At 53.9% G+C, this 218,010-nt stretch carries 250 protein-coding genes, 3 tRNA genes, 2 rRNA genes, 3 pseudogenes and 1 CRISPR repeat array (2 of these 259 running past the window's edge); of the genes and pseudogenes, 118 read left to right on the top strand and 140 right to left on the bottom strand.

The features are described from left to right. Positions 1 to 522: the 3' portion of a DUF488 domain-containing protein gene (locus GAH_RS03485; RefSeq protein ID WP_048094710.1), read on the top strand. It extends 3 nt beyond the left edge of the window; 522 of the gene's 525 nt are visible here — the last part of the coding sequence; its start codon lies beyond the left edge, outside the window; its stop codon occupies positions 520 to 522. A gap of 42 nt (positions 523 to 564) precedes the next feature. Here the strand turns inward: GAH_RS03485 and GAH_RS03480 are convergent, their stop codons facing one another. Then, positions 565 to 1,497, bottom strand: a complete 933-nt coding sequence (locus GAH_RS03480; protein WP_156967379.1) for a hypothetical protein — start codon at positions 1,495 to 1,497, stop codon at positions 565 to 567. Positions 1,498 to 1,587: 90 nt separating this feature from the next. On the opposite strand from GAH_RS03480, the gene GAH_RS03475 reads away from it, so the two are divergent. Beyond that, entirely contained in the window at positions 1,588 to 1,815 is a 228-nt protein-coding gene (locus GAH_RS03475; RefSeq protein WP_048094708.1) for a PadR family transcriptional regulator, read from the top strand. 1 nt (position 1,816) lies between these two features. On the opposite strand, the pseudogene GAH_RS03470 reads toward GAH_RS03475, so the two are convergent. Both GAH_RS03470 and GAH_RS03465 read right to left on the bottom strand, forming a co-directional pair. After that, a pseudogene (locus GAH_RS03470) lies at positions 1,817 to 2,116 on the bottom strand (HEPN domain-containing protein); the annotation flags it as partial. Between the two features lie 91 nt (positions 2,117 to 2,207). Continuing rightward, entirely contained in the window at positions 2,208 to 2,549 is a 342-nt protein-coding gene (locus GAH_RS03465; RefSeq protein WP_048094706.1) for a nucleotidyltransferase domain-containing protein, read from the bottom strand. Positions 2,550 to 2,634: 85 nt separating this feature from the next. On the opposite strand from GAH_RS03465, the gene GAH_RS03460 reads away from it, so the two are divergent. After that, complete coding sequence (locus GAH_RS03460; protein WP_048094705.1) at positions 2,635 to 2,874, top strand: zinc ribbon domain-containing protein; 240 nt, start codon at positions 2,635 to 2,637, stop codon at positions 2,872 to 2,874. Position 2,875: 1 nt separating this feature from the next. On the opposite strand, the gene GAH_RS03455 is transcribed toward GAH_RS03460, so the two are convergent. From GAH_RS03455 to GAH_RS10870, 12 genes are all read right to left on the bottom strand, one after another. Beyond that, positions 2,876 to 3,130, bottom strand: coding sequence for an SHOCT domain-containing protein (locus GAH_RS03455; RefSeq protein ID WP_048094704.1), 255 nt, complete (start codon positions 3,128 to 3,130; stop codon positions 2,876 to 2,878). A gap of 34 nt (positions 3,131 to 3,164) precedes the next feature. Continuing rightward, a complete protein-coding gene (locus GAH_RS03450) occupies positions 3,165 to 3,662 on the bottom strand; it encodes a hypothetical protein (protein WP_048094703.1) in 498 nt (165 codons plus the stop codon). Positions 3,663 to 3,783: 121 nt separating this feature from the next. Continuing rightward, positions 3,784 to 4,722: a thiamine-phosphate kinase gene (locus tag GAH_RS03445; RefSeq protein ID WP_048094702.1), complete on the bottom strand. Its 939-nt coding sequence runs from the start codon at positions 4,720 to 4,722 to the stop codon at positions 3,784 to 3,786. Continuing rightward, positions 4,707 to 5,330: an RNA 2'-phosphotransferase gene (locus tag GAH_RS03440; RefSeq protein ID WP_245604083.1), complete on the bottom strand. Its 624-nt coding sequence runs from the start codon at positions 5,328 to 5,330 to the stop codon at positions 4,707 to 4,709. The genes GAH_RS03445 and GAH_RS03440 overlap by 16 nt, the downstream gene beginning before the upstream one ends. Before the next feature lie 37 nt (positions 5,331 to 5,367). Then, the gene (locus tag GAH_RS03435) at positions 5,368 to 5,754 is read right to left on the bottom strand and encodes a toprim domain-containing protein (protein WP_048094701.1); all 387 of its coding nucleotides are present in this window, start codon (positions 5,752 to 5,754) and stop codon (positions 5,368 to 5,370) included. Then, positions 5,732 to 5,995, bottom strand: coding sequence for a DUF167 domain-containing protein (locus GAH_RS03430; protein ID WP_048094700.1), 264 nt, complete (start codon positions 5,993 to 5,995; stop codon positions 5,732 to 5,734). The genes GAH_RS03435 and GAH_RS03430 overlap by 23 nt, the downstream gene beginning before the upstream one ends. Positions 5,996 to 6,029: 34 nt before the next feature. Further along, entirely contained in the window at positions 6,030 to 6,776 is a 747-nt protein-coding gene (locus GAH_RS03425; RefSeq protein WP_048094699.1) for an ABC transporter ATP-binding protein, read from the bottom strand. Beyond that, complete coding sequence (locus GAH_RS03420) at positions 6,773 to 7,786, bottom strand: FecCD family ABC transporter permease (RefSeq protein WP_048094698.1); 1,014 nt, start codon at positions 7,784 to 7,786, stop codon at positions 6,773 to 6,775. Before GAH_RS03420 ends, GAH_RS03425 begins: the two co-directional genes overlap by 4 nt. Continuing rightward, on the bottom strand, positions 7,783 to 8,874 hold the full coding sequence (locus GAH_RS03415) for an iron ABC transporter substrate-binding protein (protein ID WP_048094697.1): 1,092 nt from the start codon (positions 8,872 to 8,874) through the stop codon (positions 7,783 to 7,785). Before GAH_RS03415 ends, GAH_RS03420 begins: the two co-directional genes overlap by 4 nt. Next, positions 8,871 to 9,311: a tRNA (N6-threonylcarbamoyladenosine(37)-N6)-methyltransferase TrmO gene (tsaA, locus tag GAH_RS03410; RefSeq protein WP_048094696.1), complete on the bottom strand. Its 441-nt coding sequence runs from the start codon at positions 9,309 to 9,311 to the stop codon at positions 8,871 to 8,873. Before tsaA ends, GAH_RS03415 begins: the two co-directional genes overlap by 4 nt. An 8-nt stretch (positions 9,312 to 9,319) precedes the next feature. Continuing rightward, complete coding sequence (locus GAH_RS10875; protein ID WP_218915477.1) at positions 9,320 to 9,691, bottom strand: hypothetical protein; 372 nt, start codon at positions 9,689 to 9,691, stop codon at positions 9,320 to 9,322. Next, positions 9,688 to 9,987: an FmdE family protein gene (locus tag GAH_RS10870; RefSeq protein ID WP_218915476.1), complete on the bottom strand. Its 300-nt coding sequence runs from the start codon at positions 9,985 to 9,987 to the stop codon at positions 9,688 to 9,690. Before GAH_RS10870 ends, GAH_RS10875 begins: the two co-directional genes overlap by 4 nt. Positions 9,988 to 10,378: 391 nt before the next feature. On the opposite strand from GAH_RS10870, the gene GAH_RS03400 reads away from it, so the two are divergent. Both GAH_RS03400 and GAH_RS03395 read left to right on the top strand, forming a co-directional pair. Then, positions 10,379 to 10,783: a hypothetical protein gene (locus GAH_RS03400; protein WP_048094695.1), complete on the top strand. Its 405-nt coding sequence runs from the start codon at positions 10,379 to 10,381 to the stop codon at positions 10,781 to 10,783. Next, positions 10,784 to 11,086 carry an ATP-binding protein gene (locus tag GAH_RS03395; RefSeq protein WP_048094694.1) on the top strand — a complete coding sequence of 101 codons (303 nt, stop codon included), beginning with the start codon at positions 10,784 to 10,786 and terminating at the stop codon, positions 11,084 to 11,086. Here the strand turns inward: GAH_RS03395 and GAH_RS03390 are convergent, their stop codons facing one another. Beyond that, positions 11,087 to 11,623 carry a TIGR00267 family protein gene (locus tag GAH_RS03390; RefSeq protein ID WP_084632261.1) on the bottom strand — a complete coding sequence of 179 codons (537 nt, stop codon included), beginning with the start codon at positions 11,621 to 11,623 and terminating at the stop codon, positions 11,087 to 11,089. Between the two features lie 64 nt (positions 11,624 to 11,687). After that, entirely contained in the window at positions 11,688 to 11,939 is a 252-nt protein-coding gene (locus GAH_RS03385; protein ID WP_342667804.1) for a UPF0147 family protein, read from the bottom strand. A gap of 51 nt (positions 11,940 to 11,990) precedes the next feature. Here GAH_RS03385 and GAH_RS03380 point away from each other — a divergent pair, with 51 nt between their 5' ends. Continuing rightward, positions 11,991 to 12,404 (top strand): Sjogren's syndrome/scleroderma autoantigen 1 family protein, encoded by a 414-nt coding sequence (locus tag GAH_RS03380; RefSeq protein WP_048094691.1) that lies wholly within the window; start codon positions 11,991 to 11,993, stop codon positions 12,402 to 12,404. Positions 12,405 to 12,871: 467 nt separating this feature from the next. Here GAH_RS03380 and glyS read toward each other — a convergent pair whose 3' ends face one another. Further along, a complete protein-coding gene (gene glyS / locus GAH_RS03375; RefSeq protein WP_048094690.1) occupies positions 12,872 to 14,569 on the bottom strand; it encodes a glycine--tRNA ligase in 1,698 nt (565 codons plus the stop codon). A 67-nt stretch (positions 14,570 to 14,636) separates the two neighbouring features. Continuing rightward, a complete protein-coding gene (locus GAH_RS03370; RefSeq protein ID WP_048094689.1) occupies positions 14,637 to 14,828 on the bottom strand; it encodes a hypothetical protein in 192 nt (63 codons plus the stop codon). A gap of 577 nt (positions 14,829 to 15,405) precedes the next feature. On the opposite strand from GAH_RS03370, the gene GAH_RS10290 reads away from it, so the two are divergent. Further along, positions 15,406 to 15,969 carry a hypothetical protein gene (locus GAH_RS10290; protein WP_156967378.1) on the top strand — a complete coding sequence of 188 codons (564 nt, stop codon included), beginning with the start codon at positions 15,406 to 15,408 and terminating at the stop codon, positions 15,967 to 15,969. 323 nt (positions 15,970 to 16,292) lie between these two features. Here GAH_RS10290 and GAH_RS03360 read toward each other — a convergent pair whose 3' ends face one another. Continuing rightward, positions 16,293 to 16,685: a YkgJ family cysteine cluster protein gene (locus GAH_RS03360; protein WP_048094688.1), complete on the bottom strand. Its 393-nt coding sequence runs from the start codon at positions 16,683 to 16,685 to the stop codon at positions 16,293 to 16,295. Between the two features lie 51 nt (positions 16,686 to 16,736). On the opposite strand from GAH_RS03360, the gene GAH_RS03355 reads away from it, so the two are divergent. From GAH_RS03355 to fae, 5 genes are all read left to right on the top strand, one after another. Then, positions 16,737 to 18,005 (top strand): 3-isopropylmalate dehydratase large subunit, encoded by a 1,269-nt coding sequence (locus tag GAH_RS03355; protein WP_048094687.1) that lies wholly within the window; start codon positions 16,737 to 16,739, stop codon positions 18,003 to 18,005. An 86-nt stretch (positions 18,006 to 18,091) separates the two neighbouring features. Then, on the top strand, positions 18,092 to 18,403 hold the full coding sequence (locus tag GAH_RS03350; protein ID WP_048094686.1) for a helix-turn-helix domain-containing protein: 312 nt from the start codon (positions 18,092 to 18,094) through the stop codon (positions 18,401 to 18,403). After that, a complete protein-coding gene (locus GAH_RS03345; protein WP_048094685.1) occupies positions 18,393 to 19,436 on the top strand; it encodes an MFS transporter in 1,044 nt (347 codons plus the stop codon). The genes GAH_RS03350 and GAH_RS03345 overlap by 11 nt, the downstream gene beginning before the upstream one ends. 4 nt (positions 19,437 to 19,440) lie before the next feature. Next, on the top strand, positions 19,441 to 20,133 hold the full coding sequence (locus tag GAH_RS03340; protein WP_048094684.1) for a MinD/ParA family ATP-binding protein: 693 nt from the start codon (positions 19,441 to 19,443) through the stop codon (positions 20,131 to 20,133). 127 nt (positions 20,134 to 20,260) lie between these two features. Next, complete coding sequence (fae, locus tag GAH_RS03335) at positions 20,261 to 20,764, top strand: formaldehyde-activating enzyme (protein ID WP_048094683.1); 504 nt, start codon at positions 20,261 to 20,263, stop codon at positions 20,762 to 20,764. A gap of 34 nt (positions 20,765 to 20,798) precedes the next feature. On the opposite strand, the gene GAH_RS03330 is transcribed toward fae, so the two are convergent. From GAH_RS03330 to GAH_RS03315, 4 genes are read right to left on the bottom strand one after another with little or no spacing between them, the layout of a single operon-like run. After that, positions 20,799 to 21,113 carry a hypothetical protein gene (locus tag GAH_RS03330; protein WP_048094682.1) on the bottom strand — a complete coding sequence of 105 codons (315 nt, stop codon included), beginning with the start codon at positions 21,111 to 21,113 and terminating at the stop codon, positions 20,799 to 20,801. 40 nt (positions 21,114 to 21,153) lie between these two features. Beyond that, positions 21,154 to 21,738 carry a dockerin type I repeat-containing protein gene (locus GAH_RS03325; RefSeq protein WP_048094681.1) on the bottom strand — a complete coding sequence of 195 codons (585 nt, stop codon included), beginning with the start codon at positions 21,736 to 21,738 and terminating at the stop codon, positions 21,154 to 21,156. After that, positions 21,735 to 22,271: a cohesin domain-containing protein gene (locus GAH_RS03320; protein WP_048094680.1), complete on the bottom strand. Its 537-nt coding sequence runs from the start codon at positions 22,269 to 22,271 to the stop codon at positions 21,735 to 21,737. Before GAH_RS03320 ends, GAH_RS03325 begins: the two co-directional genes overlap by 4 nt. 10 nt (positions 22,272 to 22,281) lie before the next feature. Continuing rightward, the gene (locus tag GAH_RS03315; protein WP_048094679.1) at positions 22,282 to 24,102 is read right to left on the bottom strand and encodes a cohesin domain-containing protein; all 1,821 of its coding nucleotides are present in this window, start codon (positions 24,100 to 24,102) and stop codon (positions 22,282 to 22,284) included. A gap of 241 nt (positions 24,103 to 24,343) precedes the next feature. Here GAH_RS03315 and GAH_RS03310 point away from each other — a divergent pair, with 241 nt between their 5' ends. The 4 genes from GAH_RS03310 to GAH_RS03295 are packed head-to-tail and all read left to right on the top strand — an operon-like array spanning position 24,344 to position 27,807. Next, positions 24,344 to 24,733, top strand: a complete 390-nt coding sequence (locus GAH_RS03310) for a PspC domain-containing protein (RefSeq protein WP_048094678.1) — start codon at positions 24,344 to 24,346, stop codon at positions 24,731 to 24,733. Positions 24,734 to 24,771: 38 nt separating this feature from the next. Beyond that, a complete protein-coding gene (locus tag GAH_RS03305; RefSeq protein WP_156967376.1) occupies positions 24,772 to 26,031 on the top strand; it encodes a COG1361 family protein in 1,260 nt (419 codons plus the stop codon). Beyond that, entirely contained in the window at positions 26,028 to 26,714 is a 687-nt protein-coding gene (locus GAH_RS03300) for an ABC transporter ATP-binding protein (protein ID WP_048094676.1), read from the top strand. The genes GAH_RS03305 and GAH_RS03300 overlap by 4 nt, the downstream gene beginning before the upstream one ends. Further along, the gene (locus tag GAH_RS03295) at positions 26,692 to 27,807 is read left to right on the top strand and encodes an ABC transporter permease (protein WP_048094675.1); all 1,116 of its coding nucleotides are present in this window, start codon (positions 26,692 to 26,694) and stop codon (positions 27,805 to 27,807) included. The genes GAH_RS03300 and GAH_RS03295 overlap by 23 nt, the downstream gene beginning before the upstream one ends. On the opposite strand, the gene GAH_RS03290 is transcribed toward GAH_RS03295, so the two are convergent. From GAH_RS03290 to GAH_RS03240, 11 genes are all read right to left on the bottom strand, one after another. Further along, a complete protein-coding gene (locus tag GAH_RS03290; RefSeq protein WP_048094674.1) occupies positions 27,808 to 28,659 on the bottom strand; it encodes a shikimate kinase in 852 nt (283 codons plus the stop codon). Further along, on the bottom strand, positions 28,643 to 29,671 hold the full coding sequence (cofH, locus tag GAH_RS03285) for a 5-amino-6-(D-ribitylamino)uracil--L-tyrosine 4-hydroxyphenyl transferase CofH (RefSeq protein ID WP_048094673.1): 1,029 nt from the start codon (positions 29,669 to 29,671) through the stop codon (positions 28,643 to 28,645). Before cofH ends, GAH_RS03290 begins: the two co-directional genes overlap by 17 nt. After that, the gene (gene cofG, locus GAH_RS03280; protein ID WP_048094672.1) at positions 29,665 to 30,630 is read right to left on the bottom strand and encodes a 7,8-didemethyl-8-hydroxy-5-deazariboflavin synthase subunit CofG; all 966 of its coding nucleotides are present in this window, start codon (positions 30,628 to 30,630) and stop codon (positions 29,665 to 29,667) included. Before cofG ends, cofH begins: the two co-directional genes overlap by 7 nt. A gap of 25 nt (positions 30,631 to 30,655) precedes the next feature. Continuing rightward, positions 30,656 to 31,624, bottom strand: a complete 969-nt coding sequence (locus tag GAH_RS03275) for a DUF1464 family protein (protein WP_048094671.1) — start codon at positions 31,622 to 31,624, stop codon at positions 30,656 to 30,658. Continuing rightward, positions 31,618 to 32,760: an RNA ligase gene (locus GAH_RS03270; protein ID WP_048094670.1), complete on the bottom strand. Its 1,143-nt coding sequence runs from the start codon at positions 32,758 to 32,760 to the stop codon at positions 31,618 to 31,620. The genes GAH_RS03275 and GAH_RS03270 overlap by 7 nt, the downstream gene beginning before the upstream one ends. 1 nt (position 32,761) lies before the next feature. Beyond that, positions 32,762 to 33,640 carry a CBS domain-containing protein gene (locus GAH_RS03265; protein WP_245604081.1) on the bottom strand — a complete coding sequence of 293 codons (879 nt, stop codon included), beginning with the start codon at positions 33,638 to 33,640 and terminating at the stop codon, positions 32,762 to 32,764. 10 nt (positions 33,641 to 33,650) lie between these two features. Next, a complete protein-coding gene (locus GAH_RS03260) occupies positions 33,651 to 34,178 on the bottom strand; it encodes a CBS domain-containing protein (protein ID WP_048096702.1) in 528 nt (175 codons plus the stop codon). A gap of 113 nt (positions 34,179 to 34,291) precedes the next feature. Further along, positions 34,292 to 34,744: a COG2426 family protein gene (locus GAH_RS03255; RefSeq protein WP_048094668.1), complete on the bottom strand. Its 453-nt coding sequence runs from the start codon at positions 34,742 to 34,744 to the stop codon at positions 34,292 to 34,294. Beyond that, the gene (locus tag GAH_RS03250; RefSeq protein ID WP_048094667.1) at positions 34,731 to 35,603 is read right to left on the bottom strand and encodes a ketopantoate reductase family protein; all 873 of its coding nucleotides are present in this window, start codon (positions 35,601 to 35,603) and stop codon (positions 34,731 to 34,733) included. The genes GAH_RS03255 and GAH_RS03250 overlap by 14 nt, the downstream gene beginning before the upstream one ends. A gap of 2 nt (positions 35,604 to 35,605) precedes the next feature. After that, complete coding sequence (gene polC / locus GAH_RS03245) at positions 35,606 to 39,073, bottom strand: DNA polymerase II large subunit (RefSeq protein WP_048094666.1); 3,468 nt, start codon at positions 39,071 to 39,073, stop codon at positions 35,606 to 35,608. 73 nt (positions 39,074 to 39,146) lie between these two features. Then, positions 39,147 to 39,932: an alpha/beta fold hydrolase gene (locus tag GAH_RS03240; protein WP_048094665.1), complete on the bottom strand. Its 786-nt coding sequence runs from the start codon at positions 39,930 to 39,932 to the stop codon at positions 39,147 to 39,149. A 75-nt stretch (positions 39,933 to 40,007) separates the two neighbouring features. Here GAH_RS03240 and cobB point away from each other — a divergent pair, with 75 nt between their 5' ends. Further along, entirely contained in the window at positions 40,008 to 40,742 is a 735-nt protein-coding gene (gene cobB / locus GAH_RS03235) for an NAD-dependent protein deacetylase (RefSeq protein ID WP_048094664.1), read from the top strand. On the opposite strand, the gene pth2 is transcribed toward cobB, so the two are convergent. Together pth2 and GAH_RS03225 are read right to left on the bottom strand one after the other, a co-directional pair. After that, entirely contained in the window at positions 40,714 to 41,073 is a 360-nt protein-coding gene (pth2, locus tag GAH_RS03230; RefSeq protein WP_048094663.1) for a peptidyl-tRNA hydrolase Pth2, read from the bottom strand. The two genes, cobB and pth2, sit on opposite strands and share 29 nt — an antisense overlap. Next, positions 41,057 to 41,317, bottom strand: a complete 261-nt coding sequence (locus GAH_RS03225) for a DUF5749 family beta-barrel protein (RefSeq protein WP_048094662.1) — start codon at positions 41,315 to 41,317, stop codon at positions 41,057 to 41,059. The genes pth2 and GAH_RS03225 overlap by 17 nt, the downstream gene beginning before the upstream one ends. A 72-nt stretch (positions 41,318 to 41,389) precedes the next feature. Between GAH_RS03225 and cofC the strand changes: the two genes are divergently transcribed. Further along, positions 41,390 to 41,992: a 2-phospho-L-lactate guanylyltransferase gene (gene cofC, locus GAH_RS03220; protein ID WP_048094661.1), complete on the top strand. Its 603-nt coding sequence runs from the start codon at positions 41,390 to 41,392 to the stop codon at positions 41,990 to 41,992. On the opposite strand, the gene GAH_RS03215 is transcribed toward cofC, so the two are convergent. Beyond that, positions 41,989 to 43,059 carry a formate--phosphoribosylaminoimidazolecarboxamide ligase gene (locus GAH_RS03215; RefSeq protein ID WP_048094660.1) on the bottom strand — a complete coding sequence of 357 codons (1,071 nt, stop codon included), beginning with the start codon at positions 43,057 to 43,059 and terminating at the stop codon, positions 41,989 to 41,991. The two genes, cofC and GAH_RS03215, sit on opposite strands and share 4 nt — an antisense overlap. A 34-nt stretch (positions 43,060 to 43,093) precedes the next feature. Beyond that, positions 43,094 to 43,408 (bottom strand): nucleotide pyrophosphohydrolase, encoded by a 315-nt coding sequence (locus GAH_RS03210; RefSeq protein WP_048094659.1) that lies wholly within the window; start codon positions 43,406 to 43,408, stop codon positions 43,094 to 43,096. A gap of 241 nt (positions 43,409 to 43,649) precedes the next feature. Here GAH_RS03210 and GAH_RS03205 point away from each other — a divergent pair, with 241 nt between their 5' ends. Then, positions 43,650 to 43,904: an AbrB/MazE/SpoVT family DNA-binding domain-containing protein gene (locus tag GAH_RS03205; RefSeq protein WP_048094658.1), complete on the top strand. Its 255-nt coding sequence runs from the start codon at positions 43,650 to 43,652 to the stop codon at positions 43,902 to 43,904. Next, complete coding sequence (locus GAH_RS03200) at positions 43,876 to 44,286, top strand: type II toxin-antitoxin system VapC family toxin (protein WP_048094657.1); 411 nt, start codon at positions 43,876 to 43,878, stop codon at positions 44,284 to 44,286. The genes GAH_RS03205 and GAH_RS03200 overlap by 29 nt, the downstream gene beginning before the upstream one ends. Positions 44,287 to 44,343: 57 nt before the next feature. Here the strand turns inward: GAH_RS03200 and GAH_RS03195 are convergent, their stop codons facing one another. Beyond that, the gene (locus GAH_RS03195; protein ID WP_048094656.1) at positions 44,344 to 45,390 is read right to left on the bottom strand and encodes an SPOUT family RNA methylase; all 1,047 of its coding nucleotides are present in this window, start codon (positions 45,388 to 45,390) and stop codon (positions 44,344 to 44,346) included. Positions 45,391 to 45,442: 52 nt separating this feature from the next. Between GAH_RS03195 and GAH_RS03190 the strand changes: the two genes are divergently transcribed. Beyond that, complete coding sequence (locus GAH_RS03190; protein WP_052747736.1) at positions 45,443 to 45,853, top strand: hypothetical protein; 411 nt, start codon at positions 45,443 to 45,445, stop codon at positions 45,851 to 45,853. On the opposite strand, the gene GAH_RS03185 is transcribed toward GAH_RS03190, so the two are convergent. Beyond that, positions 45,850 to 46,563 carry a hypothetical protein gene (locus tag GAH_RS03185; protein WP_048094655.1) on the bottom strand — a complete coding sequence of 238 codons (714 nt, stop codon included), beginning with the start codon at positions 46,561 to 46,563 and terminating at the stop codon, positions 45,850 to 45,852. The genes GAH_RS03190 and GAH_RS03185 overlap by 4 nt on opposite strands. A gap of 106 nt (positions 46,564 to 46,669) precedes the next feature. On the opposite strand from GAH_RS03185, the gene GAH_RS03180 reads away from it, so the two are divergent. The 3 genes from GAH_RS03180 to GAH_RS03170 are packed head-to-tail and all read left to right on the top strand — an operon-like array spanning position 46,670 to position 49,094. Further along, entirely contained in the window at positions 46,670 to 47,662 is a 993-nt protein-coding gene (locus GAH_RS03180) for a substrate-binding domain-containing protein (protein WP_048094654.1), read from the top strand. 6 nt (positions 47,663 to 47,668) lie between these two features. Further along, a complete protein-coding gene (locus tag GAH_RS03175; protein ID WP_048094653.1) occupies positions 47,669 to 48,388 on the top strand; it encodes an ABC transporter permease in 720 nt (239 codons plus the stop codon). Next, positions 48,381 to 49,094 carry an amino acid ABC transporter ATP-binding protein gene (locus GAH_RS03170; RefSeq protein ID WP_048094652.1) on the top strand — a complete coding sequence of 238 codons (714 nt, stop codon included), beginning with the start codon at positions 48,381 to 48,383 and terminating at the stop codon, positions 49,092 to 49,094. Before GAH_RS03175 ends, GAH_RS03170 begins: the two co-directional genes overlap by 8 nt. Here the strand turns inward: GAH_RS03170 and GAH_RS03165 are convergent. The 6 genes from GAH_RS03165 to GAH_RS03140 all read right to left on the bottom strand — a co-directional run bounded on the left by GAH_RS03165 (position 49,091) and on the right by GAH_RS03140 (position 55,905). After that, entirely contained in the window at positions 49,091 to 49,666 is a 576-nt protein-coding gene (locus tag GAH_RS03165; protein ID WP_048094651.1) for a class I SAM-dependent methyltransferase, read from the bottom strand. The genes GAH_RS03170 and GAH_RS03165 overlap by 4 nt on opposite strands. Positions 49,667 to 49,704: 38 nt before the next feature. Next, entirely contained in the window at positions 49,705 to 50,982 is a 1,278-nt protein-coding gene (locus GAH_RS03160) for an aspartate aminotransferase family protein (RefSeq protein WP_218915474.1), read from the bottom strand. Further along, entirely contained in the window at positions 50,969 to 53,269 is a 2,301-nt protein-coding gene (locus GAH_RS03155; protein ID WP_048096699.1) for a TRAP transporter fused permease subunit, read from the bottom strand. Before GAH_RS03155 ends, GAH_RS03160 begins: the two co-directional genes overlap by 14 nt. A gap of 13 nt (positions 53,270 to 53,282) precedes the next feature. Continuing rightward, complete coding sequence (locus GAH_RS03150; protein ID WP_048094649.1) at positions 53,283 to 53,699, bottom strand: DUF1850 domain-containing protein; 417 nt, start codon at positions 53,697 to 53,699, stop codon at positions 53,283 to 53,285. Positions 53,700 to 53,752: 53 nt separating this feature from the next. After that, positions 53,753 to 54,808: a TAXI family TRAP transporter solute-binding subunit gene (locus GAH_RS03145; protein WP_048094648.1), complete on the bottom strand. Its 1,056-nt coding sequence runs from the start codon at positions 54,806 to 54,808 to the stop codon at positions 53,753 to 53,755. A gap of 113 nt (positions 54,809 to 54,921) precedes the next feature. Further along, positions 54,922 to 55,905 (bottom strand): DUF128 domain-containing protein, encoded by a 984-nt coding sequence (locus GAH_RS03140; RefSeq protein ID WP_048094647.1) that lies wholly within the window; start codon positions 55,903 to 55,905, stop codon positions 54,922 to 54,924. Positions 55,906 to 56,044: 139 nt separating this feature from the next. On the opposite strand from GAH_RS03140, the gene fhcD reads away from it, so the two are divergent. Next, entirely contained in the window at positions 56,045 to 56,938 is an 894-nt protein-coding gene (gene fhcD / locus GAH_RS03135) for a formylmethanofuran--tetrahydromethanopterin N-formyltransferase (protein ID WP_048094646.1), read from the top strand. A 57-nt stretch (positions 56,939 to 56,995) separates the two neighbouring features. On the opposite strand, the pseudogene GAH_RS10285 reads toward fhcD, so the two are convergent. Continuing rightward, a pseudogene (locus tag GAH_RS10285) lies at positions 56,996 to 57,865 on the bottom strand (CoA transferase); the annotation flags it as partial. Positions 57,866 to 57,938: 73 nt separating this feature from the next. After that, positions 57,939 to 58,220: pseudogene (locus GAH_RS11090) on the bottom strand (CoA transferase); the annotation flags it as partial. On the opposite strand from GAH_RS11090, the gene GAH_RS10770 reads away from it, so the two are divergent. Continuing rightward, the gene (locus tag GAH_RS10770; RefSeq protein ID WP_169745325.1) at positions 58,144 to 58,317 is read left to right on the top strand and encodes a hypothetical protein; all 174 of its coding nucleotides are present in this window, start codon (positions 58,144 to 58,146) and stop codon (positions 58,315 to 58,317) included. The pseudogene GAH_RS11090 and the gene GAH_RS10770 sit on opposite strands and share 77 nt — an antisense overlap. Here the strand turns inward: GAH_RS10770 and GAH_RS03125 are convergent. From GAH_RS03125 to GAH_RS03090, 8 genes are all read right to left on the bottom strand, one after another. Continuing rightward, entirely contained in the window at positions 58,307 to 59,641 is a 1,335-nt protein-coding gene (locus tag GAH_RS03125; protein WP_048094645.1) for a CaiB/BaiF CoA transferase family protein, read from the bottom strand. The genes GAH_RS10770 and GAH_RS03125 overlap by 11 nt on opposite strands. Positions 59,642 to 59,767: 126 nt before the next feature. After that, positions 59,768 to 60,565: a hypothetical protein gene (locus tag GAH_RS03120; RefSeq protein ID WP_048094644.1), complete on the bottom strand. Its 798-nt coding sequence runs from the start codon at positions 60,563 to 60,565 to the stop codon at positions 59,768 to 59,770. 121 nt (positions 60,566 to 60,686) lie between these two features. Beyond that, complete coding sequence (locus GAH_RS03115; protein WP_048094643.1) at positions 60,687 to 61,871, bottom strand: acyl-CoA dehydrogenase family protein; 1,185 nt, start codon at positions 61,869 to 61,871, stop codon at positions 60,687 to 60,689. A gap of 2 nt (positions 61,872 to 61,873) precedes the next feature. After that, entirely contained in the window at positions 61,874 to 62,338 is a 465-nt protein-coding gene (locus GAH_RS03110; protein WP_245604073.1) for a MaoC/PaaZ C-terminal domain-containing protein, read from the bottom strand. Then, positions 62,335 to 62,790: a Zn-ribbon domain-containing OB-fold protein gene (locus GAH_RS03105; protein ID WP_084632254.1), complete on the bottom strand. Its 456-nt coding sequence runs from the start codon at positions 62,788 to 62,790 to the stop codon at positions 62,335 to 62,337. Before GAH_RS03105 ends, GAH_RS03110 begins: the two co-directional genes overlap by 4 nt. A gap of 39 nt (positions 62,791 to 62,829) precedes the next feature. Continuing rightward, positions 62,830 to 63,957, bottom strand: a complete 1,128-nt coding sequence (locus tag GAH_RS03100; RefSeq protein WP_052747733.1) for a thiolase family protein — start codon at positions 63,955 to 63,957, stop codon at positions 62,830 to 62,832. Between the two features lie 4 nt (positions 63,958 to 63,961). Beyond that, positions 63,962 to 65,044 carry a thiolase C-terminal domain-containing protein gene (locus GAH_RS03095; RefSeq protein ID WP_048094641.1) on the bottom strand — a complete coding sequence of 361 codons (1,083 nt, stop codon included), beginning with the start codon at positions 65,042 to 65,044 and terminating at the stop codon, positions 63,962 to 63,964. A 148-nt stretch (positions 65,045 to 65,192) separates the two neighbouring features. Next, the gene (locus GAH_RS03090) at positions 65,193 to 65,750 is read right to left on the bottom strand and encodes a hypothetical protein (RefSeq protein WP_048094640.1); all 558 of its coding nucleotides are present in this window, start codon (positions 65,748 to 65,750) and stop codon (positions 65,193 to 65,195) included. A 236-nt stretch (positions 65,751 to 65,986) separates the two neighbouring features. Here GAH_RS03090 and GAH_RS03085 point away from each other — a divergent pair, with 236 nt between their 5' ends. The 9 genes from GAH_RS03085 to GAH_RS03045 all read left to right on the top strand — a co-directional run bounded on the left by GAH_RS03085 (position 65,987) and on the right by GAH_RS03045 (position 77,805). Beyond that, positions 65,987 to 67,621, top strand: a complete 1,635-nt coding sequence (locus tag GAH_RS03085) for an AMP-binding protein (RefSeq protein WP_052747732.1) — start codon at positions 65,987 to 65,989, stop codon at positions 67,619 to 67,621. A gap of 69 nt (positions 67,622 to 67,690) precedes the next feature. Then, entirely contained in the window at positions 67,691 to 69,262 is a 1,572-nt protein-coding gene (locus GAH_RS03080) for a tRNA uridine(34) 5-carboxymethylaminomethyl modification radical SAM/GNAT enzyme Elp3 (RefSeq protein WP_048094639.1), read from the top strand. Positions 69,263 to 69,272: 10 nt separating this feature from the next. Then, on the top strand, positions 69,273 to 70,481 hold the full coding sequence (ilvA, locus tag GAH_RS03075; RefSeq protein WP_048094638.1) for a threonine ammonia-lyase: 1,209 nt from the start codon (positions 69,273 to 69,275) through the stop codon (positions 70,479 to 70,481). Positions 70,482 to 70,545: 64 nt separating this feature from the next. Then, complete coding sequence (locus tag GAH_RS03070; RefSeq protein ID WP_048094637.1) at positions 70,546 to 71,184, top strand: cytochrome c biogenesis protein; 639 nt, start codon at positions 70,546 to 70,548, stop codon at positions 71,182 to 71,184. A gap of 134 nt (positions 71,185 to 71,318) precedes the next feature. Next, positions 71,319 to 72,746, top strand: coding sequence for a tRNA guanosine(15) transglycosylase TgtA (tgtA, locus tag GAH_RS03065; RefSeq protein ID WP_048094636.1), 1,428 nt, complete (start codon positions 71,319 to 71,321; stop codon positions 72,744 to 72,746). After that, a complete protein-coding gene (arcS, locus tag GAH_RS03060; protein WP_048094635.1) occupies positions 72,733 to 74,289 on the top strand; it encodes an archaeosine synthase subunit alpha in 1,557 nt (518 codons plus the stop codon). The genes tgtA and arcS overlap by 14 nt, the downstream gene beginning before the upstream one ends. Positions 74,290 to 74,291: 2 nt before the next feature. Further along, on the top strand, positions 74,292 to 75,569 hold the full coding sequence (locus GAH_RS03055) for a TldD/PmbA family protein (RefSeq protein ID WP_084632406.1): 1,278 nt from the start codon (positions 74,292 to 74,294) through the stop codon (positions 75,567 to 75,569). Then, positions 75,569 to 76,762, top strand: coding sequence for a TldD/PmbA family protein (locus GAH_RS03050; RefSeq protein ID WP_048094633.1), 1,194 nt, complete (start codon positions 75,569 to 75,571; stop codon positions 76,760 to 76,762). The genes GAH_RS03055 and GAH_RS03050 overlap by 1 nt, the downstream gene beginning before the upstream one ends. A gap of 41 nt (positions 76,763 to 76,803) precedes the next feature. Then, positions 76,804 to 77,805 (top strand): radical SAM protein, encoded by a 1,002-nt coding sequence (locus tag GAH_RS03045; protein ID WP_048094632.1) that lies wholly within the window; start codon positions 76,804 to 76,806, stop codon positions 77,803 to 77,805. Here the strand turns inward: GAH_RS03045 and GAH_RS03040 are convergent. Further along, positions 77,779 to 78,963, bottom strand: a complete 1,185-nt coding sequence (locus tag GAH_RS03040) for an MFS transporter (RefSeq protein WP_052747730.1) — start codon at positions 78,961 to 78,963, stop codon at positions 77,779 to 77,781. The genes GAH_RS03045 and GAH_RS03040 overlap by 27 nt on opposite strands. A gap of 86 nt (positions 78,964 to 79,049) precedes the next feature. Here GAH_RS03040 and dnaG point away from each other — a divergent pair, with 86 nt between their 5' ends. Further along, positions 79,050 to 80,276 carry a DNA primase DnaG gene (dnaG, locus tag GAH_RS03035; RefSeq protein WP_052747862.1) on the top strand — a complete coding sequence of 409 codons (1,227 nt, stop codon included), beginning with the start codon at positions 79,050 to 79,052 and terminating at the stop codon, positions 80,274 to 80,276. Between the two features lie 38 nt (positions 80,277 to 80,314). Here the strand turns inward: dnaG and GAH_RS03030 are convergent, their stop codons facing one another. Beyond that, positions 80,315 to 81,073: a class I SAM-dependent methyltransferase gene (locus GAH_RS03030; RefSeq protein ID WP_048094630.1), complete on the bottom strand. Its 759-nt coding sequence runs from the start codon at positions 81,071 to 81,073 to the stop codon at positions 80,315 to 80,317. 168 nt (positions 81,074 to 81,241) lie between these two features. Here GAH_RS03030 and rbr point away from each other — a divergent pair, with 168 nt between their 5' ends. Together rbr and GAH_RS03020 are read left to right on the top strand one after the other, a co-directional pair. Next, complete coding sequence (gene rbr / locus GAH_RS03025) at positions 81,242 to 81,817, top strand: rubrerythrin (RefSeq protein WP_048096694.1); 576 nt, start codon at positions 81,242 to 81,244, stop codon at positions 81,815 to 81,817. Positions 81,818 to 81,835: 18 nt separating this feature from the next. Further along, entirely contained in the window at positions 81,836 to 82,264 is a 429-nt protein-coding gene (locus tag GAH_RS03020; RefSeq protein ID WP_048094629.1) for a hypothetical protein, read from the top strand. A gap of 7 nt (positions 82,265 to 82,271) precedes the next feature. Here the strand turns inward: GAH_RS03020 and GAH_RS03015 are convergent, their stop codons facing one another. From GAH_RS03015 to GAH_RS02965, 11 genes are read right to left on the bottom strand one after another with little or no spacing between them, the layout of a single operon-like run. Further along, the gene (locus GAH_RS03015) at positions 82,272 to 82,415 is read right to left on the bottom strand and encodes a DNA-directed RNA polymerase subunit P (RefSeq protein ID WP_048094628.1); all 144 of its coding nucleotides are present in this window, start codon (positions 82,413 to 82,415) and stop codon (positions 82,272 to 82,274) included. After that, the gene (gene rpl37A, locus GAH_RS03010; RefSeq protein ID WP_048094627.1) at positions 82,412 to 82,678 is read right to left on the bottom strand and encodes a 50S ribosomal protein L37Ae; all 267 of its coding nucleotides are present in this window, start codon (positions 82,676 to 82,678) and stop codon (positions 82,412 to 82,414) included. Before rpl37A ends, GAH_RS03015 begins: the two co-directional genes overlap by 4 nt. 3 nt (positions 82,679 to 82,681) lie before the next feature. Next, entirely contained in the window at positions 82,682 to 83,461 is a 780-nt protein-coding gene (gene rrp42 / locus GAH_RS03005) for an exosome complex protein Rrp42 (protein ID WP_048094626.1), read from the bottom strand. Further along, positions 83,454 to 84,227 carry an exosome complex exonuclease Rrp41 gene (gene rrp41, locus GAH_RS03000; RefSeq protein ID WP_048094625.1) on the bottom strand — a complete coding sequence of 258 codons (774 nt, stop codon included), beginning with the start codon at positions 84,225 to 84,227 and terminating at the stop codon, positions 83,454 to 83,456. The genes rrp42 and rrp41 overlap by 8 nt, the downstream gene beginning before the upstream one ends. Beyond that, entirely contained in the window at positions 84,217 to 84,891 is a 675-nt protein-coding gene (gene rrp4, locus GAH_RS02995; protein WP_048094624.1) for an exosome complex RNA-binding protein Rrp4, read from the bottom strand. Before rrp4 ends, rrp41 begins: the two co-directional genes overlap by 11 nt. Before the next feature lie 3 nt (positions 84,892 to 84,894). Beyond that, positions 84,895 to 85,596 carry a ribosome assembly factor SBDS gene (locus tag GAH_RS02990; protein ID WP_048094623.1) on the bottom strand — a complete coding sequence of 234 codons (702 nt, stop codon included), beginning with the start codon at positions 85,594 to 85,596 and terminating at the stop codon, positions 84,895 to 84,897. A 13-nt stretch (positions 85,597 to 85,609) separates the two neighbouring features. After that, positions 85,610 to 86,350 carry an archaeal proteasome endopeptidase complex subunit alpha gene (gene psmA, locus GAH_RS02985; RefSeq protein WP_048094622.1) on the bottom strand — a complete coding sequence of 247 codons (741 nt, stop codon included), beginning with the start codon at positions 86,348 to 86,350 and terminating at the stop codon, positions 85,610 to 85,612. Then, on the bottom strand, positions 86,298 to 86,681 hold the full coding sequence (locus GAH_RS02980) for an Rpp14/Pop5 family protein (protein ID WP_048094621.1): 384 nt from the start codon (positions 86,679 to 86,681) through the stop codon (positions 86,298 to 86,300). The genes psmA and GAH_RS02980 overlap by 53 nt, the downstream gene beginning before the upstream one ends. After that, positions 86,678 to 87,256, bottom strand: a complete 579-nt coding sequence (locus GAH_RS02975) for an RNase P subunit p30 family protein (RefSeq protein ID WP_048094620.1) — start codon at positions 87,254 to 87,256, stop codon at positions 86,678 to 86,680. The genes GAH_RS02980 and GAH_RS02975 overlap by 4 nt, the downstream gene beginning before the upstream one ends. Beyond that, a complete protein-coding gene (locus GAH_RS02970) occupies positions 87,249 to 87,686 on the bottom strand; it encodes an RNA-binding domain-containing protein (RefSeq protein ID WP_048094619.1) in 438 nt (145 codons plus the stop codon). The genes GAH_RS02975 and GAH_RS02970 overlap by 8 nt, the downstream gene beginning before the upstream one ends. A 14-nt stretch (positions 87,687 to 87,700) precedes the next feature. Further along, complete coding sequence (locus GAH_RS02965; RefSeq protein ID WP_048094618.1) at positions 87,701 to 88,282, bottom strand: 50S ribosomal protein L15e; 582 nt, start codon at positions 88,280 to 88,282, stop codon at positions 87,701 to 87,703. Between the two features lie 144 nt (positions 88,283 to 88,426). Here GAH_RS02965 and GAH_RS02960 point away from each other — a divergent pair, with 144 nt between their 5' ends. From GAH_RS02960 to GAH_RS02950, 3 genes are all read left to right on the top strand, one after another. Then, positions 88,427 to 88,780 (top strand): YlbF family regulator, encoded by a 354-nt coding sequence (locus GAH_RS02960; protein ID WP_048096692.1) that lies wholly within the window; start codon positions 88,427 to 88,429, stop codon positions 88,778 to 88,780. Positions 88,781 to 88,833: 53 nt separating this feature from the next. Further along, entirely contained in the window at positions 88,834 to 89,559 is a 726-nt protein-coding gene (tatC, locus tag GAH_RS02955) for a twin-arginine translocase subunit TatC (protein WP_048094617.1), read from the top strand. A 34-nt stretch (positions 89,560 to 89,593) separates the two neighbouring features. Then, positions 89,594 to 89,665, top strand: a tRNA-Ala gene (locus GAH_RS02950). A gap of 206 nt (positions 89,666 to 89,871) precedes the next feature. Here the strand turns inward: GAH_RS02950 and GAH_RS02940 are convergent. Genes GAH_RS02940 through GAH_RS02925 form a run of 4 tightly spaced genes read right to left on the bottom strand, consistent with a single transcriptional unit; the run spans position 89,872 to position 93,240 of the window. Then, positions 89,872 to 90,210, bottom strand: coding sequence for a DUF555 domain-containing protein (locus GAH_RS02940; RefSeq protein ID WP_048094615.1), 339 nt, complete (start codon positions 90,208 to 90,210; stop codon positions 89,872 to 89,874). Between the two features lies 1 nt (position 90,211). Next, entirely contained in the window at positions 90,212 to 91,738 is a 1,527-nt protein-coding gene (locus GAH_RS02935) for a helicase HerA domain-containing protein (RefSeq protein WP_048094614.1), read from the bottom strand. Beyond that, positions 91,728 to 91,934: a hypothetical protein gene (locus GAH_RS02930; RefSeq protein WP_048094613.1), complete on the bottom strand. Its 207-nt coding sequence runs from the start codon at positions 91,932 to 91,934 to the stop codon at positions 91,728 to 91,730. The genes GAH_RS02935 and GAH_RS02930 overlap by 11 nt, the downstream gene beginning before the upstream one ends. Further along, positions 91,915 to 93,240 carry a mannose-1-phosphate guanylyltransferase/mannose-6-phosphate isomerase gene (locus GAH_RS02925; RefSeq protein WP_048094612.1) on the bottom strand — a complete coding sequence of 442 codons (1,326 nt, stop codon included), beginning with the start codon at positions 93,238 to 93,240 and terminating at the stop codon, positions 91,915 to 91,917. The genes GAH_RS02930 and GAH_RS02925 overlap by 20 nt, the downstream gene beginning before the upstream one ends. A 144-nt stretch (positions 93,241 to 93,384) precedes the next feature. Between GAH_RS02925 and GAH_RS02920 the strand changes: the two genes are divergently transcribed. From GAH_RS02920 to GAH_RS02880, 9 genes are all read left to right on the top strand, one after another. Beyond that, positions 93,385 to 94,536: an acyl-CoA dehydrogenase family protein gene (locus tag GAH_RS02920; RefSeq protein WP_048094611.1), complete on the top strand. Its 1,152-nt coding sequence runs from the start codon at positions 93,385 to 93,387 to the stop codon at positions 94,534 to 94,536. 30 nt (positions 94,537 to 94,566) lie between these two features. Continuing rightward, complete coding sequence (locus GAH_RS02915; RefSeq protein WP_048094610.1) at positions 94,567 to 96,264, top strand: acyl-CoA mutase large subunit family protein; 1,698 nt, start codon at positions 94,567 to 94,569, stop codon at positions 96,262 to 96,264. Further along, on the top strand, positions 96,233 to 96,715 hold the full coding sequence (locus GAH_RS02910) for a cobalamin-dependent protein (protein ID WP_048094609.1): 483 nt from the start codon (positions 96,233 to 96,235) through the stop codon (positions 96,713 to 96,715). The genes GAH_RS02915 and GAH_RS02910 overlap by 32 nt, the downstream gene beginning before the upstream one ends. Next, positions 96,712 to 97,764 (top strand): methylmalonyl Co-A mutase-associated GTPase MeaB, encoded by a 1,053-nt coding sequence (gene meaB, locus GAH_RS02905; protein WP_048094608.1) that lies wholly within the window; start codon positions 96,712 to 96,714, stop codon positions 97,762 to 97,764. Before GAH_RS02910 ends, meaB begins: the two co-directional genes overlap by 4 nt. Then, positions 97,755 to 98,255: a cob(I)yrinic acid a,c-diamide adenosyltransferase gene (locus GAH_RS02900; protein ID WP_245604065.1), complete on the top strand. Its 501-nt coding sequence runs from the start codon at positions 97,755 to 97,757 to the stop codon at positions 98,253 to 98,255. The genes meaB and GAH_RS02900 overlap by 10 nt, the downstream gene beginning before the upstream one ends. After that, a complete protein-coding gene (locus GAH_RS02895; protein ID WP_048094607.1) occupies positions 98,252 to 98,527 on the top strand; it encodes a winged helix-turn-helix domain-containing protein in 276 nt (91 codons plus the stop codon). Before GAH_RS02900 ends, GAH_RS02895 begins: the two co-directional genes overlap by 4 nt. 1 nt (position 98,528) lies before the next feature. Next, the gene (locus tag GAH_RS02890) at positions 98,529 to 99,323 is read left to right on the top strand and encodes a nitrilase-related carbon-nitrogen hydrolase (protein WP_048094606.1); all 795 of its coding nucleotides are present in this window, start codon (positions 98,529 to 98,531) and stop codon (positions 99,321 to 99,323) included. Between the two features lie 70 nt (positions 99,324 to 99,393). Beyond that, positions 99,394 to 100,773 (top strand): CaiB/BaiF CoA transferase family protein, encoded by a 1,380-nt coding sequence (locus GAH_RS02885; protein ID WP_048094605.1) that lies wholly within the window; start codon positions 99,394 to 99,396, stop codon positions 100,771 to 100,773. Next, positions 100,766 to 102,064, top strand: a complete 1,299-nt coding sequence (locus GAH_RS02880) for a CaiB/BaiF CoA transferase family protein (RefSeq protein ID WP_048094604.1) — start codon at positions 100,766 to 100,768, stop codon at positions 102,062 to 102,064. Before GAH_RS02885 ends, GAH_RS02880 begins: the two co-directional genes overlap by 8 nt. An 11-nt stretch (positions 102,065 to 102,075) precedes the next feature. Here GAH_RS02880 and GAH_RS02875 read toward each other — a convergent pair whose 3' ends face one another. Then, a complete protein-coding gene (locus GAH_RS02875; RefSeq protein ID WP_048094603.1) occupies positions 102,076 to 103,425 on the bottom strand; it encodes a sodium:solute symporter family protein in 1,350 nt (449 codons plus the stop codon). Beyond that, a complete protein-coding gene (locus GAH_RS10765) occupies positions 103,418 to 103,570 on the bottom strand; it encodes a hypothetical protein (protein ID WP_169745335.1) in 153 nt (50 codons plus the stop codon). The genes GAH_RS02875 and GAH_RS10765 overlap by 8 nt, the downstream gene beginning before the upstream one ends. Before the next feature lie 116 nt (positions 103,571 to 103,686). Here GAH_RS10765 and GAH_RS02870 point away from each other — a divergent pair, with 116 nt between their 5' ends. Further along, positions 103,687 to 104,460, top strand: a complete 774-nt coding sequence (locus tag GAH_RS02870; RefSeq protein WP_048094602.1) for a DUF166 domain-containing protein — start codon at positions 103,687 to 103,689, stop codon at positions 104,458 to 104,460. Between the two features lie 194 nt (positions 104,461 to 104,654). On the opposite strand, the gene GAH_RS02865 is transcribed toward GAH_RS02870, so the two are convergent. The 11 genes from GAH_RS02865 to GAH_RS02820 all read right to left on the bottom strand — a co-directional run bounded on the left by GAH_RS02865 (position 104,655) and on the right by GAH_RS02820 (position 113,677). Next, a complete protein-coding gene (locus GAH_RS02865; protein ID WP_048094601.1) occupies positions 104,655 to 105,005 on the bottom strand; it encodes a HepT-like ribonuclease domain-containing protein in 351 nt (116 codons plus the stop codon). Beyond that, a complete protein-coding gene (locus GAH_RS02860; RefSeq protein ID WP_048094600.1) occupies positions 104,992 to 105,294 on the bottom strand; it encodes a nucleotidyltransferase family protein in 303 nt (100 codons plus the stop codon). The genes GAH_RS02865 and GAH_RS02860 overlap by 14 nt, the downstream gene beginning before the upstream one ends. Positions 105,295 to 105,462: 168 nt before the next feature. After that, the gene (locus GAH_RS10655) at positions 105,463 to 105,624 is read right to left on the bottom strand and encodes a hypothetical protein (RefSeq protein ID WP_156967374.1); all 162 of its coding nucleotides are present in this window, start codon (positions 105,622 to 105,624) and stop codon (positions 105,463 to 105,465) included. Between the two features lie 41 nt (positions 105,625 to 105,665). Next, entirely contained in the window at positions 105,666 to 106,328 is a 663-nt protein-coding gene (tpiA, locus tag GAH_RS02855; RefSeq protein ID WP_048094599.1) for a triose-phosphate isomerase, read from the bottom strand. A gap of 10 nt (positions 106,329 to 106,338) precedes the next feature. Next, positions 106,339 to 107,523, bottom strand: coding sequence for a bifunctional 5,6,7,8-tetrahydromethanopterin hydro-lyase/3-hexulose-6-phosphate synthase (locus GAH_RS02850; RefSeq protein ID WP_048094598.1), 1,185 nt, complete (start codon positions 107,521 to 107,523; stop codon positions 106,339 to 106,341). 18 nt (positions 107,524 to 107,541) lie between these two features. Beyond that, entirely contained in the window at positions 107,542 to 108,717 is a 1,176-nt protein-coding gene (locus GAH_RS02845) for a CBS domain-containing protein (RefSeq protein WP_048096689.1), read from the bottom strand. 121 nt (positions 108,718 to 108,838) lie between these two features. After that, positions 108,839 to 109,936, bottom strand: a complete 1,098-nt coding sequence (locus tag GAH_RS02840; protein ID WP_048096688.1) for a Glu/Leu/Phe/Val family dehydrogenase — start codon at positions 109,934 to 109,936, stop codon at positions 108,839 to 108,841. After that, positions 109,908 to 110,828 (bottom strand): 3-methyl-2-oxobutanoate dehydrogenase subunit beta, encoded by a 921-nt coding sequence (locus tag GAH_RS02835; RefSeq protein ID WP_048094597.1) that lies wholly within the window; start codon positions 110,826 to 110,828, stop codon positions 109,908 to 109,910. The genes GAH_RS02840 and GAH_RS02835 overlap by 29 nt, the downstream gene beginning before the upstream one ends. Then, positions 110,825 to 111,958: a hypothetical protein gene (porA, locus tag GAH_RS02830; RefSeq protein WP_048094596.1), complete on the bottom strand. Its 1,134-nt coding sequence runs from the start codon at positions 111,956 to 111,958 to the stop codon at positions 110,825 to 110,827. The genes GAH_RS02835 and porA overlap by 4 nt, the downstream gene beginning before the upstream one ends. Continuing rightward, the gene (locus GAH_RS02825) at positions 111,955 to 112,845 is read right to left on the bottom strand and encodes a 2-oxoacid:acceptor oxidoreductase family protein (protein WP_052747729.1); all 891 of its coding nucleotides are present in this window, start codon (positions 112,843 to 112,845) and stop codon (positions 111,955 to 111,957) included. The genes porA and GAH_RS02825 overlap by 4 nt, the downstream gene beginning before the upstream one ends. Before the next feature lie 94 nt (positions 112,846 to 112,939). Next, a complete protein-coding gene (locus GAH_RS02820) occupies positions 112,940 to 113,677 on the bottom strand; it encodes a helix-turn-helix domain-containing protein (protein WP_048094595.1) in 738 nt (245 codons plus the stop codon). 162 nt (positions 113,678 to 113,839) lie between these two features. Between GAH_RS02820 and GAH_RS02815 the strand changes: the two genes are divergently transcribed. Further along, positions 113,840 to 113,910, top strand: a tRNA-Gly gene (locus GAH_RS02815). A 102-nt stretch (positions 113,911 to 114,012) separates the two neighbouring features. Here the strand turns inward: GAH_RS02815 and GAH_RS02810 are convergent. The 5 genes from GAH_RS02810 to GAH_RS02795 form a co-directional block, all read right to left on the bottom strand. Then, entirely contained in the window at positions 114,013 to 114,537 is a 525-nt protein-coding gene (locus GAH_RS02810; protein WP_245604060.1) for a stage II sporulation protein M, read from the bottom strand. After that, the gene (locus GAH_RS02805; protein ID WP_048094593.1) at positions 114,534 to 114,803 is read right to left on the bottom strand and encodes a hypothetical protein; all 270 of its coding nucleotides are present in this window, start codon (positions 114,801 to 114,803) and stop codon (positions 114,534 to 114,536) included. The genes GAH_RS02810 and GAH_RS02805 overlap by 4 nt, the downstream gene beginning before the upstream one ends. A gap of 53 nt (positions 114,804 to 114,856) precedes the next feature. Further along, a complete protein-coding gene (locus GAH_RS02800) occupies positions 114,857 to 115,183 on the bottom strand; it encodes a hypothetical protein (protein WP_048094592.1) in 327 nt (108 codons plus the stop codon). Between the two features lie 125 nt (positions 115,184 to 115,308). Beyond that, on the bottom strand, positions 115,309 to 115,491 hold the full coding sequence (locus GAH_RS11085; RefSeq protein WP_084632250.1) for a transcriptional regulator FilR1 domain-containing protein: 183 nt from the start codon (positions 115,489 to 115,491) through the stop codon (positions 115,309 to 115,311). A 13-nt stretch (positions 115,492 to 115,504) separates the two neighbouring features. Next, complete coding sequence (locus GAH_RS02795; RefSeq protein WP_048094591.1) at positions 115,505 to 116,071, bottom strand: helix-turn-helix transcriptional regulator; 567 nt, start codon at positions 116,069 to 116,071, stop codon at positions 115,505 to 115,507. Between the two features lie 125 nt (positions 116,072 to 116,196). On the opposite strand from GAH_RS02795, the gene GAH_RS02790 reads away from it, so the two are divergent. Both GAH_RS02790 and GAH_RS10535 read left to right on the top strand, forming a co-directional pair. Beyond that, the gene (locus tag GAH_RS02790) at positions 116,197 to 116,844 is read left to right on the top strand and encodes a Yip1 family protein (RefSeq protein WP_048094590.1); all 648 of its coding nucleotides are present in this window, start codon (positions 116,197 to 116,199) and stop codon (positions 116,842 to 116,844) included. Positions 116,845 to 117,064: 220 nt separating this feature from the next. Next, a complete protein-coding gene (locus GAH_RS10535; protein WP_245604059.1) occupies positions 117,065 to 117,700 on the top strand; it encodes a molybdenum-dependent transcriptional regulator in 636 nt (211 codons plus the stop codon). Here GAH_RS10535 and GAH_RS02780 read toward each other — a convergent pair. Both GAH_RS02780 and GAH_RS02775 read right to left on the bottom strand, forming a co-directional pair. After that, entirely contained in the window at positions 117,629 to 118,360 is a 732-nt protein-coding gene (locus GAH_RS02780; protein WP_048094589.1) for a ZIP family metal transporter, read from the bottom strand. The two genes, GAH_RS10535 and GAH_RS02780, sit on opposite strands and share 72 nt — an antisense overlap. A 58-nt stretch (positions 118,361 to 118,418) precedes the next feature. Next, entirely contained in the window at positions 118,419 to 118,919 is a 501-nt protein-coding gene (locus GAH_RS02775; RefSeq protein WP_048094588.1) for a rubrerythrin family protein, read from the bottom strand. Positions 118,920 to 119,021: 102 nt separating this feature from the next. Between GAH_RS02775 and GAH_RS02770 the strand changes: the two genes are divergently transcribed. After that, positions 119,022 to 119,444 carry an Lrp/AsnC family transcriptional regulator gene (locus GAH_RS02770; protein WP_048094587.1) on the top strand — a complete coding sequence of 141 codons (423 nt, stop codon included), beginning with the start codon at positions 119,022 to 119,024 and terminating at the stop codon, positions 119,442 to 119,444. Positions 119,445 to 119,509: 65 nt separating this feature from the next. Here the strand turns inward: GAH_RS02770 and prs are convergent, their stop codons facing one another. The 5 genes from prs to GAH_RS02745 all read right to left on the bottom strand — a co-directional run bounded on the left by prs (position 119,510) and on the right by GAH_RS02745 (position 122,103). Next, entirely contained in the window at positions 119,510 to 120,346 is an 837-nt protein-coding gene (gene prs, locus GAH_RS02765; protein ID WP_048094586.1) for a ribose-phosphate diphosphokinase, read from the bottom strand. A gap of 42 nt (positions 120,347 to 120,388) precedes the next feature. Continuing rightward, complete coding sequence (locus GAH_RS02760) at positions 120,389 to 121,093, bottom strand: ATP/GTP-binding protein (protein ID WP_048094585.1); 705 nt, start codon at positions 121,091 to 121,093, stop codon at positions 120,389 to 120,391. Between the two features lie 7 nt (positions 121,094 to 121,100). Further along, positions 121,101 to 121,310: a hypothetical protein gene (locus tag GAH_RS02755; protein WP_218915472.1), complete on the bottom strand. Its 210-nt coding sequence runs from the start codon at positions 121,308 to 121,310 to the stop codon at positions 121,101 to 121,103. Then, a complete protein-coding gene (locus GAH_RS02750) occupies positions 121,307 to 121,609 on the bottom strand; it encodes an ArsR/SmtB family transcription factor (RefSeq protein ID WP_156967373.1) in 303 nt (100 codons plus the stop codon). Before GAH_RS02750 ends, GAH_RS02755 begins: the two co-directional genes overlap by 4 nt. A gap of 62 nt (positions 121,610 to 121,671) precedes the next feature. Further along, a complete protein-coding gene (locus tag GAH_RS02745; RefSeq protein WP_048094583.1) occupies positions 121,672 to 122,103 on the bottom strand; it encodes a hypothetical protein in 432 nt (143 codons plus the stop codon). Between the two features lie 124 nt (positions 122,104 to 122,227). Here GAH_RS02745 and GAH_RS02740 point away from each other — a divergent pair, with 124 nt between their 5' ends. Beyond that, positions 122,228 to 122,860 carry a PD-(D/E)XK nuclease family protein gene (locus GAH_RS02740; RefSeq protein WP_048094582.1) on the top strand — a complete coding sequence of 211 codons (633 nt, stop codon included), beginning with the start codon at positions 122,228 to 122,230 and terminating at the stop codon, positions 122,858 to 122,860. Here the strand turns inward: GAH_RS02740 and GAH_RS02735 are convergent. The 3 genes from GAH_RS02735 to GAH_RS02720 form a co-directional block, all read right to left on the bottom strand. Beyond that, on the bottom strand, positions 122,857 to 123,465 hold the full coding sequence (locus GAH_RS02735; RefSeq protein WP_048094581.1) for a TIGR00296 family protein: 609 nt from the start codon (positions 123,463 to 123,465) through the stop codon (positions 122,857 to 122,859). The two genes, GAH_RS02740 and GAH_RS02735, sit on opposite strands and share 4 nt — an antisense overlap. Positions 123,466 to 124,070: 605 nt before the next feature. Continuing rightward, positions 124,071 to 124,634, bottom strand: coding sequence for a stage II sporulation protein M (locus tag GAH_RS02730; protein ID WP_048094580.1), 564 nt, complete (start codon positions 124,632 to 124,634; stop codon positions 124,071 to 124,073). A gap of 375 nt (positions 124,635 to 125,009) precedes the next feature. Next, positions 125,010 to 125,273: a hypothetical protein gene (locus GAH_RS02720; protein ID WP_048094578.1), complete on the bottom strand. Its 264-nt coding sequence runs from the start codon at positions 125,271 to 125,273 to the stop codon at positions 125,010 to 125,012. A gap of 126 nt (positions 125,274 to 125,399) precedes the next feature. Between GAH_RS02720 and GAH_RS02715 the strand changes: the two genes are divergently transcribed. The 4 genes from GAH_RS02715 (at position 125,400) to tfe (ending at position 128,846) form a co-directional block, all read left to right on the top strand. After that, positions 125,400 to 126,050 carry a Yip1 family protein gene (locus GAH_RS02715; protein ID WP_048094577.1) on the top strand — a complete coding sequence of 217 codons (651 nt, stop codon included), beginning with the start codon at positions 125,400 to 125,402 and terminating at the stop codon, positions 126,048 to 126,050. Positions 126,051 to 126,212: 162 nt separating this feature from the next. Next, positions 126,213 to 126,950: an ROK family protein gene (locus tag GAH_RS02710; RefSeq protein WP_245604058.1), complete on the top strand. Its 738-nt coding sequence runs from the start codon at positions 126,213 to 126,215 to the stop codon at positions 126,948 to 126,950. Then, complete coding sequence (locus tag GAH_RS02705) at positions 126,947 to 127,888, top strand: ribose 1,5-bisphosphate isomerase (protein ID WP_048094575.1); 942 nt, start codon at positions 126,947 to 126,949, stop codon at positions 127,886 to 127,888. Before GAH_RS02710 ends, GAH_RS02705 begins: the two co-directional genes overlap by 4 nt. Before the next feature lie 481 nt (positions 127,889 to 128,369). After that, positions 128,370 to 128,846 (top strand): transcription factor E, encoded by a 477-nt coding sequence (gene tfe / locus GAH_RS02700; RefSeq protein WP_394298886.1) that lies wholly within the window; start codon positions 128,370 to 128,372, stop codon positions 128,844 to 128,846. Here the strand turns inward: tfe and GAH_RS02695 are convergent. From GAH_RS02695 to hdrA2, 7 genes are read right to left on the bottom strand one after another with little or no spacing between them, the layout of a single operon-like run. Next, on the bottom strand, positions 128,839 to 130,182 hold the full coding sequence (locus GAH_RS02695; RefSeq protein ID WP_048094573.1) for an FAD-dependent oxidoreductase: 1,344 nt from the start codon (positions 130,180 to 130,182) through the stop codon (positions 128,839 to 128,841). The two genes, tfe and GAH_RS02695, sit on opposite strands and share 8 nt — an antisense overlap. A gap of 50 nt (positions 130,183 to 130,232) precedes the next feature. Beyond that, positions 130,233 to 130,661, bottom strand: a complete 429-nt coding sequence (locus GAH_RS02690) for an ACT domain-containing protein (protein ID WP_048094572.1) — start codon at positions 130,659 to 130,661, stop codon at positions 130,233 to 130,235. Between the two features lie 34 nt (positions 130,662 to 130,695). Further along, the gene (locus GAH_RS02685; RefSeq protein ID WP_048094571.1) at positions 130,696 to 131,379 is read right to left on the bottom strand and encodes an RAD55 family ATPase; all 684 of its coding nucleotides are present in this window, start codon (positions 131,377 to 131,379) and stop codon (positions 130,696 to 130,698) included. Positions 131,380 to 131,420: 41 nt separating this feature from the next. Continuing rightward, on the bottom strand, positions 131,421 to 132,233 hold the full coding sequence (locus GAH_RS02680; RefSeq protein ID WP_048094570.1) for a pantoate kinase: 813 nt from the start codon (positions 132,231 to 132,233) through the stop codon (positions 131,421 to 131,423). Then, positions 132,230 to 133,432, bottom strand: a complete 1,203-nt coding sequence (gene coaBC / locus GAH_RS02675) for a bifunctional phosphopantothenoylcysteine decarboxylase/phosphopantothenate--cysteine ligase CoaBC (RefSeq protein WP_048094569.1) — start codon at positions 133,430 to 133,432, stop codon at positions 132,230 to 132,232. Before coaBC ends, GAH_RS02680 begins: the two co-directional genes overlap by 4 nt. A gap of 4 nt (positions 133,433 to 133,436) precedes the next feature. Continuing rightward, positions 133,437 to 134,738: a 4Fe-4S binding protein gene (locus GAH_RS02670; protein WP_048094568.1), complete on the bottom strand. Its 1,302-nt coding sequence runs from the start codon at positions 134,736 to 134,738 to the stop codon at positions 133,437 to 133,439. Then, complete coding sequence (hdrA2, locus tag GAH_RS02665) at positions 134,731 to 137,070, bottom strand: CoB-CoM heterodisulfide reductase HdrA2 (protein WP_048094567.1); 2,340 nt, start codon at positions 137,068 to 137,070, stop codon at positions 134,731 to 134,733. The genes GAH_RS02670 and hdrA2 overlap by 8 nt, the downstream gene beginning before the upstream one ends. Positions 137,071 to 137,199: 129 nt before the next feature. Between hdrA2 and serB the strand changes: the two genes are divergently transcribed. The 9 genes from serB (at position 137,200) to GAH_RS02620 (ending at position 146,031) form a co-directional block, all read left to right on the top strand. Further along, positions 137,200 to 138,369: a phosphoserine phosphatase SerB gene (serB, locus tag GAH_RS02660; RefSeq protein ID WP_048094566.1), complete on the top strand. Its 1,170-nt coding sequence runs from the start codon at positions 137,200 to 137,202 to the stop codon at positions 138,367 to 138,369. Between the two features lie 124 nt (positions 138,370 to 138,493). Continuing rightward, a complete protein-coding gene (locus tag GAH_RS02655) occupies positions 138,494 to 140,104 on the top strand; it encodes an ABC transporter substrate-binding protein (protein WP_048094565.1) in 1,611 nt (536 codons plus the stop codon). A 58-nt stretch (positions 140,105 to 140,162) separates the two neighbouring features. Next, complete coding sequence (locus tag GAH_RS02650; RefSeq protein ID WP_048094564.1) at positions 140,163 to 141,173, top strand: ABC transporter permease; 1,011 nt, start codon at positions 140,163 to 140,165, stop codon at positions 141,171 to 141,173. Between the two features lie 9 nt (positions 141,174 to 141,182). Then, positions 141,183 to 142,040, top strand: a complete 858-nt coding sequence (locus GAH_RS02645) for an ABC transporter permease (RefSeq protein WP_048094563.1) — start codon at positions 141,183 to 141,185, stop codon at positions 142,038 to 142,040. Next, a complete protein-coding gene (locus GAH_RS02640; protein ID WP_048094562.1) occupies positions 142,040 to 142,987 on the top strand; it encodes an oligopeptide/dipeptide ABC transporter ATP-binding protein in 948 nt (315 codons plus the stop codon). The genes GAH_RS02645 and GAH_RS02640 overlap by 1 nt, the downstream gene beginning before the upstream one ends. After that, positions 142,984 to 143,955 carry an ABC transporter ATP-binding protein gene (locus tag GAH_RS02635; protein WP_048094561.1) on the top strand — a complete coding sequence of 324 codons (972 nt, stop codon included), beginning with the start codon at positions 142,984 to 142,986 and terminating at the stop codon, positions 143,953 to 143,955. The genes GAH_RS02640 and GAH_RS02635 overlap by 4 nt, the downstream gene beginning before the upstream one ends. Positions 143,956 to 143,977: 22 nt before the next feature. Further along, on the top strand, positions 143,978 to 144,562 hold the full coding sequence (locus GAH_RS02630; RefSeq protein WP_052747728.1) for an HAD family hydrolase: 585 nt from the start codon (positions 143,978 to 143,980) through the stop codon (positions 144,560 to 144,562). Next, positions 144,549 to 145,193 carry an endonuclease III domain-containing protein gene (locus GAH_RS02625; RefSeq protein ID WP_048094560.1) on the top strand — a complete coding sequence of 215 codons (645 nt, stop codon included), beginning with the start codon at positions 144,549 to 144,551 and terminating at the stop codon, positions 145,191 to 145,193. The genes GAH_RS02630 and GAH_RS02625 overlap by 14 nt, the downstream gene beginning before the upstream one ends. Before the next feature lie 25 nt (positions 145,194 to 145,218). Then, positions 145,219 to 146,031 carry a helix-turn-helix domain-containing protein gene (locus tag GAH_RS02620; RefSeq protein ID WP_048094559.1) on the top strand — a complete coding sequence of 271 codons (813 nt, stop codon included), beginning with the start codon at positions 145,219 to 145,221 and terminating at the stop codon, positions 146,029 to 146,031. On the opposite strand, the gene GAH_RS02615 is transcribed toward GAH_RS02620, so the two are convergent. Genes GAH_RS02615 through dapB form a run of 3 tightly spaced genes read right to left on the bottom strand, consistent with a single transcriptional unit; the run spans position 146,006 to position 148,247 of the window. Further along, positions 146,006 to 146,596, bottom strand: a complete 591-nt coding sequence (locus GAH_RS02615; protein ID WP_048094558.1) for a FumA C-terminus/TtdB family hydratase beta subunit — start codon at positions 146,594 to 146,596, stop codon at positions 146,006 to 146,008. The two genes, GAH_RS02620 and GAH_RS02615, sit on opposite strands and share 26 nt — an antisense overlap. Positions 146,597 to 146,601: 5 nt before the next feature. Continuing rightward, positions 146,602 to 147,423, bottom strand: coding sequence for a fumarate hydratase (locus GAH_RS02610; protein WP_048094557.1), 822 nt, complete (start codon positions 147,421 to 147,423; stop codon positions 146,602 to 146,604). A gap of 50 nt (positions 147,424 to 147,473) precedes the next feature. Beyond that, positions 147,474 to 148,247 (bottom strand): 4-hydroxy-tetrahydrodipicolinate reductase, encoded by a 774-nt coding sequence (gene dapB, locus GAH_RS02605; protein WP_048094556.1) that lies wholly within the window; start codon positions 148,245 to 148,247, stop codon positions 147,474 to 147,476. A 146-nt stretch (positions 148,248 to 148,393) separates the two neighbouring features. Between dapB and GAH_RS02600 the strand changes: the two genes are divergently transcribed. After that, positions 148,394 to 148,588: an antitoxin family protein gene (locus GAH_RS02600; RefSeq protein WP_048094555.1), complete on the top strand. Its 195-nt coding sequence runs from the start codon at positions 148,394 to 148,396 to the stop codon at positions 148,586 to 148,588. Beyond that, on the top strand, positions 148,585 to 149,028 hold the full coding sequence (locus tag GAH_RS02595; RefSeq protein WP_048094554.1) for a type II toxin-antitoxin system VapC family toxin: 444 nt from the start codon (positions 148,585 to 148,587) through the stop codon (positions 149,026 to 149,028). Before GAH_RS02600 ends, GAH_RS02595 begins: the two co-directional genes overlap by 4 nt. Positions 149,029 to 149,042: 14 nt before the next feature. On the opposite strand, the gene dapA is transcribed toward GAH_RS02595, so the two are convergent. Both dapA and GAH_RS02585 read right to left on the bottom strand, forming a co-directional pair. Continuing rightward, complete coding sequence (gene dapA, locus GAH_RS02590) at positions 149,043 to 149,909, bottom strand: 4-hydroxy-tetrahydrodipicolinate synthase (RefSeq protein ID WP_048094553.1); 867 nt, start codon at positions 149,907 to 149,909, stop codon at positions 149,043 to 149,045. After that, entirely contained in the window at positions 149,902 to 150,099 is a 198-nt protein-coding gene (locus GAH_RS02585) for a 30S ribosomal protein S17e (protein ID WP_048094552.1), read from the bottom strand. Before GAH_RS02585 ends, dapA begins: the two co-directional genes overlap by 8 nt. 157 nt (positions 150,100 to 150,256) lie before the next feature. Here GAH_RS02585 and GAH_RS02580 point away from each other — a divergent pair, with 157 nt between their 5' ends. Further along, on the top strand, positions 150,257 to 150,907 hold the full coding sequence (locus GAH_RS02580) for a hypothetical protein (protein WP_048094551.1): 651 nt from the start codon (positions 150,257 to 150,259) through the stop codon (positions 150,905 to 150,907). Here GAH_RS02580 and trm14 read toward each other — a convergent pair. Further along, complete coding sequence (gene trm14 / locus GAH_RS02575; protein WP_048094550.1) at positions 150,879 to 151,982, bottom strand: tRNA (guanine(6)-N2)-methyltransferase; 1,104 nt, start codon at positions 151,980 to 151,982, stop codon at positions 150,879 to 150,881. The genes GAH_RS02580 and trm14 overlap by 29 nt on opposite strands. A gap of 41 nt (positions 151,983 to 152,023) precedes the next feature. Then, positions 152,024 to 153,286, bottom strand: a complete 1,263-nt coding sequence (locus GAH_RS02570; RefSeq protein WP_048094549.1) for a hydroxymethylglutaryl-CoA reductase, degradative — start codon at positions 153,284 to 153,286, stop codon at positions 152,024 to 152,026. A gap of 50 nt (positions 153,287 to 153,336) precedes the next feature. Here GAH_RS02570 and GAH_RS02565 point away from each other — a divergent pair, with 50 nt between their 5' ends. Further along, complete coding sequence (locus tag GAH_RS02565) at positions 153,337 to 154,563, top strand: UbiD family decarboxylase (protein ID WP_052747727.1); 1,227 nt, start codon at positions 153,337 to 153,339, stop codon at positions 154,561 to 154,563. On the opposite strand, the gene pheS is transcribed toward GAH_RS02565, so the two are convergent. Both pheS and GAH_RS02555 read right to left on the bottom strand, forming a co-directional pair. Further along, positions 154,564 to 155,997, bottom strand: coding sequence for a phenylalanine--tRNA ligase subunit alpha (gene pheS / locus GAH_RS02560; RefSeq protein ID WP_048094548.1), 1,434 nt, complete (start codon positions 155,995 to 155,997; stop codon positions 154,564 to 154,566). A gap of 41 nt (positions 155,998 to 156,038) precedes the next feature. Then, entirely contained in the window at positions 156,039 to 156,683 is a 645-nt protein-coding gene (locus GAH_RS02555; RefSeq protein WP_048094547.1) for a cytochrome c3 family protein, read from the bottom strand. 52 nt (positions 156,684 to 156,735) lie between these two features. Between GAH_RS02555 and GAH_RS02550 the strand changes: the two genes are divergently transcribed. Genes GAH_RS02550 through GAH_RS02540 form a run of 3 tightly spaced genes read left to right on the top strand, consistent with a single transcriptional unit; the run spans position 156,736 to position 159,487 of the window. Beyond that, on the top strand, positions 156,736 to 158,556 hold the full coding sequence (locus GAH_RS02550; RefSeq protein WP_169745334.1) for a CARDB domain-containing protein: 1,821 nt from the start codon (positions 156,736 to 156,738) through the stop codon (positions 158,554 to 158,556). Beyond that, positions 158,553 to 158,816, top strand: coding sequence for a hypothetical protein (locus GAH_RS02545; protein WP_156967370.1), 264 nt, complete (start codon positions 158,553 to 158,555; stop codon positions 158,814 to 158,816). The genes GAH_RS02550 and GAH_RS02545 overlap by 4 nt, the downstream gene beginning before the upstream one ends. Continuing rightward, positions 158,804 to 159,487, top strand: a complete 684-nt coding sequence (locus tag GAH_RS02540; RefSeq protein WP_048094544.1) for a signal peptidase I — start codon at positions 158,804 to 158,806, stop codon at positions 159,485 to 159,487. Before GAH_RS02545 ends, GAH_RS02540 begins: the two co-directional genes overlap by 13 nt. On the opposite strand, the gene GAH_RS02535 is transcribed toward GAH_RS02540, so the two are convergent. Continuing rightward, positions 159,477 to 160,241 (bottom strand): hypothetical protein, encoded by a 765-nt coding sequence (locus tag GAH_RS02535; protein WP_048094543.1) that lies wholly within the window; start codon positions 160,239 to 160,241, stop codon positions 159,477 to 159,479. The genes GAH_RS02540 and GAH_RS02535 overlap by 11 nt on opposite strands. Before the next feature lie 579 nt (positions 160,242 to 160,820). Between GAH_RS02535 and GAH_RS10925 the strand changes: the two genes are divergently transcribed. From GAH_RS10925 to GAH_RS02490, 9 genes are all read left to right on the top strand, one after another. Continuing rightward, positions 160,821 to 161,264, top strand: coding sequence for a hypothetical protein (locus GAH_RS10925; protein WP_245604056.1), 444 nt, complete (start codon positions 160,821 to 160,823; stop codon positions 161,262 to 161,264). Between the two features lie 113 nt (positions 161,265 to 161,377). Continuing rightward, positions 161,378 to 161,791 carry a hypothetical protein gene (locus GAH_RS02525; protein WP_156967369.1) on the top strand — a complete coding sequence of 138 codons (414 nt, stop codon included), beginning with the start codon at positions 161,378 to 161,380 and terminating at the stop codon, positions 161,789 to 161,791. A gap of 48 nt (positions 161,792 to 161,839) precedes the next feature. Then, a complete protein-coding gene (locus GAH_RS02520) occupies positions 161,840 to 162,634 on the top strand; it encodes a hypothetical protein (RefSeq protein WP_084632242.1) in 795 nt (264 codons plus the stop codon). A gap of 91 nt (positions 162,635 to 162,725) precedes the next feature. Continuing rightward, a complete protein-coding gene (locus GAH_RS02515) occupies positions 162,726 to 163,418 on the top strand; it encodes a hypothetical protein (RefSeq protein WP_048094539.1) in 693 nt (230 codons plus the stop codon). Continuing rightward, positions 163,415 to 164,611: a cytochrome c3 family protein gene (locus GAH_RS02510; protein WP_048094538.1), complete on the top strand. Its 1,197-nt coding sequence runs from the start codon at positions 163,415 to 163,417 to the stop codon at positions 164,609 to 164,611. Before GAH_RS02515 ends, GAH_RS02510 begins: the two co-directional genes overlap by 4 nt. Before the next feature lie 91 nt (positions 164,612 to 164,702). Then, entirely contained in the window at positions 164,703 to 165,449 is a 747-nt protein-coding gene (locus GAH_RS02505) for a hypothetical protein (protein ID WP_048094537.1), read from the top strand. Next, positions 165,446 to 166,819 (top strand): cytochrome c3 family protein, encoded by a 1,374-nt coding sequence (locus GAH_RS02500; RefSeq protein WP_048094536.1) that lies wholly within the window; start codon positions 165,446 to 165,448, stop codon positions 166,817 to 166,819. Before GAH_RS02505 ends, GAH_RS02500 begins: the two co-directional genes overlap by 4 nt. 220 nt (positions 166,820 to 167,039) lie before the next feature. Beyond that, positions 167,040 to 167,333, top strand: a complete 294-nt coding sequence (locus GAH_RS02495; protein WP_048094535.1) for a nucleotidyltransferase family protein — start codon at positions 167,040 to 167,042, stop codon at positions 167,331 to 167,333. After that, a complete protein-coding gene (locus tag GAH_RS02490) occupies positions 167,330 to 167,674 on the top strand; it encodes a HepT-like ribonuclease domain-containing protein (RefSeq protein ID WP_048094534.1) in 345 nt (114 codons plus the stop codon). The genes GAH_RS02495 and GAH_RS02490 overlap by 4 nt, the downstream gene beginning before the upstream one ends. Positions 167,675 to 167,720: 46 nt before the next feature. Here GAH_RS02490 and GAH_RS02485 read toward each other — a convergent pair whose 3' ends face one another. Continuing rightward, positions 167,721 to 168,890, bottom strand: a complete 1,170-nt coding sequence (locus GAH_RS02485; RefSeq protein WP_048094533.1) for an MFS transporter — start codon at positions 168,888 to 168,890, stop codon at positions 167,721 to 167,723. Positions 168,891 to 168,928: 38 nt separating this feature from the next. Then, positions 168,929 to 169,477 carry a hypothetical protein gene (locus GAH_RS02480; RefSeq protein WP_048094532.1) on the bottom strand — a complete coding sequence of 183 codons (549 nt, stop codon included), beginning with the start codon at positions 169,475 to 169,477 and terminating at the stop codon, positions 168,929 to 168,931. Positions 169,478 to 169,682: 205 nt separating this feature from the next. Continuing rightward, a CRISPR array of direct repeats spans positions 169,683 to 170,793; the repeat unit is 30 nt; unit sequence GTTAAAATCAGACTAAGATAGGATTGAAAG. A gap of 174 nt (positions 170,794 to 170,967) precedes the next feature. On the opposite strand from GAH_RS02480, the gene GAH_RS02475 reads away from it, so the two are divergent. The 3 genes from GAH_RS02475 (at position 170,968) to GAH_RS02465 (ending at position 173,079) form a co-directional block, all read left to right on the top strand. Continuing rightward, positions 170,968 to 171,156 (top strand): hypothetical protein, encoded by a 189-nt coding sequence (locus GAH_RS02475; RefSeq protein ID WP_048094531.1) that lies wholly within the window; start codon positions 170,968 to 170,970, stop codon positions 171,154 to 171,156. 214 nt (positions 171,157 to 171,370) lie between these two features. After that, positions 171,371 to 171,580: a PIN domain-containing protein gene (locus GAH_RS10865; RefSeq protein ID WP_156967368.1), complete on the top strand. Its 210-nt coding sequence runs from the start codon at positions 171,371 to 171,373 to the stop codon at positions 171,578 to 171,580. Positions 171,581 to 171,675: 95 nt separating this feature from the next. Next, entirely contained in the window at positions 171,676 to 173,079 is a 1,404-nt protein-coding gene (locus GAH_RS02465) for an FAD-binding oxidoreductase (RefSeq protein WP_048094529.1), read from the top strand. Here the strand turns inward: GAH_RS02465 and GAH_RS02460 are convergent. From GAH_RS02460 to GAH_RS02445, 4 genes are all read right to left on the bottom strand, one after another. Further along, positions 173,076 to 173,438, bottom strand: a complete 363-nt coding sequence (locus GAH_RS02460; RefSeq protein ID WP_052747726.1) for a thioredoxin family protein — start codon at positions 173,436 to 173,438, stop codon at positions 173,076 to 173,078. The genes GAH_RS02465 and GAH_RS02460 overlap by 4 nt on opposite strands. Before the next feature lie 101 nt (positions 173,439 to 173,539). After that, positions 173,540 to 175,807, bottom strand: coding sequence for a vitamin B12-dependent ribonucleotide reductase (locus tag GAH_RS02455; RefSeq protein ID WP_048094528.1), 2,268 nt, complete (start codon positions 175,805 to 175,807; stop codon positions 173,540 to 173,542). A 191-nt stretch (positions 175,808 to 175,998) separates the two neighbouring features. Continuing rightward, positions 175,999 to 176,622, bottom strand: a complete 624-nt coding sequence (locus GAH_RS02450; protein WP_048094527.1) for a metallophosphoesterase family protein — start codon at positions 176,620 to 176,622, stop codon at positions 175,999 to 176,001. Then, positions 176,619 to 177,842 carry an MBL fold metallo-hydrolase gene (locus GAH_RS02445; RefSeq protein ID WP_048094526.1) on the bottom strand — a complete coding sequence of 408 codons (1,224 nt, stop codon included), beginning with the start codon at positions 177,840 to 177,842 and terminating at the stop codon, positions 176,619 to 176,621. Before GAH_RS02445 ends, GAH_RS02450 begins: the two co-directional genes overlap by 4 nt. A 101-nt stretch (positions 177,843 to 177,943) precedes the next feature. On the opposite strand from GAH_RS02445, the gene GAH_RS02440 reads away from it, so the two are divergent. Both GAH_RS02440 and GAH_RS02435 read left to right on the top strand, forming a co-directional pair. Beyond that, positions 177,944 to 178,708, top strand: coding sequence for a nucleotide-binding protein (locus GAH_RS02440; RefSeq protein ID WP_048094525.1), 765 nt, complete (start codon positions 177,944 to 177,946; stop codon positions 178,706 to 178,708). Further along, positions 178,702 to 178,938, top strand: a complete 237-nt coding sequence (locus GAH_RS02435; RefSeq protein WP_048094524.1) for a hypothetical protein — start codon at positions 178,702 to 178,704, stop codon at positions 178,936 to 178,938. Before GAH_RS02440 ends, GAH_RS02435 begins: the two co-directional genes overlap by 7 nt. 1 nt (position 178,939) lies before the next feature. Here GAH_RS02435 and GAH_RS02430 read toward each other — a convergent pair whose 3' ends face one another. From GAH_RS02430 to GAH_RS02405, 6 genes are all read right to left on the bottom strand, one after another. Continuing rightward, positions 178,940 to 179,359: a DUF1641 domain-containing protein gene (locus tag GAH_RS02430; protein ID WP_048094523.1), complete on the bottom strand. Its 420-nt coding sequence runs from the start codon at positions 179,357 to 179,359 to the stop codon at positions 178,940 to 178,942. 29 nt (positions 179,360 to 179,388) lie between these two features. Next, positions 179,389 to 180,345 (bottom strand): electron transfer flavoprotein subunit alpha/FixB family protein, encoded by a 957-nt coding sequence (locus GAH_RS02425; protein ID WP_048094522.1) that lies wholly within the window; start codon positions 180,343 to 180,345, stop codon positions 179,389 to 179,391. Between the two features lies 1 nt (position 180,346). Beyond that, complete coding sequence (locus GAH_RS02420) at positions 180,347 to 181,087, bottom strand: electron transfer flavoprotein subunit beta/FixA family protein (protein ID WP_048094521.1); 741 nt, start codon at positions 181,085 to 181,087, stop codon at positions 180,347 to 180,349. An 81-nt stretch (positions 181,088 to 181,168) separates the two neighbouring features. Continuing rightward, on the bottom strand, positions 181,169 to 183,127 hold the full coding sequence (locus tag GAH_RS02415) for a 3-hydroxyacyl-CoA dehydrogenase/enoyl-CoA hydratase family protein (RefSeq protein WP_052747724.1): 1,959 nt from the start codon (positions 183,125 to 183,127) through the stop codon (positions 181,169 to 181,171). Between the two features lie 4 nt (positions 183,128 to 183,131). Continuing rightward, on the bottom strand, positions 183,132 to 183,635 hold the full coding sequence (locus GAH_RS02410) for a Zn-ribbon domain-containing OB-fold protein (RefSeq protein WP_048094520.1): 504 nt from the start codon (positions 183,633 to 183,635) through the stop codon (positions 183,132 to 183,134). A gap of 6 nt (positions 183,636 to 183,641) precedes the next feature. After that, the gene (locus GAH_RS02405; protein WP_048094519.1) at positions 183,642 to 184,823 is read right to left on the bottom strand and encodes a thiolase domain-containing protein; all 1,182 of its coding nucleotides are present in this window, start codon (positions 184,821 to 184,823) and stop codon (positions 183,642 to 183,644) included. A 241-nt stretch (positions 184,824 to 185,064) separates the two neighbouring features. Between GAH_RS02405 and GAH_RS02395 the strand changes: the two genes are divergently transcribed. Further along, entirely contained in the window at positions 185,065 to 186,237 is a 1,173-nt protein-coding gene (locus GAH_RS02395; protein ID WP_048094517.1) for an acyl-CoA dehydrogenase family protein, read from the top strand. Here the strand turns inward: GAH_RS02395 and GAH_RS02390 are convergent. Further along, the gene (locus GAH_RS02390) at positions 186,224 to 186,715 is read right to left on the bottom strand and encodes an HIT family protein (protein WP_048094516.1); all 492 of its coding nucleotides are present in this window, start codon (positions 186,713 to 186,715) and stop codon (positions 186,224 to 186,226) included. The two genes, GAH_RS02395 and GAH_RS02390, sit on opposite strands and share 14 nt — an antisense overlap. 195 nt (positions 186,716 to 186,910) lie before the next feature. Between GAH_RS02390 and GAH_RS02385 the strand changes: the two genes are divergently transcribed. Next, positions 186,911 to 187,117 carry a histone gene (locus GAH_RS02385; RefSeq protein WP_048094515.1) on the top strand — a complete coding sequence of 69 codons (207 nt, stop codon included), beginning with the start codon at positions 186,911 to 186,913 and terminating at the stop codon, positions 187,115 to 187,117. A 21-nt stretch (positions 187,118 to 187,138) separates the two neighbouring features. Here GAH_RS02385 and GAH_RS02380 read toward each other — a convergent pair whose 3' ends face one another. Beyond that, a complete protein-coding gene (locus tag GAH_RS02380) occupies positions 187,139 to 187,627 on the bottom strand; it encodes a hypothetical protein (protein WP_156967366.1) in 489 nt (162 codons plus the stop codon). 260 nt (positions 187,628 to 187,887) lie between these two features. On the opposite strand from GAH_RS02380, the gene GAH_RS02375 reads away from it, so the two are divergent. After that, the gene (locus GAH_RS02375) at positions 187,888 to 189,201 is read left to right on the top strand and encodes a phenylacetate--CoA ligase family protein (RefSeq protein WP_048094513.1); all 1,314 of its coding nucleotides are present in this window, start codon (positions 187,888 to 187,890) and stop codon (positions 189,199 to 189,201) included. A gap of 22 nt (positions 189,202 to 189,223) precedes the next feature. On the opposite strand, the gene GAH_RS02370 is transcribed toward GAH_RS02375, so the two are convergent. Beyond that, the gene (locus GAH_RS02370; protein ID WP_048096678.1) at positions 189,224 to 189,973 is read right to left on the bottom strand and encodes a peptidylprolyl isomerase; all 750 of its coding nucleotides are present in this window, start codon (positions 189,971 to 189,973) and stop codon (positions 189,224 to 189,226) included. 76 nt (positions 189,974 to 190,049) lie between these two features. Between GAH_RS02370 and cyaB the strand changes: the two genes are divergently transcribed. Genes cyaB through speD form a run of 3 tightly spaced genes read left to right on the top strand, consistent with a single transcriptional unit; the run spans position 190,050 to position 193,019 of the window. Next, complete coding sequence (cyaB, locus tag GAH_RS02365; RefSeq protein ID WP_048094512.1) at positions 190,050 to 190,586, top strand: class IV adenylate cyclase; 537 nt, start codon at positions 190,050 to 190,052, stop codon at positions 190,584 to 190,586. Beyond that, positions 190,558 to 192,555 carry a DNA topoisomerase I gene (locus GAH_RS02360; protein WP_048094511.1) on the top strand — a complete coding sequence of 666 codons (1,998 nt, stop codon included), beginning with the start codon at positions 190,558 to 190,560 and terminating at the stop codon, positions 192,553 to 192,555. The genes cyaB and GAH_RS02360 overlap by 29 nt, the downstream gene beginning before the upstream one ends. A 56-nt stretch (positions 192,556 to 192,611) precedes the next feature. Further along, positions 192,612 to 193,019, top strand: a complete 408-nt coding sequence (gene speD / locus GAH_RS02355; protein ID WP_048094510.1) for an adenosylmethionine decarboxylase — start codon at positions 192,612 to 192,614, stop codon at positions 193,017 to 193,019. Here speD and ribA read toward each other — a convergent pair whose 3' ends face one another. Together ribA and GAH_RS02345 are read right to left on the bottom strand one after the other, a co-directional pair. Further along, positions 193,020 to 194,123 (bottom strand): GTP cyclohydrolase II, encoded by a 1,104-nt coding sequence (gene ribA, locus GAH_RS02350; RefSeq protein WP_048094509.1) that lies wholly within the window; start codon positions 194,121 to 194,123, stop codon positions 193,020 to 193,022. It abuts the gene before it with no gap. 43 nt (positions 194,124 to 194,166) lie between these two features. After that, positions 194,167 to 194,361, bottom strand: coding sequence for a hypothetical protein (locus GAH_RS02345; protein ID WP_048094508.1), 195 nt, complete (start codon positions 194,359 to 194,361; stop codon positions 194,167 to 194,169). 124 nt (positions 194,362 to 194,485) lie between these two features. On the opposite strand from GAH_RS02345, the gene GAH_RS02340 reads away from it, so the two are divergent. The 3 genes from GAH_RS02340 to GAH_RS02330 are packed head-to-tail and all read left to right on the top strand — an operon-like array spanning position 194,486 to position 196,720. Then, the gene (locus GAH_RS02340; RefSeq protein WP_245604097.1) at positions 194,486 to 195,295 is read left to right on the top strand and encodes a basic amino acid ABC transporter substrate-binding protein; all 810 of its coding nucleotides are present in this window, start codon (positions 194,486 to 194,488) and stop codon (positions 195,293 to 195,295) included. 38 nt (positions 195,296 to 195,333) lie between these two features. Continuing rightward, positions 195,334 to 196,011: an amino acid ABC transporter permease gene (locus tag GAH_RS02335; protein WP_048094507.1), complete on the top strand. Its 678-nt coding sequence runs from the start codon at positions 195,334 to 195,336 to the stop codon at positions 196,009 to 196,011. Beyond that, positions 195,995 to 196,720 carry an amino acid ABC transporter ATP-binding protein gene (locus GAH_RS02330; RefSeq protein ID WP_281173933.1) on the top strand — a complete coding sequence of 242 codons (726 nt, stop codon included), beginning with the start codon at positions 195,995 to 195,997 and terminating at the stop codon, positions 196,718 to 196,720. Before GAH_RS02335 ends, GAH_RS02330 begins: the two co-directional genes overlap by 17 nt. Here GAH_RS02330 and GAH_RS02325 read toward each other — a convergent pair. Together GAH_RS02325 and mfnA are read right to left on the bottom strand one after the other, a co-directional pair. After that, a complete protein-coding gene (locus GAH_RS02325; protein WP_048094506.1) occupies positions 196,704 to 197,303 on the bottom strand; it encodes a flavodoxin family protein in 600 nt (199 codons plus the stop codon). The two genes, GAH_RS02330 and GAH_RS02325, sit on opposite strands and share 17 nt — an antisense overlap. Before the next feature lie 35 nt (positions 197,304 to 197,338). Continuing rightward, complete coding sequence (gene mfnA / locus GAH_RS02320) at positions 197,339 to 198,445, bottom strand: tyrosine decarboxylase MfnA (RefSeq protein WP_048094505.1); 1,107 nt, start codon at positions 198,443 to 198,445, stop codon at positions 197,339 to 197,341. A gap of 46 nt (positions 198,446 to 198,491) precedes the next feature. On the opposite strand from mfnA, the gene mobA reads away from it, so the two are divergent. The 5 genes from mobA to GAH_RS02300 are packed head-to-tail and all read left to right on the top strand — an operon-like array spanning position 198,492 to position 201,659. Beyond that, positions 198,492 to 199,100, top strand: a complete 609-nt coding sequence (gene mobA, locus GAH_RS02315) for a molybdenum cofactor guanylyltransferase (protein WP_048094504.1) — start codon at positions 198,492 to 198,494, stop codon at positions 199,098 to 199,100. Next, positions 199,070 to 199,951, top strand: a complete 882-nt coding sequence (gene moaA, locus GAH_RS02310) for a GTP 3',8-cyclase MoaA (RefSeq protein ID WP_048094503.1) — start codon at positions 199,070 to 199,072, stop codon at positions 199,949 to 199,951. Before mobA ends, moaA begins: the two co-directional genes overlap by 31 nt. Positions 199,952 to 199,955: 4 nt before the next feature. Then, a complete protein-coding gene (locus GAH_RS10645) occupies positions 199,956 to 200,111 on the top strand; it encodes a hypothetical protein (protein WP_156967365.1) in 156 nt (51 codons plus the stop codon). Continuing rightward, positions 200,101 to 201,147, top strand: coding sequence for a histidinol-phosphate transaminase (hisC, locus tag GAH_RS02305; protein ID WP_048094502.1), 1,047 nt, complete (start codon positions 200,101 to 200,103; stop codon positions 201,145 to 201,147). Before GAH_RS10645 ends, hisC begins: the two co-directional genes overlap by 11 nt. Then, a complete protein-coding gene (locus GAH_RS02300) occupies positions 201,135 to 201,659 on the top strand; it encodes an adenylate kinase family protein (protein WP_048094501.1) in 525 nt (174 codons plus the stop codon). The genes hisC and GAH_RS02300 overlap by 13 nt, the downstream gene beginning before the upstream one ends. Here the strand turns inward: GAH_RS02300 and GAH_RS02295 are convergent, their stop codons facing one another. After that, positions 201,660 to 202,244, bottom strand: coding sequence for a nitroreductase family protein (locus GAH_RS02295; RefSeq protein WP_048094500.1), 585 nt, complete (start codon positions 202,242 to 202,244; stop codon positions 201,660 to 201,662). Between the two features lie 424 nt (positions 202,245 to 202,668). Here GAH_RS02295 and GAH_RS02290 point away from each other — a divergent pair. The 14 genes from GAH_RS02290 (at position 202,669) to GAH_RS02230 (ending at position 217,354) form a co-directional block, all read left to right on the top strand. Beyond that, positions 202,669 to 204,160: ribosomal RNA gene (locus GAH_RS02290) — 16S ribosomal RNA — on the top strand. Positions 204,161 to 204,209: 49 nt separating this feature from the next. Continuing rightward, positions 204,210 to 204,282 (top strand) — tRNA-Ala (locus GAH_RS02285). 126 nt (positions 204,283 to 204,408) lie between these two features. After that, positions 204,409 to 207,368: ribosomal RNA gene (locus GAH_RS02280) — 23S ribosomal RNA — on the top strand. Together the 16S and 23S rRNA genes with 1 tRNA gene alongside form the textbook arrangement of a ribosomal RNA operon. A gap of 81 nt (positions 207,369 to 207,449) precedes the next feature. After that, on the top strand, positions 207,450 to 208,454 hold the full coding sequence (locus GAH_RS02275) for a radical SAM protein (RefSeq protein WP_048096675.1): 1,005 nt from the start codon (positions 207,450 to 207,452) through the stop codon (positions 208,452 to 208,454). Positions 208,455 to 208,492: 38 nt separating this feature from the next. Then, complete coding sequence (locus GAH_RS02270; RefSeq protein WP_048094499.1) at positions 208,493 to 209,542, top strand: DUF1786 domain-containing protein; 1,050 nt, start codon at positions 208,493 to 208,495, stop codon at positions 209,540 to 209,542. Next, positions 209,514 to 209,912: a restriction endonuclease gene (locus GAH_RS02265; RefSeq protein ID WP_048094498.1), complete on the top strand. Its 399-nt coding sequence runs from the start codon at positions 209,514 to 209,516 to the stop codon at positions 209,910 to 209,912. The genes GAH_RS02270 and GAH_RS02265 overlap by 29 nt, the downstream gene beginning before the upstream one ends. A gap of 144 nt (positions 209,913 to 210,056) precedes the next feature. Further along, a complete protein-coding gene (locus tag GAH_RS02260; RefSeq protein WP_048094497.1) occupies positions 210,057 to 210,287 on the top strand; it encodes an Lrp/AsnC family transcriptional regulator in 231 nt (76 codons plus the stop codon). Positions 210,288 to 210,292: 5 nt separating this feature from the next. Beyond that, positions 210,293 to 212,065, top strand: a complete 1,773-nt coding sequence (locus GAH_RS02255; RefSeq protein ID WP_048094496.1) for a DNA topoisomerase VI subunit B — start codon at positions 210,293 to 210,295, stop codon at positions 212,063 to 212,065. Next, on the top strand, positions 212,055 to 213,140 hold the full coding sequence (locus GAH_RS02250) for a DNA topoisomerase IV subunit A (protein ID WP_048094495.1): 1,086 nt from the start codon (positions 212,055 to 212,057) through the stop codon (positions 213,138 to 213,140). Before GAH_RS02255 ends, GAH_RS02250 begins: the two co-directional genes overlap by 11 nt. Beyond that, positions 213,137 to 214,693 carry a sensor histidine kinase gene (locus GAH_RS10280; protein WP_052747722.1) on the top strand — a complete coding sequence of 519 codons (1,557 nt, stop codon included), beginning with the start codon at positions 213,137 to 213,139 and terminating at the stop codon, positions 214,691 to 214,693. The genes GAH_RS02250 and GAH_RS10280 overlap by 4 nt, the downstream gene beginning before the upstream one ends. 42 nt (positions 214,694 to 214,735) lie before the next feature. Then, positions 214,736 to 214,903 (top strand): DUF362 domain-containing protein, encoded by a 168-nt coding sequence (locus tag GAH_RS10525; protein WP_084632238.1) that lies wholly within the window; start codon positions 214,736 to 214,738, stop codon positions 214,901 to 214,903. Next, positions 214,900 to 216,057 (top strand): NAD(P)-binding protein, encoded by a 1,158-nt coding sequence (locus GAH_RS02240; RefSeq protein ID WP_048094494.1) that lies wholly within the window; start codon positions 214,900 to 214,902, stop codon positions 216,055 to 216,057. Before GAH_RS10525 ends, GAH_RS02240 begins: the two co-directional genes overlap by 4 nt. Further along, on the top strand, positions 216,054 to 216,719 hold the full coding sequence (locus GAH_RS02235) for an ABC transporter ATP-binding protein (protein ID WP_048094493.1): 666 nt from the start codon (positions 216,054 to 216,056) through the stop codon (positions 216,717 to 216,719). The genes GAH_RS02240 and GAH_RS02235 overlap by 4 nt, the downstream gene beginning before the upstream one ends. Continuing rightward, positions 216,716 to 217,354, top strand: coding sequence for a heme exporter protein CcmB (locus GAH_RS02230; protein WP_048094492.1), 639 nt, complete (start codon positions 216,716 to 216,718; stop codon positions 217,352 to 217,354). The genes GAH_RS02235 and GAH_RS02230 overlap by 4 nt, the downstream gene beginning before the upstream one ends. Here the strand turns inward: GAH_RS02230 and GAH_RS02225 are convergent. Further along, positions 217,325 to 218,010 carry the 3' portion of an NAD-dependent epimerase/dehydratase family protein gene (locus tag GAH_RS02225; protein WP_048094491.1) on the bottom strand. The gene runs 241 nt beyond the window's last position, so only the last 686 of its 927 coding nucleotides appear in the window; its start codon lies beyond the right edge, outside the window — the gene reads right to left on this strand; it ends in the stop codon at positions 217,325 to 217,327. The genes GAH_RS02230 and GAH_RS02225 overlap by 30 nt on opposite strands.

Below are 218,010 nucleotides of genomic sequence, written 5' to 3'. Positions count from 1 at the left end.
GCAGGAAAATGCACTATCTACACTCTCGGCCACTCCAGCAGGAGCTTCGAGGAATTTCTCAGAATTTTGAAAAGGTTCGAAATAGCTGTTCCCGCAGACGTCAGGAGGTTCCCAAGCTCAAAGTTCGAGCACTTCAGAAAAGAGTATCTCGAAAGGGCATTGCCAGAGAACGGAATCGAATACGCGTGGTTCGAAGAGCTTGGAGGTTACAGAAGGAAAGTCCTCGAAAACTCCCCAAACAGGGCCATAGAAAGCGAGGGCTTCAGAAACTACGCCGACCACATGCTAACCGAAGAGTTCAGGCGTGCTGCTGAAAAGCTTGCGGAGCTGGCTTTGAAGAAAAAGGTCGCGATTATGTGCGCCGAGAAGCTCTACTGGAGATGCCACAGGATGCTTCTCTCCGATTACCTTCACGCTGTTCTCGGCTTTGAGGTTCTGCACATAATTGACGCGAGCAGCGTGCGAAGGCACAGGCTGAGCAGACACGCGAGGGTTAGCAACGGAATGCTGATTTATATCTGATAAAACGAATAAAAAGTTTGGTCTAAAAATCTGAAAATTGCCTCATTCATACCAACTCTCGATGATTTCTACATCAATTGTTTCCCTCTCCACAACGTCAACAAAGGCATACAACGAATATTCAACAGTCTTTTTTGTGAGAATCGAATAGGAATTGTCCAGCACTAAAACGTATTCTTCATTCACTCTCGGGAGCTCAGTAGGAACAATATAGTAATCTCCACTTTCACCACGCTTAACGAAATAAAGCGGCGTTGCCGTACCACCATTCGCCCATACATCGAATTCAGATTTGTCGAACAACAGGATATTTATGTCCAAATCCTCTCGTATTTTGAGGTTTAATTCCAGTCTATAGTACTCCTTCCCAATAACCTTCCCCGCTATTTCGGGTGTGTTCTCGCTAATTTTGAAGGGCAATGCTAAATAATGTCCAGCTTTTATGACCTCTACTCCACTGTGTAAAAGGATGGTCTGCTCTTCTGCATTTTCAGATGCTCCGTATGCGAGCAATAAATAATATTTGCCACGATTTAGTTTTAAGTTGAGCGTATAGTCACCATTAAACATAACTACTTGATTCACCGACGGTTGTTCTCCTGCCCTAAACTTGTAATAATCTTCTTCATTTAATACGACAGCATATGCCCCATAAGGTCTCGAACTCAGCACTATTGTTATATCGGAGTTATCTCTATCCACAATGAATGGTATGACTGCCATTGTCTGCCTACTATCCCTCACTATGTTTGTATCCTTGGGCAATATTACCGAACCAGAATATAGTGTTTTTTGTACGTATTGCGGCGTGTAAGTGGGCGTATAACTCGGCGTAGCAGTTGTTTTCACTTCTGTTTGGCCAGATGTTCCTCTGTTAGATTCATCTACATCAGTATTTTTTGATTCTTCACCCAAGCAACCAGCCAAGATTACTGCCAGTATCATCAATGCAACAACCCACACCCTCCTCCTCAAAGCCCATCACCTCAATTATATCTGATTTTTCAGATATAACTGATTTTCCTGTTATATAATTTTTACCAAATATACTGAACTTCAACCACAATGGCAATTATCAGCAAAGCTAAATTTGAGATCCTAAAAGAGTTGTCAAAAAGTCCCCAGCACGGTTATGCACTTGCAAAAAAGCTGAACATTACTATCTCCTCCGTTTACACACACCTTTCCGAGCTTGAGGAGGGTGGCTTTATTGAGCATGAAGTCAGCAAGAGACGAAAGATCTACCGTTTAACAGAGAAGGGAGAACAGCTTCTCAAACTTCTCATAGAGTGATCTACTCCATTTCTAAACCAAATTCTCTAACCAAAAACTCTTCAAGCTTTAAAACAAAAGTTTTTGCCATTTCAAAAAATTTTTCGGCATCTTCAGAGGAATATGCGCGCAACAGATCCCAAACACCGCGAGAATAGTCTATTGGATACCTGCTTTTTAGCCAGTGTTTTTCAAGCTCTACAGCGATGCCGTAAATTTCCTCAAGCTCGGGGAACAAGACAACGAATTCGTCATAAAATAATCCAGAAACTCTGTGCTCCTTAACCTCTATTCCCTTAACCGAAAGTGCCGCCTTGATGGCCTTTTCAACAGCTTACTGGCTGTGGTATACACTATCTGCAGGGACTACTCCGATCAGCACCTCCGCTGACTTCAAATCCGCCTTTGCTCTTTCAAGCCATATTTTTGCTTTTTCCAACATTTTCCGCTACCTCTCTCAGGAATGATAAATAAAAATGGCCGTAAAGCGGGATTGCCTCGCTCAAAATCTTTTTGAAAAACGGATCGTTCCTGTGAACAAGTTCGAGAGCTCTTCTCATTGAGAGGGCATGAAACTCGACATTATCCTTTCGTATTGTGTTCAGCCTCTCAGCAACCACATCGCTATCCGTCACAACGAGCACATCAATATCCGAGAATTTACCGGCATCCCCCCTTGCCTGTGAACCAAAAATTGCAACAAGCTTTGGTTTTGCAACTGCAACAACCTCGTCAACCAAGGTTTTGAAATCCATCAGATAGGTTATCCCCTCCAGATTATAAAAATCAATCGCAAGTAAGGGTGGAAAAAATTTTTAGAATCAAAACCCATTTTTGACCATGTCTCTCGAAAGGGAGTTTGAGTCGCGATTCAGGTGCCCAAAATGCGGAAACACCAAGGCTCAGGCCAAAAAGCTCGCAATGACAGGCACGGGGCTGAGCAAGATTCTCGACATTCAGATGAACAAGTATCTCGAGGTTTCATGCCTCTACTGCGGCTACACCGAGTTCTACAGGCTTGACGTTGTGGAGGGGAAGAAGGGAGTCATTGGAGACGTGCTTGACGTTATATTCGGGTAAATCACCTCAAAAGCTCCTCCCTCATCCTCCTGTACTCCTCAGCGTCAATCTCTCCCCTCGCAAACCTCTCGTCCAGAATCCTGAGCGCCCTACTACCTGTCGAGGTTTGAGCCTGTCCCCTGCTGGAGCTGAGCGAGTTCACGACGAAGTAAATCACGGCTATTATCAGCACCAGCCACACCATCTGCCAGAGGAAACCAAGGCCATAGCCCATGCCGTCAAATCCGTAGCCCATCATTCCACCATAGCCCATCATGTCGCATCCACCTCCTTCAAAAAATTGGGAAATGCTACCACCCCATCATGGGGCAGTGGTAGCCGTAACCATACTCGTATCCATACCCGTAGCCGTACTGCTGGACTCCCTGCATCCACACTGGAGTGTTAGAGTTCTCGTCTCCAAAACTCTCTCCGTTCACCTCAATGTAGACTGGAATTACCGAGTTTCCGTACTCAAAGCCCTTGGCCTTCACGTCATCCCCCTGCTTTATTCCAAGGTTCGCTGCAAACCACCACGGAAGTGTCACGTACTTCCCGCTGTCAAGCAGTATTCCCATTGGATAGAGTGCTGAAACTTTCCCGCTCACCTCGGTGACCTCAACCTTTACCTGATTTGCGGGCACGTCATCTGCATCATAGCCATACCCCATCATCGGGTAGCCAAACCCGTAGCCCATCATCCCGGGCATGCCGTATCCAAACCCGAACCCGCCCATGTGGGCTGATGCTGTGTATATCGCAAGGGCTGCAAGCCCGATCACCACACCCAGCATCACGTTCTTCTTCATCTCACATCACCTCTGAGCGAGAGTATGCGCTCAGAGGCAATAGGGATATGGGGTGAAAACGAGGCATTGAAGGGGAAGGAGATGGTTCAGGATGGTTTAAGTGGGGAGGGGGTGGTTCATTTTATCCAGCAAACCAATCAGAAAAGTGTCTCCACGATAAGTCCCTCGCCTCCACCCTCTTTCCACCTTCCTCAACCCAGACGCCCTCTCCCTCCACAACCCTGCCGATGACAGCAAAGTCAAAGTCCAGCTCACCGAGCTTTTCCCTATCAATCGTGAACACGAGCTCATACTCCTCCCCAGAGTTCATTGCCACCTCGCTGACGTCAAGCCCGTTCTCCTCGCAGAATTCCCTGACCTCGTCACACACCGGAACGCGTGCCGGGTCAATCACGATCCCAACCCCGCTCGCGCTCGCTATGGCCTTCAGCTCCTTCACCAGACCGTCGCTCACGTCTATGGCGCAGCCCACAACCTCAGACAGCCTCAAACCCTCCTCGACCCTCGCCACGGGCCTTAAGAGCTTCTCCATCAGCCTCTCCCTCACCGACTTCGCGGCACTGAACCCCTTCAGCTCGACGAGCAGGGCTGAAAGGGGTCTTCCAAGCTCCCCGGTTACGCATACAAGCTGTCCGGGCTTTGCCTTACTCCTCCTCAGAAGGTTTTTTGCAAAGCCTATGGCCACTCCGTCAACCACCAGCTCCTTCGCGTTGTTGGTGTCCGCTGAAATTAGATTCATCCCGTAGCGCTCCAGCCCCTCGTTTATGCCGCGGAACAGCCTCTTCGCAAACTCAGCATCTCCCTCACGAAAACCAGCGGAGAACGCGAAAAACCCTGGCTTAGCCCCCATGGCCGCGAGGTCGCTTGCGTTCATGGTCACAACCTTGAAGCCCACGTCCTCCGGGGACATTGAGGGAACGACATCAGTCGACTCGACCAGCATGTCGTTGGTAACGACTACCCACACATCTCCAAGCCTGAACGCACCTCCGTCGTCCCCAAACTCCTCAGACTTCCTCATTATCGCAGCCATCCCTGCAAGGATCAGCTCCTCTTCCATCCGACCACCCTTATGTACCGTGGAGGCACGGAGTCGGCTGTGAAAACCCTTCCCTTCTTCCTGATCTCCAGCCCATCCCTGATCATGTTTTCAGCGTCGATCTCAAGCAGCACCGGAGTCTTGGAGTGTCTCAGTCCAACCTCCAGAGCCTCCTCCGGAGTCTCTGTCATGTGCACCTCCCTTCTCCTCATCGGTAAAAGGCCATACCTCATTATCGAGCCGATGTTTTCCGGGGCGGTTGCGTGGTAGAGCTTTCGCGGCGCGTTTCCCTCGCTCCACCTCACGTCCACGTCTATGCTGTGGCCGTACCTCGCTCTAATCTTCCCGTCGCAGATTTCGAACCTCCTCTTCCCGTCAAGGGCCACTATAGCCCTGAGATGCTCCTCCCCAACTCCGTACCTCTCTTCAAGCACCCTCAGCACGTCATTCAGGTTTGCGAACCCGCTCCTGTCCACCTCGACTCCAAATCTGTCTGGGTAGTGCCTGAGAAGGCCGCTCAGAAACTTACTGACTCTCTTCCTCTCCTCTGAGGTCATCAGCAGACGCCCCTTTCCGCAGGGGCACATTCCCTCAAAGTACCCGCAGTTGTCGCAGTAGCCAACGGCCACAGATAACTGGTTTACGCGGAGGGATAAATACGTGTCGTCACATCCTCTTCCTGTGAAGCCCGTAAAGAGTCTCGATGAGCCCGGGGAGCTCCTCAACCGAGTGGATGTACCTGCCCGTTATGGAGGAGAGCTCGTTCCATATCTCGAGGTTCGCGTTTCTGATGAGGGAGGACAGCCTGTCCTTCATCACCCTGCCCCTCGAGTCCCAGTCTGTGAGGATTATCACCTCCCTGCCCCCGATGGCATCCACGACGGCGCTAATCGGCGTGGCAGAGGCTTCGATTATCTCCCCCTCGACCCCGAGGCTCCTTAGAGCTGCAACGTCCCTCCTGCCCTCCACAACCACAACTGCCCCGCAGCTCGACCTCGTCTTAAGCTCTTCCACCACCCTCAGGAGCCTCTCAAACTCCCTTAACCCAAGCATAAACCTCCTCTTCAGACATGCCCTTGATCTCAACAACCTTGTCCCTCGACCTGTGTCCGGAGACTATCTCTACGCTCGTCCCAAAAAACTCAGACAGCAGCTGCTCGACCTCCCTGTTCGCCTTCCCGCCTTCCGGCGGAGCTCTCACTCTGACAATTATCGCCTTCTTCCACTCGTCGTAGCCAGCAACCTCACTCCTTTTGGACTTTGGCGTGACGTGAACCCTCACCCTCGCCCCCACAGGTCTGCTTAGCTTTCAGGATTTTAAAGGTATCCTACCTCGGAAACACCACAACCCTCCCGTTCACCTCGTGCACCTCAACCTCCATTCCGTAGACCTCGCCGATTGTCTCGGCCGTAAGCAATTCCCTGCCACCAACCCCGTGGATTCTCCCGTCCTTGACCATCACTATCCTGTCCGCGTACATTCCGGCGATCGAGAGGTCGTGGGTCGTGATTACCGCCGAAATCTCCCTCTCTCTCACGAGTCTGAGAACGGCCTTCATCACCTCGTGCTGGCTCCTTATGTCCAGATTGTTCGTCGGCTCGTCCAGCAGCAGCACCCTCGGCTCCTGAGCCATCGCTCTGGCTATTGCCACCTTCTGCAGCTCTCCCCCGCTGAGCTCGGTGAGCCTTCTCGCTGCCAGCCTCTCAATCCCCAGCTCCCTCATAACCTTCTCCACAACCCCCACGTCCCTCTCGCTCACTCCCGCCCTTATGTGCGGCTTCCTCCCGAGCAGGATGGTGTCGAAGACCGTGAGAGGAGGAGCTTCAGTCCTCTGAGGAACGTATGCTACTCTCCTCGCCACCTCATCTGAGTTTGCTTTCGCGACGTTTAGCTCCTCAACGTAAACCACCCCCTTAGGTCTCAGAATTCCGGCAATGCACCTCAGGAGCGTCGTCTTCCCGCTCCCGTTGGGGCCCAGTATGAATGTGACCTCACTCCTCCCAACAACGAGGTCCACGTTTCTGAGGATGGGAAAACCGTTGTAGGAGAAGGAGACGTTTTCCAGCCGTATCATCTTCCCCCGCCCCTCACAAGAATGTAGATGAAAAGCGGAGCACCGATGAAGGACGTCACTATCCCCACGGGGAGGATGACTGGAGAGAGGACAATCCTGCCAAAAGTGTCTGCAGTCAGCAGCAGGAGCGACCCGAAGATTGCGCTAAGTGGTATCAGAAACCGGTAGTCGCTCCCGATGAGCATCCGGATTATGTGCGGGGAGACGAGGCCGACGAAACCCACTATTCCAGCAAATGCTGTGGAGACTGCGGTTAAAAACGCAGCCGCGAGCATTCCCGTGAGCCTCACCCTCTCCGGATTGGTACCCAGAGATCTTGCTGTCTCGTCTCCAAGCAGGAGGGCGTTGTAGTCCCACCTGCGCAGGTAGAAGTAGGGGAAGATTGCGAGAAACGAGATTGTCATGAGCCAGATCTCGTTCCAGCCCGTCCGCCCCATGTCGCCAAAGGTCCAGAAAACCGCATAAGCGACGAGGATCTCGTTCTCGGCAAAGTACTGGAGCAGCATGGTGGATGCTGAGAAGAGGGACGCCATGGCAACGCCAGCAAGCACCATGGCCTCTGGGCTCATGCTCCTCAGCCTTGCGAGAGCCAGTATCACCACCACGCCAATAAGAGATCCGAGGAAGGCGAAGAGCGTGACGAGGTAGGGGTTCAGGAACGTCACACCCTCTCCGGCTCGGTGTGTCAAGCCTGCGCCGAGGTAGAGTATCGCGAAGCTCGCCCCGAAGGCAGCGCCATGGGATATGCCGAGGGTGAATGATGATGCAAGCGGGTTTCTGAGGATGCACTGCATCACGGCACCGCTCACGGCAAGGCTTGCACCCACTATGACGGCCGTTACGATCCTCGGGAGCCTGATGTTCCAGAAAACCACGTTTCTCGACAGCACATCTTCGAGCGAGATGTGGTAGGGTCCGAGGAGTGCGGATGCAAAAAGAGAGATGAGGAGAGCTAAGCTCACCGCAACTCCCAAGGCCAGCCTCTTCCTGACCAGCTCCTGATAGCTCATGTGAACTCTCCGGAGATCTCGCCAAACCCTCCGTAGTAGCTCGCGAGCTCGCTGTAAAGCTCCTTTCCGACGAAGAACCTGAACACCTCGTCGGCCTTCTTCACCGGGTCGATGTCCGAGAACTGCTCCGGGTACAGCACCTTCCCCATGTAGTACGCATCAGCAATCGCAATCTCCACATTGGTCCAGTAGTAGTTGAACGGAAGAATTCCGTAAACTCTGCCCTCCCTGAATGCTCTCAGCTCCCTGTAGAAGTCCGGGTTCTTCTGGAAGTCAGCCTTCACAAGCTCGAGGTTGGACAGGTCTATAAAGACCACATCAGGATCCCATTCTGCGAGCTTCTCCTTGTCTATGAAAATTGCCCCGCTCATGTTCACCTCGCACGCAACGTTTCTGGCCTTCAGAACTGTGAGAGGTGCGAAGCTGCACTGGGTGGACTCTATCCCGTGCCCGCCCTTGTAGCTGATTGCCCCCACGTAGACTGTAGGGCTTTCTCCTGCCCTTTCGGCACGGGTGGAGAGGTCCTCAACCGCACTTTCTATGAACGAGACCACTTCCTCGGCCCTCTCCTCCTTTCCGAGTATCATGCCCATGAGCCTCAGAGAGTCGAGGAGAGTTTTGTCGTCAAAGCTGCCCAGCTTTCCGTAGCTCACGACAACCGCCGGAATTCCCGTCTTCTGCTGCACATCCTCGGCGATTTCGGGATATGCGGAGACGAAGACAACGTCTGGCTTCAGCTCAGCAATCTTTTCGTAGTTGGGAGATGGATACGGTCCTCCTCTGCCGATTACCGGCTTTTCGGCAAGCTCTGGATGTGCCATCCTGTAGGGCCTGCCCGTCTCACCCCACATCGTCTCGGCATCTTCAACACCCACCACCATATCGGTCGCCTGCAGATAAACGACGAGCCTCAGTGCTCCCGGTCCAATGGCCACGATCCTCTCAACGTTCTCCGGAACCTCAACAGTCCTGCCGGCAGCGTCTGTTACCGTGACTGTCTTTTTTCCATTCTCCTCAGCCTGCTGTGCACAGCCAGCGAGAAGTATGGAAAGAGCAAGAAGAGCCAGAACCGACAAAACCCTCCTCATTTGCTCACCTCCCTGAACCAGCCTATCACAGCATTCTCTACAGAGTCTATGTCCGAGGAGTAGGGCTTGATGTCCACAACCGGGCTCCCGTCGAGGGCATCAAGCCACCTCACCCTGAGAACGTTACCCCTCACCTCCAGAAGCTCCACAACGCAGAACCCAATCGGGTTGGGCCTGTGAGGGGAGCGGGTGGCGAAAACTCCCCTCTCCTCCTCCCCGTAAGGAGTCCTTGTGACCATCACATCCCTCCTCGCCCTGTCGAGCCAGTAAAGCACAATGAGGTGAGTACAGGTCTCCAGATCCTTCAACGCCGGGGAGAATTGCTCAAACACCTCGATCTCGCTCACAGCATCTGAAAACCGGCCCTGATACGGAGCCTGAGAGAAATTTTTGTATGGAGATCTCACTACCCCAACGGGCTTCAGCGTGAACTCCATAATTCCACCTACTCCATTTCCTCATACCTGCCGTTGCTGAACCTCACGATTCCCCTGCCGATGACCGCGTTGAACTCTCCCCTGCAGGACGGGCACAGCCCGTTCTTTACCCTCGTTCCCATTACGAGCTCCCCGCACCTCTCGCACCTCACGCTCTCAAAAATCGGCGCCTTTTCCAAGCGAGGGACCTCAACCTCGTGAACTCTGAAAACGTCGTCCGCTTCAAGCAGTTTCCAGCCTATTTCTTCCCACATTCGCCTGAACTCCTCCATCAGCTCCTCTTCCTCCTCCCTCCTGACTATGACCCTCTCAAACAGTTCCATCGCTTTCCCATCAAAGTACCTCCTCGTGACCTCATCAAAGTCCACGTAAACCCTCACAGCTCTCCAGTCTGACCTCCTGACCTCCTGACGAGCGTAAACGCGTTCTTCCCTATGTCGTGGTACACCAGCGAGTTGTTTCCAAACGTGCAGCCGGTTGCCACCTGAACGCCATCAGAAAAGCAGTTGTTCGTCTCGACAATGGCAATAACGTCTTCGGAGATCGTGTAGTCCTCAGCTCTCGACACACCGAGCTTCTCCATGGCTATAAGCGATGCCTTAACCCCAAGGGCCAGATTCGGGCATATGTGACCGTGAAGCTCCTTGGCTTTCAGCAGAATCTCACCAGCCTGCATCACACCTAAGCCTGCTTGCTGTAATAAAAATTTTTTCAAAAGTAACATGAATTAACACGGTTACTCAATTCAGGTATTAGACCCCCACCCCTTCATTTCATGTAGAAACTGACGATCTCCAATGTCCTTCCTTATTTTTCCCATGTCGAGAAAGCTATCAGCGTTTACACAAAAAACTGTGGAAAAATTCCAGATAAGCGAGAACAAGGCCTTTCTCTTTCCCAGTCCTATTCTGTCCAACGCCCCCGTGAGTCTCCCACCCCATCATTTCCTGTGGAATCCCACTGCATGCCCCCTGAGAGTCTGAGACACACCCACCCCTTTATTTCATGTGGAACACACCTAAGAACTTAGGGAGAATCTATATGCCGATCTCCGTGCTACTCATGGCATGAGACAGTGGCCTGTAAAACTGCTCCTCGTCCACCCGAAGGCAGAGTTCCTCAGGGGAGACAGGATCATCATAGCATCTGACTGCTCCCTCCTGATAGACAAGGAGATAACCGAGAAATTCGGCGAGACTCCGGTGCTGATAGGATGTCCGATGCTCGAAGACCCGAAGAGGACATACGAGAAGATAAAGCTCCTGATGGAGACCGGAGAGTTCGGGGAGGTTGAGGTCTACACGATGGAGGTTCCCTGCTGTCAGGCCCTCCACATGATGGTCGAGAGGGAGAAGGGGGACAAGGACGTCAGGAGGTTCATAGTCAGGGTTACGGGAGAGGTCGAGGAGTACAGGGGAGTGGTGGACGAGAGGATGATTGAGGCTGAGAGGAGAGCCCACAGGGGGTTCTGAATGAAGACGAGGAGGATGATCATAGCAATAAACCACGAGACCTGCATATCCTGCGGCAGGTGCGTGGAGTCCTGCCCCACGGGCGCGCTTCAGATGGTGGACGGAAAGGTTACTCTCGTGGACGAGAAGCTGTGCGACGGATTCGGCTCCTGCATAGCAGTGTGCCCCACAAACTCGCTGTACATAGAGGAGAGGGAGGCGGAGCCTTTCGACTGGAGCATACTCGAGAGAATTGACTTCGACGACTTCATGGAGAAGCTCTACAGGCACTACATGCCAGCTGAAATTAAGGATGAAAAATAATCACCTAACAAAAACGTGAACACCCCTTTCTATCCCTATTGATATCAGGGCCGTCACAAGCCCCATCAGAATCATTTTGGCAGACGACACCATCAGGTTCTGCCTCGAGATCCTGCCGTAGTAAATTCCTATTACGCCGAGAGATAAAGCCGTGAGCGAGACCGAAGCAATAAGGGCAGCCTGAACGCCCGTCCCCATGAAAAACGCGACGATGAACGGTAGCACGGGAACCAAGCTTCCTAGAATCGTCGACATCCCGTCTACAATGCCCCTCACTATAACCCTCCTCCTCACCTCCCTGTAAAGCTCCGTGTCTCTGAGCTCCACGAGCATGGACTTCTCTATCTTCCTGAACTCTCTCTCCTCCTCCACCCTCTCAGCTGTGAGTGCGCCGAAGATGTTGGAGATTCCGTTTGCAACACCTCCTCCTATTCCCGCGGAGATTATTATGTCCATCTGCCCTGCAGATGCGCCTATGACCACTCCGAGCACCGAAAGTGCCCCATCTATAAACCCTCTCACAAACTGCCTCTCCACAAAACCGATTTGAGCAAAGCTCAGTTAAAACCTTTCCCGAAATTTCACCAAATTAAAAGAGAAGTTACTGGACTGAAAGTCTCTCAAGGTTGCTCACAAGGTTCCAGATCATGGTCCTGACGTGCATCGGCAGGTTTGGATCTGAGGAGAGTTCCTCAAGCACGGAGATCGCGCTTGCCGCCTTCAGGGCAATATCTCCACCAGCGAGCAGATCCTCCTTTATCTCACTTGCCGTCCTCCTAACGTTCCTTGGCACGGTGTCATCGTGGATAATTCTGTCAAGAGTCTCAAGCACCTCATCTAAGGCCTCTGTCAAATATACCACCTCCCGAACAGAATTAAATACAGGAAGTCTATACCTTCTGACATGGCTGAAGATAAAAAAATTTCGGAAGCTGTCGGTCTTCTCCTGAAAGGTGCGAAAATGCTCAGCCATCACTGTCCAAGCTGCTACCTTCCCCTGTTCCAGCAGGACGAGAGGGTTTTCTGTCCCCATTGCAAGAGAGAGTTCACGCTCGTGGAGGATGGTGGAAAAGTCACGATCATCGCCGTAAATGGGGAGAAGGAGAATGGCGAGAGTGCGACGAGCGAAGCTGAGAGCAAATCCGAGGGTAGAGGGGCTGCAGACGAAATAGCAGAGGATACTATCGCGAGTGTTGAGATCCTGTTGAGGGAGCTTGCCGAAAGGGCCAGAGGTTCTGAGAGCATTGCTGAAATTCGGGAAATTGTCCATGTGATGAAAGAGCTTGCGGAAATTTACAGGATGCTGAAAAACCTCTGAGCTGTAGGTGGAAAAGTTGGGAAGTTTTCTAATCTGTCAGTGTGGAATTTGGACTGTCTGAATTTAGCAGACAGGACATATGAAAATTCTAGCCTTGGAAAGGATAAAAACCGAATTCTGGAGATCCAATCTGTGAAGAGTGCTAAACACAATCTGGATGTGATATTTTAGAAATTGTTCTGTCAACTTCTGGATTAGACGTTCACACACTTTCATCTTGCCCAAGAAGATTTTGGAGATGTCAACCCAAAGTCATTTCCACTTGAAATAATGGACAGCTACTTGGCAACACTATGGAATTCTCAACTATGCTTTATTTCCTTTCAGAAAAATGATCGGGATTACCTTTCTAGGGGAAATAATTCGAAACGAGCTCTGATAACTCGAATTTTCATTTGCAAGTTTTATCACTGCCGTGTGAGAATCGCACAGCATTGAAATTAACAAAAAATCTGAAAAATAACAAATTACGGCCTGAAAACCTCTCCAAACTCCTTTATATCCTTCTCAGAGCTCAGGAGCTCCTTGATAACATCGACTATTCTGTCCTTCTGGATCCTTATCTGGGATGTCGTGTCTCTGTCCCTGATCGTGACAGTTCCATCCTCAAACGTCTGGTGGTCCACAGTCACGCAAAATGGAGTGCCGATCTCGTCGTACCTTCTATACCTCCTGCCTATGCTCCCAGCAGTGTCAAGCTCCGTGTAAACTCCACTCTCCCTCAGGCTCTCGGCAATTCTTTCAGCCTCTTCCACGAACCTGTCCTTAGACAGGAGTGGCAGTACAGCAACCTGCACGGGGGCGAGATATCTCTTCAGTCTGAGAACCTTCCTTTCCTCCCCGTCCACATGGTCCACATCAAAGGCATGCTCGAGGACTGCGTAGGTTATTCTGTCAAGCCCGAATGACGGTTCGATGACGTGCGGGACTATCTTCTCCCCGTGAATTTCCTCCTCAACCTCCCTGACCTCATAGAACTCCGAGGTTACTGTGATCTCCTCTCCATCAACGACGACCTTAACCTCATCTCCAGCAGACTCGAGCTTGGCAAGCTCCTCGGCAATCTTCTTGGCCTTCTCCTTGAAAACGGGACCGAGCTTTGCTATGTTGGCAACAACTTTCTTTCTCTTCACTTTCACGGGCTCGTCGTATGGAACGAACACGCTCAGATCTTCCTTGCTGTACTTCGTGTGCCTCGAAAGGTCGTAGTCGCTTCTGTCAGCTATTCCCACAACCTCTATCCACCCGTAGCTCAGCAGAACCTCAGCATCCCAGCAGTCGACTGCGTAGTGGGCCCTTTCGTCGTCCTTATGCTGTCTGAACCTGAGCTTGTCGTCCTTTATACCCGCCGCGAGTAGGAACCTCCTCGTCTTTCCGACAAAATAGGCGAGGAGCTCGTGGGCTATTATTCCCCTTTCCACAGCCTCTCTCAGGGTGATCCTGTGCTCCTTGTCGAACTTGTCAACGAGAGTGACCACATCATCGGCATACTTGTGAAAGTCCGGGTGCTTTTTCTCTCCGGGATGGCAGAAAAACTCGAGTTCGGCCTGATTGAACTCCCTCAGCCTGATCACACCCTGCCTCGGGCTGATCTCGTTTCTGTAGGCTCTCCCAATCTGCGCCACTCCGAACGGGAGCTTGTGTCTGAAGTAATCTGAGAGCCTCTTGAAGGCTATGAAGATGCCCTGAGCGGTTTCAGGCCTGAGATACCCCTTCTTGCCCCTTCCCGGGCCAATCTTCGTCTCGAACATCAGGTTGAAGTGCTCGGGCTCTTTGAACTTTCCACCACACTCACACCTCAGGTCAAACTCCTCGATTACGGCCTTTACAGCCTCTATTGTCGGGTCAACCTCGAGGTTTAACTTCTCCTTCACGTAGTGATCTGCCCTAAACACCCTACCGCACTCAGAGCACTCTATCGCAACATCCGTGAAACCCTCAGCATGTCCCGAAGCTATGAAAACCTCCTCTATTCCAACAGTAGGCGTGTCGATCTCCACACTCCTCTCATTCACGACGAAAAACTCTCGCCACAGGTTCTCTATCTTCCTTCTCAGACCGTTTCCAAGAGGAGCGTAATCGATGAAACCCGCCATTCCGCCGTAAATCTCAAATGACTGCCAGATAAAGCCCCTTCTGACGAGCATTTCCATAATCTGGCTCATGGGTTTTTACTCGCCCGTGTAAGATTTAAAGGTTTTCATGATTTTTCTGTGATTGTCGAGGCTCTGGTTAGGGGATCTGTGTGAGGGGTATTTGAGTTATGGCTCCTTCCTGTGACTTTGTAGACAGATTTTCCTGCTTTTCGTTTGAGTTTTCGTGGTTTATCTTTTCTGGAGTGAGGTTGTTTTGTGATATTTTATTCGTGGCTGTTATTTGCCAATTGCTTGCAAAAGTGCTTCCGCGCACCTTTATATACTCCATGCATTACTCAACTTTCGCTGCAGTATTTAAACTGAAAAAGGCGGGAGAAAGCGTTTTATAGGGATTGAGAGGAATATTATCGGTTGAAAGTTGGAACTGTGTACCCAATCGTTGCCTACTACATAAGTTAAAATCAGACTAAGATAGGATTGAAAGCCTCTCCTTCCTTAATCTTCTTGGCAACCTCGGTGGCCGTTAAAATCAGACTAAGATAGGATTGAAAGTCCTGCTGGTGCTGGGCTTCATCTTCCTGAGCGTGTTGTTAAAATCAGACTAAGATAGGATTGAAAGCTCTCCGAAGTTGACGAGCTTTATCTCGTTGCCCGCCAGTTAAAATCAGACTAAGATAGGATTGAAAGATCTCATTATAAATGTCATAGATTGTCTGCAAATCGAGTTAAAATCAGACTAAGATAGGATTGAAAGGTGTATGCTCCTTGTCGATCCGGGGCTGAGCTTCTCGCGTTAAAATCAGACTAAGATTAAAGGTTACGACCAGACATTAAACGCTGCGATTGAATTAAATTCAGCACTGAAAATGCGGAGACAGATGAATTTGATAGGTCTTCGTCAGTTTATGGAAATCTACGACGATGTGTTCAGCCCAGTATACTTTCTGATGATGTGTGCGGTGATTGTAATTCACTATGATGTCAAGAAAACCGGAAGATTGAGAGAAGCGCTTGCGTTAACTTTTGGAGCATACTTGGTAGCTTACTCGATCTACAGCACATGGCATCTCCTACAGCCAGCTCCGCAGTGGGTTGAAGATGCACTTGCGGTAATCGGGCTCTTCTTCGCAATAGTGATAGCGGTAATTGCCCAGATGAAAGGGATCTACAACGGAGTTGTGGTTAGAGGAGCGGTCATGCTGACAATCCTGTCCATTCCTTACGTTGCAATCAGCCCTTACTGGAACATCTCCGGACATGTAGCCTATACGACAGCTCCCGCGCTTTTTCTGGTGTGGCTTGACAGAAAGTGGTGGCCAGTAATGGTGGTACCGCTGGTCATGCTTGTAAACAGGCCGGTTGTAGACGCACATACTGTGGCAGAGTCGGTAGGCGGATTTGTGCTCGCAGTTGTTGCGTTTCTAACTTCCATTTGGTTGTTCGAGTTTTATGTGGATGACCGCGGTTAGGCTGTGAATATACTATTCCCGGATTGTTATCTGCTCCACAGGAAACAAAGGGGTCGGAGGGTATAGGGCCAGCTTTTCACCGCAATTTCAGTTTGGCCAAGAACTCCGGCAGAAGCTCCACACGAAATGATGGGGTGGGGTTGTGAAGAGGACCAAAACCGGAAACCTGTTACGAACCATTCGTGGTTAATATAACTTTTTTACGCAATTCCGTTGTTATCTCCAGAGTTTAGGTCAAACAACCCAGATTGAATTTCATTTCTCAGCAAAAAAGCAACGTAACGGGATTTCAGCAATCTCCACATGAAATGAAGGGGTGGAGGTCACCTGACCTGTTTGAGAATTCTGGAAATTACTTCCTCGATTCTCTCCCCATCGCCGAGACCGCTGCATCTGGGATCAACGAACACGTGAACGGTCCTTCCCATAAACTCAAATTTTGAGTCCTCTCCACCCTCTTCTCTGAAGTAGAACGGGTACTTCCTGCACGCAATGGGCCTGAACCTGTAAATTCTGCACTTGTCCTTCCGGAAAATGCACCTCCCGTTCTTCTTTCTCAGGTACACACCTATCTTTCCATACCTGAACACGTTTCCGAACCTTCTGAGCCTCTTCTCGTCTTCATAGCCGAGAGAAACGTCATATTCCTCGCAGCAGAAGCCACAGTGGGTGCACCTCCAGCGCTCATACCTCCTGAAAGGTACGAGCTCGATCACAAGAAATGCTGAGCCGATAGGGTTAAAAATTCTCCTGCCCGTTCTGGTTTCATGGGTAAAACCATCTCCGAGAAGATCTTCTCACAGGCGGCAGGGAAGGATGTCAGGGCCGGAGAGTACGTCTTCGCCAGAATAGACAGGGCGATGATTCACGACATAACCGGTCCGCTTGCCATTAAGGCGTTTAAGGAGATTGCCGGTGAGGACGGCAAAGTCTGGGACAGCAGCAGGATAATCATAGCCTTTGACCATCAGGTTCCGGCTGACAGCGTTATAGCGGCGGAGAACCACAAGATGCTCAGGAGGTTTGCGGAGGAGCAGGGAATACTGAACTACGATGTTTACGAGGGGATAGCCCATCAGGTGATGGTAGAGAAGGGCCATGTTCTCCCGGGAATGGTCGTCGTCGGGGCTGACAGCCACACCTGCATGTACGGGGCTCTCGGAGCGTTTGCAACGGGAATAGGCTCCACTGACATGGGTGCGGTCTTCGCCCTCGGAAAGCTGTGGTTCAGGGTTCCTGAGACCATCAGGTTCGAGATAAACGGCTCACTTCCGAGGAGGGTTTACAGCAAGGACGTGATCCTCAAGATCATAGGCACAATTGGAGCGGATGGGGCGAACTACAAGGCCGCCGAATTTGCAGGCTCTGCGGTTGAGAGGATGAGCATGTCCCAGCGCTTCACGATGACGAACATGGCGATAGAGATGGGGGCGAAGACGGGCATAATCGAGCCCGACAGGGAGACCGAGAGGTACCTGAAAAAGGCGGGAGTTGAAGGAAACCTCGAGGAGTGGGAGTGGCTGAGGAGCGACGAGGATGCCGAGTACTTCAGGAAGCTTGGGATGGATGTCAGCGACCTCGAGCCTCAGGTGGCGGTTCCCCACAAGGTTGACAACGTCGTGCCCGTGAGCGAGGTTGAGGGAACAAAAGCCGATCAGGTCTTCATAGGCTCATGCACCAACGGCAGGTATGAGGACCTGGAGATCGCTGCGGAGATTCTGAAGGGCGAGAAGGTGGCAAGAGGCACGAGGTTGATAGTGATCCCGGCTTCAAGGGCGGAGTACATGAAGGCCCTCAGGGAGGGGCTCATAGACGTGTTCGTCGAGGCGGGGGCGATAGTCGAGTTCCCCAGCTGCGGACCCTGCATGGGCGGAAGCTTCGGGCTAATTGCGAGCGGGGAGGTCAGCGTCTCGACCTCAAACAGGAACTTCATTGGCAGACAGGGAAGCCCGGAGGGCAGGGTTTACCTCGTCTCCCCAGCAACGGCCGCAGCAACGGCGATATACGGAGAGATAACCGATCCGAGGAAGGTCTGACTGCTGCGCACATCTCCAGAACAATTTTTGGCTCAATCCATTTTTGATCGAGCCATTTATTAATGAGTGCTGACTAACTATTGTTCGTGGAGGAGAGAGAGCGAATAGTCGAGCTGCTGGAAAAGATACTGCAGACTCTGGAGAGAATCGAGGAAAAGCTCAACGGGAGACCCGGGAGGGACCTATCTGGGGTCGACCCATTTATGCTGCTCGAGCTCCCGGACAACCTAAGAACCACGGCCATGGCCCTAATCAAGATCGGCAGCGGCACCGCTTCTGACGTGGCCGAGATTACGGGAAGGAGCAGGGCGATAGAGAGCCACTACCTGAACACACTTGTGAAGATGGGCTATGCGAGGAAAAGAAGAGAGGAGCGGAGGGTAATCTATGAAATCTGAGACTACCGGTGCTGTGCTCGTTTTTTCTTACGGCTGTTATCTGCTCTCCTTCCAGAACCTCGGTCCTGTTCTTGTGAATTTTGCGAACGCTGAAGGTGTTGACGTCTTCTGGCTCGTCAACTGGATTTACGTGTCCCATATTGCCGGTATCGCGTTTTCAGCAGCGCTTCTCGACAGGGTTGTCAGGAGAATGGAGCTGATAAAGATCATGATGGTGGTGCTCGTACTGACGGTGCTGGCCGCGGCTGTTGACGTTCGTGCCGCAATCGTTTCTGGGTTTCTCGCCGGAATAATTGTCGTTGCCAGCGGATCCTTTCTGGCGAGGCATGTGGTTCCGTGGAACAGGGGGAAGGTGTTCGCCATTGGAGCCTCTCTCGCCAACTTTTACTACTTCCTGTTCCTTTCCGGGGAAAGATTGGGCCATCTCGTCCTCCTCTCCACTCTCCCGCTCCTGCTCGTTCTCCTCCTGCCAAGGTTCGATTTTGCTTATCGAAGTGCTCACGTGAACCGGGACTTCGTCTTTTACACCGTCCCCGTCTTCACCTTTTACCTGCTCGGTGGCATCATGTACGGAGTGATGGAGCCCGTGTTCAGGGAGAACGGAATCAGCGTGCACGTTCTGTTCTACGCATTCGCAATCCTCGTTGCGGGATACCTGTACGACAGGTTCGGGAGGAAGCTGACATCCATCTTCGGGATCCTGTTTCTCACAGCCTCATTCATCATGTTTCCCGTTTACCTGCAACCATCCGCTTACCTCATTCAGCTCTCCTACGCGTTCATAGACGTGTTTGCCATGATAATCTGGGCTGATCTGAGCAACTTTGGGTCTGAGGCGAGGCAGTATGGACTCGGCATGATAATCATCGCCTCGTCAATCTTTTTCGGGTTCATGCTCTCCAGACACGTTGGTTACCCTGTCAATACCGCACTTTCCGCGATACTGCTCACCCTCTCTGCATTTCTGATCGGCACGCTCAGGGAGCCTTTAACCTCTCCTGAGGACTACGTGAGGTGGTTGGGGAGGAGGTGACGGAATGATAGTCGGACTGCACTCTTTCAAGGGAGGGAGTGGAAAAACGTTCGTCGCGCTGAACGCGGGCTACATGCTTTCGCAGATGGGCAGGACGTGTATAGTGGAGATGGACATGAGGGGACCGAGCATGTACACGTTCTTCAACGGTAGAAGGTACGTTAACGAGCTGCTCAATGGTAGGTGCGGTCTGGAGGACTGCTTGGTGGAGGTCAAGGAGAACCTCGACGCGATAGTCGCATCACCGGAGTTCAGCGACATAAGGGACGAGCTCGTCAGAAAGGATGTGGAGAGCATAAGGGCGCTTTACAGGCTGCAGGACGTGATGTCCGGTCTGAAAGAGATGGGATACGAGTTCGTGATCATAGACAACTCTCCGGGGCTGGGGTACATGAGCATAAACTCGATGTTCCTGAGCGACATCATACTTTTCATAGCCCGTCCGGAGAGGGCGGAACTCGGCGGGCTGGAGATGCTTTTTAAAATATCGAGGAACATAGAGAAACCGAAGTACGTGGTGCTCAACAGGGCAAACACGGATGTTAACATAGACTTTCCGGTTCTTGCCCGGATTCCGTGCAGTTGCGATGTGGTCATGAACTACCCGTTCTTCGTCGAGCAGAACCCGGATCATCCGGTTACAAAAGCTGTGGAGGAGCTGGTGCAGAACATTCTCTCCGAGTTTGCCAGCTCCTGACCACCGGAAAAACCAACTCACTTGCCGAGGCAGGCGAGGAATGGAGGCAGAACCACTGCGTTTTTCTCAAACTTTTTCACTTTTGAGAGGGCAATAGCTTTATGTTGTTGAATGCTATTTGTATGTTATGAGCCACCACGATGTTTTGATGGCTGGTGAGGCCCTCGTCGGAGAGGGCAATGAGGTAGCGCATGTGGATGTTCTGGTTGGCAGGAGGGATGGACCGGTTGGCTACGCGTTTGCAATGGCCCTTGGCGCACCCTCAGCAGGGCATGGGGGATTGACAGCCATAATCGCCCCGAACCTTGCCGTCAAGCCTCCAACGGTCATAGTTCCGACAGTCACGATCAAGAACATGAAGCAGGGAGAGATGATATTCGGGCCCGCCCAGAAGGCGGTTGCGGATGCAGTTGCAGATGCTGTGAAGGAGGGCATAATCCCCAAGGACAAGGTTCACGAGTGGTGCATAGTCGCGAACGTGTTCATCCACCCAGCTGCTGAGGACAAGAAAAAGGTCTACCAGTACAACTATGAGGCGACCAAGCTTGCCATTGAAAGGGCTGTTAAAGCGCTGCCAACCGTTGACGAGATCGAGGAGAAGAGGGGAGGCGCGGTCCACCCGTTCGCGTAGCCTTTCCGGGTTTTCTTATTTTTCCCTGCTTCTCTCAAAAAACGCCCCTCATTATCCTGCCGAGGTCGACTATCAGGCACCGGCCGAGCTCCTCGTACCTCTGCTCAAGGGCGCTCCTCAGCTTCCCTCCCGTGAACTGGCCGAGGAAGAAGGAAGCGACGAAGAGCGGTATGTGGGTGAGGGAGACTCCTGCAAGGAACCTCGTCAGGAAGACGATCGGGACTGGAGAGTGCACGGCAAGGAACCACTCCTTGGAGAGCTTCCTTGTAACCTTCCTCCAGTAACCGAAGGGAAGGTTGACCAAGAACGTTACGAGGAGCGCGACACCCTCCACGAGATAGCTCACCATATCATTCAGTATTTCGAAACTTCTTGTAAAGCTTTCGCTCTCATGTGAACTTTGTCAGGAATGAGGCAATTCCCGCCTTGATCTTGCTGGCGAACCCCACCCCTCCGAGTCTGATCTTACCGCTGCCGATGTCTCTCTTGAGCACCTCGGGATCTCTCGTTTTCAGGAGCTCCCTAACGACATCCTCGCTCGTGTACACCCTCATCGTCGGATCCGGAAGCTCGCCCCTCCTGAAGTCCTTAACCGTGCCACCGCTTATGACTACGCTCACGGCAACGACGGAGCCATCATCCTTTGTGATGTACCAGTTCATCCTCTCGTCCTTCACAACCTTTCCAACGTCTATTCCCGAGATCACTCCGTACATCTCCGAGACGAGTTCCTCCTGGTCTCCAACCGCGAACTGAAGAATTCTGAACGCGTCCACTGCAGTGACCGTCCCGTCTCCGGTAACGTCTGCCCTGACATCTTCCGGAAGCTTACCAACTGCCATCTGAAGAGCCATAAGCGCATCCACGCTTGTGACCTTTCCATCTCCGTTCACATCTCCCCTTAGCTTCTCCGCGGTGGACGTGGCTGACAGAATGGCTACTAAAAAAATTAGGGAGACCAGCTTGCCCCTCAATTCAACCTCCTCCTCAGGGCGAGGCTGCCCAGCAGGGCCACGGCCCCAATAACGATCTCGAATCCCGGAGAGGATTCTTTCTCTTTGCTGCTCTCCTCCACGGTTATCTTTCCGTTCTGGGACGTGACCTTTATGTCCACGTGGGTTTCCACATCGTAGGCCTGCACGCTTTCGAACTTCAGCTCGCTTGTTCCCTGTTTGAGGGCCTCGAAGCTTATGACTGCCACCTCTCCGTCTCCGTCAATGCCCTTGGAGTCGGCAAAGCTGATAGCCACAACGCCATCTCCCACGTTGGACGTGAGGATGCCTTTGTTCAGCTCACCCTTGCCAACGCTCTTGACCTTCACAACCTCAGGGTCGAAGGAGATGACGATGTCCATGCTTCCGAGATTCTGGGCGTTCTCCACAACCACGGGAACGTTCACATCCTCTCCAACACCGCAGCTGACGTCGGGAACCTTTACGCTCAGCTCTGCAGATGCCGTGCCGACGGCAAATGCGAGCAGTAGCAGGGAAAGCACAACCTTAATCATTCAAACCACCTCACTTACCGATCGAGGGGATCTTGCCCCCCTGTTGCATGTACTTCTGGGCGAACTCAATCATCCTCTGGTTCGCAACCTTCATGATCTCCATTGCGTCCTTGGATGTCACCTTTCCGTCCTCGTCCATGTCTGCCACGCCTCTGGCCTCGAGCTTACCCACGGCCATTTGCAGCGCCATAAGCGCGTCGACGCTCGTTATCTTCCCGTCTCCATTCACGTCTCCCCTGTTCATCTCTTCCTCGCTCACAAGGCTGAACGTGCCGTTTATTCCGATGGCGTTAATCTTGGAGCCGTCCGTGTCGTACACTGAAAACTCCTCGAGAACGAGGCTGTACCCGCTTTTACCGAAATACTCCGTCATGTCTGGATAAATCCTTCCAACTATTCCGGTGTCCATTCCCATGACGTTTCCCATGTTCTCCTGCTTTGGTTCTCCGGTAACTCTGAACCTCATGTAGAAGAGAGAACCATCGCCGCTTATCCCGTTGGTCTCGACGATACCCACCCGTATCCTTCCATCCTCCACGTTGTGCTCGAGCAGGGAGTTCTGTGTCAGTGATCCCGGAATGACGTCGATAAACTGGAGGACTTGAGACGGATATGCAAGCGCTATGTCCATGCTACCGATCTTGTCGGCGTTCCTGATCTCCACCGGAATCTGAACAGTATCGCCGTGAGTGGCCTTTGCAGATCCCACAACAACGCTCGTCGTTGAGGGGAACGCCGGGAGGAGGTCTATCTTAATTTTGGGTATGGCCTTTGCAGGCTCCCTCGAGAGCATGTATATCTCATAATCATCTTCGCTGGCCTGCAAGGTCAAAAAGACGACCCTGCTGCCGTCATCGTTCACAGCGAGATTTCCGAACCCGAACACATCACTCATGGTTGCCACCAGCTCCTTTCCGCTTCCATCCGAGTTGATTTTGTAAATCTTGCCTCTTTCCATGTAGAAAACCTTTGATCCGTCACCACTGATCCCCACAGCTACGGAGCCATTTGTGGGTGTCAGCAGCCTTATCCCCTTATCATCCACGATGAACACACCCTTCTTGGCATCTCCCTCCGCTGGGTGGCGGGACTCCATATAAAACACAACTTTCCCGTCATTGCTCACCGCAGGTAGCCCAGAAGAGATTTCTTCAACATCAGTGCTGCTGGCTGTTTGGTACACTATTGTGTCCGTGAATGGGGGTGATGTTAAGGCTACATGCACTCTCTGGCGTTTCTTGCCCGGATCTCCTGCATACGGGACGTTCTCCACATACACGAACTTTGACTTGTCGGATGACTGGGAAGGCCATCCGCTGAGACCGTAGGTGAGGGTGTATGTGCCCATCAGTTTCCCGTCGACGGTGCGGTATGTTTTGATCTTGTCGTAATCGTTTCCTGTACGCTGGAAGAGTATGAGGTATTCTCCACTTGTGCTGAGGAATGGTATGAATGCCCCATCCACTGTCAGGGTAACCAGCGGGTCACCCTGCCTCCATCCGTCATCTTTGCTGACAACGTACACCTTTTTGATTGTATCTGTGTCGCTCACGGGTATGGACTCTATAAATGTTATACTGCTGCCGTCAGAGGAGACAGCGGCCTGATAGTCCCGGTATATGTTGTTGGTCACTCTTGTCGTTTCCAAGGTCTCCAGATCCATTATATATACCTCCCTGTCCCAGTAGCTGTAACTGTTGTCGTCAGAGTCTGATAAGAACACTATCTTGCTCCCATCGCTCGACATTCCGGGGACTGGGAAGTAGTCGTCGAAGGTGTTGTCGGTAAGCCGTACAAGATTCCACTCTCCCGCTTCTGCTGTTGCCATCATCAAAACCAGAATAGTTAAACCTACGAACCAATTTTTGACCACATTCGCACCTCTTTTCCAATTTTGTAAATCTTTTCTGGAACATTTATAAACTTTTCTCGTTGGAGGGATTTGCTATCCCTATGGCGAAATCAGGGCTCTGGAGAATTACGTTATCGCTGTTAAACCACTCTCGTGCCTCATCATCATGTGACATGCCAGACCTCACAACCTTTAACTACTTTCACGGCCGGAATTGCTCATGGAAAAACTCTTCAGGAGCAGGTCGGACAGGGTCATAGCCGGCGTGTGTGGTGGCCTTGCGAGGTATTTTGGGGTGGATGCAACCCTCATCAGGCTGATATTCGTCGTTGGAGCCCTCCTCAAGGGGGTCACGATTCTCATCTACATAATCCTCGCGCTCATCATCCCGGAAGAGCCCGAGGATGGCGAGGAAGAGGAGAGGCCTGCGGTGGAGCCCGAGGGTGGTGGTGAGACGAGGAGAAAGCTCCTCGCGTACCTGCTTATACTGTTCGGCGCCTTCGTTTTCATGGAGGATCTGTTCCCGTTCTGGCTCAGCGACGAGCAGATCTTCGCCGCGATACTGATCCTCATAGGAATCTGGATCCTGAAGGGTTCTGGCAGGGAGTAGTCGAAAGTGTTATATGCACCCTCCAAGTTCTTTGCTTCATGAAAAAACTTTTTTTCCTATTGATCGGATCGCTCCTGCTCCTGCAACTGGCGAGCGCACAGGTGACGCTCGACTACGAGGTGGGACTCAGCAAAATCCTGCCCGGAGACGAGGTTGACTGCTACCTCGTGATCACGAACCCCAACCTTCATTCAGAGACAATTCGCAGCATAGTGTTCTACTCTGACCTTGTAACTCCCAGAATCATCACGGACATTGGAGTGCTTCCCGCAAAAACGTCATACCGGCTCCCTTTCACGTTTAAAGCTGAAGAGCCGGGGAAGTATGTGGTTGAGGTCAGGGTCAGGACGTACAACGGCTCGATAACATACTACATGCCCTTCACCGTCTCCTCCTCTTACCCTGTCCTGACTGTCGAGAACCCTGAGGTAACGCTCGGCGAGAAGAACGTGCTGAGGGTCAGGGTGGAGTGGCCGGAGAACGTCACCGTCAGGCCGCTGTTCAACGCAACGCCATCTGAAGCGTACGGAAGGATGTTCGAGTTCGTTTACTATCCTAAAAAGAAGGAGGATCTGAGGTTCGAGGTGGAGTTCAGGAACGGGGAGAACGTTCACAGGATCATCAGGGCGGTGAACGTGACGTGGAACGAGATGAAGGATGTCGTCATGAACGTTACGGTGAACCGTAACGCTTACGAGAACGAGGCCATCAAGGTCTCAGTCGGAGTGGCCAACCTCAGAAACACCCCGGCTTACGCCGTCACGGTGAGGGTGGGCGAATCTGAGAAGAAGATTCCAGTCCTTAACCCGGGAGAGGCGTGGAAGTTCGACTTTAACGTGATGGCGACCCGGATACTCAGGGTGGAGCTCAGCTACCTTGACGAGATGGGGATAAAGCACGTCATGTCGGAGAGCAGGGAGATAGGCATCATAAACGCGAGTGCGGTTCAGCTGTGCAGCTACGAGTTCGACAAGGGCATGCTCACCGGTGAGGTGTGCAACTTCGGCTCGACCGAGGTCAAGAATGTCGTCGTGAGCTTTGAGGGCAGGAAGTACTTCGTGGGGACGATAATGCCGGAGGACTACGAGGTCTTCTCGATAAAGGGCAACTCGAGCAACGGCACCCTCATAATCTCGTGGAAGGCAGCATCTGGTGATGTTCTCAGCATCTCGGAGGAGATCGAAGGGGAGAGGGTTACCGTGAAAGCAGCAGAGGGTGGAAGCGAGATTCTGATAGCCTCGGGGGCGATAGCTGTTGTGATCGTGGCGATTGCGATTTACGCTCTGAGAAGAAGATGACGGTCGTGGTCTTTGAGAACGTCAGCAAGGTTTACCGGACGAAGTACTACGAGGTGAGGGCATTAGACCGGATAAACCTCGAGGTGGAGAAAGGGGAGTTCCTCGCTGTGATGGGCCCCTCCGGGAGCGGCAAGTCCACGATGCTTAACCTGATCGGCTGCCTGGACAAGCCCACGGAGGGGGAGATCTACATAAACGGGGTAGCCGTTTCGGGGCTTAGCGACAACGAGCTCACCGACCTGAGGAGGGAGACGATCGGATTTATATTCCAGCAGTTCAACCTGATCCCCACCCTCTCCGCGGAGGAGAACATTGAGCTCCCCATGATCTTCCGGGGGACTCCTGCTGCGGAGAGGAAGAGGAAAGCCGAGAAGCTGCTGAGCCTCGTGGGGCTTGAGGATGTGGCCGACAGAAAGCCATTCGAGATGTCGGGCGGGCAGCAGCAGAGGGTCGCGATAGCGAGAGCCCTCGCAAACGATCCTGAGATTCTGCTCTGCGATGAGCCAACAGGAAACCTCGACTCGAAGACGGGGAGGCAGATAATGGAGATCCTGCGAAAGCTGAATGAGGAGGGGGTGACGGTCATACTCGTCACCCACGATGAGTCACTCAAAGGCTATGCTGACAGGGTCGTCAGGCTTAGGGACGGGAGGATAGTGGATGTATCTGCAGCTGGCAGTTAGGAACCTCGGAAGGGCGAGGGTCAGGAGCGCTCTCGCGGTGATCGGGATAATAATCGGAGTCACCGCCATAACCTCCATCGGGATCTTTGGGGAGAATCTGAAGAAGAGCGTGATAGAGGGTTTTGGAGACGTTGCGAACGAGCTGATTCTGATTCCGAACGCGAGGGAAGGGTACAAGAGCATAGACGAAAAGGTTGTGGAGACAATACGGAAGGCACCGTTCACTGCAGATATCATCCCGGTGAAGACCGACGCGGGGGAGGTGCTCTTCAGGGGGAGCAAGAGGATAGTCACGGTCTACGGAATGGATGAGGACGCTGTAAGGGAGATGTTCAAGGCGGAGAAGGGCACGATATCGCTGAAGTCCGGCAGATGCGTGGTTGGGTGGTCTCTCGCTCAGGAGCTTGAGGTGAAGGTGGGAAGCAAGATCTCGGTGGGAGGGAGGATATACAGGGTTTCCGCGATACTCGAGAGGGAGGGGGCGAGGTTCGACATAAACCCGAACGGCGTCATCATAGTGTCGTCAAGGGACATCCCAGCGGAATACTCGATGGTTATAGTCAAGCTGGCGAGCATTGACGACATAGAGCCCTTCAAGAAGTTCGTCTCCTCGACCGTGAACCTGAAGGACGAGAGGGTGGAGATATTCGAGATGCGGTCGATCCTCGAGAGGATAGACGAGGTGTTCAACCAGATAAACATGTTCCTGATGGCGATAGCCGGAATCTCCCTGCTTGTGGCTGGAGTCAGCATCCTGAACATAATGCTCATGTCAACGATAGAGAGAACGAAGGAGATAGGGATAATGAGGGCAATAGGGGCGAGAAAGTCGGTGATACTCAGAATATTCCTGCTCGAGGCGGCAATCCTTGGCGTCGCGGGGAGCGTTGTCGGCGCGGTTCTGAGCATCGCTGGGGGTTACGCGATAACGAAGCTGATAGTCGGGGACGTTGGCGCCATGCTCACCGCGACCACGGCGGTGTTTGCAGCCGAGGGGTTCCTGTTTGGCGTCTTCACAGCCGTCATAAGCGGCCTCTATCCAGCGTGGAGGGCGGCAAACCTCGAGCCAATCGAGGCCTTGAGGTACGAGTAGCTAAACCTCAAAGTACGTGAAAAGGCTGTCCGGAACCTCAACCTCCTCCGCAGGCTCTGAGGCTATTTCCCTAACAATGACTCTCCCGAAGCTCTCCCAGACCCTCACGACCTCCTCAACCTCTCTCCCGAACGCGACGTAGCTCGGTCCGTTACCAGAAAGCCCGGCGTTCACGTCGAGGTGCTGCACCGCGGTTACGGGCTCGAGGGGGAGGTTCAGCTTGGTGCAGTAGTGCATGGAGTTCAGGTACATCGCGGCCTTCAGCTCCCCCCTCATGGCAAGCCTGAAAGCCCTGTCCACTTCCTCTCTTCCGCGCCTTATCTCCCTCAGGTTGACCTCCCCCCTCTCCCACTCCGGCAGGAGGATCACCGCCTCGCCCTCAAGCTCGTCCCTCCTGTAGAGCCTCATCCTCGAGTTGTCGGAGAACACGAGTCCACCGAGCAGGGATGCGGAGGCGTCATCAAACGCACCGGTGTAGCTCATCCCGCTCTCGAGGCTGATCCTCGCATTGATCCTCAAGATCTTCTCCGCGTTCAGCGGCATCTCCATGGCCTTCATCGCAGCCATTACCATGGCGTTCATGAAGGCGCTGCTGCTCCCCAGCCCGCTCCTCCTCGGGATCTCGCTCTCAACCTCAAAAACTCCCCCCTCCACTCCGGAGTTCCTCATCAGCTTCTCAGCGATGGCGCTCCTCTCCATCCTGCCATCCTGAAGGACGTAGAACCCCTTTAGATCGTTCTCCTCCCTGAAAACGACGCGAGTTTCGAGCTTAATGCCAAAGGCGACCCCCTTGAGGGTTGCGAGCGCGTTCACAACAGTTCCGGCGGCGAAGCTCTTAGCTTCGGTTCTCATAAACCCTCCTGAGGTTGTAAAGGGTGTCCCTCTCAGCCGGAATCCTCCCTGCGGACAGTATGAGCTCCCTGAGCTCCTCAACCGTCATGAACTCTCCGCTTGTTGCTCCGGCCGATTTGGATATGTTCTCCTCCATGAGCGTTCCACCAACATCATTCGCCCCGGTGAAGAGTGAAGCCTGAGCGAGCTTCCTCCCCATCTTGACCCACGACGCCTGTATGTTCTCGATGAGCGGGTAAAGAACGATCCTCGCCACGGCTATAACGAGCAGATCCTCGAAGCCGTTGGGGGATCTGGCCATCTCTCCGAGCCTGTTGTTCCTGTCCATGAACGGAAGGGGTATGAACTCTGTGAAGCCACCGGTCTCCTCCTGAATCTGCCTTATCAGGTTGAGGTGCTCCATCCTGTCCTCCCAGCTCTCCACGTGCCCGTACATCATGGTCGCGGTTGTGGGGATGCCGAGGCTGTGTGCGGTCGTGATAACCTCCACCCACTCGTCCGTCGTCAGCTTGTCCGGGCAGATCACCTTTCTGACTCTATCGACGAGGATCTCCGCTGCCGTGCCGGGCATCGAGTTCAGTCCTGCTTTTCTGAACTCCCTGAGCACGTCCTCCACGTCCACACCGTCATTCCTGCTCGCATGCACGACCTCCATCGGCGAGAATGCGTGGATGTGGATGTCTTTTGACTCCCTTCTGACGGCCTTCAGGATGCTGACGTAGTGCTCCACACCCGCATTTGGAAATAGGCCTCCCTGAATCGTCACCTCCGTGCATCCGTACTCCACCGCTTCTCTGACCTTCCTCCTTATCTCCTCCTCGCTCAGGAAAAACCTCTTCCTGTTGCTGTATGAGCAGAAGAGGCAGGAGTTGACGCATATGTCGGTGAAGTTTATGTTCCTGTTGACAACGAAGGTCACAACATCTCCCTTGAGCTCCTCCCTGAGCCTGTTGGCTACCTCCATCGTTCTGTAGGGGTTTTTCACCATCTCCCTAAGCTCCGACTTCAGCATCTGTATCCCTCTTCGTCCGAATACGCCTCGATGAGCGGGGCGAGAGCCTCGCTGTACCAGCCCTCAACCACAAACCTCGGATGTATGGGTAGCCTCTCCCTTAGGAGATGTTTTCCGTTTAAACTCCTTTCGATTTTCTCCAGCGTCGGCCACGGGTGCTCCGGGTTTATGTAGTCGGGGGTGACCTCTGAAATCCCGCCTATGTCGTTCGCTCCGGCATCTACGAATGGCGTTATGTCCTCAACGAGGTTTGGCGGGATCTGCACGGCAACGTCATCTGGCAGAACCCTCCTTGCGTACCTGACGGCGTCGATCATGTCCTCAATGCTCGGCTGCGGCCAGCTCTCCATCCTCGTCCCCTTCTTCGGCGAGAAGTTTTGCACGATCACCTCCTGTATGTGGCCGTAGTTGTCGGCCAGATCTGCAATAACCTCGAGAGAGTAGAGGCGATCCTCCCTGCTCTCCCCGATCCCCACGAGGATTCCCGTGGTGAATGGAATCTCGAGCCTTCCAGCCTCTCTGATAACCCTTATCCTCTCCTCAGGCTTTTTTCCCGGGCTCTCAGCGTGGCACTCGAGCTCGACGGCCTGCTCGAGCATCAGGCCCATGCTCGCGTTCCAGTCCTTCAGCCTCCTCATCTCCTCCCTCGAGATCACGCCCGCATTCGTGTGGGGCAGTAGGCCGTGCCTCACCGCAAGCCTGTTCAGGAAGACCACGAAGTCCGTGAGATCCCTAAACCCCCTCTCTTTAAGCCACTCCCTCACGTGGGAGAACTCGTCAGCCCCCTCGCCGAAGGTGAATAGTGCCTCGGTTGAATTCTTAGCTGCCCTCAGAAGAGCCTCCACCTCATCAGCCTCCATAACCAGACCATCGTCCTTTCTGAAGCCGCAGTAATAGCATTTGTTCCGGCACACCCTCGTGAGGGGGATGAAGACGTTGCGGGAGTAGGTTACAATCACGGACGAATTTTTGCACGGGTAATAGTTAAAAATTGTGATCGAACCTTATCCTCTTCCTCACGTCTGGGGTCAGGTGGTCGAGAACCGTCCCGCTCGCCCTCATGAGCTCGAGCCTTTCGACGACCTCTCTCCCCTCTTTGCCCGCATAACCGTTCGCTATAACCGCTGCGCCAATTGCCGAGACCTTACCACCAGCGTGGCTCAGGTCAACAACTTCAAAGTGCTCTCCAACCCTTTCTGCGACCGCACCGGCGAACCTGCCGGACAAATAAACCTTCTTCGCATCAACAACTGCCGTAAGCGCCCTTATCCCCTTCATGACCCACTCCGCAAAGACGTCTGCATCAAAATCCTTACCTCTCGCCTCGAAGTAGCTCTTAAGGCCCCCGCTGAAGATGACGTCCTTGGTGATCCTCCCCATCAGGTAGGCGAGCTCCCCGTCAATTGCAGAAATGCTGGAGTACCCGGGAAAGCCGGACGTCCCTCCAATTCCGTCAACAATTCTGCCCTCCTCCACCGCAATGAACGCGTTAAAGCCGTATCCGAGCTCGGCGAGGATGAACGTCTCGTCCACACCAAACTCGTGCAGGACGTATGCCACGCTGCACACCTTGTCGTACGTGCCCATGTCTATCCTGTTCACCTTCCTGCAGTCCGGAACGGTTGGGAGGTGTATCACCGCCGGAATTGTGTGGATGTTGAGCCTTTTCTCCCTCAGAAGCTCTATAACCCTCCTCATCCCGAGGGACTGCTCTCTGTCGAAGTTCAGAGTCATCAGCGCAAACTCCTTTTCGGAAATCTCGTACAGCCTCTTTACCGGCAGTCCGTAGCCTGAGAGACCAGCGGCAACGTCGAAGTCGAGCGACTGGAGGAACTCCACGAAGTCCTCGGGGCTCTCCTTGACCTTGGAAGAGGAGAACTCGTAGTGCTCTCCCTCCTCAAGAACGAAAACCCCGTAGCTTTTAGTTCCGGCATCAATCCCAACGCTCACCACGGGTTACCCTCCAGATGGTTCCTTATCTTGTCCGTGGTGCTCCTCATGATCCTCTCTATCCAGATCACTATCTCCCCGCCATCCTTCCTTATGTCCGCGACCTCGAAGTCGACCCCTGTGCTTCTCATGTGCTCCAGAAAGAGGTTCATGACCTCGAACTCCCTGAACCTCAGCCTCACCCTCTCGACAACCTTCCCTCCCTCGGCAACCTCCCTTATGCTCCTGACCATGGGCTCCAGTATCGCCATCCCGAGCCTCAGGCACCTCTCCCTGAACTCCTCCTCGCTCTCGTTGAACTCGAAGCTCTGGAACCCCTCCCTCACGATTCTCGAGAACATGAAGTCCTTGCCGTAGTCGTTGAAGTACCTGAAGGCGTACCTCAAATCCCCGGCGTTCGTCTCGGAGGTCGTGTACTTCAGCGGCTCGAGCCTCATTTCAGGATCCTTCATCACCACGCCCTCTCTTCCCTCCCTGCCGAGCCTCTCTATTATCTCCCTCACCTCTTCATGCGCCGTCCTGACGTCGAAGACCCCGAGGAGGGGTGCGTATTTCAGCCCGTACTCCTCGCAGAGCCTTATCTTCTCCTCTATGCTGAGCGGTGTGTTCGTTCTCTCCTCCCTGATGTCGAAAACGAAGAAGTCGAGCCTCTCTATTCCGTACAGGCTCTTGGGGACGAAGGGCGACTCCTCGCCCACAGCCTCGCAGCACAGGACGAGGTTCGGATGGTCTTTGAAGAAATCCGGGTTTACGAGCTCCCTTGCCTTTTCGGTGGTGTAGGGGCAGATGTACCCTCTTCTGGTCATCGCGTAGAGGTTTTTCCCGAACCTCGCTATTCTCACGTTGTAGCCGTTCATCTTCTCCTCGACCGCAACCTCCTTCTCGAAGTGCTTTCTAATGGTCGGTTTGAGGGTCAGCGCTCTTCTGATCTTGGGAAAGCCCCTGACGACCCTAACGCCGTTTACGGTTTTGGCTACAAGGCTGCCCTCCTCAATCTCTCCAAACTTCCTGTCGAACCTGAGGGCTTCAATAACATCAGAAAAGAAGGGGTGCGGGATGAAAGCACGCCTCAGTATGTTCTTCTCCTCGAGCTTTCTCCCGGCGTGTCTCGAAAGTCCGAGGGCTTCTGAGACGAACATGTCAGCACTTTACCGTGCATAGGAACTTCATCAGGTCTCTCTCTGTGATTATCCCCTCGAGCGTGTCCTTCACGACGAGCGCAGCGGCCTGATTCTTCTCGATCATCTTCCTGACGACGTCGGTTACGCTGTCCTCCGGGTGAACGACGAGCGGCTCCCTGTACTTCAGCACCTTCTCGTTGTTGAGTATCGTGGTTATCGGCTGTGAGAGCACGTCCTCAGCGTTGCCGGTTATCAGCTTCTTGAACGCCTCGCCCGAGAAGTAGTGGACGAGTGTTGAGGATGTGAGCAGGCCGAGCAGAATCCCGTCCTTGACCACCGGCAGCCTCCTGAACCTCTTGCTGACCATGAGCTTTATTGCGTCCTCTATGCTCGTCTCCGGCTCGGCGGTGATGACACCCCTCGTCATGAAGTCCTTAACCCTGCCATCGTACCTCGCCCTCGAGGCGAGGAAGACCATTATGTCTCTCTCGGTTATTATACCCACAATCGAGTCCTCGTCGTCAACTATCGGCGCTCCGCCGACGTTGTGCTGGAGCATGAGCTCTAAAGCGTCCTCCCATGAGCTTGAGTAGTGGACGCTCATGACGTTCTTCTCCATTATCTCCCTGACCTCCTCGTTAACGGCTGCGATCAGGTTGCCCATGTACTTGTCCTTGACGAGTCTGTGCCTGTCCCCTCCTCCAAGGAAGTCGAGGATGTCCATGCTCGTGACGATGCCCTCAAGCCTCTTCGTTCCCGCATCTGCTATGGGCACCCTCCTGAAGCTGTACTTGACCATGGTCTTCATTGAGGTCATTATCGTTGATGTGGGCGGGATCGTGATGACGTTGGTCGAGGCGAGATCCATAACCGATCCGAACCTGCTGTTCTTGACCATGCGATCACCCTCAGATCGTCTCATAGCAGTCCTCGCAGACCTTCATGCCGTCTGCGTCTATCAGCTCGGCTATTCTGCCGCACTTCTCGCACTTGCCGACTTCGACCTCCTCTCTGACGTAGGTCTCCTCCCTTATCAGCCCCATGTACTCTCCGAGGTCTATGGAGTATGAGAGCAGGTCAGTGTCGGTCACGATGCCGACGAGCGCATCTCCGTTAACGACAGGGAGCCTCCTTATGCCCTTCCTGAGCATGATCATCCCAGCCTCTCTCGCGCTGGTTTCTGGCGTGACGGTGATGAGCGGGTAGTTCATGACCTCCTCGACCGTCACCTCTGCCGGAACCCTGTTCCTCGACACTACCTTGACTATTATGTCCCTCTCGGTCACGATTCCAATGGGCTTCGAGTCCTCAACGACAACAACGCTCCCGACGCCGTACTCTATCATCTTTCTGGAAGCGTTGAGCACAGAGTCCTCCTTTGAGACCGTACAGACCTCTCGTGTCATTATCTCCTTGACTGGGATGTCTGCTGTCATTTTTATCACCACTCGACATATATGCTATGGCGTCAGGTTTTAAAGCTTTTTGCAGCTCTCCTATCGCCCTTTTCAACCCAGAAAAGGCTGTTTGTATTGAAATCTAATAATTTTTAACTGAAAATAATGAACTTAATCCCGTATGCTGTTGAGAGCACGATTACTCCGGCGACCATTATCCCCAGCAGGATGAACAGCATCGCCTTCCTGCCGTTAAGCCCGAGGAGAAACGCTATCAGGCTGCCAGTCCACGCTCCTGTAACCGGCAGCGGAATGGCCACGAAGAGTGTGAGCCCGGGGTAACCGTACCTCTCGACAGCACCCCTCCTCTTTTCAGCAAGGCTTAGAGCGTACTCGTAGAGCCTCCCGATCAGGGGAATCCTCCTTATCAGCCCCTCGACCCTGTGGAGGACGAAAAGGATGAAGGGGACGGGAAGAAAGTTCCCGATTACGGAGACCACGTACGCCTCAGCGGGGGGAAGTCCCTTTATCGCCGCGTAGGGTATCGCGCCCCTCAGCTCAGAGATCGGGAGCATTGAGATTACCAGAACGTCAATCCACTCCAAGCTCAATCCCCCTAACGAGCTTTACCATGATCTCGTTGTACGTGGCGTCAATCCCGAACTCCCTCGCCTTCCTCACGAACGCCCCGTTTATGAACTCTATCTCAGTCCTTCTCCCCTTCTCGATGTCCTGGAGCATGGAGGACCTGTTCATGCTCGTCCTCACCGCAACATCTTTTGCAGCTCTCTCAACATCAACGTCGTAGCCCATCCTGCTCATAACTTCTCTGCACTCCCCCGCTATCCTCCTCGCGACATCCCACAGCTCCGGCACCTCGACGATCTTCCCGTTCCTGACCCTGCAGACCGCCGTGATCGGGTTGATGACCGCGTTTATGCATGCCTTCTCCCATATCCTGCGCTCTATGTCCTCGACGACTTCAACGTTCACCCCGGCCTCTCTGAGGACGAGCTCGAAGTCCTCTGCTCCGCTGCCCTTGAAGTTCCCGAGGAGCGTCATGCCCTCCCCGGCGTAGATTACGTGTCCCGGCTCCCTCAGGTTCGCTCCATAGGTTGTCACGCCCCCAACCACGTTGTCGAAGTGCCTTGCGAGAATATCTTCATTCCCAACCCCATTCTGGAGGCTGCAGATCGCCCTGAACCTCACCTTCTCAAGCTGCCTCGCGGCATTCTCGGTGTCGTAGGCTTTGACTGTCAGAAACACCAGATCGGCGTCCACGGGTTCGCTGACGGCTGTGACGTCGAAGTGCTCCTCCATTAGCCCTGATACCTCCAGCCCTCTACTCTGCAGAGCCTTCAGCTGCTCGCCCCTCGCAACAAAAACCACGTCGAATCCTGCTTTGAGCAGAAGCGCACCGAACAGGCTTCCGAGGGCACCGGCACCCATTATCTGGATCTTCATGGTCAGAAGAACTCGTCTATCTTTATCTGTCTTTTGAGCTCGCTCTCGAAGAGGGACAGCGTCTCCACTTCTATCAGCTTTATCCTCTGCCTCGTGTAGTTGCTCACGTTGTATGTTTCGGCAAGCTCCTTGGAGAGGTTCAGGTACTTGGTTATTGACCCCTCGTGGACTGTGAGTGTAAGCGAGCCGCCACACCTCCTGCACTTGCCAGAGAGCGGGATTCTGCGGTACTTCTCGTTGCAGTTGACACACCTGAACTCCTGCCTCGAAAACGCCCTCAGGTTTCCGATTATGTCGGGGAGGAAGTGGGAGGTTATCACCCTTTCAGCAACATCGTGCTCGTCCACAGCCCTGATTTTCCTCGCGAGCTCCATCTGGTGCTTGACCTTATCCTGCATGGACTTCAGCGTCTTGTAGGCGCTGCTCTTGACACCCAGAGCGATGTTCTCAGTGTCGTGGGTGAACCTGAGCCCGAAGTACTTCCTCTCATCTCCGAGCCTGTCCTCCACCCTCTCTATCACTCCAACAAACTCCTTTGGATGAGCACACCTCAGCGTCCCCTCGTAGAACTCCAGCGGGTATCTCTCGCAGACGTCCATGTTGTGCACCTCTCCGTCGACCTCCTTCGGGTCGAGGATGACCGTGAGCACGAGGGGTGCGTCCATCTGTCCACCTCTCTTGTCCGGCAGGAACTCCCTCGAGAAGTTCAGCAGACCGTCCATTAAAAGCATGACGCAGTCCTCATCCCCGTCGCAGTTCCTCCTCTTTGCTGCATGGAAGTAGGGGTGGGCGTACCCACCATTCACGTCCGCGAAGCCTATGATCCTCCCGAGAACGCCAGCTGAGGTGTGGGGGGCAAGACCGATCACGAGCTGCCCGATCAGATCTTCGGGCTTTTCGGCGTTGTAGAAGGGCTCGAGACCGTAGAACTTTACGAGGAGGTCGTCTATGAACTTGCTGACCCTGAGCAGGTACTCTCCCGCGGCCTTTGAGAGTATCACGTCCTGAGGTTTCAGCTCCACTATCTGGTTCTCGTCTTTGAGCTCTCTGCCCTCATAGTCCACCTCGTATCCGAGCTCCTTCAGCTTTTCCACGCTCACACCAATCTCAGCGGGCCTGAAGTGGGTTATGGGGATGTCCGTCATGTCGTACCTTATCGTTCCATCCTTGAACACGTACACCCTGTTTTTCGCCCTCAGTACGCCCTTCTCAATGCGCTCTGCGAACTTCTTCTTGGAGGTAAGGCCTATGACTCCCTTTAGAGCCCCGTTTGGCTCCCTCTCACCCAGATTCTCGAGGGCCTTCAGGTAAAGCTCCCTCACGTTTATCGTCCATCTCCTGTACGCAGACGCCTCTCCCCCGCACCTCTCGCACACCTCTCCCGTCCTTATCCCGCACTTGGGGCATATGTAGACCTGCTCTGTCAGCTCTCCGCACTCGCACCTCAGGTAGAAGCTCTCCTTCCCGCAGCTCCTGCACACCCTCACCGGCAGGTCAACCTCTATCTCTCCCTTGACCGAGTTGTAGCTCTTGGTGTACTCTATGGCCTTCTTCAGGTCTCTCGTCTTCCCTCCTGCCTCGCCGAGCGGGAACAGCATGTGGGGAGCGGGAGACATCATTCTCTCCTTCGACTTCTCGGGCCTCCCCATCCTCGCGCCGATCCTCGAAGGAGCCTTGGCCCTCACGTCAAGGCCGGACACCTTTCTCACGAACTCAAGTCCATCCTCGCTCTCTTTATCGTCCCTGACAACCTTCAGATCCTCGTCGAGTCCGAGGCATCGCACAAGCACCCTCCACCTCTCTATGACAATCTGCCCGTCCCTCACCTTGTGCTCAACAAGCAGGCTCTCGAGAACCTCCTTTGCCCTCCAGTCCATCTTCATAACGAGCGCGCTCTTCCCGTACTTGCCCTCCACCTTTCCCGTCTCAACGATTCTGTCCCTCAGGTACCTGAGGTCATTGGCCGAGACATCGTGCCAGAGGTACGTGTGGTCTGGGTGGAGCGGAACGCCGTAGTCGTCACACAGCTTCAGCGCCTCCTCCTCGCCAATCTTCCTGTAGTCTCCCTCAGGAATCTTCCCCTCAACCTCCTGCACCCACCATTCATAGCAGTAGCTCGCAGGAATGAGCGGGTGGTTGTTCTCGAGGAAGTCTCCGAAGTTGACGAGGATCTCCCCCATGTCTATTATCCTCTCGACAGCGTCCTTCAGCCTCAGCGCCTCCTCGTAGCTGCCTATCCTAACAACATCTCCGTTCCTCAGCCTCACCGTCGGCCCCTCGATGCTCGTAACGGGGACAACACTTCCCGCTTTCCCCGGCCTCTCCACCTTTAGCTGGGTTCCAATGGCGATGAACTCTCCCGCTATGACCATCGTGGCTGGGTGGAGGCCTATGGTCGCGAAGCCCGAGTTCCTCGCCCTGCCGTACCTGAGCCTGAAACCACCCTTCCTCGACGGGTGGCTGAAAACAGGCCTTCCTGCAACGATGTCCGAGAGGTACTTGTCCTTGGGCTTTACAGCCTCCTTCTTCTCGCTCTCCTCGTCCTTCTCACCGCTTTCATCTCCTCCCTTGTTGATCAGCCTGTCGAGCCACTCCCAGCCGCTTATCTTCACCTTGTCCACGATCTTCTTCAGCTTTGGTGCCTTGAGGGCAATACCCTCTGCTATGACGAGGGCCATTCCTCCCCTCACCCTGTTGGTCTCGACCCTCGGCAGGTTCCTGTATCCCGAGACCTCCGCGTCTTCAGTCGGCTCACCGTCTATGCAGACCGGACAGTTCTCGACAATCAGCCTGATCTCCTCATCTGATGGCAGGTACTGCAGGTTGGCGACCTTCTTGTAGAGCGGTATCTCCTCGCAGTACCTCAGCACTTCCTCCTCTGTGGGTTTGTACCTGTCTATTTTGAGTATCTGCCTGACGTAGTCTGCGACGAGAACCGACATGACCTGTGCGGTTCCACCAGCGCTCCTTATCGGCCCGGCGTAGTAGATCTTGATGAACTCTCCGTCCTTGTCCCTGTAGAGCTTCACCTTTGCGATTCCCTCAATGGGCGCGGCGACAACACCCTCGGTCTGGATGGCCACGGCAGTCCTTATCGCCTTATCTATCGCCTCCTCCTTCTCGAACTCTCCAAACTTGCCTGTGACTATGTCCTCGGCGATTTTGAAGCATATCTCGACCCTCGACATCCCCTGCGACTCGTACTCTATAATCTTCCCCGCAATCCCCTCAATTCCGAGGAGCTTTTCAACCCTCTCAGCCATGTTCCTTGCTATTGGGATCTCAACGTACGGCTTGGGATCGAGGCCGAGCTTTCTGGCTTTCTCGGCTATTTCGTAGTGCCTCTCAACCTCCTTGAGAAGAGAATCGTGATACCTTCTCAGCTCCTCGTAGAGCCTTGCCTCAAGCTCATTCTCAGCTTTTTCATCGTCATCGAAAATGGGGAAGAACCTGTCGAGGGTTACAATCATCTTACCTTGTAGTGCGAGTGAAAATTTAACTCTTGTGATGACAGTCCGGGCGATATGTTCCGGCGGAGAAATATTATTGTTGCAGCCCCTCCAGAAACTCAACCACTGCCCGGTTGAACTCCTCCGGGTTTTCGAGCATGGACAGGTGGGCCGAGCTGGACACTCTTTTCAGAACCGAGTTCGGCACGAGCCTGTGGATCGCCTCGCCGAAAGCTGGGGGTGTAGTGGCATCGTGCTCAGCGACGATTACGAGCACCGGCACCTCGATTCTGGGAAGCAGATCTTCATAATCAGCACGGAAGATCTCGGCAGTGGCGAGCGTGTAGATTCTCTTGTCGTTCTTTCTTATTATCGTCTCCACGAGCTCCCTGTGTTCGGGTCTGTTCTGGTAGAGGGAGATCTGGGAGATGAACGCGGCGATCTGGCTCATGTCCGGGCTGCTTTCAAGGATCTCCAGCCTCTTCTCGAACTCCTCTCTCATGCTCTCCGGCAGCCTGTGAAACGTGTTCGCGAGGATCAGGGACTCAACCTTTTCCGGGTATCTGGCGTAGAACTCCATGCAGACGAGGCCACCCATTGAGTGACCAAGAATGCTGGCTTTCTGGATGCCAAGGTGCTCCATGAGGTTGCTCACGTCCCTCGCGAAGTCTCCAATCGAAACGCTCTCCGGCACGTCAGACATCCCGAAGCCCCTGAGGTCGAGGGCGACAACATTGAACCTCCTCGAGAGCTCATCATACTGCTCAGACCACGCCTCAAGGCTGCCTCCAAGGCCGTGCACGAGAATGAGCGGCCTGCCATTTCCGGCCTCAAAGTACCTGAGCTTAAGGCCGTCGGAGTCAAAGAATCCAAACCTCATGATTTTTCGTTTGATTTTGCCCTTTTAAGCTTTGTCTCCGCAACCCTTATCCCTTCCCCTTTCAAGAATGCTTCAATGATCTCGAAGTTCCTCGAGCTGGTCAGGAGGTGTAGCGGGAATCTCGTTGCCCTCACCGGAGCGGGGATATCTGCGGACAGCGGAATCCCGACGTTCAGGGGAAAGGACGGACTGTGGAACAAGTACAGGCCGGAGGAGCTTGCCACACCTCAGGCGTTTGCGAAGAACCCAAGACTCGTCTGGGAGTGGTATGCGTGGAGGATGGAGAAGGTTTTCAGCGCGAGGCCGAACCCGGCACATCTCGCTCTGGCGATCATGGAGAGGAAGGGACTTCTGAAGGCCGTGATAACTCAGAACGTGGACAACCTGCACGAGAGGGCCGGAAGCAGGAACGTGATTCACCTGCACGGCAGGATTGATGAGATGAGGTGCTTGGGGTGCGACAGGATCGTCAGGGTTGCCAAACCTCCCAAAGCCATTCCGCCCGTCTGCGAGTGCGGGGAGATGATGAGGCCGAACGTGGTGTGGTTTGGAGAGGCGCTGCCGGAAAGGGAGCTCGAGCTCGCCATGAGCCTTTGCGAGGAGAACAGCGTTCTGGTTATAGGAACATCTGCTGTCGTTTACCCCGCAGCCTACCTCCCTCACCACGCGAAGAGAAACGGAAACATGGTAATCGAGATAAACCCCGACGTGACTCCCGTAACGGATATCGCCGACCTCAGCGTGAGGGAGAGGGCGGGAAAATTCTTCGAACCCCTGCTGCCTATTTTAGAAGAGGAAGGCTTCCCGTGATTTTGTCTATTTTCTCCTCTTTCTCAGGGCCTATGACCACCGCTGTGATGGTTCCGGGAGGGATCTCCGTAAGCCCCGCATCCTTCACGTATCCAGACGGCAAGCCAGCTTTTCTCGCCTGCTCGAATATCCTCATCAGCTCCTCCAGATTTTTCACCTTCAGCACTATCTTCTTCTGCCCCTCCATCTTCCACTTATCTCTCGTACTCGAATCGGCTGCCTCGTAGCCTATTATTGCCGCGTGAGCTACCTGAACCGCGAGCTTCCCCCTCGAGAGCTTAAGATCCTCCCTGACCACGATCACCTGCTTGTACTCACTCTCCGAAACCATACTGCTCGAGCTCTTCGAGGCTTACGGGCTTCGACTTCTCCTCCACCCACCTCTCTCCTACCTTCTTCGCCTCCTCCTCGTCGTAGTCCTGTATTACGAGCGCGTCTCCGTCCTCCTTCACCGCCGAGAGGGGAACGCCGAAGAACCTGTCGGAACTCTTGACTATAAGGTATCCCTCAAAAACGTCTATGCTCTCCCCGACCTCCTCACCATCCTTGCGAACGAAGCGGCATATTAAATCCATGTTTTCGGTGTTGTGGGTTCAGGGATAAATCATTTGCGCAAGTTTATTAATTGCCGCTAAACCTCTTCCAGCATGGAAATAGTGATCCCGTTCAAACCTGTCAACCCGAAAACAAGGCTCTCCGGCATTCTAACAAGGGAGGAGAGGGAGGAGCTCGCGTTCAACCTCCTTCTGGACGTCGTTGATGCGTGCGGTGAGGCGGTGGTGATATCGAGCGCTGAGGACAGGAGGCTTGAGGGCCTCAGGTACGAGGTGGACAGCAGGAGCCTCGACGAGGTGGTGACTTCGAGGATAAAGAAAGGGGATCTGGCCGTGGTAATGTCCGATCTCCCACTGCTTAATGAGAGGGTGGTGGAGAGGTTCCTGAGCTCCGATGGAGAGGTTGTCCTAGCCCCGGGGAGGAAGGGGGGGACAAACATGCTCCTCTCGAGAAGCAGGAGCTTTCGCACCTCCTACCACTACGGCAGCTTTGTCAAGCACGTTCAGATATGCGAGTCGCTCGGGCTTAAGTATAAGATCTTCGACTCGTTCTACGCGAGCGTGGACATTGACGACGAGAGCGACCTGCTTGAGCTGATGATACACGGGAAGGGGAAGAGGAGCTACGAGTACCTTGAGGGGCTTGGCTTCTACGTGGACTTCTCCGAGAAAGATCCCATGCTGAAGAGGAGTTAGAAGATCATCTCACCCAGCATGTCCTTTTCAATCCCTATTCTTATCTCCCTCGCTATCCTCCTGCCCATGTACATGTTCTCTCCAAAGAGCACGTAGGAGTATGGCGAGGCCGGTATGCCCACAGTCGAGCCGGCCACAATCCTCGCTGAGATCTCGAAGTAGTAGATTTCTCCGTTCTCGTCTATTATGCTCTCCAGACAGAACGGGCCAACCATTCCCGGCTCCGCTATCCTCTTCGAGTACTCGTAGACCCTCTGCCCGTCCCTGAGTATTCTGGAGAGCAGGCTCTCCCTGACTACAAGCGGTATGTTGCCCACAACCGTGTATGTGGGGATGATTCCAGCCTCCAGCTGCTCCTCGGCCGGAATCCTGCCTATCCCGTCCACGTTCGACTCGTAGCGCCTGTCTATGGCTATGAGCTCTATCCTGCCGTTCACAACTGAATAAAAGAAGGAGAAGTAGACCGGCACACCGAGAACGTACTGCTGGATGTGGGCGCTGTCAACGTCCCTCTCCGAGATTACTCCTCTCCTGACGAGCTCTCCTGCTTTCCTGTAGAAGTCGTCCCTGTCGCGGGCTATGAAGTATCCCTTGCCTCCCCTCGCCCCGGGGTACTTCACTATGACGAGCCCGTCTATCTCCTCTGGGGAGGAGTACGTTCTGGGGAGTTTCAGCCCTGCCCTCTCCAGCCACTCCCTCTGCTTCTCTCTAACAGTTTCCCACTCCATAAGAACCCTGTTGCCAAAGACGGGAACCTTCAGGTTGTAGAGGCTGCCTATGTACGCGTTGTAGCTGCCGTGGGGGATGAGCACGGTGTTGAGCTCTATGAGCCTCCTCTGAATCACCTCGTCCAGCAGTTCCCGGTAATCGTCAACCTGAATTATGTGATCCGCAACCCCGAAGCTCTCGTAAACGAACCTCTCCTTCTCCCTGCATATGCAGACGGTCTCGAACCCTTCCTCCTTCGCCCCCTTCAGAATGTTGAGGGCCGAGTGGCTGCCTATGGTGCCTATCCTGACCTCTTCCTGGTCGTAGGAGGAGAGTATCCTGAGGATCTCGTCGCGCATGTCTTGCTGTTCTCACCCAAAAATAAAAAGCCTTTCATTTAACCGGGTACTTCCTCTCGTTCTTCTCGATCTTCGAGAGAACCGCCTTCTCCAAGTCTATCCCGCACTCGTGGGCGAGGGTGAGCAGGTAGATCATCACGTCGCTGATCTCCTCTCCAATCCTCTCCCTGTACTCCTCACTTTCCAGAAGTCTCGCAATCTCCTCATCGCTCTTCCACTGGAAAATTTCAAGCAGCTCGCCAATCTCAACTGCCACGGAAATCACGAGGTTCTTCGGGGTGTGGTATTTTTTCCAGTCTCTTCTATCCCTGAAATCAATCAGAATTCTGGTTATTTCGTTCAATTCCATAATCAATCCAATACACAGGTTTAATGTAAAACTTTGGGATCGTCGTACTCTAAGAAGACTATCTATTATCTCACAGCACCATACCACAAAAAGAGCAGGTGTTATCGGGTCTCAACAGGAAATCTCTTGAACATATCTCCAGAATTGGGAGATTTTATGACAAAACCAGAGGTGGGAGAGATTCCTGTTCCTCGTGGAAGGTGGACAAATTTTTTAACCCCAAAATCAAAATTCATACCTGATGGTAAGAACAAGAACTGTTGGTAAAAAGGGGCAGGTCACAATCCCAAAAGAAATACGAGACAGATTTGGTTTGAAAGAGGGTAAAAAAGTCATCTTTGAGGTTAAAGGTGATGAGATTATCCTGAGGCCGGAAAAGGCTGGTAAAGACTACGTGGAAGAGTTCACCTCAGTCATTAAGAAAAAGCTTGAGGCACCGAATGCTGTCGAATTGAAGAGGTTGTATTATGGACAAATTGAAGAACGTCTATATTGACTCCAATATTTTCATTTATGCGGCTCTCTATTCTGGAGATGTTGCCGAAAAATCAAAGGAGTGGCTAAGAAAGGCATCTGATGGTGAGTTCAATGCTTTTACCTCAGTACTGACATGGGATGAAGTTGTGTATGTCGTGAGGAAAGTTTCTGGAGTTGAAGAGAGCATTAAAATCGGTAAAATCCTGCTCAAAATGCCGTTTCTTGAGTTTCTGAATGTTGATTACGCGATTTGTGAAGATGCCCAGAAATTTGCTGAGAAGTACAAGCTTTTGCCGAGAGATGCGGTTCATGCTGCTCTTGCATTGAGATACTGTGATGGAACAATAATTAGCAACGATACGGATTTCGATGTGGTTGAAGGCTTAAGGAGGCTCTTCTGAGGAGCTGAGATGGAGTTTGTGTAAAACAATCGTCCAAAATGCTGGAAATCTAACAATCTACTTCTGCTCCCTTTCCTGAACCATCTCCTCGTAAACATCGAGCAGGGCTATGAGGGATGCGGGGATCGCTATTTCGGTGGGGAAGGTTATGTATGGTGTGAGGTCTATCACGAAGTCTGACAGCCTCAGGATTCCCTTGGGCAGCCCGGTTCTGCTGCCCGCAAAGATGACTATCTCATCCGCTCTCTCAAACGCCCTCTTGAGCTCCTCCCTTATCTCCGAGAGCTGCTTTCCCGTCGGATCTGTGGAGATCAGGACGCTCCTCTTTCTCCTCTTGTCCCTGAACGTCTGGTACAGGTCGTGGACGAGCACCCTCACCTCCCTCACGTCTCTGGCGTAGCTCCTCCTCTGTATCTTGAGCCTGGACTCCTTCCCCCTCCTGAGCCCCCTCAGGAACTCGTAGAGCTCGTCGGCATCCACGTATCCGTAGGGAGCGATGATGAGCTCCTTTATCTCGAACGACTGGGCGCTCCTGCCAATCCTCTCTCCAATCTCCCTCGCCCCTTTCGGGTTCTCGAGGTAGGGCATCTGGACGAAGGAGACCTTGCCGAAAAACTTCAGGCTGTCGACCTTTTCTGGCATGTACTTCCTCCTCTCCTCCTCTCCATCCAGAATTCCTATGAACGTCCTCTCGTTGACGATCTCAACGTAAACGGCCTTGTCCGGCTGGTTCAGGTCGACCTCCTTTCCGCTGATCTCCTGAATTCTCCTCCCGAGCCTTATGTTAACGTCCATGCTGTTGAAGTCGTGCCTGAGCCCCCTCCTCGTTGTCCTTACAGCGAAAGTCTCGAAGTCTCCCATGGCCTCCACGATCTCCTCGGCCTTTCCGAGAATCTCGTCGAGGTCGCTTCTCAGCTCGAACAGAATGGGGATGGCCTTCTCGACCTCCGGAACCTCCTTGACCTTCTCGATGTCGTCCGAGTGGACTATGAGCACTCCGAGGTAGCCAGCAGGCCTAACTTCTATCTTAACGTCTCCCATGAGCTCCTTGATGTTCTGCATGGCGATGTACTCCATTCCTCTCTGGGTTTTGACGAAAATCATCGAGAATCCTTACCCGGCAAGTTTTTTATAGCTTGCTGGCCCACTTTTATTCATGCCCCACGGCGAGCCAGTTTTTGCGGGTGTTTTTCTCTCCGGCATGCTCGTCACCTTCCTGCTCGCGGGGGTTCTGGGCGGGGCGGTGTTTTACCTCGCCCTGAGGTGGGCGGGAATTAGGGCCACGCTCTTCAAGGCCATGCTTGCCGTGCTTGCCGGAACAGTCATAGCATTCTTCGTTGCGAAGCTCCTCGTGCTAATCCCGGTTGTCGGAATTCTTCTGGCACCGTTCGGCTACTTCGTCGCGTTTGCGTGGGTCGTGAAGGAGATGTTCGACACGAGCTGGGAGAGGGCGTTCCTGTCCCTCATACTCGTCTTCGTGATTCAGGTTGTCCTGTTCGTGGCCCTCGCACTCTTGACCGGGGTGTCGATGATGGCATTCCTGACGACCTGCCCGCTCTCCTTTTAGCCTATTATCTTCATCATCCTGAACAGGTTCCTTCTGTAGAGCTCCCCGGACACTATGAATACTATCAGCGAGAACGCCTCAAGCTGGTCGTAGACCAGATGGTAGCTGTGAACGTTCATGAATACCGCGAGGGAGAACAGGGCTATGGAGAGCGAGATTCCGGAGAGCCTGTCGATGGACTCCATGGGGAGCTGGATTATCGCGTGCTCTATCCTCTTTTCCCTCAGGGTCAGGTAGATTATGGCCGCGACGACTGGCAGGGAGAGGATGTAGACGAACTCAGAAAGGAGAACGATGTCGTAGGCAACCCTCCCGAACTCGGGGAGTTCTATGGACAGCAGCCAGAAAATCGACACGTAGACCACGGGAAGGCCAATCCTGTTTGGGTCGACGTTCTCAACTCTAAACTCCACGAGCGTTGAGAGCCGGTATATCGCGTAGACGTGGATGGCGAATGACAGGGGCATGACGACGTAGAGGTACGCCTCGAGATTTGGAACCTCGAACGTCAGGATCCTGAAGTCGGAGAGGAACTCGAACAGCTCGACGATCGAGATGATAAGAAACACGAGTGAGCTCAGGAGAAGGTAGGTTGTGACAAAAGACCAGAGGGAACCGTCACTGACGCGTGGTCTTGAGTGGTTCAGCAGCAGCATCGTGAACATCATCGAGAGTGCGAAGACGCTGATTGTCAGCACGGTTGCAAGCACAATGCGGAGGTGTTTGTCAGCGTTAAAAACTTTTTGAATTTTTGGTGAACAACATCACAACCTTTTTAAAATCGTTATGTATTGTCGTGCATATCGGGGTGATCTCATGAACAGGGTTGTGGCTGCTGTTGGCATTCTCGTGCTCATAATCGCGGTGGCATTCGTTCTCCAGCATCAGGCCCAGTCACAGGTCAGGGTGCTGACGATCTCCACCACAACGAGCCTTTACGACACCGGTCTGCTTGAGGAGGCCATAGCTCCTGCCTTCAAGGAGAAGTACGGCATAGAGCTGCACTTCATTCCAAAGGGCACGGGAGCGGCGATTCAGGATGCGAAGAACGGTGTTAGCGATGCGATAATGGTTCACGCGAGGAGCAAGGAGCTGAAGTTCATGGAGGAGGGTTATGGGGTGAACAGGAAGGTCTTCGCCTACAACTTCTTCGTCATAGTCGGGCCAGAGGACGATCCTGCAGGGATAAGGGGACTCAGCCCTGTGGAAGCACTAAAGAAGATCGCTCAGGCTGGAAGGGAGGGGAAGGCGATATGGGTTTCAAGGGATGATGGCTCGGGAACGAACACGAAGGAGATATCCCTTTGGAGGATGGCGGGATTCGATTATAGGCAGATAAAGAACGAGAGCTGGTTCGTTGCCACCGGCACGGGAATGGGGGCAACGCTGAACTATGCAAATACGAAGAAGGCCTACACGCTCTCAGATACAGGCACATTCCTGAAGTACAGGAAGGAAGGGCTCATTGATCTTGAGGCGCTGGTGGATAAGGGTGAGGAGCTGATAAACGTCTACGCCATAATTCTGATAAACCCGGAGAAGTTCGACAAGGACTTCGAGGGTGCAAAGACACTCGCGAACTGGCTCACGAGCGAGGAGGGGCAGAGGATAATCGGTGAGTTTGGAAAGGAGAAGTTCGGGAAGCCCCTGTTCTACCCCATCGTCGAGGTGCTGAAGGAGAGGAAGGAGCCTTACTTCAGCTGGATTGTCAAGTACGGGCTGATGGAGGATGATGGCATGATCACCGAGTGTCCCAAGAAGTTCAGGTACGGGGAGGGGATGAGCTTCTTCGAGTTTGCAGAGCAGTGAGGGATCATGGCTTGGGAGTACATAATCGAGGGAATCTCAGGCGCGTTCAGGCTTGTGCTCAGCGGAAATGCTGAGCTGCTGGACATCGCCTTCAGGAGCGTTAAGGTTTCGGGCATAGCTGCGATGCTCTCCGCCCTCATAGGCATCCCGGTGGGCGTTGCGATGGGTCTCGCGAGCTTCAGGGGGAAGGGCCTGCTGAAATCGATCTTCAACGCGATGCTCGGCATTCCAACGGTGGTGATGGGGCTCATCCTCTACCTCTTTCTCGCTCCCGCTGGCCCCCTCGGAATGCTCGGCCTCCTCTACACGGAAATGGGGATAAGTCTCGGCCAGATGCTCCTCGTCCTGCCAATAGTCGTGAGCTTCACCGCAAATGCGATAGAGAGTGTGGAGGGGGAGATAAGGGATCTGGTGATGACGCTCGGGGCGAGCAGGGTTCAGGGGATGATCAAGGTTATAGAGGAAGCAGTGTCGGGGATAGCTCTCTCAGTCATAGCCGCGTTCAACAGGGCTATAGCCGAGCTCGGGATCGCGCTGATGGTCGGTGGAAACATATTTGTAAGGGGAGGAGAGCTCAACACGAGAGTCCTGACCACGTCCATCCAGATGTACGTGGCGAGGGGGGAGATCGAGTTTGCGATAGCCCTCGGCACGGTACTCCTTGCCATAGTCTTCCTTGTAACGGCGCTGTCCAACTACCTGCAGAGGAGATGGGCCCATGATTGAGCTGAGGGGTGTGAGCAAGAGGTACGGGGACGTTCAGGCCCTGAAAAACGTGAGCCTTGAGGTGAGGAGGGGAGAGGTCTTTGCCGTTATCGGCAGCAGCGGTGCTGGGAAGACGACGCTCCTCAGGGTCATCTCGTGCCTCGAGACCGACTTTGGTGGAGAGTACACGTTCGACGGCGTGGATGTCAGGGAGAATCTTGAGACCATCAGGAGGAGGGTGACCATGGTCTTCCAGACACCGGTGATGTTCAGGGCGAACGTTTTCGACAACGTCGCATACGGGTTGAAGGTAAGGGGTGTAAACGGGAAAGAGCTCAGGGAGAGGGTGGAGCGAACACTTGAAAAGCTTGGGATTCAAGAGCTTGCCGGCAAGAACGCGAGGAAGCTGAGCGGAGGGCAGAAGCAGAGGGTCGCGATTGCGAGGGCATTGGTTCTGGACGCTGACGTCTACGCTTTCGACGAACCCACGGCAAACCTTGATGCAGAGAACGCGAGGGTGATTGAGGATGCGATAAGAGAGATGCGCGGGGAAGGTAAGACGATCATACTCGCCACCCACAACCTGTTTCAGGCCAAGCGGCTGGCCGACAGGGTCGCGTACATTGAGAAGGGAGAAATTGTGGAGATTGCTGAAACTAAAAGGCTGTTCGAAAACCCCGAGGATGAGAGGACGAGAAGGTTTGTAGAGGAGATCGCATACTACTAACTCTTTCTCGCCCTAAAGCACACGAAGTCGTTTTCGGAGTGCCTGAGCATTGCTCTTCTGACTTCGGTGACCTCAAACCCCGAGCTTTCGAGCATCTTCCTCACTTCCTGCTCTCTGTAGAACCTCGCAATCCTGTAGAACGGACTGTTTCTGGAGGAATACTCCTTTCCAAGCCCTGAGTCGAGCGGTACAATGCAGGTTACCAGAGAGCCACCCGGTCTGAGCACCCTCCACGCCTCCTTCATAACCTTTCCGGGCTCATCCAGAAAGCAGAGGGTGAAGATGAGGTAGACGGATGAGAATGCCTCGCTGCGGAAAGGGAGTGAGCTGCCGTCTGCAAGAGCGACCTCACACCCCCTCATTCTCGCGATCTCAAGCATTCTGGCCGAGACGTCCACGCCAACGTCAATCCTGAGCCTCTGCATGAACCTGCCAGTGCCGCACCCTATCTCGAGGGAAGGGGAGGATGGAGGGGGCACGGTTTTTACCTCAGCCTCGAAGAGATCCGGGTTTCTGTCGTACCACGAGTCGTATCTCTCCGCGAGCCTGTCAAAGACCCTGTCAGACTCCATTCAGCAAAAAATGATTGTGAAAAACAAAAAGGTTTTGATCATGCGAGGCTCTTCAGAACCTCCCTTGCGGAGTGGACGAACTCCTCCATCTCCTTTTCGGTGTGCTTCGCCGAGAGGTGGCACCTCTTCAGCGGGTTGGGGGTGAAGAATATGCCCCTCTTCCTCATCTCAGCCGCAAACCTCCTGAACCTCTCCCTGTCTATGCCGACTATGTCCGCGTAGCTCCTCACCTCTCCTCTCGCGAACTGAAGTGCGAAGATGGACTTGTACCCCACCACCCTCGCCTCGATGTCCAAATCTTCGATAATGTCGTTCAGGGCCTTTCTGTACTCCTCTCCCAGATCGGAGATGTACTCCACCACGCTGTCCCTCTCCAGAACCTCAATCGTCTTCTTTACTGCAGCGAGAGCGGCAGGGTGCCCGCTGTACGTGCCAGAGACGAGGACTCCGTTGTGGATCATGGACATTATCTCTCTCCTCCCGACTATTGCTGCAACAGGGAAGCCGTTGCCCATGGACTTTCCGATGGTTGTTATGTCCGGCGTGACCCCAAACTCCTCCTGAACCCCGTGGATGTTGTGCCTGAACGCCGTGATTATCTCATCGAATATCAGCACGCTCCCGTAGCTCTTGGTCTCCTCTCTTAGGGTCTTGAGGAACTTCTTCTCGGGCACAATCGCTCCGACGCTGTGGGGAATCGGCTCGAGGATGACTCCCGCCACCTCCTCTCCATGCTCCGCCATGAACTCTTTGAAGGCTTCGCTGTCGTTGAACGGCAGTACCTTCGTGGTCTCGTATGCGGCCTTAAGTATTCCCTTGGACTGGGGGTAGATCTTGCCCATCATGTCCTCGGGCGGGGAGACGTTGAATGCAACGTAGTCGTGCCAGCCGTGGTAGCAGCCCTCGAACTTCACCACAACCTCTCTCTCCGTGTAAGCCCTCGACAGCCTTATTGCGTGATATGTCGCCTCAGTTCCCGAGTTGACGAAGTTGACCATCTCTGCCGATGGGATGAGATCTACAAGCTTCTCAGCCACCTCAACCTCAAGCTCGCAAACTCCTGCGCCGTAAAGCACGCCCTCGACTATCTGCTCCTTCACTGCATCATTCACTTCGGGGTGGTTGTGGCCCAGCAGTATGGGGCCGAAGGCCAGGTGGTAGTCCGTGTACTCTCTGCCGTCAGCATCCACCATCTTGCATCCATATGCTTTTTCCGGAACGAACGGGTAGGGGTAGTGCGTTTCAGCCCTCAAACCTGTTTGAGCGGCCTTCGGAATTATTCTGCTCGCCCTCTCGTATATTTCAGTACTCCTCAACCGTCTCACCTCTCAACCTGCTGTTGTATATTCTGAGGCCCAGCAGCGCCCCAGCGCCGAGGGCAATTGGGATGACATGCAGCGTGGCCCCGCTAACCCCAAGAAGGCCGATAATGGCCTTGAACTCCTTTCTGAGCGGTCTTCCAAAGTGGCCCGTTATCGCAACGGCAAGCATGTACATCACCAGCAAGCTTGCGAGGAAGTAGTAAAGCACCTTCAGAATCATGAACAGGTCCCAGTTCTGCACGGTTATCAGGAACATCTCCGGGTGGGTGAAGTAGATGTACGGCCCTATGTAGCCCGCTAACGCGTACTTGACGGAGTTCTTTGCCGTCTTCCAGAAGTCGCTTCCCGCTAAAGCCGAGCCTGCGTAGGCCGCGAGGGCGACAGGTGGTGTCAGGTCGGCGAGGATTCCGAAGTAGAAGACGAAGAAGTGGGCTGCAAGAAGGGCTGTGGCTGTTGCCGTGCCGGGAACGAGCGCATCATAAACAGCATTTCCTGCAACGGCGTTGAATACTGCCGGGGCTGCGACGAGGGAGGTTATGACGTAGTTTGCCGTCGTGGGCACACCCATGCCGAGGATCAGGCTGAATATCATGGCCATGATCAGCAGGAGCATGAGGTAGCCGCCTGTCAGGTCAATGAGCTTGTAACCGAGGCTTGTGACAAGGCCGGTCATCGTCAGAACTCCCTGTATCAGTCCGGCACTCGCTGCTGCAAGCATGACGCTCGTGCTCGTTATGCCGGCATCAATCATGGACTCGTAGGTCGCGAAGGACATCTTCTTCCCCACTTCCGTCTTGGAGACTCTGCCGATGAGGATTGAGAACACTATCCCGAAGACACCGCTCATCAGGAGTATGGCCTCCTTTCTGAGCCCCAGAAACTTGCAGAATGCTGCGAAGGCTATGAACAGAAGGCTGATGTAGAGCTTCTCGTTGAACTCTATCCTCTTGGTGAACGCGAGAGCTATTAGGGCGAGCGCGAGCAGCAGAAGTAGTGGGGCGGTGATGTGGGATAGTTCTCTGCCGGAGAACATCAGCAGGATCGCCATGACGACGAACGGGACGTATATCTTCTCGTCACCCGGAATCTCGTCCTTTGAGATCCATGCGACCCATATGGCTATTCCGAGAGAGGATATCGCGGCAATGTGCGGGGCTATTCCCCAGACAAGGGCGATGGTTATGACCGCTATCGGCAAAAGGATGTACAGCTTCCTGATGAAGTAGCTGAGCTGTGTGAACGAATCTCTCGACAGCCCCTTCAGGCCGAGCCTCTTGGTCTCGAGGTCTATGAAGATGTAAACTCCCGCATAGTAGATGAGCGCTGGCAGAATTGCGGCAATTATCAGCTTGTTGTACGGCACACCGAGGAACTGGGCCATGATGAACGCAGCCGCACCCATTATCGGCGGCATGAGCTGTCCGCCCGTTGACGCGACAGGCTCAACGGCTCCGGCGGTCTCTGATGGATATCCTGCCTTCTTCATCAGCGGAATCGTGAATGTTCCAGTCGTGAGGACGTTTGCAACAGAACTCCCGCTGACAGTCCCCATTAAACCGCTTGAAACCACAGCAGCCTTCGCAGGACCCCCCTGCCTCGGTCCGAAGAGGGAGATCATGAATCGGGTTATGTAATCACTTACTCCAATCCTCAGCAGGAAGGCTCCGAAGAAGACGAACGCGAAGACGTAGATTGTCATGACGTAGAACGGGATTCCGAAGATTCCCTGATCGAGGTAGAGGTACTGGACGAATCTGTTCCAGTTGAACATCGTGTCCCTTATGCCGTACGCCAGAAAAACGAGGACAATTGCCGGAAGAATCCAGCCCACTGTTCTCCTCGTCGCCTCGAGCACAACAGCAATTGCGATGAGCCCGAAGATCACGTCGTAGGTGTTGACGTCGTAGAAGACCATGTACGTCGGAAAGCGGTAGAACATGTAGAACATGCTCGCAAGGCTTAAGGCGATGAGTATCCAGTCGTAGAACTGCACGCTCTTCAGGTACTTCTCCTTGTCCCTTATCGGGTACCTCAGGAACGCTATCACTAAAATCATGGCCAGTACAAAGGCCTCTCCCTGCTTGTCCTGAAAGTCCAGCCTGAGCAGCGAGATCTTGTACCCGAGCCTTGCAACTACGTCGTAGATCGAGTACGTGAAGTTGAAGATGAACAGGATCTCGTAAATCCCTATGAGCACGGCCGCTATCTTCACAGCAAGCTCCAGCTTCTCCGAGAGGGTTCTCGTCCTCTCCAGAGCAACGTACTTCTCAACCTCGTCCATTACGTCCGTCACTCTACCACCCCGCATGCGCCTTGAATGCAGAAACCTCCTTAACCCTAATCACCAGAAGTCCGTCCTCGGCAGGTTGCTCGAAGACGGGCCTTCCGTCCAGCACGAGCCTGAAGTGGTTAACCTCTATGAACCAGTACATCCACTCCTTTCCGAGGCTTTTGTCAAGCCTCTTCACAAAGAACTCTCCCTCGGGGCTTCCGTTCAGGGGCTGACCCGCGAGGAACTCCTGCCACTTCTCCTCATACGCGTAAATTCCGCTTTCATTGATTCTGTAAACGTCAACAACCTTGGTGAGGGACACGCTGTGGGTGTACTCAACTGACAGCGTGGATGTTCCCGAAAGGGGAACGAGGAGATTGAAATCGTTAAACGTGATTTCGAGAACGTGAACGGGACGGAATGCAAGAACCGCCGCCAAGGGGGCCAAAAACAAAAATAAAAATGGATGGCGTTTATTCAATCAGAGACACCTCACGGCTTGAGCTCCGCTGGTACCGTAATCCCCTGCTCCTCGTAGTACTTTATCGCTCCGGGGTGCAGCGGGATCATGAGCCCCTCGAACGCCTTGTGCATATCTATCTGCTTCGCGACCTGATGAGCCTTGGCGAGCTCGTCTATGTTCTCGTACAGGATCTTTGTCATCTCGTAGACAACCTCGTCGGGCACGTCCTTGTGGACTGCAAGCGTCGCCTTCACGGCAATCGTCTGCACGTCCTCATCCTGCCCGTTGTACGTGCCTGCAGGGACTGTAACCTTCACGTAGAACGGGTATCCCTCGTCGTGGAGCTTCTGAACGACCTCATCCGGAATCGGGAGCAGTCTTACGGGAACCTTAACAGCGATCTGGTCTATGGCCGGAGCTGGATAGGCTATGACCGTGAACTCGGCATCCACCTGTCCGAGAACGAGGCTCTGAGCCGCTTCGCTGAAGGTCTGATACACGGGCTCGATGTCGTCCCAGATTCCAGCAGCCTTCAGAACCCTCTCGGCCGTTGCCGCGACACCGCTGCCTGCAGCACCAACCACAACCTTCTTGCCCCTCAGGTCTTCGAGGCTGTAGATGTCGCTGTCAGCCCTCACCACTATCTGCACGGGCTCTGGATAGAGCGTGCCAATTCCCCTCAGCTCCTTCACCGGCTTTCCTTCGAACTGGAACTTTCCGTTCCACGCGTAGTAGGTGACGTCGTTCTGGATTATGGCTGCGAGAGCCTCACCCTTGCCAATTGCCTTGGCGTTTGCGACACTCGCACCGCTCGTAACTCCCTTCGCCTCGATCATGTCGCTCTTCTTGTTCAGAACCTTTGCGTACATCGAGCCAACGGCGAAGTAAACGCTTCCGGGGCCTGAGCCGGTGTATATGGTTATGATGTACTTTCCATCCTCGGTTTTGGGTATCTTTACTCCCTCGGCCTTCTGCGGTGTTGGCGTGGGCGTTGCAGCAGGCTTCTCCTGCTGCTGTGCGCAACCGGCAAGCGCCACACCAACTGCGAGAACCAACATCAGGGCCAGATATGCCTTTGACCTCATCCAATCACCTCTGCCTTACCAAGCAAAAACACGCCCCCCATGATGGGGTTTAAAAATACTGAGTCGGTTAAAGGTATATAAAATTTGCGATGATAAATCACGAGGGATCTGTCCTAAACGAGCTCATCAATTCTCTCCAGCCTCTCAAACCTCTCGTATGAGGCGAGGATTCGTATGTCCACCTCGATACCCTTCTCCATCAGGTACGCGAGCGGAGTGGATCCTGCGATGACGACAACGCCCGATCGGTAGTTGCTCACCGGAATGCCAAGGGCGTCGCTCTCAGCACCGCTCACGTAAACTGCGCCGTTTATCCCGGCCTTCTCGAGCATCTTCAGAACGTCCATCGCCCTTCTCCTGAGTATCATCGGTATCTCCCTCACATCCGCGGGAATCGTGCCGTACCCCTTTTCGACCGCATCCCTGACGCTGCAGAGCCCGCTCTTTATGAACAGATCTACCGGATCGAGGGTGGAGCCGTAGTATGAGATCGCGTGCACGAACCTCATGGGCCTCCAGTCGAGGTACTGCAGAACCCCCGCGAAGGTTGGCGTGGCGCTTATCCTGCTCCCTATGAGTGCTGCGTCTATCACGGAGGTGCTTACCAGCCCTATCCCAACCTTCCCGTCGGGAACGTTCAGCTTCCCATTCCCGTTCTCGTATATCTTCACCAGAGGGCTCATCGCCATCTTTACCTCAACGCACCTCTTTATGAGCTCGAGGGATATGTTGAGGTCTTTTTCCTCCACAACCCCCACGTTGAGGCTGACGAGACCCCTTCCCCTTGCAGGGTCGAAGTTTGCCCGGTAGGCATACTCCTCTCTCGTCTCTATGAACGAGCCGATCCTCTCGCGAATCATCCCCCTCTTCAGCTCTTCGAGCCCCTTCTCTGATATCACTCTCCCGGCGAGACCCCTCTTGTACGTCAGGCCGAGCTCGTCGAGCATTCTGAGGTAGTACTGGACGGTCTCCTTTTTTACGCTGAAACCCCTCTCTTGAAGCTTCTCCGATATGCTCTTTGCCCCGAGCGGCATGTCGGAGTTGGCGAGAATCTTGAGGATGTTGTATAGAACTGGGTTCTCTGTGACGGGTCTCATTGAGGTTAAAAGCCATGGGATAGTATAAAAATGCTTATGTCATTACGGGTCAAGGTGGCACGGATGAAAGGTGCTGCGCGACCGTGAAATTCCAAAAGATTAATATTGTTTTTTGCAGAACCTCCCGTGGGTGGTTTTAATGAAGGTAAACGGCGTTGAGGTTGAGGAGACTTTTGCAGAGGCCTTTGACATAAAGATTGCGAGGGTTTTGATCACGGCCTACGACTACGACTGGGCCTATGTAGCTGCAAATGAGGCAACCGGCTTTGGAACATCGGTCATCATGTGCCCGGCTGAGGCTGGAATCGAGAAGAAAGCTCTGCCCTCGGAAACCCCGGACGGCAGGCCGGGCTACTACATCCAGATCTGCCACATGAGCAAAAAAGGTCTGGAGCAGCAGCTGCTTGCGAGACTCGGGCAGTGCGTCCTCACCGCACCAACAACGGCCGTGTTCAACGGTCTGCCCGATGCGGAGGAGAAGTTCGACACGGGCAACAAGCTCAGGTTCTTCGCTGACGGGTTTGAGAAGCAGGTGGACGTTGGCGGAAGGAAGATGTGGGCAATTCCAATGATGGAGGGTGACTTCCTGATCGAGAACGACATTGGCTACGTGAACGGCATTGCGGGAGGAAACTTCTTCATAATGGGTGAGACCCAGCCCTCGGCTCTTGCCGCTGCGAAGGCCGCGGTTCAGGCCATCGCCGATGTTGAGGGAGCGATAACGCCCTTCCCGGGAGGAATCGTGGCGTCGGGCTCCAAGGTTGGGGCGAACAAGTACAAGTTCCTCAACGCCACGACAAATGAGAAGTTTGCGCCGAGCATAAGGGGGCAGGTTCCGGACACGCAGGTTCCCGAGGGGGTCAAGGCGATTTACGAAATCGTCATCAACGGAATAAGCATTGAGGCCGTGAAGGAGGCCACAAGGGTCGGAATTGAGGCGGCGACAAAGATTCCGGGAGTCGTGAAGATAACGGCAGGAAACTACGGTGGAAAGCTCGGAAAGCACCTCATCCATCTGAACGAGCTGTTCTAACCCCTTCACTTATTTTTTCGGGCGAGAACAGGTTATAAAAATGATAAAAAATGTGGGCTAAATCACCCCCGCGCTCTTTAAGTCTGAGAGCTCTTTCCTTCCCAGACCAAGAAACCTCTTGTATACGTGGTAGTTGTCCTCTCCAGCCTTCTTTGCCAGCCATTTGAGCTTTAAGGGAGTCTGGCTGAGCTTCCAGACCGGGTTTATCACTGTAATCTCCCCATACCTCCTGTCGACCATCTCCCTGAAGACCTCCCTCTCCCTCCAGTAGCTCTCCTCCAGAACCTCCTTAGGCGTTGCAATCCTCGAGTACACAGCAACTCCCTCTCTGCCCTCGTACCTCCACTTGAGCATCTTCTCAACCAGCTCCTCGAAGGTGTACTTCTCGAACTCCTTCTGCAGCTCCCGGTAAAGCTCCTTCTGGTTTTCAAGCTTGATTCTGGCGAACACGTTGGGGTACTTCTCGAGCAAGTCCTCCCTTCCAAGCTGGGTCACGAGGGCGGTGAAGTTGGGGTCTGTGAAGCCTGCGGCGAAGACGTAACCGTCCTTGGTTCTCCAGTATGCGTAGGGGAAGACGGCATAGTCCAAGGGGAGAACCCCGACGTTAAGGGGCTCGTTGAACGCGTGGCTCCAGATGAGCTGGAGAGATATCTTGTTCATGGCCTCTATGGATGTCACGTCGATCATCTGCCCCCTTCCGGACCTCAGTCTGTGGTACAGGGCGAGAACGACTCCCGCAGCGCCGTATATGCCTGCAAGGTTCGTCGCCATCCAGAATCCCGGGGCTGTGGGGAGGTTGTAGGGTTCCCCGGCCTCCGGCAGCTCGCGGTTGGCCATCATGTAGCCCGACATCGCCACGCCGAGAAGGTTCGAGTCCGGCACGCTGGCGAACTCCTTTGCCTTTGGCCCGAAATGGCCGTAGGCTGAGAAGGCGAGGTAACACTATTTCCGGCCTTATCTCTCTCAGCTGCCTGTAGCCTATGCCGAGCTCATCCGCATAACCGGGCGGGAAGGACTCGATGACGACGTCAGCATGCAGGACGAGCTGTTTGAAAAGCTCCCTTCCCTCCTCTTTCTCCAGATCGAGGGTCATGTACTTCTTGTTTCTCCCCTCCACAGCGAAGGGCAGTCCGGTTCCGTCGAAGTAGTACTCCCCGAAGGGCGTGAGCTTCCTCAGGGGATCGCCATCAGGAGGCTCCACCTTTATGACCTCCGCCCCCATCTCCGCCAGCACGGATGATGCGAAGGTGGCAGCGGGGCTCGCAAGGCTTATGTCAAACACCACCACTCCCTCGAGGGGCCCCTTCTTGAATCTGGCCCTCTCAACCTCGAAATACTGCTTCGAAACCTCATGCCACTCCATAGGCATCACCACATGAAGATGGGGTCTCTCTCGGGGTCAACTCCCTCGGGTGGCTTCCTGCCGATGAAGTCGGCCCAGTACCCGATGACCCCTTCCCTCTCCAGCTCCTCGATCTCGTCGTCGCTGAACCCCAGCAGAGTCTTCAGGACGTAGCGGTTGTGGTAGCCAACTGGGTGCGTTGACCACTTTATTCTGCCGGGAGTCTCGCTCATCTTCATGGGCGAGCCAGCAGCGACCATCTCACCAAACATCGGGTCGTCGTAGAACCACACGCTTCCCCTTGCCCTGAGATGCTCGTCCTGATACACCTCCATCCCGTTCCTTGCGACGCCTGCTGAGAAGCCGTGCTCTGCTGAGAGCCTGACGATCTCCTCGGAGTTAGTTCTGGACACCCACTCCTCGATGATCCTCTCCAGCTCGTCCCTGTTCCTGAGCCTCGCAGGAAGCGTGGCGAAGCGCTCGTCCTCTGCAAGCTCCGCTCTACCCATCGCCTCGCAGAGCCCCCTGAACTGCCCGTCCGTCAGGGCTGTTATGGTGACAACCCTTCCATCGGCGGACTTGAAGGCGTTTGCGGGAGAGATGCTCGCGTCCCTGTTCCCCAGCCTTCTCCAGTCCTCTCCCTTCTTTGCCACGTAGCTCCAGATGAAGCTGAGATGCCTTGCGAGGTTCTCTGCCTGGGTTACGTCTATGTACTGGCCCTCGCCCGTCCTCTCCCGGTGGTAGAGTGCTGCCATCCCAACCATGAAGGCTGCAGCCCCGCCGAGCATGTCTCCGGGGTAGTACGGGAGCTTTGCGGGAACCCTCTCCTGATAGCCGGAGACCGCAGAGGCTCCGCTCGCCGCCTGCGCCGTAGCATCCCAGCTCGGCCAGTTCCATCTCTCCCCCCACTGTCCGAACCCGCTTATGGAGATGTAGATGATCTCTGGATTGATCTCTCTGAGCTGCCTGTAGCCAACGCCCAGCTCGTCCATAACCCCCGGCACGTAGTTCTCCACAACTATGTCGCTCTGCTTGACGAGCTCGTAGAAGATGGCCTTTCCCTTGGGGTGCTTGAGGTTCAGCCCGAAGAAGTACTTGTTCCTCTGAACCCACATCACCCCCTGACTGTGCCCCTTCCAGAATCTGGACCAGATGTCAACGCTCCTTAGCAATTCTCCCATCCCCGGTGGCTCGATCTTGATGACCTCTGCCCCGAACTCTGCAAAGAGCGACGCGGTCTCGGGGCCTATCAGAACCTGGGAGAGGTCCAGAACCCTGATTCCCCTGAGCGCTTCTGGCTTGAGAAACGTCTGCTCCGGATCGAACAGCCTTTCAGTCCAGCCAAAATAGTCCTCGTTCATTCCTCCATCCACCTCCCGAATAATTTAACGATTAATTATGATGAGCTCATAAATAACGTTTTTCAGCGTTTATGAGCACGTGTGAGCATTAAAAAATGAGAAATGCCAGCACGTCGGTCTAAAAAATCAAGAGGGCAGGCTCTTTCCTATGGAGAAGACGAGGTAGTTCGTAGGGATCTCCCTCTCGCTTCCACGCTGGTAGAGTGCGTTGTTCTTGTAAACGATCTCTCCAAAGTCGAATCCGGGGTACTCCTCTACAATCGCATAGAACCCCTCGCGGAGCCTGTAGCTTCCGGGGATGGTTGGCTTTGGCTCGAGAACTAATGTGTCGTCCCACAGCGGGTCGTCTCCGGCTTTATCCACACCGAAAACCTCCTGAATCTTCGAGATTATGTTTGAGGCCAGCAGTATGTACTCCTTCGGGTTGTATGGGGCGAGGTCGAGCACCGTACCTATGCCGGTGTCCTCGAGCAGACTCTCAAGAGGGTCGGGGTCGACAATCTTGTTGTCGATCTCCGTCAGCTTCACGTCGAGGCTCAGGCTCCTCTTGAACTTCAGGTTCTGAAACATCTTCTTGTATGTGAACCCTCCCGCGGAGTCCTCCTTGTCTATGTTGAAGAACTTGGAGTACCTCACCTTCAGCACGTCCCTGCCACTGTCATCGCGCTGGTGAATGTGGACTGCGGAGAATGTCACCATTATCTCGTAGCTTTTATCGGGCAGCAGGCCGAGAAACCTCCTCCTCTCCGGGGCATTGTGGATGTGGAGGCGCATCAGGCCAATGTCCACCCCAGTGGCTGCCATTTCCGGATCGGGCCTGATGCTGCTGTCCTTGGCGGATATCAGGCTGTACTCTTCGTTCGGGTCGTAATTGTCGACGGAGGCATCCCTCACGTAGCCCAGATTCAGAATTCTTTTGGTCATGACTGAAATTGTGCTCAGGTTGTATAAATTGCTATCCAAATATTTCCAAATTTTGTATTTTATTAATGCGTTTTTATGATGGTTTTTTATTTTTTGGCCTTTAAAACTAAAAATAAGGGCTTTAGCCCCTGTAGCTTCTGGGCATTCCGAGAATGTGCTCGGCCACGTAGTTCAGAGCCATCTGCTGGGTTATTGGGGCGAGACGGAGCAGGTTCACCTCCCTCCACCACCTCTCAACGTCGTACTCCCTCGTGTAGCCATAACCGCCGAAGGTCTGCATCGCCCAGTAGACTGCTTTTATTGCGTTCTCGATTGCAACGAGCTTTGCCATGTTCGCCGCATCTCCGATTTCCTTGTAGCTGGCGCTGTTGTCGTACAGCCACGCGGCCCTGAACATCATCAGCTCCGCAGCCTTTATGGTGGCGAAGCTCTCGGCGAGGGGAAACTGCAGTCCCTGATAGCTGCCGATGGGATCCTCAAACACCCTCCTCTGCCTCGAGTACTCCACGGCTTTTCCTATGGCGAGTCTGGATATGCCAATTGCTCCCGCTGCAGCACTCATCCTCTCGGGGTTGAGGACGTCGAGAACCTGATACCATCCCCTGTCCTTCTCGCCCAGTATCGCGTCCTCTCCAACTCTCAGGTCGGAGATACTGACCTCGCAGGTTTTCGAGAAGTTTATTCCGTGCTTGGGTATGGGGTTCCACTTAACGGCTTTGTTGGGCAGATCGACGAGAAAGAGAGTTATTCCCAGCGTCTTCTTCGGAGCCTGAGAGTAGGGGATCGTCCTTGCCACGAGGAGCATACCCTTTGCCCTGTCAACACCGCTGATGAACATCTTCGTGCCGTTGATCACATACTCATCCCCCTCCTTCCTTGCGTGGGTCTCTATCCTGAGCGTGTTCGTGCCGGCGTTCGGCTCGGTCAGAGCCATGCAGAACTCCATCCTGCCCTTCGCAATCTCCGGCAGGTACCTCTCCTTCTGCTCCTCGTTTCCGTACCTAACAATGGGCAGGGCACCGAAGACCTCTGTCAGAACGAGGTACCACACACCCCCCGCTCCACAGCCATTTGCGCAGAGCTCCTCCATCGCTATTAGCAGTTCAGTCATCCCCATTCCTGCTCCGCCGTACTCCTCGGGGATCACTATGCCGACAAAACCAGCCCTGCTTATGGCCTTCCAGAACTCCTCCGCGAACTCACCCTTCTCGTCCTTCTCCCTCCAGTACTCTGGAGGAAAGTCCCTCGCTATGTCCTTCGCCGCGTCTGCAATCATCCTCTGCTCTTCCGTAAGCCTGAAGTCCATGCTCAGCCCACCTCTCCACGCTTCTTTACAAGAAACCTGACGGTGCCTGTGAGGACAACCTCACCGCGCTGGTTAACGACGCTGGCCTCCATCACGATCATGCCCGCATTTCCCCTATCTTCCTTGTCCACGATCCTCGCCACAGCCGTGAGCGTGTCCCCGATGAAGACCGGCTTCACAAAGCGAAGCCTGTCAACGCCGTAGAATGCGACGATCGTCCTCTCGATGATCCCGAGTCTGGCGAACAGTCCGGTCATTATCGCGAAGGTGAGCGTTCCGTGGGCCACCCTCCTCCCGAAAACGCTTTTCTTGGCGAACTCCTCGTCGGTGTGGATGGGGTTCCAGTCCCCGGTTATCCCCGCAAAATTGACGATGTCTGCCTCGGTTACGGTTCTCGAGCTGCTTTTGATCTCCCTTCCAACCTCGTAGTCCTCGAAGTACCAGCCCTCCCCCATCATCCCCGTCATTCCTCCACAGGTTTGAAGTAGAGGATGTCCGTGATCCTGCCCTCTGGTTCGTCCTTCCAGACCGCCCTGACCCTCGTCCCGATCTTAAGCCTCTCATGGGCCTTCTTCCAGTCTGAGAGGTCAACGCCCCCGAGGTAGGCCAGCATTCCCGTGTCCGCTCCGTCGAGCTTCACTATGCCCACAGCATATGGGGGTTCTGGCAGCCCTGTAAAGCGGGCGTAGTTGATGGTGAGGGTTTCGATCACCCCCTCGTCCTTGACCTCCACCCACTCGTCTGTATCGACATAGCAGCGCTCGCAGAAGGCCCTTGGCGGCACGAGCACCCTTCCGCATCTGGGGCACCTCACCCCCAGAATCCTCTTCTCCTTGAGCGCCTCGAAGAACCTCGTCGCGTGCTCACCAGCGGAATGCACGTAGGGAATCTCCCACTTCGCCTCGATCTTCAAAACCATAACATCACCTCCCGAGCTTCTTATTGCTCGAAACGAGCATTAGGGCGTGGAACTGCAGCGTTCCCCCCATGCGTGGGCTAAGGCAACCTCAGCCCCGTCGACCTGATTGCTCGCCTCGCCCATAACCTGAAGTGAAGCCTCGCCGAGCCTCACCAGTCCGGTGGCCCCTATGGGGTTGGTGCAGAGCACCCCGCCTGAAGGATTTGTGGGCATGTCTCCGTCAGCGAAGGTAACCCCCTCCTCAGCGAGCCTCGCACCCTCTCCTTTTTCAGCGAAGCCCAGAGCCTCGAGTTCGAGAATCTCCTGAATCGTGAATGGGGAGTAGAGCTCGGCAACGTCTATGTCCCTCTTTGGATCGTCCACGCCTGCAAGCCTGTACAGTCTCCTTCCAGCTATGCTCAGCGAATCCCAGACCGCAAGATCCGGGCGGTCGCCAACGAAGTAGGAGTCGCTTATTGAAGACTCGGCGAGAATCCACGCCGGGTTGTCCCTGATCTCCTTCGCCCTCTCCTCGGATGCGAAGACGATCGCCACGCTGCCGTCGCTCCTCGGACAGCACTCGTAGAGCTTCAGGGGAGAGGAGATGACGGGGCTGGAGAGCACGTCCTCGACGCTCAACCTCTTCCTGATGTGGGCGTAAGGGTTTTTCAGGGCACTCTCGTGATCCTTCACGGAAACCCACGCCATCTGCTCCTCGGTTGTGCCGAACCTCTGCATGTGGGCCGTGGCCTGTATTGCAGCGACGCTTATGGCCCCAACCCCGGAGTGCCCCTCGTAGATCGGGTCTACGGCAGTGTTCAGGACAGGCTGGGCATCGACATTCTCCCCCACGCGCTGGGTGCAAACCGCAACGACAACATCAAACATTCCGCTTGCCACGTGCTGGTAGGCAGCGATTCCGGTCGTCAGGCCTGTGGTTCCGCCTGTACTTATCTTCATGAATGGCTTTCCGAATCCTGCAGCTGTGGAGCTCCACCGATCTGGGCAGTTTATCCCGTCGAATGGATCCATCGTTCCGAAGACGAAGGCGTCAACGTCTTCCATTGAGATGCCCGCGTGGTCCAATGCCCTTGAGACCGCCTCTCGCGTTAGTTCCGGGTGGGTTTTGTCGTCCCTTCTGGTTCTGAACCTCGTCTGTCCAACTCCCACGACAGCTACCCTCTTCATCCTCTCACCTCGCTCCGAGAACAGTCACGATCGAGTTCTGGGCAGCGTACCCGCTTACGGCGCTGGTGACACCCCTGTCAGCTCCCTCCCTGATCTGCAGGGCCAAGCTTGCGGTCAGGAATAAGCCTGTGGTGCCGTGGGCGTTGGTGCACAGCGCCCCTCCCGATCTGTTAACGGGGATGCCCGTCTTCACAACCTCCTTTCCCTCGCCGTCTTCAGCAAATCCCAGTGCCTCGAGGGACATCAGGTGGTGGTAGGGGGTGAGATCCATGACCTCGGCAGCATCGACACCTCTGGCATCACACCCGACCATTCTGTATGCCATCTGAGCGGCCCTTCTGGTTGACGTGAGCTCTGCCAGATCCCTGCTTCCCAGATAGTAGTTTCCAGTGTTCCAGCCCAGTCCCTCGATCCAGATGGGCTCGGGGTTTATCCTCCTCGCAACCGTCTCCTCGGCCAGAATCAGGGCAATGCATCCATCGCTCCATGGTGGTAGCTCAAGCTTTCTGAGCGGGAACACGGCCATTTCAGAGCTGAGAACCTCATCGACCGTCACCTCTTCCTTCAGGTGTGCGTACTCATACTTCAACGCCCTCTTCCTCGCTTCAGCCACCACCTCTGCCGAAACCTCGTCCTCAACGTCATACCTCACCTTGTAGGTGTAGCTCTGCATTGCGTAGCTCATCTGGTACGAAAGGCCGAGGTCGCGATGGAAGAAGGGGTCGAGAGTGAGCAGCTCGACCAGCTCCATCGGCGTCTCAGAGCAGTGGCCGTAGCCCAGAACCATCGCAACGTCGAAGATGCCGGATCTTATGCGCATGTACGCTAAGGCCAAAGCGTATGCTGCATCGTCGCTCACCCTTATCTCGTCCTTCAGGTAGCCACCTGCTGCCGGTGCGGTGTACATGTTTGAGATCGTTCTGCCCACCGAGACGTCATACCCTCCAAGAACGACGTTGTCTATCTCGTGCCTCTCCATCTCAGCATCTTCCAGAGCCTTTCTGGCAGCCTCGTAGGCGACGTTGTAGAAGGGCTCTTCATGAGTGCCAAAACTGGTCATGCCGATGCCAACAATGCCGACCCTCAAAGGTAACACCTCTCTACTGTAACGATTATTTATGAGCAAATACAAAACGGTTTGTCAAAAACGTGTGAGCATTTGTGAGTATGGTATGGGCAGCGGTGATGGAGAGCTTTAAATTTATTCAACAACACTCGAGAACCTACAGCCCGAATTAGCTCCTCCGGTAAAACTTCAGCAGAAAACCGTTGGGAGTTATGTTCTCCACAATCTCCCACTCGTCGGCGAAGTACTTCTCGTAGATGAGGGTGATGTGTCTCGCAAGGAACTCGCTCACCTCCCTGTGCCTCATCGTGTGGTAGCAGAGCCACTGAATCCAGTCCTCGCCCCTCGTGATCTCGATGTAGTCCACCCGGTTAAGCGCCTTCCAGCCCCTCTCCACGGTCCTCAGAAACTCCTCGAGGGTCGCCTCCTTCAGTGGCTTTTTCAGGTACCACTCAACAGCGGTCTCCATCATGCTCTCCTCGACCGCCCTTTTCCTGTCCCCGAGAACAAGGTACATGTACTGGTTTTTCCCGCATGCGGTGAAGTCGAGGCTCCTTATCAGATCCATCAGAAGCCTGTCGTCCTCGCTCAGCCTGTTGGAACCGCTGTCCATCTGCTTGAGCGCCTCCTCAATCACCTCATTCATCCCGCCGTACTTCGAGCGGTACTTCTCGATGATCCTGAATGCGTTATCACTGAGAGTTGTCTGCAGCCGTCTTTTTGGCATGATTATTAATTTACAATTTACTTCAAAAGATTTTCGGAGTCTCAAGCATCTTGTTTCACCACTGAAGGGGCTTTTTGGCCGTCAGCCTTTTCCAGAAGCCCTGACAAATCGTTTTTGAGGCATGAGCAAGGCATGCTCAAATTGCCGGCTCAAAGGATTTGTATTTGCTCATAAATAATCGTTACATTAGCTGAACCGGAGGTGGTATCATCTCTTTTGTCGTTGGGGAGGGAAAATTGGCCGGATGGCCGACATACAGCTACGCGGTCAGAAACCTTCCTGAGGAGATGGCAAAAGCAGATACGGTAAAGGAGGCGGTTGAGGCTGCGGCGAGGCGTAAGGGCAGCGACACCTACGCAATTTTTGCGGATACCGGAGAGAGGATGAGCTACGGGGAGCTTAACAGGGATGCCAGCAGAATCGGGAACGCGCTGATGGATCTGGGCGTTAAAAAGGGGGACAGGGTCGCTCTATACCTCAGAAACTCTCTGGACTACCTCCGCTGCATTTATGCATGTGCCAAAATTGGGGCCATTGAAGTCCCGGTGAACTGGTTCTACAGGGAGCTTGACGCCAGACACGTAATCGGCAACAGCGAGTCCTCGACAATCATCGTCGAGGAAGACCTGCTCCCCATCGTGGAGAGCATAAAGGACAAGCTTCCTCACCTCGAGAGAATAATCGTTAGGGGGGACTCATCGGAGTACACGACTCTCGACCAGCTTGACGGCTCATCGAGGAATCCTGAAGTTAGCGTCTCAAAAGATGACCCGATGGCGATAATCTACACCTCGGGCACAACGGGGCTGCCAAAGGGTGCCGTGCTGTCCAACTACTCATATACCCTCTCAGCAAAGGCGATCACCCTGTGGATGATTGGCGAGGAGGATAACGACTACACCGGCTTACCTCTCTTCCACATCAACGCCCAGATCTACTCAAGCCTCGGCATGATGTTTGCGGGTGGAAAAATAACCCTGAGAAGCATTTTTTCAGCTTCAAAGTTCTGGGAGGATGTGTCGAATTATGGAGCAACCGCCTTCAACCTTCTTGGGTCGATGGCGAACATACTCTACGCTTTACCTCCTACAGAGTTCGAGAGGGACAATCCGGCAAAGTACGTGATAATAGGCGGGATGCCCAAGGAGATCTGGCTGAAGTTCGAGGAGAGGTTTGGGGTTGAGGTGCTCGAGGGGTACAGCCAGACCGAAGAGCCCCTGCCATGCCTGAACCCTCCACACCCCTACAAGAAGATAGGGAGCTTTGGAGTGCCCGTGTTCCCGGATCTGGGGCATGAGGTGAAGGTGGTTGACGAGACCGGAAAAGAGGTGGAGAGGGGAAGGGTTGGGGAGCTGATAAGGAAGAGCCCTGCCCAGATGCTGGGGTACTGGAAAGATGAGGAGAGGACGGCAGAGACGATCAGAAACGGGTGGCTCTACAGCGGGGACTTCGTCACGATGGACGAGGACGGCTACCTGTACTTCGTCGACCGCAAGAAGTTCATAGTCAGGAGGAGCGGGGAGAATATAGCCAGCTGGGAGATTGAGGATGTCATAAAGAGCCATCCAAAGGTTCAGGACGTGGCAGTCATTCCAGTCTTGGACGAGCTCAGGGGGGAGGAGATCAAGGCGTTCATCAGGCCAAAGGAGGGTGTGGAGATAAAGCCGGAGGAGATTGTGGAGTACATGGCGGGAAAGGTGGCGTACTTCAAGATCCCCCGCTACATAGAGTTCGTGGAGACTTTCCCCTACACTCCCACCGGCAGGATAAAGAAGTGGCAGCTCAAGGAAGAGGAGAGGGGGAGAGAGGATCATGGATGGGACAGGGACAGGGAGATACCGGACTGGAGGCAGAGGTTCGGGGCGAGGTGAACCCTTTATTTCACGAAATCCTGAAACCCCCCGTCACATTTTTAACCCTTCCGACCCAATTTACCGGGAATGACCGCTGAAGCCCTCAGAGAGATGGCGGTGGAGATCGCGAAACTCGGAAGAGCTGACAAGCGTGAGGTGGCAAGGATAAAGAAGAGTGTGGCCAAGAGGTACGGGCTAAGAAGCATCCCATCAGACGCAGACGTGTTAAAAGCGGTCAAAGGGGAGCCTCTCTACGATCTTCTCAGAGATATTCTCAGGATCAAGCCTGTCAGAACGATAAGCGGCGTCGCTGTTGTGAGCGTCATGACCTCTCCAGCCCCATGCCCACACGGCAGGTGCATTCCCTGCCCGGGAGGCGTGGAGTTCAACACCCCGCAGAGCTACATCGGCTTTGAGCCTGCCGCTCAGAGAGGGAGGCAGCACAACTACGATGCCTTCGATCAGGTCATGGCGAGGCTTAGAGAGCTCAGGGAGATTGGACACGAGGTGGACAAGGTTGAGATAATCGTGATGGGGGGAACGTTTCCGGCGAGGGAGAGGGAGTACAAGGAGCGCTTCATCCTCGGAATCTACTCGGCCCTGAACAGCTTTGAAAGCGAGGTCAGGAGGTATGGCGACCTCGAGGAGGCGAAGAGGGACAACGAGAGGGCAAGGGCGAGATGCGTGGGCATGACGTTCGAGACAAGGCCGGATTATGCAAGAGAGGAGCACATAATCGAGATGCTCAGGTTTGGAGGGACGAAGGTCGAGCTCGGAGTTCAGAGTATATACGACGACGTTCTCGAGGGGATCCAGAGGGGGCACGGAGTTCAGGACGTCGTTGATGCGACGAAGAGGCTGAGGGACTCTGCGTTCAAGGTTGGGTACCACATAATGCCCGGGCTGCCGGGCTCAGACTTCAGGAGAGACCTGAAAATGTTCAGGACGCTCTTCGAAAACCCGGACTTCAGGCCGGACTACCTGAAGATCTACCCCACACTCGTCGTTAGGGGCACGAAGCTCTACGAGATGTATGAGAGGGGCGAGTACAGGCCATACACAACTGATGAGGTTGTGGAGCTTATAGCGAGGGCGAAGAGGTACATACCCGAGTACGTCAGGATTCAGCGAATACAGCGCGACATTCCGGTTGACAGGGCCATAGGGCTCGACAAGGGGAACATCAGGCAGCTCGTGCATGAAAGGCTTAGGGAAATGGGATACTCGTGCAGATGCATAAGGTGCAGGGAAGCTGGTCACAAACTCGGAGGTTATGTGGAAGAGGACTTTGAGGAGGTCGTAAGGGAGTATGAGGCCAGTGACGGGAAGGAGTTCTTCATATCTTTCGAGGATCCGTCCCGGGAGGTGCTTGTGGGGTTCATAAGGCTGAGGTTCCCTGACAGGCCGTTCATAGACGTGCTTGAAGATGCGGCACTGATAAGGGAGCTTCACGTTTACGGGAAGGCGGTTGGAATTGGCCTGAAGGATGAAAGGGCATTTCAGCATCGCGGATTTGGAGAGAGACTGCTGAGCCTGGCAGAGGAGATTGCGAGGGAGAGGTACGACAGGATTGCGGTCATAAGCGGTGTGGGGGTGAGGGAGTACTACAGGAGGCACGGATACGCAAGGGAGTTCGAGTACATGGTGAAGAGGCTGTGAGGTGTTGGGTATGGATCTGGTGGAGGAGATAGCGGCACGCGCCGAGGAGGCGAGGAGGGTAATCTCCGAGCACGTTTATCTGACTCCAGTTGACTACAGCGACGCCCTGAGCGAGGCCCTTGGGGCTGACGTCTTCCTGAAGCTCGAGAACCTGCAGAAGACTGGGAGCTTCAAGATAAGGGGTGCGCTGTACAAGGTCTACAAGATCAGGAATGACGTGCAGGGGGTTGTGGCAGCGTCTGCCGGAAACCACGCGCTCGGTGTTGCGTACGCTTCGAGGGTGTTCGGGCTCGAGTGCGTTGTGGTCATGCCCGAGTTCGCGACGATAGCTAAAGTAGAGGCTGCGAGGAGGCTTGGAGCTGAGGTGGTGCTCCACGGGGCAATTTACGACGATGCGGAGAGGAGGGCGAGGGAGATAGCCGAGGAGAGGGGCTTCGCGTTCGTTCACCCCTTCGACGACCCGGACATCATAGCGGGCCAGGGAACAGTTGGGCTGGAGATTGCCGAGCAGCTTGGAGATGTGGACGTTGTAGTCGTGCCTGTTGGCGGTGGAGGGCTGATCTCCGGAATTTCGGCGGTGCTGAAAAAAATCAACCCTGACGTCAGGATTGTCGGTGTTGAGCCCGAAAATGCCCCAAAGTTCAGAACGTCTCTGAAGGCGGGCAGAATCGAGAGGGTTGAGATAAGGCCAACGATTGCCGACGGTCTCGTCACAAAAAGACCCGGCAAGACGACGTTTCAGATCGTCAGAAGGCTTGTTGACTCTGTGATCGCGGTTAGCGAGGACGAGATTGCCGGGGCAATTCACTTCCTGCTCGAGAGGGAGAAGGTTCTCGCTGAGGGTGCGGGTGCGGCCGGAGTTGCGGCTCTTCTGAGCGACAGGCTGGATGTGGACGGCAGGGTGGCTGTGGTGGTCTCGGGCGGCAACATCGACCTGACAGCCATCTACCGCCTTATAATCAGGGGTCTGGCGAACTCCGGAAGGCTGGCGGTTATAAGGGGCTACGTTCCCGACTCCCCCGGAAAGCTCAGCGAGATAACAGGAATAATTGCGGCTCACAGGGGCAACATAATCGACGTGATCCACCACAGGGAGGACCTCAGAGCACCTGCGTGGCATACCGCCCTTCAGATAGTCGTGGAGGTCGAATCCTCAGAGACTCTGGACAGAATCCTCGAGGAGCTGAGGGGCAGGGGCTACACCTTTGAGCGAATGTGAATTTTTCAGTACCTGCAAAGAACTGCCGGGTTAGTTTTTTAAACCTGATTGAGCTACACAGATCATGCAAAAGGAGGCGGTGCTCGCGGTTATTGCTGTCGCCATGTTCGTCTTCGCGATATACAACGCAATGTCGCTCCCGTCCTCACCGTCACCGATTCTTAGGGACAACTACCGCATAATCTTCTTCCACCTCCCAGCGGCGATCACATCTTTCTTCGCCTTCACGGTAACTCTCATATCGTCCATCCTCTACCTTTTGAAGAACGACCACCGCTTCGACATCATCGCTAAAAACTCCGCGAAGGGCGGGTTCTTTCTGATAACTGCCGCCCTCGTGAGCGGAAGCGTGTGGGCAAACGTTGCATGGGGCACGTTCTGGAACTGGGATCCGAGGGAGACCACCGTCCTCATCCTGTGGTTCGTCTACGCCGCATACTTCGCCCTCAGGGAGAGCATAGACTCTCCCTCAGACAGGGCCAGAACCTCTGCCATCTACTCAATCTTCGCCTACATCACCGTGCCCCTCAGCTACCTCTCCTCCCAGATCTTCTTCTCCCTGCACCCCAAGGTCGAGGCGCTTGATGTTAAGATAGGCATGCCCCTCGGGATTGCGATAACATCCTTCATCCTGCTCTTCATCGCTTACCTCATGGTCAACTACAGGTTGGACAAGCTTGAGGAGGTGGTTATGGGTGAGTGACTACACCGCGGTATTTCTCGCGTCGAGCCTTGTAATGCTGATAGTTCTGGCCATGTTTCTGCTCACGCTGAAGAAGGCCATGGACATCGAGAAGCTCCTCAAATAATTTTTAAACTCCCTGAGCTATTTTTTCCATGCGCTTTGAGATAGTGGCGAAAGACGCGATGGGGAGAATTGGCAGGCTTCAAACTCCCCACGGGACTGTTGAGACTCCCGCTCTTCTTCCCGTCATAAATCCGAACATCGATTTCATTCCCGCTCACGAGCTCAGGAAGTACGGGGCGGAGATGATGATCACGAACTCCTACATCATCTACCGGAGCAGGAACCTCAGAGAGAGGGCGCTGAAAAAAGGGTTGCACGGCCTGCTTGGTGTGGACATGCCAGTGATGACCGACAGCGGGAGCTTTCAGCTGATGGTCTACGGCGACGTTGAGGTGACAAACGAGGAGATCGTGAGGTTCCAGAACGAGATAGGCAGCGACATAGTCACCCCTCTCGACATCCCAACCCCGCCTGATGCCGAGCATGAGACGGCGAGAAAGGATCTTGAGGAGACCATCAGGAGGGAGAGGGAGGCTGAGGAGATTCATGAGAGCTACGGGCATGAGAACCTCCTGTCTATACCCATTCAGGGCTCCACGCACCTCGACCTGAGGAAGAGGTCTGCGGAGGCTGCGAACAGCATAAACGGGGACGTTTTCGCTGTTGGGGCTGTCGTGCCACTCCTCGACACCTACCGCTTTTCTGATGTGGCAAAAATCGTCCTGACTGCCAAGTCTGTCCTCACGCCCGCAAGGCCCGTGCACCTTTTCGGCGCGGGGCATCCGATGATCTTCGCCCTCTACGCGGCGATGGGCGTGGATCTTTTCGACTCCGCTGCCTACGCACTGTTCGCCAAGGACGACAGGTACCTCACGCCTCGCGGCACGCTAAAGCTCGAGGAGCTGCAGTACTTCCCCTGCTCATGCCCGGTCTGCCTGTCGCACACACCCGAGGAGCTCAGGAGGATGGAGAAGGGGGAGAGGGCGAGGCTCATAGCCGAGCACAACCTCTACGTGAGCTTCGAGGAGATCAGGAGGGTCAAGCAGGCGATAAAGAGCAACGAGCTTTTCGAGCTCGTGGAGAACAGGATAAGGGCTCACCCCTACCTCGTTCAGGCTTGGAGGGAGATCAGAAACTTCATAGACGTCATGGAGAGGCACGACCCCTCAATGAAGCGCGTCTTCTTCTACCTCGGGAGGGAGAGCCTCTACAGGCCAGCGATCAGAAGACACCACGAGAGGGTTCTGAACGTTAAGGTGGATAAGGACGAGATAGTCATCTCCTCAGATCCCGGCGTTAAAGCGGACTTCTACCTCCGCCCGGCGTTTGGTGTTGTTCCAGCCGAGCTCATGGAGAGCTATCCAGCCGGACACGCGGAGATGTATGATGATGTAGAGGACGAGGCGTATGAGGTTGCGGCAGAGGGGCTGAGGAGGTTCATGGAGAAGCACAGGGACAAGAGGATAAGGCTGGTGCTGGACGACAGGTGGAGGAGGTTCGTTAATGTTCAGGATTGAGAAGCAGGACGGGCTTGCGAGGCTCGGAGAGCTGAATGGAGCAATAACGCCCCACATGATCGACCTCAGAAGCCCCGGGGAGCTTGCAGACCTCGTTGAAAGACGCCCTCCAGAGGTCGCGAGGGAGCTGATGCCCGAAGCATATGAGGCGCTTGTGAGGGAGGGAGAGGTGAGGAAGCTTGTTCTGACCTCCCAGCTTCCGAGGAGTCTGGTGGAGAGGATCGTTTCATTCAGAAAGTCCGATCCCTCGCCCCTCTACCTGCCCTCACTCGCGACACCGCAGAACGCTTCCCTGCTAATCTACCTCGGCGCGGACATCGTTGACAACGCCATAGCGCTGAGGAGCGCTGCGGAGGGTGTTTACCTGACCGAATCAGGGTCTTTTAACCTGAGCTCGCTAAACGAGCTGCCGTGCAGATGCAGGGCATGTGAAAGCAGGGATGACTACGACTCGGACTTCCACTTCCTCACAGACCACAACACCATCGCCATAGAGAGGGAGGTGAGGCTTGCGAGGGCGATGCTGAAGGCTGAAAGGCTGAGGGAGCTGGTGGAGGTGAGGGCAAAAGCGAACCCGGAGACGACGGCCATGCTGAGGATAGTTGACTCGTCAGGCAGAGATCTTCCCTTTGCGAGGTTCAGGAGATCCAAGGTTTACCCTACATCCGAGGACTCGTTTGCAAGGCCCGAGATTGCGTACTACTTCGAAAGGATGCTCGAAATCTATAGCCCCAGCTCTCCAACAGCCCTGCTCATCCCGTGCTCAGCGAGAAAACCCTACTCCCTCTCCAAGACTCACAGGGAACTGAGGAGCAGGCTCGGGAGAGCGATAAGGGGCGTGAACGAGATAATAATCTCCTCCCCCTTCGTTGCTCCAAGGGAGCTGGAGCTGACTTATCCAATCCTCTCCTACGACACCCCTACCACAGGGATGTGGAGCGAATGGGAGGTGCAGTTCGTTGCCGAGAGGCTGGCGGAAATGCTCACGAGGTTTGAGAGCGTTGTGGCGTTTCTGCACGGGGGGTACAGGAGGGTGGCTGAGAAGGCCGGAGAAATTGCTGGCAAGGATATAGTGTTTGTTGAAGATTACGGGGAGCTCAGGAGGGTTCTCGAGAGGTCTGGGAAGGTGGAGTTCGACCTGTATCACGAGATCTTCAGGCACATGCTCTCATACCAGTTCGGCGTTGAGTTTGAGGTCGACGGCGTGAGGGGCAGGTACCCCAACCTCGAGTATTTCTCGCGAGGAGAAAGGGTGGCGAGGGTGGACGTGAGGTACGGCAACCTCGACATATACGGCAAGCTTGCGGAGTTTCTGGTGGAGCAGGGTATCTACGCGGTCAGGATCGACGAGTTCGACGTTAAAGGTATGATCTTCTCCAGGGGAGTTATCGAGGCCGATGAGAAGATAAGGCCAAACGACGTGGTGGTTTATTACAGCTCCTCAATCTTTGGAGTGGGTCAGGCGGTCATCCCGGGGAGCCTTATGGGCGAGGTGGACGGGAAGGCCGTTGTTTCGAGGAGGAAGTACAGGGGAGGTGTTTGAGGTTGTATTACGAGATTAGGGAACTGAACTCGTACTCAATGCAGGTGAGCCTCGAGGACGGCAGGCTCGAGAAGCCGAAGCTGTCAAGCTTCACGGGAAAGTCATTCAGGGTGCTCAGGAACGGGTTCTGGGGATACTACGTGGGAGATGCTGATGAGAGAATGGGGCTGAAGAGGGCTGAGGAGCTCGCTGTCCACAGGGGAGGGAGTGAAGTGGATCCGGCCCCCTTCACAGGAAAGTACGTTTACAGGGCCAAGAGGCCACTTGAGGACGTGGACATCGAGGAGAAGGTAAAGCTGCTGAGGGACATTGACGAGAGGCTGAGGAGAGAGGGTGTGGTCAGCAGAAGGGTCGTTTACGTCGAGTCCGTCAGGAGGGTTAGAGTATCCAACTCAGAGGGCGGGGAGGTCTACTACGAGGTGCCGAGGTGCGGCGTGGTGATGCAGGCGTTTGCGAAGGGAAAGACGCTCCAGTTCTACTCCGACAGGGTGATGAGGGTAGGTGGGTTCGAGGTTGTGGAGGGCATTGCGGACAGGGCAGAGGAGGTGGCGAAGATCGCCGTGGAGCTATCAAACGCCTCCTCACCACCTTCAGGCGAGATGAACGTGATAATGAACTCCTCTCTAACAGGCGTCTTCATTCACGAAGCTTTCGGGCATGCTGTTGAAGGAGACCACGTGCTTCAGAACGCCACGATCCTGAAGGACAGGGTTGGAGAGGTGGTGGCCGCTGAGGACGTGAACGTTTACGACGACCCGACGCTTGAGGAGTTCGGCTTCTTCCCGTTCGACGATGAGGGTTACAGGGCCGAGAAGAAGACCATAATTGAGAATGGAGTTCTGAAGGGCTTCCTCAACTCGAGGGAGACTGCCAAAAAGCTGGGGGGCAGAGCCGGGAACGCGAGGTCTGACGGGCTGGAGGTGCCCATAGTCAGGATGAGCAACACATACATCGCTCCCGGAGACCACAGCCTCGACGAGCTGCTCGAGATGGCGGGCGAGGGAGTAATCCTGTACGGCTCGAGGGGCGGGGAAACAAACCCCGCCACCGGCTACTTCCACTTCAACGCCCAGTACGGGTTCAGGATTGAGAACGGGGAGATTGGCGAGATGGTGAGGGACGTCTCGCTGAGCGGCCACACGCTCCGGATACTGAGGGAGATCAGGCTCGGCAGGGAGATCAGCTTTGACCCCGGGTTCTGCGGGAAAGCTGGACAGCTCGTCCCTGTCTCGGATGGCGGGCCCTTTGCGCTTGTCAGGGCGTTCGTGGGGGGAGAGTGATGAGGATAAACGCAGATGAGTGGGAGATCTACAGGGAGAAGGTGGTTACGAGGTACGTTGTTGTTGAGGACAGCAGGGTCAAGATGATCGCGGAGAAGGTGGAGTATGGAGAGGCGCTGAGGGTGATAGTGGACGGAAAGGTTGCAATGGTCTCAGGCAGGAGGCTGAGCGACGAGATCGCAGATATGGCGGTAAAGCTCGCGAGAACGTCTCAGGACAGGCTCAGCGAGTTTCCTGAGAGGAGCAGGGTGGAGAGAGTGGAGGTGTTCGATCCATCGGTCATGAAAACGACTCCCGAAGAGCTGAAGGACTACGGCGAGGCGATAGCGTCGGTTGGGAACATCTCCTCAGCCCACTTCTCGGTTGAGTACATCAGAAGGGAGATCGTGAACTCAAACGGGGTTGAGGTCGCGGAGGAGGAGAGTCTGGCAGGCGTGGTTGTTGAGGCTGTCTTTGGCAGCGGCAGTGCCTACGAGTACCACGAGTCGAGGAGGCTGGACTTCGAGCCGGAATCTTATGCGGAGAGGGCTTTAGAGCTCGCGAGAATTGACGACAGGGCCGAGAAGATAGACCCCGGAAGGTACACCGTAACCCTCTCCCCCGTGGCGGTTGACCAGCTTCTGAGCTACGCCCTTTACCCTGCATTCTACTACGAGAACATAAGGAGGGGGAGGAGCAGGATCGGAGAGCTCATGGGGAAGGAGGTATTTGGCGGGCTGAGCATCACAGACGACCCGCTCCTCGACTGGGGTGTTAACTCGTGCTCGTTCGATGACGAGGGGGTTGCGAGCAGGAGAAAGGTGCTCGTTGATGGAGGGGTTGTCAGGGGATACATCTCGGACTTCAAGCACCTCCCTGAGAGCCCGACAGGAAACGGCTTCAGGGAGGACTACAGCTCGTACCCGTCAACATCTCCAACCAACGTCGTCCTCGACTTCCCCGAAAGGGGTGAGGCCGAGGGAGTTTACGTTCACGCGTTCATCGGCGCCCACACCTCAAACTTCGTCAGCGGGGACTTCAGCCTCGAGCTCATGAACGCGAGCATCGACGGGAAGGGCATCAAGGGGGCGATGATATACGGCAACGTCTACGATCTTCTGAACAGAATCAGCCACTTTGGAAATAAGGTGAGGCAGGTTGGCAGCACGGTGACGCCGGAGATCGTGCTGGAGGGCGTGGAGATTAAGGTCTGACCGGAGGTTACCTTTAATACCTCCTCTCTCAAACATTTTCCGTGGTCACGGGCCTTGAGAGGTACGGGCTGATAAACTCCGGACTTGCCCCGGCAAAGTTCCAGATAGCCAGAAGAATCGAGGCTGAGAGGAGGGACAGCATCGAGGACGACCACAGGCAGGTCAAGAAGGAGTTTCTGAAGGTCTGGAGGAGCTACGATGCTTCCATTCTGGAGGAAAAGCCGGCGGAGTACTCTTTCCTTCACCTGAAGGTGGACTACCTGAAGGAGATTCTCAGGGAGTGCGTGTTCTGCGAGAGGAAGTGCAGGGTGAACAGGTACGAGACCGTGGGCTTCTGCAGGTGCGGGGTTAAAAGCTACTACAGCAGCGAGTTCCTGCACTTCGGAGAGGAGCCGGAGCTTGTGCCCTCCCACACCATATTCTTCAATCGCTGCACCTTCGCGTGCGTCTTCTGCCAGAACTTCGACATTGTCTACGAGGACGACCGACTGGCAAATCCAAAGGAGCTGGCCATGCTGATCGACATACGCAGGAGACAGGGCAGCAGAAACGTCAACTTTGTGGGCGGAAATCCCGATCAGCACGCGCACACCATACTCGAGACGCTGCTCCACGTTGAGTCGAACGTTCCCGTTGTGTGGAACTCCAACATGTACCACTCCGAATTGCTAGCAGAGGTTATAGAGGACGTCGTTGACGTGTGGCTCGGGGACTTCAAGTACGGCAGCGATGAGTGTGCCGAGAGGTACTCGAAGGCCAAGAACTACTTCGCAACGGTCACGAGGAACTTCCTCAGAGCCAAGGAGCACGGAGAGCTTCTGATAAGGCACCTCGTGATGCCGTCCCATGTTGAGTGCTGCACCGAAAAGATAGTGAGGTGGGTCTCCCGAAATCTGGGAAGGGATACGAGGTTCAACCTGATGTTCCAGTACTGGCCCGCGTTCAGGGCCAAGGAGTACCCGGAGATTGCGAGGAGGCTGAACAGGGAGGAGATGAGGAGGGCGCTGGAGATAGCTTCACTCCATCTCGATAATCTGGTGTGAGTCCCTCACACCTGCCCAGAACAGCAGCCCGGCAAGCACCGTAAGGATTGCCGAGACGCTGAAGGCGAGGTATATTCCCTCATGCCCCCCACCGCCCAGATCGTAAAGCGCCCCTGCGATGAGCGGGCCCACAGCCCTTCCGAGGCTCTTTGACGCTGAGAAGTAGCCCATCAGCCCCCCGAGGTTTCCGGACTCCTTTCCCTCAACGGCTATCAGCCCGCTCACCGCTGGTAGTGCCAAGGCCGAGGTGAACCCCAGCAGCGTCGTCAGAATGGCGAGCAGGACGAATTTGTCCGTCATTGGAATGGCGTAGAGAATCAGGGCGGACATCACGGTGGATGCAACGACGGGGAGGACGAAGCCCCTCCTGTCAGAGAACACCCCTGCATACGGCTGGAGTATCCCGGAGACGAGGAGGTTCGTGAAGATCAGCAGGCCTATCTGGGTGTAGCTCAGGCCTATGAGGTACCCGTAGACGGGCAGGAAGGTCATGACGCTACCCCTCCCAGTTGAGTTCAGCACCCGGTAGATTATGGCGAAGATCACGTTCCTGTTGAACGTCCCTCTCCTTCTCTCCCTCCTCTCCGGACTTCCAACCTCCGGAAGGTTCAGGATGACGAGGATGAGGCTTACAAGGCTCATCAGGCTCATGGAGGCGAAGGCGAGCCTGAAGCTGAACGCATCCGAAAGTGCCCCTCCAATTAGCGGGCCAAACGACATGCCGAGGAATATCGATCTGTTTGCGATGCCCATGTACCTGCCCTCCTGCCCCTGCGGGGATGCAGAAGCGACCATCGCGAGTATCACCGGCATGACCATCGCAGACGACATGCCATGGAACAGCCTGACTGCTATCAGCTGCTCAGGGGTTCTGGCCGCTCCGTATAGCAGGGCGAGGATGGCATAAAGACTGAGGCCGGTTACGATCATGGGCCTCCTGCCGTACCTGTCAGACAGGTGGCCGAAGAGGGGCAGGAAGGCGAGCCTTGACAGTGAAAAAGCGGAGAATATCAGCCCGATCGTAACTCCGGCTGCACCCATGTTCTCTGCTATGACTGGAAGGATCGGAGAAATTATTCCAACGCCTATCGTGAGCGTGAAGAGCACCAAAGAGGCCGTGAAAAGCAGACCGCCCCTCTTTTCTCCCTCAATCGTCACCAGATATCCGGGTATCAACAAAGTATATATAAGGTTTCCATCAAAATAACTTGCCAAAAGGTGGCAGTGGACAAGAGGTGATGACAATGAAAGCACCGAGTGATACCACAAAGTATCTCATACACGCCGAGATAGTGGCAGAAGGTGTTGTAGAACGGCCAGACGTTGTTGGAGCAATCTTCGGCCAGACCGAGGGGCTTCTCGGAGACGACCTCGATCTCAGAGAGCTCCAGAAGACCGGAAGGATTGGCAGGATAGAGGTCAAGATAGAGAGCAAGAGTGGAAAGAGCTTTGGTGAGATAAAGGTGCCCAGCAGCCTCGACAAGATAGAGACGGCGATACTCGCTGCAGCGCTCGAGACGATCGAGAGGGTCGGACCATGCGCTGCGAAGATCAAGGTCATCAAGATTGAGGACGTCAGGGCGAGCAAGAGGAAGAAGATCGTCGAGAGGGCCAAGGACATACTCAGGGAGCTCTTCGAGGAGCCGGAGATCGAGAGCGAGAAGATAGCTGACCTCGTGAGGCAGGCGATAAGGACTGAGGAGATTATCGAGTACGGTGAGGACAGGCTGCCAGCTGGCCCAGCGATTGACGAGAGCGACGCGATAATCGTTGTCGAGGGCAGGGCTGATGTGCTGAACCTCCTCAAGCACGGAATCAAGAACGTGATCGCGGTGGAGGGCACAAACATTCCGAAGACGATCGTTGAGCTCAGCAAGAGGAAGACCGTCACAGCTTTCCTCGACGGAGACAGGGGTGGAGACCTCATCCTCAAGGAGCTCCTGCAGGTTGCCGACATAGACTACGTTGCGAGGGCACCGGAGGGCAAGGGAGTCGAGGATCTGACCCAGAAGGAGATCGTGAAGTCCCTCAGGAACAAGATCCCGATCGAGCAGGTTCACGTGCTCAAGCACAAGGATGAGAAGAAGGAGGCCAAGGAGAAGGTAGAGGAGACCAAGGAGAAGGCTGAGAAGGTCAAGGCTGAGGAGAAGGAGGAGGAGAGCAAGGCCGTTGACAGGAAGAACATAACCGCGCTCCTGAAGAAGCACAAGGAGGAGGTCGAGGGCAATCTGAAGGCAAGGCTGCTCGACGCCAACTTCGAGGTCGTCAAGGAGGTTCCTGTCAGAGATCTGGTTAAGCTGCTGAAGTCCAACAACGTTAAGGCCCAGGGAATTGTGTTCGACGGTGTGATAACCCAGAGGGTAGTGGATCTGGCCGCTAAGAGGAACATAAGCCTGCTCGTTGGAGTGAGGATGGGTAGCGTTGTTAAGGTGCCCTCAAACGTCAGTATCATGACATTTGACCAGATCTGACCTCTTTTCTATTTTTTATTGCCATAGCTTCAGGAACTTCAGGGCTTGACCCCGTAAACAACGTATATCGGCCTGTTCCACGCGATTTTGAAGAGGGGCGGGAGGTTCGCGAGCCACAGCCTCCTGACACCATCGAGCCACTGGAATCTCACATCTCTAAGCCCGCACTCCCGCATGATCTCCACAACGATCTCCGGCTCAACTCCATTTATGAACGGTATGCTCATGGAGACCCTCTCCTCATACCCGCGGAACGGGTTGCACCTCTCGTGGACGAGCATTCCGAGCCTCCCCAGTGCAGATCTGAGCCTTGATGATAGAGAGCTGTCGCACCACACCCCGTCCACCACAACAACTCTCCCTCCTGGCCTTGTGACCCTCACCCACTCCCTCACAGCCCTCCAAGGATTGGGGAGTGTCCAGAGGACGTACCTGCAGACCACAGCGTCGAATCTCTCGTCCTCAAAGCTTAGTCTCTCGGCATCCCCAACCTCGAACTCAATGTCCAGCCCTTCTTTCGCGGAAATTTCCCTCGCAACCTCTATCATCCTCTCCGAGATGTCCACACCGGTTACCTCATGCCCGATCTCCGCGAGAACCCTTGCCAGAAACCCGGTTCCAGTCCCAACGTCCAGAACCCTCTTCCTATCCTCTCCGAGGATGTTGGTCATGAGAGACGCCCATGCCCTCCTCTCCTCATCGCTCCTCGCGCACCTCATCTTCTCGTAGCTTGAGGAGAGGCTGTTCCAGTATGCTCTCAGGTATTCCTTCAGCGTGGCATCTCTGTATGCGTCCATCCAACCCAAACCCGAGATCTGGTAATAAATTTCTTTTCATTTTTAACAACAAGTATGATGGCAGCTCAAGCAAGGTATAACGCAGGTGTTAGGGACAACGATTAAATATGTCCTTTCGGAGAACCTGATTTATTGTGAGAGTTTTAGCTCTCGCAGGAGGTGAAGATTGTGGAGACCTTGAAAAACCTTGTGAAGGCCTTTATGGGGGAGAGCATGGCCAGAAACCGCTACACCTTCTACGCAAAGGTGGCGAAGGAGGAAGGATATGTTTTCGTCCAGAAGGTTTTTCTCGAGACGGCTGAAAACGAGAAAGAGCATGCTGAGAACCTTCTCAAGTTCATTCAGGAGCTGAGGGGAGATTCTGAGAGCATAGTTGTTGAGGAGGCAGAGGCGCCGCTGGTCTGGGCCTCAACCGGGGACAACCTCCGGGCGGCAATTTCTGGAGAGAACTACGAGCACACGAAGATGTACCCGGAGTTTGCGGACGTTGCGGAGAAAGAAGGCTATCCGCACATTGCCGAGAGGCTCAGGGCGATAGCCAAGGCTGAGGAGCACCACGAGAGGAGGTACAGAGCGCTGCTTGAGGCGATAGAGAACGGAACGTTCTTCAGGAGGGATCAGGAGGTTGAGTGGATCTGTCTGGAGTGCGGGTACGTGCATGTGGGCAATGAGCCACCCGAGGAGTGCCCGAGCTGCGGGCATTCGAGAGCTTACTACGTCGCGAGGGACTTCCTCTCCCTCTAACTTTTTTGGTGAGCCCCGATGGAGGTTCCTCTCCTCGCGCGGCTTGTGACCCTGAGAAACGTACACCCAATTCTTACCCACATGAGCAACGGCCTAACTCCTGCTGCATTCTTCTTCTCCGCTGTCAGCCAGCTGCTGGACATTGCATGTCTGAAAGAGGCGAGCTACTACATGATGCTCGTCGTCGGGCTGATAACTCCCTTCACGATGCTCGCAGGCGTGGTGGACTGGAAGTACAGGTACGACTTCAAGAGGTTCCAGCTAATGGACAGGAAGATAGTCACGGCGGTTGTGGGATACGCCTTCGTAATTGCTTATCTCACCACCGAGAGCATAATTGCCCTCGCACTCGCCCTGCTGTTCTTCGCGATAACCGGAGAGTACGGAGGCAGGCTCGTCCACGGGGCGGTGAATTCGGCCCTCGTTAGAAAGTACAGGGCAAAATAAAAATTTCTCAGATTGCCTTGACCCTCTTTTTGAGGGCCGGAGGCTTTGGCTTCATCACAACCCTGCTGCCGCACTTTGCGCACTGGATCAGGTTTCTCTCGAGGTCAACATCCACTTCGGCACCACAAAAAACGCAGATGAAGACGCTCATAGGCTCTTACCCTTGCTCACGGCCTGCTCAACTATCTTCGCGGCTGGTGAGACGGGTATGTACGCGCCACCTGCGAACTTGTATCCACAGCTCCTGCACTCCCAGATGGCGGTGCCAACCCTCTTCACTGCCTTCTTTCCGCACTTCTTGCAGACGTACTTCTTCCTCTGCTGGCTCTCGATCTCTACAATGCTCCTCCTAACCCTGATGCCGTATCTCGGGCCGAACCTTCCGGCCATCTTAACCTTCTTCGTTCTGGGCATTCCTCACACCTCTTTCAGCAGTTTTCTATTCTCCCTCGCCTTCCTAACGCTCGTTTCTATTATCTCGAAGAGCCTGTCCTCATCGAGCAGGTAACTGCCGCTCTTCTGCATCGCCACTATGTTGTCCTCGCTGTCGGTGGTCACGGTTATAAAGTTTTTCGACGCGTTCTCCTCGTCCTTGCTCGGATCCACAACGACGTAGTCTCCGATAACCTGCGACGTCACGGCGACCGGCAAGTCTCTTACGGGCAGCGGGAAGTCGTCACCGACCTCGTACCTCTCTGCAGGAACCGTCGTGTTGAGGAGCGCCGCTATTGCCGCTAACGCTGAGGCGTCCATGAGGTTTCCGTCGTCATCGAGGGCGTGTATGTCTATGAATACGAGCCAGACCTTCTCTCCCTCCTCTATGCAGAGCTTGTTCAGATCCACCGCCTCGCTCTCCCTGATTCCCCTGTCAACGACCCTTGCGAGCTCTACTGAGTGCTCGTCAGGCGGACCGGGCTCGAACGTTGGGGATGCGAGGGGCACGAGCTCTGCGTTGGTTATTATGATGCCCTTGTCCGGTGTGTCGGGGAACGGCTCCCCCGGCTGCATCTTTATTCCAACAACAACCTGTGTGTTCCCGATCCTGACGAGCGCGGATCCTTCAGCTTTCTCTATCAGCCCTACCTCTATCTCTATGGGCCTGTACTCATCAAAGGCCCTGCCGTCAACCCTCTCTCCATCTCTCAGCTTGCTGAGAACGTAATCTCTGCGAATGTCGAGAAGAATGTCTTCATCCACTTTCATCTACCTCCTCTTCCTGCTCAACAACGTACTTGGCCTTTATGGCCTCCTTCTGCATTTTGTAAATCTCCATCGCCCCCTTCTTCGCCATTTCCAGAGCTTGTTTGAACTCATCCGTCGAGACTCTGCCGTCCATCTGCAGCAGGGCGATGGACTCGATCTTGTCGTTCCTTATGAAGAACGCGAACGGTATGTCTGCCTGCCCGTAGTTGTCCTCCTCCTTCATGGGGTCGAGGACGAGCACATCGTCAACCTTCGCAACGGCAACGCTCGAGATCATGCCCCTCATCGGCACGCCAGCATCAACCAGCGCAACGCTTGCAGCGTTTAGACAGGCAGTCCTGCTTCCCGCATCAGCCTGAAGAACCTCCACGAAAACGTCTATCCCGCTCCTCGGGAAAAGCTCCTTCATCACGACCGCCTCTATGGCTTCTCTGCTCACCTTGGAGATCTCCACGCTCCTCCTGTCCGGGCCCGGCCTCTTCCTCTCCTCAACGCTGAACGGGGCCATGTTGTACCTGTACCTCACCACAGCCTGCACCGGGTCCTGAAGGTGCCTCGGGTGCACCTCCCTCGGCCCGTAAACTGCAGCCACGACCTTGTTCCTCCCCATCTCAAGGTAGCATGAACCGTCAGCCCTCTTGAGAACTCCCACCTTTATCTTTATCGGCCTTAGCTCGTCAAAGGCCCTGCCGTCCAGTCTCTTCCCATCAACTATGAGCTGCATCTCGCTCTCAACTCTATTAACATCCTCACTGACCATTCAATTCACCCTTCCTCTTCTTAACAAACTCGGTTATCCTGTCCGTGAGCCCCTCTGTGTGGGCTTCGGACTCGATAATGTAAATGGCCTCCTCAACTATGTTGGCCTTCCTCCTGTCGCCGCTAACCCATATCAGGCCATTCTTGCCGACGACTATCTGAACGCCCAGCTCGGTCTTGAAGAGCTTTATCATGCTCCCCTTCTTCCCTATTACTCTCGGAACCCTCGCTGGGTTTATCGCCACTATCCTCCCGAACCTGACAGCCCTGCACATCTTGTCCTTCATCGTGAGCGTGACCTTCATCTTCGGATCTATGTTTATCACCTTGGCTATCACGACATCGTCTATGTCGAGAACGTCGTTGGGCTTCTTGTTCGGCCTCATCTCCGGGTTTTCAGCCACAGGAAGGAACCCCTGGTAAGGGGAGTTTATGTCGACTATCCAGCCGTTGGCCGTTACCTCTCTCACTATCCCGATCACCACGTCCCCGACGGACGGAATGTACCTCCCCTTGAGGGGGATTACCCTGACAGTCGTGTCCGTCCTGTCGAGGAGGCCGAGAAACTTCGCGTAAACCTTACCCTTCTCCACGTACGTCCCGCTTCCAGCAACCTTCGGGTTTGTTGCGAGAAGTTCACCGGGAAGAACGATAGCCCTTGCCATGCTTCACCTCCTCCTGAGTATTTTTGTCATGGCCTCACCCTTCGCCACCTTTCCGAGCAGATCCATCAGGTCTCCCTGCATTCCCGCCGGTATCCTCATCACGCATATCCAGCTCCCGTCTCTCTGCCACTCCTCGTTTATCACCGTGCCGAAATTGTAGAGCGCGCCTATCGCCTTGCCCGTGTGCTCTGGCGGGATCTTTATTGCAATCTCGATCTCCTCGAACTTCAGGGGCAGGATGGCCTTCAGCGCCTTGACTATCTCCTTTGCCTGAGCCTCCACAGGCCTGAAGATGTCCACGTTGACCCTCGCCTCCTCCATGGCCGCCTCAATCCTCGCGTAGGTGTGGGGGGCATTTGTCCTCGGGTCAATCGCGTTTCTCCTTATGTACTCAATTATCTGCCTCTTCTTCTGCTCGAGCATCTCTTTCCTCTGCTCGGCGGTAATCTGAACCTCTCCTTCCAGAATTATTCTCTTTATAACTTCCCTTATGTCTCTGGTCTGGAACGCCTTCTCTATGTCCTCGATTGACGCCCTGTCGCCCTTTTTCGCGTCGTGGAACACCTCCTCCACGGCCACGAGGTCCTCGAAGTTCACGTCCTTGCCCTCCTTGAGGTCTCTCGCGAGGTATGGATCCACGAGAACCTCAAACGTCTCTCCGCCCTTCCTGAGCCTTGCGATCACTGCCTTGTCAAGGGAGACCATGGAGCTCCCCTCCTCACTTGGAGAGCTCCTCCCTGATGATCTCGTTGGCCCTGTCTATGTATGGCTTGAGCGTCTCGCTGTCGAGCAGCCTGAACTTCCTGTCATCAACCCTGACAACGCCAACCTCTATTCCTTCAATGGAGATCTCGCTGTTTATCGCCTTGCCCATTGCAATGAGCCCCATCACTATCGCGTCATCCAGACTCAGATCCTCGCGGTACTCTTTCTCGAAGTACTCCATTACCTCCTGCCTTCCAGAGCCGATGGCTGTGGCCTTGTACTCGAGAAGCGCTCCACTCGGATCAGTTTCGAACAGCTTGGGAACCTTGTCAACACCCGCTATGAGCAGGGAAACTCCGAATGGCCTAACACCGCCATACTGGGTGTACTGCTGCTTGAAGTCGCAGATCTTCCTCGCAAGCTCCTTCACACCAATCGGCTCGTCGTAGGTGAGCCTGTTTATCTGGGCCTCAAGCCTCGCCCTGCTCACGAGCACCCTCGCATCCGCGACGAGACCTGAGGTTGCGGCGCATATGTGCTCATCTATCTTGTAAATTTTCTCGATCGTGTCAGCCTCAAGCAGCTTGCTTCCCACCCTCCTGTCCGCTAGGACGACCACTCCTTCCTTGGTCTTTATTCCTATGGCTGTTGCACCTCTTTTTACGGCCTCTCTCGCGTATTCAACCTGATAAAGTCTTCCGTCAGGGCTGAATATCGTTATCGCCCTGTCGTATCCCATCTGCGGAATTTGCATTCTTCAACACCTCCAGATACTTCCTCTTGCAGCTTTTTATCGTGCCAGCGACTCCCAGAATTATCGGGAGCACCTTTTTCTCTCCTGCTTTATCAATCATAGTTAATGCTATTTTTAATTTATTCACATCCTCCCGCCCGCACACAACTATTCCCCTTCCACCTTCGAACTCGATGAGCCTGAAGGTCACACCGCTGAACTCACCGAACAGGTTCATCACAGCCTCCCACAGCGCGGAGACGAGCTCTTCTCTCTCGACCTCTCCTTCCGATATGATTCTGAACGCGATATATCTTTTTTTCCTCCTCATTGAAGGGGGAAGTGACCTCATATTACCTCCAGCCCGTCCATTATGTAGCTATCGTCGAAGAACCTCCTGTAGAGCCTCTCAGACCAGTACCTCGCCCTCTCGGTATTGGCGCCGAAGTAGGAGAAGACGTCCTTTATCTGGCTCGCCCTCCTCATCCCGTAGATATCGGCGGCACCGCTCGTAAGTATGAAAGGGGTGTCGAACTTGTTTATCACCCTGAACATCACCCTGAGCTCTTCCGCGTGCTTCACTCTCCTCGACCTGCTCAGCTTCATTAGCGTCGCGAGCGACACCTCGATCAGGACGTCCTTCTCCCTTGCGAGCTTGAATGTCGGGTAGTCCAGTCTCCTTCCCGGGAAGTCGAGCAGCACGTCAACCTTCTTCCTCATCACCGCGTACCTGTTGACCTCCGGCTTTTCACTCGCGACTCCAACAAATCCCCTCGCCCTCCTCAGCTTCTCTCTCAGCTCCTTATTAGATTCAGCGTGAATGGCGCACCCCTGAATGTTGCTCTCCGTCTCCTCTCCAAAAACGACGTAGCTCTTGAAGCCGAAGTCCTCATCACCGCTGTAGTCGAACCTTATGAAGTCAATCATACCCTTCAGCCAGAATCTTCCGGGCAAACTCTAAAATCTTCTCCCTCTTCGCAGGAAACGTCACGAGCTTAGCCCTGACCACTATCGAGTCCCCGCCGAAGGAGAGCTCAACATCTCCGAGGTATGCAGCCTGCTTGTCCACCCTTATGTGCATTACCCCATCCTCATCCACTATGTCCTCAACGAACTCGAGGAGCACCTCCCTCTGGTCCCCGAGCCTCTCCATTAGGTGGTTCCAGAACTCCCTGATCTCCCTCTTCCTCTTCAGCTCCACCTCGAGAAACTTCATGGGGTTTCCGTAGTGGCCGGTGGCGTTGCTCGCGAGAATCTCGAACTCAAACGGAAAAAGGGTCGAGAGAGCCTGAGCTACCTTCTCGGGGTCTTCAGTCGAGTAAACTATGGCAGAAACCGTGACGTTCTCAATTTTCATAAAAAGGAGTGGAGTTAATTCTTCCTCCTGAAGTTGGCCCTGTAGCTCGGTCTGACCTTCTCTGCTCCTCTGCCCTTCCTTCTCAGCCCCCTCGCCTTCCTGCCAGCAGAGGTCAGGCCCCTGAACACCCTGCCCCTCTGCTTGGCTATTCCGGAAAGCTGCGGGTCGCTCAGGATTGCGGGGTGAGATCTGTCAACCAGAATCACTTCGAACCACTTGTACCTTCCGTCCTCACCAACCCAGTAGGAGTTCAGCACCTCCATGTTGGGGTACTTCCTCGCAGCTCTCTCCTCGGCGATCCACTGCAGGTTCTTCTTGGGCGTGAGCCTGCTGATCATCATGTTCTTCGTCTTCCTTCCCTTGTTGGGCCTGCTTGCCCTTCTGCCCCCTCTCCTGATCCTGACCCTGACCACTATCACTCCCTTCTTGGCCTTGTAGCCGAGAGCCCTTGCCCTGTCGAGCCTCGTTGGCCTCTCTATCCTTACCACCGCTGGCTCTCTCCTCCACTTCTGCAGTCTCTCCCACATCAGCTGTCCGACGTAACCCTCCCACGGGTTCTTCCATGCCTCTCTAATATACGCGTAAGCGGATTTCATTCTTAACCCTCCGTTAGCGTGATTGCACCGCCTATCTCAATTCGCTTAATAAATATATCGTCCCTCTCTCCTCTCTGCAATACTCCTCACCGAAAGATTAAAATAGTTACGGGCAAGAGGCGGGGAGAAAGGTAGGTGAAGTGGATGAATGACGTAATCAGGCAGAAGGCTGTAGACCTTGCGAAATCTATAGCCGAGAGTGAGGAGTATAAGGAGTTTGTGAGCACGGAAGAGGTTTTGAAGCAGGATGAGCTCGCCCAGAGCCTTCTCATAGAGTTTCAGGAGAAGCAGCAGGAGTTCATCTCCAAGCAGCTCATGGGTGAGATGGACGAGGCGCTGCTCGACAGCCTCACAAGCCTGCAGAACAGGCTGAACGAGCTCGATAGCGTTAAGAACTTCATGGAAGCTTACACAAAGCTCGTCAACCTTCTCGGAGAGGTTGGAGACCTGATAAGTCAGGAGTTGGACTTCGATTTCGGCGAAGTCTACAGGAGCTGACCTCCTCAAATTTTCAGGCAAATATTTAAACTGTTTTCGGCCTTCTTTCATCAATGTCCGAATTCACGGCAAAGGAGCTTGCCGAAGTCCTCGTGGCCATACGTGTAAGGCTTATCAGAATCCTCGCCATAGTTGCCGTTGTCTGGGCCATCTCTTTCCTCTACATCTCCGACTTCATAATCCAGAAGATCAAGGAGGATCTGCTGCCCGAGGGAGCGAACCTGATCTATCAGGCCCCACTCGAGGGAATGATTCTCAAGCTCAAGATCTCTCTGATCCTCGGCTTCATCGTTGCGCTGCCCTACATAGTCGTCCTCGCCTATAGAACTCTGAGGGACAGAACGGAGTTTTTCTCCAACTTCGAGATATCGAGGAGTCAGGCCATCATCTACGGCATCGTCTCGGTGATCCTCTTCGCTGCCGGCGTGGCCTACGGCTACACCCTCATGCTCCCCCTCTTCCTGCAGTTTCTGTACGAGTCTGCGAAGAGTCAGGGCGTTCTTGCCTTCTACTCTCTCGCAGAGTTCATCAACTTCGTGGTGATGATGCTCGCGGTTTTCGGCGTGATCTTCCAGATGCCCCTTTTCATGTACATCCTTGTGAAGAACGGAATAACGAGCCTCGAGACGTTCAAGTACTACAGGAGGCACTTTTACGTGGCCTTCTTCACCGTAGCCGCGATAGTAACTCCTCCAGACGTCTTCACCCAGCTGATGGTCGGTGTGCCCATGGTTCTGTTTTACGAGATAAGCCTGATAGTGGTGAGGGTGCTTACGTAAGTTATATAATCTCAAACCATACCTGATTATCTGGGGGCTCGTAGCTCAGAGGCAGAGCGCCGCATTCGCAATGCGGAGGCCCCGGGTTCAAATCCCGGCGAGTCCACTTTTATTCTTTTTGAAACGTTCGGTGGTGATAAAATCGCTTCGAAGAGCCGTGAAACTGCCCTCCCGATCCTGAAGGGAGGTGAGGGATTGACCGTAGAGGAGATCGAGGCAGCGATAGAGAGAAGTATTGGAGAGGAAGTGGCAGAAAAGCTGAAAAAGGGCTGTGCAGATTTTGACCTCAAAGCCCTGCCGTAGCCCCTAATGCTAAATCCTTCTGACCTCGATCACCTCCAGCGGAACCCTCTGCAGCCTCTTTCCAATCTCGTACTTCGCTATCTTCGCCGCATGCTCCTCATTCTGCGCGTTGAAGACCTTCATCTCGAAGATGAGGCCAACCAGCGCCATCCCGGCGACCATGAACACGCTTTTGAGGGGTGTGTGGCACTTGGGGCACTCCGTGTCCCCAACATCAATGTCCACGAAGTCTAGATCGGGGCTCAGCCTCTTTCCAGCCTCGGCAACAGCTATGTTCATCGCATCGCTAACGCTCCTTGCCTTCCTAACAACCCACGCCCCCTGAAGGACGACAAGATAGTCCGGCATGTTAACCACCGAATATCTTCTTCAGAAAACCACCGTCCTTCTTCTCCTTCCTCTCAACCTTCCCTCCGCTCTTGCTCTTCTTCCTTCCCCCCCTCTTCTCACCAAAAATCTCGACCGCATGTCCGTGCCTGCTCTTCCTGACCCTGATCCTGACTATAACAGGACGCTCGAGTTCGGGGCTGACTATCACCGCATTGCCGGGTGGGAGGCGCTTTATGTCCTCGACCATCTCCGCTGTCAGACCCTCAACACCCTTCCTGACCGCGTTTATGTCGTTGGGGTTGGTCAGGCGGAGAATTATCTGGGTGTTGCACTGGCTTATGACGTTCTTGTCAACCCTCGCCGGCCTCTGGCTGATGACCATCAAACCCAGACCGAACTTCCTGCCCTCGCTTGCAATCGTCCTCAAAATCTGGGTGGAGACAGCCTTTCCGAACCCCCTCTCCGGGATGAAGTTGTGTGCCTCCTCTATCACGATCATTCCCGGCGGGATCTCCTCTCTCTTCCTCATCTCGAAGAGCTTTCCGCATATCCTTGCGACGATCAGATCCTGATATGCTGGATCAACTCCCCGCATGTCGAGTATCACGGCTCTCCCCTTCTGCAGGAGGATGTCTATGGGTGTCGGGTTGTCGGAGAAGAGGCCGGACTTCTGTATCTTGGTCAGAGCACCAAGCAAGACCGACTTGCTGCTGTTCTTTATCTCTTCAACCCTGTCCATTATGTCCTCGAGGGTGTAGTCATCAAGCTCCCTTATCACCTGATAGAGGAGGGCCTGCGCCGAGGGGCTGGTTATGTTCCCCAGCTCTATTATCTCCTCTGCATCGAGGTTTCTGCCGTCCAGATATATCACACTATCCGCTCTATCAACAAATGGTGAGCCGGGAGGAACGTAGACCCTTATGTTGGAGTAACCCTTCGGCCTGATTCCGAACTCCTCCATCCTCTCCATCTCTTCTTTCACGTCGTTGGGCTGCTTGAGCGATGCGTACTCTCCGTGGGGGTCGATGATCAGCAGAGGAACCCCCTTCTCGATGAGTTCCTCTATTATTACCCCTGCAGTGTAGCTCTTCCCTCCCCCTGTTTTTGCCAGAATGCAGACGTGCTTCTGAACGAGGCTGTTCACGTCAAGCTTCACCTTTATCGACGTGTCGCCCAGCAGGCCGAGGTAGACCCCATCGTCGCTCATCCCGAGGACTTCAGCCACCAAGCTCTCCTCGGCGAGAAAGACTTTCTCACCCGGGACGAAGGGAGTTCTTGGAGCCTTCAAAACTCCGTTCTCCCTCTTCCCAATCACGCTCGCCTTTGCTATGTAGACCTCAGCCTCAACGTTCCTCCCCTTCAGAACATCCTCTCCACTCACGTCAGATTTCGCTATCACGTCCGTCACGTAGGCTACAATCCAGCCCTCCACGTCGTTCCACACCTTTACGTAGTCTCCTCTCCTCACATCCCTCGGATTGAAAACCACAAACTCAAACTCGAAGGCAGAGGTCTCTCCAAAAATCCTGCCTACCTCACCCTTCATCCTCACTACCCCACAACCTGTCAAGCTCCCTGTCCTGCCTCTCGCTTATCTCCTTCACCACCATCAATCTCCACCCGTGCCGGTCGTTCAGCAGCACGAGTGGCTTCTTCTTGCAGTAAAAAACATCCACCTTCCTCTCCAGCCTGTGGGTCTTCCCGCAGACCGGACACTCAACCTCAACCTCTTCCGTACTCATCGTCAAACCTCTCTATGTCGTCCTCACTCAGGTAGTCCCCAATCGCCACCTCGATCATCTCGAGCGGTATCCTGCCGGGATTCACGAGCCTGTGCTTAACTCCAGACGGAACAAACGTGCTCTCGCCGGGCCTTAAAAAGTATTCCTTCCCCTCGCTGATGACCTTGGCCATCCCCCTAACAACTATCCAGTGCTCGCTCCTGTGCATGTGCCTCTGGAGGCTCAGCCTCTCACCCGGCTTCACGACGATCCTCTTTATCCAGTAGTTCTCTCCCCTCTCGAGCAGAACGTAGCTCCCCCAAGGCCTGTGGACGACCGTGTGCACCTCAGCCCTCTCATCTCCCCTCTCCTTCAGAATCCTCACGACCTCTCTGACCCTCTCCGCAACGCCCTTCTTGGAGATGAGGAGCGCGTCCCTCGTGTCAACTATCAGCAGATCCTCCACTCCAATGGCTGAGACGAGCCTGTCCGACATCACGAGGTTGTTCCTTGAGTCAAGGGAGATGAGCTCCCCTCTTACTGCGTTTCCATTCTCATCCTTTTCCATCACCTCGTAGAGCGAGTCGAAGCTTCCGAGGTCGCTCCAGAAGATGTCGAGCTCCATCACCGCTGCCCTCTCCGTCCTCTCCATGATCGCGTAATCAAAGCTCGTCTCCGGGCATCTCCTGTACCCCTCCCCGACATCTTTCTCGAAAGCCTCGTAAAGGCCGGGATAGTGGCGCCTGACCTCCTCTCTCAACACCTCTCTGCTCGTCAGGAACATCCCGCTGTTCCAGAGGTACCCTTCGGAGACGAACCTCTTCGCGGTCTCCATGTCAGGCTTCTCCGTAAACCTCTCGACCCTGAACACCTCCCCTGCCCTTTCCCCGGGCTTGATGTACCCGTAGCCCGTGTGGGGCTTTGTTGGTTTTATTCCGAACGTTATTATGAACTCTCCAGCGTGTTTCTCAGCTCTCCTGATGTATCTGGCCAGATCGCCTTTTATGAAGTGGTCTGAGGGTGTGATGAGGAACGTGTCATCAGCGTGAAGCGAGGCGTAGATTATGGCCGGAAACGTGTTCTTCGATGCGGGCTCAACGAGTATCTCAGCCTCAGCACTAATCTCGTCCAGCTGATCACGGACTATGAACTTCTGCTCGTCGTTGGTGATGATCGCGACTTCATCTCCTATCCTCATCGCCCTTTCCACGGCCATCTGGAAAAGGGACTTCGAGTCGAATATCTTCAGGTACTGCTTCGGGTACTTCTCCCTGCTGATGGGAAAAAGCCTCGTACCCTTGCCGCCGGAGAGGATGAATACTTTCATGCGACTTTATTTTTCGTCCGCTAAAATAAAATTCTTTTCCCTTTTTCGCGCTTTTATCTTCCGGTTAGTATTAATTCTGATAAATTACGAAAACAATTTAAACTTATTGCGGGCAAAACTTGACATTAACTGGAGGTGTTGTGAATGGAATTTGAGCTCACTCAGGATCAGAAAGACATTCAGAAGGCCGCGAGGGAGTTTGCGCAGAACGAGTTCACGGCTGAGAGGGGCAGGTACTACGATCAGAATGAGGAGTTCCCGTTTGACCTCTGGAAGAAGGCATGCGAGCTCGGCTTCATCGGTGTGCACTTCCCCGAGGAGTACGGCGGAGCGGGAATGGGAATTCTGGAGAACATACTCATAGTTGAGGAGTTCTGCAGGGCTGACAGCACGATTGGCAGCGCGATAATCCTTTCAGACTTCTCATCTGAGGTAATAATGAGGTTCGGCAGTGAGGAGCAGAAGGAGGAGGTTCTTCCGAAGGTTGCTGGCGGAAAGGCCATAACGGCCGGCTGCTACACCGAGCCAGAGGCTGGGAGTGATCTCACGGCCATAAAGACGAAGGCGGAGAAGGATGGGGACGAGTGGGTGATAAACGGCTCGAAGACATTCATAACCAACGGAACGATCGCGGACTACTACGTCGTCCTCGCCGTCACAGACCCCAACGCCCAGCCGAGGTACCGCGGCTTCACGACCTTCCTCGTCAGAAAGGATGCGGAGGGGCTTGAGACCAACAAGATAGACGGGAAGTTCGGCATAAGGTCATCCCCAACTGCCGAGGTCGTGTTCAAGAACGTGAGGGTGAGCGAGGACGACATAATCGGCCAGCTCAACCGCGGGTTCTATCAGGTTCTTGAATTCTTCGACGAGAGCAGGATCGAGATCGCCGCTCAGGCTCTCGGCATTGCTCAGGGCGCGTTTGACAGAACCCTCGACTACGTGAAGCAGAGGAAGCAGTTCGGGCAGCCAATCGGCGCGTTTCAGGCGCTCCAGCACAGAATAGCTCACCTTGGCACCATGATCGAGGCTACGAGGCTACTGATTTACAAGGCCGCATGGAACTACGACAAGCACGGAATTGACCCAACCCTGACGAGCATGGCCAAGTATCTCGCAGGAAAGCTCGCCGTTCACGTGTGTGATGAGGCGATACAGATGCACGGCGGGTATGGGTACGTTGCCGAAAACGACGTGGAGAGGTTCTACAGGGATGCGAAGATCACGGAGATATACGAGGGAACTAAGGAGATCCAGCTCAACACGATAGCTAAAGGCCTTCTAGGCAAGTTCTGATTTCTTTTTCACGATAACTGGGGTGGTATTATGGAGGATGAGAAGAAGATTGAGGAGATAAAGAAGAAGAGGGAGGAATGGGAGAGGACGTGCCTCAACCCGTACCTTGAGAGGTTCGGCGAGAGAGACGAGATGTTCGAAACCCTCTCCGGAATCAAGGTCAAGAGGGTTTACGATCCAACTGACATCGCTCATCTGGACTACGTGAGGGACATCGGCTATCCCGGAGAATACCCGTACACGAGGGGAGTTTATCCCACAATGTACCGCGGAAGGCTCTGGACGATGAGGCAGTTCTCGGGATTCGGCACTGCTGAAGACACGAACGCAAGGTGGAAGATGCTCCTGAAGGAGGGGCAGACAGGGCTGAGCACGGCCTTCGACTTCCCGACGCTCATGGGAATTGACAGCGACGATCCTCTTGCAGATGGTGAGGTGGGGAAGGTCGGTGTTGCCGTTGATACGCTCAAGGACTTCGAAATCCTCTTCGACGGAATCCCGCTCGACAAGGTCTCCACATCTTTCACGATCAACCCGCCTGCCGCGATAATTCTGGCCATGTACACTGCCATCGGTGATCTGCAGGGTGTGCCGAGGGAGCAGCTAAGAGGCACGATCCAGAACGACATGCTCAAGGAATTCCACGCCCAGAACACCCTCGTCCTTCCTCCCGAGCCGTCCGTCAAGATCATCACCGACATCTTCGAGTGGGGTGTGGAGAACGTGCCGAAGTTCAACCTGATCAGCATTTCAGGCTACCACATCAGAGAGGCTGGCTCAACCGCGGTTCAGGAGCTTGCCTTCACTATAGCGGACGGAATGGCATACGTTGAGGCGGCAATCGAGAGGGGAATAGACATAGACCGCCTCGCCCCGCAGCTCAGCTTCTTCTTTAACTCCCACAACAACTTCTTCGAGGAGATAGCGAAGTTCAGGGCGGCAAGGAGGATGTGGGCCAAGATCATGAGGGAGGAGTATGGTGCAAAGAACCCCCGCTCGTGGTGGCTCAAGTTCCACACGCAGACAGCAGGCTGCTCCCTAACTGCCCAGCAGCCCCTTAACAACATAGTCAGAACGACGATACAGGCCATGGCGGCTGTGCTTGGAGGAACGCAGAGCCTTCACACCAACAGCTTCGATGAGGCGTGGGCTCTACCGAGCGAGGAGGCTGTGAGGGTTGCTCTGAGGACGCAGCAGATTATAGCCTACGAGAGCGGGATACCTGACACAATTGACCCGCTTGCGGGATCGTACTACGTTGAATGGCTAACTGACAAGATGGAGAAGCTCGCGTGGAAGTACATCGAGCAGATCAGGAAGATGGGTGAGGGCAGCATGCTCAGGGGAGTGCTGAAGGGCATAGAGGACGGATTCTTCGTCAAGGAGATCAGCAGGGCTGCAGCGGAATACCAGAGGGATGTGGAGGAGGGCAGAAGGGTCATAGTCGGAGTTAACAGGTTCACCATAGACGAGGAGCTCAACATCCCGATACTGAAGGTTGACGAGGAGGTGCAGAGGAGGCAGATAGAGAGGCTCAAGAGGATAAAGGCCGAGAGGGACAACGATGCAGTGAAGGAAGCTCTCGAGTGGCTCAGGAGTGCAGCAGAGAACAACGAGAACGTCATGCCGGCCATCCTTCAGGCCGTCAAGTCATACGCCACGGTCGGAGAGATTATGGGCACCCTGAAGGAGGTTTATGGCACGTACAGGAAGCCAATCATCATCTAATTTTTTGGAGGTGGTAGAGGTGGATAGGAAGATCAGGGTTCTCGTCGCAAAGGTCGGGCTGGACGGTCACGACAGGGGTGCAAAGGTTGTTGCGAGGTTCTTGAGGGACGCCGGCTTTGAGGTCATCTACACCGGCCTTCACCGCACCCCGCAGGAAGTTGCTATGGCTGCTGTGCAGGAGGATGTTGATGTTGTCGGAATTTCCCTGCACAGCGGGGCCCACATGACGCTCGTGCCGAAGGTCATGAAGTACATCGAGGAGTACGGCGGAGACCTGAGCGAGATGGTCATCATCGTGGGCGGAATCGTGCCTGAGGACGACATCCAGAAGCTCAAGGAGATGGGCGTGGACGAGGTGTTCATCCCCGGAACCCCCATAGAGAAGATCGTGGACTTCATAAGGGAGAAGGTTCCGGAGAAGAAGGGGCTTAAGGAGAAGGCGGAAGCATGAACGTGGACGATATAGTAAGGGGCATCGAGGAGGGCAACAGGAGAGCTCTGGCAAGGGCGATAACGTACGTTGAGAACGAGTACCCTGAGGGCAAGGAGATAATGAAGAGAATCTTCAGCAGAACAGGAAAGGCGCACGTTGTCGGCATAACCGGTTTTCCCGGTGTGGGGAAGTCAACGACCGTGAGCAAGCTCGTCCAGAAGTTCAGGGAGGTCGGGAAGACTGTTGGTGTGGTTGCCGTTGATCCCGGCTCTCCGTTCACAGGCGGTGCCCTGCTGGGTGACAGGCTCAGGATGGAAGGGCTGGATGTGAACAGGAACCTCTGGCTCGACCCGGGAGTGTTCTTCAGGAGCATGAGCTCTCGTGGAAAGGCCGGAGGGCTTGCGGCCAAGACGGGGGATGTGATAAGGCTCCTCGATGCATTCGGCTTCGACGTGATTCTCGTTGAGACTGTTGGGGCGGGTCAGAGCGAGGTGGACATTGTCGAGGTTGCCGACACGAGCATAGTCGTCATGATGCCCGAGATGGGAGATGAGATTCAGATAAACAAGGCCGGTATCCTCGAAATCGGAGACATCTATGTGGTGAACAAGGCAGATCTTGGCGGGGCGGAGAAGACTGTGAAGTGGCTGAAGTCCATGATCATGATGGATCAGGAGGCGGTGGACATACTGAGCAAGACCACTCATGCCGATGAGCTCGCTGTACAGAGCGGGGAGATCTTCGAGAGGATGAAGAAGTCCAAAGACTGGGTGCCCCCCATAATCACCACCGTGGCCGACAAGGGGGAGGGTATAGATGAGCTGGTGAAGGCAATAGAGGACCACTTCGAGTACCTGAAGAAGTCCGGCAAGCTGACCGAGAGGAGGGTCAGGAGGCTCAGCAGAGAGCTGTTCGACCTCATAATGGACGAGATAAAGCAGATCCTCAGCAGAAACGAGAGGATAGACTTCAGGGACTACGTGGAGAGGGTCGTCAAGGGTGAGAAGGACCCGCACACATCCGCTGAGGAGATTGTGGAGAGGCTTCTCAGGGTGGGGTGCTCTTGAAGACCTCCGATAAAACCCACCTTTTTAATCTGGAGCTCGTCAGCAAAGATGATTTGAGGATAGAGGCTGTTGGGAGCATAGACGAGGCAAACGCGTATATAGGGCTCGCGAAGACCAAAATTGATGATGAAAGGCTGAGAAAGATCCTGCACGACGTGCAGGTGAACATGTTCCGGGCAGGCTCGCAGGTCGTTGGTGGGGATGAGAAAATAACGAAGGCAGACCTCGAAGAGCTGCTCGAGATCGTCAGGAGGATGGAGGGCGAGGTTGAGTTTCCGAGGAGCTTCATAATCCTCGAGAGGGATGAGGTTTCTGCCGTTCTGAGCGTTGCGAGGAGCGTTGTCAGAAGGGCAGAGAGGAGGGTTGTCTCCCTTTACAGGAACGGGCTTGTGGACTACACCCTCGTCGAGTGGCTCAACAAGCTGAGCTACCTGCTCTACCTCATGATCCTTGCGGTTCAGAAGGGGGAGTACGAGCCGGTGGAGCTATGAAGGAGAGCTGGAGCAAGCACAGCGACACCTTGGAGAAGAGCAGGGAGTATCACAAGAGGTACCAGATAGCCGTGAGCAGTCCGCTGAGGAGGAGAATACTAAGGCTCATCAAGGAGGGGAAAAGCGAGAGGGAGATCGGGGAGATTCTCGGCCTCGACGAGAAACAGTTAGAATACCACCTCAAGATCCTCGAGTGGGGCTACTGCATAGACAGGAGCGAGGGGAGGCTGGAGATAACGAAAGAAGGGCTGGTGGTGGACTATCTTGACTGAAATGGTTGTTGCCTGCGGGCAGCAGAGGGTAGTGAAGGACGTGGAGACCAACAAGTCAAAAGCGCTGAGCCTCGTCAAGAGGGCAATTCAGGTTGACGCGAAGATCGTTGTTCTTCCAGAGGCCTCTAACACCGGTCTCTTCCCGGAAAACTACTCGTCCGTGGGAAGTGCTGAGGAGGAGCTCGACACGATTCTGAAGCTGTCGGAGAGGAAGGACATCCTCGTGATTGCGGGAGTGGTTGAGAGGGAAGGTGGAAAGCTCTACAACAGCGTCTGCCTGCTGCACAGGGGAGAGATAATTGGAAAGTACAGGAAGATCCTTCCCTTCCCTCTAACCGACGAGAGGAAGCACTTCACTCCCGGGAGCGAGCTGAGGGTGTTTGACACCCCCCACGGGAAGGTTGGAGTGCTGGTCTGCTATGAGGTCAGGTTTCCCGAGATGGCGAGAAGGCTCGTAAAAGAGGGGGCGGAGATACTCGCCATTCCAGCCGAGTTTCCTGCCAGCAGGATAGAGCACTGGAAGACGCTCATAAGGGCGAGGGCGATAGAGAATCAGGTCTTCGTTCTCGCGGCAAACTGCGTTGATCCGGAGGGGAAGTACAACGGCCAGTCTGCGATAATAGATCCCTATGGCAGAGTCCTCAACGAGGCCGGGGAGCTGCAGGAGCTCATCTTTGCGAGGATAGATCTGGGTGAAGTGGAGGAGTGCAGGAGAAAATATCCTTTTCTTGAAGATCTGAGCACCATTGATAAAATCCTTTCTGAACAGAGCAATAACGGGTTGAAGTTACCGTAAATAGTAAGTTTTTTATATCACCCATTTGTCATGTTAAATACGGAAAAATAGGTCTTTGAGGGGTGATTTTATGTCTGATAGCAGGGAGGTTAGAGATATTGAGGATCTGCCGTATACGGAATACGTCAGGGAAATTCTGAATCCAGAGAAAACTTTCGAGAAGCCCGAGCCTCTGAAGGGGATCAGAGTTATCGAGATCGGAACTCTTGTTCTCGGGCCAATGCTTCCAACGTATCTGGCCGAGTTCGGAGCGGAGGTCATAAAGGTGGAGCTTCCGGGTATTGGAGACACGATGAGGGCACTCACACCGTTCGCGAAGTTCTACAAGAACCTCGCCCTCGGATTTGAGGCCGCGAACAACAGCAAGTACCACGTGTCCATAGACCTCAGAACACCCGAGGGCAAGGAGCTGATGTACAAGCTCGTAAAGAAGGCTGACGTGCTTGTTGAGAACTTCAGGCCCGGGACAACGGACAGGTGGGGCCTCGGCTACAGGCAGCTGAGCGAGATCAATCCGGGGCTGGTTTACATCAGCATGTCCGGCTTCGGCCAGTGGGGTCCGTTCACTGTAAGGCCGAGCTACGATGCAGTTGCGCAGGCCACCTCTGGGCTGATGGAGACGACAGGCTTCAAGGAGGCGATGCCACTCAAGGTGGGTGACTGGATCGGTGACTATTACGGCGCTCTAATCGGCGCTTTTGCGGTGATGGTCGGCCTCTACTACAGGCAGAAAACAGGCAAGGGCCAGTACATAGACCTCTCGCAGGCTGAGAACCTCGTGAGGAACATGGACTGGACCTGGCTTTACGTCTTCCTCACGGGGAAGAACAGAGAGAGGACGGGCAACAGGGACGTTGCTGTTGTTCCCTCAGACATAGTCAAGGTCAAGGATGGATACGTTGCCATTGCAGCCTTCAAGGAGGAGGAGTTCAGAGGGCTCTGCGAGGCGATGCACCGCTACGACCTCTTTGAGAAGTTCGCCGACATAGAGGAGAGGCAGAAGCCGGAGAATCAGGAGGTCATCTACAAAGCCATACACGAGTGGGCGAAGGACAAGACCGTCAAGGAGCTCGAGGAGCTTGCAGAGAAGCACGGGTTTGCGGCGGCGAAGGTCATGAGCGCCAAGGATCAGTATGAGGACGAGCACTGGAATGAGAGGAAGGCCGTGTGGAAGTATGAAGACCCGCTGTGGGGCGAGCTGGCTGAGGTTGCGCCAGTTCCAAAGCTCAGCGAGAGCCCGGGGAGGATAAAGTGGACCGCAAGGCCGCTGGGCTTCGACAACGAGTACGTGTTCGTAAGGCTGCTGGGGCTGAGCATAGACGAGCTCAAGGAGCTCTACAAGAAGGGGGTCATAGGAAAGTACAGCAGGGAGATTCCGAGAACCTGCCCGCCAGACGACTGGGACGGAAAGTCCGGCCTCTTCTTCCCGGAGGTGAGGGCTGATGAGTGACTGGGTTGAGTGGGCAAAGGAGAACTGCAACGTTCTCAATGCGAAGGATAAGCCCGAGGCGCTTGACGACGTCCTCGTGCTCGATTTGAGCTATGGCAATTTCGCGGGTCTTTTCGCCTCATCACTGCTCGCGGAGTTTGGAGCTGAGGTCATAAGGATCGAGCCACCCGGCGGCGACATAGCGAGGAAGATGACACCTTACGGCTTGAAGATCAAGGACACGGGGCTTGCGTACATCGTCGAGGGAAGGAACAAGTTCCACATCACCCTCAACCTCGAGAGCGAGGAGGGCAGGGAGATATTCAAGGAGCTGGCCGAGAAGGCTGATGTGGTCATTGAGACGTTCAAGCCCGGCTACATGGACTCCCTCGGCATAGGCTACAGGCAGCTCAGCAAGATAAATCCGGGGTTGATTTACACCGCCATCTACTCTTACGGCCACTTCGGCAGCAAGGCGGGGAAGGGCCTGCCGGACTACGACGTGATCAATCAGGCGATGGGAGGGATAACTTGGACGACAGGAATTCCCGAGGAATACGAGGAGTATCCAGAGCACACGAGGGTTCCCACTAAGATGGGCCCGTGGATGGGATGGTACGTCGGTGGAGGTTTCGCGGCCTTCGGAATAATGGTCGCCCTCTTCTGGAGGACGATCTCAGGAAAGGGACAGTTCATTGACGTCTCAGAGGCCGAGGCTATGGCGAAGGTGCAGAACTACTACGTGCAGTACTATCACACCTTCAGGGACACCATCAACAGGGTTGCGAACTTCGATCCGGCGGTGTTCCCGTACACACTCATCAAGGTGAAGGACGGCATGGCGTTCATAGCTGGTTTCAGCGACCCCAACTGGAAGGCTCTCTGTACGATACTTGGCAGGGAGGATCTGATAGACAAGTACCCGACGATAAAGGAGAGGCTCACGCCCGAGAACTGGCCCAAAGCTTTGAAGGAGCTTGAGAAGGTTACGGTTAACATGACGACCGAGGAGCTGATTCAGGCGACCCTCGAGTACAAGGGAGAGGGTACAGCTGTTGCGGGCGAATTACTCACGCCGAAGGAGAGCTTCGAGGTCGAGAACTGGTGGCTCAGAGGAGCGCTGATGAAGGTCAAGGATCCCTATTATGGAGAGCTCGCCGTGCAGGGAATAGCTCCGAAGCACGAGAAGACGCCGGGCAGGATAAAGTGGCTCTGCAAGCCTGTTGGAGAGGACAACGAGTTCATCTACAAGAAGTACCTCGGCTACGGAAAGTCGAGGCTCGAGGAGCTCAAGAAGAACGGCGTGATTTAAAATTTAAAAAATTAAGCCTTCTCTTCTCTTTTTATCAGGTTCGTTGCGAGGAGAACTGCAAATCCCACTGCGAGCACAGCCACTCCTGTGAACGGGTACTTCATGTAGCTCAGCACCAGTGCTGTTACAAAGCCCGCGATCACAGCCTCCAGACCTCTGCTGAATTTTGTGTGGATCATGGCCAGAACGAGGGGCAGCGTGGAGAGCAGAAGCGTGGAGGACATCACCGCAAGCTCCACAATGTACGCAGGCCTTGTTGAGGCGAAGATGGCAACCGCTATGGTGAGCACGACTATCGCAGCCCTGCCGGCGAGCTGGCTCCTTGCTATATCCCTCGACACCATCGAGGAGAGGCTCAGTATTATGGAGTTGGCCGTGGTTATCGCAGCAGAGAGGATGCTGATTCCGATGAGCAGGGAGAGCCATGACGGCAGCAGGGAGAGGAGGGTTGGAGTCACGAGATCCCTATCATTGATCATCGGGAACTGCCCGTTCTCTGCCATTACCCTGAGCATCAGGCCGATCAGCGTTACCATCACCGTGTATACCAGCCCGAACAGGCCGAAGTACACGACCATCCTCTTCAAGGCTCTCTCGTCTTTAGGGATGAACAGCCTCTGGAATACCTGAGGATTTGTCAGGGCGAAGAAGAACCAGGGCACGGTGAGCTTTATGAAAAGCTGTGGAGTCCATATCCTGTTGGGCACGTGCATGAGCTCTCCAAGCTTCGACGTCTCTGCCGCAAAGTCCGGGTTCATGCTGTAGACGTAGGCAACGGCCAGAACCGCTGCGGACAGCATTATCACGCCCTGCACGGCATCTGTCCACGCGACGCCCCTCAGTCCTCCTATGAACGCCCAGAGCGCGATGAGCAGAGCTGAGATGGCTATTGCTACGCTGAAGTCAATTCCGGAGAGCTTCTCCACGACAAGCGAGACTCCGATGAGCTGGCTGGACGTGTAGGGGATTAGAGCGACCAGAGAGATCAGGGCAACAGCCATCGCCGTGCCCGTCCCGAACCTCTTCCCGATGAGCTCTGCCGGAGATATCGCGCCACTCTCCCTCGACATCCTCCATATCTTCGGGCCGTAGTAGGAGAGGAGCATCAGCGTGCCGAGGAGGTAGAACATCTCGAAGCCGTAAGCCCCAACGCCTGTTGCGTAGCTCAGGCCCACGAGCCCCACCATCATGAAGGCCGAGTATGTTGTCGCTGCATAGGTCAATGCCGAAACGAGCCCGCCAACGTTCCTGCCGGCTATGTAGTAGTCCTTGTCCCCCCTCAGCCCGTACCTCCTCGCGTAGATCGCTATTGCGGTTCCTGCCACTGCGTAGAGCAATATGGCGATCGTGAAGCTATTCAACCTCCCACCTCCTGTAGGCTATGTGTGCTAAGTAAGCGGACACCACGGCAGTCCAGTACAGGTATGTGGACAGGTCGCTCGTCTTCAGCGCCACAAACGGTACGAGCATCGCCGTGAGCACGGCTACAAACTCCACACTCCTCATCGAACACATGTTTGGAAAGGTGGTTTTTTAAGGGTTTCGGGTGGAAAATGGGATTTTGAACAACACTCGACCAAAAACGAATGACAGATAAACCTGTAAGTAGAACGCGGACAGTCATGGAAATCGGGATCATTTACTCAGGCGAGTTCGGAAGGCGATTCGTCTCAAACCTCACATATCCGGACAGCTGCCCTCACTTCGGGGCTTGCGGGATTGATGAGTGCGATCACTGCAAGAGCTACGACCTCTCTTCCTCCATCGTCTTTGCGAGGGAGCTCGAGGAGCCCTCGACGTACGGGGTTTACATAGAGGAGCCCGAGAGGATAGTTGGAGAGGTGGAGTGCGAGGTGCTCGTGGCGATAAACCTCCATCCTGACATAATCGCCGAGCTTCCCGAATTTGCGGGCGTGAAATGCCTGATAGTGCCCGTGGAGCATCCGGCATGGCTCTCTGTCGGCCTGAGAGAGCAGGTGAGGAGAAAATGTGAGGAAGTAGGGATTGAATTCTACGCTCCTAAACCGTTTTGCGCGTCAAATACTCCTCTGGCGGATCTGGGGTTTGGAAAACCCGAGTTCAGGGTGAAGATGGACGGGAACGTTGTTGAGCAGGTCGAGGTTGTGAGGAGCGACCCCTGCGGCAACGCCTACTACGTGGCAAGGAGGATGAGGGGCTACGAAATCCTAGACGTTGGCGAGTTCTGGAAGGACATACACCAGCACCAGTGCGCCTATCCGTGTCTTGCGAGCATGGAGAGGGACGCTGAGATCAGGGAGGCTCCATTCCACCTCGCGGGCTACGTCATGGTCTACCAGTTCAGCAAGGCGTGTGGGGTTGATGCTGAGAGCTTTGTTCCCGAGCACATGAAAAAATTTGTGTTGGATTCGGTCTGAATCTCTTTTTACCTTCTTTCAGTAGCCCATATAAGGTAAACTCCTTTTTCATCCGCGTCAATCGCAATCCAGATGATTCTCCAAGAGATTTCTTAGCTTTGATTTCTTCCATTAGCTAGGTTATTGGAGCAGCATAATTTGTATTTTTGGTTTTTAATTTTTTAATTTTAATGTTGTTCCGGTGAACCTGATCCTCAGGCTGAAGAGGCATTCAAATCCCTCTTTATCTCTTTAATCTTTATTTCAAGTTCTGGGAGTTTGTTTTTCACGATATCCCACACAAGTTCCAGATCTACTCCAAAATACTGATGGATCAGAATGTTCCTGAGTCCTACAATTTTACGCCATTCGATATCCGGATACTTTTCCCTGATCTCTCGTGGCAATGCTCTGCATGACTCACCTATTATTTCGAGATTCCTGACCACGGCATCAACCACAAGCCTGTTTTCTGCAAAATCTTCAAAATCCATACCTGCAGTGTATTCTTCTATTCTCTGTATTGCTTCAAGTATGTCGTCGATATACAGTCTATAATCCCTCAATCGGGACAGCCTCCTTCCAGACTGCGTCTTTAATTCCTGGCTTCAGAGCCTCAACTGTGATAAGATCAACTTCTACTCCAAGCAGGTCTTCAAGGAAGAATTTAAGGTCCATGTAATTGTCGAAAGTTTTCTTTCCTTTCTCGAATTCCACGAGAATGTCGATATCGCTCTTCTCGCTCTGTTCTCCTTTTGCATAGGAGCCGAAAAGCCAGAGTCTTTTAACTCCAAATCTCTCGATTTCGTTCCAGTGTTTGATTATCATTTCCATGATTTCAGTTCTGGAGAGCATGGCTCTATCCTCAATTTTATTTTTTATGAAATTTTAAAAAGTTATTTGATCCTGACCTTTCCTGTGAGCAGTTAACCCCATGATTTTAAATAATGCTCCGAAACTGGCCATGAGCCGATTCCTGCAAGGGGCAATTTTAAATTGCAAAAAGTTGTTATGTGTCCTTATTTACTCTCTCTTGCTCCTGTAATACCCACACTTCTTGAACCTCAGCTCTCCCCTCTTGAAGTCGTCAACCCACCTCGGAAAGACCCTCGAGATTCTCGCCTCAAACCACCTACACCTGTACACTCCATCGTACTCGTAAAACTTGCACTCAACGCATCCCATGAATCAAGTAAGTTTGATAAAATATAAAGTTTTCTGAATAACTATCTCAGTCCGACGAGTTCCTCAAGTGCCCTCTTCTGGTCGCTGGCCTTCACAACTCCGCTCGCCAGCAGAACACCATCTGCTCCGAGGTCTATCGCAGCGACAACGTCCTCATACGTGGCAATTCCTGCGCCGCAGAGCACCTTTACCTCCGGGTTGATTCCCTTTGCCGCCTTGACGGAGTTCTCGACCACCTCTGGTTCAGCTTTGCTCACGGGGATTCCGCTTCCTATCAGCTCAGGAGGCTCTATCGCCACGTAGTCTGGAGAAAGCGCGGCAGCAGCCCTTGTGGTGGAGACGTTGTTGGTGCAGACGACCGAGGTGAGCCCGAGTTCCTTAAACTTCGAGACCAGATAGTCTATGTCCGCAAGCCTGAGCCTCCTCTCGCTGTGGTTTATCAGGCTCCCCTTAACTCCCTTCTCCTTCAGCATCTCAGGGGTGATCCTCCCCGTGTGGCTCCCGTAGCTGACAGCATCTGCGTGCTGTGCGAAAACGTCTATGTCCACGCTTTTCACTATCTCGGGAATGTCGAGGAAGTTCGGGGCGATGGCCATGTAGAAGTCCACCTTCTCGGAAATCTCCTTCACGGCCTTAGCGAGGGCCAAGGCCCTCTCTCCACTCCCCTCCCCATACGCCTTAAAGTTTATGATTACGGCCTTCACACAAACCACCTCAGAAATCTGTCATGACACGGAACTGATCCGTGTCGGGCTTCATATTCGCCAGAAATCTCCTCGCCGCCCCCTCTATGTCCCTTGCCCTCGTTATCGCCCTTCCAACCACGAGCATGTCCGCACCTCCGGAAATTGCGTCCTCAACGTTCTCCGGCCTTATTCCTCCTGCCACGGCCACAAGGACGTCGTGCTTCTCCTTTATCGGCCTTGCGAACTTCCACGGAGGCTCTTCATGCTCCGAGTCTATGGCCCTGTGCAATTCGACGACATCGGGCTTCACACCAGCCTCGACGATCTTGTCCAGCCTGCTTACGGGGTCCTCGACGTTCAGCATGTCCACGACGCAGTATATCCCGAGCTTCTGAGCCTCGTTCACGGCCTTCTTTATCGTGTTTATCGGCGCGAGTCCGGAGATCACGACCGCGTTGGCAGTTGCATCCACCGCCATCCTCGCCTCGAGGTTGCCCGTGTCGAGGGTCTTGAGATCGAGCACGAAGAACGCGTCGGGCTTCTCCTCCCTGAGCTTCAGGATCACCTCGGCCCCATACCTCTTGGCCAGCGGTGTGCCGACCTCGTAAATTATGTGGTCGCTGTCCGGGATGTACCTGAGAACCCTGAGCACCTCCTCGAGGCTCGGAATGTCTATTGCCACCTGCAGGTAGGGTGGATCCCAGAGTCTGGTGAGCTTTCTTCCCGCGAACGGGTGGAAGCTTCTGTCCTTCTCGTAGAGCACCGTGTCTACGTCAGGGAAGCTCTGCATTGCCCTCTTGATTGCGAGCTTGGTGGCGCTGTAGTTGTAGTAGAACACCTTCTCCTTGTTCTTAGCCTTGGGGTGAATGAAGACGCTCACGACGATGACGTAGTCCTCAGCTTTCTCCTTCGGGATTATCCCGTCCTCAACCGCATCAGCTATCGCCTTCGCAACAGCCATCTGTGCCGGCCCGAAGATGAGCTCGGCCTGGAACATGTCCTTGACCGTGACCTTCGGGATTATCACGGCGGGAGGCTTGGTGATCAGGTTTGGCCTCAGAACCGCGAGCAGGGGTGTGTGGCCTGCAGAGAGCTGGGAAAGGGCGTTGGCAAATGCCTCGCCCACGGGGCTGTCCTTCGTCCCGATCATGAGGTCTATGTGGGCGACCTCATCTCCCGTTCCGACCAGAGCCTCTCCGATCCTGTACTCCATAAACTCCACCTCAAAAAATTAAAACTCGAAAACCTCCTCGTAGAACCTCTTCACCATCTTCGCGTCGGTGAGCAGCTCCTTCTCCTTGAGTATCTCCCTCTCGAGCTTCTTGAGGGTCGCGTGTATGGCGAACTCCACTCCCCATCCCTCACCGGTTGCAAAGAACGTGCCCCTGTCGGATGAGAGCTTTATCCTCACATGTATGAGTGGCAGCCCCCTGAACCTCTCCTTGTGCTGCTTGATGTAAATGAACATCACGGCATCCCTTATGAAGCTGCTGAACTTCCTCATGAACTTCTCCACATCGCTCTGAATTGCCACCTGATCGAACTCGTCGATCTCCATCCCCCTGACTATGAGCTCTATCCTGAGCTGACCCTCCGGCTTCCTCTCAGCAAGGAACTTCTCCAGAATGTCCTTCTTTGTCACTATTCCCTCGGGAGTCTCATCAGCAGCCACAACAACAACGCTCGAGACCATGTGCTCGACCATCTGGTCTATGACGTCCGAGACTCTGTCGTCCTTCTCGCATGTCACGGGCGGGTAGCTCATGATGCTCTCCACCATTATCGCGAGGGTCTTCTCCTTCTCTCCCTTGCTGTCGCCCATCCTTGCCCTCTTCCTTGGTGCTATGATCCTGTCGACTATGTCCTTGCCCGTTATGACTCCAACGACCCTGTGCCTCTCGTCCACGACCACGAGCCTGTCGACTCCGTGAGTCCTCATCAGCGAGAGCGCCTTTCCGGCTGAGTCGTGGGCGTTTATCGTCACAACATCCGGGTTCATGACCTCCCTGACTCTAACGTCCTCAAGCTCGGGCTTGAGTGAGAGCAGGAAGTCGTTTATGTAGATGACCCCATAGTTTCCGTCCTTCCTGACTATGACGAAGGGCGTGGAGTCCTCGATGAACCTCCTGACGACCCTCTCGACGTCGAGATCCGAGTAGTCCACGATGCCCGTCCTTATCACGAAGTTCTTGACCTTCGTCTCGTGGGGGTTGGTCATCGCGCTGCCCCTTATCAAATCTCTCTCCCTGATCACCCCGATGATCTTTCCGTTCTCCTTGACGACAAGGGCGCTCGCCTTGTCCGGATCGAGCTTGTCGAGAAGAGGAAACACCTTGGATATGGTGTCATCAGCATTCACAACCTCGTAATCGAACCTTATGAGGCTCTCGAGCTGTTCCCTGTCCATCTCATCACCTCCCACTCCTCTTTATCCTTCCAAAGTTTAAAAAAGTATGCCCGAACTCGTGGAAAATTCTCCCCGCATCGGCGAAAAAGTGGTGAGAAGAGAACTTTAAATGTCTCTTCAATCAGTCCGGGAGGTATATTCCCTTCAGCCTCCTTGCCTCCTCTATCCTCCTCCTTGCCAGCATCTCCGCAGCCCTGCTCGTTGTGATCACCATCTCTTCACCCATCGAGCTCTCGCTCATCCTGAATACCTCCTCGAGCCTGTCACGGATTCTCTCGACATCTCTCATGATCTCCTCAGTGCTCGGCTCCCTCCCCCTTCTGGCGCACTCGTACTCCTTGGCCACGGCTATCAGCCCTCCAGCGTTTATTATGTAGTCCGGGGCGTAGAGTATTCCGAGGTTTGAGAGCCTCTCCGCCACACTCTCGCTCTCGAGCTGGTTGTTCGCGGCTCCTGCCACTATGCTGCACCTGAGCCGCTTGACAGTGCTGTCGTTTAGCACACCTCCAAGGGCGCAGGGAGAGAAAACGTCGCACTGCACGGAGTAGATCTTCCCGGGCTCCACGTAGCTGGCTCCGAGCTCGATAAACCTCCTCACCCTGCTCGCGTCCACATCCGTTACCGTAACCCTCGCACCCGATTCCAGAAGCAGCCTGACCAGCTCCCCTCCAACCTTCCCAACCCCCTGCACGGCCACGTGCACACCATCGAGGCTCTCGTCTCCAAACACGTACTCAAGACACGCCTTTATTCCGCAGTAAACCCCGTAGGCCGTGAAGGGCGAGGGGTCTATGGACGTGCCAGCAACATGCCGTGTCTCTGACATCAGCACCCTCATGTCCTCGAGGGTCGTTCCCACGTCCTCGGCGGTGATGAACCTCCCGCCAAGGGACTGCACGTACCTGCCGTAGCTCCTAAGCAAAACCTCGCTCTTGTCCCTCTTCGGGTCTCCGATTATCACTCCCTTGCCACCACCGAAGCTGAGCCCGGCAGCGGCGGCCTTGTAGGTCATGGCCTTCGCGAGTCTCATGACGTCTCTCAGAGCGTCCAGCTCGCTCCTGTAGCTCCACATCCTCGTGCCTCCAAGGGCGGGGCCGAGGGTGGTATCATGGATGGCAACTATCGCCTTCAGCCCCGTGGAGGAGTCGTGGAAGAACACGATCTCCTCGAACTCCTCCCTCTCCATCATCTCAAACGTAGAACTCTGCTGGAGCTGCATGAACACCACCTGCCAGCTTCACGAGCTTCTCCCACCTCTTCTCAACGTAGCTCCTGATCACGTCGATGTCCTCCCGGCTGAGGTGGGCAAACCTACCCTGCGGGAGCAGGTACTCCTCAACATCCCTCAGCTTTCTCCTTCCACCTGCTATGGCTCTGCTCATTCCGGTGAGCCTGATCTCCCCATTTTCATACTCGTAGAGGATCCACATCCCCGTCTCAACCACAAGCCTCCCCATCTCGACCGTCCTATCCATCGGGTACTTCCAGCCCGGGGGGCAGGGGGTCAGAATCTCGATGTACCTGAAGCCCTCCTTTTTCCTTGCCTTTCTGACCTTCCTGTAGAGGTCAGTGAGGTAGCCTGCCGAAGCTGTGGCGACGTAGGCAACGTCCTGAGCCACCATCAGCTCTGCAACGTCCTTTCTGTGCTCCTTCTTCCCGCTCCACGTCGTCGTTGTCCACGCCCCGTACGGGGTGGCGCCGCTCTTCTGAACTCCCGTGTTGGAGTACATCTCGTTGTTGTAGCAGATGTATATCATGTCCTTATTCCTCTCCGCCGCAGCTGAGAGGGCCTGCAGCCCTATGTCGTACGTCCCCCCGTCTCCCGCCCAGACAACGACAGTCGCGTCAATTCCTTTCCTTTCAAGGCTTGCCGCTATTCCGGAGGCCGTTGAGGCGGATGCCGCGAAGACCGTGTTGAAGACGGGCACGTCTATCGCGGAACCGGGAAACATCCCCTGATAAACTGAGGTGCAGCTCGCCGGAACAACGAGCACAGTATTTTTACCGAGCGCTTTGAGGACTGTGCGCAGGCACATGGACGAGCCACATCCATGACATGCTGCATTACCGGGAAGCAGAAACTCCCTGTCCGGAATGGCCGAAATCTTCATGATATCACCTCCATAATCCACTCCTCTCTCCCACCCAACCTCACAGCCCTCTCAATCGCCTTCGAGGTCACATCTCTGCCCCCAAGCCCTGCAACTCTGCCGAGAACATCAGGATGACTTTTCGAGCTGTAAAGGGCTGACTTGACCTCGGAGAACAGCTGTCCCTCAGCTCCGGGGCTCACAGACCTGTCGATCACAACCACCCTCTCAGCACCTTCAAGCGCTCTTGTGACCTCGTCGTATGGGAAGGGTCTGAAGGACTTGATCCTCAGAAGCCCTGCTCTCTCACCGTTCCTCCTCATCTCATCAACGACAATCTTCGCCTCCGATGCGATTGCGCCGAGGGTGACCAGCACCGTACTTGCCCCGTCAGTCCTGTACTCCTCGACCAGAAGGGGCGTCCTTCTTCCCGTAAGCTCCTCGAACTCCTCCTCCACCTCCCTCATGATCTTCACGGCCCTCCTGTGCGACTCGACAATGTCCTTCCTGAGCTCCATGTAGTAGTCAGGGGGGAGGATGTTTCCGAACGTCTCGGGCTCGTCGAAGTTCAGGTTCCAGGGAGACTCGTAGCCGTCCAGAAATCCCTCGACGCCAGTTTCCACGGGCATGGCCGTGTGTGAGAGGACGAAGCCGTCGTAGCACACCATCGCCGGAAGCATCACGCCCCTGTTTTCCGCAACTCTATACGCCATCAGTATCGTGTCATATATCTCCTGATTGCTGCTGCAGTAGAGCTGGATCCAGCCCGTGTCCCTCTGGGACATTGCATCGCTCAGATCGGCCCATATGTTCCACCCTGGCCCTATTGCGCGGTTTGCGACGGCCATCACCACAGGCGTTCTCGCGTTCACGGCGTAGTGCAGCAGCTCGTGCATGTACGCGAGTCCGTGGCTCGACGTGGCGGTGAACGTGCGCGAGCCAGATGCTGAGGCACCTATGCATGCCGCCATGGCGGAGTGCTCCGACTCGACGAGGATGAGCTTCGCGTCCATCTCCCCAGTCTCCACCATTCTGGCAATCTCCTCGACCACAGGTGTGGATGGGGTGATTGGATATGCCGCCACAACGTCGACCCTCGCATCTCTCGCAGCCATCGCCGCGGCCTGATTTCCGGTGATCATGGCCTTCATGCTATCACCTCCCTCGAAACCCTCACCGCAGCTCTCGGGCACACAGAATGGCAGACGAGGCAGCCCTTGCAATACTCGTAGTCTATCGCGACGCCGTCCCCGTTTCTGATGATCGCGCTCTCGGGACAGTACAGCCAGCAGCTCAGGCATGCGGTGCACTTGCTGTAGTCTATCTCCGGCACGAAGTCCCTCCAGACCCATGTTTTCCCAGCCACGCCCCTCTTGGGTCTCGACACCGGAAACCTGACTTTCACCTCTTTCCTCCCTGCCTCCTCGCCTCTCCCGGAGCCCCTCACCTCCTGAACCCTTACGCTCTCATACCCGTCCCACATTGCCCTCACGTTGGCCTTCCAGCCATCCCCGAACCTTTTCCTGATAACGCTCTCAAGTGCCTCAGGGGGTATTCTGGAGAACACCTTCAGAAAAGCTCCGAGCATGGCCGCGTTAACTACCGGAGTGCCCGAGATCACGAGGTCGTTCTGGATCGCAATCTCCACCGCGTCCACGGTTCCGACTGTCAGCCTCTCCTGCGGGAACGTGAACGAGCTCGGAGATTTGGCCGTGTTCACGACGACAGCCCCTCCACTCCTCACTCCGCTGAAAATGTTCACGACCTCCGGAAGAACGGGATCGAGAACGATAACGCAGTCAGGGCTGTATATCTGGCTTCTCTCGAGTATCTCCCTCTTCGATATCCTCGTAAACGCCAGCACTGGAGCTCCCCTTCTCTCAGCGCCGAAGAACGGAATGGACTGGGCATAGTAGCCATGGACAAACGCGGCCTCGGCCAGCAGGAGGGAAGCGGTTACAGTGCCCTGACCACCCCTGCCGTGAAGCCTGATCTCCCACCTTACACCATCTACTACCTCATCCTCTTCGGCCTTCATCTCGCATCACTAAATACCACTATGTCCCACCCCCTATATAACGTAACAATAAATCATGATAGTTTTTAATATTCGATTTTATTTAAAAATTGTATTAAAAAAGATATTTCGCGGAGGTTTTTATATCCATGAGGTGCGGTTCCTTGTCCTTGAGCTCCTCTATGATCTTCTTCATTATCTTTGACTCTGCGATTCTGAGGTGGTGGAGGCATGTGGACTTCGCAATCCCGAAGCTCCTCGCCAGCTCGTCCACGCTCGTTTTTCTCGGCCACTCAAAGTATCCCCTCCTGTAGGCCTCGATGAGCACTCTCTTCTGCTTCATCGAGAGCTTCCGCGATATCTGGCTCACCACGTCCTCTTCCTCCTCATCCTCGAACGACTTCAGGTTCGCTATGCTGAGAACCTCCACGTCTATTCCATCAATCTCCAGAAGCCTGTTAAGCGTGTCGCTCAGCTTCTCCTCATCAATCAGGATCGTCCAGTACTCGTAACCGCCTGAGATTGAGACGCGCATGGGCATGAACTCGAGTGAGAATACCTTGTCGTAGAACGTGGCGTGAGAGGGGAAGCGGGCATGTATGTCTGCTTCGAGGTCACTCTTCCCTATGATGTACACCTCCTTTGCATACCTGTCGTAGTTCCTGATGTCGTCCATGTACTCCTTAAGAGCGTCGTAGCTCTCCGCAATCAGGTGGAAGTTTGCCCTGACCTCCTTTTCGAGCTTGAAAACGCCCTTGGTTACGAGGCACACGCCGGGATGATCCTTGGTGGACTCGATGGACCAGCACTCCGGGTGCCAGAGCCTCAGGGTTACCTTCTTTAGGCTCATCATCACATCCCCACTGCCTTCAACCAGTAACTATGTTTTTGCCACTATTAATCGTTATTTGATGAAGGATATATAGCAGCTCTCGACCATGGTCTATGGTGTTCAAAAAGCAGAGTCTGAGACCGAAACTTTTTTTAAGCAAATCGCAGAAAGGGTTTTGCAGCAGCGCGGGTAGTCTAGTGGTAGGACAACGCCCTTCCGAGGCGTTAGCCCGGGTTCAAATCCCGGCCCGCGCATGTTGCGTTTTTGGCCTACATTATATACTTGTATTCAGATTTTCAGGGCATAGAAGACCAACATTTTTCTTTGCCCCTCTAATCCAGCCCATGTTTTGGCGGTTATTTGCTTAAAAAGTGCTCAGCTATTTTTAGCGTTACGTTCGCTTCTATCCACGCTGCAATTACGATTAAAACTACTGAAATTAAAGCTAAGGTCAGGTATTCCTTTACATCTTCTCTTGTTAGAACTTGCTCCTTTCTGCCAACCAAGTATCTGATTATCTCGTAAGGAATTTTGAATCCTGCTGCTCCCGCCGTGATTATTGCGGGAATTTCGAGAATGCTGTGGGGGAGGGTTAGAAAAAGTGCCACCCTACCGAGACGTATGATTATACCTAAGGGTATGCCATTGATCAGCAATCCGAAAAATGTCGGAACTCCTGCGAAAAATGACCCTCCAATAAGTAATAGCAAAACATGTAGGTTATTTCTCAGAATATTAGAAAAACTTAATTTAAAATTATTTATGTTGAAGTCTTGTACAGGTTCTATTTTATTTTCAAATTCAAATAAATTGCAAGACCCAATAATCACACCACTCGCAAAAAATACTATAGAAGTTAACACCAACATTCTGTTTATCAAACTATCAGCCCCAGTAGCATAGATGTCAGTCCAATGAACAGGATAATTTCAATAATTTTTTGTTTAGAAAATAACGTACCCATCTTGTACTGGCTATCACTCTCTTTCCTTGGCTTTGGCATGAGCATTACGTAACAAGCGATAAATGCAGCCGTACCACTTGCAAACGCATCGAGCATTCCGTGCCCCGTAATTTTTGCAATGAGCGCATAAATAGTGGCAAGTATTCCTGAGATTGTTAGTCTGAGCATAATTTTTTGTTTCATATTACCCTCTCCAACAAAAATATAAAGAATTTATCAAACTTTTTTATTATAATCTAAGCAAGTAGTCCCACACCTACCGCTATAAAGGCTGCCCCTGCTGTGGCCGCACCTGCACCAGCAAGGTAAATTAGTGTACTTGTCTTAGCCACTTCTGTGCCAAGCACATATACTCCCACGCCAAAAAGTGCAGAACCTACTGTCGCTGACGCAACTCCGTCATCTCTGATGTTTGTGTCTGGATTATTTGATAACGCGTATTTGGAGACCAAGTAGTATTCCGAAAGTGTCATCGGCACCATCGCAAATCCCATCATTGCCAGAACCATCCCCACAGCCAGCCACTTTATTACTTCCTCATTCCCGTTCTTCACCGCATGCATCCCATCACCTCCTTAACTCCTAAAGTCCTACTTATACTTTAGTCTTCTATTATATAATTTTTTCTTTTATTCAATTGATTTGGATTTTTCCAATGATTTTGGACAAGACCAGAAATATTGAACCGTTAAAAGACCTTCTCAGATATACTCTTGTAGTACTCGAACAGGTCCCTCCCGAATCTGATCGCGGATTTGTCCTTTGAGATCAACAACCTCCAAAAATCGTAGTCTCCCGATTTTCGATAAAATCCAGCTGAAAAGAAATGGTCTGTGACTGTGAAAGCTATATGGGGGTGTTTGTCAGCCATATACACGCGAAATTTACCGGAATATTTTTTCGATGTGAGTATATGCTTCTACAAGCCCCCACACATCCTCCGTTACGACGATCTCAAGAATGTTGACCTTCTTTATGACCTCTTTGAAGACAGTTGGATAGTCTGGATAAAATATGGAGACTATTCCCCTGACCTCCTTCGAGCGCAGGATCTGGCCCATGACAATTTTGTGGGGCCTCAAAACATCCGTACTTTGCGACTCTACAACCTCGAATTCACCAAGTTCGTCTAACCTGAGAACGAAATCCTCCGGGATTTCTATTCTGTGGTCGGGAAATTTGCTCAGAAGATGGTGTAATTTGTCGAGGCTTCTGTGAAATTTTCTAATCATTTTCAGGTATGTTATGCCTAATTGGGTGAGTTCGTACTTATTTGCTCTTCTTTCAATTAGATTTGCTCTTTTTAGCTTCTGAATTGAATAATGCAGAGTCGATTTCGGGTAGCATTTTTTCAGGTCCGAGATTTCTTCCCTCTCAATTGCTTCGAGAATCTCCAAAACCCTGTCATTTGATGCGAAATCGAGAACTCTAAAGACCTCTGAATACATCATCTCTCGGTAAAAACTGTCGGCAGAATTTATATTTTATTGTTGTCCAAAGATGTTGGATTAGTCCAAAAATTTTAGACTTTTTTAAAAATAGAAAATTTAAATACCGACTTTATGGCTCTTTTCGTATGAAGTTAATTACAGATCCGAACAGATTTTTCGAGGAACTGAAATACAAAGACGTGAGGTTGAGGTACCCAGTGGTAATATTAACGTCTTTGGCGACACTCTTGACAGCATATCAATACACACTCGCAACGAAAGTATCTCAGGCTCTCCCCGAAGAGCTGAATAAGTTCTTCGTCATCGGAGCTTACATCGGAATGGTAGGCAGCTTTATTGGAATTTTTGCAGTCTGGCTGATATTGGCTGTAATCATGCACGGACTGTCTACCTTCTTCGGTGGTAGGGGCATTTTCAGAAGAACCTTCGAGTTCGTCGGTTACGGGTTCTTTCCCTCACTAATCGGTTCAGCAATAACGGTTCCCATGGTAGCTTACTACATTGCAAATGCAGAAGTGCCTGAAATCGGCTTGATTACTCTGCAACAAAATCCAGACGTGATGAAAACGGTGGCACTTTCCTTAATTCCAAAAGAGGCTATTTACTCGAACCTTGTGGTAAACTTCGCGGTCACGCTATGGTCGTTGACGATCTGGAGTTTTGCCGTAAGGCATGCAAGGGATGTTGGGTTGAGAGAAGCTTTTTTATGTGCTCTGATCCCGACTGCGATTTTCGGAGCATATCAGGTCTGGAGTATTTTGAAGCTGCTCTGATTCAGATTTTTTAGGCCTGTCCCATATTTTTTGAGGTTATGGTTTATCAGAAAAGTATGCTGCGTAAACTTCCATTTGTGTAATAATTCAGTTCCCAGTCTCTTTTGATGGTGAGACTAAGTCTCCACGAATATTGGAGCGTACCTTCAATCTTTGGCATCTGTGGATGAATTTGGGTAGGAAACAACCTTTATCAATTGCCATTCTAAAAATCTATTTTGTGAGGGAAACTGAGGAGCTGAGCCCAAAGCTGAGGGTCTGGCTGGAAAAGGATGGTATGCACATACTCGGGAAAGGTGGTGCAGAAATACTCGAGGCCATTGACAGGTATCGTTCCATTTCAGCAGCATCTAGGCACCTTGGAATGTCCTACAGATATGTGTGGGGATACATAAAGAGGATGGAGGAGGCCACGGGAAGAAAAATCGTGGAGGCGAGAAAGGGTGGGAAGGGTGGTGGGGAGGCGAGGCTTACCGAGTTCGGGAAGGAGCTTCTCAGGGAGTTCGAGAGGATGAGTGAGTTCCTCGAGAGGGCTGAGATGGCATATGAGGATGAGTGGGGGCTGCTGGGTGTCAAGATATCTGCCAGAAACAGGATAAAGGCCAGAATCAGGAAGGTGGAGGTCGAGGGTGTTGCAGGGAAGGTGGAGATGGTTGTGGAGGTGCCGGTGACGATAAAGGCGCTGATTACCGCGGAGGCTGTGAGGGAGATGGGGCTGAAGGAGGGAGATGAGGTATTCGCGATAATCAAGGCCACGGACATAATGGTGGCGAAAAAGCCCGAGTCAGTGGGCGTGGAAGTGTCCCATGTGGTAGATGAGCAGAAGGCCGGCGATGAAGACGACGAAGCTGATTAGCGACCTGCCAAAGTCCGTCTCCTTGTGCAGTTCGGGGATCAGATCGCTCGTCGCTATGTAGGTGAAGTTCCCGGCTGCAAACGCCACGACGACTGGAAGAAACCTCTCCGCAACGAGGAAATATCCAGCAATCGCCCCAGCCACTGCCGTCAGGGCGGTTAGGAAGTTGTAGAGCAGGGCCTTTCTGACCGAGTACCCGCCGTACACGAGAACTCCGAAGTCCCCGAGCTCCTGGGGGATTTCGTGGGTTATGACCGCAAATGTTGTGAGTATCCCGAGGTTGACGTCTGTTATGTAGGCTACAGCTATGACCACACCGTCAATGAAGTTGTGGATGCTGTCCCCTATGAGGGCGAGCTGGGAGACCGGGTGCACCTCGCAGTCGCTCTCGTGGCAGTGCCTCCACCTCATGATTCGCTCGAGAAGGTAGAATGACGTGAAGCCAGCTATGAAAAACTGAAACGCCAGCTCAATGCCTGCCTCGTTTATGGACTCCGGCAGGAGGTGGAAGAAAGACGCTCCCAGCAGAACTCCGGCTGCAAAGCTCACGAGGATGAATATCGTCTTCCAGAGCATCTCCCTTCTCATCGCGAGAGTGAAGATCCCCACGAGGGAGACGAGGCTGACGATGATGGTGCTGATGATCGCCAGGTGAAGCATAGCCTATCTGAGCCGTTGCTGATTAAAACAGTTTTCGGGATGCAGAAAAAATAGTGATTCAGAACTTTCTGAACCTGTCGAAGCCGGCTCCGCAGACCGGGCACCTGTCTATCTTTGTGTCTGTCGTGTATCCGCAAACCTCGCAGATGTAAATCTCGCCAATCTCGATGTCCTTTCCGTTTTCCACCGCCTGCTTCGCCTTGGTGTACATTGCGGAATGTATCTTCTCAGCCTCAATCGCGAACCTTATGCTCCTCTTGGCCCTGTTGTCGTTCTGAAGCTCTGCAACAGCGTTGTATGCAGGGTACATCTCCTCGACCTCCCAGTTCTCCCCGTTTATCGCGGTGACAAGGTTCTCCTTCGTCTCTCCAACCTCACCAAGCGCCTCAAGGTGATTTCTCGCATGCACAAGCTCTGCAAACGCAATCGCCTCGAAGAGCCTCGCAACGTTCTCGAAGCCCTCCTCCCTCGCCCTCGATGCGAAAATTAGATATTTCATGTGGGCCTGGCTTTCCCCGGCGAAGGCCTCGGACAGAAACCTCCTCGACATCTCACCCATGTTACCACCACACATTACTTTGGTTCGAAAGCATAAAAAAACTTTTGCATGAATTGTATTTCTGGGAAAAGATTTTATACTATCCCGTGCAGAATTAGGGACATGGACGATAAGGACAGGGTAATCATCGAGATGCTCACAAAGGACGCGAGAACCCCGCTAACGAAGATAGCTAAGAAACTCGGGATAACCGAGGCGGCTGTCAGGAAGAGGCTCAAGAACCTCGAGGAGAAGGGGATAATTCTGGGATACACGACCGTTGTTAACCCAACAATGCTTGGCTACGGGAGCGTTTCGCTCACGGGAATAGACACCGAGCCGGACAAGTTCCTCGACGTGGCGAGAAAGGTCTGCGAGTACGACTTCGCAAGGAGCGTCTACATCACGAGCGGAGACCACATGATCATGGTGGAGATCTGGGCGAAGGACGGGGACGAGCTCACCCGGATAATCTCGGACGTCATAGGGAAGATGGAGGGCGTTAAGAGAGTCTGTCCAGCGATAGTCCTTGAAAAGATGAAGTAATCAGGTTTACGCGAGCAAAAAGCGCTGATGATTTTTATTCTACTACTCCACAGGAAATAAAGGGGTCACCGCAGCAGGCCTGCTATCATCTCCGCGACGCTCACCCTTGAAACTGGGCTCAGTACGGTGTCTGTGGCGATGACCTCCTCTATCCCGGACTTGAGGATGGACGCGTAAACCTCCTTGTCGAGCAGAGCATGAGTCACGGCCACGAATATTCTCTTAGCCCCCATGCTCCTCAGCTTCTTTGCCGACTGGATTACAGTCGCGCCGGTAGCGATTATGTCGTCCGCTATGACCACGTCCCTCCCTCTAACATCCGCCTCTATTTTCGAGACCACGACATTCTTGGCGTCGATCCTGATCTTCTTTATCACCGCTGTCTCAGCCCCCAGTTTCTCGGAGAATGCGTCGAGCCAGTTGGTGGAGAACTCATCAGGCCCGAGGACAACCGGATCTTTGAGATCGAATTCCTCCTCGATGTATTCAGCCAGAAGGGGCATGGCGGATATGCACTCCACCGAGCTGACGTGCCCGTAAAAGTCCACGGCCACTATTCTGTCGAAGACACCCAGAATGTCCATCACGGTCTCGAGTGATTTGGCTTCTCCATAAATCGCCGTCCTTCTCCTCGAGTAGGCGAGATAGGGTGCTACGAGCACAATCTCCTCGGCACCGCGCTCCCTGAGTATCTCCCCTATGAGCCTCGACTCGAACAGAATCTCGTCAGGATTTGGGAAAAAGGTGTTGACCACGGCAACCTCGCGACCAACGTCGAAGGGGATTCGAACGTACTTCTCCCCGTAGGGCAGCTTCTCTATCTGTATGAAGTCCGGACTTTCACCGAGAAACCTGCCGATTTTTACCGCAATCTCCCCGTTTGTGCCGGGAATAAGCTTCATCAGGTATTGAATGGCTCCGGAACTATTAAACATTTGCGCCCATCAGCTGAGGTCTCCGCAGGCACAGAAGACCTCGTTGACGGCTGAGAACAGCTCGTCGAAACCCTCTCCGGTCTTAGCGGAGACGAGCACCGGCCTGTAGATCACGCTCGTTGCCTCTACGAACTTCAGAAGCTTTTCGAAGAACTCCCCCAGCACGCCCTCCCCTTCGAGCTCCCTCGCGTAGTGCTCGAACTCTTTCACTCTCGCCCTGTCGGACTTGTTGAAGGCCGTTATCGACGGTATCTCGAGCATCAGGGTCACTATCGCGGACTGGGCAATCATGGCGGAGTATGTGGAGGGAGAGGTGACTCTCGTCGAGTCTGCCAGAAACACGCCCACCGTGAACGACTCGAGCCTGCTTACAAGCTCCCTGCCAAAGCTCGTGTACATGAAGAGTTCGAGCTGGCCGGGGGTGTCGTATATCACGAAGTCCCAGCCGTCTTTCGGGATCAGGTCGTCGAGGTGCTCTGCTGCAAGCTCCATGCTCCTCAGCAGCGCCCCGTTTATACCGAGCCCCTCTTTCTCCATCACCTCCTCTGCCCTGACAAACTCCCTGACGTCCGAGATGGGGCTGTATCTTGGTGGAGACGCAGAGTCGAGGTTGACCACCCCTGCGGAGTATCCTTCATCCTCAAGGTACTTGGAGAAGCTCTCAGCGATTGTGCTCTTTCCGCTGCCCGCAGGTCCGAGGAGTATGATGTTCAACTCTCCCTCAGACCTCCTCGAGCTTCTTTCTGACCTCTTCCACCCCGTCCCTGATCTCGTCAACCTCTCGCCTGAGCTCTGCGACCTCCATCTTGATGGAGTTCAAAAGCTTCACGCCCTGAAAGAACCCGAAAACCATTATGGCGAGTATCACGAGCCCCATTATTACGGAGATCCAGCCCCCTATGGTCATACCACTCCCGTACGGCATACTCATTCCTCCTCAATCCTCCTCAGAGTTTCGTTATCCACAACAATTCTGAATTTTCTCGCCCTGTAAAACTTCTTCGCCCTCGGGTCGCTGGGATCGAACCTGATCTCACCCTCAACAAGCCCCGCCTTCTCAAGCTTTCTTATGTGCAGGTAAATGAGCTGTCTCGAAATACCGAGCTCTTTAGCGAGCTCGTACACGTACCACTCTCTCTCGCAGAGCTTCTTCAGTATTCTAAGCCTCACAGAGTTTCCGAGGGCCTCGCAAACTGTAGCGAGTTCGCTGATGCTACTCCGGTCATCCATATGCATTAAAATTGTGACACGGGAAAATATAAAATTTCCGTAAAACAAAAAATAAAGGGGAATTATCTCAGCAGGACGAAGCCAACAGGCTCTCCGTCAACGCCGAGGAACACCTTTATGCCGTTCAGCGTTTCGTAGGCCTTCAGGATCTCCAGCTGGTCGATCGTGTAGTCGCCCACTATCTTTCCAGCCGGCTCTCCATCCACGATTATCCTCTGAATGGTCAGCCCTCTCGGGTTGACGAACGTCTCAAAGCTCGCACTCTCAAGCACCGCTTTGACATCCTCCTCGCTGACCTCTACCTGACTGACTCCCTCTCTTTCGACCATCCTCAGGCCCATGTTCTGCTTTCCGTATCCGTGCCCGTATCCGGCACACTCTCCCGCAGCCGCGCCCATCTTGGGCTCACTTGCGCCATACCCAAAGCCGAGTGCCGATGCCGTGCCTATCGCAGCCACGAGCACCAGCAAGGCCGCCACCAATATCTTTCTCATGTCTCATCACCTCACCATATGTAATCATAATATTACTTATGCAACAACATGTATTTATACCTTCCTCCCTCGTGCGACTGCCAGAAAATCGAAAAGCATTTTACATGAAAAGTAATCTCATGTTGTGCTCAGGGTCAGCGACGTCACGAGCTTCATCACATGCCCGAGGCTGGCTTACTTCAGGATCCACCACTGGGTTGAAAGGGCAACGGAGTACCACGCGGCGAGGGAGATCTACCTGAGCCTCAGGAAAGGGTACGGATATGAGTGGGCGTTTGAGAGGTTCTCCACACTGTTTCCCGAATCCGAAGACGTTTTTCGAGCGGCAGCATCCAAGTTCAGGATGTCCGACGAGCTTGAAGGTCTGCAGCCCGTTGCATGGGAGGTGCACTTCGAATCGGAAAGGCTTGGCCTCAGGGGCGTGGTGGACGAGGTTCTTGAGGGTGACAGGTTTCTCGTGGTCATGTTGACCAAGAACAGCGAGGAATTCACGTTCAGGGAGAGGATGAGGCTCGCTGCTCTTTGTGCGATCTCCGGCATGGATGGGGGCTATGCCTACTACGCCTACGACGGGAAGCTGATGTTTTACAGCGCGAGCAGAAGGGACAGGTACAACCTGCTGAGACTCCTCGAAAAGCTCAGGCGAATTGAGAAGGGCTTTCTTCCAGAGAGGAAGGAGAGCGAGAGGTGCGAGTTCTGCGAGTACAGGGAATCTTGTGAAACCAAGCCATCAACCTTCCTCTCCAGATTCTTCTAAATGCTGCACGACCTCATGTCAACCTCGACAACTTTCCCTCGAGGCTCAACCTCCTTGAAAATCTGCCCCTCGAAGGTGTAAACCTCCACACCCTCCATCAGCCAGCAGTCCGGAGGTAAGCCAGCCTTCAGGCACGTGTGCGTCAGAAACTCCTCCTCGTCCATCCCGTACTCGACCGCCACCTGAGGCAAGAGCAGACCGCTGTACGGGCCGTAGACGACCATCAGCCCGTGCCTTCCCACCTCTATCGCCTTTGCCCTCTCCTCTGGCGGAACGCTGAGCTTCTCAGGAGGTGTAAGCACGGTGACCTCAACCTCGATCTCGTCCATCTCCTCAAGCCTCACGGGGGGAAAGCGTGGATCCTGAGTAGCTGCAGAGATGGCTGAGTCTATTATGGCCTCGTCAAGCCTCTTAATCGGGTAGGGGAAGCCTATGCACCCCCTCAGCTCTCCATGCTTCGTCAGGGTTGTGAAAACTCCCCTCTTCTCAGAGAAGACACCTTCAAGCCTATCCTTAATAACCTCTTTTTTCGAGAGGTAGGTTTCTATCGCTTTTCTTGCAAGTCTGACGGCTTTCTCACCCTCTTCGGGAGTAAGCAGTTTCATTGGAATATAGTATCCGGGTGATGGGATTTATTGTTTTTCTTACTTTTCAGCTTTCCGGAAACAAAAATCTCAGTGCCAGCGATAAGCCGGATCTCATAACTGCAGTCTGACCATGGGCTATGAAGTAAGCATCAGCAGCTCTTTAACCTGTTTTTATTGCTACTTCGAACTCAGATCGTCTGAATTTGGCATCGTCTTATGTCCTCTAAAAGGTCTTCAACTACCGACCTCATCTGAGTGCTTGACAATCTCCTCGAAAGAACTCTGGCTAATTCCACTTTAAACAAACAGGATTTACAATCTCAAGTGATATGTTTTGAATGATTTCAAAGAATTCATCAGTCATCTTCGTTCTTTATTTGTCGTGTTCAAATATCGAATCTACAAGGATTGATGTATTTACACCACAAACATTTATCTCCCCTCCTCCAAGAATTCTTTCAGAGCATCAGTATCTACTTTCTCTAAATTCACCTACCAAGCTCTCCTTGATCTCCATCTTCAATTTGTCCTTCCTTTAAATCAACCTTCCCAAAAAGTTTGAAACCCCCTTTTCGTTATATTGTTTCGATAACTTCTGCCATGTTGCTGAATTCTACTCGAAATCAAATACTTTTTGTCGAATTTAACATTGTTTTGGCTATTTTCAGTGTTACGTTCGCCTCTATCCATGCCGCTATTACGATCAAGACGATTGAAATTAATGCAAGCGTTAGATATTCTTTGATGTCTTCTTTCGTAAGTATTTGCTCTTTCTTGCCAGCTAAGTACCTTGTGATTTCGTAGGGGATTTTGAAGCCAGCTGCTCCGGCTATGATTATTGCGGGAATTTCGAAGATGCCGTGGGGGAGGGTTAACAATAATATCTCTTTTGTTCTTAATCCTATCTGCAAAGATTTGCTTATAATTGATCCAAAAGTAAATCCATTGTAACTTAGGTTTATCAGCGTGGAGGACCCAAAGGTTACTATGCCTAGATGCAAATATATCCACACCAATAGGTTAGAATTTAAGATTGATAAAAATTCTGGTGGCTGTAAATTGCTTAAAGGTGCCCCTAAGATATTTTTTGGTTTGATTTCAGTAGATGTAAAATTGGTAATAGTAAAGCCAAAAATAAATAGGAACAGATATATTGCCGCTGAGGTAAAAACCAGCTTATTTTTCATCAGAACCCCCTAAAAAGCCTATAGCAAAAGAGATACTATAGACAGCATCGCTGATATTGTTATTGTTAATATCACTGAGAGAGCGTACTTTTTTTCTTTGTTTTTTGGTATCTCTGCTACGAATCTTTTTTTGGTGCCAATAGAATACAATAAAGACAAGAGAGGAACCATGATTACTGCAGGATACATGACCCATCGACTCCAATTGTAGTCGATGTAACCAAGATTCGTTAAAATGAAAAACAATGTCCAGTGCACAGTCAGCAGGATTACGATATACACTATATTTTCCCCCCGGATGTTTTGCTTCGTTGGAGGTACATTGTGCGATTCCATAAACATCACCAAAATAAAAATACTATATTCATTACGAAGTTAGAGGGCAATTGCTACACCAACTCCTCCTGTAGCTGTAGCCAAGCCTGCTAGAGCTAGAGCCATTCCTGCTGCGCTCAAGCCAACACTGACCCAATCTTGTTTGGCCACTCCGTACAAAAGACCAACTTCACTTAAGTACCAGCTGGCATTGGATTCAGCAATACTCACAGCCGGCATCACAGCCATCCCCACCATCGCCAACACCATCCCCACAGCCATCCATTTTATTACTTCCTCATTCCAGTTCTTCACAGCATACATTCTATCCACCTCCTCAACTCAACCCTATTTATTTCTCACTCATTCTTCTATATAACTTTTTCTCTTCATATTTTTTTTTCTTGACAAAAAAGTAAAATTTATTAGATGTAGTTGAAATCGGGAGACATGAAACTGGTAGCGAACCCGAACGCTTTCTTCGAAGAACTGAAGCAAAAAGATATAAGAATAAGGATTCCGTTACTGACAATAGCTATTCCATTAGCAATCCTGATCTCTGCATATCAGTACCTGCTTGTCACGAAGCTGTCTCAGGCATTCCCCGAAGACCTCGCCAAGTTTTTCGTCGTCGGAGCTTACGTCGGAATAATCGGCTCTTTCATTGGGATCTTCGCAGTGTGGTTGATTTTGGCCACAATCATGCACGGTTTGTCAGCTTTCTTCGGCGGGGAAGGTTCTTTCAGAAGAACTTTTGAGTTTGTTGGTTACGGATTTTTACCTTCGCTAATTGGATCTGCGATAACTATTTCGATGTCAGCTTATTACATTTCGAAAGCCGAAACCCCAAAAATCAGCTTAGCTCAACTGCAGCAGAATCCAGACGTGGTGAAAGCTGTGGTGGTTTCACTGCTGCCAGAAAGCCTCGTGTATTCGAACCTGATAATTAACGCTGCCGTTACGGTGTGGAGCCTTGCGATCTGGAGTTTGGCGGTAAAACACGCGAGGGGAGTGGGGTTTAGCAAAGCTTTCATCTGCGCTCTGATTCCAACCGCGTTGTTTGGAGTTTATCAGGTGTGGAACATTTTAAAGCTGTTGTAATTTACCATTCCCATGCTGAAAATCCCTGCAGTCCTGCCGGATTGCTTTTGCGTGTGATAAATCGCGGTATCAAGATTGTGCAGAGGCAAAGCCATCTCCTGAAAACAACCGATGCACTTCTAGAATGTGGAAACATTAATACTCCTTCCTGCAGGATGCAGAATGATGAACGTTGGCATAGACGTTGGAGGCACATTCACCGACATCGTCTCGTTTGATGGAAAGAATTTCACCCACGTCCAGACCCTTAAAACCTCGGAGTTTCTGAAAAACCCAGATATGGTTGAGAAATACCGCGACGCGGTCTTCGCGATAGCCGGGTGGATTAGAGAGGGTAAAGTCATCAGAACGCCCAACATCCCCGGCTTCGATGCTAAACTCTTCGAGGGCAGGAGGGTTGAGAACGATGCCAACTGCTTTGCAATCTACGCCCATCACGTTACTGGCTTCAGTAACATTTTCGCCGTTACGCTCGGCACCGGCATAGGCTCGGCGATAATCGCGGACTCGAAGCTCTACAGGGGCAAGGGGCTTGCATCAGAGATCGGACATGCGTTCGTTGGTGGGGATGAGAGGTGTGTTTGCGGTGGCATCGGACACCTCGAAACCTTTTTCAGCGGGTGGGCGATAAAGAGGAGGTTCGGCAGGGAGATGAGCAGGGAGGAGCTTCTCAGACTGGACGGCTTTAAGGTGCTGTGTGCGGAGGTCGCAAAGGCCGTCCTAATTCTCGATCCCGAGGCCATCGTCTTCGGAGGGCGAATCTCGACCGTGCTCGAGCCCGGGGATTTCAGACTCATCTACGATTTTCTCCCTCCGGAGTTCAGGCCGGAGATAAGGGTTATAAAGGATCCTCTCGCAGTTGCTAAAGGAGCGGCGATTCTGGCAGGTGGTGGAGAATGAACATGATAGAGGAGGCGGCGAGGAAGATCGAGAGCATGGAGGTAAGGGGGGCTGCGAGGATCGCGAGATTTGCCGCAGAAACCCTCAAGGAGTACGCAAAGAGCGTGAAGACAAACTTTGATGAGGAGATGAGGAGGGCGAGCGAGAGATTGATGAACACAAGGCCCACGGCTGTGAGCCTTTTCAACGCCATAAACTACGTGATGAGCTATTCTGGCGAGAGTGACGAGGAGAAGAGGGAGAGCCTGATAAAGAGGGCTGAAGAGTTCATCGAGTGGGTGGACACGGCGAGGGAGAAGATAGGCAGGATAGGGGCGAAGAGGATAATGGACGGCTCGACGGTGATGACCCACTGCAACTCCTCGGCAGCTCTGTCGGTGATAAAGCACGCCTTCGACGAGGGAAAGGACATCAGGGTAATCGCAACGGAGTCGAGACCGAGGCATCAGGGTTATCTGACAACAAAAGAGCTTGCAGACTACGGCATAGACGTCACGCTGATCGTTGATTCTGCTGTGCGATACTTCATGAAAGAAGTGGATGTGGTTGTTGTTGGCGCCGACACCATCACAGTCAATGGAGCGCTCATAAACAAGATAGGCACCTCTCAGATCGCCCTTGCAGCTAAGGAGGCGAGGGTGCCGTTCATGGTTGCCGCTGAGACCTACAAGTTCAGCCCCAAGACTCTGCTCGGAGAGCTTGTTGTGATAGAGGAGAGGGATGCGAGGGAGGTCATTGACGGGGAGCTTCTGGACCACCCGAAAGTTACCGTGAGAAATCCCGCCTTCGACGTGACGCCGAGGGACTACATAGACCTGATAATAACTGAGATTGGGGCAATTCCGCCTGAGATGGCATACATCGTGATAAGGGATCACCTGGGCTACAGAGAGTTTGGAGGGGAGGAGATTACCCTGAGTCCGGAGCATTACGATTAAATTTTTATTGTCGAGAGTCTATGTTTATAATGCCCTTGCCCCTCCAAGCTTTGAAGCTTTGCAAGCTATGAGGAGGGGTTCCCTTGACGGGGGTACTTTAAAAACAGACTTTTTACTCCCTTTTCGATGAAAAGAGGATTGAAATCAGTTCTGCGACAGCATGTGGTTCGATAAAATCTGGCATCTCTGAAGGCTAAATAAGAGAGACATGGGCATTCCAACAAATGGCAACACTGTTTTTTGTGATATTCCATGAATGATCTTTTCTGTGTTGGTCGTGTGGTTTTTGCTGGCGGTTGCCGAACAGCACTCTGACCGCTCTTCAGTACTTTCTCTTGTTCAGCAGGCGTAAAACGCGGAAAGGAGCACATCCTCATTATGAAAATGAGCAAATCCTCCACCGCAAAATTAAATAAGGTTGAAAACAACATAGAAGCTTGTGGAGGTAGAGGTAAGCGAGATAGATGAGCTTCTTGTGGAATTGATCGAGAGAGTGACGGGTGAGCTTGGGGTTGTCATCTATTCGATGGGGATTGAAGGAGAGTTCACAGACGAGCAGCTTGCTGAGGAGCTTGGTGTCGAGATAAACGACGTGAGGCGCGTTCTTTTTGCCCTTTACGAAATCGGGCTTGCGAGCTACAGGAGGAAGAAGGACGAGGACACGGGCTGGATGGAGTACTACTGGCGAATAAACTATGAAAAGGAGAGAGAGGTGCTGAGGAAGGAGCTCGAGAAGACGAGGGACAAGCTGTCTGCAAAGCTCCAGATGGAGGACGAGACTGTCTACTACATCTGCATGAACGGCTGCGTAAAGGTGAAGTACGAGGAGGCCATGGAGTACGGCTTCGCATGCCCCAAGTGTGGCGGGATGCTCGAGTACCTCGACAGCAGAGAGGCGGTGGCGAGAATCAGAGAGGAGCTGGAGAAGATCGAGGACATGCTCAGGATGATCAGCTGATTCCAAGCTTTCTGAACATGTTTCTCGCCGCAATCACGAGCGGATCCCACACGGGAGACTTGGGCGGGTAGAAGGGGAAGTCTGCGAAGAAGAAGTCCTCAACGCTCGCCCTCTTGTACAGCAGTGCTGCAGAGCCGTATATTCTCTTTGCCACCCCGTTGCCTATCGCCTGCACCCCGAGAACCTGCTTGCTCTCTGCATCAGCGACCATCTTCAGGGTTATCATCCCTCCGTCCGGGATGTACTTCGCCCTGCTTCTTGACGAAATTGTCACAGACACGGCGTCGTATCCCAGCTCGAGCGCCTCCTTTTCGCTCAGCCCCGCCTTACCTATCTCGAGGTCGTAGAATGAGGTTAGCTGGCTTTTAACCGCTCCGGGAAATACCGTCTCCATCCCGGCTATGTTTGAGCCAGCCACGTAACCCATCTTGTTCGCCGGGGCTGCAAGGGGTATCCAGTCCCTTTTCCCGGTGACGACGTTAATGGTCTCAGCACAGTCTCCTACCGCGTAGACGTTCTCCATGCTCGTTCGCAGGTGCTCGTCCGTCCTGATCGCTCCCGTCTCTCCGATCTCCACTCCGAGCTGTCTGGCCAGCTCCACGTTGGGCTCAACACCTATTGCCAGAATCACCAGATCCGCCCTGTACTCTTCCTTGTCGGTGATGACCTTCCTCACCCTTCCATCTCCCTCAACCGCCAGAACCTTCTCGCTCAGCCTGAGGTCGAGCTTCTGCCTCATCTCTCCCAGCAGAACGTCGGAGATCTCCTCGTCGTACTCCGGCAGCGGATGTGAGTTCTGCTCTATCACCGTGACCCTCTTGAATCTGGATATCGCGTCAGCGACCTCCACACCTATGTACCCGCTCCCTATTATCACGACGTTCTCGTGCTTCCTCGCTATCTCCCTTATCATCGGCGCCTTCTCTATACTGTTCACGCACATCACGCCCTCGAGCTCCATGCATTTCACGTTGAGCCTCTTTCCCTTGGCTCCGGTTGCGAAGACGAGCCTGTCCCACTCGTACCTCTTCCTCTCTCCCCTCTCGATGACCTCCACGTATCCCTCTCCGACCTCAACAACCTCCGAGTTGAGGTGGACGTTTATCCCCCTCTTCTCCTTGAAGAAGTTCACATCATAAGCGCAAAGCTCGGAAACGGACTTGACAACCCCTGAGAGATAGAAGGGGATCCCGCACGGAGCGTGGCTCACGTAAGATGTTTTCTCAAAAACGTCAACGCTCCACTCGGGCTTGAGCCTCTTAATTCTTGAGGCTGCAGACATTCCGCCTGCTCCGCCGCCTATAACAACGACTCTGACGTTCTCCTCGGGGATCATTCATCTATCATGATTTTTAGCAATTTATAAAATTAACGAAAGCGTAATGTCTACTCAATCTTGCCCTTGAACAGAACCCCCTCGTTCTCGAGAACCCTTATCGCCTCATCTATGTTGTCCACCCTGAGGATTATCAGGGCTTTGTGCTTCCCGGACGTGAACGCGTAGACGTACTCTATGTTTATCCCTGCGTTTCCGAGAGCCTTAGCGATGCTGTACAGGCTGCCCGGCTCGTCAGAGACCTCGACCGCGAGAACGTCTGTAATGGAGACTGTAAAACCAGCCTCCTTGAGGATCTTGTAGGCGAGGTCGGTCTTGTCGACCACCATCCTGATGATGCCGAAGTCTCCGGCCTCGGCGATCGTGAATGCGCGGATGTTGATGTCGTTCTCGTAAAGCTTTTCGGTGACGCTTGCAAGCCTTCCGGGCTTGTTCTCGGCAAAAACCGAAAGCTGCTTGATAATCCTCTCCTCTTTCATGGCTCTTAGTTCTCGCAAAACAATAAAAGCTTTGTTATGCTATGTCCTTCGACGTGTCTATCTGCACACCGTCGCTTATGTAGTATCTGAAGGTCTCGTCTATCGGCTTCATCTTCCTCATCTTCGGAATCCCCAGCCTGTTGACGAGCCTGTCTCCAGCCTTCTCCGAGTCTATGTCGAAAACGACGTCGGAGATGTTTATGACCATGTTCTCGAGCTGTTTGGTGTGGCTGCCCTTGATCAGGTAGCAGTACGCAACGCCTTCAAGGTTCTTTGCCGTGATGTATATCTTGTTCACCAGCCACTCCTTCAGGCCCATGGGGACGTTCAGGTTCATGAAGAACGAGAGGTTGTCGAATATTATCACGGCGTTCTTCATGTCTATCCTCGAGAGCTCCGAGTCAATGAAGTCGAATATGTCTCTGTCCCTGTACTGATCCTCTATTATGAACCCTCCCGACTCGGAGATGTAGTACCGGCTGAAGACGTCAACAAACTCGACATGCTCAACTTCTATCCCAAGGCTCTCCATGTCCTCCTTAATGAACTTGGGAAGCCTCGAGGTTGTGAAGTAATAGGATATTCCACCCGAGGCGAACTGATAGAGGAAAACCTCCGGCATACTGACTGGGTTAGCGTAAACGCAAACCATTGAGCCTGCGGGTATTCCCCCGCCAAGCCTCTTGTCGAGGAGCAGGATGCCGGTGGATATTTTCACACCCAGAAGTTTGAAGTTCGAAGAATATAAATTAAACGGCGTCAGAGCCTGACGGAGCAGCCTGTGATTCTCGCGCTGAAGGAATCTCCACCAAACTCCTCGAAGGCCCCCTTTCCGTTCAGTGCAAACACGCTTCTGCCGAGCATCACCATGCTCGCAAGCCCACCTCTACTCTCCACGGCCTCAATTACGTCCACTATCTCATCATCTGCAAGCCCCGACTCGAGTGAGAATTTCTTGGCCTGAACGAAGAGGTTTTCGAGGCTCGGCTTTTTGAGGAATTCCTTGAGGCGCTTTTTACCCGCCTGATTTATGCTCCTCCTCTTGACCTCGTCTCCGAGAACCTCCTTGGTGGGCATCTGGCCGAGAACGAGGAAGTCCACCTCAGCCCTGCTCAGAAACCTCTCCACCCTCGATTTTGACGGGCTTCCCGGTCTGACCCTCGCCACAATCCCGCCAAAGCTCTGGGTCACCACGTCTCCAAGCCCCGTGCGGTTAACAACCTCGGCCTCGTGAGCTATATCGGCAAGCCTGAAGAACGGGAGGTTCAGCCCCTTCTGCAGGCTTATCTCCACAGCCGTGGCGAGAGCAGACGCGCCGCTGACTCCAAAACCGCAGGAAACTGGCAGGCGCGTTCTTAGGTCGACCCCCTTTCCCCCAAGCCTCTCCAGCACGTGCTCGACAGTCGGAAAGCTCACCCTCTCTCCGTTCAGGAACACGCCATTTTTTTCAGAAGCCCTCGCCTCAACACCCATGTCTACGGTGAACCCCACTCCGTATGAGCCCGCTTTCTTGGGGTCTCTGTCGATCTTTGTGGAGAAAATGGCGGTTATGCTTGCCGAAACGAAGGTCATAGGCAGTCTCTGACGAAGTAGTCCACTATTCTCTCTGCCACCTCCTGCTTCCCGCCCTCAATCCAGAGCTTTCGCTGGGATGTGATGATGAGCACCCTCGTATCCTCTGTCCCCATCCCAATGTTCAGGACGTCGTTTGCCACTATCATCTCCGCCCTGTCCGTCTGCATCTTCTCCCTTGCAATCCTCTCGAGCTCCTCATCGCTAACGCCAGTCTCAGCCTTGAAGGCTATCACCTTCCCGTCGAAGACCTTTCTCACCTCTCTCAGAACCTTTGGAGCCGCAACAAGCTCGAGGGTAAGCTTTTCGGCGGTCTTTATCTTGCTGTTCTTCATGTCCATGGTGAAGTCCGCCGCGGCTGCAGAGGAGACGAAAACGTCGGCATCTCTCACAGCATTAAGGCTCGCATCAAGCATGTCCTTAACGGAAATGACTCTCACAACCTCAAAATCCGGCAGATCGAAGGCAGGTGGTTTTGACGTGATGAGCGTGACCCTCGCACCCCTTCTCCAGAACTCGAGGGCTATCTCGTACCCCATCTTCCCGCTGCTCCTGTTGGTGATGTACCTGATCGGGTCGAGGAACTCCATCGTTGGGCCTGCGGTGACCACAACCTTTCTGCCCTCAAGATCCCTTTCGTAAAGCCTTCTCTCGACCTGAAGGCAGATCTTCTCGATCTCCGGGAACTTTGCCTTCCCCTCCTCGTACCTCGGCTCAACGAACTCCACTCCCGCCCTCTTCAGCTTTTCAATGGCCTTAACAACTGCGGGGTTGTTTATCATGCTCTCGTGCATCGCTGGAGCGATAATGATGCTCTTCCCGGAGCCGAGGGCTGTGGTGGCCATGGTGGTTACGGGCGTGTCGTCTATGCCTGCAGCAATCTTTGCTATGGTGTTTGCGGTTGCCGGGGCGATCAGGAGGAGGTCTGCGCTCCCATCAACGCCGAGAAACTCCACGTGCTCTATCATGCCCGTGATCTCGGTGACCACTCTGTTGTCCGTGGCGAACTCAAGGGCGTAGGGGTGGATTATCTTCTGCGCGGCCTCACTCATAACCGCGTGCACTTCAGCCCCTCTCCTCACAAGCTCTCTCGCAAGCTTCACGGCTTCGATTGCCGCTATGCTGCCAGTAACTCCGAGAACAATCTTCTTTCCGCTGAGCTTCAGGCTCCTGCTGCCCCTTATCCTTGTGAGGTGCATTGCATCACCTGCCCTTCTCGCCCACTGCCTTCCTGATGCCTTTTATAAATGCTTCTATGTTGCCCTTCTCGATCGCCCTCCTGACGTAGGCCTTCTTCAAAACCTCCTCCACAACCTTCAGCCTCTCCTCTATCTCCCTCAGCGCCTCAGCATCAACCTTCTTTGGCGTGAGCTCCTCCTCTTCCACCTCTCCTCTCAGCTCTTCTCTGTACAGCTTCCTCTCCGGCTCCTCAGCTCTCCGCTTCTCCACGACCCTTTTCAGCGCCTCGTGCCATGATTCAACCCACGGCTCCCACGACACGTTCTCCTTCGTGTAGTACTCCTTTCTCTCCACGCCTATCAGGTCATACGGGCAGGCGTTCTCGCATGCACCGCAGTAAATGCAGTGCTGGGCGTTGAAGTGCACCCTCCCCTGATCCTCGGAGACGTACCACACCTTGTTGTGGTTGCAGATCTTTATGCAGGCCCCACAACCAACGGGGTCGCAGCGGTACATCCTGGGCTCGTACAGGAAGAGCTCTCCGTCCATCGGCTTCGTGGTCTTGATCGCATCGTATGGGCAGACGGCCTCGCAGTAAGCGCAGTATGAGCACTTCTCGTTGTCAACAACAACGTCAGCAAGCTTCTCGAGCTTGAAGTCGAGCCTCTTCCCGCCCTCGACAGTTATTGCCTTCTCCGGGCACACGTCCTCGCAGAGCTTGCAGTAGTCGCATGTGCTCTCGTCGAGCAGAATGTCCTCGTATGGCATTGGGTTCGTCGGCCCCGGCTCGCGCTCGACCATCTTGAATACCTCGCAGAACTCCGCGCATATCCCGCAGAGGTTGCACTTCTCCCTGTCTATGATCACCTTCCCCTCAGCGCCCTCGTTCCTCTCAGGGATCTGATCCCTCGTGATCTTCACGGTCCTCGTTATCGCATCCTCGGGACAGGCCTTGTAGCAGAGCGTACAGTCGGTGCACTTCTCGTAGTCTATTTCGGTGAATCCGACCGGGGAGAGGGGAAGCTGATCCTTCTCAACCTTTTCACCGTTTATGTAGAACTCGTAGGCGTTGAATGGGCAGAGAGCGTAGCAGATTCCACAGTAAGCGCACTTCGTGTGGTCTATCGTCACGGGAGGCATCTCGAGGCCTATAGCTATGTCGTGCACTGGCCCGAGCTCTATCGCATTGACGGGGCAGGCGTAAACGCATATCCCGCAGCCGTTGCAGACCTTGTAGTCGTATATGAGTTCTCTCGTCTCCCCCTTAGCCCTCTGTATGTACTTGAACTTGGTCTCGTCAACCATGTCGACGTCTCTCTCAACCATTTCTCCTCACCTCTTCCTCTATTGGCCCGAGCTCCCTCAGCTTCTCGACGAAGTTGTTGAAGTCCTCTGCAATCCCGCTTGCCTCTCCTGCCGAGTGCCAGATCGCCGTGACCCTCTCGGGGTTTATGCCGACCTCCTCCAGAGCCTTCTTTATCGCCTCCACCCTGTCCTTTGCGTGGTAGTTGCCGACCTTGAAGTGGCACTCCCCGAGCCTGCAACCGGAGACGATGACGCCATCAATCCCCTTCTTCAGCGCCCTCAGAATCCACTCCGGGTCAACCCTCCCGGAGCAGAGGGTCCTTATTATCCTGATGTTGGGTTCGTACTGAACCTTGGTCGTACCTGCAAGATCTGCCGCGCCGTAGCTGCAGTAGTGACAGGCGAATGCGAGAACGAGGGGCTCCATGCTCTTTTCCTCAGCGAGAGCATCTATCGCGGAGACGATTGCCTCCTCCTTGAAGAACCCCATGTCTATTGCATCGGCAGGGCATGAGGCTACGCAGACACCACACATCACGCATGCATTTGGATCAATCTTCGCCTTCTTGCCCTCCATGAACGCCGCGTTGAAGTTGCAAACGCTCACACAAACCCCGCATCCAATGCACTTGTCCTGATCCACGTATGCGTTGTAAGGGTCGAACTCAGCCTGTCCCCTCACTATCAGCTCCATTGCCTTCGCCGCGGCAAGGCCTGCTGAAGCCACGCTGTCCTGAATGTCCTTGGGCCCACTCGCAGTGCCCGCAAGGAATATTCCCTTCACGTCCGTCTCAGCCGGCCTGAGCTTTGGATGCGCCACCTCGTAGAAACCGTCCTCTCCAACGGAGATGCCGAGCTTCTTCGCAACTTCCGTGTTCCCCTCCATCCCGATGGAAAGCACGACGAGATCGAACTCCTCCTCAAACACCTCTCCGAGGAGGGTGTTCTCGTAGCTCAGAACAAGCGTCCCGTCATCCTTCTCGTATATCTCCCCCACCCTCGCCCTGATGAACCTGATACCCTTCTCCTGCGTTCTCGTGTAGAACTCCTCGTACATCCTCCCGTATGCCCTGATGTCTATGTAGAACACCGTGATCTCCGCATCAGGGTACCTCTCCTTTATCGCAAACGCGTTCTTCAGGCTTGCCATGCAGCAGACCCTTGAGCAATACTTGTTCGTCTTCTCATCTCTGCTGCCAACGCACTGGATGAACGCAATCCTCTTTGGCACGGACGAGTCTGAAGGCCTGAGAAGCTCCCCGAGTGTAGGCCCGCTGGCTGAGAGTAGCCTTTCAAGCTCGAGAGACGTGATAACGTTCTTGTATATCCCGTATCCGTACTCCTCCTTCCTTCTCGCGTCAAAGGGTTTGTATCCTGTGGCAACGATGACGGCCCCAACCTCTATCTCGATCTCCTCCGGCTTCTGCTCGAAGTCTATTGCCTCTGGCTCGCAGGCCTTCTCGCAGAGCCTGCAGCCTATGCAGTGCTGCCAGTCTATTGCCGCGTAGAGCGGGGTTGACTGCGGGATTGGGAGGTATATTGCCTTCCTCGTGCCTATGGTGTAGTCGAACTCGTTCGGCACCTCTACCGGGCAGACCGAGCTGCAGTCGTCAATGCAGCCCTTGCACTTGCTCTCGTCAACATACCTCGGGTGCTTGATGATCTTCAGCCTGAAGTTGCCCACATGCCCCTCGAAGTCCTTCAGCTCCGCGTTTGTGATGACCTCAATGTTCTCGTGGTTCAGGGCCTCGCTCATCTTCGGGGCGAGGATGCAGATGGAGCAGTCGTTTGTCGGAAAAACCTCGTTCAGGGTGGCCATGTGCCCGCCGATTGTCGGGGCCTTCTCTATGAGGTACACCTTTATCCCCGCATCGGCTATGTTCAGCGCCGCCTCTATTCCTGCAACTCCTCCTCCTATGACCGCCACAGCCCTCTTCACGTCGGTCTGCCTTCTCGAGAGGGGTTCGAGGGCTCTCGCACTCGCCACAGCCATCCTCACGAGATCCTTTGCCTTTGCAGTGGCTGCCTTCGGCCTCTCCTGATGAACCCACGAGCACTGCTCCCTGATGTTGGCCATGACGACCATGTACGGGTTTAGGCCAGCCCTCATCGCGGCCTTCCTGAACGTGACCTCGTGCAGCTTCGGACTGCAGGCTGCGACAACAATCGCATCGAGGTTGTGATCCTTTATGGCTTGGATTATCTCCTCCTGCCCGCTGTCCGAGCAGCTGTACTTTATGTCCGTCGCGTAGGCGACGTCAGGCAGGGTTTTTGCGTACTCGGTTACCTCATTAACGTCAACGACCCTTGCGATGTTTAAACCGCAGTGACAGACGAATACACCCACCCTCATGGTGACACCATTATCGCTATTGGTCAAGATTAAATTTCGAGAATTTTTAATCTTTCTTGTTTATGATTTTGGCTGCAAAAACTTGCTGACCTTAGAAAACGTTCTTAAATCCTGGATTTAAGTTATGCTGTGGAGCTGTTAGCAGTCTCCGTCTTCGGCGTGGACAGGCCCGGGATAGTTTTCAGGATAACCGAGGTCTTAGCGGAGGCGAACATAAACATTGTGGACATAGAGCAGAACGTGATTCAGGGAATATTCACGATGTTCATAGTCGGCGACATCTCCGGCTGCACGCTGAGCGTTGACGAGATCCGCGAGAGGCTGGAGAGGGTGGCTGAGGAGATTGGAGTTCACGTTCACCTCTCCCCCTTTGAAAAGACCGACCAGAAGGAGAAGAGAAGGTACGTCATAACGGTCATAGGCAAGGACAGGGTCGGGATAGTCAGGGACGTCTCGAGAATCCTCTACTCTCACGGCGTGAACATCGAGAAAACCACCCTGACTGCGAGAGATCAGCTCATCTCAATATCCATCGAGGTGGACATGAGGGATGCAGACGTCGAGGAGGTCAAGAGAAGGCTGAAGGAGGAGATCGAGCAGACAGGGCTTGACGTCGTGATCCAGCCCTACGGCATAGCGAAGGAGGAGAAGAGGCTGATAGTCTTCGACATGGACTCCACTCTCATCGACGCGGAAATCATTGACGAGCTGGCGAAAATGGCGGGGGTGGAGGACGAGGTAAGGGAGCTGACCAGCAAGGCGATGAACGGGGAGATAGACTTTGAGACAGCGCTGAGGGAGAGGGTGAAGCTCCTCGAAGGCCTGCCCGTTGAGGTCATGGAGAAAATATACGACCAGATAAAGCTAACCGAGGGAGCGAAGGAGCTCATCGAGAGCCTGAAAAAAGCCGGTTACAAGGTCGCCCTTGTGAGCGGGGGGTTCACGTACTTCACCGAGAAGCTGAAGAACGAGCTCGGCCTTGACTACGCATTCGGAAACGAGCTGGAGATAAAGGATGGGAAGCTCACAGGCAGGATAAAGGGCAAAGTCATAACTGCCGAGGAGAAGGCGAGGATAATCGAGGAGATCGCGAGGAAGGAGGGGATAAGGAGGGAGAACATAGTCGCTGTTGGTGACGGGGCAAACGACAGGATAATGATAGAGAGAGCAGGTCTGGGGATAGCGTTCAACGCCAAGGACGCGCTTAAAGAGGTGGCCGACGGATTGATAAGCAAGGAGAACCTCATCGGACTTGCGAGCATCCTGAAGCTGCCATCCGAGTTCAAGAAGAGGCTCTGAAACACCTTTTCTATCCCAGCAGCCGCACAGTTTTCGAGCAGCGCTTAATTTAAAGCCTTCAGACCTTTGAATGGCCGGTTCGAAATTGGGTAAATTAAATATATTCCTCAGTTTACGTTAAGACATGGCAAGGCACAAGGTTTTGGTAGTGGGTCTTCTGCTTCTGGTACTGCTGTTTGCGGGCTGTGCCGGAGAGAAGCAGGAGGCCCCGAAGGCGACTGCCACGCCCACTCCAGAGCAAAAGGCCACAGAGGCTCCGAAGGCTGAGATGAAGACGATCACCATAGGTGTAACCGACAAGATCACCGACCTCGATCCTGCAAACGCTTACGACTTCTACACGTGGGAAGTGATGAACAACATAATGGGCGGACTGATGAGGTACAAGCCCGGAACAACCGAGCTCGAGCCGTTCCTGGCTGAGAGCTACGAGGTGCAGGACGGGGGCAAGGTCTACATCTTCCACCTGAGGAAGGATCTGAAGTTTGCTGATGGAACTCCATGCACGGCAGAGGACGTTGTCAGGAGCATAAAGAGGGTCATGGAGCTTCAGGGAGATCCGTCATGGCTCGTGACCGACTTCGTTGAGAACGTGGAGGCTGTGGATCAGTACACGGTCAAGTTCACGCTGAAGAAGCCGGTGTCGTACTTCCTCGCCCTCACGGCAACGCCACCCTACTTCCCGGTGCATCCGGACTACAAGCCCGACGCAATTGACCCCGACCAGACTGCCGGAGGGGTCGGGCCGTACAAGATCGTTGAGTGGGTGAGGGATCAGGAGCTGATCCTCGAGACCAACGAGAACTTCTTCGGTGAGAAGCCCAAGGTGGACAGGGTCGTTGTGAAGTTCTACAAGGACGCCACGACTTTGAGGCTCGCGCTCGAGAGGGGAGAGGTCGACATCGCCTGGAGAACTCTCTCGCCTGTGGACATCCAGTCGCTGAAGGGCAAGGAGGGACTGCAGGTCATCGAGGCGCCGGGTGGTTTCATCAGGTACCTCGTCCTGAACGGCAACGAGAACACCGACTTCCCGACCAAGAACAAGCTCGTCAGGCAGGCAATAGCCGCAGCCATAGACAGGCAGGATATAATCAACAAGGTCTACATGGGCACGATGGAGCCGCTCTACTCCCTCGTTCCAAACGGAATGTGGAGCCACATTGATGCGTTCAAGGACAAGTACGGCGACGGCAACATAGACCTCGCAAGGCAGCTCCTCACACAGGCTGGCTACAGCGAGGACAACAAGCTCAAGCTCGAACTCTGGTGGACGCCCACCCATTACGGTGACACCGAGAAGGATCTCGCTCAGGTTCTGAAGGCGCAGCTCGAGAAGACCGGAATGATCGAGGTCGAGCTCAAGAGTGCTGAGTGGTCGACGTACGTTGACTACGCGAGGAAGTCTGCGATGATGGCATCTCTCTTCGGCTGGTACCCCGACTACCTCGATCCGGATGACTACACCGCACCGTTCCTGAAGAGCACCGCCAACAACTGGCTCGGATATCCGTATGCAGATGAGGAGATGGACAAGCTGATCGAGGACGCATCAAAGGCCACGTCGATGCAGGAGAGGGAGGAGCTCTACAAGCAGATCCAGCAGAAGCTTGCTGAGGATGCGCCAATAATTCCGCTGGTGCAGGGCAAGCTCACGGTCGTTGCGAAGGACAACGTCAAGGGCATAACGCTCGACCCGACGATGATCTTCAGGTACTACCTGCTGGACATATCCTAAATTTTTATTATTTTTTGTTAACAAATAGCTTTTTATTCTGACTTTTTGAATCAGAACCATGTCCTCCCTCAAGGCGTACATCATAACGAGGACGCTGATGGTCATTCCGACCGTTCTGATTCTCCTGACCCTCGTTTTCTTCATCATGAGAATTCTTCCCGGAGACCCGATTTCTGCGATGGTCGGGCAGAAGGTGCCGGAAGAGGTTCTGGAGAGGATGAGGGAAGAGGCGGGGCTGAACAAGCCCCTCGCTGTGCAGTACATCGACTACCTGAAGGGCGTATTCACAGGCGACCTCGGGAACTCCATGATCTGGGGCAGAAGGCCAGTGGTTGAGGAGATAATGGATCGTTTCCCGGCCACGCTCGAGCTCACGATATTTGGATTCACCATAAGCGTTCTTCTCGGAGTCCTCACCGGCTCAATCGCTGCTTTCAGGAGGGGGAGCAAGGTTGATGCCGGGATGAGGATCTACAGCGTCGTGGCATACACCCTCTTCATACCATGGTTCGGGATGCTTCTCCAGATGCTTTTCGGAGTCTACATGAAGGTTCTGCCGATAGGCGGGAGGATAACTCCTGGGCTTGCTCCGGAGCACATCACGGGCCTTTACGTGCTCGACTCTATCCTCACGATGAACCTCGAGTCTCTCAAAGCCTCTCTCCTCCACCTGCTTCTGCCCTCCCTCACGCTCGGCATCGTCCTTTCCGGGGCCTACACGAGGATCCTCAGGAACAACCTGATTGACGTCCTGAATCAGGACTTCATAACCGCTTACAGGGCGAGGGGTGTGAGGGAGAGGAAGGTTATAAAGCACGCGATGAAGAACGCGTTCATTCCTGTGGTAACTCTCATGGGCCTGCAGTTCGCCATACTTCTCGCAGGGGCCGTGCTCACGGAGTCCACGTTCTCATGGCCGGGAATGGGAACGTTCCTGCTTGAGAGGATTGAGTACAGGGACTACAACTCCGTTCAGGGTGCCATAGTTTTCTACGCGGTTTTCGTTGCGCTGATAAGTCTGGTGGTGGACGTGATATACGCGCTGCTCGACCCGAGGATAAGGTACTGAGGTGATGGAATGGAAGTGAGAAACCTCGCCACATCAATCTTCTCCTTCATACCCAAGTACGAGGGCAGGTACATGGTTATAGCCGGGCTGATCATAGTCCTCTCAATAGTGTTCATGGCCATCTTTGCCCCGCTGATCGCCCCGTACGACCCTGTGGAGATGACAGACGACGTGCTGCAGCCTCCGAGCCTCAAGCACCCCATGGGCACCGACAACCTCGGAAGGGACGTGCTATCGAGGATAATCTTCGGCTCGAGGATAGTGCTGATGGTCGTGTTCACAGCGGGCCTGTTCTCCATGCTCATCGGCGTTCCTCTCGGCCTGATCTCCGGCTATTACGGTGGGAAGCTCGACAGGGCCCTTTCAATGGTCATGGACTCGATGTATGCTTTCCCCAGCCTCATTCTCGCCATCGCAATTGCTGCTGTCCTTGGCCCGAGCGTTATAAACGCCGTGATCGCCATCTCAGTCGTCTACGTTCCGACATACTTCAGGATGATCAGGGGGCAGGTTCTCAGCCTGAAGACGAGGCTGTTCGTGGAGGCGGCGAGGACAGTCGGGGCGAGCGACGCGAGGATCCTTGCTAAGTACATACTTCCGAATGTCGTTCCAACCCTCGTCGTCGTCTTTTCCTTAAACATTGCAGATGCGATTCTGACCGAGGCCGGTCTCAGCTTTCTTGGATTCATCGTGAGCGCCCCAACTCCAGACTGGGGATTTGAGCTCGGCTCCGGAAGACCCTACCTGCCAGCAGGCTACTGGTGGATGATCACGTTCCCGGGTCTGATGGTCATGCTGCTCTCTCTTGGCTTCGCGCTGATAGGTGAGGGCCTGAGCGAGGTTTACGCTCCGAGGAGGGAGAGATGATGCTCATCGACATCAGAAATCTGGAAACCCACTTCGTCTCGAGGAAAGGGATCGTCAGGGCGGTTGACAGGGTTAGCCTGTCCTTCGACTCCGGAGAGTTCGTCTCGGTTGTTGGGGAGTCGGGATGTGGCAAGTCAACCCTCGCGTACTCCATAATGAGGCTCATCTCCCCTCCGGGGAAGGTGGCTGGAGGAGAGGTGTGGTTTGACGGCAGAGACCTCCTCAGGCTGAGCGAGGAGGAGATGAGGGACCTGAGGGGGAAGGAGATAGGGATGGTGTTTCAGGATCCCATGACGAGCCTCGACCCCCTCGAGAAGATCGGAGACCAGATGGTCGAGACGATTCTGGAACACAGGGATGTGGATAAAAAAGAGGCGAGGGAGCTCGCGGGAGACATGCTCGAGAAGGTCGGACTGCCGAGGAACAGGCTGAACTACTACCCGCACCAGCTCTCGGGTGGACAGAGGCAGAGGGTGATGATCGCCATGGCCGTGATGCTCAACCCCAAGCTCCTCATAGCCGATGAGCCAACCACAGCTCTGGACGTGATAGTTCAGGAGAAGATCATGGATCTGCTTGACGAGCTTAGGGGCGAGGGGAAGGCGATAATGCTCATAACTCACGACTTTGCCCTCGCATCTGAGAGGAGCGACAGGATAGCGGTGATGTACGCGGGATGGCTTGTGGAGTATGGCAGAGCGGATAAGCTTGTCAACGAACCCCTCCACCCCTACTCTCAGGGACTGATCCAGTCCGTCCCGGATCTCTGGATTGACAGGGAGATCAAACCCCTACCCGGCTCACCCCCCGACCTCTCAAATCCGCCAGAGGGGTGCAGGTTCAGGCCGAGGTGCAGTAGAGCAAGTGACATCTGCAGGAAGGAGCCGCCGAGCGTGGAGGTTGACGGCAGGATCGTGAAGTGCTGGCTCTACGAGGTGGGAGAATGATCAGGGTTGAGGGGCTGAAGAAATACTACCCGGTTCAGAAGTCCGCCATAGAGGCGCTGATCTCGAGGAAGAGGGAGTACATAAGGGCAGTTGACGGCGTGACTTTCAGCGTCGGGAAGGGTGAGGTGCTCTCGCTCGTCGGCGAGTCGGGGTGCGGGAAGACAACAACCGGAAGGATGATCGTGGGGCTTGAGCACCCCACGGAGGGTAGGATCCTCTACAATGGCAAGGACATCTCGAATCTGAGTGGTGAGGAGTTCAGGGAGATGAGGAGAAAGATACAGATGATCTTTCAGGATCCCTACGCCTCCCTCAACCCGAGGATGAGGATCGGAGACCACCTGATAGACCCGCTGCTCATTCACGGCATAGCGGACAAGGACGAGGCGAAGGAGATCGCGATGAGAATGCTCGACAGGGTCGGACTGCCAGGGGAGGAGTTCTACGGCAGGATGCCCCATCAGCTCTCGGGTGGACAGAGGCAGAGGGTGGTGATCGCGAGGGCCATGATCCTGAAGCCAGAGTTCGTTGTTGCGGACGAGGCTGTTTCGATGATAGACGTCAGCCTCAGAGCATCCATCCTGCAGCTCCTGATGGAGTTCAAGAGGGACTACAACCTCAGCATGATCTTCATAACCCACGACATTTCCGTCGGCAAGATAGTCAGCGACAGGATAGCGGTGATGTACCTCGGCAGGATAGTGGAGATTGGAGACATAGATGAGGTCATCCACCACCCCCGACACCCATACACCGCCGCTCTCCTCTCCTCAGTCCCCAGCTTCGTCAAGAGGAGGGAGAGTGTTGAGATTAGAGGAGATATAGCCAACCCCATAGACATTCCGAAGGGATGCAGGTTCCACCCACGCTGCCCGCTCGCGAGGGACAAGTGCAGGAAGGAGGAGCCGGAAATATCTGAGGAGAAGCATGGCTTTGCCTGCCACTACCCACTTGACATAGCTTTTTAACCTCTTCGTCAAACCTTTCTTTGTGAGGCTTGTAGTCTTCGACCTTGACGGCACCCTCGTGGAGTTCAACATTCCGGTTGAGAGGATAAAATCCCTGCTCGGTATAAGGGGCTCGATCCTCGAGGAGATAATGAGGAGCGAAAACGCCCCGGAGATGCTTCAAATTCTCGAGAGGCATGAGGTTGAGAGCGCGAGAAACTCGAGGCTCTACCCGGGTGTGAGGGAGTTTCTGGAGCTTCTGGGTGAGCACGGGGTGGTTACCGCCCTCTACACGAGAAACTCATGGAAGAGCGTAAGGATAAATCTGAAGAAGCACCGCCTCTCCTTCGACTACGTTTTCACGAGGGAGGATGACGTTAAGCCCTCCCCTCTCCCAGTCCTCCACCTGATGGAGGAGGTGAATGCTGGCAGAAATGATACGGCGATGGTTGGCGACTACCTCTTCGACTACCAGACCGCAAGGAACGCCGGAATCCAGTTCTGGATGCATGTAAACGAGAGGAACAGGGATTTTCTGGACAGGTTCTCGATCAGACCTGACCTCACCTTCTCGAGCTTTTATGAGCTCTCCGGAATTGTGAGGAGGATGCTGAATGGATCTCGATAGGGTTCTGGACATCATGGAGGAAGAAGCAAAGAGGAGAAACGCTCCGATCTACGCCCTGAAGGAGAGAACGACCGATCCGTTCAGGGTTCTTGTAGCTGCAATACTCTCAACGAGAACGAGGGACGAGCAGACTGCGGAGGTGGCAAAGAGGCTTTTCGAGAGGGTGAAGAGTGTTGAGGATCTCAGGAGAATCCCTGAGGAAGAGCTTGCGGAGCTGATAAGGGGTGTCGGGTTTTACAGAAACAAGGCGAGGATGTTGAAGGCCCTCGCAGAAAAGCTTGATGGGGAGAGAATTCCGTCGACGATGGATGAGCTCCTCGAGCTTCCCGGCGTTGGAAGGAAGGTGGCCAACATTGTGCTTTCAGAGGCCTTCGGCGTGAACACAATCGCCGTTGACACGCACGTGCACAGGATATCCAACAGGCTGGGGCTGGTGAGCACGAAGACTCCGGAAGAAACGGAGCGAGAGCTGAAGAGAATCGTCCCGGAAAGGCTTTGGAGGAGGGTTAACAAGGCGTTTGTTGGATATGGGCAGACCATCTGCAGACCTGTAAACCCACGATGCTCGGAATGCAGAGTTGCGCAATACTGCAACTATTTCGAAAAATCCGAACAGTCTCGAAAGGTTTAACTTTACAACAGCAGAGAGTCTTGTCATGGATGCGAAGGACCTGATACGTGAGTTGAGCCAGCAGGGAAGAATCGAAATTCTGAGAAACCTTCGCGGTTCTCCGAGATCTCCCTCAGAACTCTCCAAGATGGATGGCCTCACACTATCAACAGCCTCAAGGGCGCTGAACAGGCTCTCCGAGTTTGGAGTCGTCGAGAGGGACGACCACAGGTGCAGGCTCACGGGATTTGGTGTGGCCATCGAGAAGATTCTCTCTGTCATAGAGCACCTCTACGAGTACAGGGAGGACATAATGGCCCTTCAGGACTTCATAGCCATCCTCCCACCCGGATTCGTGGCAGGCTTCCACAACTTGAGAAAAGCAAAGGTCATGAGCCTCGAGGAGGCGTTCGAGGTAGGGGTGGAGAAGATCGCCAGCTCCAAGAGGTACGGACTGTACATAGACAAGGTGATAAGCCACGACCTCTACAGGGTCATGGCGGAAAGGAACCTTGCAGGGGTGGAGGAGAGGGCGATCTCCAACCACGCAACGATCCACGGCAGGGCCAACACATTCAAGAAGGTGCTCATGGACATGGACCTCACGGCCGAGGAGTACGACACAATCGCGAGCAAGGTTCGGGTCAGGGTGTTCGACACTCCCATCCAGCTCGGAATCATCGACGGGGAGTTTGCGCTTCTGCAGCTGAACGACACCCTCGACAGGTTCTACGTCTCGGACGACAGGGACTTCGTCAGGTGGTGCGAGTACCTGTTCTGGTACCTCTGGGAGAGGAGCGAGGACGCGAACTTCCCGAAAATAGTTGAGGAGGTCAAAGCTGAGAAAGGACTCGTCTGAAGTTCTCCTCGACCTTTTTCTCCACCTCTCTGTACAAACTGTTCCCCTTCGCGTCTATCCCGACTATGCACGGCCCGAAGTTCTCGACCTCGAATACCCATGCGGCCTCGGGCATTCCCAGGTCCTCCCAGTATACTCCCTTCACCTCTTTTATTGCCTGCGCGGCCAAAGCACCAGCCCCCCCTGTGTAGGCGAGGTAAACCCCCTTGCCCTTCAGCGCTTTGGCTACGCGATCATCCATTCCTCCCTTGCCGACTATCACCATTCTCTCAACCCTCTCGAGAACTTTTGGTGTGAGCGGGTTCATTCTCGCTGAAGTCGTTGGGCCGGCTGAGATCGCCCTGAACTTTCCGTTCTCCTCCACAATTATGGGCCCGCAGTGGTAGATCACAACATCCTCGATTCTGAAGGGGATCTCCTCTCCCCTCTCGAAGTACTCCAGCATCCTCATGTGCGCTTCATCTCTCGCGGTGACCATGGTGCCGCTTATGTAGACAACATCTCCAACGCTCAGCTTGAAGATGTCTTCCTTTCCTATCGGGGTTCTGAGCCTGTATTCCGCCATAGGCATCACCTCAATACGGCTGAGGCCCTCCTGTTGGCCCAGCACTGTATGTTCACAGCCACGGGCAACGAGGCGGTGTGGCAGTAGCCAACCTCAACAAGAACTGCCAAAGCTGTGGTTCTCCCACCAAGCCCTCCCGGCCCTATGCCGAGGCCGTTGATCTTCTCAAGCAAATTCATCTCAAGCTCATTCATCTCGGTTATGTCCCTCAGCAATGCCTTCTTGGCGAGCTTTGCAGCACCGTCAAATGTTGAGCCTATACCAACACCGACGACAATGGGTGGGCAGGGCTTTCCACCCGCGTTCCTCACAACCTCGAGGATGAACTTCTCCACATCTTTCACCTGACTCGGAAGGAGCATTCTCAGGGCAGAGACGTTCTCACTCCCCGCCCCCTTCGGCATCACGGTGAGCTTCAGCCCATCTCCATCAACAATCTCGGTGGTTATTATAGGCACGTGCATCCCCACGTTCGTGCCCGGGTTCTCCCTCGTCAGCGGGTGAACAGCGTTGGGCCTCAGCGGTACCTCCTTGGTCGCCCTTCTGACACCCTCGATTATCGCCTCCTTCAAGTTGAAATCTAGGCACAGCTCCCTGCCAACCTCGGCGAAGATTATTGGCAGGCCCGTATCCTGACACATCGGCACCCTCAGATTCCTCGCGGCCTCAACGTTCTGGATTATTGCCTTCAGCGTGTTCTTTGCCACCTCGTTGTCCTCCCTCTCATACGCCATCTTCAGCGCCCTTACCACATCATCTGGCAGCTCTGTCTCCGCCTTCCTGAAAAGCTCGACGACAGTCGAGGCTACATCATCAAAAGACACCATGCTCAATCCCCTTTCAAAGGTCTGAAGGGGAAAAGATAAAGGCTTCGAAATTATATGCCGAGGACGTCGTTCATGGAGTAGAGTCCCGGTTTGTCAACCTTGGCTATCCACTTGGCAGCCCTTATTGCTCCTCTCGAGAAAGCCTCCCTGTTCCATGCTCTGTGGGTGAGCTCAATCCTCTCCCCAAAGCCTATGAAGAATACCGTGTGCTCTCCCACAACATCTCCTCCCCTCACCGCGAAGATCCCGATTTCCTCATCGCTCCTCAGGCTCTCACCCTCCCTGCCGAACACAAACCTGAGATCCTTCCCGACTGCGTCCTTAAGAACCTCTCCTGCCTTCAGAGCTGTGCCGCTCGGCGCATCCCTTTTGAAGCGGTGGTGGATCTCGACTATCTCCATGTCGTAGTCTGAGAGCTTCTCTGCAAGCATCTCCAGGGCCTTCCAGAATATGTTCACGCCAACGCTGAAGTTGGGTGAGAGCACGACTGGAGTGCTGCTGGCAAGCTCCCCTATCCTCTCCCGCTGCTCATCAGAAAATCCCGTGGTGCCGACGACGGCCTTAATGCCCTTCTCAGAGCACACCTCGAGGAGCCTCATGGTTGCTGAAGGTACGGAGAAGTCCACAACAACGTCGCAGGAAAGCTCCTCCACATTGCTTGAGATGGGAACATCGAGCTTTCCAACCCCGGCAACCTCTCCCGCGTCCTCACCAACCCTTGAAACGTCAAATGCCTGAACAACCTCCAGACCTTCCTCAACTGCATTCTTTATCACAAGCCTGCCCATTCTTCCGGCTGCACCGTGAACGGCTATCCTCATGATTTTTTATGGGGTTGCATAACAGAAAAATGTTTTGTCAACTTTCAGGATCTGATAAAACCCAAACAGCGGTCGTAATTGAGGCGCGGATGAAAGCTTTGCTGAACTCGACAAAAGGTATTTGAATTTTCGAATCGAATTTAACTACAATGGCAAAAGTAATCGAAGCGATATACGAAAAGGGAATTTTCAAACCTCTTGAGGATGTAGGGCTGAGGGAAGGAGAAATAGTGGAGATAGAGATAAGAAAGAAGACGTCGAGAGGCATATCAAAGCTGCTTAAGAAATACATTGTTAAATCGGACGTAGATTTAACTAAGGAGTTGATAGAGGAAAGAAGATGATAGTTTTAGACACGTCAGTTTTTACGGATTATTTAGTCGTATTTAACGAGAATAGACATCAAAAAGCTATGAAGTTCGTTGATGAATTATCCGAACACGACCTCGTAATTTACGAGCCGTTCTTGTTTGAAGTCGAACTTGCAGGAATATTGCGGAGAGTGTATACCGAAAAGAAGACCCGCGAGTTACTGAGAGATGTGAAGAGCAAAGTCGTGGTCGTGAGTGAAACCTCTCTTCGCAGTATTGCTATAGATGTGGCGATTAAGACTCACTGCAGGGCTGTAGACGCTTATTTCATCGCGGCAGCCAAATTCTCGGGTTCAATCTTGATTACGAATGATAGAGCGATGGCAAGCAATGGCAAGAAAGCTGGAGTTGAAACTTATTATTTGATCGAAGAATTTGATGCCGCAGTAAAGAGGTTGAAAAGGTTGAAATAACTTGTTATCGGTTTTTAAATTAGCTCGAGCTCAGAAAGAACCTTCTTAAGCTTCTCAGTCTTCTCCTCACTGAGCTCCACGAGTGGAAGCCTTGGCTTGCCTGCGGCAAGTCCCATTAGCTCAAGCGCCTTTTTGACCGGGATCGGGTTCGTGTCTATGAAGAGCGCATCGTAGAGGGGCATGAGCCTGTAGTGAATCTCTCTGGCCTTCTCGACGTCTCCCCTTTTGAAGGCCTCGTACATCTCCTTCATTATGTGCGGTGCAACGTTTGCTGTCACGCTTATGACCCCCCTGCCCCCGAGCATGAGAATTGGCAGAGTGAGGAAGTCGTCTCCGGAGAGAACCGCGAAGTCGTCGGATGTTATCCTGATGATCTCGGCCACCTGCTTCAGATTTCCGCTCGCCTCCTTTAGCCCTGCAACTCCCTCAATCTCCGAGAGCTTCTTGGCCGTCTCAGGGGTTACGTTTATCCCCGTCCTGCTCGGAACGTTGTAGACGAGTATCGGGATGGAGATCTCCTTCGCTATCTCGTTGTAGTGCTTCACTAATCCATCAGGGTTGGGCTTGTTGTAGTAGGGTGTAACGAACATCGCCGCATTTGCTCCCGCCTTCTCAACCTCTTTGGCGAGGTAAAGGGCCTCTCTCGTTGAGTTTGAACCGGCTCCTGCTATCACCGGCTTGCTCGCGACCTCGCAGACGTACCTTACAACCTCAATGTGCTCCTCGTAGCTGAGCGTTGCAGCCTCGCCTGTCGTTCCTGCCGGCACAAGGGCGTCAACGTGTTTTTCAAGATAATCGAGATTCTTCGCAATACCCTCAAAATCGACATCGAAGTTCTCCTTAAAAGGGGTAACGAGGGCCGGAATTATGCCCTCAAACATTCTTCCAGCCCCTGTTCACCTTTCTCGTGATGTATCCGGCAACCCTGTTCCTGACGATCTTGCTCTTTATGTTGGTCAGCTCCTGCACGAGCTTCTTGTTCTCGTCGAAATCACCCGTAAATACATCGGGATACTTCCTGAGCAGCTCCATCGCGATGTTCTTTATGTAAGCTGGCTTGACCGTCCCCATGCTATCACCACCTGCTCTCGGAGATTATCGCAAAATATTTAATTTTTTTGTTGAGACCGCTGGGACTGTTTCGAATGCACTTTCAGGCAATCGTTTGAATGTCAATTTTTATCGAATTACCGAAAGCTTATATTTTGCAGGTATTTTAGCATGTTTGATGCACATGTCCAGCATTCTCAGGGGGCTCGCTGTTGCCCTCCTCGCCCTCCAGCTCGTACTGGATGCCGGAATCTTCTTCGGAATTTCGCTCGCTCAGAGCATTTCGGTAATTGTGCTGCCTCTCACGAACTTCACACTTTACTTCGGGCTGAGCACGCTCCTGCTCCCTTTGTATGGGCGGAAGTACTCTAACTTCTGGCACATGGCAGTTAGAAGGGGGTTCATTCCGGTTCTCCTCTCAGCGCTCCTGTGCCTTCCCCTCCTCTACGTCATCTACTCGATAGCGTCTCTCCTCTCCTTTAAACACATGAATGAGCCCCAGCTGATCTCTCTCACAATCCTGACGGTCTTCTCCTTTCACGGGCTTGCTGTGCTGAGGGCTTTGCTGGAATTGAGGGTTGAAACGCCTGAGTTCACTCCGAGTGTTGTGAACGTGGCTCTTTTGCTCTCTCTTGCAGTTTCGTCCATTCTCCTCACGCAGCCGGTGTACATGGCCAGCTCCTGGCTCTTCTCTTCTCCGTATGGGTGGGCGAGGGATCTGGCGTTTGCCGTGCGATTGTTTCTGCCATCAGTTCCAGCGGCGCTGCTCTCCATCCCGTTCATGGCTCTGCTCCACCCTCCTAAGCCTTCAGAACGTAAACCCCTGTGAGCAGCCCGCCGTACTTGACGTCGTACCTCAAAAAGTCCGGAAAGCACTCCTCAGCGTACCTCTCGAAGATCTCCCTTTCCGCTGTTATCACCACCGCTTTCTCCTCGAGAACCTTTGATGCTGAGTGCAAAAATCCGGAGTACAGATCCTCGATTATCTTCTTTTTCCCTATTCTCAGCCCGTAGGGTGGGTTGGTGATTATGAAGTCCACCCTCTCCAGATGCTCCTCTATCCTCTCCGCAAGCCCCTCGAGGAACACGGGGTGGATGCCAGTGTAATCGGCTATGGTCCTCGCCCCCTCCAGATGCTTCCTGAACCTCTCGATGCCGTAGAGCCTCAGCTCAACGTCTTTCTCCTCAACCTCTGGCAGAGAGTCGAAGAACCTCGTGAACGCGAAGTCCTTCCTGAACCTGCAGATCGGAATTTGCCTCGCGATCATTCCCGCCTCGAACAGAATCGTTCCGCTCCCGCAGAATGGGTCGAGCAGGGATTTTGTGGAACTCCATCCAGACAGGTAGACCAGAGATGCCGCGAGAACCGGGTTCAGGGGGGCGGGGTGCTGGTACACCCTGTACCTCCTCCTGTGCAGCCCCTCATCTCCTGTTGTCTCTATCCCGACCATGAAGTCATCGTCTATCAGATCGCACCTCACGATCACATCCGGCTCGTCGAGGTTCACCCTCAGCCTCACGCCCTTCTCCTCTATGTAGCTGTCTATCACTGCCTTCCCCGCAACCCTTCCGATGTCTATGGACGTGAAGTCGTGCTCCCCAACCCTTGTTGCTCTAACGGCAAAGCTCCACTCCGGTCTTATGAAGCTGAAGTCAATGCTCCTGACAATCCTGTAAATGTCCTCAAGCCCCTCTGCTCTCTCCCTCCCGAGCAGAAAGACTATTCTCTCCACGCTCCTCAGCAGGCAGTTGAGGCGAGGAACGTTCTGCCAGCTCGATCTGAAAAAGACCCTTCCCTTGCCTTCCCTTATCTCAACGACTCTTCCAAGCCTTTTTCCCTCAATCTCGCCCGCTGCCACGAACTCGAGACCGGGAGGGCATGTTGCGTAGAAAACGTCCTTCACGGGATAAAAGTGGGAAAAGGGAGTAATAACTTTTGAGCCTCTCAACTTCTTGCTCTCAGCTTCTCGAGAACCTCCTTCGCAACATCCATCCTGATCTTTCCTATCTTCAGCAGCTCCTCAACAACCATGTCCACTTCATCCCCACTCGCCCCAGCCATTATCGCGATGTTCCTCGCATGCAGCTCCATGTGGCCGCGCTGAATCCCCTCAGTCGCGAGAGCCCTCAGAGCCGCGAAGTTTTGGGCCAAGCCAACAGCGGCCATAACCCTCGCAAGCTCCTCGGCTGTGCTGACCCCAAGGATCTTCAGGCTGAGCTTTGCAAGCGGATTGACCTTCGTTGCACCGCCTATGGTGCCGACAGCTATGGGCAGCTCTATTGTCCCGACAAGATCTCCATTCTCGTTCACCTCGTAAGTTGTGAGCGGCTTGTAGCCCCTCATTGCCGCGTAGCTGTGAGCTCCCGCCTCGACGGCCCTGAAGTCGTTGCCCGTTGCTATGACAACCGCGGATATTCCGTTCATTATGCCCTTGTTGTGGGTTGCACACCTGAACGGATCAGCTTCGGCAAAAGCGTAGGCGTTCATTATTCCCTCGACGACCTCCTCTCCGCCAATCGCCTCTTTCTTGAAGACCGCCTTTGCCCTTGCAATTCTATAGACGGCGAGGTTCGAGATGATCCTGAGGTACACCTTTCCTCCTGTGATTCTCTCAATAAGCGGTGCAACAGCCTCCGCCATCGTGTTTACTGCATTCGCTCCCATCGCATCCTTGACATCGACGATGAGGTGGACGATGAGCATCTTCCCCCTGATAGTGTCTATCACCCTCGCCTCGACATCCTTGCATCCCCCGCCCAGATTCACGAGGATCGGGTCCTGCTCGTTGGCCTTCTCGATGATCTCATCCCTGTGCCTGAGGACCTCGAATTTCGCAGAATATGGATCGTTTAGCCTGACAACCTGAATCTGCCCGATCATTATGTTGCCGGAATAGTCTGTCACAAATCCTCCTCCCTCCCTCGCCATCTTCGCAGCATTGCTTGCAGCCGCAACGACACTCGCCTCCTCTATTGCCATGGGGATGAGGTAGTCCTTACCGTCAATCAGGAAGTTTGTGGCAATGCCCAGAGGGAGCTCGAAGGTACCTATGACGTTCTCGATCATCCTGTCCGCTATGTCGAGGGACAGGCCTTTCTCCAGCAGGAGCCTCTTGTCTTCCTCACCCAATCCCGCAAATTCGGCGACCTTTTCAAGCCTCTCCTGAACGCTCATCTTGTAAAAACCGGGTATCCTCGATGATGGCATGGGTAATGGTGGGCAATAAAATTATTATAAATTTTCCTTGAATTTTCCCCATGAACTTCAGGAGCGCGATGGAGAAGGTCGAGTTCAGGGTTTTTGACGATGAGATCTCTCACGATGACGTTGTGAGGTTCATCTCTGACAACGGGCTGGAGAGAACTCCAGCAATTCTGAACGTTGAGGGCAGGAAGGTGGCGACCAACTTCCTCGCTACGAGAGAGCTTCTGTGCAGCTACCTCAACATCTGCGTCGACGATCTCGCCAGATTTCTGGCCAGCCTCAGCAGCCCCGGCAGAATCGAGGTGGTTAGGGCTGAGTATGAGGAACTTAGCAACCTCCGCGATCTTCCGGTTCCCAAGTACTTCGAGGGCGATGCGGGCAGGTACATCACCGCAGGCATCGTCGTTACTGGAAACGGTAACGATTACTCGAGCTACAACGCCAGCTTCCACAGGATGTTAATTCTGGATGGCAAGAGGATGGCCGCGAGGCTCGTGCCACCGAGGCACACATACCTGAGGTGGAGGGAGGCAGTTGAGAGGGGAGAGGATCTGGAAATCGCGATATCCATAGCCCCTCACCCGCTGTTCATGTTCGCTGCAGCCACGAGGGTTGGGGAGGGCATGGAGTACGCCTATGCTGCCTCACTTATGGGGAGGCTTGGGGTGGTTGAGGTTGACGGTCTCCACGTCCCAGAATCAGAGGTTGTGATCAGGGGGAGGATAACCGGAGAGATGGTGGACGAGGGGCCGTTCATAGACATTACCGGCACCTACGATAGAGTGAGAAAGGCACCGGTCGTGGAGGTGGATGCGATTTACGCGAGAGAGGACTTCTACTTCTACTCCATAACGCCAGCCGGCTACGAGCACCAGATTCTGATGGGGATTCCGTACGAGCCTGAGATATACAGGGCTGTGGCGAAGGTGTGCAGGGTGAAAAACGTGGTTCTCACCGCTGGAGGAAGGCACTACCTGCATGCGGTCGTGCAGATAGAGAAGGTTACGGATGGTGATGGGAAGAACGCGATTCTCGCTGCCTTCTCGGCCCACCCGAGCCTGAAGCATGTGGTTGTAGTTGACGACGACATAGACATCTACAGCACGGAGGATGTCGAGTACGCGATAGCCACCAGATTTCAGGCGGATCGCGATCTGCTTGTGATAACGAACGTCAGGGGGAGCAGCCTCGACCCTTCTGCGAGGGACAACATCACGGCCAAAATGGGGATTGATGCGACGGCAAAGGGAGATAAGGAAAAGTACAGAAGGGTTTACTGACTACCTCTTTATTGCTGGCAGACTCCTGAGCCATCCGAGCTCGGGCAGGTAAAGCCTCCTCAGGTCCTTCATTCCGAGCCTGAGCATCGCAAGCCTTCCAATCCCGAGTCCCCAGGCCAGAACCTTTCCCTTTATCCCGAGGGGTTCGGTGACCTCTTTCCTGAATATCCCCGCTCCTCCGAGCTCAACCCATCCCAGCCCCTCGACGTAGACCTCTGGCTCCACGCTCGGCTCTGTGTAGGGGAAGTAGCCCGGCCTGAAGCGCACATCCTCGAAACCCATCTTGTGGAAGAACTCCCTCAGCAGGCCGAGGAGGTCAGCGAAGCCCACGTCCCTGTCCAGAACCACGCCCTCCAGTTGGTCGAACTCTGGCAGATGGGTTGCGTCTATGGTTTCCCTCCTGTAGACCCTGTCTATGCAGAAGGCCTTGACAGGGGGCTCCGGGTTGAGTGCTAAGTAGTGAATGGTTATTGCTGTCGTGTGAGTCCTCAGAACAAGCTGTCTCGCCTTGTCGAGGCTCCACTTTCCTCCCCACCCCTTGGATCCTGTCCTCCATCCGTTCTCGTGCGTCAGCTTCACCCTCTCGACAACCTCTCCTTCAAGATCCACGTACCTGTCGAGGTAGAATGTGTCCTGCATCTCTCTTGCCGGATGATCCTGAGGCTGGAACAGGGCGTCAAAGTTCCAGAACGCTGGCTGCACGTAGTGGCCCTTTATCTCGGTGAACCCCATCTCGAGGAATATCTTCCTGCACTCCCTTATTATCCTCTCGTAGGGGTGGACTTTGGCTGTGAAAATCTCCTTGGAGGGGATGGTGACATCGTATTCAAGAAACTCCTTCCCCTTCCAGTCTCCCGAGAGCAGCAGCTCGGGGGTTATGTCGGCGATCTTCTCCTTCAGCACCACATCCGGCTTTGACGTGATCGTGAATGCGATCTCCTTGAACTCCTCCTCCTTTATGAGTTTCCTCTTCTTCAGCTCCTTCAAGAGCCTTTCATCCACCTTCGCACTCCTGTCAGCATAGATCTTCTCCAGAGCGACCTTCTCCGGGAAATCCGGCTCCTTAACGAGCTCAACGTAGCCGTCCTCTATCTTTATCGCTCCCTTCTTTCTCAGGTTTCCGAGGGCGATGCCAACGAGCTTTTTCCCGAACTTCTCCTCAAGCTCCTTTATGCTCCTCTTTCCATCCCTCAGCTCTGAGACGATCTTCTCCTCTGGAAGCCCCTCGGTGAGGTACTTCAGCCCCTCATCGGTGAGCTCGTACTCCTTCCACACCCTCTCGTGGATTTTTACGTAGCCCTTCTCGGCAAGCAGATATGCGGCCTTGATAACTGCGTCCTTCTTCATCCCGGAAATCTCGGCCGCAGCATCTATTGTGTACTCCTTACCCTCTTCAAGTGACCTGAGGAGTTTGATCTCGAAGGGGGAGAGCATGAAGAATGGCAGGGAGGTTTTGGTTAAATAGTTTTTCAAAATCAGAGTATCAGGTTGACTATCCAGAGTATCAGGTCTGAGAGACTTTTGAAGGACACCTCCTGTTTCTCTGGCGGAGGTGTTGGCGTGGGCTGGAGTCCTGCGGCCTCGAGAACCTTCCCTCCCACCTCTGGGAGGTAGTCCTTCATGTACTCCGAGTGGCAGTCAAAGCATATTGTGTCGAGGATCCTGCTGTGGACGCTGTGTGGATTGGAGCCGTGACACTCCGTGCACTTGTCCGAGTCAGGCTTCGCGATCGCACCGTCGCCGCCGTGGCATGTGCTGCAGGGCAGGTGGCTGTGGGGCACATGCACCTTCAAGCCAAGGTTTTCGGAGTTGTACACGCTCCCGACGTGACACTTTATGCAGACATTCACCCCGTGTATCTTCATCAGCTGCTCCTGATCGTTGAGGTTCAGGTTCTTGTTGTGGCATGGCGTGCAGGAAACGAATCTGTCGACCTCCTTGCTCGGGAGGGTGTTTATGTGGCACGGCATGCATATCTGAGCCTCGTGCCACGAGGCGAGAAGTCCTTTATACTTGTCGTAGAGTGGATTGGTGACCTGAGAAGAGTGAGCGGGATGTATAAACGCGATCAAGAGGGCTAAAGTCAGTGCCGTTACCGGAACGGGCCCCACCTTTTTCACGCTATAGCTGTTTCAGGTAAATTATTTATTTCTTTTGTTCGATAGCATGAGCGTGAAGGGGATAATCGGTTTGCTGGTCTGTATTATCCTTCTATTCATGATTGCTCCCTGTCTTGCCGTAGAAAATTTTGCTGTAAAACTCGTAGAACACGTTGACGGCTACGGCAGGTTTATAGAAAAAACAGGGCCTTACGGCAGGGGGGACATGCTCAGGGTTTACGCGCAGGCCGAGGACGTCAACCACTACAGAGCTTATGCTGTAGACTTCGTCTTCGTCATCTACGACCCCGAGGATTACCCGGTGGCCGGAACTGTTATACGAAAGGAGGGTACTGACTGGACCGACAAGGTTTATGCTGTTTTCGAGATGAAAATACCGGACAGCTGGAAAACCGGGAAGTACAGGGTGGAAGTGTATGTTTTTGACGTGCTGAACAGCACAGCGACAAAAGAGGAGTACGACTCCTATCTGGACAGGCTGATAAGCGGAGGCAGTGCTGCGGTCAGTGTGCACACCTTGCCGAGGGACGAGGTGGACTACGAAAAGGAGGAGGTCAGCTTTCAGCTGGTTGACGTGAGCCTGAGCCCCGTGTACATCTTCGACTCCGGACTGAAGGCCACGGTTCTCCCTGAGGGCATGAACAACACCATGCAGGTTTCGATGCTCAATGCCGGGGACAAAAAAGCAACATTTTACGCCAAGCTTCTGATAGATGGTGAAGTGAGCTCAAAGCAGAAGGTCGAGCTTGAGCCTTACGAGTCAAATAGGGTGGAGTTCAGCATACCTCAGCTCAAGGTAGGGGATCACATGCTTGAGGTGGTGGTGGACTGGGGCAACAAAAGGGAGCTAAAGACCCTTCCAATATTCGTCAAGCCGTACCTCTTCTCAAAGCCGGTGATGGTTGGCAGCGTGGGGAACGGCCTTCTTGTCCTCTCTCTCAACAACTACGTCCTTGGAAGCGGCGGAGTCACAGGCATGGATGAGAACCCTCCAAAGTTCAGCACCTCGAAGGACTACGTGATGAACAGGGAGAATTCCGCAAAAATGCTCACGAACATCCTCGCCTACGTCTGGAAATACGGCAAGCATGGCAGCTCTTTGAAGGTCGGTCTTTATTACAAGAGCGATGAGAGGGCCGAACAGGTGCTCCCGGAGCTGCTCGAGTATGTGGTGAAGAAGAGCAAGGCACCGGTGGAGTATGTTGGCACGCTTGAGGACTACGAGCTTGGAAAGGCCGATCTGCTGTTCTACGTCACCGACTCTCCAGACATCGGTCAGCTCTCAGAGTACATCGAGTCTGGAGGAAGCGTCATCGTTGATGTGACTGACTTTTACTTTACAGGCTCGGACGTCATAAAGGAGTACGGGCTGAAGGAGTCAGAGGAGCTCTTGTCGACTTTCTACGACCTGAGGAGCATAAACAAGACAGTCTCCATAAAGCTGAAGACTGAACTGAAGCTACCTCCGGAGCTCGTTTACTCCAACTTCTCGGTGAGCGACTTCATAGTTGACGTCGGCAAGCCGGTTACAATTTCATTCGACGTCAGGAACGTGGGTGGTGCGGGCACCGAGAGGGTTTTTGTCACCGTGAATGGTGAGGTCGTCTTTAACGAGACCGTGAACTTCTACCCCAACGAGGTCAGGCACTTCTCCTTCGATTACACGCCTGAGGTGGAGGGGAGCTATAAGGTGGTGTTGGACAACAGCCCGCTCTCCAAGGTGTTCTTCGCCAAAAACGAGACCAAGCCACAGGTCACACCAACGAAGACCCCAGAAGCTGAAAAGAAGGGGAGAGGAAACGCTGCGCTCATAACGGGTCTCGCGGGAGTTCTGGCCCTGCTGATTATTGTGAGGCTGTACCTGAGACAATGATGTCCGATTACGAAATACTGGTCCTGAGGGAGCTGAAGAAGGGAAATTCAGACCCTGAGAGGATTTCCCGCAAGACAGGACTGCCTGAACTTGTGGTCAGGGCTGCGATTGAGAGGGTGGAGGGTGAAGGTTACAGTGAGCACTATGGCAGCAAGAGGAGGAGCATCGTTACCCGGGACACACTCAGGCTGCTGGTCGAGGTACTGATTGTGTACGTTGCAATCCTGCTGGCGATGCAGGTGGTACCATGGCTCTTGTAGACCCGATCCAGATCGCCATTGCAGCAATCTGCGTGGCCTCTTTCGTGCTGTACAACTCGAGAGAGGAGATCCTGTTCCGTTCGAAGCTCCTTGAAATGAGGAGCAGCGTCAAGAAGTTACTTGAAAGAAGGAGGAACAGCAGGAGGAAGGCGATACTCTCCGTCGTTGAGCTCGTGCTCTTCTTCGCCCTGATATATCTGGCGTTCACGATGAAGATCTTCTGGGCAGTCGTGGTGTCCAACAGCATGGCGCCAACCTTCGAGAGGGGAGACATGGTTCTCGTGCAAACGCTTTTCGTGAATCCCGAGAAGGGAGACATCGTGATGTTCGAGAGGGGCGATCTGAACCTGCCGGTGACCCACAGGGTTCTGAAGGTGGAGGACGGCCTTGTTTACACCGGTGGAGACGCTTCAGGCCCGGACGCGAGACCTGTGCCAAGGGACAAGATCATTGGAGAGGTGGTGACAATTTTCGGCAGTCCTGTGGTCGTGAAAGGTGTCGGAAAGTACTTCATACTCGATGCGACCCAGCTTAGGGACATAACTCCATTCGGGCAGGAGTACCTGTTCTACAAGAACCTGATCGAGCTGTTCAGGAAGTACGCGATAGCGATAATAGTCATATCCATAGCCGCCTACGTGTACCTGACCGTCAGGGAGTTCACTGCCTGAACTTTCCAACAAAATCTCTTATCTTTCTGGAAATCTTTACCTCCTGCCCCGTGGACACCTTTTTTGCGACGGTGTAGTAGTAGTACGCGTACACTCCCGATGCGAGGAAGACGACTCCCTGTGCAAGTGCAACGCCGAGGAAGACCCTCGACAGGATGTACAGCGATGGAACTATCAGTACGGGGGCAATCAGCATGACGAGAGCCTCACCGGTGCTGAATATCTCGAACTCCGCGGTGATGAAAAGCCACCAGTAGATGAAGAGCAGTATTGCGAGGATGTGATTGTAGGGCAGGGTGTACTGCATCATGAACATCACCGTGCCCAGATAGAACAGCATGACTATCAGCGCCTTGAAGTAGAAGTTGACCTTGTGTTCAGGGGTCAGCCTGCCCGTTGTGGCATAGTTCTCGAGCTTGGCCATTTTCTCCTCAACGCTGTCAAGCTTTTTCCTCATTGTGTTGATCTCGAGTATCCCCATGGCCACCTCATCGAGTATTGGCTTGAGCTTTGAGTAGACTACCTCCTCAAACGCCCTGTCTGCTGCGACTTTGTAGCTTCTGAGCCTCTTTCTCGTGCTGAGGCCACCACCTATGAGGACTGCGGAGAGGAAGATCATTACCGTGTCTATTGCAATGTTTAGGATGCCCTTACCGGTAGAATAGTCGATGTAGAGGGAGTAGAGAGAGACGAGCAGGATAATCCCTCCGACAATTACCGCACTGGCCGTCGAAAGGTTCTCTGCAAACCTCATTGGTTCTCTCTTTGCCTTATCGGTTTTAAATCTTTCCTCGAAATCTTCTCATAATAATAACAATTATAAACATTATTATTTTTCTCATTGGATGTAGATTTCACAGCGTGCTGGTGAACACTCTTTTGGGGTTTTTGTTACCGGCTGTTAGACGAACTGTAAAATCTCATCATTGCAATGACGTCTTTACCGGATAAGAAAGATTTTTAAACAATGATTAACAGAGTATAATTTGGGGTGGATGAAATGTTAGGTAGTAGTAGGTTGTTGCTGGCCACCGTCGTGATCATTGCGGTGGGAGTAATTGCTCTGCCAAGCACGGTATCTCTTTTCGCAGGACAGCACTACTGGTACAATGTAAACCAGAGTGGAAATGACATACCCTGTGAGAAGTGCCATGCGGATGTGTTTGAGGAGCTCAATCAGAGCAAGTTCCACGTAAACTGGGGTGGCAACAATTATGCTGATAGGAACGACTGTGCCGCATGTCACAGGGGTAATACGAGCATAACTTATGCCGCTGACGATGGTACTGCTGGTGGAGGATGGGTCTCTGGAAAGCAGGCACACGCAGCGAGCGTGGTTGCATGTATGCTGTGCCACGAGTGGAGCCCTGATGAGACCAACAACTATGGTCCTCCGGCTGGAGGTTTCAATGTTTCCGACTTTGGCGTAACTTCACCATATAACTATGGTACGAAGAATGGAACTTATGAGGCACATAACGCGTTCATAGCGAGGGCGATTCAGGATGGTACCCTTCAGGACGCGAACGAGGCCTGCATCGCCTGCCACACTCACGTCGCAGTCAAGATCACCTGGAACCACAGCAGAGCACTCGAGTTCAACATTGGATTTGGCAATCCTATAACCACTGCTAACGGACCGCACAACTGGACCATAACTAGCTGGACGATAAACGGCACCGCAACCGCAGTCGTCTGGGGCAACACGACCGGCAGCGGATCAACCACGTATTCAACGAACTGGCCGGGCAACGTTCCTGGCGTGAACTACAAGTAAACCCAACCTTTCTTTTTACTCTTTTTCGAAAATTTTTTGTGCATGCTGCCTATTTTGCATTAGGAGGTTGATACATGCGTGTTCGCTTAATTTTGCTGGCAGCGGCTGTAATTTTGAGTGCATGTGTGGGATCACAGCCTGAGAAACTTCCGGCGATTGAGGTGATCTTCTCCCATTACAATGTGTCCGGGAACCACGTTGTGGAGATACATGAGGCCAAGGGAGTTCTGGTCGACAAGAAAGATGTGAGGAACATTTACGAACAACCGCCGTATCCGGGTATTCACGTCTATGCCTACATACTCGGCAAGAACCTGAGAGACGTGACGCCAGTCACCTACGTTCCATTGAGCAAGGAGGGTGGCAGCATAAAGGTTTATGTTGGGTTCAGGAGTCCTGAAGAAGTTCCGGAGAAGGGAGATCTGCTGGTTGTGGTTGTGGATGTTGTGGAAAAGAAGGATGGCAAATTTGCGACCGTTGCAACCGACAGCAAGCGAATCACATGGAATGTTTCATGGGAAAAATAATTTTAACAAAAAGGTTATATGTTCTGAAAACAACCTTCTTCCGGGGGGATGAATTTGGTAGCGAGAGTTATACTTGCCTTTGTGGTGCTGACGGCAGTTGGGCTTATAGCTCTGCCGAGCACTGTCTCGCTCTTTGCGGGACAGCACTACTGGTACGACATTAGCGGAGCTGGCTCTCAGATCCCATGCGAGAAGTGCCACGCTGACGTTTACGAGGAGCTCAGGAACAACCCCTATCACGAGAATTTCGAGTGCGAGCTCTGCCACAGGGGCGTTAACATTACCTATGCATCTGACAGGGGCGGTGGGACGATAATCAGTGGAAAGGAAGCACACGCAGCATCGATTGTCAGCTGCCTGATATGCCACAGCGGAAACGAGCCTGCTCCGTGGAGTGAACAGGTAAACCACTCACACGCGGAGTACAACACATCGGATTCGACGCTATGTTCTAAGTGCCACTCTCCATCGCTGTATCCTCCCATAGCCGGAGGATTCGGTCTTACCGGTGAGACGGGGGATACTGGAGCGCTTGCAGCGCACAGGGAGTTTGTTCTCGAGGCCAAGGGTGGAGACCTGCTTCTGTCGGCGAACGAGGCCTGCATCGCCTGCCACACTCACGTCGCAGTCAAGATCACCTGGAACCACAGCAGAGCACTCGAGTTCAACATTGGATTTGGCAATCCTATAACCACTGCTAACGGACCGCACAACTGGACCATAACTAGCTGGACGATAAACGGCACCGCAACCGCAGTCGTCTGGGGCAACACGACCGGCAGCGGATCAACCACGTATTCAACGAACTGGCCGGGCAACGTTCCTGGCGTGAACTACAAGTAAACCTTATTTTAATTTTTTATCATTGCTTTTCAGTTTCGCGGCTCTTTTACGTGGAAAAGGTTTATAGCCGGTGAAAACAAATTAATACTGGATGGTAAGCGCGGGAAAAATCTTCCTCATCATCATAGGCGTGTTTGCAGTCGGTTTAATAGCCTTACCCTCCACCATCTCGCTCTTTGCGGGGCAGCACTACTGGTATGACGTGAATCCGGGGGGGAATCAGATTCCGTGTGAAAAATGTCATGCAGATGTTCTTGAGGAGCTGAGCAGGGGGATATACCACATAAAGCAGAAAGGTGATCCGTACTCTGCAGATGGTCAGGACTGCACCTTCTGTCACCGTGTAAACAGCAGCATAACCTATGCGAAGGGTGATGGTGCTGGCACGTGGGTGGGTAAGGAGGCTCACGCTGCTACGAACATCCAGTGCCTGTACTGCCACGCACCCTCGCTCTACGGCGCTCCCCGTGCTGGAGGCTTTGGTCTGACTAACGACTCAACCGATACTGGAGCGCTTGCAGCGCACAGGGAGTTCGTGCTCGAGGCCAGAGGCATCACGCTACTTCTCGGTGAAAACGAGGCATGCATCGCCTGCCACACGCAGATCGAGCTGAACTACAACTACACGACCGTGAGGAGCATGGGTGTTACCATCGAAGAGAGCTATGCGAGTGATGGAACCGGTGTTACGCAGAGCTGGACGTTTTCGCCGGCCAGCAACATAACCTACGCCATAAACTCCGCAGATCGAACCGCTAAAGGGACGTATGAGGTGGTAAGATGAAAGCCTGGAAAGGGGCACTCGTGCTCATCATTGCAGCCTCTGTCATGGCGATAGCCATTCAGCAGACGCCCTCGATACTCTTGGGTCAGCACTACTTCGTTAACCTCAACAGCAACCAGAACGACATCAACTGCACCTCCTGCCACCCCCAGATTGCAGATGAACTCGCAAAATCACAAATTCACTCCAACTTTGCATGCGAGGAATGCCACAGGGTCAAGCAAACTGCAGAGGGAAAAACAATAACCTACGCAGAGCAGAAAGCAGGACCGAGAACAATTGGTGAAGAAGCCCACGCAGCCTACGTGCCAAGATGCCTTGACTGCCACGGGGGAAACGGTCAGTACATCGACTACCTCGGACAAACAAAAACCGCACCGGTTGCAAGAGCGTTCAACACCACACCCATTCCAGACTATGTTGCTCACAAGAACTTCGTGGAATGGGCAAACCAGAGCGGAATAGCTATTGGAGAGAATGAAGCCTGCCTTGCATGCCACACGAACTTCAGCGTGCAGATAACTTACAGGTACTTTTACGACATCTCTTACAGACTGTCGAACTGGAATCTCCAGAGTTTCAGTGTTAATGGGACGAGGGAATACACGATAGACTTCAACAAAAGTGGTGATCAGGGTAAGCACGAGTGGAAGGCTGTGAGTCTTACCTCTCAGGACTCATGGAACCAGAGCTTCTGCATAAAATGTCACAAAAATATCTATGATGCTCTTGTGAACGGGACACCAAATCCCTACGATACCAATGAGCCCTACATCACACACGCTCCGGCTATAATTGATACTGAGGAGTGGAACCCCTTTTACCACACCCTGTCCAATGATAAGAACATACGAAGCTTGTGGGTCAACACCACATATTGCATTCAGTGTCACAACGATTACAAGTACAGTCTGGTGTCTCAAAATGCCAATCCGAGAAGTCAAAACTCCGCGAATGTACATGCGGCGGAGGCAATAGTGTGTTTTGACTGTCACACCGGTCACCGGACGCTCGTTGACAGCATAACCAACTGGGGACTCAAACGAGTTTTTGTAGGAGATCTCTGCATGGGCTGTCATGAGGCGGCGGTTCATCCTTCTAGTGGCCAGTGTGGTTCATGCCATTCCAAGGGTTCCAGGTCTGTGTATATCGAATCTGAGCCAAGTGGATATTGCATCAATTCAAAATGGTGACCTTTACTTTCATTTTCCAAATCAGGGTAATTGGGGATTGGTTTTTGGTCACATAACTTTTAAGTACTATCATTTCCAGAATTTTTATTATATGAGAGTTATCCTCATCACAATCATCCTATTCACTCTCGGGGTTTTCGTCTTACCTTCTACCATCTCTTTTTTCGCAGGACAGCACTACTGGTACAACATCAGCGAGCAGGGGAACCAGATCCCATGTGAGAAATGTCATGCTGACGTTAGAGATGAGCTGGCAAACAGTCCACACCACAGTGCTCTCACGTGCGAGCACTGCCACAGGGGGGTGAACCTCTCAGGCCAGCCGGGAGGAGCGAAGTCCTACGCCTCCGACTTTGGTGGGGATGTATATCCCGGGAGTGGTGCCCATGCCGCCTCTGTATTGAGCTGCTTAATCTGTCACAGCGGCTACAAGAGTGACAGCGCGGTCGCCTACAACCACTCCCACTATGAGTACGCATGCAGCAATGACGTTTGCCACTCCCCCGTTCCCAACTTTCACCCTCCCGAAGCAGGAGGTCTCGGTGTAACTGGCTTAAGCTACGATACCGGAATTTATGCGGCCCACAGAGAATTTGCCATCGAATCTAAAAAGTCAGATCTGCTGTTCGACGTAAACGAGGCCTGCATCGCCTGCCACACTCAGGTGTGGCTGCTCTTCAACTACACGTCCGCAAGCGGGATCAGCATAGTCGTCAACAACACCTACACATCCACGCAGTCCTCCTGGCAGATTGAGAGCTCCTCGGTTGCAACCACAGTCTACAGGATCAATTCCACTGACAGAACGGTGAAGGGCACTTACGAGGTGGTAAGATGAGCCCGACTAAGACTCTCTTGGTGACAATCGCATTCTTCGCCCTCAGCGTAGTCATGCTTCTCGAAACGCCATCTCTGTTCGTCAGCCAGCACACCTTCGTGGATCTCAGTGGCTCTCAGAACGACATCAACTGCACCTCCTGCCACCCCCAGATTGCAGATGAACTCGCAAAATCACAAATTCACTCCAACTTTGCATGCGAGGAATGCCACAGGATCAAGCAGACAGCGTATGGTGTGACAATCACGTATGCTGAAGCCGACTCCACCAGCTGGGTCGCAGGAAAAGAAGCCCACGCAGCCTACGTGCCAAGATGCCTTGACTGCCACGGGGGAAACGGTCAGTACATCGACTACCTCGGACAAACAAAAACCGCACCGGTTGCAAGAGCGTTCAACACCACACCCATTCCAGACTATGTTGCTCACAAGAACTTCGTGGAATGGGCAAACCAGAGCGGAATAGCTATTGGAGAGAATGAAGCCTGCCTTGCATGCCACACGAACTTCAGCGTGCAGATAACTTACAGGTACTTCTGGAACATGACGTACACGAAGGACTCGGGATGGAACCTCGTCTTCGATCCCCTCACAGACGTCAACGGGACGAGAACGTACGAGGTATCCCTGCCGAGATCTGGGGGTAAGCACGAGTGGGTTGCCGCGAGTTTTAACGATCCGAACTTCTGCATAAAGTGCCACAAGAACATCTATGATTCTCTCGTAAACGGGACTCTTGGGACTGAAAGGCAGAATCTCATTCATGCTCCGGTGGAGATAGACCCTTATGAACACGGTAGTTCATCTGGAGGGGATGGTTGGGGCGATAACAACAACTGGGGACATTTGAGATACCACTACATAAATGGAACCTACAGGAGCTCTTGGGTGAACACCACTTACTGCCTCGAGTGTCACAATGTTGAGGAGTATCGCAATCTTAATCCAGACGCTGACCTGACTTACGATCTGCAAAACGTCTCACTTGACACGAACTCCTTGAGAGTGCATGTGGCTGAAAAACTGACGTGTCTGACCTGCCACGGGTACGGAAAAACCAAAGAAGCAATTATGGATCCAGTCTCCAGTGCAATGGTCACAACATCTGATCACATGAACTTTCTCAATCAGACTGTCACGCTCCCCAATTCGTTTGTGGGTAACATCTGCATGGGCTGCCATGCGGCTGGGAATCATTACTCGAATGTAGACTTTGGCCAATGTTCATGGTGTCATGGAAGTGGCGGATATGGAACTCGGTGGGATATTTATTATTGTAATCGCTGCCACGCTAGAAGCGGAATAACATATTCAGCAAGTATAACCTTCAATGTGGAATCTGAACCGACTGGAAACGTCACTTGGAATTAGTTTCTAAAAATTCGATTATTTGTGGTATTGCGGTTCTTTGAATGACGTGCGTTTTTTCAGAGATGCTTGCAGAGTTGAAAGGGTTGTCTTTTTAGTGTTTTGGCCAATTGATTGTTACTCTTAAATACTTGATGTGGGGTTAGTTTATTATTAGTCTACTTTCTACTTATAGTCTAATTGAGTGATCTGAAGGAAACGCTGTTTAAATAAGGTGGGAGCTATGAAAACACTTGAGGAAATAATAAGCATCCTGAAGAAGCACAGAGATGAAATAAAAAGAGAATTTAAGGCTGAAATAATTGGGGTATTTGGTTCATATGCGCGTGGTGAAGGGAAGCCAGATAGTGACATTGATATCCTCGTCAGGTTCATGGAGGGAGCGACTGTATTCGATCTGGTTGGTCTTGCTGAGTACCTTGAGGAAAAGCTCGGTGTTAGGGTGGATATCGTCTCGGAAAGAGCATTAAGGCCTGAATTGAAAGATAGGATATTGAAAGAGGTTGTAATTGTATGAGAAGGGACTACAGACTCTTTCTAAAAGACATAATTGAAGCGATGGAAGCCATAGAATCTTTTGTTGGAGATATGGGCTATGAGGGTTTTGTTAAAAATGATCTTGTCAGGAGTGCGGTTGTGAGGAAATTGGAGATTATTGGTGAGGCGGCTAAAAACATTCCGGATGACATCAGGGAAAGATATCCTTTGCTTCCTTGGAAAAGAATGGCTGGAATGAGGGATAGATTAATCCACGCTTATTTTGGAGTTGATTACAAGTTAGTGTGGGATGCCATAAAATATGAGATTCCAAGACTTAAACCTGAAATAATTAAAATCCTTGAAGAATTGGATGACTAAATATTTTACAAAAGTCCTTAGCCTGACGATATTGGGTAGTTTCGTTTCAACCCGTATCTTTGAGTGTCAAGATCGCCACAACGCATGCAGTGAGCGCCAGATAAAACGCGTACACATACTCACCAGTCATGTCCCTTATCAGTCCCCCTACATACGGGGCGAGCAGCCCGGAGAATCCCCAAGCAGTGAATATTGCTCCGTATATTCTCCCTGCGTACTTCTTCCCGAAGTATATCGAGACCGCTGCCGGAAACATCGCCAGCACACCGCCGTAGTTGGCGTAAACTACAGACGCGAGCGGAAACACGAGGTAGCTCGAGTACAGGTATGCAAGGAGGATAGATGCGATAGCGGATAAGACAAAGTTCAGTCTCAGGGCCCTGAAGACGCCGAGCCTGTCGAGCACGACCCCCCAGGCAAACCTCCCGCCAGCGTTGGCGAGGGATGTTACTATCAGAAAGAGGGCAACTAGCCCGGCGAGCTCCGGAACCTTCTCAGCCCCCTTCCTCAGTATTGGGGCAGCGTTGCCGATCACCATGAGTCCAGCGAATGAGGAGAGGAAAAACGCGAACCAGAGCCTGTAGAACCTGATATCTCTTGCGACCATTCCGAGGCTGAAATCCAGAGACTCCTCCCCCCTTTTGACAGGCGGATCCCTCATAGGGAGAGAACATAGCACTATAACTCCGAAGTACAGCAGTCCAATCAGGGCAAACGCCCTGAAGACTCCGTAGCTCTCGAGCAGGTATGTTATGACGGGCGTCATCACAGCAGCCCCAATCCCGAATCCGACCGCCACAAGCCCGATGGCAGTTCCGGGCCTGTCGAGGAACCACTTCGATGCAAGAGGCCTCGGCACAGCATCAACCAGAGCGATTCCAAGCCCGGGGAGGATCCCAAGGCCAACGTAGTACTGTATCCTCGCAACGTCCCACTCAAACAACTTCATCTGGCTTGCAAGCAGGTATCCGGAGAAGATCACAAAGGCCCCGGCTATCAGCGGTATCCTCGGGCCGAGTCTGTCGTAGATTATGCCTGCTGGAATTATGAATATCGAGTAGGTGAGGGTTATGAGTGAGAAGGCGAGGGTGAACGGTGCCACGCTGGAAATCCCATAATGTTGCTGCAGGGGATGGTAGAAAAGGCTAAAGGTGTATATTCCACCGAGCATTGTCAGGATAATCATTCCTAGAACCGGGTAGAGCCAGCGGTTCATGTACTGTGTTGGGGAGTTCTCATTTATATAAAAAGCGGTTAGCGTGCTTTCAGCCTCTCTGAAATCTCCACGTAGAGCAGGACTATCATGGGTGCCGAGAACAGGTACGGCAGGTAAAGGATGGCCGGCATCTCCACTCCCCTCGGGTGCAGCTGGAAGCTTGCCAATGTCGCCTGCATGTAAAAGTAAGGGACGACGATCAGCGAGAGGAACGAGTAGTACTTGGCCAGCTTTCTGTCAACAAAGCACAGCAGGGTGTGGGAGAGGGCAAAGATGAGCAGAACGGAGCTGAAGACGAACTTTGGCTCGGAGAATATCACACCGCTCCATGCGGCGTACATGAAGACTGCCGAGAGAATCAGGTGGACCAGCGCGTAGACTGTGGTGGTCACGGAAAGAGCCATTACCCTGCTGGCAAACCTTGCGTGGAACAGGGGAAAGAGGAGGATTGTTGAGATCGTCACGATTGATATCGGAACGTGGAAGTAGATGAGCTTGTAAACGTCACCGAGCCTGTGCTCCGAGGGGAGAAAGACGACCAAGGTGAGGGTTATGCCAAATAGTGTTACCAGAACCTTGGAACGCATAATGGCAGTCATTCAGCTTGCTTTAAAATGTTTTGTAGTTTATTGAGTCCAGTAATCTGGACAGATTCGAGTCTGGGATTTCTTGTCTAATCGTTTTCCGCGCACCTTTATATACTTCATACACCACTCAACTTTCGCTGCACTATTTAAACTGAAAAAGGCGGGAGAAAGCGTTTTATAGGGATTAAGAGGAATATTAGCGGTAGTTAAAATCAGACTAAGATAGGATTGAAAGGTTCTACTTAACCAACTTGTCTGGAGTGTTTGGGGCAAGTTAAAATCAGACTAAGATAGGATTGAAAGGCTATCTGAGATGCTCAGGATGGATGTGTCAGAGATTAGTTAAAATCAGACTAAGATAGGATTGAAAGGTCGCTCGGTGGGGCGATCTCCTCAACGGAGATAAGTTAAAATCAGACTAAGATAGGATTGAAAGCCGGCATCTTCTCGGTGAGCTTGAGCACGGCCTCTCTTGTTAAAATCAGACTAAGATAGGATTGAAAGTGGCCACGACCTCGGAGGTTGCCTCGAGGAGGGGGAGTTAAAATCAGACTAAGATAGGATTGAAAGATGGATGGAGATAGACCGATAGTTACCTTCCTTTACGGGTGTTAAAATCAGACTAAGATAGGATTGAAAGTTCGAAGACCCAGACGCTGAAGTGTTGGCAAAAGAGAGTTAAAATCAGACTAAGATAGGATTGAAAGGCTGGAATGCGGCGTTTCTGTTCGCTATGTAGTCCGCGGTTAAAATCAGACTAAGATAGGATTGAAAGCGGATTTTGAGATTTCTGGAGTGTATGCTGGTATGGAGTTAAAATCAGACTAAGATAGGATTGAAAGATGAGGTGGACCTGATAAGCATTAAGAGGAAGCTTGTGTTAAAATCAGACTAAGATAGGATTGAAAGTTGGTGCGTACCTCATAGCCTACGCGACATACAGCATAGTTAAAATCAGACTAAGATAGGATTGAAAGGTATATGTCAATGTATCTCTGCTAATCTTCATTTCATTTGTTAAAATCAGACTAAGATAGGATTGAAAGGCTGTTGCTTTCAATTTAGACTCGTCAGGAGACTACTAGTTAAAATCAGACTAAGATAGGATTGAAAGGTGAAAAGCGCATGGTATAGCTTCTGACCCTGCTTCGTGTTAAAATCAGACTAAGATAGGATTGAAAGTGAATTGATGCATTCACTTGAGCAGGATGCTGATGGTAGTTAAAATCAGACTAAGATAGGATTGAAAGAGAGCTCCCTCTCACGGTGACTCAGGTCTTTGTTCAGTTAAAATCAGACTAAGATAGGATTGAAAGAAGATCTACGCAAGGGAGAAGAAATTCAGCACAAGCAAGTTAAAATCAGACCATGCTATTGAAAGTAAGGGATTTTGACATATATAGGCATCTCACAACGAATTAAAATTGTGTTGGGTTTTCAGAGAACCCTTAAATAGCATCGTATAACAACAATCTTTGAAGGTGTAGTGTATGGGCGAGATAACCGTCAGGCTCAAAATTCCAGACGAGATATTGAAGCAGGTGGATTTAGACAGAGTAGTCGAGAGGCTTGAGAGAGAAATCATGCTCGAGTACAACCTGAAAAAACTTCACGGAAAATTCAAAGACAAGAACCTCGAAAGGCTGCTCGAAGAGGTAGACGAGGAATGGGGGATTTGAAGGCATTTATTGATAGCAATGTAATTGTCAACCATCTTGAAGGGAAACTGGATTTGTCTGAACTCAGGAACAAATATGCCCTTTACTCAAATGCCATTGTTTTCAGCGAGGTTTTTCTCGTGTATCTGAAAGCGATTACTGGGAAAAAGAGCTACGAACTGAAGAATAATCCAGAACTGATTGTGGAGAAAAAGATGAACTTGAGGAACTCTTCATGCTCTTCGAAATTTTTGAAGAGCTGGAAATTAATAAGGAAATCAGAAATCTGGCTTATAAGTTTGTTAAAAAATACGGTTTGCTGCCGAATGATGCTCTGATTCTTGCCACCTGCAGGTTTTACGGGATAAAATACCTGATTTCGTTTGATGGTGATTTTGAAAGGGTATGCAAAGAGGAATGCATAGAGCTTATTGACAGCGTTTAGCTCATTGAGTTCAGCTTGTGTGGTAAAAACTGAAGAACACACGACTGGAAACAAACTTTTAATTATTAATTGCTACAGTTCTCAGAGGGATTCCCATGACCGACAGTTCCCCAAAACTTCTCGAGATTGTTCCGCTGCTGGAGGCGATAGTCGGGGAGAGGAACATCCTCCTGCACCCCGAAAGCTACCTCTACGACGAAACCCCCAAGCCTGTAAGGCCGGAGGCGGAGAGGAACGTTGTGGTTGTCCGGCCTGCAAGCACCGAGGAGGTCTCGAGGATTCTCAGGCTTGCAAACGAGCGCGGGATTCCGGTCTTTGTAAGGGGTGGTGGCACGGGGCTCAGCGGTGGTGCCATACCGACCAGGCCCGGAATCGTGATGTCCATGGAGAGGATGAGCAGGATTGTGGAGATAGACGAGCAGAACCTTGTCGCGGTCTGCGAGGCTGGAGTCACGCTGAGGCAGCTGCTTGAGGCAGTCGAGAAGGTCCCCGGGCTGTCCTTCCCGCCACACCCCGGTGACGAGAGCGCTCAGATTGGTGGTCTGGTTGCCAACAATGCCGGCGGTGCGAGGGCGGTGAAGTACGGCGTGATGAGGAACTACGTGCTCGGTCTGGAGGTCGTTCTGCCGAGCGGGGATGTGCTGAGCCTCGGCGGGAAGGTGATAAAGAACGTGACGGGCTACGACCTGATGCACCTCATCATCGGGAGTGAAGGGACGTTATGCGTGATCACCAAAGCCATTCTGCGACTGATTCCGGAGCCCGGGGCAACCTACACCCTCGTCATACCCTTTGACACAACTGCAGAGGCGATTCGCACGGTTCCGGAGATTCTCAGGAGCGGGGTTGTGCCGCTGGCTCTGGAGTACATGGACATAGAGGCGGTGAGGGCTGGTGAAAGGGTTACGGGCAAGAAATGGCCCTACTCGGGAGGAAAGGCCCACCTGATGATCATCGTGGATGGCGGGACAGAGGATGAGCTGATGCACAAGTCCGAGGTTATTGAGAGGGTTGCGAGGAGGCACGGGGCGCTTGACGTCCTTGTGGGGGTTGGCAGGAGGGAGCAGAGGGACATACTGGAGATCAGGAGCCTGATATACGAGGGGCTCAAGGAAGAGACGATCGAGGTTCTCGACGTCTCGGTGCCCATCGGCAGCATAGCCGAGTTCGTTGAGCGGTGTCAGGACGAGGCCGAGAGGCTCGGGATAAAGGTGCTCCACTTCGGGCATGCCGGAGACGGGAACGTGCACCAGCAGGTGCTCAGGTGGGGCTTTGAAGGGGATGAGTGGGTTGAGAGCTACTCGAAGTTCAAGGAGTTTGCATTCGGGCTTGCGAGGGAGCTTGGCGGATACATAACAGCCGAGCACGGCATAGGGATGGTGAAGAAGGAGGACATGGCGAGGACGATGCCAGAAACCGCATTGACGCTCATGAGGGCGATAAAGAGGGTCTTCGACCCGAACAACATCCTGAACCCGGGAAAGGTGATCGACCCCTAACCCTCCATCAGCCCGTCCACCCATCTTTTGAAGTGCTCGTATTTCATCGCGCCAACCCTTCGCCCCTTGAGGCGTGCGTTCTCGAAGAACAGGAAGGCCGGAACGCTCCGCACCCTGCACCTCTCCGCAAGCTCAGGGCTTGAGTTCACGCTGACCTTGAGGAAGAGAACCCTGCCATCGTATTCGCCTGCAAGTCTCTCGACGATTGGCTCCATAGCCTCGCACGGCGGGCAGCGCTTCCCCCAGAAGTCCACGACAACGTACCTGCTCGAGTTCAGCAGCTCGTCGAATGTCTGAGCGCTGGCAGGCACGACCCCTGTTTTTCTGGACTTTCTCAGTATTCTGTCAATCAGCCCCATACCTGTGCAGGTTCTCGCGGTAATGTAAAAAGAGAGCCCGGTAGTGAAAGCCTACGCACACTCGCCTTTCAAAATTGGTAAAAAGTGGAAAAATAAATCGATCAGCCACACTTCGTGAATCCGCACATCCTGCAGGTCATGCAGCCCTCTCCGTACTCTAAGATGTTCCCGCACTCCGGACACATCCCGCCTATGAGCCTCGTCCTCGGCTGCTCCTGCTTTTCCTCCTCTTCCCCCGTGAATTCCGTAAGCGGCTTCACACCCTTGACGTCCAGCTTTATCTTCCTGAACTCTCCCTTGAGGTGCTTCTCGAGAACCTTGGCCACCCCGTCTGCGCAGCTCGTTATTATCTCTCCATTGTCGAAGCCAACCGAGGGGCACCTTATTCCCTTGAGCTGCCTTATCAGAGCTTCCGGATCAACCCAGCTTCGCAGAGCGACGCTCAGCAGCCTGCCTATCGCCTCGGTCTGCGATGCCGCACAGCCCCCGCTCTTCCCGAGCTGCACGAAGACCTCCGCTATTCCGTACTCGTCCTCGTTTATCGTGACGTAGAGGGAGCCGCAGCCAGTCCTCGTCTCCACCGTCGTGCCCTTGGTTATCCTCGGCCTCGGCCTCGGCCTGTGGTACCTTGCCGGTGGCCTCACCTTCTCGTCTTCCTTCTTCTTCTCGGTCTTCTTGACAGAAAGCACCTGCTCCTCCCTGCTGCCGTCCCTGTATACCGTTATCCCCTTGCACTTGAGCTCGTACGCCAAGAGGAACGCTTTCTCCACATCAGCCTTCGTGGCGTGGTTCGGCATGTTTATCGTCTTGCTGACCGCATTGTCCGTGTACTTCTGGAAGGCCGCCTGCATTCTGACGTGCCACTCGGGGGAGATGTCGAGGGCACACTTGAACACCCTCCTGATCTCTTCGGGGATCTCGTCGATTCCCTGTATGCTCCCCTCCTCAACGACCCTGTTCAGTATGTCGTCGTTGTAGAGGTCAAGGGCTCTCAGCGTCCTCTCAAAAATCGGGTTGACCTCGAAGAACTCGTCTCCATCGAGAATGTTTGCTCTCTTGTATGCAAGGGCAAACACGGGCTCTATTCCGCTGCTGCATCCGGCGATTATGCTGATGGTTCCGGTTGGGGCGATGGTTGTGGTGGTCGCGTTCCTTATCCTTATTCCCATCTTCTCCCACACGCTGCCCTCCCAGTTGGGGAACACCCCCCTCTCCTCGGCGAGCTTCTGCGATGCCTTGTGGCTCTCCTCCTGTATGAACTTCATGACCCTCTCGGCAAGCTCAACAGCCTCCTTGCTGTCATAGGGTATCCCGAGCTTGAACAGCGCGTCGGCCCAGCCCATCACTCCCAGCCCGACCTTTCTGTTCTTCTTCGTCATCTCCTCTATCTCGGGGATCGGGTAGCTGTTCACGTCTATGACGTTGTCGAGAAATCTCGTGGCAATCCAGACGACCTCTCTCAATCTCTCCCAGTCGAAGTCCTTTCTGCCCTCGTCAACGAACTTGGAGAGGTTTATCGACCCGAGGTTGCAGGACTCGTAGGGCAGGAGGGGCTGCTCACCGCACGGGTTTGTCGCTTCAATCTCTCCGACGTGGGGTGTGGGGTTGTGCCTGTTTATCTCGTCTATGAATATCATTCCCGGCTCTCCGTTCCTCCACGCCCCCTCAACGATCAGGTTGAAGATCTTCCTCGCGGGAATCCTCCTGACGACCTCCCCCGTCCTCGGGTTTATCAGCTCGTACTCCCCGTCGCTCTTCAGGGCCTCCATGAACCTGTCGGTCACAGCGACGCTTATGTTGAAGTTCCTGAGCACACCCTCCTCCCACTTGGCGGTTATGAACTCCTCTATGTCGGGGTGGTGGACGTTCAGAACTCCCATGTTCGCTCCCCGTCTCTTTCCTCCCTGCTTTATCTGCTCCGTTGCGGAATCGAAGATCTTCATGAAGCTAACCGGACCACTCGCGACCCCCATCGTTGACCTTACGATGTCGCCCTTTGGCCTTATCCTCGAGAAGCTGAACCCCGTTCCTCCCCCGCTCTTCTGCACCCTCGCCATGTCCCACAGCGCCTTGAATATCCCGTCTATGCTGTCGTCAACCGGGATGACGAAGCATGCGGAGAGCTGTCCGAGGGGCGTGCCGGCGTTCATCAGCGTTGGGGAGTTGGGCATGAACTCCTGCCTGTCCATCACCTCGTAGAACCTCTTCGCCCACTCCTCCGGATCTCCTCCGTAGTTCTCCTCGGCCTTGGCTATCGCCCTCGCGACCCTCCAGAGCATCTCCTCCGGGGTCTCTATGGGCTCGCCGTTCTCGTTCTTGAGCAGGTACCTCTTCTCCAGAACAACCTTGGCAGTGTCATTCAGCTCCATCTTACCACCATCAAACTAATTTGATTTTCTATCAAGTAAGCTTGCGTAGGCTCACCGCGAGTTAAATCTTTCGCTTCCCCTCGATAACTTTTATCGCATATAGAAAAACCTTGCCCCTTCGGTGAAAGATACACGCCCAATGCTCGCCATTAAAAGCGAAACGTTCTCGGAGAATTTATAGAATACAGCCATTAAAGTTTCAAAAGCGTTACCGAGCTACCGGTGGTGAGTTCGCCGTACTCTCCCCTCGAGAGGGTTCCGGGGTTAACAACAACTGTGCTGCCAACCCTCTCAACCCCCCTCGCCTCGTGGATGTGCCCGCACAGGATGAAGTCGAAGAGGTGAGCGTTCTCCCTGATTGCCACACTTCCCGCGTTCACTCCGGAATGTGTAACGTCGAGCACGCCGTAGGGTGGTGAGTGAGACACGAGGACATTCTTCTCTCCATACTCGAACCTGCTGAGCAGCCTGTGGTAGTATCTCTCGTCATACTCTGAGGGAGTGTTGAAAGGTGTGAACGTCGAGCCCCCGAGCCCGTGGAAGGTGATTCCGTCGAGCTCAACGCTCCTTCCGTGTATGTACTCAACGTTCTCGGACTTCAGGCTGCTGAAGGCATCTTCGTAATCGCAGTTTCCGTGGACGACCAGACACGTCCCCGAAAACCTCTCGACTATCTCCAGAAACCTCTCCACATCTCTCCGGCTGAAGTCCGTCACGTCGCCGCAGATCGCAAGGACATCTGCCCTTGCTTTATCGACAAGCTTTTCGAGCATCGAAAAACGGGAGTGGAGGTCTGAAGAGACAATAATCCTCATAAAACGTACATGTCGCCGTTCTTGGGTGCGTAGCACTCGAGCCCGAGCTCTTCCTCTATCCAGCTTGCGAACGCCTCCGTCTCTTCCCCGTGTACGGTGAATACCTTCTCCATGCCCCTGTCCGCGACCTTCCTGACCAGCTCCTTCAGCTGCGAGTCGTCTGCGTGGGCTGAGAAATCGTACTGCTCGACCTTCATCTTCAGCCTTACAGTCCTCATTCCGAGGTCTATCGTGTTTGTTCTCAGCGCCCTGTCCCCGTTGGTGCCCTCAACCTGATACCCCGTCAGGATTATCTTCGACTTCTCGTCGTTGTAGAGCCTCGAGATGTAGAAGAGCGCCGGCCCGCCGTTGAGCATGCCCGCGGTCGTTATGACGGCAGCTGGCTCCTCGAGAACCTTCTCTCTCTTGCCCCTCTCGACTATTATCGAGTTCCTCATCGCCCTCCTCAGCTCCCTGACGCTCTTGATGTACTCCGGATACCTCTCGAGTATCTTCGACACCTCCCTGCCCATTCCGTCCACGTAGGGAGTTATTCCGTGCTTGGTCAGGATCATCATTATCTCCTGCGTCCTTCCGACTGCAAAGGCAGGAATTATCGCGTGCCCTCCCATGTCGAGCGTCTCTATGACGCTCTCGACGAACAGCTTCTCAAGCTCCTTCCTCTCAGGGTGTTCAACTCCGAAGTAGGTGGACTCGACTATCAGGATGTCGGTCTCGGGGAAGGATGTATCCGCGCCCTCCAGAAGCCTTGTGTCCTCGAGCCTTATGTCGCCCGTGTAGAGGATGTTGACGTCCCTCGACATGTATATCGTCGAGCTTCCCGGGATGTGACCCGCGTTGAAAAGAGTTATCTCCCAGCCGTCGACCATCAGCGGCTCCTCGTAGCTTATCTCCCTCGTGTTACTGTTGAACTGCAGGTACTCCCTCTTGCCGAACGGTGGGTACTCCATTATGTTCATCGAGTCTCTTAAGAGTATATCGGAGAGCTCCCTTGTCGGAGCGGTCATGTACACCTTGGGGTCGTAGTCCATCAGGTTCGGAGCCACCCCGACATGATCGAGGTGCCCATGGGAGATGAACACGCTCTTCGGAGCAACGCCGTTTATCGGAAACTCTGGCGGGTCGGAGGGCTTCAGGCCATAGTCCAGAATAATGGAGTCCACCATTATCGCAGACCTGCCTACCTCCCTGCACCCTCCGAGGAATCTGATTACCGTCATTCCCCACCCCTTCAATAGCTTGTAATATATAGATTTCGGCCTCCAGAAACCGTGCCGCCAGACAACCGTTAAATATCATGGTGGATTAGATTCGCTGGGTCATGCCTGTCATCGCCGTGTGCTCCGGAAAGGGTGGCGTTGGAAAGACCACCGTTTCGGCAAACCTCGCGGCAGCCCTTACAGCATTCGGGGAAACTGTGGTCGTGGACTGCGACTTCATGCTGCCCAACCTCCACATACTGCTGGCCATAGAGAACCCCGGGCTGTCGCTCTTCGACGTTCTGAGGGGAGACGCGAGTTTAAAGGATGCAACCTACAGGCTCAGGATGGCTGTTGGCAGAACCCTGACCACCCTCCACGTGATCCCCTCTCTAGCCTCGCTAAGCATGCTCAAGGAGTTTGAGGAGCGGAGGTTTGGTGAGGTTGTTGAGGAGCTCTCGGAGACGTATGACTACGTTGTCCTCGACGTCTCTGCAGGGCTGAGCAGGCTGTCTCTGGTTTCGATGGGGAACGCGGACAGGGCTTATGTGGTTGTCAACCCGGAGAGGAGTTCTGTGAACTCTGCCAAGAGGGTTGTGACGGTCGCGAGGGAGCTCGGGGTGGAGGTTGGAGGGGTAATCCTCAACAGGTACAGGGGTGAGAGGAGCTTCGCCGAACTCGTGTCAGAGATTCTCGACTCGGAGCTCGCGGGGATAATCAGGGAGTCGAGGGACATTTCGAGGAGCTGGGATGCTGGCGTTCCGGTGATCTCCTACCGCCCAAGATCGGCCGTGTCGAGGGATCTGGTGAACCTCGCGATGAATGTTGCGGGACAGAAGGTTAATATACGTCCCTTTGGAAGAGTAAGGTACCTGCTCGGGTGGTAGAGTTGGAGAGGGAGAGGGTTGCGGACATTCTGATGGAGGATGATGAGCTCGAGGTTGTTAGGGAGCTCACGCCTGAGGTTGAAAGGGCCGGGAAGAGAGGTGAAAAGAGCAGGAGCGTTCACACAGCGGTTGTTTTCGAGGTGGGCCCCGACCTGAAAATCAGGGTCATAGATCTGGCGATAGTGGTTGTGACGATTCTGCTCGCGTACCTGATAATCAAAAATATTTGATTCAGAGCCTCTTTCCGAATTCCCTCGCGAACTTCACGAAGAACCCGAGGGTCTTCTGGACGTTCTCGTCCTTCATGGCCCTGAAAAGCCCCATGAGGGTTACCGGCTCAGCATTTCTGCTTGCGTTGAGGGCATCCATCATCTTCTCCGCTATCTCAATCGTGTTGCTGTCTATGCTGAGTGCCACAGCTCCAAGGGCCTCGATGAGGTTGTTCACCACACTCTCAGTCTCGCTGTCCATGAACACGCTGACCGTCTCGAGGAGCGGCGCGAGGGTGTTGGCGAGCTCAATCAGTCTCTCAGCACTCCTGCTCTCCACCATCTCCGCCAGCTTCTCCACGAGTGCGTTCATCTTCTCCTCGTCGTCGGAGAGCCTCTCAACAAGCGTTACCATCGTGTTTATGACGGCATCCTCGCTCATAATTCATCACCTCAAAAAAGAAAAGGGAGTTAGCCCTTTATCTCCCTGAGCTTGTCTATGAGTGCCGGCACGACCTCAAATATGTCCCCAACGACACCGTACTGAGCAACGCCGAATATTGGTGCCTCTGGATCCTTGTTTATTGCGATTATGAGCTCGCTGTCCTTCATTCCCATGATGTGCTGGAACGCACCGCTTATACCCAGAGCGAGGTAGAGCTTGGGCTTCACGGTCTTGCCCGAGATACCGACCTGCCTGTCCTTCGGCAGCCAGCCGTTGTCGATCACGGGCCTGCTTCCGGCCACAACTCCGCCAAGCAGCTCGGCGAGCTCCTCGGCAAGCTCTATGTTGGACGCGTCCTCAATTCCCCTGCCGACAGAGACGATTATGTCCGCCTGCGTTATGTCGACCTCTCCGGCTTCTGGCTCGATTATCTGGCTGAACTCTCTCTTTGGAGTGACTGAAGGCTTTATTCCCGCATCGACTACCTCTCCGGAGGCCTGCTTCTCTTCCTTGAACACTCCCTGCCTGACCGTGAAGACGTACGTGTCCGCCTGCTTCACCAGAACATCCACGAGGAGCTTGCCCTGGAAGATGTACCTCGTGGCCTTCACACCGTCGCTGACGTCGAGGCCGACAATGTCCGTGACTATGGGAGCGTTCAGCTTCGTCGCGAGGAGCGGAGCGTATTCCGAGCCTCTGGAGGAGTTGGCGATGAGAACGACGTCAGGCTTCTCCTTCTGGAAGAGCTGCAGAAGGACGTCAACGTAGAGCTCGGGGTTGTAGTTCTCAAGGCTCGCGTCCTCAATCTTCCAGACTTTGTCGGCGTACTTGGCAAGCTTCTCAGCGTGAGAGGAAATGCTGCTTCCAATCACGACTGCCTCAGCACTGCCGTCTCCCTTGATGGTGTTCGCAAGGTTGAGGAGCTCAACGCTAACGGGATCGAGCTCTCCAAAATTAATCTCGGCAACGGCAAAAACCCTCATTTCAGATCAACCCCCTGTCCTTGAGTATCTGGATTAGCTTCTCGGCAATCTCCTCCGGAGCACCCTCAATCATCTCGGCCTTCTTGACCGGCGGAGTGTAGACCTTCTCGACCTCTATGAATCCCTCTCCTACCTCCACTCCGACCTCTCTCAGCTCCTTGCTCTTTGCCCTCTTGATGCCCATGATCGAGACGTACCTCGGCTCGTTTATACCACTCTGGACAGTAACGAGCGCTGGCAGCGGAAGGACGTTCTCCTCTCCATATCCTCCCTCAAGCTCCCTGACGACCCTTATCTTCCCGTCCTCGACCTTTATGCTTGTCACCGCAGTTGCAAACGGGATGTCGAGCATTCCGGCAAGGAGAACACCCACGAGCGCGTTGTTGTAGTCCTGGCTCATCAGGCCTGCGAGTATCAGGTCGAAGCTCTCTCCGGAGATCGCCTCCTTTATGGCCAGAGCCGTCCTGTAGGAGTCCATTCCCGCGTCGAGGGGAATCTTTATGGCCCTGTCAGCCCCCATGGCCAGGCACTTCCTCAGGGTGTCGTCGGAATAGCCAACGCCGACGACTACAACCTCTCCTCCGTGCTCCTCCTTGAGCCTTATGGCCTCCTCAACAGCGTATCTGTCCCAGTCGTTGATGTCGAACACGAGCCCCTTCTCGTCAACACTCTTCCCATCACTTGACACGCGGATCTCGCTTTCTGGGTCAGCTGCGTGTTTCGCGAGTACGATAATATTCAATCTACCACCCCCATCTTGCGTGATTTTACGTTATTGATAACTCTTTCCAAAAAATAAAAATGTAATTATTTATCGTTTCATTTATTTTCCTGTGAAGTTGGGCTTCCTCCTCTCGAAGAACGCCGCGAAGCCCTCCCTCACGTCCTTTGTGCCTGTGACGAGGCCGAAGTAAGCTGACTCCAGAGCCTGCCCGACCTCCACAGGCAGCTCGTAGCCGAAGTTTATGGCGTACTTCGCGAGCCTGAGAGCGATCGGAGCACCCTCGGCGAGCTTCTTGGCGAACTCCATGACCTCGTCCCAGAACTTCTCCGGATCCACTGCCTTGTTGACAAGCCCGACCTTCTCGGCCTCCTCTCCGGAAAGCCTCGTGGCGAACATTATCAGCTCCTTGGCCTTGGCGATGCCCAGTATCTTCGCCATCCTCTGGGTTCCGCCCCAGCCCGGTATGAGTCCAAGGGCAGTTTCTGTCAGTCCAATCTGCGCGTTCTTGGCGATTATTCTGAAGTCACATGCGAGGGCCATCTCGCAGCCACCGCCAAACGCGTAGCCGTTGATGGCTGCTATGACGGGCTTGGGGAACTTCTCGATGGTGGTGAAGACGTCCTGTCCCTTGGCTGCAAGCAGCATTGCGACGGGTGGGTTGAGAACCTCGTCCGTTCCAGCGGCCTGCAGGTCGAGGCCAGCCGAGAACGCCTTGCCCTCTCCGGTGAGTATGACCACCCTCACCTCGTCGTCGAACTCCAGCTCTCCGAACGCCCTCTTGAGCTCGTCGAGCAGCTCGATGGTTATGGCGTTGAGTCTGTGCGGCCTGTTGAGGACGATCTTGGCGATCCCTCCCTCAAGCTTCTCGATCCTTATGTTCTGGTAAGTCCCGGCCTCGTACTTGTAGAATCCCTCCGAGGCCTTCTTTCCGGTCTTGCCCTCTGCCACAAGCTTCTTGAGGTACTCCGACGGCTTGAGGATCTCGTAGCCCTTCTCCTTGTATAGCTCCTCCACCTTGGCGAGTATGACGTCAAGCCCGATCTCGTCAGCCATCTCGAGCGGACCCTTGGGCATGTTCGTTCCGAGCTTCATCGCGGTGTCGATCTCCTTCGCATCAGCAACGCCCATCTCTATGAGCCCGGCTGCGATGTTCACCATCGGAGCGATTATCCTGAGCCCGTCGTACTTGCCGGCCTTCTCCTTAGGTATCTTGGGCCTGCCAGCCCTCCAGTCGTAGAAGCCCTTGGCTGTCTTCATTCCCAGCTCCTTGTTGTTGAACTTCTCCTCGAGGAGCTTGGACTTCGGAACGATGCTCCACTGCTGGCTCGCGTAGTAGAGCACGTCGAGGCCCACGAAGTCTGCAAGCTCCAGCGGCCCCATCGGCATCTTGTACTCGTAGAGCATCGTCGCGTCGATCTCCTCAGGCTCTGCTATACCCTTCTCGACATCGTCAATAGCGAGCACGAGGTAGGGCACGAGGCACCTGTTGACTATGAACCCCTCAACGTCCTTCTTGACAACAACGGGCGTCTTTCCGATGCTCTTCACGAACTCGACGGCTATGTTCACCGTCTCGTCGCTGGTCTGCTCACCCCTTATGACCTCAACGAGGGCCATCACGGGCACGGGGTTGAAGAAGTGCATTCCCACGAACCTGTCGGGTCTGTCAGTAGCCTTCGAGAGCTCGGTAATGCTCAGCCCCGAGGTGTTTGTGGCGAGGAGGGCCTTCTTGTTGTACTGGCACACCTCCTGAAATACCTGCTTCTTCAGGTCCATTACCTCGGGAACAGCCTCAATGACGAGGTCTGCGTCCTCAACAGCCTCCTTCATGTCGGTCGTGTAGTGGATCCTCGCGACGATCTCCTTGTACTTGGGGAGGCTTATCTTGCCCTTGTTAACCGCTTTTCTCAAATTCTTCTCGATGTTAGCCTTGCCCCTCTCGAGGAACTCCTCCTTTATGTCCCTCACCCAGACCTCATAACCGGCCTGCGCAACGACCTGAGCGATGCCGGAACCCATCGCTCCCGCGCCGAGAACGGCAACCTTCTTTATCTCCATCTCATCACCCCTCCACCGGGACGATTTCATACATTAAATACCCTTCCTTTCTCTTCGACACCTCAACCTTCACCCTCTGTCCCGGCCTGACCTTCTGCGGATCTCCCTTAAGCCATGCGGTTATCTTGACCCCATCGTCCAGCCTTGCGATAGCGACCGTGTACGGGTCGTAGCTGGCGAAGCTTGGCGGCCTGACGAATATCACGGTCAGGGTTTCGAGCACACCCTCGTTCTTGAGCTCCACCCACTCCATGTCATCATCCATGCACTTCGGGCAGTCCTTCTGCGGAGGGAAGAACAGCTCTCCGCACTTCTTGCACTTCGTGGCGAGGAGCTTGCCCTCTCTCAGACCCTCGTAGAAGTTCTGGATGTTCTCAATGGAGATGACGTACTTGAGGTGAAGATCTCTCATGTCGACCCACTGCAGGGCTCCGCTCTTCTCGTCTATGGCAACCGGGAACCCGTACTCCTTAATATTCGTTTCAGCAGCCTTCCTCAAATCGTCCATAACACATCACCTCTTCTCCAAACCGTAAATGGTCACGTAGCTGTAGTGACCCGTTCCACCCACGTTGTGGGCCAGATACCTTCCGTTCTTGACGTCAACCTGCCTTCCGTTCTCGGCCTTGCTGAGAAGCTGCTTCCAGGCCTCGACAGCCTGACTCACTCCTGTCGCCCCAATCGGGTGACCCTTGGCCTTCAAACCTCCATCTACGTTCACGGGGATCCTTCCACCGATGTACGTCTGCTCCTCCCTGACGAGCTGGACACCCTCTCCCCTCTTCGCGAACCTCAGATCCTCGTAGGCGATAACCTCGGCAGCCGTGAAGCAGTCGTGGACATCTGCTCCGTCCAGATACTTGTACGGGGCGTCCATGTCTATTCCCGCCTTCTTGTATGCCACCTCTGCAGCGTAGGCTGCGGATCTCAGAGAGGTGAAGCTCTCCCTCCTGCTGAGGTTTGCCGTGCCCGTTCCGACTCCCTGACCGAGTATCCATATCTTCTCCTCGATGCCCCACTCCTTTACCTTCTCCTCGCTCGCGAGAATCACCGCAGCAGAACCGTCGGTGATGGGTGAGCAATCGAACAGCTTGAATGGCCACGCGACGTACGGTGAGTTGAGGGCCTTCTCGAGGCTGATCTCCCTCTGGAACTGGGCGTACGGGTTTTTGGCACCGTAGTGGTGGTTCTTAACCGCGACCCTCGCAAAGTCCTCCTCGGTCGCTCCGTACTTGGCCATGTATGCTGTGGCGTGCAGGGCGTAGTACCCGGGGAACGTGAGGCCGAAGTTCTCGAACTCCCAGAAGTAGCTGCCGAACCTGCCGATCAGCTCGATTACCGTCGGATTGGGTGACTCCTGCATCTTCTCGACGCCAAGCACGAGCACAACATCAGCCTCACCGCTCTCTATTGCCGTGTAGCCAACCCTGATCGCCGCATTACCTGTCGCGCATGCGGCCTCGACCCTCATGCTTCCAACGTCCTCAAACTTCCCGTACTCGTACATCAGGGCAGGCACAGCAGCCTCGCTGCTCCACATTCCCGCCGTGCCGACAACCATGAAGTCAATGTCCTTCTGCTCCACGTTGGCAGACTGCATCGCCGGTTTAACGGCCTCCCATGCAAGCTCTGCCACGTTGACGTCCTTTCTTGTCCCGAATTTGGACTGGCCAGCTCCTATAATTGCTACTGCCATACGCTTTTATAACGTTCTTTCATTATATAAGATTTTCTCGCTTTTCCTGCCTCCAAACCAAGATTAAAAATAGAAAAGGTTTTAATTGCCCAAAATCTGTCATGATTTTTACCAATTTTGCGGTGGAGCATTTATAAACTTTTTGTAGGTTTTCAAAGCCTCTCTGCCTTTTTATTTCTCCCAAAAGAATTTTATACTTCCGGATACACAATTCCGTCATAGATAATCGTGAGGTGGTGTGATGACAGTCAGCTTTCAGTTTACGGAGGAGCAGGAGGACATAAGGAGGGCTGCAAGGGAGTTCGCGGAGAAGGAGTTCACGCCCGAGCTTGCGAGGGAGTGCGACAGGGAGGAGAAGTTCCCGATGGAGCTCTTCAAGAAGTGCGCGAAGCTTGGATTCCATGCCGTGGCAATTCCGGAGGAGTACGGCGGAGGTGGCTACGGGCCGATAGAGCAGATGATCGTGATGGAGGAATTCTCTGCCGTAAACCCGGGACTCGGGCTTGCATGCCTTCTTCCGACCTTCGGTGTTGAGATCCTGCTCCTGCACGGCAGCGAGGAGCAGAAGGAGCAGTACGTGACGAAGATTGCGAAGGGAGATGCCATAATGGGCATGGCCAACACCGAGCCAGATGCGGGAAGCGACTCCGCGAGCATAAAAACGAGGGCGGTTAAGGACGGAAACGAGTGGGTGCTTAACGGGACTAAGCAGTTCATATCAAACGGCTCAATTGCCGACTTCATCCTCGTGACCGCGAGGACAAGAGAGATGGAGAGCTTCGAAAAGAGGCACAGGGGGATCAGCTACTTCATAGTCGAGACCGACAGGGAAGGCTACAAGGCGGACAAGATCAAGGGCAAGATGGGTATAAGGGCCACAGACACAGCCGAGGTCAGCCTGAACAACGTCAGGGTTCCTGAGAGCAACCTTGTTGGAGAGGAGGGTAAGGGATTCTACTACATGATGGAGTTCTTCGACATAACGAGGGTCTGGGTTGCCGCGCAGGCAGTGGGCATTGCGAGAGGTGCGCTGCAGCTCGTGATTGACTACGTCAAGCAGAGGAAGGCGTTCGGCCTGCCGCTCGCGGCCTTCCAGTACATACAGTTCAAGATCGCCGAGCTCGCGACGAAGATCGAGGCTGCGAGGACCCTTACCTACAGGGCTGCCGCGGTGCAGGTCGAGCAGGGCAAGCCGGACAACACTCTCTCGGCGATGGCCAAGTGGTATGCTGGAGAGGTTGCAGTTGAGACCACAAACTGGGCGCTCCAGTTCCACGGAGGATACGGTTACATAGACGAGTACCCGATCAACCAGTTCTACAGGGACGCGAAGATCACGGAGATATACGAGGGTGCAAAAGAGGTTGAGAAACTCATAATCGCAAGAAACCTCTTCGGGTTCAAGGGGAGGTAAGCTTTTCGAACCCCTCTCTCAATTTTTTGTAGGTTTCCTCCACAGCTTCGGGTATCACCCTCACGTCCGCTATCACCGGCATGAAGTTCGTATCTCCATTCCACCTCGGCACGATGTGCAGGTGTATGTGATCTTCTATTCCGGCCCCGGCCACCTTCCCGAGGTTTATCCCCAGATTGAACCCGTCAGGGCTCATGACCTGCTTTATCACTCTCACCGTTTTCTGGGCGAGCGTCATCATCTCCAGCGCCTCGTCTTCGGTGAGATCCTCCAGACTGCCCACGTGCCTGTAAGGTGACACCATGACGTGACCCGGGTTGTACGGGTAGTTGTTCATGATCACGAAGCAGGTCTCCCCCCTGTGGACTATCAGCCTCTCCTCATCTCTGTTCTCCTTCGGAAAGTCGCAGAAAATGCACCCCTCGTGCTTCGGGGACATTATGTACCGTATCCTCCAGGGAGCGAAGATTCTCTTCATGGTGGTTGATTTGGGGTTTTGTGGTATATACTTTGCTGATTTCATGTGGAGGGGGTAGGGGTGAAACTGTGAGCATCAGTCAGCATCGCATGTAATGCCAATGTCTAAACGGATAGCTTTGAGGCCTTCGATGAACCCAAAAATTTATATAATTGAATTACTTAATTTCTACTCGAAAAAAGCTAAGGAGGTGTTTTGATGGAGCTGCCACTTGCCCCGGTTGAGAGGATTATAAGGAAGGCCGGAGCCCAGAGGGTTAGTGAGGATGCCAAGAAAGCTCTTGCGGAGGCCATTGAGGAGTACGCTCTTCAGGTCGGCAAGAAGGCTGTTGAGCTCGCAAAGCACTCTGGCAGAAAAACGGTCAAGGTTGAGGACATCAAGCTCGCGACGAGCCAGCTCTAATCTCTTCAAATTTTTTTGTTGTCAGGCCTTGCTCATCAGGTTCTCAACGAGTTTTATGTGCCCCTCCTCCCACTGGACGAGTTTTCTAAGGGCGTCCTTGATGAACTCGACGGCCTTGTCTCCGAGCTCCTCGGATATCTTCGAGTAGTCTTGCTTCAGCAGTTCCCTGTAGTAGTCTCTCGCCCACCTCTCCCACTTCAGGATCTCGTTGAGCTGCTGCACCGTGAACTCGTCTGAGAAGTCGAACCTCCTCAGCCCTATGGTTCTTATCGAGTACTCCTTGAACTCGTCTATGCTGAAGTTCAGCCGCTCTATTATCGCCTCGATCATCATTTTGTGCATCTCGTTATCCCGTATGAGCTTGAAGAGGGCTTCGGATACCTCATCATCTCCAAGCTGGAGCATCGCCTCTGAAATCGCCTCGGTCTCGGTGTGCTCTGCGACGTATGCTCTTGCAAGCATCCTCGCGAGCACCTTGCAGTTGAACTCCACAGGTACGTTTTCCATCATAGCAGTTTTTCCTTACATAGTATAAATCACTTTTGGAATTAAGGTCGAGGTGCGGGAGCTCTGCCACGATAGGGATGAAAGGCCTTCACTGGCCATTAAATCACCGGAGAAATTACTGAGGCAGATTTGTGGTCTTCAGCTACCTTATATCTCATGTATCCTACTTCAGCGCGCAGACCTGCGCCCTCGCGCGGGTTCGAATATCCAACCTGCCGGGCGTTTTGATAAACTTTTTAACCTGTCCGTAAGAATTTCCGGGTATGCCATTTGGTAACTATTGGCAACGTGAGGAGGTAATGCCGCTCAACCAGCTTGAGGAACTTCAGCTCAAGAGGCTCAGGTGGGTTGTGAGGCACGCTTACGATAACGTTCCCTTTTACAGGAGAAGGATGAGAGAATTGGGAGTCCACCCAGACGACATCAGGAGGAGGGAGGATATAGCGAGGCTCCCCTTCACGACCAAGGAGGATCTGAGGGCAAACTATCCATTCGGTTTAATGGCAGTGGACAGGTCGGAGCTCGTGAGGATCCACATGTCCTCCGGGACATCTGGAAAGCCGAAGGTTGTGGCGTACACGGAGAGAGATCTGGAGAACTGGATAAACATGGTGGCGAGATGCCTGTACATGGTTGGCGTGAGGAGGGGGGACGTCTTCCAGAACATGGTGAGCTACACCCTCTTCACCGGAGGCCTCGGCTTCCACTACGCCGGGGAGAGGATAGGGGCGATGGTGGTTCCGAGCGGTACTGGGAATACGGAGAAGCAATTGCAGTACATGCTCGACTTCGGCACGACCGTGATCCACGCGACCCCCAGCTATGCCCTCAGGATAAAGGAGGTCGCGGAGGAGAGGGGAATAGACCCGAAGTCCCTACCCCTGAGGATTGGTTGTTTTGGAGCTGAGCCGTGGAGCGACAACACGAGGAAGAGGCTGGAGGATGCCTTTGACATCAAGGCTTTCGACAGCTACGGTCTGAGCGAGATGAACGGCCCCGGAGTTGCGTTCGAGTGCGAGGAGCAGAACGGCCTGCACATCTGGCACGACCACTACTTTGTCGAGGTCGTGGATCCGGAAACCGGGGAGCCGCTGGCTGAGGGGGAGAGGGGCGAACTCGTCTTGACTCCCTTGACAAAGGAGGCGATGCCGCTGATAAGGTACAGGACGGGAGATGTTACATACATAATGGACTACGAGAAGTGCAGCTGCGGCAGGACGCATCCGAAGATACACAGGATCCTTGGGAGGGTGGACGACATGATCGTCGTGAGAGGGATAAATGTCTACCCGAGCCAGATCGAGCACGTGCTGATGAACATTCCTGAGGTGGGAGACCACTTCCAGGTGCTGATAACCAGAAACGGCTCTCTGGATGAGATTACCGTGAGGGTGGAGATGAGGGACGAGATATTCACCGGAGAGCTCGAGGACTTCAGGAGGATTCAGGGCAAAGTTTCGAAGGCCCTCCAGACCGAGCTCAACATAAGGGTCAACGTCGAGCTCGTCGAGAAGGGAACGCTGGAGAGATTCGAGGGGAAGGCCAAGAGGGTTATAGACCTGAGGGAAGAGTTGTGAGAAAGGGGTTGAACAAAAAGATTTATTCTTCTTTTGCCTCGGTTTCCTTCTGAGCCTCCTCTTTGCCTTCGGAGCTCTCCTCCTTTGCCTCAGTCTCCTGCTTCTCCTCAGGCCTCTCGAACTTCTCGGTGAAGACGACCTCCTTCACCTCGGGCAGGTGCTTGAATATCTGGTCGACCACCGTGAACTTGCCCAGCAGGAAGTACTGGTTGAACGTCGCGTCTCTCGGAACCTCGACAACAACCCTGCCATCCTCTATCTCAGGAACGAGCTCCCTGCCAGTGTAGATCAGGAACAGGTACTTCACCTTCTCCTCCGGCTTGTCAATGAGCTCCTTTATCTCGTACTCGAAAATTATCTTCTTCCCCGCGAGCGGGTGGTTGAAGTCCACTATCGCCCTCCTTCCGATCACCTTCTCGACTATCCCCGTTTTCTCGCCGATCCTGACCCTCTGCCCCGGAACAGGCCTCTCGCTGAACTTGGTTATCGACACGACCTCCTTGTTGTCCGGGTCGTACTCTCCGAACGCCTTCTCTGGAGGAACCTCGACTGTGCCCTTGTAGCCAACCTCCTTGCCCTCAAGATCCTCGTCGAGCCCCTTGAGCACGTGCCCCTCTCCAACAACGACGACTATGTCTCCGTACCTCGCGCCCTCCTCGTAAACCCCGTGCTCCCTTGCAACGCTCTCGTCCGTTGAGTCGATTACGGTGCCGTCCTCAAGCTTTGCCGTGTAGCTAATCTTGACGAAGTCGCCCTTTTTGATCACAGTCATCACCTCTCTTTCCCGCTGGAGCTTCAGATTTAAAAATGTATGGTTAAGGTTAAATCCGCTCACCTCAAGGCAGGCCATGGAGGTTGAGGTCAAGTTCGCCGTCGAGAACCCGGATGAGATTGAGCGGATTGTCGAGGAGATGGCGGAGTTCGTTATTGACAAGGAGGAGTATGACCTCTATTTCAACCACCCCTGCAGAGATTTTGCCGAAACCGATGAGGCCCTCAGGGTCAGGAGGGACGTTGAGGGCGTGACTCTGACCTACAAGGGGAGGAAGGTGGATCCGGAAACGAAGACGAGAGAGGAGATCAAGGTCAGGCTGGACGACTTCGACAGGATGGTGGCCATTCTCGGGAAGCTTGGCTTCAGGGTTGCCGGGGAGGTGAGGAAGAGGAGGAAGATCTACCGAGATGGAAGCATAGTGATATGCATAGATCGGCTTGAGGGGATCGGGAGCTTTGTCGAGCTCGAGATTGAGAGCGACGACGTCGAGGGTGCCAAGGAGAGGCTCTTCGAGTATGCGGAAAAGCTGGGGCTCAGCAGGGAGAAAAGCATAAGAACGTCATACTTGGAGATGGTTCTGAATGTGGCTGATAGTGACGGAAAAGGATAACACCGCAAGGAGAATCGCGAGCATCCTCTTTGGCAGCGTCAGCACGAAGAAGATCAACGGAATAAACGTTTATTATTCAAAAGACGGAGACAGCGCGGTTGTGGGGTTAAAGGGGCACATAGTGGAGCTTGACTACCCGAAGGAGTACAACAACTGGAGCAAGGTGCCACTGAAGTCTTTGCTGAGGGCGAGGCTCGTAAAGAGGGTGAAGGAGAGAAGGATAGCTCAAACTCTCGAGAAGCTTGCAAAAGAAGCTGACAGGGTGACGATAGCGACAGATTACGACAGAGAGGGTGAGCTGATCGGGTTTGAGGCCCTCGAGATAATCAGGAGGGTGAACCCAAAAGTCAGGGTGGACAGGGCCAAGTACTCGGCCATAACCCCTTCTGAGATCAGGAACGCCTTCAAGAACAGGACCGAGGTCAACTACAACCTCGCGAAGGCTGCTGAGACGAGGCAGATTGTCGATTTGATGTGGGGTGCTGTTCTGACGAGGCTCATCTCGCTCTCCTCAGGCAGGATGGGGAAGGACTTCCTGAGCGTCGGGAGGGTTCAGTCTCCCACTCTCAGATTCATCGTGGAGAGGGAGAAGGAGATCAGGGAGTTCGTTCCAACCCCATACTGGGAAATAACTGCCGTCTTCAAGAACTCCGAGAAGTTTGAGGCAAAGCACGTCAAGAGGTTCCTGAAGAAGGAGGAGGCCGAAAAAGCGTTTGCGAGGATCGGCAGGGAGGCGACAGTCAGGAAGTTCGTTGAGAAGGAGGTCGTGGAGGGGAGGCCGATACCGTTCAACACCACCGAGTTTCTCAGAGAGGCGGGGAAGTTCATGCCTCCTGACAGAGCGATGAGCATCGCCGAGAACCTGTACATGAACGGTTACATCTCCTACCCCAGAACCGACAACACCGTCTACCCCAAATCCCTCAACCTCAAGGCCATAGTCAAGCAGTTCCTGAACTCCGAGTTCAGGAAGGAGGCGGAGATAGCCCTGAGCCACATGAAGCCCTCGAGGGGGAAGAGGGAGACCAAAGACCACCCTCCGATCCACCCCGTCGCAGTTGCCAGCAGGAACGATCTCTCCAAGGACGAGTGGAGGATCTACGAGCTTGTGGTCAGGAGGTTCCTCGCCACGCTCTCTCCCGAAGCAATCTGGGCAGTCAGGCAGGTTGAGATTGACGCTAACGGGGAGGTCTTCAAGGCTTCAGGCAGACAGATCGTCAGGATGGGCTGGAGGGAGGTCTACACGTACGTGAAGACCGAGGAGACCCATCTCCCCAAGCTTGAGGTTGGGCAAGTGCTTCAGGTTCTCTCCAAGAAACTACACGAGAAGAAGACCAAGCCGCCCGGAAGGTACACGATGAGCTCGATAATCAAGCTGATGGAGAAGCACAACCTCGGCACGAAGTCAACGAGGCACGAGATCCTGAAGAAGCTCTACACGAGGGGGTATGTGAGAGGCAACCCGATAACTCCCACCGAAATAGCGTTCGCTGTAATCGACGCGCTGAAGAAGGAGGCTGAGGTGATAACCCTGCCGGACATGACCGCAAAGCTCGAGCAGGACATGGACAGGATCGAGGAGGGCAGGCTCGATCAGAAGGAGGTCGTTGAGGAGAGCGCGAGGTTCCTCGAGAACGTCCTTGAGAAGGTGGATGCAGAGGAGCTCGGAAAGGTCATAAGAGAGGGGATAAAGAGGGACAGGGTTGTAGGCATGTGCCCAGAATGCGGCAAGGAGCTGGAGATCAGGAAGGCCAAGGGGAGGTTCATCGGGTGCACGGGCTACCCGGAGTGCAGGTTCACCCTGCCCCTGCCCCAGAAGGGCAGGCTTGAGGTGACTGCCAAGAAGTGCGACAAGCACGGGATGAGCATCCTGAGGATCAGACCCTCCAAGGGGAAGTCCTGGACGTTCTGCCCCTACTGCAGCTATCTGGAGTGGAAGGAACGGGGAAGACAGGACAGTTCGGGTTGATGCTCTGACCATCAGATCGGGGATAAGTTTAAAATTCCTGCGACGTATTCTGAGCGATGGTTCCCGTGGTCGAAACTGAGGGAATACACATAATAGTCGAGGCTTCAGGCTGCGATGCAGACGTGATTTCGGATCCTAAGAAGATTGAGAGGATTTTCAAGGACGCTGCAAGGCATGCGAAGATGACCGTGAAGGCCTCGTACTTCTTCAAGTTCATGCCTGCTGGCGTTTCTGGCGCCGTGATCGTAGCAGAGTCCCACATCTCGATACACACGTGGCCCGAGTTTGGCTACGCAGCCCTCGACGTTTACACTTGCGGGGACTCAGACCCCGAGAAGGCCGTGGACTACATTCTGGAGAAAATAGGGGCGAAGCACGCCCACGTTTCTGAGGTCAAGAGGGGAATAAGGGAGGAGGAAGGCACGTACACCCACACGATTCTGACATGGGAGGAGGAGTTCTGATCAGTCGTTTATGCATATCATGTGCCCCATCTTCTCCTTCTTGGTTTTCAGGTAGATGAAGTTCTCCCTGCTCGGCTCGACCTCTATCGGCTCCCTCACGACCTCGAAGCCGTACGCTCTGAGCTCTTCTATCTTCTCTGGGTTGTTGGTCATCAGCCTCACCCTTCTGACCCCGAGGTCGAGCAGGATCTGCGCGGCTATGCCGTAGCTCCTCATGTCTGACGGGAATCCGAGTTCGAGGTTCGCCTCCACAGTGTCCTTGCCCTCCTCCTGCAGCCTGTAGGCCATCAGCTTGTTCAGCAGCCCTATTCCTCTCCCCTCGTGACCGCGCATGTAGATCAGCACGCCCTTGTTCTCGCGGTCTATCTTCTTCAGCGCCTTCTCCAGCTGCTCTCCGCAGTCGCACCTGAGGGAGTGGAATATGTCCCCCGTTAAACACTCCGAGTGGATTCTCACCGGCACGTCATGCAGATCCTCTCCTCTCACAAGCGCGACTATCTCTCCAAGAGGCGTTTCATAGCCAACAGCCCTGAAGGTGCCGTAGAACTTTGTCGGCAGCGTCGCCTCAACAACCCTCCTTACGAGCTTCTCCTCCTTCAGCCTTCTTGAGATGATCTCCTGAATTGAGAGGAACGCGAGTCCGTTCTCCTTGGCGAATCTCTCGGCGAACTCTATGTCAGCGTACTCACCATTCTCGTTCATCAGAAAGCCGTAGACTGCGAAGCGCTCGTGGTTGCTGAGCTTGGCAAAGTCCATCGCAGCCTCTCCAAAAAACGGCCTCTCGAGCACACCACCCTCCTTCGCCTCCTCGACGAAGATGTTGCCGGGGTAAACGACCTCTCCGCTTTTGACCTCCTTTCTGACGAGCCTCCTTATGAACTCCGCCTTCTTTCCGGCGCTTCCGTTCTCTGAGAAGTCTATCGGGATGTACCTCCCGTTGTAGAACCTGAACCTGTTAAGGTTGAGGGAGACGATCTCCTTCCAGGGCATTGCGAGAATTATCCTGTCGCAGTTCTTCATCAGGAGGTTGATCTCCTTCGATTCAACGGACTCGGCGGGGAAGCACACCACTGCTCTCTTGCCGTTGTGGATCACTGCGCCCATGCTCTGCCTTGGCTGGATGGGTATATAATTTTTGAGAAGTTTCTCATTCTTTTTCATCGTGCCTCTTCTCGACCTCCTCCATCTTCAGCATCTCCTCGTACTCTCCCTCCGTCATCTCGAGAACGTAGCTGCCTATGTACCCGCAGCTCTTGCAGTAGTACTTCCCGGAAACGCCCCCGGTGTCAAGCTCGACGTCGGTTGACTTGCAGACCGGACAGACGAGAACCTTCCTTGTCATGCTGGAACCTTTGGCATCGAGTCTTTAAATAGCTATTCTTTCTGCACCTTGCAGTCTGTGAGATCTTTCAGGAAAAATTATAAACTTTTGGCGCAAGGCTCTCACGGGTGGTAGCTTGAGGAAGGTGCTTATTGTATTGCTGATTCTTGGAGTGATGCTCGCCGGATGCGCGCAGCAGGAGGAGAAGGCCGCAACACCAACGCCCACGCCTGAAAAAGCGGCCGAACAGAAGGTCGAGCTGAAGCTTGTAAACCCCGGAAAGCTGACTGTGGGCAGCGACGTTGCGTATCCCCCGTTTGAGTACACCAACCAGACGACGGGTGAGTACGAGGGCTTCGACATAGACCTTGCTAAGGAGCTTGCGAAGAGGCTCGGTTTGGAGCTTGAGGTTGTGAACACCGCATGGGATGGAATAATTCCGGGTCTGCTGGCCCACAAGTACGACGTGATAATCTCAGCCATGACGATAACCGAGGAGAGGGCGAAGCAGGTCTCGTTCAGCGACCCCTACTTCGAGGCCAAGCAGGTCATCCTCGCCAAGAAGGGCTCGGGAATTAAGGGCGTGGAGGATCTGGCAGGCAAGAAGGTTGGAGTGCAGCTCGGCACGACGGGAGACTTTGCAGCCCAGAAGCTCATCGAGAACGGCATAGAGTTCGAGCTGATCAAGTACGAGGACACCCCCTCAGCACTGATGGCAATCGAGAAGGGAGACATAGACGCGGCGATAATTGACAACTTCGTTGCATATCTTGCCCAAAAGAACAACCCTGATGTCTTCGAGGTGATCGAGGACAAGACCTTCGAGCCCGAGTACTACGGAATTGCCGTGAACAAGGACAATCCAGCACTCCTCGAGGCCATAAACAAGGCCCTGAAGGAGATGAAGGAGGACGGAACCTACGACAAGATCTACAAGAAGTGGTTCGGGGAGTAAAAGGGTAAGGTTTAAAATCTCCCAATTTTTTTGTGCCCATGGTAGGGATAAACCAGTTCGATCCCGAGCTGTTCATAAACATCCTTCCCGACCTTGCCTTCGGGGCATTCATGACCCTCAAGCTCACCACGATCTCAACGTTCTTCGGCCTGATAATTGGCTCCATTGCCGGTTTGGCCAGAGTATCCCACAATCCCGTTTTCCACTACCTCTCAACGTTTTACGTGGAGGTCATAAGAGGAACTCCTCTCCTCGTCCAGATCCTAATCGTCTACTTCGGCCTTCCGGCCATCGGGGTGAACCTCTCCCCCGAGCCTGCGGGCATAATCGCTCTCAGCATAAACAGCGGAGCTTACATCGCCGAAATTGTTAGAGCGGGGATAGAGTCAGTGCCCCACGGCCAGATGGAGGCAGCGAGATCCCTTGGAATGACCTACCTTCAGGCCATGAGGTACGTGATCTTCCCGCAGGCGTTCAGGAACATAATGCCCGCCTTGGGCAACGAGTTCATAGCCCTGCTGAAGGACTCCTCGCTGCTGTCGGTGATCTCAATAGTCGAGCTCACGAGGGTTGGCAGGCAGATAGTCTCGGCCACATTCAACGCATGGACTCCCTTCATCGGCGTGGCACTGTTCTACCTGATGATGACAATCCCGCTGAGCAGGCTGGTCAACTACTACCAGAGGAGGATTGGTAAGTATGCTGTTAAGAGTTGAGAACCTCCACAAGAAGTTTGGCGACCTGCATGTGCTCAAGGGCGTGAACCTCGAGGTGGAGAAGGGGGAGGTCGTGGTCATAATCGGCCCGTCTGGCAGCGGGAAGAGCACCCTGCTGAGGTGCATAAACAGGCTCGAGGAGCCAACATCCGGCAGAATCTTTCTGGATGACGAGGAGATCACCTCTGATAGGGTGGACATAAACAGGATACGGCAGAGGATAGGGATGGTCTTTCAGCAGTTCAACCTCTTTCCACACCTCACCGCCATAGAGAACGTGACCCTCGCGCCGATAAAGGTCAAGGGGATGGATAGGGAGGAGGCTTACAGGATCGGCATGAAGCTTCTGGAGAAGGTTGGGTTGAAGGACAAGGCCAACTACTATCCCCACCAGCTCTCTGGAGGACAGCAGCAGAGAGTTGCGATAGCAAGGGCTCTGGCCATGAATCCAGAGGTGATGCTGTTCGACGAGGTCACCTCAGCTCTCGATCCTGAGCTCGTGAAGGAGGTGCTCGAGGTCATGAGGGGGCTCGCGAGGGAGGGCATGACGATGCTGGTCGTGACGCACGAGATGGGCTTCGCGAGGGAGGTCGGAGACAGGGTCATCTTCATGGATCACGGGGTAATAGTGGAGGAGGGGACTCCGGAGGAGATTTTCTCAAACCCGAAGGAGGAGAGGACAAGGCGCTTTCTCAGAATGATTTTCTGATCCTTTCTGATTTCTCAACCCATTCCGCGAACCTCTTCACCGTCATTTCGAGGCTCCTCATTCCCTCCCCGTCATTCCTCACACCCTCAAGGGTGTCTCTGCTCCAGAACGCCGCTCCAAGATTTGCTCCAAAGCTCCCGCCACTCACAGGAATCATGCGGTTCATTGTGAAGAACGCGTTTATCTCGAGCAGAGCCAGATCCTGACCTCCGTTCCTGTCTCCACCAACGGCAATCCCCATTCCCGGCTTTCCCGCGAGTGCCTCAGGGTTTCTGAACAGCAGCGCCCTCGTTCTTTCAAGCATCGCCTTCATGTGAGCAGACACACCACCGTTGTGAACTGGGGTGGCGAGGATCACGCCCTTCGAAGCCTCGAGCAGCTCGTAGAGCTTTATCATGTCGTCCTCATGCACGCACCTCTTCGATTTTCTGCAGAAGTCGCAGTGCCTGCAGAGCTCTATCCTACTATCGTGGGCTGAGAAGATTGCGATTTCAAACCCGCGCTCCTCAAGCATTTTCAGCGCGAGTGAGAGAACGTGGTGTGTTGCTCCCTTCCTCGGGCTTCCCGACACTCCCACTATCATCTCTCGAAGTCTCTTCAGACAAATTTAAGCCTTCCCTAAACAACCCTCACGACCTGCCTGAGCTCCGATATGAACTCCTTGATTATCTCCTCTGTCACGTGGGGCATTATGACCATCCTGACGGCCTTGGGCACCCTTATAGTCGAGATCACCCACCTCCTCCTGTAGAGCTCGTCCTTTATCTTCTCCGCATTCTCCGCGTGGAACGAGACGACGTTCATGATCGGTCTGATTACTGGCTCGAAGCCGATGCCCTCCATCTCCTCCACAAGAATTCTCGTGTTCCTCAGACACCTCTCAACGATCTCCTTCATTCCCTCAAATCCCAGATGCTTCAGAACCGCGTATGTTGACGCCACCCCCGTCCCGGGCCTCGTGCCCGTGAGGGTGTACTGGTACTTTGAGGTCAGGTAGGGGGTCTCGACCTCAAGAGCTCTGAGGAACTCCTCGCCCCTGAACAGTATCCCGCCAGCAGGGATGGTGGCCATGCCCATCTTGTGGGGGTCGACCGTTATCGAGCTCACGCCCTCGACACCAAAATCGAAGGGGATTCTTTCGTCCATGAACGGGAGGACAAGTCCGCCGAATGCCGCATCTACATGCAGGAACACGTTCATGTCCCTCGCGATCCTCCCCAGCTCCTCTATGTCGTCAACCTGCCCGAGCTCAGTTGTGCCGGCTATGCCCACTATCGCCACCGTGTTCTCATCCACCATCCTCTCGACCTCTGCGGTGTCCACCCTGTAGCTCTCGTCCAGCGCTGCCCTCCTTATCTCCACGCCAAGGATGTCGCCGATCTTCTCGAATGAGAAGTGTGCTGACTTGGGAATCACAATGTTCGGGTTCTTTACCCTCTTCAGGTTCCTCGCGGCCCTTATTCCCTGAATGTTGGCCTCGGTGCCACCTGAGGAGATGTAGCCTGCCGCCTTCGGGTGGTTGAGCAGGCTTCCAAGCATCTCGATTACCTTCCTTTCAAGCTCGGTCGTTCCCACGAATATCCCGGGGTCGCCCAGATTCGTCTCCACGAACATTCTGTGAGCCTCGAGCGCGACTGGGTGGGGAGTGGTGCACATGGAACTCAGAACTCTGGAGTAGGGGATATCCCTCTCCCTGTAGATCCTGAGCTCATCGATGATGTCCATAGCACTAAGCCCATCAATTTATTTAAATAGCTAATCCACTCTTCCTGTGAACCTTGCAATTCTGGTTGGAGGGAGGGGCAGGAGGCTTGGAGGGATCGAAAAGTCCCAGCTCAGGCTGTGCGGGAGGAAGGTGATTGACATCCTCACCGAGGAGTTCTCCTCATGGAATGTGGTGGTCGTGTGCAGGGATCAGGAGCAGAAGGGGCTTTTTGAGGGTGTCGAGTGCGTGGTAGACAGGGTGGAGAACTTCGGCCCCCTCGCCGGGATATACTCAGCGCTGGAGTTCTTCGGTGACAGGGTTGCGGTTGTTGCGACCGACATGCCCTTTCTGAGGGAGGAGGTTGTGGGAGAGCTCTTTCGCAGCTCTGAAAAAATAAATGCGTCCGTCCTCATGCCCTACTGGAGGGACGGGAGGTTTGAACCCCTCGCATCCGTTTACTCTCCAGAATTGATGCCCGAGATAGAGAAAAGCTTCGAAAGGAACGAGAGAAAGATCCTCGCCCCGGTCTTCAGAGCGGAGAGGGTCTTTCTCTACGATGTCGAGTGCCTCAGGAAAATTGATAAAAACCTGATCTCATTCTTCAACATAAACACGGCCGAAGACCTCAAGAGGGCTGAGGAGTTATGCTCGTTGATGCTTTCGGAAGGAGAGTGACCAACCTCAGGATCTCCGTTACCTCGAGGTGCAATCTGAACTGCTTTTACTGTCATCAGGAGGGCTACTCATCTGACAAGGAGCTCACGCCCGACGAGATCTCCGAAATTGCCGGAGCTTTCAAGAGCCTCGGCATAAGGAAGGTGAAGATCACTGGCGGAGAGCCGCTCATCAGGAAGGACATAGTTGAGATAGTTGAGAAGCTGCCGGAGTTCGATGAGGTGTCAATGACAACGAACGGCGCCCTGCTGCCCAGATACGCTCACGAGCTGAGCGAAGCAGGTCTCGACAGGGTGAACGTCAGCCTCGACACGCTTGACGAGGAGAAGTACAGGATAATGACGAGAGGGGGGAGAATTGAGAGGGTTATAGACGGGATTCACGAGGCCGTCAATGCTGGCCTAACTCCCGTTAAGATCAACATGGTGCTCATCTCGGGCTTCAATCTGGAAGAAGTGGACAGGATGGTGGAGTTCGTTAGGAAGTTCAATGGAAAGGTGATACTCCAGCTCATAGAGCTCGTGAGCCTGAACTACAATGGAGAGGGACACTTCGACGTTTACGAGCTCGCGAGGAAGTTCGAGGAGAACGCCAAGGAGGTCAGGGTCAGGAGCATGCAGAGGAGGAAACAGTACGTCTTCGAGGACTATGCGGTTGAGCTGGTGAAGCCCGTGGACAACTCGGAGTTCTGCTCCGCATGCAATAGGATCAGGGTGACAGCGGATGGGAAGATAAAGCCGTGTCTGATGAGGAACGACAACCTCATAGACATCCGCGGGCTGAGGGGGGAAAGCTTAATAAACGCCATAAAGAAGGCTGTAATGCTCAGAGAGCCTTATTACAGGGGGTGATGTCGTGATTGAGCTGAAAATAGATGGGAAGAAGATTCCGCTGAACAGGTACGTCAGCGACGTGTTTCTGAAGGTCATCTCCGCCCTGATCTCAACTCTGAAGGGCGTGCCGGAGGACTGGAAGGAGTTGGAACTTGTCATAAAGAAGGATGAGGAGTGACGCAGACAGAATCCCGGAATACGTTCCGGGGAAGAGCGTTGAGGAGATAAAGAGGAAGTACGGGCTCGAAAGGGTGGTGAAGCTCACCTCCAACGAGAACCCGTACGGCTGTTCTCCGAGGGTTCTGGAGGCTCTCAGGAGTGAGTTTTCCCCGAACGTTTACCCCCCCTCTGATCCGGAAGAGCTGAGAGAGGCAATCTCGGACTACATCGGGTTTGAGAGCGACATGGTTGCCGTCTCTGCCGGAATGGATGGGGTTCTCGAGACCGTCTTCAAGATGCTTCTCGAGCCCGGGGACAGGGTGTGCTTCGCCGTTCCCACTTTCCCCTACTACTCGATCCTCTCCAAGATCTACAGGGCGAAAGAGGTGAAGGTTGGGAGGGGTGAGGGCTGGGAGATGAGGGATTTTGATGACGGGGCAAAGCTGACGATCATCTGCTCACCCAACAACCCCACTGGGAATGTGGAGGATCCTGAGTTTGTGAGGCATGTGGTGGAGAGTGTTAAGGGCTATGTTTTCATCGACGAGGCCTATGCGGAGTTCACAGAGAGGCAATTGATCCGCCTTGCAGAGTACGAGAACGTGATAGTCGGCAGGACGTTCTCAAAGGCGTTTGGCCTTGCCAACATCAGGCTTGGTTACGGGGTGATGCACCCGGATGTCAGGAAGGAGTTCATGAAGTTCAACACCCCCTTCCCCGTCTCAACTCCTGCAATAAGGGCTGGAATCGCTGCCCTTCAGGACTTGGAGTGGATGAGGGAGGCTGTGGGGAGGATTGTTGAGGAGAGGGAGAGGCTTTACAGGGAGCTCGAAAAGCTCGCAAGGCCTTACCCGTCAGAGGCCAACTTCATCTACCTCGAGACCGGGATGAGCTCGGACAAACTCGTGAGTGAGCTGGAGAGGAGGGGTGTGATAGTCAGAAACCTCTCAGGCTTTGAGGGTGCGGGCAAGAACGCGGTCAGGGTGAGCATTGGCAGGAGAGAGGAGAACGACATCTTCCTCTCAGCTCTGGAGGAGGTTCTATGCTCGCGATAACCGGGACTCCGGGGGTCGGCAAGACGAGCGTTGCCGAGGTGCTCAGGAGCAGGGGGTACAGGGTTCTGCACCTGAACGAGATAGCGGAGCACTACGACTGCCTCGAGGAGGATGGAGAGGAGAAGCTGGTCGACCTTGAGGCGCTCGTGGAGAGGTTCAGCGAGGATGATTTCAGCGCGGATTTTGTTGAGGGGCACCTCAGCCACCACATTGCCAGGAGGTGTGTGGTTCTCAGGTGCAATCCAGTGGAGCTGAGGAGGAGGATGGAGGGCAAGGGATGGAGCGAGGAGAAGATCGCGGAAAATCTTGAGGCCGAGATAATTGACTACATCCTTGTCGAGGCCCTTGAGGTCTGCGAGGAGGTTCACGAGATCGACACTACTGGCAAAACCCCAGAAGAGGTGGCGGATCTGGTGGAGAAAATATTCAGAGGGGAGGTAAGCCTCCCTCCGGGGGGCATTGACTGGATCGCAGAGCTTGGGGACAGGATAGACGAGTTCGTGAGGAGGTAGCTAAACCATCCACACTACCTTCTTGTCAACATCCCTTCTCGGCGGAACCGGCGGGTTCTTGGCGGGGTACCCAACTGTTATTGCGGCCACAAACTTCTTGTCCTCAATTCCGAGCGCCCTGTTTATTTCCTCCTCCACGTGCACAGGCCCAGTCATCCAGCAGGTTCCGAGGCCCATTGCATGGGCTGCAAGCAGCATGTTCTGAATAGCGGCCGAAACGCTCTGCACATCGCTGTAGTCATCTCCGGTTGGAATATAGTAGGCGAAGATCACAACAGGTGCGTTTCCGAGGCTTTCGAAGAACTGCTTGGTGAACCGTATGACCTTCGGGTTGTCCGCGTAGAACCTCTTCAGCCTGTCGTGGATGTGGTCGAAGCTCTTCCTCAGCGTGTCTCTCAGCTCCTCCAGCTTCTTCCCGGAAACCACGACAAAGAACCACTGCTGCCTGTTCATTGCCGATGGAGCCCACATCGCGAGCTCTATCATCTTCTCGAGCTTCTCCCTCTCGACAGGCCTGCCATCGTAAACTCTGTGGGATCTTCTCTCCTTAATCACCCTCTCGACACATTCGAAACACTCTTCCATGTTACGTAACTCTCAGTTCTCTTATTTCTAATTTGCCATAATTTTTCAGTAGCAATTCTCATCCAAAAGGTTTATATTTCCAGCCCTAACCAGCTAATTCCACGAGGTGCGGGGGTTTTCCGAGGGAGGAAAGCCCCTGAGACATGGGAAATGTTTATAAATCCTGAATTGACAAGCTTCAAATCGCCCTTTGGGGGCGTGAGAGCAACGATAAAGCTTATAAATCACAAAGTCCCAATAACACATTACCAAAAACCGCGGGTCCGGCAAGGGCCCCGAGAGGGCGAAAGCCCGGGATGAGGGGCGGTGTTCCCACCCGCGGTATAGCGAGGGAGGACGTGTCCAGAGGGGACACGTCTGAGATGGGCTTGCCAGCAAGGCAAATCCGGCGGGAGAAGGGACGTATTCACCTTTTCCCCCGCCAATTCTGGTTGATCCTGCCAGAGGCCGCTGCTATCCGGCTGGGACTAAGCCATGCGAGTCAAGGGGCTTGTACCCCTTCGGGGGTGCAAGCACCGGCGGACGGCTCAGTAACACGTGGACAACCTGCCCTCGGGTGGGGGATAACCCCGGGAAACTGGGGCTAATCCCCCATAGGTGATGGGTGCTGGAATGCCCCATCACCGAAAGCGCTCAGCGCCCGAGGATGGGTCTGCGGCGGATTAGGTAGTTGGCGGGGTAACGGCCCGCCAAGCCGAAGATCCGTACGGGCCATGAGAGTGGGAGCCCGGAGATGGACCCTGAGACACGGGTCCAGGCCCTACGGGGCGCAGCAGGCGCGAAACCTCCGCAATGCGGGAAACCGCGACGGGGCTAGCCGGAGTGCCGATGCCTCGCATCGGCTGTCGGGGAGCCTAAAAAGCTCCCCACAGCAAGGGCCGGGCAAGGCCGGTGGCAGCCGCCGCGGTAATACCGGCGGCCCGAGTGGCGGCCACTATTATTGGGCCTAAAGCGTCCGTAGCCGGTCTGGCAAGTCCCCCGGGAAATCTGGCGGCTTAACCGTCAGGCTGCCGGGGGATACTGCCAGACTAGGGACCGGGAGAGGCCGGGGGTATTCCCGGGGTAGGGGTGAAATCCTGTAATCCCGGGAGGACCACCTGTGGCGAAGGCGCCCGGCTGGAACGGGTCCGACGGTGAGGGACGAAGGCCTGGGGAGCGAACCGGATTAGATACCCGGGTAGTCCAGGCTGTAAACGATGCGGGCTAGGTGTCGCGACAGCCACGAGCTGTCGCGGTGCCGGAGGGAAGCCGTTAAGCCCGCCGCCTGGGAAGTACGGCCGCAAGGCTGAAACTTAAAGGAATTGGCGGGGGAGCACTACAACGGGTGGAGCCTGCGGTTTAATTGGATTCAACGCCGGGAAGCTTACCGGGGGAGACAGCGGGATGAAGGTCGGGCTGAAGACCCTACCAGACTAGCTGAGAGGTGGTGCATGGCCGCCGTCAGTTCGTACTGTGAAGCATCCTGTTAAGTCAGGCAACGAGCGAGACCCGCGCCCCCAGTTGCCAGCGGATCCCTTCGGGGATGCCGGGCACACTGGGGGGACTGCCGGCGCTAAGCCGGAGGAAGGTGCGGGCAACGGCAGGTCCGTATGCCCCGAATCCCCCGGGCTACACGCGGGCTACAATGGCCGGGACAATGGGTACCGACCCCGAAAGGGGTAGGTAATCTCCTAAACCCGGTCTAACCTGGGATCGAGGGCTGCAACTCGCCCTCGTGAACCTGGAATCCGTAGTAATCGCGCCTCAAAATGGCGCGGTGAATACGTCCCTGCTCCTTGCACACACCGCCCGTCAAGCCACCCGAGTGGGCCAGGGGTGAGGGGGTGCCCCTAGGGCACTCTCGAACCCAGGGTCCGCGAGGGGGGCTAAGTCGTAACAAGGTAGCCGTAGGGGAATCTGCGGCTGGATCACCTCCTAACGTAGCGGGCCTTTCTCCCGCCGGAGCCTAAATGCTGGCAAGCCCATGGGCTCGTAGCTCAGCTGGGAGAGCGCCGCCTTTGCGAGGCGGAGGCCTCGGGTTCGAATCCCGACGAGTCCATTGATTAAGATTCATCGGTTGAGGTGCACCCGGCGATGGAAAAGTCGTCGGGGAAGGGCCTAGCCCCACGTGGGCTGTGAGGCCGTGTACAGGTCTGTTCCCAGGTACTTACTGGGACCGGTGAGGCTCTTCCGGCAACTATCCCGGCCAGTGGATGGCTGGGCTCGGGCGCCGACGAAGGGCGTGCCAAGCTGCGAAAAGCCCGGGGGAGGCGCAGGGAGCCGTAGAACCCGGGATCCCCGAATGGGATATCCTGTCCCTTCGGGGACGCTCCCATCAGGGAGCGGGAACGCGGGGAAAGGAAGCATCTGAGTACCCGCAGGAAAAGAAAGCAAACGCGATGCCGTGAGTAGGGGCGACCGAAAGCGGCACAGCCCAAACCGAACACCCTCCCGTAAGGGAGGGTGGATGTGGTGTAGCAGGTCCCCGCCTAATGCCTGAGGGTGAAGCCGAAGTCCGCTGGAACGCGGCGCCGTAGAGGGTGATAGCCCCGTAGGCGTAAGCCCTCAGGTTACAAGGTGGGGTCACCTGAGTACCGCGGGTTGGAATTCTCGCGGGAAGCTGGGGGTCATCAACCCCCAAGGCTAAATACGTCCCGAGTCCGATAGCGCAATAGTAGGGTGACCGAAAGCTGAAAAGAACCCCGAGAAGGGGAGTGAAAAGAGCCTGAAACTGGCCGGGGATAGTGAGCGGTGGCTCGAAAGGGTAAGCCCGGTGAAGGAAAGCGCCGCGAGGCGCGAGTACGAGCCGGGACACCGGAGTCACCGCGTACGTGTTGAAGAACGGGCCAGGGAGTGTACGGCAGAGGCGAGGCTAAGGGCTTGAAGCCCGGAGCCGAAGGGAAACCGACAGCCCGCAGCTTCTGCGAGGGGCGGGGTGCGCTCGCCCGTAGTCTCTGCCGTACGACCCGAAGCCGGGCGATCTAGGCGGGGGCAGGGTGAAGCGGCTCGAAAGAGCCGTGGAGGCCCGCAGGGGTGTTGATGTTCAAATCGCTCCTCTGACCCCCGTCTAGGGGTGAAAGTCCAATCGAGCCCGGGGATAGCTGGTTCCCCCCGAAACATACCGCAGTATGACCCGCCCGGAGGCTGGTAGTGGGGTAGAGCACTGATTGGGGGAGTCGGGGGGTGAAACCCTCGCCCCCCTGTCAAACTCCGAATCCACTACCGTCGTAGATGGGCGGAGTCAGGGCATGGGGTTAAGCTCCATGTCCGCGAGGGAGACAACCCAGACCGGGGTTAAGGCCCCTAAGTGCCGGCTAAGTGTAAACGATAAAGGAGGTCCCGGGTCGAAGACAGCGGGGAGGTAGGCTTAGAAGCAGCCACCCTCTAAGGAGTGCGTAACAGCTCACCCGCCGAGACTCGGGGCGCCGAAAATGGACGGGGCTCAAGCCGGCCGCCGATACCCCGGGGCACCGAAAGGTGATCCGGTAGGGGGGCGTACCGATGGCGTAGAAGCCCGTGGCGTGAGCTCGGGTGGAGCCGTCGGTAACGAGAATCCTGGCGGTAGTAGCAGCATAGCCGGGTGAGAATCCCGGCCGCCGGAAGGGCAAGGGTTCCACGGCAATGTTCGTCAGCCGTGGGTTAGTCGGTCCTAAGGTGGCGCGTAATTCGCAGCCACCGAAAAGGGAAGCGGGTTAATATTCCTGCACCCCCCGTCCGACTGCTCTGCGGTTGTGGCTTTCGCCGCCCCGACGCCTCGGGATAGGCCGAGCGGGAGCTGCCAGCCCGTCCAAGCGCTGAAGCCCCCGGAGTTCCGTAATGGAGAGAAGGGGGTGAAGGCGTGATGGCGTTAAGTCGGCCGACTCCTGGGGCCCGTGAAAAGGGGGACGGGAGGACCGTACCGAGAACCGACACAGGTGCCCTGGCTGAGCAAGCCAAGGCGTGGCGGAACATTCCGGCCGAGGGAATTCGGCAAGTTGGCCCCGTATGTTCGCTAGAAGGGGTGCCTGCGGTTTAGCAGACCGCAGGTCGCAGTGCCTAGGGGGGGGGCGACTGTTTACTAAAAACACAGGGGGCTGCAACCCCGGAAGGGTTAGTACAGCCCCTGAGTCCTGCCCAGTGCGGGTACCTGAAACCCGGGTTCAACCGGGCGAAGGGCCCGTAAACGGCGGGGGTAACTATGACCCTCTTAAGGTAGCGTAATACCTTGCCGCTTAATTGGCGGCTTGCATGAACGGATTAACGACCCCCCCACTGTCCCCGGCCGGAAGCCGGCGAACCCGACATCCCAGTGAAGAGTCTGGGGACCCCCGTTGGGAAGCGAAGACCCTGTGGAGCTTTACTGCAGCCTGCCGTTGCCTCACAGCTGGGGGTGCGCAGGGTAGGCGGGAGGCTTCGAAGCCCGGTCTCCGGGCCGGGTGGAGCCGTCGATGAGACACCGCCCACCTTCAGCTGTGGGGCTAACCCGCGCTGCGGGGACATCGGTAGGTGGGCAGTTTGGGTGGGGCGCCACTCCCCCGAAAAGGTATCGGGGGAGCCCAAAGGTCGGCTCAGGCGGGTCAGAACTCCGCCGTAGAGTGCAAGGGCAAAAGCCGGCCTGACGTGACTCCGCACAATAAGGAGTCACGAGCCGAAAGGCGGGCCTAGCGAACCACCCTGGCCTTTTGGTGAGGCCGGGTGACGACAGAAAAGCTACCCCAGGGATAACAGAGTTGTCCCCGGCGAGAGTACATATCGACCCGGGGGCTTGCTACCTCGATGTCGGCTCTCCCCATCCTGGCCGTGCAGCAGCGGCCAAGGGTGAGGTTGTTCGCCTATTAAAGGGGATCGTGAGCTGGGTTTAGACCGTCGTGAGACAGGTCGGTTGCTATCTAACGGGGGTGTCTGGGCGGCTGAGGGGAAGGAGGCTCTAGTACGAGAGGAACGAGCCTCCGGCGCCTCTGGTCGACCGGTTGTCCGGCAGGGCACTGCCGGGCAGCTACGCGCCATGCGGTTAAAGGCTGAAAGCATCTAAGCCTGAAACCGCCCCCGAAAAGAGCCGCCCATAAGGGCGCGGGTAGAAGACCCGTTTGATAGGGCCGGGGTGTAAGCGGCGAGCCTTCGGGCGAGCCGTTCAGCCCGCGGTCACTAAAGCCCGTGCCGGGTTGCCTTGCCGGTCTCAGGTATATGCTGGGAACAGACCTGTACACGGCCCGAAAAATCTACATACTATTCTGAAAGACTTTGTCTGTGGAGCTTGGAAAACTCTACCGTCTCATCCAGCTCTCCAGCTACGACGTGTGCCACGAGAGGTGCGTTTACGACCCTCTTAGGCACATCTATCGCTCGGGGAATCTCAGACTACTGAAGACGGTCATCTCATCCTCATGCTCGTACGACTGCCTCTACTGCCACAACGCGTGGAATAGGGGGGTGAACTCGAGCCCCGAGGAGATTGCCAGACTCTTCTTTCTCATGAGGGAGAGGGGTCTTGTCAACGGCGCGTTCCTCTCCAACTCCATAAGGGACCCGGAGAGGTCGATGGACGACATCCTGCGTGCCGGAGAGATGATCAGAGAGAACTTCCGCGGCTACATGCACCTGAAGATCATCCCGGGCTGCAGCAGGGATCAGATAAGGCATGCGGTTGAGCTTGCCAACAGGGTGAGCCTGAACCTCGAGTCCCCGTCGCGTTCTCTGCTCTCGGAGCTTTGCTCGACGAAGTCAAAGTCAGATTTCTCCAGAACGCTGAGGTTTGTCATGAAGTATGCGAGGAAAATGGGTGTTAGCTTCACTACTCAGCTGATCGCGGGTCTCGGGGAGAAGGACTCCCAGATTCTGAGGGTTGCGGGCAGGCTTTACGGAATGGGTGTGAAGCGCGTTTACTACTCCGCATTCAGGCCAATCTCCGGAACGCCCCTCGAGAACAGAAGGCCTGAGAGCAGGAGGAGGCTCGTGAACCTCTACAGGGCTGACGCGCTCATCAGGGTCTACGGCTTCGACCCATCCGAAATCGAGAAAGTTATGGAAGACGGCTTTCTGCCCAGGGAAGATCCAAAGGTCGCGCTGGCGCTGAGGAAGCTTGAGAGGGGAGAAAAGCTGTCCCCCATCGAGGTTCCCGGGATCGGTGTGAAGGGCGCGTCCCTCATCGCGAGCTCTTCAGACCTTGCAGCCCTCAAGAGGGCGGGTTTTTCCGTGAAGCGTGCTTCAGCTTTTCATCCCTCTCAGAGGAGGATTGGCGATTTCACCTCTTAGGCGGCCAAACCTTTTTAACTTGCCCTCAGACTCAGGACATGGAAATTTTCACGCTCGATGTGGGGACGGGCACGCAGGACTTCCTGCTTTACATTGAGGGGGAGAACGTCAGGAACTGCCCCAAGTCCGTCATGCCCTCTCCGACGAAGGTTGTGGCCAAGAGGGTCAGAGAGATTGCCGATGCTGGGAGGAACATCCTGCTCACCGGCTACACAATGGGCGGGGGACCGAGCAGCAGGGCCATAAGGGAGGCTGCGAGCAAGGTCAGGGTTTACGCGTACGAGAAGCCCGCCCTGACAATAAACGACGATCTTGACAGGGTGAGGGCTGAGGGCGTGACGATTGTGGATGAGAGACCCGAGGATGAGAATCTTGTAGAAATAGAGCTTGGAGACGTGGATCTCGATGCCTACTCATCTATGCTCTCCTCGTTTGGCATGAATCTGCCAGACAGGCTCGTGATCTCCGTTCAGGATCACGGCTTCTCGCCGGAGGAGAGCAACAGGAGGTTCAGGTTCAGAATGTTCGAGAGGGTTCTGAAGGAGAGCCCGTACCTCGACAGCTTCCTCTACCCTGCAGAGAAAATCCCGGAGCACTACAACAGGATGATGGCCGTTGCTGAGGCTGTAAGAGATTACGGGGACAGGGTGGGCAGAGACTTCGAGCTCTACGTCATCGACACCGTGTTTTCAGCAATAGCCGGGGCTATGCTCGATGCAAGGGAGTTTCCGGCCCTCGTGATGAACTTCGGCAACGGCCACACGGTCTTCGCGATTGTGGACAGGGACGGCAGAATCTACGCTCTCATGGAGCACCACACATCCATAGTCAGGAGGATGGACATCAACAGGCTGGTCGGCCAGTTCATCAGGGGTGAGCTGACGAACGATGCTGTCTACGAGCAGGGAGGGCATGGAGCGTACATCGACAGCGTCGTGGAGGTCAGGGATTTTGTTGCGACTGGCCCCAATGCCCAGCTCTCCGACTTCAGAGAGGCGAACCCTGTTGGCGATGTCATGATCGTGGGGAATGTGGGAATGGTCAGCCTGCTCAGGAGCCATGAACTTTTCGACGTGGCAGGAGTTTGAGGAAGCGATAAGGGAAATCCTCGAGCACCACGGATTCACGACAAGGTTTCGCCACGTATTCAAAGACGAGCAGGGCAGGGCGGAGATTGACGTGCTGGCGGAGAGGTATGGACTCGTGCTGGCGATAGATGCGAAGAGGTACACTCACGGCTGGTACAGGCTGTCGGCGATAAAAAGGGAGGCGGAGAAGCACGCTAAGCGGTGTGAGAGGCTCGAAAGGCTCGAGGGGAGGAAAGTTGTGCCGGTCGTTGTCCCGCTCATAGACGACAGCGTTTACTTGCACAAGGGTGCGGTGATAGTGCCTTTCGTCAAGCTCAACGACTTCCTGCTGAACATCCACGCGTATCTCCACGAGTTCGGGTTCTGGTGACCTCAGACCGTACTGGCCTCATCACCGCCTCAGCGGCGGATCAGCTCATCATCGGTCATGGGTTTTTGGCGCGGGCGCGATATATTCCTTATGCCCTGCAAAAGGCAGGGAAAAGGTTTTATGCGTTCGGGACAAGTATCGAACATGGTTATTGGCGTCACAATGGTGAACGTCTCTCCCGGAAGGGAAAAGGCGGTTTACAAGGCCATAAAGGAGATGAAGAACGTCAGGGAGGTTTACCACGTTTTCGGCGAGTTCGACTTCGTGGTCATCATCGAGGCGGGCAGCCTCTCAGAACTCAACAAGACGGTTGACTCCATCCGGGATATTGAGGGCGTCACCAAGACTCAAACGGTGGTTGGGGCAGAAATCTGATCATTATGAGCTCCAAGCACAGGGAGATAAGCATAGCCGAGTTCTTTGAGAAGAACAAGCACATTCTCGGGTACTCCAACCCATCCAAGGCGCTCATAACCTGTGTCAGGGAGGCCGTGGACAACAGCCTCGATGCCTGCGAGGAGGCGGGGATACTGCCCGACATAATGGTCAAGATCTCCAAGACCGGGGAGGGGTTTTTCAGGATCGTAGTGGAGGACAACGGCCCGGGCATAGAGAGGGATCAGATACCGAGGGTATTCGGAAAGCTCCTTTACGGATCGAGGTTTCACGCGATAAAGCAGAGCAGGGGTCAGCAGGGTATAGGAATCTCGTCGGCAGTCCTCTACGCCCAGATCACCACCGGAAAGCCCACGGTTGTCACGTCAAAGGTTGAGGGTGGAAAGGCCTACAGGTTCGAGCTCCTCATAGACACAAAGAAGAACGAGCCCGAAATCGTGAGTGAGCGCGAGGTTGAGTGGTTCTCACCACACGGAACGAGGATTGAGCTCGAGATAAGGGGCAGCTACGTCAAGGAGAGGAAGCAGAGCGTTTACGAGTACCTGAAGGAAACCTCCGTCGTCAACCCGCACGCAAGAATCACCTTCATAACCCCCGACGGGGAGGTGCACGATTTCAAGAGGATCAGCGACACCCCTCCTGAGCCGCCGAAGGAGATAAAACCTCACCCGCACGGCATCGAGATAGGTACGCTGATGGCCATGCTCAAGAACACGAAGGCAAGAGACCTGAAGAACTTCCTCAAAACCGAGTTTGTGAGAGTTGGGGACAAGATAAGCGAGGAGATCCTCGCAAAGGCCGGTCTGCCTGCAAGCATGAGCCCCTCATCCCTCTCGAGGGAGGATGCCGAGAGGCTCATAAACGCTTTCAGGCTGACAGACCTCCTCCCCCCTCCTGTAGACTGCCTCTCGCCGATAGGTGAGAGCCTGATAATGAAGAGCCTGATGGAGGAGTACTCCCCAGAATTCGTTTATGCTGTGACGAGGAAGCCGAAGGTTTACTCAGGGCATCCGTTTCTCGTCGAGGCCGGAATAGCCTACGGGGGAGAGATCAAGGAGGACAAGGTTTCGCTTCTGAGGTTTGCCAACAAGATCCCGCTACTCTACCAGCAGAGCGGCTGTGCCCTCACTCAGGCTGTGGTGAGCGTTAACTGGAAGAACTACGGGCTTCAGCAGTCCAAAAACGAGCTGCCTGTGGCTCCGGCAGTAATACTCGTTCACGTCGCCTCCACAAACGTTCCCTACGTTTCCGAGTCCAAGGAGGCCGTTGCAGCTATACCCGAGATAATCGAGGAGGTCAGGCTCGCGCTTCAGGAGTGCGGGAGAAGGTTGAAGGAGTATGTTGAGAGGAAGAAGAGCATTCAGAAGAGGAAGAAGAAGGAGGAAGAGCTCCTGAAGATCATCCCGCTGCTGGCGGAGAAGATAAGCGAGGTGGTCGAGAGGGAGAAGGTTGACGCTGAGAAGGTTATAGCGAGGATAATGGGGAAGGTGTACGTGTCGAGGGAGGTAAGGGATGGCAGGGCCGTCGTAGTCATTCACAACTTCTCCAGCGCGAGGAGGAGACTCAGAATCTATGAAATGTGTGACGGCGGGATAAACGGGGACAGGACTGCCAAGTGGGACGTGGAGGTTGGGCCGGGGGAGGAGTGCAGGATAGAGTACGAGTTCAAAGGCAGGCACATCAACAGAAAGCCGCTCGTTGAGGGGATTGAGGAAGAGATGCTCGCGGGTGGAGAGGTGGTGAAGCTTGGATATTGAGCAGAAAGCGTTGAAGGCCCTGCTCAGGATAGCCGAGTCCATCTACGAGCAGCTGAAGAATGGGGAGATACCGGAGATAGAGATCTCCACGAGAACAAAGTACAACATCGAGTTCAATGAGGAGAGCGAGGTGTGGGTTTATGGCGACAGGACATCAACGAGGTCTGCGAAGACGCTTAAGGGAGCGTACATGATGCTCAGGATGGCGTACGTGATGGGCTTCATAAAGGAGCAGCTCAAAGTGAACAAGTCCTCGACCCTCAGAGAGCTCTACTACATCTCCGAGAACTGGGGGATGGCCAAGTTCAACGAGCAGGCCGACAGCGACAGGCTGATAGAGGATCTCGAGATTCTCACCGCCTTTCAGAGGGAGCACTTCCACATAAGGCCAGAAGAGGATGGCGCTACGGTGATTGGCCCAATCAGGATTAGGGAGGAGACGAGGAGGGGTGTTAGGGAGATCCACTGTCAGGAGGACGTTGGAGAGGGTGGATACCAGATTCCCGTGAACGTGGACAGGCTGGAGTTTGTCGAGCACGACGCGAAGTTCGTCATAGCAATAGAGACCGGAGGTATGAGGGACAGGCTCGTCGAGAACGGGTTTGACGAGGAGTTTGACGCGATAATCGTGCACCTGAAAGGCCAGCCAGCGAGGAGCACCAGAAGGCTGCTCAAGAGACTGAACACAGAGCTCGGGCTGCCCGTGGTGGTCTTCACGGATGGAGACCCCTGGAGCTACAGGATCTACGCCAGCGTTGCTTACGGGAGCATAAAGTCAGCCCACCTCAGCGAGTACCTCGCAACTCCCGCAGCGAAATTCGTGGGGATCAGGCCGTCGGACATCGTGAAGTACAACCTCCCTTCGGACAAGCTGAACGAGCAGGATGTGAAGGCTTTGAACGCGATTCTCACCGACCCGCGCTTTGATTCTGACTTCTGGAGGAGCGAGGTTAAGCTGCAGCTTGACCTCGGCAAGAAGTCGGAGCAGCAGGCACTCGCCAAGTACGGTCTCGACTACGTCACCGATGTTTACCTGCCCGAGAGATTAACGGAGATGGGGATCTTGAAAGCATGAAGCTGCAGACCAAGCTCGTAGCGGTAATAGTCGTGTCCTTTCTCGGCATGCTCATCCTCTCGGTCATCTACGTGACGTATTCCGTCGTTTCGATCTCCGATAAGATCGAGCAGATGGTAGTCGAGATGGAGTCCGGCAGCATAGAGAGGTTCATGGACAGGCAGGTTGACGAGCTCGGCGAGAGGTGTGCAGTCTACCTGAACGCAGAGAGCTTCTCCGACCTCGGGGATGTTGGGAGGAGGCTGGAAAACCCGGTGCTGTTCAAGCTTCTCGGGATCAGTGCTGCGATAGTCCTTGACAGCTCGTATGAGGAGGTTGCATCGCTCGCCTACGACTCGAGAAACGGGAGCTGGGTGAGGGTCCCGGATCGAGTCAGAGAAAGCATCGGAACGATGGTGGAGCACAGGAGCGGCATAATCTTGCTCGACAGGCCTGCCATATTCTCGGTTCACCCTGTTGAGACCCTGAGCGAGGAGAACGGTTATGTGGTCTTCGTCAGGTACATTGACGAGCACATGATCTCCGAGCTGAAGTCCCACGAGGACGTTGAGATCGGACTGAGCGACAGGAGGGTCGAAGAGCAGGTTTACGAGCTGAGGGACGGAAACCTCATCATTTACCTCCCACTCAGGGATGTGAGAGGGGATATTGCGCTCGTTTTCGAGTACTCGCTCCACCCGTACTGGAGAGACCTCTCGAGGTTTGGCGTGCTCAGCGCGATAGTGTTCGTCTCCGCAACCACAGTTGTTGTGGGCTTCGCCGTACTGATCGTCCTTGGCAGGGACGTGGAGAGGATACGGGAGATCTCCGAGTTCACGAGATCCGTGACGGAGCACGGGTACTCTGACAGGAGGCTGGAGGTGAGGGGAGATGACGAGATCTCATCACTTGCCGAGAGCATCAACACGATGCTCGACGAGATCCAGAAGTCCCAGAGGAGCTTAGAGATGGCCAACGAGAACCTGCGCTTCCTCAACAGGCTCATGAGGCACGACCTGCTCAACAGGCTTACGAGGATCATGGGGCTTGCGGAGCTGGGGCTGGAGAGGAAGACTCCTGAGTTTTACGAGGGGATTCTGGAGGCTGTAGAGGACTCTGCGAGGCTGATTGAGAGGGTCAAGAATCTTGAGGTGGCCTTCACCGACTACAGGCCCGAGAGAATAGACCTCAGGGAGGTCATCGAGGAGGTCATGAAGAACTACGACATTGCCTACGAGATCCACGGGGACGCGACGGTCTTGGCGGACGTCGGGATATACTCGGTTGTTGACAACCTCGTCAGCAACGCCATAAGGCATGGCGGAACGGAGAGGATCGAGTTCGAGATCGCTGAGAAGGAAGAGTATGTGGAGCTGAGGGTTAAGGACTACGGCAGGGGGATCTCAGATGAGATCAAGGAGGAGATCTTCAGGGAGGGTTTCAGCACGGCGGACAGCCTCGGACTGGGCCTCTACATCGTGAGGAGGATAGTCGAGAGGTACGGTGGGAAGGTCTGGGTGGAGGACAATCCGGAGGGCGGAGCGGTGTTCGTGATCAGGCTGCCCAGAGCGTGAGGCCTGAAAAAATTTTTATTTCTGCTGACAACTTGCTTTGTGGTGAAGGTTGTTGTGAGGGACAGCTGCGTGGGCTGCTCTTTCTGCAAGCTTTCGTGCAGGTTCGACGCGATTGAGGTTTTAGGAAAAGCTGAGATAGATCACGAGAGGTGCACTCTCTGCAGGAGGTGCATTTCCTACTGTCCTCTCTCGGCCTTGGTGGTGGAATGAGGGTCGGCATAGTCGGTGCGGGGCTCGGAGGTCTGCTGACGGGAGCAATTCTGGCAGAGAACGGGTACAGGGTTGAGGTCTTCGAGAGACTGCCGTTCATCGGCGGCAGGTTCACGTCTATAAGCTACAAAGGCTACGAGGTCAGCACCGGCGCTCTCCACATGATCCCGCACGGGAGCAAAGGCCCTCTGGCGAGGCTGCTGAGGAGGGCTGGCTGCAGGGTGGAGATCGTGGATTCAAGACCCGAGGCCGAGATCTACTGGAACGGGGAAAGGGAGGTTTTGAGCAGGAGGTCGTTTCCGTTCAGAGACCTGATGAAGCTCAATCTCGAGTTTCTGAGGCTGAAGTTTGGAAGGAACAGAACTCTGGAGGAGTTCGGCAAGGGGCTGAGCGAGAGGGCATACCTCTTCATGAGGGCGTTCCTCGGATGGAGCCTGAGCGTTTTCCCTGATCAGATCAGCTTCGGAAGCATAGTTCCGATTTACAGGCAAACCGAGAGATACAGAGGTCCCGGGATTCCTGTCGGCGGGTGCAAGGCGGTTGTTGAGGAGCTTGCTGAGGTTATAAAGTCGAACGATGGCGTGATAGCGAGAGAGGAGGTCACGGCTCTAAAGCCGGGGGAGATCTTCGGCGTTTACGGTAAGGAGAGGCGTGATTATGACGTCGTCGTATCCAACCTCGGTCACAAGCTCACCATGGAACTCCTCGGCGAGCGATACGGGGAGGTTAAGCCGGAGAGCAGGGGTGTGAAGTACACGATCGCCCTTGACGAGCCGTTTGTCGGTCACACCGGAGTCCTCTTCACACTCGGGATGAGGATAGCCGGGATGAATGAAGTGACGAATGCGGATGACAATCTGGGGAAGAAGCACATGCTTCAGGCCCACCAGCCCCTGAGAGAGGGGAGCAGAGAGGAGATCCTTGCTGGTCTCAAGGAGCTCAGGGAGATCCTCAAGGGGTACAGCTATGTGATAATCGCGGTTCAGAGCTACAAGGGTGACTGGCCGGTCAACAGGGTGATGGCTGGGATGAAGGAGAGCAACTCCACACCCTACAGGAACCTTTACGTTGTTGGTGACGGTGCCAAGGGCGAGGACATAGAGGTTGACGGGGTGGCCCTTGGGGTTGAGAGGGTTCTGGGGGAGCTGCTGTGAAGGTCGTGGAGTTCCGAAACGTGGAGAAGACCTTTGGAAGGTTCAAGGCCCTGAAGGGGCTGAGCTTCGAAATATCCGGAGATGAGAGGGTGGCGCTTCTCGGGCCCAACGGCAGCGGGAAGACAACGACGGTCAAGCTCATAAGCGGGCAGATCAGGCCGACGGGGGGAGAGGTGAGGGTCTTCGGGAAGTCCAGAATTGACGAGGAGGTTAAGGCGAGGATTGGGGTGGTGAGCCACAACACATTCCTCTACGACGACCTCACGGCTTACGAGAACCTCGAGTTCTTCGCGAGGATCTACGGGCTGGATGAGGAGAGGATTGGGGAGCTGCTCAGGGAGTTCGGGCTGTGGAAGAGGAGACACGAGCTCGTAAGAAACTACTCGAGGGGGATGAAGCAGAGACTCTCCATCGCGAGGGCTCTGATAAACGATCCCGACCTCCTGATACTCGACGAGCCCACGACCGGGCTTGACGTGGAGGGGAGGAACAGGCTCTTCGAGGCCATTTCCTCGTTCAGCGCAACAATCCTCTTTACCACCCACAACCTTGGCGAGGCTGAGATGCTTTGCACGAGGGTGCTGATAATCAGGGACGGAAGGCTCGTTTACGATGGGACTGCAGATGAGGTCGAGAGGGTCTACAGGGAGGTGATGGGGTGAAGTTCCTCGAAATAGCGAAGAAGGATCTGAAGTCGGAGTTCAGAACCAAGAACACAATAAACTTCCTGTTCCTCTTTGCACTGCTGTCCATAATGCTCTTCAGCGCCACCGTTGAGAATCCAGAGCCGGCGTTGCTTTGGGTGGTCTTCATATTCGCGGGAATGCTCGGCTATTCGAGGGCGTTCCTGAAGGAGGTCGAGACGGGCACCCTTGATGCGCTTAGGATCTCTCCCGTCTCGCCATCCTCAATCCTGTTCGGAAAGATTGTGTTCAACGCCGTCATAATGCTTCTGCTTGAGGCCGTAATTGTGCCCATCTTCATGGCCGTTTTTGAGATCTATCCAAAAAACCTGCTGATGGCTCTTGTTGCGATAACCGCTGGCAATCTCGCTTTCGTGATAGTCAGCAGCTCCCTGTCAGTTCTCGTTATAAAGTCCAAGGCGAGGGAGCTTCTTCTTCCAATACTGCTGTTCCCCGTCGTATTTCCGGTGATTCTCTCCACAGTTCAGGCGTTTGGCATGGCCGTGTCGGGGAATGTGGAGGGAATAGCTTCTCCTCTCTCCGTGGTGCTCGGCTTCTCAACCGCGATGATTGCAGTTGGTTACCTAACTGTCGACTATGCCCTCGTCGAGTAGATCCCTCACGGCCCTTCTGACAGCCTCCTCGCTGGAGTACCTTGGCCTCCAGCCGAGGGACTTCAGCTTCTCGATTGACAGCAGCATCACAGGCACGTCCCCCTTCCAGCCCCTGTCTCCACCGGTGAACCTAAACCTCGGGTTCAGCCCCATCTCCTCGCTGACGATTTCCGCTATCCTCCTGACCTTCACCTGATCCTCGCTGCCTATGTTGAAGATGTTCACAACGTCATCACTCCTATCGACGGCGTGAAGCATCGCACCAATGCAGTCGTCTATGTATATGTACGACTTGTTCTGCTCCCCGTTTCCAAGTATCTCCAGCTCCTCCGGGTTTTTCCTGAGCTTGAGTATGAAGTCGTAGATCACGCCGTGCCTGCTCCTCCTTCCAATCACGTTGGCGAACCTGAAGATCCAGGACTTCATGTCGTATGTGTGGCAGTAGGATGAGATCATGGCCTCACCAGCAACCTTTGAGGCGCCGTAAACGGAAATCGGCATCGTCGGGTACTCTTCGGGGGTGGGGATTACCTTCGCCTCCCCGTAAACCGTGGACGTAGATGTGAAGACGATTCTGCTCACACCCTCCTTTCTCATCGCCTCGAGAAGGTTCCACGTGGCGAGAACGTTATTTTCATAAATCTCATCCGGCCTCT

It is taken from the genome of Geoglobus ahangari (genome assembly GCF_001006045.1).
GTDB lineage: Archaea > Halobacteriota > Archaeoglobi > Archaeoglobales > Archaeoglobaceae > Geoglobus > Geoglobus ahangari.
Note: the sequence above shows the minus strand (reverse complement) of the source record. Positions and strands in the feature narration are given on the sequence as shown.

Excerpts from the sequence above, each read along its gene's own strand:
- GAH_RS03475 (WP_048094708.1), top strand. The coding sequence starts at position 1,588 with ATGGCAATTATCAGCAAAGCTAAATTTGAGATCCTAAAAGAGTTGTCA.
- GAH_RS03465 (WP_048094706.1), bottom strand. The coding sequence starts at position 2,549 with ATGGATTTCAAAACCTTGGTTGACGAGGTTGTTGCAGTTGCAAAACCA.
- GAH_RS03460 (WP_048094705.1), top strand. The coding sequence starts at position 2,635 with ATGTCTCTCGAAAGGGAGTTTGAGTCGCGATTCAGGTGCCCAAAATGC.
- GAH_RS03455 (WP_048094704.1), bottom strand. The coding sequence starts at position 3,130 with ATGATGGGCTATGGTGGAATGATGGGCTACGGATTTGACGGCATGGGC.
- GAH_RS03450 (WP_048094703.1), bottom strand. The coding sequence starts at position 3,662 with ATGAAGAAGAACGTGATGCTGGGTGTGGTGATCGGGCTTGCAGCCCTT.
- GAH_RS03445 (WP_048094702.1), bottom strand. The coding sequence starts at position 4,722 with ATGGAAGAGGAGCTGATCCTTGCAGGGATGGCTGCGATAATGAGGAAG.
- GAH_RS03435 (WP_048094701.1), bottom strand. The coding sequence starts at position 5,754 with ATGCTTGGGTTAAGGGAGTTTGAGAGGCTCCTGAGGGTGGTGGAAGAG.
- GAH_RS03425 (WP_048094699.1), bottom strand. The coding sequence starts at position 6,776 with ATGATACGGCTGGAAAACGTCTCCTTCTCCTACAACGGTTTTCCCATC.
- GAH_RS03420 (WP_048094698.1), bottom strand. The coding sequence starts at position 7,786 with ATGAGCTATCAGGAGCTGGTCAGGAAGAGGCTGGCCTTGGGAGTTGCG.
- GAH_RS03415 (WP_048094697.1), bottom strand. The coding sequence starts at position 8,874 with ATGAGGAGGGTTTTGTCGGTTCTGGCTCTTCTTGCTCTTTCCATACTT.
- tsaA (WP_048094696.1), bottom strand. The coding sequence starts at position 9,311 with ATGGAGTTCACGCTGAAGCCCGTTGGGGTAGTGAGATCTCCATACAAA.
- GAH_RS10870 (WP_218915476.1), bottom strand. The coding sequence starts at position 9,987 with ATGCAGGCTGGTGAGATTCTGCTGAAAGCCAAGGAGCTTCACGGTCAC.
- GAH_RS03400 (WP_048094695.1), top strand. The coding sequence starts at position 10,379 with ATGAGACAGTGGCCTGTAAAACTGCTCCTCGTCCACCCGAAGGCAGAG.
- GAH_RS03395 (WP_048094694.1), top strand. The coding sequence starts at position 10,784 with ATGAAGACGAGGAGGATGATCATAGCAATAAACCACGAGACCTGCATA.
- GAH_RS03380 (WP_048094691.1), top strand. The coding sequence starts at position 11,991 with ATGGCTGAAGATAAAAAAATTTCGGAAGCTGTCGGTCTTCTCCTGAAA.
- glyS (WP_048094690.1), bottom strand. The coding sequence starts at position 14,569 with ATGAGCCAGATTATGGAAATGCTCGTCAGAAGGGGCTTTATCTGGCAG.
- GAH_RS03370 (WP_048094689.1), bottom strand. The coding sequence starts at position 14,828 with ATGGAGTATATAAAGGTGCGCGGAAGCACTTTTGCAAGCAATTGGCAA.
- GAH_RS10290 (WP_156967378.1), top strand. The coding sequence starts at position 15,406 with ATGGAAATCTACGACGATGTGTTCAGCCCAGTATACTTTCTGATGATG.
- GAH_RS03355 (WP_048094687.1), top strand. The coding sequence starts at position 16,737 with ATGGGTAAAACCATCTCCGAGAAGATCTTCTCACAGGCGGCAGGGAAG.
- GAH_RS03345 (WP_048094685.1), top strand. The coding sequence starts at position 18,393 with ATGAAATCTGAGACTACCGGTGCTGTGCTCGTTTTTTCTTACGGCTGT.
- GAH_RS03340 (WP_048094684.1), top strand. The coding sequence starts at position 19,441 with ATGATAGTCGGACTGCACTCTTTCAAGGGAGGGAGTGGAAAAACGTTC.
- fae (WP_048094683.1), top strand. The coding sequence starts at position 20,261 with ATGAGCCACCACGATGTTTTGATGGCTGGTGAGGCCCTCGTCGGAGAG.
- GAH_RS03330 (WP_048094682.1), bottom strand. The coding sequence starts at position 21,113 with ATGGTGAGCTATCTCGTGGAGGGTGTCGCGCTCCTCGTAACGTTCTTG.
- GAH_RS03320 (WP_048094680.1), bottom strand. The coding sequence starts at position 22,271 with ATGATTAAGGTTGTGCTTTCCCTGCTACTGCTCGCATTTGCCGTCGGC.
- GAH_RS03315 (WP_048094679.1), bottom strand. The coding sequence starts at position 24,102 with ATGATGGCAACAGCAGAAGCGGGAGAGTGGAATCTTGTACGGCTTACC.
- GAH_RS03310 (WP_048094678.1), top strand. The coding sequence starts at position 24,344 with ATGGAAAAACTCTTCAGGAGCAGGTCGGACAGGGTCATAGCCGGCGTG.
- GAH_RS03305 (WP_156967376.1), top strand. The coding sequence starts at position 24,772 with ATGAAAAAACTTTTTTTCCTATTGATCGGATCGCTCCTGCTCCTGCAA.
- GAH_RS03300 (WP_048094676.1), top strand. The coding sequence starts at position 26,028 with ATGACGGTCGTGGTCTTTGAGAACGTCAGCAAGGTTTACCGGACGAAG.
- GAH_RS03295 (WP_048094675.1), top strand. The coding sequence starts at position 26,692 with ATGTATCTGCAGCTGGCAGTTAGGAACCTCGGAAGGGCGAGGGTCAGG.
- GAH_RS03290 (WP_048094674.1), bottom strand. The coding sequence starts at position 28,659 with ATGAGAACCGAAGCTAAGAGCTTCGCCGCCGGAACTGTTGTGAACGCG.
- cofH (WP_048094673.1), bottom strand. The coding sequence starts at position 29,671 with ATGCTGAAGTCGGAGCTTAGGGAGATGGTGAAAAACCCCTACAGAACG.
- GAH_RS03270 (WP_048094670.1), bottom strand. The coding sequence starts at position 32,760 with ATGTTCGTCTCAGAAGCCCTCGGACTTTCGAGACACGCCGGGAGAAAG.
- GAH_RS03265 (WP_245604081.1), bottom strand. The coding sequence starts at position 33,640 with ATGGTCAAGAACAGCAGGTTCGGATCGGTTATGGATCTCGCCTCGACC.
- GAH_RS03260 (WP_048096702.1), bottom strand. The coding sequence starts at position 34,178 with ATGACAGCAGACATCCCAGTCAAGGAGATAATGACACGAGAGGTCTGT.
- GAH_RS03250 (WP_048094667.1), bottom strand. The coding sequence starts at position 35,603 with ATGAAGATCCAGATAATGGGTGCCGGTGCCCTCGGAAGCCTGTTCGGT.
- polC (WP_048094666.1), bottom strand. The coding sequence starts at position 39,073 with ATGATTGTAACCCTCGACAGGTTCTTCCCCATTTTCGATGACGATGAA.
- GAH_RS03240 (WP_048094665.1), bottom strand. The coding sequence starts at position 39,932 with ATGAGGTTTGGATTCTTTGACTCCGACGGCCTTAAGCTCAGGTACTTT.
- cobB (WP_048094664.1), top strand. The coding sequence starts at position 40,008 with ATGATCTCGAAGTTCCTCGAGCTGGTCAGGAGGTGTAGCGGGAATCTC.
- pth2 (WP_048094663.1), bottom strand. The coding sequence starts at position 41,073 with ATGGTTTCGGAGAGTGAGTACAAGCAGGTGATCGTGGTCAGGGAGGAT.
- GAH_RS03225 (WP_048094662.1), bottom strand. The coding sequence starts at position 41,317 with ATGGATTTAATATGCCGCTTCGTTCGCAAGGATGGTGAGGAGGTCGGG.
- cofC (WP_048094661.1), top strand. The coding sequence starts at position 41,390 with ATGGAAATAGTGATCCCGTTCAAACCTGTCAACCCGAAAACAAGGCTC.
- GAH_RS03215 (WP_048094660.1), bottom strand. The coding sequence starts at position 43,059 with ATGCGCGACGAGATCCTCAGGATACTCTCCTCCTACGACCAGGAAGAG.
- GAH_RS03210 (WP_048094659.1), bottom strand. The coding sequence starts at position 43,408 with ATGGAATTGAACGAAATAACCAGAATTCTGATTGATTTCAGGGATAGA.
- GAH_RS03205 (WP_048094658.1), top strand. The coding sequence starts at position 43,650 with ATGGTAAGAACAAGAACTGTTGGTAAAAAGGGGCAGGTCACAATCCCA.
- GAH_RS03200 (WP_048094657.1), top strand. The coding sequence starts at position 43,876 with ATGGACAAATTGAAGAACGTCTATATTGACTCCAATATTTTCATTTAT.
- GAH_RS03195 (WP_048094656.1), bottom strand. The coding sequence starts at position 45,390 with ATGATTTTCGTCAAAACCCAGAGAGGAATGGAGTACATCGCCATGCAG.
- GAH_RS03190 (WP_052747736.1), top strand. The coding sequence starts at position 45,443 with ATGCCCCACGGCGAGCCAGTTTTTGCGGGTGTTTTTCTCTCCGGCATG.
- GAH_RS03180 (WP_048094654.1), top strand. The coding sequence starts at position 46,670 with ATGAACAGGGTTGTGGCTGCTGTTGGCATTCTCGTGCTCATAATCGCG.
- GAH_RS03175 (WP_048094653.1), top strand. The coding sequence starts at position 47,669 with ATGGCTTGGGAGTACATAATCGAGGGAATCTCAGGCGCGTTCAGGCTT.
- GAH_RS03170 (WP_048094652.1), top strand. The coding sequence starts at position 48,381 with ATGATTGAGCTGAGGGGTGTGAGCAAGAGGTACGGGGACGTTCAGGCC.
- GAH_RS03165 (WP_048094651.1), bottom strand. The coding sequence starts at position 49,666 with ATGGAGTCTGACAGGGTCTTTGACAGGCTCGCGGAGAGATACGACTCG.
- GAH_RS03155 (WP_048096699.1), bottom strand. The coding sequence starts at position 53,269 with ATGGACGAGGTTGAGAAGTACGTTGCTCTGGAGAGGACGAGAACCCTC.
- GAH_RS03145 (WP_048094648.1), bottom strand. The coding sequence starts at position 54,808 with ATGAGGTCAAAGGCATATCTGGCCCTGATGTTGGTTCTCGCAGTTGGT.
- GAH_RS03140 (WP_048094647.1), bottom strand. The coding sequence starts at position 55,905 with ATGAGACCCGTCACAGAGAACCCAGTTCTATACAACATCCTCAAGATT.
- fhcD (WP_048094646.1), top strand. The coding sequence starts at position 56,045 with ATGAAGGTAAACGGCGTTGAGGTTGAGGAGACTTTTGCAGAGGCCTTT.
- GAH_RS10770 (WP_169745325.1), top strand. The coding sequence starts at position 58,144 with ATGACCTCCGCCCCCATCTCCGCCAGCACGGATGATGCGAAGGTGGCA.
- GAH_RS03125 (WP_048094645.1), bottom strand. The coding sequence starts at position 59,641 with ATGAACGAGGACTATTTTGGCTGGACTGAAAGGCTGTTCGATCCGGAG.
- GAH_RS03120 (WP_048094644.1), bottom strand. The coding sequence starts at position 60,565 with ATGACCAAAAGAATTCTGAATCTGGGCTACGTGAGGGATGCCTCCGTC.
- GAH_RS03115 (WP_048094643.1), bottom strand. The coding sequence starts at position 61,871 with ATGGACTTCAGGCTTACGGAAGAGCAGAGGATGATTGCAGACGCGGCG.
- GAH_RS03110 (WP_245604073.1), bottom strand. The coding sequence starts at position 62,338 with ATGACGGGGATGATGGGGGAGGGCTGGTACTTCGAGGACTACGAGGTT.
- GAH_RS03105 (WP_084632254.1), bottom strand. The coding sequence starts at position 62,790 with ATGGTTTTGAAGATCGAGGCGAAGTGGGAGATTCCCTACGTGCATTCC.
- GAH_RS03100 (WP_052747733.1), bottom strand. The coding sequence starts at position 63,957 with ATGAAGAGGGTAGCTGTCGTGGGAGTTGGACAGACGAGGTTCAGAACC.
- GAH_RS03090 (WP_048094640.1), bottom strand. The coding sequence starts at position 65,750 with ATGCCAAAAAGACGGCTGCAGACAACTCTCAGTGATAACGCATTCAGG.
- GAH_RS03080 (WP_048094639.1), top strand. The coding sequence starts at position 67,691 with ATGACCGCTGAAGCCCTCAGAGAGATGGCGGTGGAGATCGCGAAACTC.
- ilvA (WP_048094638.1), top strand. The coding sequence starts at position 69,273 with ATGGATCTGGTGGAGGAGATAGCGGCACGCGCCGAGGAGGCGAGGAGG.
- GAH_RS03070 (WP_048094637.1), top strand. The coding sequence starts at position 70,546 with ATGCAAAAGGAGGCGGTGCTCGCGGTTATTGCTGTCGCCATGTTCGTC.
- tgtA (WP_048094636.1), top strand. The coding sequence starts at position 71,319 with ATGCGCTTTGAGATAGTGGCGAAAGACGCGATGGGGAGAATTGGCAGG.
- arcS (WP_048094635.1), top strand. The coding sequence starts at position 72,733 with ATGTTCAGGATTGAGAAGCAGGACGGGCTTGCGAGGCTCGGAGAGCTG.
- GAH_RS03050 (WP_048094633.1), top strand. The coding sequence starts at position 75,569 with ATGAGGATAAACGCAGATGAGTGGGAGATCTACAGGGAGAAGGTGGTT.
- dnaG (WP_052747862.1), top strand. The coding sequence starts at position 79,050 with ATGAAAGCACCGAGTGATACCACAAAGTATCTCATACACGCCGAGATA.
- GAH_RS03030 (WP_048094630.1), bottom strand. The coding sequence starts at position 81,073 with ATGGACGCATACAGAGATGCCACGCTGAAGGAATACCTGAGAGCATAC.
- GAH_RS03020 (WP_048094629.1), top strand. The coding sequence starts at position 81,836 with ATGGAGGTTCCTCTCCTCGCGCGGCTTGTGACCCTGAGAAACGTACAC.
- GAH_RS03015 (WP_048094628.1), bottom strand. The coding sequence starts at position 82,415 with ATGAGCGTCTTCATCTGCGTTTTTTGTGGTGCCGAAGTGGATGTTGAC.
- rpl37A (WP_048094627.1), bottom strand. The coding sequence starts at position 82,678 with ATGCCCAGAACGAAGAAGGTTAAGATGGCCGGAAGGTTCGGCCCGAGA.
- rrp41 (WP_048094625.1), bottom strand. The coding sequence starts at position 84,227 with ATGGTCAGTGAGGATGTTAATAGAGTTGAGAGCGAGATGCAGCTCATA.
- rrp4 (WP_048094624.1), bottom strand. The coding sequence starts at position 84,891 with ATGGCAAGGGCTATCGTTCTTCCCGGTGAACTTCTCGCAACAAACCCG.
- GAH_RS02990 (WP_048094623.1), bottom strand. The coding sequence starts at position 85,596 with ATGGTCTCCCTTGACAAGGCAGTGATCGCAAGGCTCAGGAAGGGCGGA.
- psmA (WP_048094622.1), bottom strand. The coding sequence starts at position 86,350 with ATGCAAATTCCGCAGATGGGATACGACAGGGCGATAACGATATTCAGC.
- GAH_RS02980 (WP_048094621.1), bottom strand. The coding sequence starts at position 86,681 with ATGAGGTCACTTCCCCCTTCAATGAGGAGGAAAAAAAGATATATCGCG.
- GAH_RS02975 (WP_048094620.1), bottom strand. The coding sequence starts at position 87,256 with ATGATTGACTTCATAAGGTTCGACTACAGCGGTGATGAGGACTTCGGC.
- GAH_RS02970 (WP_048094619.1), bottom strand. The coding sequence starts at position 87,686 with ATGAAAATTGAGAACGTCACGGTTTCTGCCATAGTTTACTCGACTGAA.
- GAH_RS02965 (WP_048094618.1), bottom strand. The coding sequence starts at position 88,282 with ATGAAATCCGCTTACGCGTATATTAGAGAGGCATGGAAGAACCCGTGG.
- GAH_RS02960 (WP_048096692.1), top strand. The coding sequence starts at position 88,427 with ATGAATGACGTAATCAGGCAGAAGGCTGTAGACCTTGCGAAATCTATA.
- tatC (WP_048094617.1), top strand. The coding sequence starts at position 88,834 with ATGTCCGAATTCACGGCAAAGGAGCTTGCCGAAGTCCTCGTGGCCATA.
- GAH_RS02940 (WP_048094615.1), bottom strand. The coding sequence starts at position 90,210 with ATGCCGGACTATCTTGTCGTCCTTCAGGGGGCGTGGGTTGTTAGGAAG.
- GAH_RS02935 (WP_048094614.1), bottom strand. The coding sequence starts at position 91,738 with ATGAAGGGTGAGGTAGGCAGGATTTTTGGAGAGACCTCTGCCTTCGAG.
- GAH_RS02930 (WP_048094613.1), bottom strand. The coding sequence starts at position 91,934 with ATGAGTACGGAAGAGGTTGAGGTTGAGTGTCCGGTCTGCGGGAAGACC.
- GAH_RS02925 (WP_048094612.1), bottom strand. The coding sequence starts at position 93,240 with ATGAAAGTATTCATCCTCTCCGGCGGCAAGGGTACGAGGCTTTTTCCC.
- GAH_RS02920 (WP_048094611.1), top strand. The coding sequence starts at position 93,385 with ATGGAATTTGAGCTCACTCAGGATCAGAAAGACATTCAGAAGGCCGCG.
- GAH_RS02915 (WP_048094610.1), top strand. The coding sequence starts at position 94,567 with ATGGAGGATGAGAAGAAGATTGAGGAGATAAAGAAGAAGAGGGAGGAA.
- GAH_RS02910 (WP_048094609.1), top strand. The coding sequence starts at position 96,233 with ATGGCACGTACAGGAAGCCAATCATCATCTAATTTTTTGGAGGTGGTA.
- meaB (WP_048094608.1), top strand. The coding sequence starts at position 96,712 with ATGAACGTGGACGATATAGTAAGGGGCATCGAGGAGGGCAACAGGAGA.
- GAH_RS02895 (WP_048094607.1), top strand. The coding sequence starts at position 98,252 with ATGAAGGAGAGCTGGAGCAAGCACAGCGACACCTTGGAGAAGAGCAGG.
- GAH_RS02890 (WP_048094606.1), top strand. The coding sequence starts at position 98,529 with ATGGTTGTTGCCTGCGGGCAGCAGAGGGTAGTGAAGGACGTGGAGACC.
- GAH_RS02885 (WP_048094605.1), top strand. The coding sequence starts at position 99,394 with ATGTCTGATAGCAGGGAGGTTAGAGATATTGAGGATCTGCCGTATACG.
- GAH_RS02880 (WP_048094604.1), top strand. The coding sequence starts at position 100,766 with ATGAGTGACTGGGTTGAGTGGGCAAAGGAGAACTGCAACGTTCTCAAT.
- GAH_RS10765 (WP_169745335.1), bottom strand. The coding sequence starts at position 103,570 with ATGAGGAGTGTGGAGTTTGTAGCCGTGCTCACGGCGATGCTCGTACCG.
- GAH_RS02870 (WP_048094602.1), top strand. The coding sequence starts at position 103,687 with ATGGAAATCGGGATCATTTACTCAGGCGAGTTCGGAAGGCGATTCGTC.
- GAH_RS02860 (WP_048094600.1), bottom strand. The coding sequence starts at position 105,294 with ATGCTCTCCAGAACTGAAATCATGGAAATGATAATCAAACACTGGAAC.
- GAH_RS10655 (WP_156967374.1), bottom strand. The coding sequence starts at position 105,624 with ATGGGATGCGTTGAGTGCAAGTTTTACGAGTACGATGGAGTGTACAGG.
- GAH_RS02850 (WP_048094598.1), bottom strand. The coding sequence starts at position 107,523 with ATGGAGTACAGGATCGGAGAGGCTCTGGTCGGAACGGGAGATGAGGTC.
- GAH_RS02845 (WP_048096689.1), bottom strand. The coding sequence starts at position 108,717 with ATGGACAGGGAACAGCTCGAGAGCCTCATAAGGTTCGATTACGAGGTT.
- GAH_RS02840 (WP_048096688.1), bottom strand. The coding sequence starts at position 109,936 with ATGCAGCTCCAGCAGAGTTCTACGTTTGAGATGATGGAGAGGGAGGAG.
- GAH_RS02835 (WP_048094597.1), bottom strand. The coding sequence starts at position 110,828 with ATGAAGATTTCGGCCATTCCGGACAGGGAGTTTCTGCTTCCCGGTAAT.
- porA (WP_048094596.1), bottom strand. The coding sequence starts at position 111,958 with ATGAAGGCCATGATCACCGGAAATCAGGCCGCGGCGATGGCTGCGAGA.
- GAH_RS02825 (WP_052747729.1), bottom strand. The coding sequence starts at position 112,845 with ATGAAGGCCGAAGAGGATGAGGTAGTAGATGGTGTAAGGTGGGAGATC.
- GAH_RS02820 (WP_048094595.1), bottom strand. The coding sequence starts at position 113,677 with ATGATGAGCCTAAAGAAGGTAACCCTGAGGCTCTGGCACCCGGAGTGC.
- GAH_RS02805 (WP_048094593.1), bottom strand. The coding sequence starts at position 114,803 with ATGAAACAAAAAATTATGCTCAGACTAACAATCTCAGGAATACTTGCC.
- GAH_RS02800 (WP_048094592.1), bottom strand. The coding sequence starts at position 115,183 with ATGCATGCGGTGAAGAACGGGAATGAGGAAGTAATAAAGTGGCTGGCT.
- GAH_RS11085 (WP_084632250.1), bottom strand. The coding sequence starts at position 115,491 with ATGGCTGACAAACACCCCCATATAGCTTTCACAGTCACAGACCATTTC.
- GAH_RS02795 (WP_048094591.1), bottom strand. The coding sequence starts at position 116,071 with ATGATGTATTCAGAGGTCTTTAGAGTTCTCGATTTCGCATCAAATGAC.
- GAH_RS02790 (WP_048094590.1), top strand. The coding sequence starts at position 116,197 with ATGAAGTTAATTACAGATCCGAACAGATTTTTCGAGGAACTGAAATAC.
- GAH_RS02780 (WP_048094589.1), bottom strand. The coding sequence starts at position 118,360 with ATGCTTCACCTGGCGATCATCAGCACCATCATCGTCAGCCTCGTCTCC.
- GAH_RS02775 (WP_048094588.1), bottom strand. The coding sequence starts at position 118,919 with ATGGGTGAGATGTCGAGGAGGTTTCTGTCCGAGGCCTTCGCCGGGGAA.
- GAH_RS02770 (WP_048094587.1), top strand. The coding sequence starts at position 119,022 with ATGGACGATAAGGACAGGGTAATCATCGAGATGCTCACAAAGGACGCG.
- prs (WP_048094586.1), bottom strand. The coding sequence starts at position 120,346 with ATGAAGCTTATTCCCGGCACAAACGGGGAGATTGCGGTAAAAATCGGC.
- GAH_RS02755 (WP_218915472.1), bottom strand. The coding sequence starts at position 121,310 with ATGAGTATGCCGTACGGGAGTGGTATGACCATAGGGGGCTGGATCTCC.
- GAH_RS02750 (WP_156967373.1), bottom strand. The coding sequence starts at position 121,609 with ATGGATGACCGGAGTAGCATCAGCGAACTCGCTACAGTTTGCGAGGCC.
- GAH_RS02745 (WP_048094583.1), bottom strand. The coding sequence starts at position 122,103 with ATGAGAAAGATATTGGTGGCGGCCTTGCTGGTGCTCGTGGCTGCGATA.
- GAH_RS02735 (WP_048094581.1), bottom strand. The coding sequence starts at position 123,465 with ATGAAACTGCTTACTCCCGAAGAGGGTGAGAAAGCCGTCAGACTTGCA.
- GAH_RS02730 (WP_048094580.1), bottom strand. The coding sequence starts at position 124,634 with ATGAAAAATAAGCTGGTTTTTACCTCAGCGGCAATATATCTGTTCCTA.
- GAH_RS02720 (WP_048094578.1), bottom strand. The coding sequence starts at position 125,273 with ATGTATGCTGTGAAGAACTGGAATGAGGAAGTAATAAAATGGATGGCT.
- GAH_RS02715 (WP_048094577.1), top strand. The coding sequence starts at position 125,400 with ATGAAACTGGTAGCGAACCCGAACGCTTTCTTCGAAGAACTGAAGCAA.
- GAH_RS02710 (WP_245604058.1), top strand. The coding sequence starts at position 126,213 with ATGATGAACGTTGGCATAGACGTTGGAGGCACATTCACCGACATCGTC.
- GAH_RS02705 (WP_048094575.1), top strand. The coding sequence starts at position 126,947 with ATGAACATGATAGAGGAGGCGGCGAGGAAGATCGAGAGCATGGAGGTA.
- GAH_RS02695 (WP_048094573.1), bottom strand. The coding sequence starts at position 130,182 with ATGATCCCCGAGGAGAACGTCAGAGTCGTTGTTATAGGCGGCGGAGCA.
- GAH_RS02690 (WP_048094572.1), bottom strand. The coding sequence starts at position 130,661 with ATGAAAGAGGAGAGGATTATCAAGCAGCTTTCGGTTTTTGCCGAGAAC.
- GAH_RS02680 (WP_048094570.1), bottom strand. The coding sequence starts at position 132,233 with ATGACCTTCGTTTCGGCAAGCATAACCGCCATTTTCTCCACAAAGATC.
- coaBC (WP_048094569.1), bottom strand. The coding sequence starts at position 133,432 with ATGCACCTCACAAGGATAAGGGGCAGCAGGAGCCTGAAGCTCAGCGGA.
- GAH_RS02670 (WP_048094568.1), bottom strand. The coding sequence starts at position 134,738 with ATGGTTGAGAGAGACGTCGACATGGTTGACGAGACCAAGTTCAAGTAC.
- hdrA2 (WP_048094567.1), bottom strand. The coding sequence starts at position 137,070 with ATGAGGGTGGGTGTATTCGTCTGTCACTGCGGTTTAAACATCGCAAGG.
- GAH_RS02655 (WP_048094565.1), top strand. The coding sequence starts at position 138,494 with ATGGCAAGGCACAAGGTTTTGGTAGTGGGTCTTCTGCTTCTGGTACTG.
- GAH_RS02650 (WP_048094564.1), top strand. The coding sequence starts at position 140,163 with ATGTCCTCCCTCAAGGCGTACATCATAACGAGGACGCTGATGGTCATT.
- GAH_RS02645 (WP_048094563.1), top strand. The coding sequence starts at position 141,183 with ATGGAAGTGAGAAACCTCGCCACATCAATCTTCTCCTTCATACCCAAG.
- GAH_RS02640 (WP_048094562.1), top strand. The coding sequence starts at position 142,040 with ATGCTCATCGACATCAGAAATCTGGAAACCCACTTCGTCTCGAGGAAA.
- GAH_RS02635 (WP_048094561.1), top strand. The coding sequence starts at position 142,984 with ATGATCAGGGTTGAGGGGCTGAAGAAATACTACCCGGTTCAGAAGTCC.
- GAH_RS02625 (WP_048094560.1), top strand. The coding sequence starts at position 144,549 with ATGGATCTCGATAGGGTTCTGGACATCATGGAGGAAGAAGCAAAGAGG.
- GAH_RS02620 (WP_048094559.1), top strand. The coding sequence starts at position 145,219 with ATGGATGCGAAGGACCTGATACGTGAGTTGAGCCAGCAGGGAAGAATC.
- GAH_RS02615 (WP_048094558.1), bottom strand. The coding sequence starts at position 146,596 with ATGGCGGAATACAGGCTCAGAACCCCGATAGGAAAGGAAGACATCTTC.
- GAH_RS02610 (WP_048094557.1), bottom strand. The coding sequence starts at position 147,423 with ATGGTGTCTTTTGATGATGTAGCCTCGACTGTCGTCGAGCTTTTCAGG.
- GAH_RS02600 (WP_048094555.1), top strand. The coding sequence starts at position 148,394 with ATGGCAAAAGTAATCGAAGCGATATACGAAAAGGGAATTTTCAAACCT.
- GAH_RS02595 (WP_048094554.1), top strand. The coding sequence starts at position 148,585 with ATGATAGTTTTAGACACGTCAGTTTTTACGGATTATTTAGTCGTATTT.
- dapA (WP_048094553.1), bottom strand. The coding sequence starts at position 149,909 with ATGTTTGAGGGCATAATTCCGGCCCTCGTTACCCCTTTTAAGGAGAAC.
- GAH_RS02585 (WP_048094552.1), bottom strand. The coding sequence starts at position 150,099 with ATGGGGACGGTCAAGCCAGCTTACATAAAGAACATCGCGATGGAGCTG.
- GAH_RS02580 (WP_048094551.1), top strand. The coding sequence starts at position 150,257 with ATGCACATGTCCAGCATTCTCAGGGGGCTCGCTGTTGCCCTCCTCGCC.
- GAH_RS02570 (WP_048094549.1), bottom strand. The coding sequence starts at position 153,286 with ATGCCATCATCGAGGATACCCGGTTTTTACAAGATGAGCGTTCAGGAG.
- GAH_RS02565 (WP_052747727.1), top strand. The coding sequence starts at position 153,337 with ATGAACTTCAGGAGCGCGATGGAGAAGGTCGAGTTCAGGGTTTTTGAC.
- pheS (WP_048094548.1), bottom strand. The coding sequence starts at position 155,997 with ATGCTCTCCCCCTTCGAGATCAAACTCCTCAGGTCACTTGAAGAGGGT.
- GAH_RS02545 (WP_156967370.1), top strand. The coding sequence starts at position 158,553 with ATGATGTCCGATTACGAAATACTGGTCCTGAGGGAGCTGAAGAAGGGA.
- GAH_RS02540 (WP_048094544.1), top strand. The coding sequence starts at position 158,804 with ATGGCTCTTGTAGACCCGATCCAGATCGCCATTGCAGCAATCTGCGTG.
- GAH_RS02535 (WP_048094543.1), bottom strand. The coding sequence starts at position 160,241 with ATGAGGTTTGCAGAGAACCTTTCGACGGCCAGTGCGGTAATTGTCGGA.
- GAH_RS02520 (WP_084632242.1), top strand. The coding sequence starts at position 161,840 with ATGAATTTGGTAGCGAGAGTTATACTTGCCTTTGTGGTGCTGACGGCA.
- GAH_RS02515 (WP_048094539.1), top strand. The coding sequence starts at position 162,726 with ATGGTAAGCGCGGGAAAAATCTTCCTCATCATCATAGGCGTGTTTGCA.
- GAH_RS02510 (WP_048094538.1), top strand. The coding sequence starts at position 163,415 with ATGAAAGCCTGGAAAGGGGCACTCGTGCTCATCATTGCAGCCTCTGTC.
- GAH_RS02505 (WP_048094537.1), top strand. The coding sequence starts at position 164,703 with ATGAGAGTTATCCTCATCACAATCATCCTATTCACTCTCGGGGTTTTC.
- GAH_RS02500 (WP_048094536.1), top strand. The coding sequence starts at position 165,446 with ATGAGCCCGACTAAGACTCTCTTGGTGACAATCGCATTCTTCGCCCTC.
- GAH_RS02495 (WP_048094535.1), top strand. The coding sequence starts at position 167,040 with ATGAAAACACTTGAGGAAATAATAAGCATCCTGAAGAAGCACAGAGAT.
- GAH_RS02490 (WP_048094534.1), top strand. The coding sequence starts at position 167,330 with ATGAGAAGGGACTACAGACTCTTTCTAAAAGACATAATTGAAGCGATG.
- GAH_RS02485 (WP_048094533.1), bottom strand. The coding sequence starts at position 168,890 with ATGAACCGCTGGCTCTACCCGGTTCTAGGAATGATTATCCTGACAATG.
- GAH_RS02480 (WP_048094532.1), bottom strand. The coding sequence starts at position 169,477 with ATGCGTTCCAAGGTTCTGGTAACACTATTTGGCATAACCCTCACCTTG.
- GAH_RS02475 (WP_048094531.1), top strand. The coding sequence starts at position 170,968 with ATGGGCGAGATAACCGTCAGGCTCAAAATTCCAGACGAGATATTGAAG.
- GAH_RS10865 (WP_156967368.1), top strand. The coding sequence starts at position 171,371 with ATGCTCTTCGAAATTTTTGAAGAGCTGGAAATTAATAAGGAAATCAGA.
- GAH_RS02465 (WP_048094529.1), top strand. The coding sequence starts at position 171,676 with ATGACCGACAGTTCCCCAAAACTTCTCGAGATTGTTCCGCTGCTGGAG.
- GAH_RS02460 (WP_052747726.1), bottom strand. The coding sequence starts at position 173,438 with ATGGGGCTGATTGACAGAATACTGAGAAAGTCCAGAAAAACAGGGGTC.
- GAH_RS02455 (WP_048094528.1), bottom strand. The coding sequence starts at position 175,807 with ATGGAGCTGAATGACACTGCCAAGGTTGTTCTGGAGAAGAGGTACCTG.
- GAH_RS02450 (WP_048094527.1), bottom strand. The coding sequence starts at position 176,622 with ATGAGGATTATTGTCTCTTCAGACCTCCACTCCCGTTTTTCGATGCTC.
- GAH_RS02445 (WP_048094526.1), bottom strand. The coding sequence starts at position 177,842 with ATGACGGTAATCAGATTCCTCGGAGGGTGCAGGGAGGTAGGCAGGTCT.
- GAH_RS02440 (WP_048094525.1), top strand. The coding sequence starts at position 177,944 with ATGCCTGTCATCGCCGTGTGCTCCGGAAAGGGTGGCGTTGGAAAGACC.
- GAH_RS02430 (WP_048094523.1), bottom strand. The coding sequence starts at position 179,359 with ATGAGCGAGGATGCCGTCATAAACACGATGGTAACGCTTGTTGAGAGG.
- GAH_RS02425 (WP_048094522.1), bottom strand. The coding sequence starts at position 180,345 with ATGAGGGTTTTTGCCGTTGCCGAGATTAATTTTGGAGAGCTCGATCCC.
- GAH_RS02415 (WP_052747724.1), bottom strand. The coding sequence starts at position 183,127 with ATGGAGATAAAGAAGGTTGCCGTTCTCGGCGCGGGAGCGATGGGTTCC.
- GAH_RS02410 (WP_048094520.1), bottom strand. The coding sequence starts at position 183,635 with ATGGACGATTTGAGGAAGGCTGCTGAAACGAATATTAAGGAGTACGGG.
- GAH_RS02405 (WP_048094519.1), bottom strand. The coding sequence starts at position 184,823 with ATGGCAGTAGCAATTATAGGAGCTGGCCAGTCCAAATTCGGGACAAGA.
- GAH_RS02395 (WP_048094517.1), top strand. The coding sequence starts at position 185,065 with ATGACAGTCAGCTTTCAGTTTACGGAGGAGCAGGAGGACATAAGGAGG.
- GAH_RS02390 (WP_048094516.1), bottom strand. The coding sequence starts at position 186,715 with ATGAAGAGAATCTTCGCTCCCTGGAGGATACGGTACATAATGTCCCCG.
- GAH_RS02380 (WP_156967366.1), bottom strand. The coding sequence starts at position 187,627 with ATGATGGAAAACGTACCTGTGGAGTTCAACTGCAAGGTGCTCGCGAGG.
- GAH_RS02375 (WP_048094513.1), top strand. The coding sequence starts at position 187,888 with ATGCCATTTGGTAACTATTGGCAACGTGAGGAGGTAATGCCGCTCAAC.
- GAH_RS02370 (WP_048096678.1), bottom strand. The coding sequence starts at position 189,973 with ATGACTGTGATCAAAAAGGGCGACTTCGTCAAGATTAGCTACACGGCA.
- cyaB (WP_048094512.1), top strand. The coding sequence starts at position 190,050 with ATGGAGGTTGAGGTCAAGTTCGCCGTCGAGAACCCGGATGAGATTGAG.
- GAH_RS02360 (WP_048094511.1), top strand. The coding sequence starts at position 190,558 with ATGTGGCTGATAGTGACGGAAAAGGATAACACCGCAAGGAGAATCGCG.
- speD (WP_048094510.1), top strand. The coding sequence starts at position 192,612 with ATGGTTCCCGTGGTCGAAACTGAGGGAATACACATAATAGTCGAGGCT.
- ribA (WP_048094509.1), bottom strand. The coding sequence starts at position 194,123 with ATGGGCGCAGTGATCCACAACGGCAAGAGAGCAGTGGTGTGCTTCCCC.
- GAH_RS02345 (WP_048094508.1), bottom strand. The coding sequence starts at position 194,361 with ATGACAAGGAAGGTTCTCGTCTGTCCGGTCTGCAAGTCAACCGACGTC.
- GAH_RS02335 (WP_048094507.1), top strand. The coding sequence starts at position 195,334 with ATGGTAGGGATAAACCAGTTCGATCCCGAGCTGTTCATAAACATCCTT.
- GAH_RS02330 (WP_281173933.1), top strand. The coding sequence starts at position 195,995 with ATGCTGTTAAGAGTTGAGAACCTCCACAAGAAGTTTGGCGACCTGCAT.
- GAH_RS02325 (WP_048094506.1), bottom strand. The coding sequence starts at position 197,303 with ATGATAGTGGGAGTGTCGGGAAGCCCGAGGAAGGGAGCAACACACCAC.
- mfnA (WP_048094505.1), bottom strand. The coding sequence starts at position 198,445 with ATGGACATCATCGATGAGCTCAGGATCTACAGGGAGAGGGATATCCCC.
- moaA (WP_048094503.1), top strand. The coding sequence starts at position 199,070 with ATGCTCGTTGATGCTTTCGGAAGGAGAGTGACCAACCTCAGGATCTCC.
- hisC (WP_048094502.1), top strand. The coding sequence starts at position 200,101 with ATGAGGAGTGACGCAGACAGAATCCCGGAATACGTTCCGGGGAAGAGC.
- GAH_RS02300 (WP_048094501.1), top strand. The coding sequence starts at position 201,135 with ATGCTCGCGATAACCGGGACTCCGGGGGTCGGCAAGACGAGCGTTGCC.
- GAH_RS02295 (WP_048094500.1), bottom strand. The coding sequence starts at position 202,244 with ATGGAAGAGTGTTTCGAATGTGTCGAGAGGGTGATTAAGGAGAGAAGA.
- GAH_RS02270 (WP_048094499.1), top strand. The coding sequence starts at position 208,493 with ATGGAAATTTTCACGCTCGATGTGGGGACGGGCACGCAGGACTTCCTG.
- GAH_RS02265 (WP_048094498.1), top strand. The coding sequence starts at position 209,514 with ATGAACTTTTCGACGTGGCAGGAGTTTGAGGAAGCGATAAGGGAAATC.
- GAH_RS02260 (WP_048094497.1), top strand. The coding sequence starts at position 210,057 with ATGGTTATTGGCGTCACAATGGTGAACGTCTCTCCCGGAAGGGAAAAG.
- GAH_RS02255 (WP_048094496.1), top strand. The coding sequence starts at position 210,293 with ATGAGCTCCAAGCACAGGGAGATAAGCATAGCCGAGTTCTTTGAGAAG.
- GAH_RS10280 (WP_052747722.1), top strand. The coding sequence starts at position 213,137 with ATGAAGCTGCAGACCAAGCTCGTAGCGGTAATAGTCGTGTCCTTTCTC.
- GAH_RS02240 (WP_048094494.1), top strand. The coding sequence starts at position 214,900 with ATGAGGGTCGGCATAGTCGGTGCGGGGCTCGGAGGTCTGCTGACGGGA.